The organism is Paenibacillus sp. PDC88, assembly GCF_900106725.1.
GTDB lineage: Bacteria > Bacillota > Bacilli > Paenibacillales > Paenibacillaceae > Paenibacillus > Paenibacillus shunpengii.
Genome location: NZ_FNNT01000008.1, coordinates 57,672 through 240,863, shown reverse-complemented (window position 1 = coordinate 240,863; position 183,192 = coordinate 57,672). Strand labels below are relative to the sequence as shown.

172 protein-coding genes, 2 tRNA genes, 1 rRNA gene, 1 riboswitch and 2 other annotated features (1 of these 178 cut by a window edge) are annotated in these 183,192 nt (G+C 47.0%); of the genes, 34 read left to right on the top strand and 141 right to left on the bottom strand.

All coding sequences use genetic code 11. The annotated features are described in order from the left end of the window. From BLW49_RS22395 to BLW49_RS22155, 49 genes are all read right to left on the bottom strand, one after another. Positions 1-193 (bottom strand): 16S ribosomal RNA (locus BLW49_RS22395); the annotation flags it as partial. Between the two features lie 397 nt (positions 194-590). Next, positions 591-2,201, bottom strand: a complete 1,611-nt coding sequence (locus tag BLW49_RS29410) for a LysM peptidoglycan-binding domain-containing protein (RefSeq protein WP_076315155.1) — start codon at positions 2,199-2,201, stop codon at positions 591-593. A 187-nt stretch (positions 2,202-2,388) separates the two neighbouring features. Continuing rightward, the gene (gene ilvE / locus BLW49_RS22385; RefSeq protein ID WP_090726943.1) at positions 2,389-3,276 is read right to left on the bottom strand and encodes a branched-chain-amino-acid transaminase; all 888 of its coding nucleotides are present in this window, start codon (positions 3,274-3,276) and stop codon (positions 2,389-2,391) included. 19 nt (positions 3,277-3,295) lie between these two features. Further along, a complete protein-coding gene (gene pheA, locus BLW49_RS22380; protein ID WP_076315153.1) occupies positions 3,296-4,168 on the bottom strand; it encodes a prephenate dehydratase in 873 nt (290 codons plus the stop codon). Next, a complete protein-coding gene (thrB, locus tag BLW49_RS22375) occupies positions 4,165-5,127 on the bottom strand; it encodes a homoserine kinase (protein WP_076315152.1) in 963 nt (320 codons plus the stop codon). Before thrB ends, pheA begins: the two co-directional genes overlap by 4 nt. A gap of 34 nt (positions 5,128-5,161) precedes the next feature. Further along, positions 5,162-6,448 (bottom strand): homoserine dehydrogenase, encoded by a 1,287-nt coding sequence (locus BLW49_RS22370; protein ID WP_076315151.1) that lies wholly within the window; start codon positions 6,446-6,448, stop codon positions 5,162-5,164. A 35-nt stretch (positions 6,449-6,483) separates the two neighbouring features. After that, on the bottom strand, positions 6,484-6,921 hold the full coding sequence (locus BLW49_RS22365; protein WP_076315150.1) for an ACT domain-containing protein: 438 nt from the start codon (positions 6,919-6,921) through the stop codon (positions 6,484-6,486). A gap of 157 nt (positions 6,922-7,078) precedes the next feature. Continuing rightward, positions 7,079-8,389: a GTPase ObgE gene (gene obgE, locus BLW49_RS22360; protein WP_076315149.1), complete on the bottom strand. Its 1,311-nt coding sequence runs from the start codon at positions 8,387-8,389 to the stop codon at positions 7,079-7,081. Positions 8,390-8,402: 13 nt separating this feature from the next. After that, on the bottom strand, positions 8,403-9,140 hold the full coding sequence (locus BLW49_RS22355) for a Spo0B domain-containing protein (RefSeq protein WP_076315148.1): 738 nt from the start codon (positions 9,138-9,140) through the stop codon (positions 8,403-8,405). A gap of 198 nt (positions 9,141-9,338) precedes the next feature. Beyond that, complete coding sequence (rpmA, locus tag BLW49_RS22350; RefSeq protein ID WP_047914282.1) at positions 9,339-9,650, bottom strand: 50S ribosomal protein L27; 312 nt, start codon at positions 9,648-9,650, stop codon at positions 9,339-9,341. Positions 9,651-9,668: 18 nt separating this feature from the next. Continuing rightward, complete coding sequence (locus tag BLW49_RS22345) at positions 9,669-10,007, bottom strand: ribosomal-processing cysteine protease Prp (RefSeq protein WP_076315147.1); 339 nt, start codon at positions 10,005-10,007, stop codon at positions 9,669-9,671. A 13-nt stretch (positions 10,008-10,020) separates the two neighbouring features. Next, the gene (gene rplU / locus BLW49_RS22340) at positions 10,021-10,332 is read right to left on the bottom strand and encodes a 50S ribosomal protein L21 (RefSeq protein WP_076315146.1); all 312 of its coding nucleotides are present in this window, start codon (positions 10,330-10,332) and stop codon (positions 10,021-10,023) included. Positions 10,333-10,345: 13 nt separating this feature from the next. After that, positions 10,346-10,433: a sequence feature (ribosomal protein L21 leader region), on the bottom strand. A 74-nt stretch (positions 10,434-10,507) separates the two neighbouring features. Next, on the bottom strand, positions 10,508-11,698 hold the full coding sequence (locus BLW49_RS22335; RefSeq protein WP_076315145.1) for an Rne/Rng family ribonuclease: 1,191 nt from the start codon (positions 11,696-11,698) through the stop codon (positions 10,508-10,510). Positions 11,699-11,768: 70 nt separating this feature from the next. Continuing rightward, a complete protein-coding gene (locus BLW49_RS22330; RefSeq protein ID WP_090726941.1) occupies positions 11,769-12,620 on the bottom strand; it encodes a M50 family metallopeptidase in 852 nt (283 codons plus the stop codon). Beyond that, positions 12,613-13,515, bottom strand: coding sequence for a M23 family metallopeptidase (locus BLW49_RS22325; RefSeq protein WP_076315143.1), 903 nt, complete (start codon positions 13,513-13,515; stop codon positions 12,613-12,615). Before BLW49_RS22325 ends, BLW49_RS22330 begins: the two co-directional genes overlap by 8 nt. Positions 13,516-13,625: 110 nt before the next feature. Further along, positions 13,626-14,807 carry an FtsW/RodA/SpoVE family cell cycle protein gene (locus tag BLW49_RS22320; RefSeq protein ID WP_076315142.1) on the bottom strand — a complete coding sequence of 394 codons (1,182 nt, stop codon included), beginning with the start codon at positions 14,805-14,807 and terminating at the stop codon, positions 13,626-13,628. A gap of 6 nt (positions 14,808-14,813) precedes the next feature. Beyond that, a complete protein-coding gene (gene minD / locus BLW49_RS22315) occupies positions 14,814-15,608 on the bottom strand; it encodes a septum site-determining protein MinD (protein WP_047914289.1) in 795 nt (264 codons plus the stop codon). A gap of 5 nt (positions 15,609-15,613) precedes the next feature. Continuing rightward, on the bottom strand, positions 15,614-16,276 hold the full coding sequence (minC, locus tag BLW49_RS22310) for a septum site-determining protein MinC (protein ID WP_076315141.1): 663 nt from the start codon (positions 16,274-16,276) through the stop codon (positions 15,614-15,616). Positions 16,277-16,355: 79 nt separating this feature from the next. Next, positions 16,356-16,889: a rod shape-determining protein MreD gene (mreD, locus tag BLW49_RS22305; RefSeq protein ID WP_047914291.1), complete on the bottom strand. Its 534-nt coding sequence runs from the start codon at positions 16,887-16,889 to the stop codon at positions 16,356-16,358. Continuing rightward, positions 16,889-17,728: a rod shape-determining protein MreC gene (mreC, locus tag BLW49_RS22300; RefSeq protein WP_083656174.1), complete on the bottom strand. Its 840-nt coding sequence runs from the start codon at positions 17,726-17,728 to the stop codon at positions 16,889-16,891. The genes mreD and mreC overlap by 1 nt, the downstream gene beginning before the upstream one ends. Before the next feature lie 282 nt (positions 17,729-18,010). Beyond that, a complete protein-coding gene (locus tag BLW49_RS22295; protein WP_047914293.1) occupies positions 18,011-19,045 on the bottom strand; it encodes a rod shape-determining protein in 1,035 nt (344 codons plus the stop codon). A 168-nt stretch (positions 19,046-19,213) separates the two neighbouring features. Next, on the bottom strand, positions 19,214-19,903 hold the full coding sequence (gene radC, locus BLW49_RS22290) for a RadC family protein (RefSeq protein ID WP_076315139.1): 690 nt from the start codon (positions 19,901-19,903) through the stop codon (positions 19,214-19,216). A 54-nt stretch (positions 19,904-19,957) separates the two neighbouring features. Next, positions 19,958-20,563, bottom strand: coding sequence for a Maf family protein (locus BLW49_RS22285; RefSeq protein ID WP_090726939.1), 606 nt, complete (start codon positions 20,561-20,563; stop codon positions 19,958-19,960). A gap of 118 nt (positions 20,564-20,681) precedes the next feature. Then, positions 20,682-20,924, bottom strand: a complete 243-nt coding sequence (locus tag BLW49_RS22280) for a DUF4321 domain-containing protein (RefSeq protein WP_047914296.1) — start codon at positions 20,922-20,924, stop codon at positions 20,682-20,684. Between the two features lie 120 nt (positions 20,925-21,044). After that, positions 21,045-22,322 carry an SPOR domain-containing protein gene (locus BLW49_RS22275; RefSeq protein ID WP_090726937.1) on the bottom strand — a complete coding sequence of 426 codons (1,278 nt, stop codon included), beginning with the start codon at positions 22,320-22,322 and terminating at the stop codon, positions 21,045-21,047. Between the two features lie 122 nt (positions 22,323-22,444). After that, positions 22,445-23,815, bottom strand: a complete 1,371-nt coding sequence (gene murC / locus BLW49_RS22270; RefSeq protein WP_090726935.1) for a UDP-N-acetylmuramate--L-alanine ligase — start codon at positions 23,813-23,815, stop codon at positions 22,445-22,447. 4 nt (positions 23,816-23,819) lie between these two features. Beyond that, positions 23,820-25,196, bottom strand: coding sequence for a bifunctional folylpolyglutamate synthase/dihydrofolate synthase (locus tag BLW49_RS22265; protein ID WP_090726933.1), 1,377 nt, complete (start codon positions 25,194-25,196; stop codon positions 23,820-23,822). A 77-nt stretch (positions 25,197-25,273) separates the two neighbouring features. Beyond that, entirely contained in the window at positions 25,274-27,943 is a 2,670-nt protein-coding gene (locus BLW49_RS22260) for a valine--tRNA ligase (protein WP_076315133.1), read from the bottom strand. Between the two features lie 64 nt (positions 27,944-28,007). Then, positions 28,008-28,292: a binding site (T-box leader), on the bottom strand. A 148-nt stretch (positions 28,293-28,440) separates the two neighbouring features. Continuing rightward, a complete protein-coding gene (locus BLW49_RS22255; protein WP_076315132.1) occupies positions 28,441-29,895 on the bottom strand; it encodes a LysM peptidoglycan-binding domain-containing protein in 1,455 nt (484 codons plus the stop codon). A gap of 150 nt (positions 29,896-30,045) precedes the next feature. Then, positions 30,046-30,945 (bottom strand): RluA family pseudouridine synthase, encoded by a 900-nt coding sequence (locus BLW49_RS22250; protein WP_371264609.1) that lies wholly within the window; start codon positions 30,943-30,945, stop codon positions 30,046-30,048. Continuing rightward, on the bottom strand, positions 30,942-32,246 hold the full coding sequence (gene hemL, locus BLW49_RS22245) for a glutamate-1-semialdehyde 2,1-aminomutase (RefSeq protein WP_076315130.1): 1,305 nt from the start codon (positions 32,244-32,246) through the stop codon (positions 30,942-30,944). Before hemL ends, BLW49_RS22250 begins: the two co-directional genes overlap by 4 nt. Before the next feature lie 59 nt (positions 32,247-32,305). Next, positions 32,306-33,307, bottom strand: a complete 1,002-nt coding sequence (hemB, locus tag BLW49_RS22240) for a porphobilinogen synthase (protein WP_076315129.1) — start codon at positions 33,305-33,307, stop codon at positions 32,306-32,308. Positions 33,308-33,352: 45 nt separating this feature from the next. Next, positions 33,353-34,900 carry a uroporphyrinogen-III C-methyltransferase gene (cobA, locus tag BLW49_RS22235; RefSeq protein WP_076315128.1) on the bottom strand — a complete coding sequence of 516 codons (1,548 nt, stop codon included), beginning with the start codon at positions 34,898-34,900 and terminating at the stop codon, positions 33,353-33,355. Between the two features lie 4 nt (positions 34,901-34,904). Next, the gene (gene hemC, locus BLW49_RS22230) at positions 34,905-35,855 is read right to left on the bottom strand and encodes a hydroxymethylbilane synthase (RefSeq protein WP_090726931.1); all 951 of its coding nucleotides are present in this window, start codon (positions 35,853-35,855) and stop codon (positions 34,905-34,907) included. A gap of 7 nt (positions 35,856-35,862) precedes the next feature. Further along, complete coding sequence (locus BLW49_RS22225; RefSeq protein WP_076315126.1) at positions 35,863-36,513, bottom strand: precorrin-2 dehydrogenase/sirohydrochlorin ferrochelatase family protein; 651 nt, start codon at positions 36,511-36,513, stop codon at positions 35,863-35,865. Positions 36,514-36,518: 5 nt separating this feature from the next. Further along, on the bottom strand, positions 36,519-37,346 hold the full coding sequence (ccsA, locus tag BLW49_RS22220) for a cytochrome c biogenesis protein CcsA (protein WP_076315125.1): 828 nt from the start codon (positions 37,344-37,346) through the stop codon (positions 36,519-36,521). 14 nt (positions 37,347-37,360) lie between these two features. Then, positions 37,361-38,746, bottom strand: coding sequence for a glutamyl-tRNA reductase (hemA, locus tag BLW49_RS22215; RefSeq protein ID WP_076315124.1), 1,386 nt, complete (start codon positions 38,744-38,746; stop codon positions 37,361-37,363). A 382-nt stretch (positions 38,747-39,128) separates the two neighbouring features. Next, positions 39,129-39,527 (bottom strand): adenosylmethionine decarboxylase, encoded by a 399-nt coding sequence (gene speD / locus BLW49_RS22210; RefSeq protein WP_076315123.1) that lies wholly within the window; start codon positions 39,525-39,527, stop codon positions 39,129-39,131. A gap of 317 nt (positions 39,528-39,844) precedes the next feature. Beyond that, on the bottom strand, positions 39,845-40,435 hold the full coding sequence (locus BLW49_RS22205) for a non-ribosomal peptide synthetase module (protein WP_076315122.1): 591 nt from the start codon (positions 40,433-40,435) through the stop codon (positions 39,845-39,847). Positions 40,436-40,706: 271 nt separating this feature from the next. Further along, positions 40,707-41,321, bottom strand: coding sequence for a ribosome biogenesis GTP-binding protein YihA/YsxC (gene yihA, locus BLW49_RS22200; protein ID WP_076315121.1), 615 nt, complete (start codon positions 41,319-41,321; stop codon positions 40,707-40,709). Positions 41,322-41,393: 72 nt separating this feature from the next. Then, a complete protein-coding gene (gene lon / locus BLW49_RS22195) occupies positions 41,394-43,733 on the bottom strand; it encodes an endopeptidase La (RefSeq protein ID WP_076315120.1) in 2,340 nt (779 codons plus the stop codon). A gap of 87 nt (positions 43,734-43,820) precedes the next feature. Then, positions 43,821-45,560 (bottom strand): ATP-dependent protease LonB, encoded by a 1,740-nt coding sequence (gene lonB / locus BLW49_RS22190; RefSeq protein ID WP_090726929.1) that lies wholly within the window; start codon positions 45,558-45,560, stop codon positions 43,821-43,823. 218 nt (positions 45,561-45,778) lie between these two features. Further along, positions 45,779-46,876 (bottom strand): flavodoxin-dependent (E)-4-hydroxy-3-methylbut-2-enyl-diphosphate synthase, encoded by a 1,098-nt coding sequence (gene ispG / locus BLW49_RS22185; RefSeq protein ID WP_076315118.1) that lies wholly within the window; start codon positions 46,874-46,876, stop codon positions 45,779-45,781. 101 nt (positions 46,877-46,977) lie between these two features. Further along, positions 46,978-48,231, bottom strand: a complete 1,254-nt coding sequence (clpX, locus tag BLW49_RS22180; protein ID WP_047914314.1) for an ATP-dependent protease ATP-binding subunit ClpX — start codon at positions 48,229-48,231, stop codon at positions 46,978-46,980. A gap of 12 nt (positions 48,232-48,243) precedes the next feature. Beyond that, positions 48,244-48,834 carry an ATP-dependent Clp endopeptidase proteolytic subunit ClpP gene (gene clpP / locus BLW49_RS22175; RefSeq protein ID WP_047914315.1) on the bottom strand — a complete coding sequence of 197 codons (591 nt, stop codon included), beginning with the start codon at positions 48,832-48,834 and terminating at the stop codon, positions 48,244-48,246. Positions 48,835-49,214: 380 nt separating this feature from the next. Beyond that, entirely contained in the window at positions 49,215-50,546 is a 1,332-nt protein-coding gene (gene tig, locus BLW49_RS22170) for a trigger factor (RefSeq protein ID WP_076315116.1), read from the bottom strand. Between the two features lie 129 nt (positions 50,547-50,675). Continuing rightward, complete coding sequence (locus tag BLW49_RS22165; protein WP_076315115.1) at positions 50,676-51,608, bottom strand: hypothetical protein; 933 nt, start codon at positions 51,606-51,608, stop codon at positions 50,676-50,678. A 427-nt stretch (positions 51,609-52,035) separates the two neighbouring features. Next, positions 52,036-52,109: transfer RNA gene (locus tag BLW49_RS22160), tRNA-Arg, on the bottom strand. Between the two features lie 317 nt (positions 52,110-52,426). Next, positions 52,427-52,500: transfer RNA gene (locus BLW49_RS22155), tRNA-Arg, on the bottom strand. A 141-nt stretch (positions 52,501-52,641) separates the two neighbouring features. Between BLW49_RS22155 and BLW49_RS22150 the strand changes: the two genes are divergently transcribed. After that, positions 52,642-52,935: a magnetosome magnetite crystal formation protein family gene (locus tag BLW49_RS22150; protein ID WP_090726927.1), complete on the top strand. Its 294-nt coding sequence runs from the start codon at positions 52,642-52,644 to the stop codon at positions 52,933-52,935. 101 nt (positions 52,936-53,036) lie between these two features. Here the strand turns inward: BLW49_RS22150 and mgtE are convergent, their stop codons facing one another. From mgtE to BLW49_RS22135, 4 genes are all read right to left on the bottom strand, one after another. After that, entirely contained in the window at positions 53,037-54,416 is a 1,380-nt protein-coding gene (mgtE, locus tag BLW49_RS22145; RefSeq protein ID WP_090726925.1) for a magnesium transporter, read from the bottom strand. Between the two features lie 214 nt (positions 54,417-54,630). Beyond that, complete coding sequence (locus tag BLW49_RS29305; protein WP_256209896.1) at positions 54,631-54,765, bottom strand: hypothetical protein; 135 nt, start codon at positions 54,763-54,765, stop codon at positions 54,631-54,633. Between the two features lie 121 nt (positions 54,766-54,886). Further along, positions 54,887-55,237, bottom strand: coding sequence for a hypothetical protein (locus BLW49_RS22140; protein WP_076315112.1), 351 nt, complete (start codon positions 55,235-55,237; stop codon positions 54,887-54,889). A gap of 42 nt (positions 55,238-55,279) precedes the next feature. After that, a complete protein-coding gene (locus BLW49_RS22135) occupies positions 55,280-55,609 on the bottom strand; it encodes a hypothetical protein (RefSeq protein ID WP_076315172.1) in 330 nt (109 codons plus the stop codon). 188 nt (positions 55,610-55,797) lie between these two features. On the opposite strand from BLW49_RS22135, the gene asnB reads away from it, so the two are divergent. Next, positions 55,798-57,642: an asparagine synthase (glutamine-hydrolyzing) gene (gene asnB, locus BLW49_RS22130; protein ID WP_076315111.1), complete on the top strand. Its 1,845-nt coding sequence runs from the start codon at positions 55,798-55,800 to the stop codon at positions 57,640-57,642. Between the two features lie 80 nt (positions 57,643-57,722). Here asnB and BLW49_RS22125 read toward each other — a convergent pair whose 3' ends face one another. The 3 genes from BLW49_RS22125 to BLW49_RS22115 all read right to left on the bottom strand — a co-directional run bounded on the left by BLW49_RS22125 (position 57,723) and on the right by BLW49_RS22115 (position 60,261). After that, positions 57,723-58,349 carry an XTP/dITP diphosphatase gene (locus BLW49_RS22125; RefSeq protein ID WP_076315110.1) on the bottom strand — a complete coding sequence of 209 codons (627 nt, stop codon included), beginning with the start codon at positions 58,347-58,349 and terminating at the stop codon, positions 57,723-57,725. Between the two features lie 8 nt (positions 58,350-58,357). After that, entirely contained in the window at positions 58,358-59,113 is a 756-nt protein-coding gene (gene rph / locus BLW49_RS22120) for a ribonuclease PH (protein ID WP_076315109.1), read from the bottom strand. A gap of 92 nt (positions 59,114-59,205) precedes the next feature. After that, positions 59,206-60,261 carry a GerMN domain-containing protein gene (locus tag BLW49_RS22115; protein ID WP_076315108.1) on the bottom strand — a complete coding sequence of 352 codons (1,056 nt, stop codon included), beginning with the start codon at positions 60,259-60,261 and terminating at the stop codon, positions 59,206-59,208. Between the two features lie 164 nt (positions 60,262-60,425). Here BLW49_RS22115 and BLW49_RS22110 point away from each other — a divergent pair, with 164 nt between their 5' ends. After that, on the top strand, positions 60,426-60,986 hold the full coding sequence (locus tag BLW49_RS22110) for a phosphatidylglycerophosphatase A family protein (RefSeq protein ID WP_076315107.1): 561 nt from the start codon (positions 60,426-60,428) through the stop codon (positions 60,984-60,986). A gap of 108 nt (positions 60,987-61,094) precedes the next feature. Here the strand turns inward: BLW49_RS22110 and BLW49_RS22105 are convergent, their stop codons facing one another. Then, on the bottom strand, positions 61,095-62,087 hold the full coding sequence (locus BLW49_RS22105; protein WP_076315106.1) for an MBL fold metallo-hydrolase: 993 nt from the start codon (positions 62,085-62,087) through the stop codon (positions 61,095-61,097). A gap of 138 nt (positions 62,088-62,225) precedes the next feature. Between BLW49_RS22105 and BLW49_RS22100 the strand changes: the two genes are divergently transcribed. Further along, positions 62,226-63,104: a DUF72 domain-containing protein gene (locus BLW49_RS22100; RefSeq protein WP_090726922.1), complete on the top strand. Its 879-nt coding sequence runs from the start codon at positions 62,226-62,228 to the stop codon at positions 63,102-63,104. Positions 63,105-63,202: 98 nt separating this feature from the next. Here BLW49_RS22100 and BLW49_RS22095 read toward each other — a convergent pair whose 3' ends face one another. The 7 genes from BLW49_RS22095 to BLW49_RS22065 form a co-directional block, all read right to left on the bottom strand. Further along, the gene (locus BLW49_RS22095; protein WP_090726920.1) at positions 63,203-65,425 is read right to left on the bottom strand and encodes a glycoside hydrolase family 88/105 protein; all 2,223 of its coding nucleotides are present in this window, start codon (positions 65,423-65,425) and stop codon (positions 63,203-63,205) included. A 54-nt stretch (positions 65,426-65,479) separates the two neighbouring features. After that, positions 65,480-66,772 (bottom strand): Gfo/Idh/MocA family protein, encoded by a 1,293-nt coding sequence (locus BLW49_RS22090; RefSeq protein ID WP_090726918.1) that lies wholly within the window; start codon positions 66,770-66,772, stop codon positions 65,480-65,482. 1 nt (position 66,773) lies between these two features. Then, positions 66,774-70,067, bottom strand: a complete 3,294-nt coding sequence (locus tag BLW49_RS22085) for a glycosyl hydrolase (RefSeq protein ID WP_090726916.1) — start codon at positions 70,065-70,067, stop codon at positions 66,774-66,776. Positions 70,068-70,181: 114 nt separating this feature from the next. After that, on the bottom strand, positions 70,182-71,720 hold the full coding sequence (locus tag BLW49_RS22080; protein WP_076315101.1) for an extracellular solute-binding protein: 1,539 nt from the start codon (positions 71,718-71,720) through the stop codon (positions 70,182-70,184). Positions 71,721-71,752: 32 nt separating this feature from the next. Next, positions 71,753-72,637: a carbohydrate ABC transporter permease gene (locus BLW49_RS22075; protein ID WP_090726914.1), complete on the bottom strand. Its 885-nt coding sequence runs from the start codon at positions 72,635-72,637 to the stop codon at positions 71,753-71,755. Positions 72,638-72,685: 48 nt separating this feature from the next. Further along, on the bottom strand, positions 72,686-73,672 hold the full coding sequence (locus BLW49_RS22070) for an ABC transporter permease (protein ID WP_090726912.1): 987 nt from the start codon (positions 73,670-73,672) through the stop codon (positions 72,686-72,688). A 340-nt stretch (positions 73,673-74,012) separates the two neighbouring features. Beyond that, positions 74,013-76,421, bottom strand: a complete 2,409-nt coding sequence (locus tag BLW49_RS22065) for a helix-turn-helix domain-containing protein (RefSeq protein ID WP_090726910.1) — start codon at positions 76,419-76,421, stop codon at positions 74,013-74,015. A gap of 329 nt (positions 76,422-76,750) precedes the next feature. On the opposite strand from BLW49_RS22065, the gene BLW49_RS22060 reads away from it, so the two are divergent. From BLW49_RS22060 to BLW49_RS28580, 3 genes are all read left to right on the top strand, one after another. Further along, positions 76,751-78,112, top strand: coding sequence for a dipeptidase (locus BLW49_RS22060; RefSeq protein WP_090726908.1), 1,362 nt, complete (start codon positions 76,751-76,753; stop codon positions 78,110-78,112). Position 78,113: 1 nt separating this feature from the next. Continuing rightward, a complete protein-coding gene (locus BLW49_RS22055; RefSeq protein ID WP_090726906.1) occupies positions 78,114-78,389 on the top strand; it encodes a hypothetical protein in 276 nt (91 codons plus the stop codon). Positions 78,390-78,486: 97 nt separating this feature from the next. Then, on the top strand, positions 78,487-78,675 hold the full coding sequence (locus tag BLW49_RS28580; RefSeq protein WP_143042147.1) for a hypothetical protein: 189 nt from the start codon (positions 78,487-78,489) through the stop codon (positions 78,673-78,675). Between the two features lie 112 nt (positions 78,676-78,787). On the opposite strand, the gene BLW49_RS22050 is transcribed toward BLW49_RS28580, so the two are convergent. From BLW49_RS22050 to BLW49_RS22035, 4 genes are all read right to left on the bottom strand, one after another. Then, positions 78,788-79,390 carry a hypothetical protein gene (locus BLW49_RS22050; protein WP_090726905.1) on the bottom strand — a complete coding sequence of 201 codons (603 nt, stop codon included), beginning with the start codon at positions 79,388-79,390 and terminating at the stop codon, positions 78,788-78,790. Positions 79,391-79,544: 154 nt separating this feature from the next. Beyond that, on the bottom strand, positions 79,545-80,510 hold the full coding sequence (locus tag BLW49_RS22045) for a phosphotransferase family protein (protein WP_090726903.1): 966 nt from the start codon (positions 80,508-80,510) through the stop codon (positions 79,545-79,547). Between the two features lie 81 nt (positions 80,511-80,591). After that, complete coding sequence (locus BLW49_RS28575; protein WP_143042146.1) at positions 80,592-80,858, bottom strand: hypothetical protein; 267 nt, start codon at positions 80,856-80,858, stop codon at positions 80,592-80,594. A 369-nt stretch (positions 80,859-81,227) separates the two neighbouring features. Continuing rightward, a complete protein-coding gene (locus BLW49_RS22035; protein WP_047913631.1) occupies positions 81,228-81,449 on the bottom strand; it encodes a helix-turn-helix domain-containing protein in 222 nt (73 codons plus the stop codon). Between the two features lie 270 nt (positions 81,450-81,719). Here BLW49_RS22035 and BLW49_RS22030 point away from each other — a divergent pair, with 270 nt between their 5' ends. From BLW49_RS22030 to nagA, 3 genes are read left to right on the top strand one after another with little or no spacing between them, the layout of a single operon-like run. Then, positions 81,720-82,577 (top strand): MurR/RpiR family transcriptional regulator, encoded by an 858-nt coding sequence (locus BLW49_RS22030; RefSeq protein WP_076315094.1) that lies wholly within the window; start codon positions 81,720-81,722, stop codon positions 82,575-82,577. Between the two features lie 6 nt (positions 82,578-82,583). After that, complete coding sequence (nagB, locus tag BLW49_RS22025) at positions 82,584-83,309, top strand: glucosamine-6-phosphate deaminase (RefSeq protein ID WP_076315093.1); 726 nt, start codon at positions 82,584-82,586, stop codon at positions 83,307-83,309. After that, complete coding sequence (gene nagA / locus BLW49_RS22020) at positions 83,310-84,488, top strand: N-acetylglucosamine-6-phosphate deacetylase (protein WP_090726899.1); 1,179 nt, start codon at positions 83,310-83,312, stop codon at positions 84,486-84,488. Between the two features lie 89 nt (positions 84,489-84,577). Here nagA and BLW49_RS22015 read toward each other — a convergent pair whose 3' ends face one another. The 5 genes from BLW49_RS22015 to BLW49_RS21995 form a co-directional block, all read right to left on the bottom strand. Further along, positions 84,578-85,393: a YhcN/YlaJ family sporulation lipoprotein gene (locus BLW49_RS22015; protein WP_076315091.1), complete on the bottom strand. Its 816-nt coding sequence runs from the start codon at positions 85,391-85,393 to the stop codon at positions 84,578-84,580. Positions 85,394-85,674: 281 nt separating this feature from the next. Further along, positions 85,675-86,619, bottom strand: a complete 945-nt coding sequence (locus BLW49_RS22010) for a DUF4340 domain-containing protein (protein WP_177178823.1) — start codon at positions 86,617-86,619, stop codon at positions 85,675-85,677. Next, positions 86,619-88,004 (bottom strand): GldG family protein, encoded by a 1,386-nt coding sequence (locus tag BLW49_RS22005; protein WP_076315089.1) that lies wholly within the window; start codon positions 88,002-88,004, stop codon positions 86,619-86,621. Before BLW49_RS22005 ends, BLW49_RS22010 begins: the two co-directional genes overlap by 1 nt. A 5-nt stretch (positions 88,005-88,009) precedes the next feature. Continuing rightward, positions 88,010-88,720, bottom strand: coding sequence for an ABC transporter permease subunit (locus tag BLW49_RS22000; RefSeq protein WP_076315088.1), 711 nt, complete (start codon positions 88,718-88,720; stop codon positions 88,010-88,012). After that, complete coding sequence (locus BLW49_RS21995; RefSeq protein WP_090726896.1) at positions 88,717-89,751, bottom strand: ATP-binding cassette domain-containing protein; 1,035 nt, start codon at positions 89,749-89,751, stop codon at positions 88,717-88,719. The genes BLW49_RS22000 and BLW49_RS21995 overlap by 4 nt, the downstream gene beginning before the upstream one ends. 279 nt (positions 89,752-90,030) lie before the next feature. On the opposite strand from BLW49_RS21995, the gene BLW49_RS21990 reads away from it, so the two are divergent. From BLW49_RS21990 to BLW49_RS21975, 4 genes are all read left to right on the top strand, one after another. Further along, positions 90,031-91,101 (top strand): glycosyltransferase family 4 protein, encoded by a 1,071-nt coding sequence (locus BLW49_RS21990; RefSeq protein WP_083656166.1) that lies wholly within the window; start codon positions 90,031-90,033, stop codon positions 91,099-91,101. A gap of 141 nt (positions 91,102-91,242) precedes the next feature. Further along, positions 91,243-91,941, top strand: a complete 699-nt coding sequence (gene vanR, locus BLW49_RS21985) for a VanR-ABDEGLN family response regulator transcription factor (protein ID WP_076315085.1) — start codon at positions 91,243-91,245, stop codon at positions 91,939-91,941. After that, entirely contained in the window at positions 91,931-93,058 is a 1,128-nt protein-coding gene (vanS, locus tag BLW49_RS21980; RefSeq protein ID WP_076315084.1) for a vancomycin resistance histidine kinase VanS, read from the top strand. The genes vanR and vanS overlap by 11 nt, the downstream gene beginning before the upstream one ends. 143 nt (positions 93,059-93,201) lie before the next feature. After that, the gene (locus BLW49_RS21975; RefSeq protein WP_090726893.1) at positions 93,202-94,179 is read left to right on the top strand and encodes a D-alanyl-D-alanine carboxypeptidase family protein; all 978 of its coding nucleotides are present in this window, start codon (positions 93,202-93,204) and stop codon (positions 94,177-94,179) included. A gap of 31 nt (positions 94,180-94,210) precedes the next feature. On the opposite strand, the gene BLW49_RS21970 is transcribed toward BLW49_RS21975, so the two are convergent. The 23 genes from BLW49_RS21970 to BLW49_RS21860 form a co-directional block, all read right to left on the bottom strand. Then, entirely contained in the window at positions 94,211-95,257 is a 1,047-nt protein-coding gene (locus BLW49_RS21970) for a glycosyltransferase family 4 protein (RefSeq protein WP_090726891.1), read from the bottom strand. Positions 95,258-95,276: 19 nt separating this feature from the next. Beyond that, positions 95,277-95,981 carry a glycosyltransferase family 2 protein gene (locus BLW49_RS21965; RefSeq protein WP_076315081.1) on the bottom strand — a complete coding sequence of 235 codons (705 nt, stop codon included), beginning with the start codon at positions 95,979-95,981 and terminating at the stop codon, positions 95,277-95,279. Positions 95,982-96,050: 69 nt separating this feature from the next. Further along, entirely contained in the window at positions 96,051-96,632 is a 582-nt protein-coding gene (locus tag BLW49_RS21960) for a class I SAM-dependent methyltransferase (RefSeq protein WP_076315080.1), read from the bottom strand. Positions 96,633-96,687: 55 nt separating this feature from the next. Continuing rightward, positions 96,688-97,395 (bottom strand): glycosyltransferase, encoded by a 708-nt coding sequence (locus tag BLW49_RS21955; RefSeq protein ID WP_090726889.1) that lies wholly within the window; start codon positions 97,393-97,395, stop codon positions 96,688-96,690. Further along, entirely contained in the window at positions 97,392-98,339 is a 948-nt protein-coding gene (locus BLW49_RS21950; protein ID WP_090726888.1) for an NAD-dependent epimerase/dehydratase family protein, read from the bottom strand. Before BLW49_RS21950 ends, BLW49_RS21955 begins: the two co-directional genes overlap by 4 nt. Continuing rightward, a complete protein-coding gene (locus BLW49_RS21945) occupies positions 98,321-99,151 on the bottom strand; it encodes an SDR family oxidoreductase (protein WP_090726886.1) in 831 nt (276 codons plus the stop codon). Before BLW49_RS21945 ends, BLW49_RS21950 begins: the two co-directional genes overlap by 19 nt. After that, positions 99,148-100,134 (bottom strand): polysaccharide biosynthesis protein, encoded by a 987-nt coding sequence (locus BLW49_RS21940; protein WP_090726885.1) that lies wholly within the window; start codon positions 100,132-100,134, stop codon positions 99,148-99,150. The genes BLW49_RS21945 and BLW49_RS21940 overlap by 4 nt, the downstream gene beginning before the upstream one ends. Further along, positions 100,127-101,218 carry a non-hydrolyzing UDP-N-acetylglucosamine 2-epimerase gene (wecB, locus tag BLW49_RS21935; RefSeq protein ID WP_090726883.1) on the bottom strand — a complete coding sequence of 364 codons (1,092 nt, stop codon included), beginning with the start codon at positions 101,216-101,218 and terminating at the stop codon, positions 100,127-100,129. Before wecB ends, BLW49_RS21940 begins: the two co-directional genes overlap by 8 nt. 13 nt (positions 101,219-101,231) lie before the next feature. Then, on the bottom strand, positions 101,232-102,662 hold the full coding sequence (locus BLW49_RS21930; protein ID WP_090726881.1) for a glycosyltransferase family 4 protein: 1,431 nt from the start codon (positions 102,660-102,662) through the stop codon (positions 101,232-101,234). Positions 102,663-102,825: 163 nt separating this feature from the next. Continuing rightward, positions 102,826-103,962 (bottom strand): CgeB family protein, encoded by a 1,137-nt coding sequence (locus tag BLW49_RS21925; protein WP_256209895.1) that lies wholly within the window; start codon positions 103,960-103,962, stop codon positions 102,826-102,828. A gap of 22 nt (positions 103,963-103,984) precedes the next feature. After that, entirely contained in the window at positions 103,985-105,055 is a 1,071-nt protein-coding gene (locus BLW49_RS21920) for a CgeB family protein (RefSeq protein WP_083656162.1), read from the bottom strand. A gap of 264 nt (positions 105,056-105,319) precedes the next feature. Next, complete coding sequence (locus tag BLW49_RS21915) at positions 105,320-105,631, bottom strand: hypothetical protein (RefSeq protein ID WP_090726877.1); 312 nt, start codon at positions 105,629-105,631, stop codon at positions 105,320-105,322. 68 nt (positions 105,632-105,699) lie between these two features. After that, the gene (locus tag BLW49_RS21910; RefSeq protein WP_143042145.1) at positions 105,700-105,990 is read right to left on the bottom strand and encodes a hypothetical protein; all 291 of its coding nucleotides are present in this window, start codon (positions 105,988-105,990) and stop codon (positions 105,700-105,702) included. Then, entirely contained in the window at positions 105,987-106,310 is a 324-nt protein-coding gene (locus BLW49_RS21905; protein WP_076315072.1) for an alpha-helical endospore appendage domain-containing protein, read from the bottom strand. Before BLW49_RS21905 ends, BLW49_RS21910 begins: the two co-directional genes overlap by 4 nt. Positions 106,311-106,333: 23 nt before the next feature. Then, positions 106,334-106,621 carry a nucleoside-diphosphate sugar epimerase gene (locus BLW49_RS21900; RefSeq protein ID WP_076315071.1) on the bottom strand — a complete coding sequence of 96 codons (288 nt, stop codon included), beginning with the start codon at positions 106,619-106,621 and terminating at the stop codon, positions 106,334-106,336. A gap of 234 nt (positions 106,622-106,855) precedes the next feature. After that, complete coding sequence (locus BLW49_RS21895; RefSeq protein WP_076315070.1) at positions 106,856-107,482, bottom strand: DedA family protein; 627 nt, start codon at positions 107,480-107,482, stop codon at positions 106,856-106,858. 220 nt (positions 107,483-107,702) lie between these two features. Continuing rightward, positions 107,703-109,079 carry a glycosyltransferase family 2 protein gene (locus tag BLW49_RS21890; RefSeq protein WP_090726875.1) on the bottom strand — a complete coding sequence of 459 codons (1,377 nt, stop codon included), beginning with the start codon at positions 109,077-109,079 and terminating at the stop codon, positions 107,703-107,705. Between the two features lie 31 nt (positions 109,080-109,110). Further along, positions 109,111-110,148, bottom strand: a complete 1,038-nt coding sequence (locus tag BLW49_RS21885; protein ID WP_090726873.1) for a GT-D fold domain-containing protein — start codon at positions 110,146-110,148, stop codon at positions 109,111-109,113. A gap of 13 nt (positions 110,149-110,161) precedes the next feature. Continuing rightward, complete coding sequence (locus BLW49_RS21880; RefSeq protein ID WP_076315068.1) at positions 110,162-110,893, bottom strand: sugar phosphate nucleotidyltransferase; 732 nt, start codon at positions 110,891-110,893, stop codon at positions 110,162-110,164. 14 nt (positions 110,894-110,907) lie between these two features. Beyond that, a complete protein-coding gene (locus tag BLW49_RS21875) occupies positions 110,908-111,654 on the bottom strand; it encodes a glycosyltransferase family 2 protein (protein ID WP_090726871.1) in 747 nt (248 codons plus the stop codon). Further along, positions 111,651-112,520, bottom strand: coding sequence for a glycosyltransferase family 2 protein (locus tag BLW49_RS21870; RefSeq protein ID WP_090726869.1), 870 nt, complete (start codon positions 112,518-112,520; stop codon positions 111,651-111,653). The genes BLW49_RS21875 and BLW49_RS21870 overlap by 4 nt, the downstream gene beginning before the upstream one ends. Before the next feature lie 9 nt (positions 112,521-112,529). Then, positions 112,530-113,525 carry a glycosyltransferase family 2 protein gene (locus BLW49_RS21865; protein WP_256209894.1) on the bottom strand — a complete coding sequence of 332 codons (996 nt, stop codon included), beginning with the start codon at positions 113,523-113,525 and terminating at the stop codon, positions 112,530-112,532. 200 nt (positions 113,526-113,725) lie between these two features. Then, positions 113,726-117,133, bottom strand: a complete 3,408-nt coding sequence (locus tag BLW49_RS21860; protein WP_076315066.1) for a WIAG-tail domain — start codon at positions 117,131-117,133, stop codon at positions 113,726-113,728. Between the two features lie 224 nt (positions 117,134-117,357). Between BLW49_RS21860 and BLW49_RS21855 the strand changes: the two genes are divergently transcribed. Then, positions 117,358-118,473 (top strand): YheC/YheD family endospore coat-associated protein, encoded by a 1,116-nt coding sequence (locus BLW49_RS21855; protein ID WP_090726867.1) that lies wholly within the window; start codon positions 117,358-117,360, stop codon positions 118,471-118,473. Positions 118,474-118,574: 101 nt separating this feature from the next. Then, positions 118,575-119,387, top strand: a complete 813-nt coding sequence (gene asd / locus BLW49_RS21850) for an archaetidylserine decarboxylase (protein ID WP_076315064.1) — start codon at positions 118,575-118,577, stop codon at positions 119,385-119,387. 408 nt (positions 119,388-119,795) lie between these two features. Here asd and BLW49_RS21845 read toward each other — a convergent pair whose 3' ends face one another. The 3 genes from BLW49_RS21845 to BLW49_RS21835 all read right to left on the bottom strand — a co-directional run bounded on the left by BLW49_RS21845 (position 119,796) and on the right by BLW49_RS21835 (position 123,054). Further along, positions 119,796-120,584: a helix-turn-helix domain-containing protein gene (locus tag BLW49_RS21845; RefSeq protein WP_047913601.1), complete on the bottom strand. Its 789-nt coding sequence runs from the start codon at positions 120,582-120,584 to the stop codon at positions 119,796-119,798. A 97-nt stretch (positions 120,585-120,681) separates the two neighbouring features. Then, a complete protein-coding gene (locus BLW49_RS21840) occupies positions 120,682-121,461 on the bottom strand; it encodes a TIGR00266 family protein (protein WP_090726865.1) in 780 nt (259 codons plus the stop codon). Between the two features lie 96 nt (positions 121,462-121,557). Next, positions 121,558-123,054, bottom strand: coding sequence for a MocR-like pyridoxine biosynthesis transcription factor PdxR (locus tag BLW49_RS21835; protein ID WP_090726863.1), 1,497 nt, complete (start codon positions 123,052-123,054; stop codon positions 121,558-121,560). Positions 123,055-123,217: 163 nt separating this feature from the next. On the opposite strand from BLW49_RS21835, the gene BLW49_RS21830 reads away from it, so the two are divergent. From BLW49_RS21830 to BLW49_RS29060, 3 genes are all read left to right on the top strand, one after another. Continuing rightward, positions 123,218-123,832 (top strand): pyridoxamine 5'-phosphate oxidase family protein, encoded by a 615-nt coding sequence (locus BLW49_RS21830; protein ID WP_076315062.1) that lies wholly within the window; start codon positions 123,218-123,220, stop codon positions 123,830-123,832. Positions 123,833-124,050: 218 nt separating this feature from the next. Then, positions 124,051-125,349 carry an aminotransferase class I/II-fold pyridoxal phosphate-dependent enzyme gene (locus BLW49_RS21825; protein WP_076315061.1) on the top strand — a complete coding sequence of 433 codons (1,299 nt, stop codon included), beginning with the start codon at positions 124,051-124,053 and terminating at the stop codon, positions 125,347-125,349. Between the two features lie 245 nt (positions 125,350-125,594). Beyond that, the gene (locus tag BLW49_RS29060; protein WP_218145903.1) at positions 125,595-125,726 is read left to right on the top strand and encodes a YjcZ family sporulation protein; all 132 of its coding nucleotides are present in this window, start codon (positions 125,595-125,597) and stop codon (positions 125,724-125,726) included. Between the two features lie 132 nt (positions 125,727-125,858). Here BLW49_RS29060 and BLW49_RS21820 read toward each other — a convergent pair whose 3' ends face one another. From BLW49_RS21820 to BLW49_RS21795, 6 genes are all read right to left on the bottom strand, one after another. Next, the gene (locus tag BLW49_RS21820) at positions 125,859-127,076 is read right to left on the bottom strand and encodes an ABC transporter permease (RefSeq protein ID WP_076315060.1); all 1,218 of its coding nucleotides are present in this window, start codon (positions 127,074-127,076) and stop codon (positions 125,859-125,861) included. Between the two features lie 3 nt (positions 127,077-127,079). Then, positions 127,080-127,826 carry an ABC transporter ATP-binding protein gene (locus BLW49_RS21815; RefSeq protein ID WP_090726862.1) on the bottom strand — a complete coding sequence of 249 codons (747 nt, stop codon included), beginning with the start codon at positions 127,824-127,826 and terminating at the stop codon, positions 127,080-127,082. Between the two features lie 17 nt (positions 127,827-127,843). Next, entirely contained in the window at positions 127,844-129,208 is a 1,365-nt protein-coding gene (locus BLW49_RS21810; RefSeq protein WP_076315058.1) for a DEAD/DEAH box helicase, read from the bottom strand. A gap of 195 nt (positions 129,209-129,403) precedes the next feature. After that, positions 129,404-130,180 (bottom strand): SDR family NAD(P)-dependent oxidoreductase, encoded by a 777-nt coding sequence (locus BLW49_RS21805; protein WP_090726860.1) that lies wholly within the window; start codon positions 130,178-130,180, stop codon positions 129,404-129,406. A 127-nt stretch (positions 130,181-130,307) separates the two neighbouring features. Further along, entirely contained in the window at positions 130,308-130,766 is a 459-nt protein-coding gene (locus tag BLW49_RS21800; RefSeq protein WP_076315056.1) for a chemotaxis protein CheX, read from the bottom strand. Between the two features lie 204 nt (positions 130,767-130,970). Then, complete coding sequence (locus BLW49_RS21795) at positions 130,971-132,296, bottom strand: MFS transporter (protein WP_076315055.1); 1,326 nt, start codon at positions 132,294-132,296, stop codon at positions 130,971-130,973. Between the two features lie 263 nt (positions 132,297-132,559). Between BLW49_RS21795 and BLW49_RS21790 the strand changes: the two genes are divergently transcribed. Both BLW49_RS21790 and BLW49_RS21785 read left to right on the top strand, forming a co-directional pair. After that, entirely contained in the window at positions 132,560-133,462 is a 903-nt protein-coding gene (locus BLW49_RS21790) for a LysR family transcriptional regulator (protein WP_076315054.1), read from the top strand. 19 nt (positions 133,463-133,481) lie between these two features. Beyond that, positions 133,482-134,291, top strand: coding sequence for a histidinol-phosphatase (locus tag BLW49_RS21785; protein ID WP_076315053.1), 810 nt, complete (start codon positions 133,482-133,484; stop codon positions 134,289-134,291). A gap of 210 nt (positions 134,292-134,501) precedes the next feature. Here BLW49_RS21785 and BLW49_RS21780 read toward each other — a convergent pair whose 3' ends face one another. The 8 genes from BLW49_RS21780 to BLW49_RS21745 all read right to left on the bottom strand — a co-directional run bounded on the left by BLW49_RS21780 (position 134,502) and on the right by BLW49_RS21745 (position 142,088). After that, the gene (locus BLW49_RS21780; RefSeq protein WP_090726858.1) at positions 134,502-135,473 is read right to left on the bottom strand and encodes a DMT family transporter; all 972 of its coding nucleotides are present in this window, start codon (positions 135,471-135,473) and stop codon (positions 134,502-134,504) included. Positions 135,474-135,489: 16 nt separating this feature from the next. Next, positions 135,490-136,047: a GNAT family N-acetyltransferase gene (locus tag BLW49_RS21775; RefSeq protein WP_076315051.1), complete on the bottom strand. Its 558-nt coding sequence runs from the start codon at positions 136,045-136,047 to the stop codon at positions 135,490-135,492. A gap of 28 nt (positions 136,048-136,075) precedes the next feature. Next, positions 136,076-136,843 carry a metallophosphoesterase family protein gene (locus BLW49_RS21770; RefSeq protein ID WP_076315050.1) on the bottom strand — a complete coding sequence of 256 codons (768 nt, stop codon included), beginning with the start codon at positions 136,841-136,843 and terminating at the stop codon, positions 136,076-136,078. Positions 136,844-136,897: 54 nt separating this feature from the next. Then, on the bottom strand, positions 136,898-137,845 hold the full coding sequence (locus BLW49_RS21765; protein WP_256209891.1) for a metallophosphoesterase: 948 nt from the start codon (positions 137,843-137,845) through the stop codon (positions 136,898-136,900). A gap of 27 nt (positions 137,846-137,872) precedes the next feature. Beyond that, positions 137,873-138,685: an AAC(3) family N-acetyltransferase gene (locus tag BLW49_RS21760; RefSeq protein WP_256209890.1), complete on the bottom strand. Its 813-nt coding sequence runs from the start codon at positions 138,683-138,685 to the stop codon at positions 137,873-137,875. Positions 138,686-138,838: 153 nt separating this feature from the next. Continuing rightward, entirely contained in the window at positions 138,839-139,612 is a 774-nt protein-coding gene (gene sdhB, locus BLW49_RS21755; protein ID WP_090726854.1) for a succinate dehydrogenase iron-sulfur subunit, read from the bottom strand. A 42-nt stretch (positions 139,613-139,654) separates the two neighbouring features. Then, a complete protein-coding gene (gene sdhA, locus BLW49_RS21750; RefSeq protein ID WP_090726853.1) occupies positions 139,655-141,400 on the bottom strand; it encodes a succinate dehydrogenase flavoprotein subunit in 1,746 nt (581 codons plus the stop codon). 25 nt (positions 141,401-141,425) lie between these two features. Then, on the bottom strand, positions 141,426-142,088 hold the full coding sequence (locus BLW49_RS21745; RefSeq protein WP_090726851.1) for a succinate dehydrogenase cytochrome b558 subunit: 663 nt from the start codon (positions 142,086-142,088) through the stop codon (positions 141,426-141,428). A gap of 348 nt (positions 142,089-142,436) precedes the next feature. On the opposite strand from BLW49_RS21745, the gene BLW49_RS21740 reads away from it, so the two are divergent. Further along, positions 142,437-143,333, top strand: coding sequence for a LysR family transcriptional regulator (locus BLW49_RS21740; protein WP_076315045.1), 897 nt, complete (start codon positions 142,437-142,439; stop codon positions 143,331-143,333). Positions 143,334-143,347: 14 nt separating this feature from the next. On the opposite strand, the gene BLW49_RS21735 is transcribed toward BLW49_RS21740, so the two are convergent. Both BLW49_RS21735 and BLW49_RS21730 read right to left on the bottom strand, forming a co-directional pair. Next, complete coding sequence (locus tag BLW49_RS21735; protein WP_076315044.1) at positions 143,348-144,013, bottom strand: potassium channel family protein; 666 nt, start codon at positions 144,011-144,013, stop codon at positions 143,348-143,350. Between the two features lie 23 nt (positions 144,014-144,036). Further along, positions 144,037-145,383 carry a TrkH family potassium uptake protein gene (locus tag BLW49_RS21730; protein WP_076315043.1) on the bottom strand — a complete coding sequence of 449 codons (1,347 nt, stop codon included), beginning with the start codon at positions 145,381-145,383 and terminating at the stop codon, positions 144,037-144,039. Between the two features lie 367 nt (positions 145,384-145,750). On the opposite strand from BLW49_RS21730, the gene BLW49_RS21725 reads away from it, so the two are divergent. Further along, on the top strand, positions 145,751-147,451 hold the full coding sequence (locus BLW49_RS21725) for a CPBP family intramembrane glutamic endopeptidase (protein WP_090726850.1): 1,701 nt from the start codon (positions 145,751-145,753) through the stop codon (positions 147,449-147,451). Here the strand turns inward: BLW49_RS21725 and uvrC are convergent. Further along, complete coding sequence (gene uvrC / locus BLW49_RS21720) at positions 147,420-149,405, bottom strand: excinuclease ABC subunit UvrC (protein WP_090726848.1); 1,986 nt, start codon at positions 149,403-149,405, stop codon at positions 147,420-147,422. The two genes, BLW49_RS21725 and uvrC, sit on opposite strands and share 32 nt — an antisense overlap. A 257-nt stretch (positions 149,406-149,662) precedes the next feature. Continuing rightward, a complete protein-coding gene (trxA, locus tag BLW49_RS21715; RefSeq protein ID WP_047913576.1) occupies positions 149,663-149,977 on the bottom strand; it encodes a thioredoxin in 315 nt (104 codons plus the stop codon). Between the two features lie 229 nt (positions 149,978-150,206). On the opposite strand from trxA, the gene BLW49_RS21710 reads away from it, so the two are divergent. After that, complete coding sequence (locus BLW49_RS21710) at positions 150,207-150,365, top strand: YqzM family protein (protein WP_090726846.1); 159 nt, start codon at positions 150,207-150,209, stop codon at positions 150,363-150,365. 115 nt (positions 150,366-150,480) lie between these two features. Here BLW49_RS21710 and dnaI read toward each other — a convergent pair whose 3' ends face one another. The 3 genes from dnaI to BLW49_RS21695 form a co-directional block, all read right to left on the bottom strand. Continuing rightward, positions 150,481-151,434: a primosomal protein DnaI gene (dnaI, locus tag BLW49_RS21705; protein WP_076315040.1), complete on the bottom strand. Its 954-nt coding sequence runs from the start codon at positions 151,432-151,434 to the stop codon at positions 150,481-150,483. 59 nt (positions 151,435-151,493) lie between these two features. Then, positions 151,494-153,023 carry a replication initiation and membrane attachment family protein gene (locus tag BLW49_RS21700; protein WP_076315039.1) on the bottom strand — a complete coding sequence of 510 codons (1,530 nt, stop codon included), beginning with the start codon at positions 153,021-153,023 and terminating at the stop codon, positions 151,494-151,496. A 266-nt stretch (positions 153,024-153,289) separates the two neighbouring features. After that, a complete protein-coding gene (locus BLW49_RS21695) occupies positions 153,290-153,619 on the bottom strand; it encodes a YuiB family protein (protein WP_371264608.1) in 330 nt (109 codons plus the stop codon). A 314-nt stretch (positions 153,620-153,933) separates the two neighbouring features. Here BLW49_RS21695 and hemQ point away from each other — a divergent pair, with 314 nt between their 5' ends. Next, entirely contained in the window at positions 153,934-154,677 is a 744-nt protein-coding gene (gene hemQ / locus BLW49_RS21690) for a hydrogen peroxide-dependent heme synthase (protein WP_076315038.1), read from the top strand. A 66-nt stretch (positions 154,678-154,743) separates the two neighbouring features. Here hemQ and BLW49_RS21685 read toward each other — a convergent pair whose 3' ends face one another. Then, positions 154,744-154,998, bottom strand: a complete 255-nt coding sequence (locus BLW49_RS21685) for a hypothetical protein (RefSeq protein ID WP_076315037.1) — start codon at positions 154,996-154,998, stop codon at positions 154,744-154,746. A 3-nt stretch (positions 154,999-155,001) separates the two neighbouring features. Beyond that, a complete protein-coding gene (locus BLW49_RS21680; RefSeq protein ID WP_076315036.1) occupies positions 155,002-156,192 on the bottom strand; it encodes an NAD(P)/FAD-dependent oxidoreductase in 1,191 nt (396 codons plus the stop codon). A gap of 582 nt (positions 156,193-156,774) precedes the next feature. Here BLW49_RS21680 and BLW49_RS21675 point away from each other — a divergent pair. Next, a complete protein-coding gene (locus BLW49_RS21675) occupies positions 156,775-157,776 on the top strand; it encodes an NAD(P)/FAD-dependent oxidoreductase (protein WP_076315035.1) in 1,002 nt (333 codons plus the stop codon). A gap of 348 nt (positions 157,777-158,124) precedes the next feature. Here BLW49_RS21675 and BLW49_RS21670 read toward each other — a convergent pair whose 3' ends face one another. Together BLW49_RS21670 and BLW49_RS21665 are read right to left on the bottom strand one after the other, a co-directional pair. Continuing rightward, positions 158,125-158,268, bottom strand: coding sequence for a sporulation histidine kinase inhibitor Sda (locus BLW49_RS21670; protein ID WP_090726845.1), 144 nt, complete (start codon positions 158,266-158,268; stop codon positions 158,125-158,127). A 271-nt stretch (positions 158,269-158,539) separates the two neighbouring features. Then, on the bottom strand, positions 158,540-159,199 hold the full coding sequence (locus BLW49_RS21665) for a YheC/YheD family protein (protein WP_090726844.1): 660 nt from the start codon (positions 159,197-159,199) through the stop codon (positions 158,540-158,542). Between the two features lie 179 nt (positions 159,200-159,378). Here BLW49_RS21665 and BLW49_RS21660 point away from each other — a divergent pair, with 179 nt between their 5' ends. Then, positions 159,379-159,582, top strand: coding sequence for a hypothetical protein (locus tag BLW49_RS21660; RefSeq protein WP_090726841.1), 204 nt, complete (start codon positions 159,379-159,381; stop codon positions 159,580-159,582). 240 nt (positions 159,583-159,822) lie between these two features. Beyond that, positions 159,823-161,346, top strand: a complete 1,524-nt coding sequence (locus tag BLW49_RS21655; RefSeq protein WP_090726840.1) for a Ppx/GppA phosphatase family protein — start codon at positions 159,823-159,825, stop codon at positions 161,344-161,346. On the opposite strand, the gene ppk1 is transcribed toward BLW49_RS21655, so the two are convergent. Then, entirely contained in the window at positions 161,306-163,402 is a 2,097-nt protein-coding gene (gene ppk1 / locus BLW49_RS21650) for a polyphosphate kinase 1 (protein WP_090726838.1), read from the bottom strand. The genes BLW49_RS21655 and ppk1 overlap by 41 nt on opposite strands. Before the next feature lie 288 nt (positions 163,403-163,690). On the opposite strand from ppk1, the gene BLW49_RS21645 reads away from it, so the two are divergent. Then, on the top strand, positions 163,691-163,918 hold the full coding sequence (locus tag BLW49_RS21645; RefSeq protein ID WP_076315029.1) for a hypothetical protein: 228 nt from the start codon (positions 163,691-163,693) through the stop codon (positions 163,916-163,918). A 117-nt stretch (positions 163,919-164,035) separates the two neighbouring features. On the opposite strand, the gene BLW49_RS21640 is transcribed toward BLW49_RS21645, so the two are convergent. Together BLW49_RS21640 and BLW49_RS21635 are read right to left on the bottom strand one after the other, a co-directional pair. Beyond that, positions 164,036-164,422, bottom strand: a complete 387-nt coding sequence (locus tag BLW49_RS21640) for a VOC family protein (RefSeq protein ID WP_047913564.1) — start codon at positions 164,420-164,422, stop codon at positions 164,036-164,038. A 156-nt stretch (positions 164,423-164,578) separates the two neighbouring features. Continuing rightward, on the bottom strand, positions 164,579-165,385 hold the full coding sequence (locus tag BLW49_RS21635) for a hypothetical protein (protein ID WP_090726835.1): 807 nt from the start codon (positions 165,383-165,385) through the stop codon (positions 164,579-164,581). 189 nt (positions 165,386-165,574) lie between these two features. Here BLW49_RS21635 and BLW49_RS21630 point away from each other — a divergent pair, with 189 nt between their 5' ends. After that, on the top strand, positions 165,575-166,129 hold the full coding sequence (locus tag BLW49_RS21630) for a class I SAM-dependent methyltransferase (protein WP_090726834.1): 555 nt from the start codon (positions 165,575-165,577) through the stop codon (positions 166,127-166,129). Positions 166,130-166,587: 458 nt separating this feature from the next. On the opposite strand, the gene BLW49_RS21625 is transcribed toward BLW49_RS21630, so the two are convergent. Further along, positions 166,588-166,947, bottom strand: coding sequence for a HesB/IscA family protein (locus tag BLW49_RS21625; protein WP_076315026.1), 360 nt, complete (start codon positions 166,945-166,947; stop codon positions 166,588-166,590). Between the two features lie 349 nt (positions 166,948-167,296). Here BLW49_RS21625 and mqnE point away from each other — a divergent pair, with 349 nt between their 5' ends. Together mqnE and BLW49_RS21615 are read left to right on the top strand one after the other, a co-directional pair. Next, the gene (gene mqnE, locus BLW49_RS21620) at positions 167,297-168,403 is read left to right on the top strand and encodes an aminofutalosine synthase MqnE (RefSeq protein ID WP_090726832.1); all 1,107 of its coding nucleotides are present in this window, start codon (positions 167,297-167,299) and stop codon (positions 168,401-168,403) included. A gap of 230 nt (positions 168,404-168,633) precedes the next feature. Further along, complete coding sequence (locus BLW49_RS21615; protein ID WP_076315024.1) at positions 168,634-169,695, top strand: NAD(P)/FAD-dependent oxidoreductase; 1,062 nt, start codon at positions 168,634-168,636, stop codon at positions 169,693-169,695. A 20-nt stretch (positions 169,696-169,715) separates the two neighbouring features. Here BLW49_RS21615 and BLW49_RS21610 read toward each other — a convergent pair whose 3' ends face one another. Then, positions 169,716-169,967 (bottom strand): YuzB family protein, encoded by a 252-nt coding sequence (locus BLW49_RS21610; protein ID WP_076315023.1) that lies wholly within the window; start codon positions 169,965-169,967, stop codon positions 169,716-169,718. A gap of 81 nt (positions 169,968-170,048) precedes the next feature. Here BLW49_RS21610 and BLW49_RS21605 point away from each other — a divergent pair, with 81 nt between their 5' ends. After that, positions 170,049-170,297: a NifU family protein gene (locus BLW49_RS21605; protein ID WP_047913558.1), complete on the top strand. Its 249-nt coding sequence runs from the start codon at positions 170,049-170,051 to the stop codon at positions 170,295-170,297. Positions 170,298-170,395: 98 nt separating this feature from the next. Here the strand turns inward: BLW49_RS21605 and BLW49_RS21600 are convergent, their stop codons facing one another. The 7 genes from BLW49_RS21600 to BLW49_RS21570 all read right to left on the bottom strand — a co-directional run bounded on the left by BLW49_RS21600 (position 170,396) and on the right by BLW49_RS21570 (position 176,959). Further along, positions 170,396-171,166 (bottom strand): SDR family oxidoreductase, encoded by a 771-nt coding sequence (locus BLW49_RS21600; RefSeq protein ID WP_090726831.1) that lies wholly within the window; start codon positions 171,164-171,166, stop codon positions 170,396-170,398. A gap of 148 nt (positions 171,167-171,314) precedes the next feature. Further along, positions 171,315-172,151, bottom strand: a complete 837-nt coding sequence (locus BLW49_RS21595) for a MetQ/NlpA family ABC transporter substrate-binding protein (protein ID WP_076315021.1) — start codon at positions 172,149-172,151, stop codon at positions 171,315-171,317. Between the two features lie 132 nt (positions 172,152-172,283). After that, positions 172,284-172,952, bottom strand: coding sequence for a methionine ABC transporter permease (locus BLW49_RS21590; RefSeq protein ID WP_090726829.1), 669 nt, complete (start codon positions 172,950-172,952; stop codon positions 172,284-172,286). Further along, entirely contained in the window at positions 172,949-173,965 is a 1,017-nt protein-coding gene (locus tag BLW49_RS21585; protein ID WP_076315019.1) for a methionine ABC transporter ATP-binding protein, read from the bottom strand. Before BLW49_RS21585 ends, BLW49_RS21590 begins: the two co-directional genes overlap by 4 nt. Before the next feature lie 182 nt (positions 173,966-174,147). After that, positions 174,148-174,295: riboswitch (SAM riboswitch) on the bottom strand. Positions 174,296-174,418: 123 nt separating this feature from the next. Further along, entirely contained in the window at positions 174,419-175,162 is a 744-nt protein-coding gene (locus BLW49_RS21580) for a Cthe_2314 family HEPN domain-containing protein (protein WP_076315018.1), read from the bottom strand. A gap of 262 nt (positions 175,163-175,424) precedes the next feature. Continuing rightward, positions 175,425-176,369 (bottom strand): COX15/CtaA family protein, encoded by a 945-nt coding sequence (locus tag BLW49_RS21575; protein WP_371264607.1) that lies wholly within the window; start codon positions 176,367-176,369, stop codon positions 175,425-175,427. 245 nt (positions 176,370-176,614) lie between these two features. Continuing rightward, positions 176,615-176,959, bottom strand: a complete 345-nt coding sequence (locus BLW49_RS21570; protein WP_090726826.1) for a thioredoxin family protein — start codon at positions 176,957-176,959, stop codon at positions 176,615-176,617. Positions 176,960-177,032: 73 nt separating this feature from the next. Between BLW49_RS21570 and BLW49_RS21565 the strand changes: the two genes are divergently transcribed. Continuing rightward, positions 177,033-178,382: a DUF2515 family protein gene (locus BLW49_RS21565; RefSeq protein WP_371264605.1), complete on the top strand. Its 1,350-nt coding sequence runs from the start codon at positions 177,033-177,035 to the stop codon at positions 178,380-178,382. Between the two features lie 79 nt (positions 178,383-178,461). Here BLW49_RS21565 and BLW49_RS21560 read toward each other — a convergent pair whose 3' ends face one another. The 5 genes from BLW49_RS21560 to BLW49_RS21540 all read right to left on the bottom strand — a co-directional run. Beyond that, positions 178,462-180,093, bottom strand: coding sequence for a putative polysaccharide biosynthesis protein (locus tag BLW49_RS21560; protein ID WP_090726823.1), 1,632 nt, complete (start codon positions 180,091-180,093; stop codon positions 178,462-178,464). 36 nt (positions 180,094-180,129) lie between these two features. Continuing rightward, positions 180,130-180,900: a Cof-type HAD-IIB family hydrolase gene (locus BLW49_RS21555; RefSeq protein WP_256209889.1), complete on the bottom strand. Its 771-nt coding sequence runs from the start codon at positions 180,898-180,900 to the stop codon at positions 180,130-180,132. Positions 180,901-181,143: 243 nt separating this feature from the next. Beyond that, positions 181,144-182,034 (bottom strand): metal ABC transporter permease, encoded by an 891-nt coding sequence (locus tag BLW49_RS21550; protein WP_090726822.1) that lies wholly within the window; start codon positions 182,032-182,034, stop codon positions 181,144-181,146. Between the two features lie 17 nt (positions 182,035-182,051). Further along, entirely contained in the window at positions 182,052-182,984 is a 933-nt protein-coding gene (locus BLW49_RS21545; RefSeq protein WP_090726820.1) for a metal ABC transporter permease, read from the bottom strand. A gap of 6 nt (positions 182,985-182,990) precedes the next feature. After that, positions 182,991-183,192, bottom strand: the 3' portion of a protein-coding gene (locus BLW49_RS21540; RefSeq protein ID WP_090726818.1) for a metal ABC transporter ATP-binding protein. The gene runs 605 nt beyond the window's last position; only the last 202 of its 807 coding nucleotides appear in the window; its start codon lies beyond the right edge, outside the window; the stop codon is at positions 182,991-182,993.

Below are 183,192 nucleotides of genomic sequence, written 5' to 3'. Positions count from 1 at the left end.
AGAGAAGAACCTATCCGGTATTAGCTACCGTTTCCGGTAGTTATCCCAGTCTTATGGGCAGGTTACCTACGTGTTACTCACCCGTCCGCCGCTAACCTTGAGCGATCCGAAGATCGCTCTTAGTCCGCTCGACTTGCATGTATTAGGCACGCCGCCAGCGTTCGTCCTGAGCCAGGATCAAACTCTCCAATAAAGTTATTGAAAGAGCGATTAAGCTCATTTTGAAAAACTGATGAGAACGTAATGTTCTCTTTATTTCGCTCGGTTATACCGTCTGACGACTTGTACCATAACCTCGCGTTTAGAATTTTGCAGTTGCAAAATTCTACTCACTCGTTGTTCAGTTTTCAAAGATCAACTTCGTCATCCACACTCAATTTCTCTCAGCGGCGACTTTTATAATATATCATAGATGATGTTGTTTCGTCAATAGTTTTTTTAAAAAGTTTTTCTATGAAACTATCAATTTCTCAACGCTCATCCCCGTCAACGCGACAGGAATTATAGAATACCACATATAAAAAACTAATGCAACACTTTTATATAAAAATTAAGCAGCTCATTATGAGCTGCTTAACCTAGACACTATGTTATCTCTTAAGCCATGGATTTCTACGTGCCTTTTTTAAACCAGATCCTTTGCTGCTTTGATTTCGATTGGACGAAGTACGCTTCCTGGCACTGGATGATACCATCACTTTCTTAGCCTTAGTCTTTCCGATTGTTGTTTTTGCTTTAGTAGAGGTCTTTGCATCCTCTATCTTTGGGAGATCGCTTAAGCTATCTAAGTTGATACCTGCTTGCTGCTCGATAGCATCATTCTCTCCACCCACAAAATTCTGTACAGCTGCTTGTGCTTCAACATTATTGTAGGGGTTATTGTAATAGTCTACATACGGAACTTGAGGTCCGTATTCATTAGGTCTGTAATAGTTCGTGTAGTGCGGCTGATGTCCGTACGCTTGCGGATGCATTGCGGGCTGCTGATTCTGCGCAGTTGCCGCCTTCCAATCCGACTCCGCTTGAGCATAGCTGTATGGCAAGGCTACAGGCTGACCACATCCGCAATCTCCATATTGGTCTCCATGTACAAGCATATAATCTACAATATATCCGCCATGCTCGTATGTGGTATAAGATCCGTCCGTCTGATCATATGCTCCTTGCACTATAGGTGATTGATCACCATAAGGAACTGCACCCTCATGAGGACCATGATGCCCCATTGGAGCAACTGGATGCTGACCATATGGCTGATGGAATCCCGGCCAGTGTCCAGCATGCCCTTTTCCATAATGCTTATCTTCATAAAATGGCATCATCATTCCGTGTGATGGGTAACAAGGATCGCAATAACCGTAGTCTGGTTTTTTAACGGGTGCGGGCAGCGGCATAGGTTTAACCATTTCAGGCTGTTTTACAGGCTTAGGCAAAGGTTTTGGCGGCGGGGCTACTGGCTTGAATTCTTTCTTAGGTGGCATAGGCTTTGTCATCTCAGGCTTTGGAGCGGGAGCAATCGGTTTTGTAATTTCGGCCTTGGGTGGCACGGGTTTCGGTTTAGTCTCTTCTGCCTTGGGAGGCGTTGGTGCAGGTTTAGTTACTTCTGCTTTTGGCTGCTCTGGCTTTGGTTTGGTTAACTCGGCTTTGGGTGCAGTTGACTTTGGCTTCGTTAATTCGGCCTTTGGGGCAACTGGCGCTTCTGGCATCGTTGGAAGTTCAGGAAGCTGAGGATAGTTAGGCAATGCATCGAGCGGAACGATCTCTTCTTTTACACCTGTATACTGCTCGCTTCCCACTGTCGTTTTTGGAGATGTACCCATGTGGGTGGGATTCGTTTGTGTACCCGTTCCCATATCCTTATTAGCGGATACGCCAGCAGGAATGTTCACCTTTTCCCCAACTAATAGCACGTTCGGATTTTTTAACTGCGGGTTGGCAGCAATTAAATCCTGCAGAGGAACCCCCCATGCTTTAGACAATTTCCACAGCGAGTCTCCTTGTACTACGGTATGGGAGTGTATAATCGTATTTCCTGGCGGTGTAGTTACCGGTGCAGATGGAATCTTGACTTTCATCCCGATCGTTAATTCATTGGGATTTGCAATTTGCGGATTTGCACTTATCATCGTTTCTAAAGATACATTATATTTTTGGGACAGCTTATATAAGGTATCTCCTTCTTTGACAATATGGATCTTCACAGGCCCAAAACCTCCTCACGTTTCTTCAGGCATGACATTCGCCCGTTCTTTCGTTACTCTCATCCTATGCAGCATCCGCCCAAATGACATCATTCTTATAAAAAAATCCTCTTCTAAGCAGCAATCCCTTTTAAAAAAAGAGATCACATGCTAAGAAGAGGATCTTATCTGCTCATTTAGAGCAGCACTACTCTGCAAATACTTTATACCCGTCTTTGTCTACAATTTGGCGGAACTCCTCAAGCAGCTTGAGTGTAATCGGACCCGCGACACCGTCTCCAATCGTTCTGCCATCTACCTCATAAGCAGCAATAACCTCAGCAGCTGTGCCCGTAAAGAACACCTCATCTGCTACATATACATCATGCAATGTGAAGGGTTGTTCCTTGAAGGGCAGACCTATTTTGTCTGCGAGTTCAATAATAGCATTACGAGTAATGCCTTCTAACGCGCCCAAATAGCATGGTGGAGTGATAAGAACCCCATTTTTGACGATAAAAATATTATCTGATGAACCTTCAGTAACGTAACCTTGCGAATTCAGCATAATTGCTTCTCCGGCACCCGCGTGATTCGACTGAATTTTGACAAGCACGTTGTTTAAGTAGTTTAATGACTTGATCTTTGGATTAAGTGCATCCGGAATATTGCGGCGCTGCGAAACCGAGATTGTTCTTAAGCCTTTTAGATACGCTTCCTCCGGGTAGATGGACAACTCTTCCACAATGATGACGACACTTGCCTTCTCACACCGGAGCGGGTCAATTCCAAGGTTACCGTAACCCCGTGATACAACAAGACGAATATATCCATTTCTCATTTCGTTACGACGAATGGTTTCAGCCATGGCCTCCCGCATCTCATCATAAGACAAAGGGATATCCAGCATAATGGATTTGGCGGAATCGTAGAGACGATCTAAATGCTCCTTGCATTTAAAAATATTCCCGTTATATATCCGAATCCCCTCAAAAATTCCGTCTCCGTATAGAAAACCATGATCAAAAACAGATACTTTTGCATTTTCCTTCGTAACATACTGACCATCTAAATAAATCCACTGTTCTGCTGTCATAACAAGTTACACCTCCGCATTATTGTCCTGTATATACATAGCAAGGATAAGAACCCAGTACACGAACCTGGCATCCCAGAGCTTCAATCTCTGAAATAGCTGCCGGCAGAAGTACCGAATTCATTGATTCCATGACATCAATATAAAAATAATAGTTACCGAGCTTCTTCTTCGTTGGTCTGGACTCGATTCGAGACAAGTTCAGTCTGCGCCAAGCAAAGGCGGATAATACTTGATGAAGCGCTCCAGGAAAATCTTCCGGAGGGGTGATAAGTATGCTTGTCTTCTGATGATCAGCCTCTCGCCGCAGATTAACTGCATCCGGACCAATTAACACAAACCGAGTGTAGTTGTTATCATGATCCGTGACCCGTTCCGCCATAATATCCAATCCATGCTTCGCCGCAGCCAGTCTCGTAGCAATGGCCGCCCAGCCTTGTCCCGGGTTCTTCTTCACAATCTCTACAGCCTCTGCTGTACTGCCTACACTTTCAAGCTCTGCTTGAGGAGCATACGTGCGGATAAACTGCTGACATTGAGGGATTGCCACGGGATGTGACATGATTTTGCGTATCTTGGTAAAGTCTAGATCTCCCGCTGTATTCAGAAATTCATCTCGATCACCAATTAAATTCTGAATAGAAGGATAAACCCATTCGCACTGCATAGGGATATCCACTTCATGCACAAGCCAATCCATATGTAGACTAACCGATCCATCTATCGTATTTTCCACGGGTATGACGCTATAATCACTTTCTCCACGTTCTGTAGACCGAAATACATCCGATATCAGCTTGAAGTGTTTGCCTTCATAAGGCTCGCCTGCGAGCAAAAAATCGAGCGCTTCATGTGACACTGTGCCCTCAGGTAATAATGCAACTCGTTTCATGCTTTTACTTCCCCTTTTATCATATCCATAAATGTGCCCTGATGCTCGTCAGATACAAGCTGTGCACCCGTCAGATCTGGCTTAATCCACATTGTATCTGCTTCAATGCCTTGGGCTCGCATGGTCTCAATCATATAAGCTTCAAGACCTTGCTTATCCGCCTCTTCTTGATGTACGAAAGCAAGTACCGTCGGACCCGCACCGCTAAGAGCTGCTCCGAGAGCGCCTTTGCTTGGGGCCTCCTCCAGTATTTTGGCCATTCCGGGAACAAGTGCAGCCCGGTAGGGCTGATGGAGCTTATCCTTCATCGCTGCACTTAACAGATCGTAACGACCACTCGCTAAGGCACCAACCAGCATTGAGGTCCGCCCAATATTGAAGACCGCATCCTGAAAAGAAAGCTCGCTCGGCAAAACTTCTCTTGCCTTGGTTGTCGACAGTTCAAACCGCGGTATAACGACAAGCACTTCCAGATGTTCAGGCGGATCAAAGGATAGATGATGTGCGGTACTACCATCCCATGCACAGACAGCAAATCCGCCAAAAAGCGATGCTCCCACATTATCCGGGTGCTTCTCCATTTGTGTAGCCATTGTGAACAGCTCTTCCCGCGTCAAAAGTGACCCGATAAGTTCATTAGCTGCAACCATAGCACCTATAATGGTTGTCGCGCTGCTTCCAAGTCCTCGTGTAAGAGGAATTTCGGAGTACATCGAAATCTCAAGCTCAGGAATATGGATTCCTGCTTGTTTAAATACAGCTTGTGCCACTTTATACACAAGGTTTGTCTTATCCGTAGGAATCCCCTTCAAATGCTCGCCATACAGAGAGATAGAGGTATCATCCGCCCTCTTCATCTCTATATAAGAATATAAGCTGAGCGCCATACCCAATGAATCAAAGCCTGGGCCTAAGTTCGCTGTGCTCGCCGGGATTCTTACTCTTACGCTGTTCTTCATTGTGTTCGGTCCTCCTCAAAAGTGCGGGGGAAGCTCATCCCTCTACCCGGTAAACACTCTTCACTTTACGAATAACACTAAGTGTTTCAAAGTGCTTGAGTACTTTATCCATACTTGCTTTGCTGGCATTATGGGTAACAATAATGATCTCGGCATCCGGATTCTGTTCATTCGGCTGCTGGACCACAGAAGCAAGGCTCACGTCGTACTCCGCAAATATTTGTGTAATTTGAGCAAGCACACCTGCTTTGTCATCGACATGCAGCAGGATGAAGTTTTTATATGAAATATGCTCATCTTGGATCAGATGTTTTTCTTTATAAGGGCTGATGGATTTCAGACCGCTTACTCCAAGCTTCAAATTACGGATCACCGATACCAAGTCAGCTACGACAGAGGTAGCCGTTGGCAGCTCACCTGCACCTGCTCCATAGAACATCGTCTCGCCAACCGCTTCACCGTGAACGAATACTGCATTAAATACGCCGTTAACAGAGGCCAGAGGATGCTGCTGTCTAACCATCGTTGGCTCTACACTGATTGAGATTTGGTCATCTTGTCTCTCTGCAATGCCTAACAGCTTCATTTCATATCCAAGTCTCTTGGCATAGGCAATATCCTCTTTGGTCACACTAGAAATCCCTCTGACAGACACATCTCGAAGTTCAACATTCGTATGGAAGCCAAGCGTACCGAGTATGGCCATCTTACGCGCGGCATCCAAACCTTCTACATCCGAGGTCGGATCGGATTCTGCGTAACCAAGTGCCTGAGCCTCTCTCAGAACTTCATCATACGAAGCTCCCTCCTGACTCATCTTGGTTAATATGAAGTTCGTGGTCCCGTTCACGATTCCCATAATTCGTGTGATTCGATCAGACGAGAAGCTCTCAATCAGCGTACGAATAATCGGAATTCCTCCGGCAACACTCGCTTCATAATAGACGTCACAGCGCTTCTCCTCCGCCTTTGCCAAAATCTCTGCACCATAGAGCGCCATTAAATCCTTGTTTGCCGTCACAATATGCTTGCCCCGCTCCAGCGCTTCTAGAATGTATTCTTTTGTTTTCTCCACTCCACCCATAACTTCAACAATCACGTCGATCTCCGGGTTAAGAATAACCTCCCATGGATCTTCTGTTAATTTATCCGCATCCACGGTAATGTTACGAGCCTTGACCAGATTTTTTACAGCTACTTTTTCAATAACGATAGGAGAGCCGACTTGACTGCTCAGATCCTCCTGGTTCCCCTCCACGATTCGTATTACACCTGTGCCTACAGTTCCTAATCCAAGCAAACCTACCTTAATCGGTTTCATCTTCTCATCCCCTTTATGTACCTAAAGTATCTCCTCTACCCCTGACCAATCAAGCGTGTGCGTTTGACTCCCGGAACCTGCGCGAATTGCTCCATCATCTCACCAAGATCTCCGCTGAGCCGAGAAGTCTCCACTGAAATTACAACATTCGCACGCCCTTGAAGCGGAATGCTCTGATGAATGGTAAGCACGTTGCCTCCATATGATGCCACATGCGATAGAACCTGGGACAGCATTCCTGACTCATGCTCCAGATCAATGGAGATGGTGACGATTCGCTCTCTCTCCAGCTGGTTGACCAGATGAATTCCATCCTTATATTTATAAAATGCACTTCGGCTTAGACCAACACGCTCAGCCGCTTCATGGACAGTCTTCACTTCACCGGAAGCAAGCAGCTGCTTCACCTGCATCGTCTTCACCACAGCTTCTGGCAATATATCTTCACGTACTAAATAGTAGCGTTCTTTCAAAAACGTCCTCTCCTCAAAGACTATTGTATTCATATAGTGGACATTATATCGAATCGTATCGAAAAGGGCAATAGACAAATGGAGTCTCTTGTTGTCCATATTCCAAAAAACCGTGGATATCTAAGGAAGATACCCACGGTAAATTTCGTTTTATTTATTAATAGTAGCTGCTGCTCTCTACAAATTCAAACTCAAAATCGGCAATACGAACGATCGTACCGTCCTTCGCACCACGTTTTCTAAGTTCATCATCAACACCCATATGGCGAAGGGTACGTGCAAGCTTCATAATTGCCTCATGCGAATTCAGCTGCATTCGTTTCATCATGCGCTCGATCTTCGGACTTTCCACAATGAACATCTCATTCTCGCGCACAATTTTGAAGCCTTCCTCTTCTTCTTTATCCAGCTTGTAAACTTTGCGTTCACTTACTTCTGCCACTTCTTCCACATGCAGCTCTTCCGGCATTTGATCCAGCATATCTGCTGCCTTGTAGAGAAGCTCCTTCACACCTTGACGTGTAAGGGAGGAGATTGGCATAATCTCTATTTCGGGATGAGAAGCAGCCAGCTGCTGCTTAAAATTCTCCAGGTTGTCTGCCGATTCCGGCATGTCCATTTTGTTCGCAGCCACAATCTGTGGACGTTCCATCAATTTAGCATTGTACTGACGAAGCTCGTCATTGATTTTGACGAAATCCTCATACGGATCTCTGCCCTCAGATCCAGCCATGTCGATGACATGAATGATAACGCGGGTACGCTCAACGTGTCTCAGGAACTCATGGCCCAGTCCAATACCTTCACTCGCCCCTTCAATCAGCCCAGGCAAATCCGCCATAACAAAGCTGCGGCCTTCCCCTACATCAACAACACCGAGATTCGGCGTAATCGTCGTAAAATGGTATGCCCCAATCTTCGGGTTAGCACCGGATACGACGGACAAAAGCGTAGATTTACCTACACTCGGAAATCCAACCAGCCCTACATCGGCCATGACCTTCATTTCCAGTACAATGTAGCGTTCTTCCCCTTCTTCACCATTCTCGGCAAGCTCAGGTGCTGGATTCTTCGGAGTAGCAAATCGAATATTCCCTCTTCCGCCTCGACCACCTCTTGCAACAACGACCTGTTGGCCATGGCGTGTCAAATCAGCTAGTACCTCGCCCGAATCCTCATCCGTTACTACCGTTCCCGGTGGAATACGAACGATCATATCCTCCGCATTCGCACCGTGCTGACTTTTGTTACGGCCTTTTTCACCGCGTTTTGCTTTGAAATGACGTTGGTAACGGAAATCCATCAGTGTTCTCAGACCTTCGTCTACACGAAAAATAACACTTCCGCCCTTGCCGCCGTCTCCACCAGCAGGACCGCCTTCAGGTACATATTTCTCACGACGAAACGATACGAGTCCATCTCCGCCGTCTCCACCTTTAACATAAATCTTCGCTTTATCTACAAACATGATTATCCCTTCCTTATATCCCACAAGTCACACGAAATTGAATGAGCGCATCCCCTGTCGCAGGCGGCTCTGCTATCACCTTGGTTCCTTGCTTCATCGTGTACAAATTACTCCATGCTTCTGATTCAGATGCTATTCTCTCTCCCTCGAAACGTACAATAACATCCCCTTGATCCTGACCAAACCGAATTAACAGGTGACGAATTTCTCCCCAAGACGATCGGTTGCTGAACTGATAAGCCCTGACTGTATCCGCAATCGTCCCTGTCAGCATCTCACCGTCCTCGGGAGAAATCAAGGTGTCCAGCCGCAATCCGTCCTCCACTTCAACACTTAGAACAACAGGACTGCCGCTTATTCGATACGACTGCAAATAAAAAATGAGAGACGGCACGCCCAGCTTGGAAATCTTACTCTCTTCCGTCATTCTCTCCTTTATTCTTTCCACCGTTTGTATTGATTTATCATTCTTTCCTAGACGAATATATCCATACAACACCTGGAGGTCATTCATCCAATCATGTCTGTGATGATTTAACACGGATATCGCTGTATCTTCCATTCTCTGCTGCGTTTGGTGCCGCTGCTCCTCAAGCTGCTTGTCCACAGTCTTAAAGAGATAAAAAAGAACAGCTCCTAACCAAAAGGCAAGCAAAATACAAGAGATCAGAGTCTTAGAGATGATCACCAAAACTAACGGAAATATGACCGAACAAGATACCGCTAAGGGCACTTTTTTCCAGTAATTCATGACTTCTCCCCGTTCATCAATGTTAACCCCATTATAATATAAAGGTCATAAAGGCAGTATATCACAGACGAAGTTACCAAACAGTACCAAAAAACAAAAACATCTTCACTCATTTGAAAACGAACCAGGGTAGAGCGATGGCCTGAATAAAAAAAGCCTCCGGCAAACATGCCGAAGGCTCCTTAGGCGAAATGCCTATTACGCTTCTACTGCAGCTGCTACAGGAGCAACTTCAATAGGGTAGACGCTCACTTTTTTACGATCGCGGCCCCAACGTTCAAATTTCACAACGCCGTCTACTTTCGCAAACAAAGTATCGTCTTTACCGATTCCTACGTTCGTTCCTGGGTGGATTTTAGTACCACGTTGACGAACGAGGATGCTTCCGCCAGAAACTGCCTGACCGTCTGCACGCTTAACGCCAAGACGTTTGGACTGGGAATCACGACCGTTCTTTGTGGAACCCACACCTTTTTTGGATGCGAACAACTGAAGATCCAATTTTAACATTGTAGTCTACCTCCTTCTTTAGTTATTATGCTGCTTTATCTGAATATACTTTCCGTACGAATCGACGATCGATTTCAGCATCACCACAAGTGATTCAAGCAGCAACTGAATCTGGGAACGAATATCGTCTGACAACTTAGCTCCTTCTGGAACATATGCGCTCAGAAAGCCATGCTCCATCTCGGCATCGAGCTCAACACCTGTAAGTGTCTCAATCGAATTGACCGTACCAACCGTCACTGCGGAAACTCCCGCACATACAATATCTTCACCAGCTTTAGCATAATTCGCATGACCTTTCACGGAAAAGCCGCGAATGCTGCCGTCACTCAAACGAAAGATGTGGACAGTTATCACTGTTTACACCTACTTACGCTTGGATTTTGCCGATAGTTACTTTAGTGTAAGGTTGACGATGACCTTGTTTCACATGGTAGTTCTTCTTAGGCTTGTATTTGTATACAACAACCTTTTGGCCTTTGCCATGCTTCTCAACAGTCGCTGTTACAGTTGCGCCGGAAACAACCGGTGTACCTGCAGTCAAACCGTTGTCGTTAGAAACAGCCAACACGCGGTCAAACGTTACTGTTTCACCGTCTGCAGCGTTCAATTTCTCGATGAAAAGAACATCGCCTTCTTGAACTTTGTACTGTTTACCACCAGTTTCAATAATTGCGTACATTTGCTTGCACCTCCTCATGTCTCAGACTCGCCTAATCCAGGTGATCCTGCCTCAAAAAAACAGAATGCTTCAGAACCCGATCGGAGCGGTTACAGCATGTGCAGCAACTTAATACTAGACACATACCTGAAGATTATATCATGAGTCTATTCTGAAATCAATCATTTTGCAATAATCACTCCAGCAACAGGCTGCTCTCTTCCCTTACCTTCTTGCGGGTAAGCTCCAGCAGACCAAGCCTTGTCCATCCTACCACGTGAGATTTGGTGCGATCCTTCTGCAGCTCTCGCTCCAGTGTCAGCATAACCTCATCCCGATGTCGATCAAACTCCATATCAATAAAATCAATAATGATAATTCCTCCGATATCTCGAAGTCTGATCAGTCTGGCGATTTCAATCGCTGCTTGAATATTCGTCTTCGTTACTGTTTCTTCCAGGTTTCGACCACCTATATACTTACCCGTGTTGACATCGATGACGGTCAGAGCTTCGGTATGATCAATGACGACATAACCGCCACCTTCAAGCCACACTTTTCTTTTGAAGTCTCTTACCAGCTGCTCCTGAACTCCATACGCTTCAAAAACAGGCTTATCCCCGCGATAAATATGAAAATGAGGCACTCCATTAAAAGCAACATCCTGATAGAACTGCTTGGCTTCTCTGGCCTGATGCTCGTTATCAATTACAAATTCATCACTATGAGCCGTATAACTGTCCCGAATGAATCTTTGCAGAATGCTGAGATCCTGATGCAGCAGCCGCGGAGCATTGTTCATGCTGGCTTTTTGTTCAATCCTCTGCCATACCTTGCGCAGCTGAATGACATCACCTTCAATGGCTTCCAAACTTTCATGCTCAGAAACCGTTCTTATTATCATCCCCTCTTCATCCCGTTTACAACGTTCAGCAATACTTTTGAGACGAGATCGCTCACCTTCTTTTGCAATTTTCTTGGATACCGCTATATATCCTGCCGTAGGCATATAAACGATCCAGCGCCCGGGCAATGCATAGTGTGTTGTTACTCTTGCCCCTTTTCCGCCCACAGGCTCCTTGAACACCTGAACGATAATATCCTGACCCACGTAAAGTAGCTCTGTAATGGCCGGCTTGATCTTAGGCTGCTTGTCCAGGTTGGGATGCAGTACATCATCGATATATAAAAAGGCATTTTTCTTTTGCCCGATATCAACAAACGCAGCCTGCATACCTGGAAGCACATTGACTACACGTCCCTTAAAAAAGGAACCGAGCAGTCCCCTTTCACCCGCCCGTTCCGCTGCATATTCAACTACTTTACCTTCCTCCAGAAGAGCCATTCGAATCAGATTTGGTTCACAGTTCACAATCGTTTGCTTCATGGCTTCACCTCTAGAGTACTCTTTTAGAGAGAAGATAGTGGCATTCGTTTGCGCTCTCCTATTTTGTAAATTACGTTCTTTTATCAAAATACGACTTGATTATGCGCTGCTCTGGCAGAACGCCAACAATATTCCCATGCTTGTCCATCACGTATATCATATGATATTTCTCTCTCTTAAATAAACGCAAGATATTGTCCAAAGGTTTCGCTGGCATCGAAATTATTGGCTGAGCCAAGCTCCCGGAAGAGGCATGGGCCGAAAAAAGAATATCCCTGTTCATCAAAAAGCGCACGAATCGATAAGGGATATTCCGAAAATCCACGATGTTGGAATATAGGAGAAAAGAGCCCATCATAGCTGCGTTGAGATCAACCATTTCCTGTCCCCGCATTAGCGGCAAACATGCATAGGTCAGCATCATTGCACTGAAAATGATACTTATTTTATAAGTAATGAGAAGTGTCCTGTGATAAGGAAGAAAGATACTCAGCAAGGCTTGTATGATCTTCCCGCCATCCAATGGCAGAATCGGCAGCAAGTTAAATAAAGCAATGATTACGTTAGAGGAGATAAAATAACGCAAAAACTGTCCATCCCACATACCTGTGGCGTTCATGGCATAAGCTGCCGCAATCATCATTACATTTTGGAGGGGGCCCGCAAGTGATATCAGGATTTCTTTTCTGGCCGTCAAATCTCCCCGATCCTCAATCGTTGCAACTCCCCCAAAAGGAAGCATTTGAATGGAGGTAACCCGAATCCCTAGTAACAAAGCGCAGCTTGCATGACCGAGCTCATGAATAAATACGATGGCGAATAACGTTAACAGCTCAATAAATCGACCTGTTACTACAGAGAGCATCATGACAAGAACAAATACCGGATGCAGGGATAGCCGGATCCCCATTACATTAATCAAAAGCAATCACTTCCGCTGGATCAATATAGGTGTCCCCATCCTTTACTGCAAAGTACAAAGTCTGATCATGCTCTAATGTGCCTGCTGGGATCTGACCGATCTTCCCGCCTTCTTCAACCCAGGAGCCTGTCTCCAGCTTGGTTTCTGCAAGACGTCCGTAGATGCCTGTAAGCCCGCCCGTATGCTGAACAACTACCGTCGTACCTGTCTCAGGGTTGTTAATGACCTGGATAACTCGTCCTGCATCAATACTGTCAACTTGAAAAACGCCTCCACCCTCAGAATTGGGTACAATCTCCACCCCTTCCATCGTTATAGCAAAGGGCTGAGCGATTGTACCTGCAATGGGAGGAGACAATTTGCGGGAAGCTGTCACTTTCAGTGGAGAAGCGCCATCATTTTGAAAGATCGGCAAAAAGGAAGGCGTGCTGCCAAAATGGTCTGTGTACCAGGCTGCCGCTGCTTGAAAATCCATTTCCTGATGCAGGCTGTCTGCCACAAAAAACTTGGCTCTTTCCAAAAAAGGAGCATCCCACTGAAACGCGCCCCAGATCGCACCAAATAATATGCCGCTGATTACAATCCGCTTAAGCAGTCCGTTTAGAAAACGCGGCTGAGGATCAGAGCCATCGAAATAAGTGTTGTCATCCTCTGCCCATCTTCTGCGATCCTTCTTCCACAACAGCTCAGGATCTCGCTCAGCTGTATTTATATCTGCTTCATCAACCGATTGAAAAAAGGGAGGATGCTGTTCTGCCTGCGGCACCCTTCTCCTGTCTATAGGCCGTACATGTTCTATGGTCTTTAAGCTCTGTTTCTCGTGGGTAGCTTCGACATCAAGAAGCTGTCTGATCCGTTCCTGTCTCCGCTGTTTAATATTGGCTTTAATGTTCATCCCTTTTGTCCTCCTTGTGAGGATTCACTCTAACTGTTACATCTTATGAATAGGGACGAGCAATTATGAACAAGCCTTCGAGCGTATATACAAAAAAAGCACCATGAGCTCTAAAGCCCAGGTGCTGTTGTCGTTGTGGTTTCGTTATTTTGCAGATCGTATTTATCCTGATGCAGCTTAATGCTCATGACAATTCCGATACTGAGCATATTGATGAGAAGGGATGTCCCGCCGTAGCTAATAAAGGGCAGTGTGATGCCTGTAATCGGCATTAGGCCTACCATCATACCTACATTTTCATATACCTGAAAAATAAACATCGTGGCAATCCCAATAATAATATAGGCTCCTCGTTTATCATAACAAGCTGCTGCGATGCGGACCAAACGATAGATCAGCGCAAAATACATGAGCAGAACAAACGCACTTCCCAAAAATCCAAACTCTTCACCAATGACCACAAATATGGAGTCCGAATAGGGATACGGGATAAAATGATTGTTCTTGAGTTCACCCTGTTTAAAGCCATCCCCCGCCAGTCCGCCGGTGCCAATCGCAATGATGGCATAGCTGGATTGATGTCTATCATCACTCGAAGCTTCTCCCGGATTGAGAAAGGTATTGATACGCTGATACCAGTGCAAGCGATTCTGTTCCTCAAGCGTTGCTCTGATCTGATCATTAAAGGTATTAAACAAGGTGACAAATAGGATCAGTGCGGCAAGCACTGTCGTAATGCCAATCAACACATGCTTATACCTCGTTCCCGCAATCCACAGCATCCCGACAAATACAACCAAATAAATGATGGCATTTCCCAAATCCGGCTGAATCAGCACGAGCACAAAAGGAACGAGGACAATGAGAGCGGCTGGAATAATATCCGTCCTGAATCTCAGCGGCTCTCCACCACGCTTGCCGAGCATGTATGCACAGACGAGAATAAGCACCAGCTTGACCAATTCGGCGGGCTGGAACAGTAATCCTCCCGGCAGCTTGAACCAGCTCTTCGCACCATTCACTTCGGCTCCAATAAAGAACAGGAGAATGATCATAATCAAGCCTATACCGTATATAACGAAGCTATACTTTAGCAGTGCCCGATAATCGACCAACGCGATACCCAGCACAATAATGAAGCCTAGGATGTAAAAGAGCGCTGTCCTAATATCATAACCCTCAAATTCGGGTGTTGGAATAATGGCACTATGTACAACCATCGTACTTACCAGCATAAATAAAACGAGAACTGCCATTAGCGGCCAGTCCAGCTCTTTCCATTTGCGAAGCAAATTGCATCAACCCATTCCGAAAAACTTCTTAAACCGTGTAAAGACACCTTTCTTTTGATCAAGCAGCATAAGCGGCACCGTATCGCCAAGAATACGTCTTGCGATATTACGATAGGCCATGGCAGCTTGCGAGTTCGGATTCATCACGGTAGGTTCACCAGAATTGGCTGCTTTGATAACAAGCTCATCATCGGGAACAATCCCAATAAGATCGATATTCAGCACTTGTAAAATACTATCGATATCCAGCATATCGCCGGTTTTGACCATATTATTCCGAATCCGGTTAACGACCAGCTTTGGAGATCCGACATGCGAGCTTTCGAGCAGCCCGATTACACGGTCCGCATCACGAACTGCAGCATTCTCTGGTGTAGTTACAACAATGGCCTGATCGGCACCAGCAATGGCGTTCTTAAACCCTTGCTCAATACCGGCAGGACAGTCGATAATAACATACTCAAAATCTTTTTTGAGCTCCAGCACAATATCCTTTACCTGATCAGGTGTAACCGAGTTTTTATCTTTTGTCTGCGCGGCTGGCAGCATATATAATTCATCAAAGCGCTTGTCTTTGACCAAAGCTTGGTTCAATCGGCATCTGCCTTCTGCTACATCCACCAGATCGTAGATGATTCGATTCTCGAGTCCCATAACGACATCCAGATTTCGAAGGCCAATGTCTGTATCAACCAGACATACTTTTTTACCAAGCAGCGCAAGTGCAGTGCCAATGTTGGCAGATGTGGTTGTTTTGCCGACACCGCCTTTTCCTGAAGTGACAACAATCGCCTCTCCCATGTATGCTACACCCCTTTAAACACGTTAAAATCACGGTGCAACCGAACGATATTGCTCGTTTTGTCGATCTGCATGTGTCCGTTCTGCAAGTAAGCAAACTCCATCCCTGCTTCTCTTTGCTCCCATTCATCCGGAGGACGGCTGATAACTTCCGCGATTCGAAGCTGCGTCGGCGCAAAATAAGATGCACATATAATAGCATCCTCATTGCCCTTGTTTCCCGCATGTGCCATTCCGCGAAGTGCACCCATAATATAAATATTACCCGTGCAGCTGACACTTCCACCAGGATTGACATCACCAAGCAGCAGCAGGTTTCCTTCATGTTGAAGCACTTGACCGGAACGCACAATACCGGTAATGGTGGTCAGAGCCGAAGCCTTGTTCTCATCGGTTTCAGCATCCGGGGATTCAATGGAACGTATGAGCAAATTGCCTTTTTGCTTCAAAATATGAAGAATTTCTTCTTTCTGCTCTTCGGTCACAATTCGAGATCCAAGCTTTACGTCGACATGAATAATGGGACCGGACAATATATTTTGATGGCTATGTTCAAGCTTAAAGCGAAGCTCGCTCAGCAGTTCCTCCAAATCACACTCGTCATCCATCAGGAATACCAGGCCATCTTTGATGCCTTTGATCGTCACATGATTCGATTTTACTGTCATAAGCCTGTCCCTCCCATCTCAAACATTCGTGCCGAAGCGCAGCAGTTCCTTCTTTTTGCCTGAAAAGCGTTAGATATTATTACACTTTATCCTTCTTCGTTACTCTACGCCGTGTTAGTCGATCAAGCTGTTTTCGTAGCGGAACATAAATAATTAATGCAAATATAAAATGAATAAACACGGTTGGAATCATATACTCCAGCAGTGCCCAATTGTAAGATTCCTGATTAAGCCGGAATAACTTATAGGTGAAAAAGAGAATAGAATCGAACAGCAAACTCCCCAGAATCACCATCATCATCATGACCGGCATCGTCGCTCTTGGGGATTTGAAGAACAAGCCGATCAGATAGGCTGTCAGCCCCATCGCAAAGGAATACGGACCAATCATATGGCCGTAGTAGACCACATCATGAAGCAGACCAAATATAATACCCAGTACGAGAGCCGAATGACGATGATAGTATACCGTAACAAACAGAATGGCGATAAACACGAAGTTGTGTCCAATTCGAGGAAGCCAGCTGTCCGGGATAATCCAAGGCACGACAGTCCCTTCAATAATAAAGAGCACAAACAACAGAATGATCAGCAACTGCTTCCGCCCGGCCACTATGGAGTTACCTCCGGTGGAATGACAACGAAGACTTCTTTCCAGTCCGTAAAGTTCGCTGCCGGCTCAATATAGGCGACTTGTGCAAGCCCGAATTCACTTTCCTTAATCTCTTTGACTGTCCCTATAATCATATATTTCGGAAATCCTTCGATAATTCCTGAGGACATGACGACATCATTTTTGGCAATCTTGGAATTTTCGCTGATTTTCGTCATTTCCAGATAACCTGTTTGCGGGTTATACTTCTCGATCATACCGAAAGTATCATTTTCTTTACCTACAACGGTAGCTGCAATAGCATTAGCGTCGCTTGAGCTTGGATCCAGCGCTGTTAGCAGTGTGACCGTAGAAGTAAAGTTGCTGACATGGCTGATGGTTCCTGCCAGCCCGTCCAGCGTCGTTACAGCCATCCCGACCTTCAGCCCCGCATTCTCTCCAATATCAATATTCAGAACTCTGTTGTTCGGATCCGAGTTCACACTGATGACTTGGGCTGTCCGCAGCTTGTAATTATGTCTGTTCTTTTGCTCCTCAGTGAAATCAAGATTCTCCTGCAGACGCTGATTCGTTTCTGCCAAATTACCGTATCTCACCGCTTCTTGCTTATACTGTGCAACTGAGGTTTTTAGAATCTCATTCTCTTCCTGCAGCGATTTAAGATTAGCTATATCCTCGAAGAACCCAGCAATATAGGAAGTCGGTTTGTAGAATACCTGCTGTACGAATCCGACCATATCTTTTGTAAACTTCTCGGGCAGTGATAAGCCTGCTCTCGACCCTACCGTAAAACCCATAAGTGCGATAAAAATGATAATACCAACGAGTAAAATAAACAATCGCTTGTTGCCTAACCATTTAAACAGTTACAACACCCTCTAACATCCTTATTTCGTTATGATGCTAAGCCACAATTATAAGCTTCACTTAAAAAGGGAAAGCAAGTGCGTAGTGGTCCTATAGCTGTGCGAACCTTAAACTACTGACTTACTATCCCATAGGTAGCAACATCATAAAAATCTGGGCATAACCGCATCTCCATATGCAGCTATGCCTTATCGCTTTGCGGCCAGCACGGGTGGATGCAGCCTGCTTAGCTGTGACTTTCAATGTTTCGTATTTTAGCGTTTAGATCTGATTGCAGCACTGCTTCTAGATTTGAACAAATGAATGTTGTCCAGCGCTTTGCCTGTACCAATGGCTACACAATCCAGCGGATTCTCAGCAACGATGACCGGCATTCCTGTTTCGCCTGCAAGCAGCTTGTCCAGGTTACGAAGAAGAGCTCCTCCTCCTGTCAGCACAATACCACGGTCCATAATATCCGCAGCCAGCTCAGGCGGGCATTTCTCAAGGGTTACTTTAACAGCTTCAACAATGGAGCCCACTGTATCGGCAAGTGCTTCACTAATTTCATCTGAAGTAATTGTGATGGTCTTCGGCAATCCAGTAACAAGGTCACGTCCACGAATTTCCATCGTTTCTACAGATTCCAGAGGAAGTGCAGATCCAATTTCCATTTTGAGCTGTTCCGCTGTTCTTTCACCGATCATCAGATTGTATTGACGTTTGATGTACTGGATGATGGACTCGTCCATCTCGTCACCGGCAACACGCACCGAACGGCTTGTCACGATGCCTCCAAGGGAGATCACTGCAACTTCTGTTGTACCGCCGCCGATATCAACGACCATACTGCCTGTCGGCTCCCATACAGGAAGATCTGCACCAATCGCAGCAGCAAACGGCTCCTCGATGGTGTATGCCTCTCTAGCTCCCGCCTGCTTCGTAGCATCCTCTACGGCACGCTGTTCTACCGCCGTAATGCCGGAAGGAACACATACCATCACGTTCGGATGACGCTGGAAGAAGGAACGCTGCTTCTGAGCTTGGCGAATAAAATATTTAATCATCGTTGCCGTAGTATCGAAATCCGCAATAACTCCATCCTTCATCGGTCTAATGGCACGGATGTTGCCAGGAGTACGTCCGATCATTTTTTTGGCTGACTCACCGACAGCTTCGATAACCTGTGTATCTGTACGTAATGCAACAACGGATGGTTCTCTGACCACAATGCCTTTTCCCCGTACGTAAACGAGCGTATTCGCCGTTCCCAAGTCAATCCCCAAATCTTTTGTAAAGCCACCTAACATGCTATTTTCTCCCTTTCTTTACTTGCATTATTTATGCTGCCGTCCCATACCTTGCTTAGCAGCTGCGTCATTATAATCCGATTCAAAATAAAGCGATCGAAGCGATGAAGGAAAAACGCTCCTTGTAATTTACGCTTAATAAAAAAACCGTTAACGTACCACATTATATTATATGAACCCTTGCTCCTTCAAACTTGCATATTTCCCGTCCCCGATCACGATGTGATCGAGCACGTCAATTCCTACAATTTCACCAGCTTTGACAAGACGACGTGTCAGCTGTATATCCTCCGGACTCGGGGCAGGATCACCGCTCGGATGATTGTGCGCACACACGATGGAGGCGCTGCTGCATTTCATGGCAGCCCGGAACACTTCCCTCGGATGAACGATGGAAGCGTTGAGGCTGCCCATAGATAACGTCTCTTGGGAAATCACGTGGTTCTTGGTATTCAGGAAAAGGCAGACAAAATGCTCCTTCTGCAGATACCTAAGCTGTTCCATAAGCAAATCAGCCGCATCTCTCGGACTGCGAATGACGGGTCTCTCCGCGAATCTGGTCTGCATAACCCGTTGTCCCAGCTCGATCCCTGCCTTCAGCTGAATGGCTTTGGCGGGTCCAATGCCTTTGAGCTGACACAGCTCATCAACACTCATATCCACCAGATTCCGAAGACTCCCTGCTTCGTTCAGAATACGCTGAGCGATATGAATGGCCGATTCCTGCTTCGTTCCTGTTCTAAGCAGAATCGCCAGAAGCTCCGTATGACTTAGTGCACCCGCCCCTACTTCTAGCATGCGTTCTCTCGGGCGCTGTTCTTGGGGGATGTCGCGCAGCATATACTGTGGCGAACTCATTTTCTCCCTCTTTTCACATAAAAAACGAACCCGTTCTCTTGTTACTATGACTTCCTATTCGTCAATGGACAGCACGTTCAAGCCCAGCTCTGACAGTTGTTCACTAAGCAAGGAAAGCGGCAAACCCACGACGTTAAAATAGCATCCTTCAATGGAATCAACAAATGTAGCGCCCAAACCCTGAATGGCGTATGCGCCTGCCTTGTCAGAAGGCTCGCCTGTCCGTATATAAGCATGAATGGCATCTGGACTAAGCTGCTTCATCTTGACCTTCGTACGGCGATGCTGCGTAATTACACGTCCATCCTCACCCGAAATACTAGTAACACCCGTATATACTTCATGAGTGCGACCTTGAAGGGAACTAAGCATCCGGTAAGCATCCTGCTCATCCTTTGGTTTGCCAAGCACTTCTCCGTCGAGTACGACAATTGTATCACTGCCTACTACGATGGTTCCTGCCAGTTCGGAATCATAAGAATCATAGACAGTTTTTGCTTTGCGGTAGGCAAGTTCTTCTACAATTTGCTGAGGTGTGTAGTCTTCTGGTGTATCTTCCGGGGTGTGGCTAGGGCGAACTTCAAACGGAAGGCCAAGCGTCGCTATGAGTTCCCTGCGTCTTGGAGACGTGGAGGCAAGTATAATCCGCTGCTTTTTCAAGAGATGAACTCCTTCGTGAGAATGATAATGCTATTCGCATGTGTTACATATCTTTTTTGGTCTGTTTTTTACTCCTGCTCAAGCTTCTGTTCTGCATCAGTTCTGTGATATTAAAAAGCTATAGTTTTCGGTAAAGCCAAATCGCAAATACAACCCCTAACAGACTGAGCAGGCTGATCTTTAATTGAATGTTAAGATGATAGCTAATGATGTCGAAATTTGCCTTTGGCGACCAGCTGATCGTCGTTGCATTCGTTAAAAAAGAAAGAGCCTCAAACTGCTCTAATCCTTTGGATATGGATGCTCCAATTAACCAACCGAGGAGCAGAAACAAGATGAATATTCCGAAGTTTTTTTTCATTCTACTCTTCCCTCGCCATATTTTGACACCTTCATTATTATACGGGAACCTAGACATAAGTACAAACAGAAATCCGGCATGGGGAACTATTTCCAGTCCCGTGCCGGATCAGCGCGCATACTATGCTTGTTTGATGATTTCAAGCAGTTGTTTTTCGAGCAGTATATAATTCATGACCTGTGATTGTACTTTCCAAATATGTTCTTTGGAGGGATTTTTATTATATTCTGCAACTGCAGTGACTGCCGTATTCATAGCGGCTTCCATTTGCAGCTCGACAGACTCACTCTCCGCCGGTAAACCGCTTCTGATCTTAGCTACCGTGCTTGTCCAGCGCTGATGCGCGTCCGTGACAGCGTTCATATCCGCTTCTGACAGTGCCTTCTGCTCCTGCTGACCCAGCTGCCTGATTGATACAGAGGTCAATATTTCTGTAATCGCCCGGCTGGAATTAAAAAAATCCGTCACCGTGCTCTGATCACCTGAAAACTGAAGGCCTGTTATCTCAGGAAGGTGAATCTCACGTACGTACAGCTCTACCCCTTCCGTTCTTAGCTGGTTACTGATCAGCTTGGCATTCTCACGATCAGCGGAAACTCCCGCATACACACGGAGCTCATCCAAAGGATCGCTCCCAGCAGCTATACCCGCTGATGTCAACTCAGCTTTGGCTTGCTCAGCACCTTCTGGACTGCTGAACACACCATATTGCAGCATATAATAGGTCACAGCTGGAATGGTTGCTGCAGATGATGCACCTGCAGGAACATTTGCCCCTCCCTCTGTAACTGTTTCTTGAGTGACACCTGATGATGCAGGCACCGTTACAGGCGAAACGGTATTTGAGGTGTTCTCTGAATTCACCATGGACATGGCAACAAACCCAAACATGACACCTGTAACGACTGCAGCGATAATGGATCCCGTCATTTTCCATACATTTCGAGGTCCCCGGTACATGGTGTAATTTTCACTTGCCTGACCCAAATAGAATGGATCCTGATCCTCAAGTTCCTCGTATGAACCTGGGTGCTGCTTGTCTTTCTCCTGGGGCTCTTTGTAGTGCTCATGACCTGCAACAATAGGCACAGAAGAATAAGATCCAAAAGGCTCTTCCCAATCTTCGTATATTCTCTGATCCGCGTAAACATTATTTCCACTGAAGCTGTCTCGATCAGAACGTCCTTCTTCCCGTTCGTCAAGAGGAAGGCTTGTCACGGTCTGCAGCGGGATGGTGGTTTGCGGCATTTCAGCAGGGACAGGGTCTGTTATATCATGCTTCGCAGTTGTTCTCTCCTTGCTGTGCTTCCATTCATCGCCAGGCATCACTATGTCTGATTCGAGCTTGGCAGCAGGCTTGTCCTCATTGAAACGAAATGTCATTCTAGCTTTGTTCACGGCTAACCACCCTCCTCTTGTCCTTTCTAACAGCTATATGTGCCTAATTGAGGAGTTATGCAAAAAAAAGCACCGTTTCTTTAATAAAGAAACGGTGCGGTATGACTCAAACGGTAAAGATCCTACTTGATTCCCTTCGCAAGCGCATAACCTGCTTTCCAAATATCGCCGGCTCCCATTGTTAGGACGAGATCCCCGGGCTGCAAACGATGCTCGAGCTGCTTCACAACATCCTCTTTGGAAGGAATATATATGGCATTTGGATTACTGTTGAGCTTGATCAGATCTACCAGCTTGGAGGAATGTACACCCTCAATCTGTTTCTCTCCTGCAGGTGAGAAGATATCAGTAATAATGACCTCATCTGCTTCTCCAAATGCACGGCTGAACGCATCCAGCAGGAAGAAGGTACGTGTGTAGCGCTGCGGCTGAAAGACCGCTATGATCCGCTTGCCTGTCGCTTTGGCAGCACTGATCGTCGCCTCAATCTCCGTTGGGTGATGCGCGTAATCATCAATAATGAGTATATCTCGAGCTTCTCCGAGCACTTGAAATCTCCGCTTCGCTCCGCTGAACTTCACAATTGCCTTCACAATTGACTCAAACGGAATGCCTGCCTCGAGACAAGAAATCACAGTCGCCATGGCATTGCTCACATTATGTCTGCCGGGTACGGACAACTCAACGGTTCCAAGAGGCGCACCTCGATGATTCATCGTAAATGAAATATGGCGATCTCCGAGCTCAATATCTGTTGCCGTATAATCAGCTTCTGCATCGATTGCATAAGTGATAATGTTGGATTTGAGCTGCGGCATGATGCTCTGAATGTTCTCATCATCCGCACAGACAATCGCACAGCCTTCCGGCTTAACCTGATTCAAGAATTTGATATAAGCATTCTTCAGCTCATTAAAATCATTGTTGTAGTTCTCCATATGATCGGCTTCAAGATTCGTTACAATACCTAGCCAAGGATGATACTGCAGGAAGGAGCCGTCGCTCTCATCCGCCTCTGCTACAACATGCTCACCCTTGCCCGCCTTGGCATTTGTACCCAGGTTCATAATTTCTCCGCCGATAATATAGGTGGGATCTACACCGCACTCCTCCATGACGAGTGCAATCATCGAAGAAGTGGTTGTCTTACCGTGCGCTCCGGCAACCGCTACTCCCTTACGTTCATTCAGCAGCCTTGCAAGCATTTGAGCACGATGAAGAATAGGGATGTTCAGCTGCTCGGCTTCAACGCGTTCCACATTGTCCTTGGAAGCCGCTGTTGAATAGACAACCAAGTCCGCACCATGGACTTGTTCCGGCGTATGCCCGATATATATTTTTGCTCCCTTAGCGGCAAGCTTCTCCGTGAGCTCCTGGGATACGACATCCGATCCCGTGACGGTATATCCCATTTCCAGCATAACTCTTGCAATGGCGCTCATCCCATAGCCGCCGATACCGATAAAATGTACATGTTCCGAAGTGTTTAACAAATTTTCACCAACCTTTTTCAGAATCGGTTTGATGCAGAAGGGCGGCCCTTACATCGGCAATCAAATATAATGTGCCGGACACAACCCCCAGATCTTCCGCTTCCGTCCGTAACTTAAGTAAGCTCAATGCTTGTTTCCATGAAGGTTCTACGATGATGTCAAGGTTTGGTTTGGCATAGGATGGACGAAGCTCTTCTACCATATTTTTTAACTGGGCCGCGTCCATTTTACGTCGGAAATCTGGCTCAGTCAGGATAAGCGTATCCACTAGTGGCAGTATATGCTCAAAATACAATTTGTGATGCTTATTCTCCAGCATGCCCATCATTAAAATTAGTTTCCGCTCTGGATACAGATCCTTGATGCTCTGTGCCAGCATCTCAGCCCCCTCAGGGTTATGCGCTCCGTCCAGAATGAGAAGCGGTTCGTCGGACACCTTCTCGAAACGGCCTGCCCAAGAGGCAAGTCGGAAACCTTTTTGCAAATCTTCCTCTTCCATATAGAACGCCATGTATTGGCGCAGCACTTCAAGTGTCATTAAAGCCCCAGCGGCATTGGCACATTGATGCTTGCCCTGCAATGTAAGCTCCACATCAAGTTCACGAAACGGTCCATTAAAATGCAATTTCTGTCCATCCTTATTAACCTGAACCTGTTCATAGGTAAACTGGTCACCAGCAAGATATAAGGTGGATTTCTGTTTCTCTGCGACCTCACGAATGACTTGAATCGCTTCCGGCTGCTCTACTAGACTGACGACAGGAACGCCGGGTTTAATAATTCCTGCCTTTTCAGTTGCGATTTGGCTGATCGTATCTCCAAGAATATCGGTATGGTCCATCCCAATATTGGTGATCACGGAAATAATGGGAGTTACGACATTTGTTACATCAAGCCTTCCCCCGAGTCCTGTCTCCCATACCACTACATCAGGATAGCACACCTCAGCATAATACAGAATTGCAAGCGCCGTCGCAACCTCAAACATGGTGGGAGACCCTAGCTCTGTCTCCGCGACTTCCTCTACTAACGGATGAAGGCGTCTTGCAAGCATCAGTAAAGTTTCTTCAGGGATGTCCTCCCCGTTGTACTGAAACCGATTCGTAAACTTGGTAATGTACGGTGAAGTGAATGTACCTACATCATAACCGGACTGTCTTAAGGCTGACGTCAAAAAGGCACAGGTAGAACCTTTTCCGTTCGTTCCTGCGACATGGATAAACTTCAGATGCTGATGCGGATTACCCAGCTTAGACAAGAGCAATTCAATACGGGAGAGTCCCGGTCTGATTCCAAACGGAATTAGATTGTTGATCCAAGCTACCGCGTCATGATACGTATTCAGCGGAGCAGCCGTGCTATTACCAGTGGTTCGATCCATATGCTTCACCTTCTAAGTATAAAGTAAGTAAGAGACAGGCATCCCTCACAGTAGTAAGGAACACCTGCCGTCTTATATTAATTTTGAAGTTCGTCAATTCGTGCAATGACTTTTGTCCGCTTATCAGAATAATCCGCAAGCTTCGCACGCTCTTCTTCGATTACCTTCTCAGGCGCTTTGGATACAAAGCCCTCGTTGCCCAGTTTCTTCTCAATCCGCAATACTTCCTTATCCAGTGTTTCCTTCTCTTTCGTGAGACGCGCGATCTCTTGATCAATGTCAATCAAACCTGCAAGAGGGAAATACAGCTCGGCACCGGAGATCACAGCAGTCATCGCCTTTTCTGGTGTAGAAAGTTCTGTTCCAGTAGATAGTTCTGAAGTATTACAGAAACGACGAACATAAATCAAGTTATTTTCAATAATATTCAGGCTGTCCTGACCACTTGCATTTATGTGCAGTTCAACTTTTTTGCTCATCGGTACATTCACTTCAGCACGGATATTACGTACTGCGCGAATCAGATCCATAAGCGTATTCATCTCAGCGACAGCCTTGTCATTAACAAAGGCCTCATTGAATTCTGGCCAAGCTGCCAAAGTAATGGTCTCACCCTCATGTGGAAGGTGCTGCCAGATCTCCTCGGAGATAAACGGCATAAACGGATGGATCAGGCGCATGGTTTGGTCAAGGACATAGGCAAGAACGGATTGTGTTTTGCGTTTTGCATCCGCATCCTCCCCGTATAATGAGAGCTTGGAGAACTCAATATACCAGTCACAGAGATCGTCCCATATGAAATTATACAATGTACGGCCCGTTTCTCCGAATTCGTAGGCATCCATCAGACGAGTTACGTCCTTCGCTGTTTCGTTCAGACGATGCAGAATCCAGCGGTCCGCTGTAGTCAGTTCACCTGAAATATCTATGTCTTCCGCCTTGAAGCCTTCCAGGTTCATCAGCGCAAAGCGGGAGGCATTCCAAATCTTGTTCGCAAAGTTGCGGGCCTGCTCAACACGTTCCCAACGGAAGCGCAGATCCTGACCCGGAGTAATCCCTGTGGAGAGCATGTAGCGCATCGCGTCTGTTCCGTATTTTTCAATAACCTCAAGCGGATCTACTCCGTTGCCCAGCGACTTGGACATCTTACGTCCTTCCGAATCACGCACGAGCCCATGCATCAGGACATCCTTGAACGGAATTTCATCCGTAAACTCAAGTGCCGTAAAGATCATACGTGCTACCCAGAAATAAATGATATCATATCCCGTTACAAGTACAGAGGTTGGATAGTAACGCTTCAGGTCCTCTGTCTCTTCCGGCCAGCCAAGTGTGGAGAACGGCCATAGTGCTGAACTGAACCAAGTATCCAAGACGTCTTCGTCCTGACGAAGCTCTTGCGATCCGCACTTCGGACAAGCCGTCATATCCTCACGGCTGACATGAATTTCACCACAAGCATCACAGTACCACGCAGGTATGCGGTGACCCCACCACAGCTGACGTGAAATACACCAATCGCGAACATTCTCAATCCATTGCAAATAGGTTCTTTCGAAGCGGTCAGGAACAAAATTAACTCCTTTACCGCTCTTCTGTGCTTCAATGGCACGTTCTGCGAGCGGCTGCATAGCTACAAACCACTGCGTGGACAAGTAAGGCTCTACAACCGCACCGGAACGTTCACTATGGCCCACTTGATGTGTGTGGTCTTCAATATTAATCAGGACACCGGATTCTTTGAGATCAAGAACGATCTGCTTGCGGCAGTCACTGCGGTCCAGTCCTTTATATTTGCCGGCTTCTTCATTCATTTTACCGGACTCATCCATAACCGTAATTTGCGGCAGATCATGACGCAGGCCCACCTCAAAATCGTTCGGATCATGGGCTGGAGTAATTTTCACAGCTCCACTGCCAAACGTTTTGTCCACGTACTCATCCGCGATCACCGGTATTTCACGACCAATAATCGGAAGCACGAGGGTCTTGCCAATCATGTCCTTATAACGCTCATCTTCAGGATGTACAGCAACAGCGGTATCTCCAAGCATCGTTTCCGGACGTGTTGTGGCCACCGTGATCGAGCCGCTTCCGTCTTTCAGCTCATATTTCAAATGGTACAAATGTCCCTGTATCTCTTTGTATTCAACCTCAATGTCTGACAAGGCCGTGCGTGCTGCAGGATCCCAGTTAATAATGCGTTTACCGCGGTAAATGAGCCCTTTCTCGTACAGCTTAACAAAGACTTCACGAACGGCCTTGGACAGACCTTCATCCAGCGTAAACCGCTCACGGGAGTAATCCAGCGAAAGCCCCATCTTCGCCCATTGGGAACGAATCGTGTTCGCATATTCTTCCTTCCAGTCCCATACCTTCTCAAGGAATTTCTCACGGCCCAGATCATAGCGGGATACACCGCCTTCTCTAAGCTTCTGTTCGACCTTTGTTTGTGTCGCAATTCCTGCATGGTCAGAGCCGGGAAGCCAGAGCGCATCGTAGCCCTGCATTCTTTTGGCCCGAATAATGATATCCTGCAGCGTAAAGTCCAGTGCATGCCCGATATGAAGAATACCCGTAACGTTAGGCGGAGGGATCACGATCGTAAAAGGCTTCGCATCCTTGCGCTGACCTGCCTTGAAAAATTCATTATTCATCCAATATGGATACCATTTCTGTTCCGCTGCCCGCGGATCGTAAGTTGTCGACATTTCCGTCTGGTTCGGATTTGCTGTCGGTTCTGACATCATACATTCCTCCAATTAATCTTCGTTTAACACATTCTTGAAAATACAAAAAGACCCTTCATCCTCAAAGGACGAAAGGCCATTCTTTCGCGGTACCACCTTTGTTTCATAACCGAGCAGGTCCGAATTCACTTGTAAAAAGCGAAATCATTAATCTCGATATGACACTTCATTAGGCAGATAACGGCTGCTACCGGCCGCATTCTAGCTTCCTCATCATACCAAGAAAGTTCAAAAGGGCAACTCACGGGCGACTTCGGTACAGCTCACGATCCTGCGGAATTTCACACCATATCAATTCCACTCTCTGAAGGGCTCACTGCCTACTATTCCCGATCCAAGTCGTTAGATTAATTACTGTTGTTATTCATTGTATTCCCAATCCTACAGTCATCATACATTTCTTTTGTGCCATTCGTCAACCGGGCTTTTGACCTTACATGACAAAAAAGAAGAGTCCCCGATTCAAACCGGGAACTCTCCTGTATGCAGCTCTACTACGGAATGTAGAGTACCTGACCTTCCTCTACCGATTGCTCGGACAGACGATTATATAGCTGCAGCTCACGCGTGCTGAGCTGATACCGATCAGCAATGGTTTCTAGCGTTTCTTCACGCTGCACGATACAGAGTCTAACCTTCTTGAATGGCGTCTGCTCTGCACCGCTTCCGAGAAACAGACTCTTCCATTGAATCTCCTCTGCCGGTTCTTCATCACGCTGTTCAATCGGAAGCTCCTCTTCCAGCTGCAGGACTTCTTCTGCCGTCCTGTTCTTTTGTAAGAGTGAAGTAATTCCATAGGAGCCTTGTGCCGAAGCTTCGACCGATTTTTTGGTTCCAAAGGCAACCTTCAGTTCAGGCTTCTCTTGGGAAGGATCCGGCTGCGGCACATCCGCTTCGAGCAAGACCTCCTGAGCTTCGGGCTCTCGCGGACTAGAGTCTGTCTCAAGTTCGACCTCCGAATCACCAAGGCTGGATGACTCTTCAATCACTGCGGAAGCTGAATCCGCATCTGCACTTGCAGCAGGAGCTCCCGAGTCACGCTCTGAGCCCGAAACTACAGCAGGCTCGAAGCTCCACACCTCTGGGGCTGAGTATGCTTCCGGCTCTTGATTAACGGACGTGAGCGCACCGAATTGATTCAATGGATCATCTTGTCCCCGATCCGCCTCTTCTGCATCCTGTTCGTAGTACTGTTCCTCTATGCTGTCGATTGTATTTGCGCTGTACGGAACCTGTGGCTGAGCTTCTTCCCGATTCACGGAATCACCGACCGACTCCGCTTCATACGGAAGAGACCATGCAGCACTGCTCTCTTCTGCCGGCTCGGATACTGACGCCTCATATGGCGTATGCAAAAAAGGCCTTGAAGGTGAATACGCCGGGGCTACCGAATCATAATGAAGCTCCTCTGGAGATTCCGATTCCGACAACAACGCTTCTTTTTGTTCTGCATCCGTTAGGAATGGATCACGGTTATACGGATTGTACCCCGAATATAGCGGGTTGGTCGTCGTCTCTTCTTCACCTGAATTAGAATGAACAACGGTAAACTCCTCCGGATTCCAGTCAGAGGTTTCTTCTGCCGGCCCAATTCCCTCAATACCGCGCAAAGAGAGCACGCCCGTAATGTTCAGACTGCGTGTCGACAGCAAATCCACGTCAAAATTCTCAATCTCCACTGCAATATCTTCAATGGATGCGACACGGCTGAGCGGAATCGTAATCTCAACAGGAATCTGATGCGACAGCTCCTCCTGCTGATTATTCTCTCCTTGATAAATACCGGACAACAGCAAGTGTCCACGTAGCGCAGCATGCTCCTGCTCCGAGATAACCTGTATGCGAGGATACAATTCGATCTCATCCAGCTCACTAATGGCAGGCACATCTTCAGGCAGATGAACACGCTCGTAAATATCAAACCGAAGTCCATACGGCGGGTTTAACATAGCGCTAGTCCTCCTTTCACAGCATATATTCACCATGAGATTTTCATAGCTTTACGTCATGTTACACAAGTAAACTCAAGATGCTTCTCGTGAACATGTATATGCACTGGTCAAAAGACTCATACCATTATCCGAGGATTCATATTATATTTACAATTTTAACGAGTCATATAAATCCATCATATCCTGAGGCCAAGGGGCTGTAACCGTAAGTAACTCTCCCGTAAAAGGATGCCTGAAGCTGAGCTCTTCTCCATGCAGTGCCTGTCTGCGAATTCCTTCTCTCATACCGCCATACAGTGTATCGCCAAACAAGGGGTGTTCCAAATGACTTAGGTGCACCCGAATTTGATGTGTTCTCCCTGTCTCCAGACGAAGCCGGATCACGGTTGCTTCTCTTAGTCTTTCGGATGTCTCCATATGTGTTACTGCATGCTGCCCCGTAGGGGAGACTCTTCTTCTCTGTTTATGATGTCTGTCCTTGCCAATCGGCAAGTCGATCTTCTCTTTATTCTGTGCTACGACCCCGTGAACGATTGCAACATATTTGCGCTCGATCTGCTTAAGCTGCATCATGGCATTCAGCTTCAGTTCTGCGTAGCGGTTCTTCGCATACAGCACTGGACCTGATGTGTCCACATCCAGTCGATGGATATGCTTCACTGCGACCTCGAGTCCACTTGCCTGGTAATATCCAGCCACTGCATGATCAAGCGTGACGATTCCGTCCTGACGCTCACTTCCGTCTGGATGAATAGGCATCCCTACCGGCTTGTTTACAACAAGGCAAAAATCATCCTCATAGAGTACATCAAGCTCTACATATCGTGGTACAATTCCATACGGTGCAGAAGGAAAAAGGGCCAGCCGAAGCCGGTCCCCTGCAAGTTGAATACCGTTATTAGCTTTCAGCTCGTTCAAGAGCTTCTCGGGCATACCCAGCTCATCAAGCAGCCATTTCTCAGCTGCCATACTCCGATCATCCTGGGAGAGCACCTTTTTGCCTGGCATCAGCTCAGCCCAATCTCCTCTTTTCTTATACTTCATCATAAAGCCTTCAGCGCATTATAGTTCGCTTCAATCGTATCATCGATATCCTGGATACTATGCACCCCGGAGATGAACATCCCCTCGAATTGAGAAGGGGCTACGCTGATTCCTTCCTGAAGCATATGGCCAAAGTAAGCACGGAAATGATCCAGATTGCTCGACTTGGCAACATCATAATTCGTCACTGCTTGATCGGTAAAGAATGGACATACCATCGATCCGACTCTGTTGATGGTTACAGGAACACCCAGCTCCTTCGCATTCTTCTCAAAGCCAGCGGCTAGCCTTGCACCCAGTTCTTCAAGACGAGTGTATACTTCTTCGTTAAGGAGCTTAAGTGTCGTATAGCCTGCTGCCATCGCCAGCGGATTACCGCTGAGTGTACCCGCTTGATAGATTGGACCGACCGGAGCCACCTGCTCCATCAGGTCTCTTCTTCCTCCATAGGCGCCAACAGGCAAGCCGCCGCCAATGACCTTGCCAAGGCAAGTCAAATCCGGGATGACACCGAACCGCCCTTGAGCGCTGTGAAGCCCTACACGGAAGCCGGTCATGACCTCGTCAAAAATAAGCAGGCTGCCGTATTCTACGGTAATCCGGCGCAGCCCTTCAAGGAATCCTGCCGCTGGCGGCACAACCCCCATGTTGCCTGCTACAGGCTCAACGATGATCGCAGCAATCTGTTCCCCGAATTTATCAAATGCCAATCGAACCGATTCCAGATCATTATAAGGAACGGTAATCGTATTGGCAGCTACTCCTTCTGGAACACCAGGGCTATCCGGAAGTCCAAGAGTTGCTACTCCGGAACCTGCCTTGATCAGCAGGCTGTCCGCGTGTCCATGATAGGAGCCTTCAAATTTCAAAATTTTGCTTCTGCCTGTTGCTCCTCGAGCAAGTCTGATCGCGCTCATCGTAGCTTCCGTGCCAGAGTTCACCATACGAACAACATCGATGGAAGGTACGCGCTCGCATACCAGCTTGGCCATTTCCGTTTCAATAAGAGTCGGCGCGCCGAAGCTTGTCCCTTTTACAGCTGTCTCTTGAATCGCGGATATCACTTCCGGATGGGCATGTCCCATAATAAGAGGACCCCAGGAAGCCACATAATCAATAAAAGAATTACCATCAATATCATAGATTCTAGAACCTGTGCCATGGTCTGCGTATACTGGAGTCAGCCCTACAGATTTAAATGCACGTACCGGACTATTCACACCGCCAGGCATGTATTGCTTCGCTTCTTCAAAAGCGTTTCGGGAACGTTCCTCCCTGCGCGGCTGTCGATTCTGTTCACTCATTCTCAAAACTCACTCCTCTGTTCATAAATTTTATATGCATAATGTATCTCTTCTAAGAATTAACGAGCTGACAGCCAGCGGGCTGCATCTTTGCCATAATACGTAATAATCATATCTGCTCCAGCACGCTTCATACTGAGCAGGATTTCCATGGCCACCTTCTCTTCATCAATCCAACCATTGATCGCTGCGGCTTTGACCATCGCATATTCACCGCTGACGTTATACGCAACCAGCGGCAGATCAAATTGATCCTTAATCGTGCGCATCACATCCAGGTAAGATAAAGAAGGCTTCACCATCAGCATATCTGCTCCCTCAAGAACATCCGTTTCGGCTTCACGCAGCGCTTCCCTTGCATTAGCCGGATCCATCTGGTAAGCTTTGCGATCACCGTACTGGGGTGCTGAATCTGCTGCCTCACGGAAAGGTCCGTAAAAGCCGGAGGCGTATTTCACCGAGTAAGACATAATTGGAATATGCGTGAATCCTGCTTCATCAAGCCCTGCACGAATCGCACCTACGAAACCGTCCATCATGTTGGATGGTGCAATGATATCAGCTCCAGCTTCTGCCTGGGACACAGCGGTCTTCACCAGCAGCTCAAGCGATTCGTCATTCAGGACATCAACACATACATGACCGTCACGTTCATGCGTATGAATCATTCCGCAATGACCGTGATCCGTAAACTCACACAGGCAGGTATCTGCAATGACGAGCAGATCGGGGTACCAGGATTTGATGAGTCTCGTTGCTTCCTGTACAATTCCATTCTCTGCATAGGCGGAAGAACCTACAGCGTCCTTCGTATCTGGAATACCAAATAGAAGCACAGCCGGAATGCCGAGCTCAGCAATCTCTTGTACTTCCTCTTTTAGCGTATCGAGTGAGAAACGGTACACTCCAGGCATGGACGAAATTTCTTGTTTAACCCCTGTACCGTATGTAACATAGATCGGCTGTATAAAATCACTGACATTCAAATGTGTTTCACGCACCATACTGCGAATACCGGCGGACTGCCGAAGTCTGCGATGTCTTACGATTGGAAATCCCATTCTGAATAACCCCTTTCTCTAGTTCGCCTATATCCTATCTTAAATTTAAATATCATGCACATAGTCGCTAATATGACACAGTGCATCCGCCAAGCTCTCTATTGTCGCCTCTTCTGAAACGATACTGACATGAAGCCCCGCGTTCGCGGCCGTTTCTGCAGTAACAGGTCCGATGCAGGCGACGTGAACATTTTTAAATAAAGAAGCAGGCTGTTCACATCCCATCCGTTCTAACAGTGTCAGAAGGTGCGTTACTGTTGAAGAGCTGGTGAATGTGACAGCATAGACTTTACCCTTCTGCAAGAGTCCTATCAGCTCATCGTCCTGCTCATCAGGTATAACCGTCTCATATACACTGACACTGTGGACTTCAAGTCCTTTCTCCTTCAGTTTGTCGGAGAGCCAAGGGCGAGCCAGATTACCTGTAGGCAGCAGCACCTTCTGCCCAGGAAGCAGATCGGCGTCAAAGGTATCCATCAGCCCTTCCTGTTGGTAAGATCCTTGAACCTGCTCTGCCAGAATTCCTCGGTCTCGAAGTGCCTTTTTCGTTGACGGGCCAATGGCCACAATTCTTGCGCGATAGAGTGAACGTATATCTCTCTCCTGTTCTTCCATTGCTCTAAAGAAATGCTCGACTCCATTCACACTCGTAAATATGACCCAGTCATACTGCTCTAACTGATCTAGTGCTTCTGCAATTTGCTCCCTCTGGTGATCTGCTTGGACAGGAACCGTTTCAATAACAGGCAGCTCGTAAGGCTCCCCACCTAATTCCTCAATCCGTGTGACGAGCTCACTTGCCTGACTTCTTGCTCTTGTCACCAGTATTCTTTTGCCAAAGAGAGGCATGAATTCTGCCCATTGCAGCCGTTCACGCTGCTTGACGACATCACCAACGACAATGACGCCGGGTGGACGAAATCCGTGCTCCTGCACCTTGTGCTCGATATCCTCAAGTGTACCTACAAGGGTGTCCTGCTCAGCCCAAGTCCCCCAGCGAATCAGTGCCACAGGCGTATCCTTCGGTCTGCCATGATCAATCAGCTGCTGACTGATATAGCCGATGTTAGCGACCCCCATCATAAACACCAGGGTTCCTGTGGCATTCGTTACCTTATCCCAATAGATCGCTCTATTCAGCTTATCCGGACTCTCATGTCCAGTAATAATTGAAATGGATGATGCATAATCCCGATGTGTGACAGGGATACCGGCATAGGCCGGCACACTGATTGCAGAGGTGACTCCCGGCACGATCTCATAAGGAATATTATACCTGCGAAGCAGCTCTGCCTCCTCACCGACTCTTCCAAAAATGGTCGGGTCCCCGCCCTTCAAACGAACGACGGTTTTACCTTCAAGAGCGAGATCTACAAGCAGCTGATTAATATCCTCCTGCTTCATTGTGTGACGGTTTGTTTTTTTGCCAACATAGATTTTGGAAGCTCCAGGCTTCATGATTCGAAGCAGTCTGGGACTGGCCAAACGATCATAGACGACCGCATCTGCCTTCTGAATACACTCCCAGCCCTTTACTGTAATAAGCTTCGCGTTCCCCGGTCCTGCACCCACGAGATAGACCTTACCTGCCATTTCCTCATCCCCTTACGTCTGCCAGTATCTTCTCTGCGCCTTTACGAATCAAGCGTTCAGCAACTTCCTCTCCAAGACGTTCAGGATCGCTCCCAATCACCGTCTCTTTAAGCACTGTCGATCCATCCGGTGTTCCAACCATACCCGTCAGCTCGATAAGCTGCTTATGTCCATCCTCTCCTTGATGAGTAACCCATGTTGCATACGCTCCGATAGGTACTTGGCAGCCTCCGTTCAGCACATTCAAAAATTTCCGTTCAGCTGCAACCGGCAGGGCCGTCTCCAAATCATTGTACAAACTGAGCAAATGAAGGAGCTCCTTGTCATCCTTCCTGCATTCAATACCGAGCGCACCCTGGCCTACCGCAGGCAGACAAGTGTCCGGAGACAAATAAGCTGTTATTCGATCTTCCCATCCCATACGAGAAAGTCCCGCCGCAGCGAGAATAATGGCATCAAAGCCTTCCGTCTCAAGCTTGCGGAGTCTGGAGTCAATATTGCCGCGAATCCATTCAATTTGAAAGTCAGGACGGTAAGCTTTGAGCTGAGACGCTCTGCGCAGACTGCTCGTCCCTACTTTTGCACCTTGAGGCAGCTCATCCAGGGAAGATCCGGTTCTGGATATCAGGGCATCCCTTGGATCCTTCCTGCGCGGCACGGCACCGGTAGTCAGTGGTTCGGGAAGTACAGAAGGCATATCCTTCATGCTATGTACAGCCATATCAATCTCGCCGTTCATCATGGCCTGCTCAATTTCTTTTACAAACAGCCCCTTGCCCCCGACTTTGGACAACGTAACATCCAGGATTTGATCGCCCTTCGTTACAATCTTCTTGATCTCAAAATCAAATGGAAGCCCATGCTGCTTACACAGGTTCTTCAAATCATCAATGACATGCCCTGTCTGTGTTAGAGCCAGTGCACTTTGTCTGCTTCCTACTACAATCGTTCGCATTTATTCATTACCCCTCCTGATTGTCTGCAATCCATTCATTCCGTTGTTCATCGGACCATAATTCAAAGCGTCCTTCTCTAATTTCATCTAATATATCTAACTCTAATACTTTCTTCAGCAGATGTCTTCTTTTGTTCGGATCTTCAATACGAGACAGAATGGTTTGACGAATTTGATGCAAAAAATCAAAGTACACACCATATTCATCACCATATTGTTGGTCTAGCTGCTTCGCAATGCGTGCGACCGCTCCCGGACTTGAACCCGAGGCTGACACGGCGATCGACATCCTGCCGCGCCGTACGACACTCGGTGTAATAAAATCACCGCTGCGAGGCTCATCTGCGCTGTTCACCAAAGCACCCGTCTCTTTCGCTTCTTTAACCACCTGTCGGTTGATATCCGTGTGATTTGTAGCTGTATATACAAGAAAAGCCCCTCTCAGGTCTCCCTGACGGTAGGGCCTTTGAATCCAGGAGACTTCACTATGCTGAGCCAGCTGAAGAAGTCTCTCGGTCATCGTGGGACTGATGATCGTAATGTTCGCTCCTGAATTAAGAAGTCCACTTACCTTGCGCTCAGCCACTGGACCACCGCCAATAACAATGACAGTGCGGTCTGAGCAATCCAGCCATATCGGAACATAAGCCTGCTCCATTTACTTCACTCTCCTGTCCAGCGGTGAAATACAGACCAAGCATTACTAATAAAACTAACAATGACAAAGACATAACCGATTAGCGTCCACCGTGCCATAACATGGGGAGCTTGACCATTGTATCGTTTTGAAATGAAGTATCCTAAATAGATGCATAATGCAATGAGTGTTGAGAGAACTTTGGCATCGAGTAATAATGGCCAGCGTTTCTCTGCCATGATCGATAATACAGCAAGCATGACTGAAACGCCGAGCATGGGCGTCCCAATAGAGCTTGCCTTGTTCATGTACAGATAGAGCATTTCAAGACTCGGCATACGCCGCATCGTATCGCCCCATTGCTTCGATTTGAGCCGGAAATGCAGGAAGAGATAGATCGCAGCAAATACGGCGGCGAGTGTCAGTGCAGCAAACCCCAGATTAGCAAGAGCGATATGCATGACAAGAAGTCCATGTACGGTCTGCCAATTAAGCATAGGATTAACGACCGGAGCAAGCCAAAAATCACTGAGCACCAAAGCACTGAATCCGACCACATTCAGCAGGAATACGATATATTCCGATTTCCTGAACGTTGTCATAATCAGAGAAGTAATGACGATGCTAAACGTAAATAAGAATACAAAATCATACATCGAATAGATCGGAATATGTCCCAAATCAACGGTTCGGAGAATCAAGTAAATCAGCTGCATCAGGGACACGACAGCAAGAAGCCCTGTGCCCATCCGCTTCGCACTCGTGTTGCGTCGAATGCAATCCGAGAAATAAAACAGAAGGCTCAGGGCATAAATATAAATCAGCAAAGTGTGAATCGTATCTACTGTAGACACTTATGACACCTGCCTTACAGGCTCACTGGAACATATGCAATCCGTGAAGGTGCTTGCTCCACCTCACGACTAGGCTCCGTGGCCGGCTTCATATTCACTCTTGGGGAAACAGAAGACTCTTCCTTGACTTCAGGCTCTTCCTCAAGACCGAACATGGTAGTGAACATCGATAATGCATCATCCGCATTCTTATCCACTGCCATTTCTTTTATACGGTTAATTGGCTCATGCGTCATCTGATTAAGCATACTCTTCGTCAGTCGGCGTATCACCTTACGTTGACGCTCATCCAGCTCAGGCAGCTTGTTAAACAAGCTCTCGAGCGTTTCTTCATGGACACTGTTGGCCTTCTCCTGCAAAGCTCGAATCACAGGACGAACTCCCAAAGTTTTGAGCCAGTGATTGAATTCTTCGATCTCTTCCTCGATAAAGGAATCGATCTTCGCCGCCTCGATCCGGCGCATCTCCAGATTCGTCTCAACCACACCTTCAAGATCATCGATATCATATAAGAAGACGTTAGCAATATCTGAAATTACAGGATCAATATCCCGAGGCACAGCAATATCGATCATGAACAAAGGACGTGACTTTCTTCGCTTCATGCTGTCTTTAACCATATCAGCCGAGATAACGAAATCCTTCGCTCCTGTTGAGCTGATCAAAATGTCCACTTCATGGAGACGCGTAAATGCCTGCTCCATGGTACATGCCGTTCCGTCAAATTTGGCTGCCAGCTCCTCTGCACGTGAGAAGGTCCGATTCGCCACAATTACCTCTTCCGCACCATTCGCATATAAATGCTGAACAGTGAGCTCACTCATCTTCCCTGCACCAAGAATCATTACTTTCTTGTGATTAAAGGAGCCAAAGATGCGCTTGCCTAGTTCAACCGCAGCATAACTGACAGAAACCGCCGCTTCACCAATCGAGGTCTCGCTATGCGCTCTCTTGCCTAAAGAGATGGCATGCTTGAACAGCGTATTAAACCATGTTCCGGTTGCCTTCTCAGCTTGAGCCGTTAAGAAGGCCTGCTTAACCTGGCCTAAAATTTGGGTCTCTCCGATCACCATGGAGTCCAGTCCACTGGTTACCCGAAATAAATGACGTATCGCCTGTTCATCTTCATATATATAGAGATGTTGAGTAAACTCCTCGCGGGAAATACCAAACCATTGCTCCATGAAGCTGCGTATGAAATACCCGCACATATGGAGACGATCAACCACCACATACATTTCCGTACGGTTGCATGTAGCAACGATGACGCCTTCCAATACACTGTTTGTCTTCTTGAGCTCTCGGAGCGCTGATGGCAGGTCTTTTTCGTCAAATGTAAACCGTTCCCTTACTTCTACAGGCGCTGTGCGATAGTTTAACCCAACTGCGACGATGTGCATTGCAAGTTCACCTGCCTCTACAAAATTCGGTAAATTATTGAATCAATTTCAAACGAAATGGATTTAGTCTATAAAAACATCAAATGTGTTATTAACAATTAGCCTCAAGCAGTATTTAGTATAACATATGTACAGTTTCGCCCTAATGCTTTTTATGACATGTTTATGAAATCCTCATCTTCTTAACTTATGGATTCCATTTTGCCTACTTAATTTTACCGCCACTTCATTAATTTATACGTTGCAAACCCATTTGAAACTTGTACTACTCGCAATCGGATATTACCGTTAGGAGAATTTCTAGTTAATTACATAAAATATATAAAAAACCATGGAAATTCCATGGTTCTTTATTAATTGTATCGTATTATAAATCTGTGTATTATACAAGCTCAATCTGTTGTTTTACAGGCTGTTCGACATCTAATTCGCCATTACCACGCACTAATGTCTTCGAAAAAATCTTCTCCGGGTTCAAAGCCGATACCAGGTACTCAACAGCAAGCTGCGGATCAACCAATTCTCCACAAGTGTAACAATCAATCGCGGCAAAGCCTCTTTCAGGGTGCGTATGAATCGAGAGATGACTCTCAGCCAACATGACTAGCACAGTAACCCCGTGTGGCTCAAACTGTCTGGATTGCACGGACAAGATGGTCGCATCACAAGCTTCTGCGGCTTCTACCATCTGTACTTGCAAGTAATCCTCATTGTTCAACAGATCAAAGTCTACTCCCCAAGTGTCAACAGCAACGTGTCTTCCGAAAGTTGTACTTCCCATCTTTCGGTTCCCCCTTCCTAGGAATAAAATGTTTGAAAAATTTCATCCGCTAGGACCTACGTCATTCACTTCCCGAGGGATAAATCTCTCGCAACATACACAATGTCCTGAGTGAATCCTGGTTCCTATATTCTTTTCAACGAGAATAAAAATAACACCTATTCGTTACAAATGCAACAGTTTTTTCAAGAACAATACAGTATATTTTTTATGATCTGAAGTGGAACAAACACCTTAAAAAAAATAATCCAGTTCAAGGCTTACGAGAACTAAAGAAAAGCCCGCTCAGTGAAGAGCAGGCTTTGGCTTGAATATGTTTAAGCTTCAAGAGTAAATAGTATAAATGCTTCTATCCGTAACTGCTCATCAATATGACGAATTTCCTCCTGGCAAGACACCTTGTTTCTTGCATCGAGCAGTTGGTTGATGCTGTTCTTCACACGTGAAATTTTCTGTTCAACATCACGTGATCGGTATTGCTGTTCAAGCTCCTGCAAGGAATTCTTATATTCGTATACGATTCGAGCTTGGTTTTGTTTGAATTCAATAATCTTGCGAACAGAGCCTTGGGAATAAAAATACATCATAGTAAAACCAGCATACACCCGGTTCTCCATTCCTTCACCCTTGAAAGTAAGAAACAACTTGCGTACGACACTCGTCAGCTGAGGATTCACTAGACGGCAAGACAACTCACAGACATATAATCCATCTTCTCGATCAAATGGGAAACAAACTTCCTCTCCAGCACCATCACGAAGTACAACATCCTGCCCGCCCTTGCCCAGCACTTTCACTCGTTGGTGCTGAAGCTGGCTGTCTTCGGCCATTTTTAAAAACTGCTGCATCTGAGGTTCTGTTAATTTCAAAGTGGCTTTAACATATTCTGTGGCTAACCGCTGAGCCATAAAAATCTCCTCAATTCTTTCCCGACCATTCTGTAGTCAGGCCGATTTAAAACCATAATGTTCATTACTTAGCTTCATTATACACTACCGCGGGCGGAACCCGCCCTTCTGCCATGCAATGAATTTCTGCTTTAAATCATTAAAAATCAGGAAGAAACTTGAAATTATACATCCCATAGGGAAAATGCTCATTATTCTGCAAGAAAGTTCGTGTTAGCTCGATTGTTCTGCAAGATCGTCTTGTCACTTGCTTTTGATGAGAGTTGTAAGACTACTCTTCTACAGACGGCTGTTCTTCTGTAAACCCTGCATAACGGGATATTACTGCCCACAGCTCATCCTTGCCTAAGCCTTCCTCTGACGAGAAAGAGACAAAGCTGTCTTCAGGATGAAGACCGATCGCATCTCTTATAACTTTTGCATGCTTGGCTCGGCGTGTCTTAGGAATCTTATCCATCTTCGTAGTCACGACGCATACGGGAAGCCCATGGTGCTTCAGCCATTCATACATCATTATGTCGTCTTTCGTAGGGGGATGACGCATATCAATCATCTGCATGACCAGCTTCAGTTCTTCTCGTTCAAGCAAATATTTCTCCATCATTTGACCGAAGAGCGCACGCTGCGTCTTCGACACTTTGGCATACCCATAGCCTGGAAAATCCACAAAATAAAGCGCATCATTAATCCGGTAATAATTAAGCTGCTGGGTCTTGCCTGGGGTTGAGCTCGTTCTTGCTAAGTTCTTACGATTAATCATTCGATTGATCAGCGAAGATTTCCCCACATTGGAACGCCCTGCCAGAGCAATCTCCGGCAAGGCGTCCTCAGGGTATTGGCTAGGGCTGACCGCACTAATGATAAATTCGGATTTGGTAACTTTCATAATCGATATTTATCCTCTCTTCATAACACACCAATGAAATAATGGAACTCTCGTTGATGCTCATTGGCTTATCTAGTGCACACCTGCCTGCTGTTCGACCAGTGCATGCTGAAGCACTTGATCCATGTGTGCAACAGGTACGAATTCAACATCTTCTCGCACACTGTCCGGTATATCTCTTAAATCCCGTTCATTATCCTTCGGGAGCAAAATTTTCTTATATCCTGCACGATGTGCCGCAAGCGATTTCTCCTTCAGTCCGCCAATCGGTAGAACCCGGCCGCGGAGTGTAATCTCACCTGTCATCGCTACATCCTTGGATACATGACGGTTAGTCAATGCAGATATCAGTGCAGTAGCCATTGTAATTCCGGCAGAAGGTCCGTCCTTCGGAATGGCACCTTCCGGGATGTGAATGTGAATATCATTCTTCTCGTGGAAGTCAGGCGCGATCCCGAGTTCCCCTGCTTTGGAACGTGTATAACTGAAGGCTGCTTGCGCAGATTCCTTCATAACATCCCCGAGTTTACCTGTCAAGGTAAGCTTACCGGTACCCGGTACAACCGTCACTTCGATGACGAGTGTCTCACCACCAACCTCTGTCCAAGCAAGTCCGGTAACTGTCCCGATCTGATCCTCAAGCTCAGCAACACCGTAACGGAATTTCTGCGGACCTAAGTAATCTTTCACATCATCCGGAGCGATAATGATCTTGCCTGTGTGGCCGGATACGATCTTCTTCGCAGCCTTGCGGCATAGGGAAGCCATCTGCTGCTCCAGATTTCTCACGCCGGACTCTCTCGTGTATTCACGAATGACTTTCAAGAGAGCATCCTGCTGTACTTCCACTTGTTCTTCTGTCAATCCATGCTCTGTGATCTGCTTCGGCAGCAAATAGCGGCTTGCAATCTGCAGCTTCTCCAGCTCCGTGTACCCTGGAATGTTAAGCACTTCCATCCGATCGAGGAGCGGACGCGGAATACTATGAATTGTGTTGGCTGTCGTAACAAACATGACGTTTGACAGGTCAAAGGGAAGCTCTACAAAATGGTCACTGAACGTATTGTTTTGTTCAGGATCAAGCACTTCAAGCAGAGCAGAGGATGGATCCCCGCGAAAATCAGAAGCCATCTTGTCGATCTCATCCAGCAAAAATACTGGATTCAGTGAACCTGCGGTCTTCATTCCTTGAATGATTCGGCCAGGCATGGCACCGACATACGTTCTTCGATGTCCGCGAATTTCCGCTTCGTCTCTTACACCGCCCAAGGAGATACGCACAAATTCACGGCCAAGTGATTTGGCAATGGAACGCGCAAGTGATGTCTTACCTACCCCAGGAGGACCTACAAGACAAAGAATCGGACCTTTCAGCTTCTTCACCAGCTTCTGGACAGCCAGATATTCAAGTACGCGCTCCTTCGGCTTCTCTAGACCGTAATGATCTGCATCCAGCACTTCTTCAGCGGCATGAATATCCAGATCATCCTCCGTCTTGCGGCTCCACGGGAGAGCTAACAGCCAATCCACATAATTGCGGATAACGCCGCCCTCTGCGGAGCTGGCGGGCATTTTCTCAAGCCGATCAATTTCCTTCTCGACCTTCTCGCGCACTTTGTCAGGGAGTGACAGCTCTGCTGCCCCGGCACGAAGCTCTTCAACCTCACCGGCACGCCCTTCCTTCTCGCCAAGCTCCTTCTGTATCGCCTTCATTTGCTCGCGAAGATAATACTCCTTCTGGGTCTTCTCCATCTGCTTCTTGACCCGCTGGTTAATCTTGCGCTCCAGCTCAAGGACCTCACGCTCGTTATTCAAAATGTCCAACAGCTTCTCAAGCCGCTGTTTCACATCTACGGTTTCCAGAATTTCTTGTTTGTCCTTAATCTTCAGCGACAAGTGACTTGTGATGACATCGGCAAGGCGCCCCGGCTCTTCAATATCGGATACAGCTGCAAGAGTCTCGGGTGTAACCTTCTTCGATAGATTTATATAATTTTCAAACTGGCTGAGAACGGTCCGCATTAATGCATCCGTCTCTGGATGGTCAGCCTCTTCCTCCAGCAGCTCCACCGCCAGCACTTCATAGAACTCGTCTTGATCTGTATACTCTGTTATCTCTGCTCGTTCAAGTCCTTCCACGAGGACACGAATGGTTCCATTCGGAAGCTTCAGCATTTGTCTGACCTTCGCTACTGTACCGATCCGATAAATATCCTCACGTGCAGGATCTTCTATATTTACGTCAGATTGAGAACACAGGAGAATCAGATGTTCTTCTACCATCGCTTTTTCCAAAGCCTTGACGGATTTCTCCCTGCCCACGTCGAGATGTAGCACCATACTCGGATAGACGAGAAGTCCTCTTAAAGGCAGTAAAGGAAAACGACGAACTTTGGCTTTGCTCGGCCCCATCGCTTTCACACCTCCAATGGCTCTCAGGTTGTTATCATTCATTATTCTATCAAATGTTCACATAAAAAACCAATGAAGGAGAAGTCTTTACATGCTTTCTGTACTATTCATCGTTCCGCCGCGATTTAAGTCTGCATGCAGTATTGAAGGCGAAGATTGTGGAAACAGCTCGGGAGCAGGTGCAGCCTTCTCTTCATTGTCTGTCATCAGCTCTTTGCCGAAGACATGCTCGAATACTTCATCCACGGACTCAACAGGAATAACCTTCAAGCCATCCAAACCTTCAAAAATGGTCTGCCAGTTGTCTGCGGGAATAATAACCGTCTTAGCTCCAGCCTGAAAAGCAGCCTCTACCTTAGCCAGCACACCGCCGATTGGCTTTACTTTTCCATGAATGCTGATCTCACCTGTCATTGCCAGCTCATGATCGACGGGAATCCCCTTAATTGCAGAAGCAATCGCCGTTGCCATGGCAATTCCCGCGGAAGGACCATCTATTGGTGTACCTCCTGGAAAATTGATATGAAGATCGTAGTTAGAAGGCTCCAGCCCCATTGATCTGAGTACGGTGATTACATTTTCTACAGACCCTTTGGCCATGCTCTTCCGACGGAGCGTTCTTGAACCGCCGCCAATCTCCTCCTCATCGACAACTCCCGTGATGTTATATGTTCCTTTCCCCTTCATTACAGGCACCGCTGATACTTCGATCTCAAGCAGCGCGCCCATGTTAGGTCCGTATACAGCAAGACCATTGACAAAGCCCACTTGCGGAACACTTGGCACCTTCCTGTCTGGTCTCGGCTGAATCTGACTGCTGCTTGCGACCCATTCGAGATCCGCAGCACGGAGTTCATCCCGATTCTCAGTCAGAGCAAGTCCTGCGGCGAGCTGTACGATATTCACCGCTTCACGACCATTGGTGGCATATCTTTTAACGACCTCCACCGCTTCAGGATTGGCTGCAAAGCCAATTTTACTGATCGCATCCTCTGCTATTTGTCCAATCTCTTCGGGCAGCAGTGCGCGGAAGAAGATCTCCATGCACCGGGAACGAAGAGCCGGAGGAATTTCGTGAGGTGAACGGGTCGTTGCCCCTACCAAACGAAAATCAGCCGGCAGACCGTTTTGGAAAATATCGTGGATATAAGCAGGAGTATGCGTATCTTCAGAGTTATAGTACGCACTTTCCAAAATAACTTTACGATCCTCTAACACTTTGAGCAGCTTGTTCATCTGAATCGTATGAAGCTCACCAATTTCATCGACAAATAAAATCCCGCCATGCGCCTTCGTAACAGCTCCTGGTTTAGGCTGAGGAATACCTGCAACGCCCATTGCACCTGCACCTTGGTATATCGGATCATGAACAGAGCCAATCAGTGGATCGGCAATGCCGCGCTCATCGAACCTGGCAGTTGTCGCATCAATCTCCGTAAATTTGGCATCTGCTTTGAAGGGAGAGGATGGATTTTTTTTGGCTTCCTCCAAAATGACCCTCGCTGCCGCTGTTTTACCTACCCCTGGAGGCCCATAAACGATAACATGCTGTGGATTTGCACTGCACAGTGCTGCCTTCATCGCACGGAGCCCATCCTTCTGACCGACAATATCCTCCATCTTGGCTGGACGGGTCTTCTCGGCAAGCGGTTTAGTCAGCGATATGGAGCGAAGCTTTCTCAGCTTGTCGAGTTCCTTCCGAGACTCACGTTCAACTGCACTTTTATTGTTTCTTTGTCCACGCAGCATATTCCAGAAATAGAGCCCGATCACGACTCCGAAAAACAAATTGATTAACATGACAATAATGGTTAACTCAGTACCCATATTAGGTGTCCCTCCTGTTCTTTACGTTCTTACCATAAAAAGTTCGATACATGGTAGTATAGCCTTTTCACTCCGGCATAAACGTAGAAAATAGAAGTTCTCTTATAGATTTGAACACCAAACATGAACAGAAGACATTTCTTCAAGTAGGCAAAAAGAAAACTGCTTCCTATACGAGGAAGCAGTGATGAGTAAATTCTTATTTTAGAAAAAAAAGATTAGTGCTTGCGTCCCGGAATAACGCCGGTTGCTTCATACACTTCTACAATCTTGTCGATTTCTTTCTTCAGCTCTTCAACCATTTCAGCCTCAGGCACTTTGCGGATCATCTCTCCATGACGGAACAGAAGACCTTCGCCTCGCGCCCCTGCGATCCCAATATCTGCTTCCCTAGCTTCACCAGGACCATTAACCGCACACCCCAGCACCGATACCTTGATCGGCACTTTGATTTGTGAAATATAATCCTCTACTTCATTAGCAATGGAGAACAAGTCGATATCCAGACGGCCGCAGGTCGGACAAGAAATCAGGGTTGCAGCATTTGTAATCAAACCAAAGGTTTTGAGCAGCTCACGGGCAACCTTAATCTCTTCAACCGGATCTGCACTGAGTGAAATCCGCATGGTAGAGCCGATTCCCATAGATAACAGAGCGCCCATGCCTGCCGAGCTCTTAATTGTACCTGAGAACAGCGTACCCGCTTCTGTAATTCCAAGGTGTAATGGATATGGAATGACCTGTGCGGCCTTAGTATAAGCCTCAATGGCCATTGGGACATCAGATGCCTTGAGCGATACGATAATATCATGGAAATCCAGCTCTTCCAGAATGCCAATATGGAACAAGGCACTTTCTACCATCGCGTCGGCTGTAGGATAACCGTATTTCTCAAGCAAATGATTCTCAAGCGAGCCAGCATTAACACCAATACGAATCGGGATTCCTTTTTCCTTACATGCTTTTACAACGGCTTCTACTTTTTCGCGTCTGCCGATGTTACCAGGATTAATCCGTACTTTATCAATACCATTCTCGATCGCTTTCAGTGCTAATTTATAATTAAAATGAATATCCGCAACGAGCGGAATATGAATTCTCTTCTTAATTTCCTTAATCGCTTCTGCTGCTTCATCATTATTGACCGTTACACGAACGATTTGGCATCCCGCTTCTTCAAGCCGCAAAATCTCAGCTACCGTTGCATCCACATCAGCCGTTTTCGTTGTACACATACTTTGAATAATGACTTCATTGCTTCCGCCAATGGTAATGTTGCCGACTTTTACGGGACGTGTATCTTGTCTTAAAAACATGATTCCTTTCTCTCCCCATAACGTCAAATCTCCACCCGCAAGAGGCCTGGAAAAATCCAGTATAAATAAACCTCATTACGAGTGGAGTAAGACTTGTTTATTTAGGCACTCTCTTCTTGCTTCTTATCTTTATCACCATGCAGTTCAGGTGCTGTCTTCTCTTCAACAACCTGCTTCGTAATTACACACTTTGTAACATCCTCACGAGAAGGAATTTCATACATCACATCAAGCAGCAGGCTCTCTATGATCGCACGAAGTCCACGGGCACCCGTATTACGCTTAATCGCTTCCCGAGCGATCGCTTCAAGTGCTTCCTTCTCAAATTCGAGAGTTACGTTATCGAGCTCCAGCATCTTCGTATATTGCTTAACCAGAGCATTCTTCGGCTCAGACAAAATACGAACAAGTGTCGCTTCATCAAGCGGCTCCAATGTAGAGATGACTGGAAGACGTCCAACAAACTCTGGGATGAGACCGAACTTGAGCAAGTCCTCTGGAAGAACCATTCCGAGGTACTCACCCGGCTTCAGATCCTTCTGCTCAGCAGAAGAGTTGAAACCAATCACTTTTTTGCCGATACGGCGTTTGATCATTTGCTCGAGTCCGTCAAAGGCCCCGCCGCAGATGAACAAAATATTTGTCGTATCGATTTGGATGAATTCCTGATGAGGATGCTTACGTCCGCCTTGTGGTGGAACGGAAGCAACCGTACCCTCTAGAATTTTGAGGAGGGCCTGCTGTACGCCTTCACCGGATACATCACGTGTAATCGAAGGGTTCTCCGACTTACGTGCTACTTTATCAATCTCATCGATATAAATAATGCCGCGCTCTGCCTTCTCTACATCATAATCGGCAGCTTGAATGAGCTTGAGCAGAATATTCTCAACGTCTTCACCTACGTACCCTGCTTCTGTGAGCGAGGTAGCGTCTGCAATCGCAAATGGAACGTTCAAAATCTTAGCCATAGTTTGAGCCAAGAGCGTTTTACCAGAGCCCGTTGGTCCCAATAGCAGAATGTTACTCTTCGACATTTCTACATCGTCAATCTTGCTCTGTGTATTAATGCGCTTGTAATGATTATAAACGGCAACAGACAGCGATTTCTTCGCTTGCTCCTGACCGATAACATACTGATCCAAAATATCACGAATCTGCATCGGTTTTGGAATATCCTTCAGATCAATCTCTTCGTCATGACCGAGTTCTTCCTCTACAATCTCTGCACACAGCTCGATGCATTCATCACAAATATATACCCCTGGTCCAGCGACAAGCTTACGAACCTGTTCCTGGGATTTACCACAGAAAGAACATTTAAGCTGCCCTTTCTCATCGTTAAATTTAAACATCTAACCACCCCTTTAAGAATTAATCGGTCTGGTGAGTACTTGGTCAATGATACGGTATTCTAAAGCTTCTTCCGCGCTCATAAAATAGTCGCGGTCCGTATCACGCTCGATTTTATCAAGGGGTTGACCCGTACGCTCCACATAGATCTGATTAAGCTTCTGACGCGTTTTAATAATCCAGTCGGCGTGAATTTGAATATCGGATGCCTGACCTTGGATCCCGCCAAGCGGCTGATGTATCATAACTTCACTGTTCTCCAGCGCAAAGCGCTTGCCAGGTGCACCCGCAGTGAGCAGTAGTGAGCCCATGCTGGCAGCCATCCCTACGCAGATGGTTGAAACGTCTGGCTTAATAAATTGCATTGTATCATATATACCCAACCCTGCAGTAACAGAACCACCTGGTGAATTGATATATAAGCTGATGTCCTTCTCCGGATCCTCTGCAGCCAAGAATAAGAGCTGAGCAATAACGCTGTTGGCCACATCATCATCTATTGCACCGCTGAGGAAGATAATACGATCCTTCAATAGTCTTGAATATATATCGTAAGAACGTTCACCGCGATTAGTTTGTTCAACAACCATAGGCACGAGATTCATGTTCCGACCTCTTCTCCATAATAGAATCTTACTGCCACATTAATCAGGGTTAAATAAATATCAGTCTTAATTTTATCATGTTCCCTGTTCAATGTCATTTATGACTACTTTCCTCAGCCAAGTAACTGCTAAAGAGAAAGCTTGATCATATTTAACCATTTTTTTTATGTATGTGCAAATCGGACTTCCATCCTATGGAGCTAAGACCTATAACTCAAGTATATGGAAGGTACAGTTAAAATATCACGACATCTCACTGATTACCATTTAATAATATATTTAACTATAAAATGGATATTCATGAGAAGAAATAAGGCACGTTTAGTAAAATACTTTACGTGCCTTATCTGTTATATTTCTAACGTGATGGATGTGTAATCTTATTCTTCAGTTGCTTCTACAGCAGCTTCCTCAGCTGGAGCGTCAACTTCTACGCTGTTTGCAAGAAGGAAGTCAATCGTTTTACGAAGCAGAACTTCTTCACGAAGGCTGTCGAAAGAACCGTTGCTTTCGAGAATTTGACGAATCTCTTCTGGAGTACGTCTGAAGGAAGTCGCCATATTATTCAGCTCTTCGTTAACATCCTCATCGGATACTTCAATGTTCTCTTGCTTACCAATTGCTTCAAGAACCAGGTTGTTGCGAACGCGCTTCTCAGCATCGCCTTTCATTTGGTTTTGAAGATCTGCTTCCGTTTGACCAGAGAAGCTCATAAACATTTCAAGGTTCATGCCTTGTTGACGAAGACGGTTGTCAAAGTCACGCATCATGTTGCGAACTTCGCTGTTAATCATTCCTTGTGGAATTTCAACTTCTGCGTTAGCAGCCGCTTTTTCAACAACAACATTCTCTTGGTTTGCTTTTGCTTCTTCTGCTTTGCGCTCAGACAGCTGCTTCGTAAGATCTTCTTTGTACTCAGCAAGAGTATCGAATTCACTTACGTCTTTAGCAAACTCATCGTCGATTGCTGGAAGCTCTTTGCGTTTGATTTCATGCACTTTCACTTTGAAGATGGCTTTCTTGCCAGCCAGTTCTGCTGCATGATATTCCTCAGGGAATGTCACTTCAACATCCTTGTTGTCGCCAGTAGCAAGACCGATCACTTGCTCTTCAAAGCCAGGGATGAATGTGTTAGAACCCAGTTCCAGGGAGTAACGCTCAGCTTGTCCACCGTCGAACAGCTCACCATCAACAGAACCTTCATAGTCGATTACTGCGATATCGCCGGACTCAGCTGTACCTTCTTCGATAACTACAAGCTCAGCATGACGTTGTTGCAAACGCTCAAGCTCAGCATTCAGTTCTTCTTCGGAAACTTCTGTGTTTGCCTTAGGAACTTCAAGTCCTTTGTACTCACCAAGTTTAGCTTCAGGTTTAACGACAACTTTCGCTTTAAATTTGAAAGCTTCACCTTTAGCGAATTGATCGATGTCCACTTCTGGTTGTTCAACAGGGAAGATTTCTGTTTGATCAACAGCTTCCGTGTAAACTTCAGGAAGAAGGATATCAATTGCGTCTTGATACAGGCTCTCTACGCCGAAACGAGCTTCAAAGATCGAGCGAGGCACTTTACCTTTACGGAATCCAGGTACATTTATCTTTTTAACGACTTTATTAAAAGCCTTGTCGAGAGCAGCAGCTACACGATCTGCTTCTACTTCAACTTCAAGAACCCCAAGGTTCTTCTCTATTTTTTCCCATGTTGCTTTCATTTATGCTTTCCCCTCCAAATTTCACATGTTAACCATGTCAAGCGCGTACAAAATAACCATTTTAGTATAAACAACATTAAATGCAATTTCAAGGGTAAACCCTTGCAGGCGTCAAAAGGAAGTTTTCGGCTATTTCACATCCAGTCCGCCGGATACAAATCGTTTAATAGATCGGTATGCCTGCTCGAATCTAAATCTCACTTCACTCGTGATTTCATAGACCCTTCTAATCTCTTCTTCGTCCAGTGATCCGCCCAGACTCTCAGCGACTGCCGCATGGAGCGCCGCAGCCCATATATCGAGTGTCGAATCATCGCCTTCAAGCATAGAGCGGTAGTCGCTTGTGCCATATACAGCCATCACATATTGAGACCACAATTCCTGAGCAAAATAAAATAAGGTCGGTTCATGTACTTCCGTCTGATCTGCCACCAGTTCCAGCACTCGAATAATTGGAAATGGAAATTCATCCGGCTTCAGTGGAATAGATTCCACCTCAACCTCCACTTTCTCCGATCCTCGTGTAAGAGATACGGTTGCCTGAGATCCTCTTTTTCGCAAGGTCTGCAGCACTCGAAACTGAAGCAACGGATGCAGCTTACGCTGCTGAAGCCACTCGCACAGCGAATGATCAATACCCGGGGTTTCGATATAGGCAAGCTGATCCAGTGCCAGCATCGTCTGCTCGCTCAGCGGCTCTTCCATGACCGTTCTTAGCAGCTTATCTGCATATGCTCCATCTTCCGCCATTTTATTTCGGGCATTTTGACGAGCAAAATCCTCTTCACTCTCTTCCAAATCCTCGTCATTTCGTCCGTCTTCTCTCTGATCACGATCTATATATTGAGGGAAAGCTGCACGCAGCCAGTCCAGCAAAGCTTCCCATTCTTCATAATTCCGTTTCTCCTGCCCTTCGCATTGAAGCAGGAACTCAAGCAAACGCATCGCTTCCGAATAGCGCTCATTCTCCAGCATTACAGTAAGCTGAATCTGATAGTAATCCAGCGTCTTCGGGAAGAGAACAATATTTTTCTCTTTGGTTTGGGAGTTCGTATCGCTCATTATGACTGCCTCCTCTCTATCCGGTTTAACGACAACCAATCGACTTGTTGAATTATATAGAAACTACATATCCGTGTATAGCTCTAATATATTAACATAACCGATTCCGGTCTAAAAAAAACATGTTCTAGCTTATTTCATTGAGACCAGGGATATGTTGCGTCAGATAAATAGCCTTACGGCTGACTGCGATGCGATTGCTATCGATGCCTATGCTTCGACGAACCCCATTTGGGCTTCTTATCCCCACGGACGCAAAAAAGAGACACCCTTTCGGTTGTCTCTCACCGTCCCACTCGGGGTACAGCCTTACGGCTGACTGCGATGCGATTGCTATCGATGCCTATGCTTCGACGAACCCCATTTGGGCTTCTTATCCCCACGGACGCAAAAAAGAGACACCCTTTCGGTTGTCTCTCTTTTTTTACGTCCCAGGAGGGATTCGAACCCCCGACCGACGGCTTAGAAGGCCGTTGCTCTATCCTGCTGAGCTACTGGGACAAATTCAAGCGCGAGATATATCGTATCATATATATGTGATGATAGCAAGCGTTAATTGTAAAGTTTTTTATTTAGTTAGGTTACGGACGCTATCGATGCCTATGCTCCGACGAACCCCCATTTTGGGTTCTCATCCCCGCGGACGCAAAAAAGAGACACCCTTTCGGTTGTCTCTCACCGTCCCAGTCGGGGTACAGCCTTACGGCTGACTGCGATGCGATTGCTATCGATGCCTATGCTCCGACGAACCCCCATTTGGGGTTCTCATCCCCGCAGACGCAAAAAAGAGACACCCTTTCGGTTGTCTCTCTTTTTTACGTCCCAGGAGGGATTCGAACCCCCGACCGACGGCTTAGAAGGCCGTTGCTCTATCCTGCTGAGCTACTGGGACAAGATATGTACTTATTTTCACAGTGCGATATTTATTATATCGTATAATCTGTATTTGTCAAAGTATTTTTTATGTATCATCACATGCGATGAAGGGTAATATGATTTAAATATTAGGAAAATTCAAAAGGAGCGTTATTTCATGCGACAGCTGTTATCTTCCCTTAGTTATTTCAGTATCTTTTTTGCCCCCTTCCTGTTCCCCTTAATCATATGGATTGTAGCCAAGGACGATTACATAACCAAACATGCGAAACGCGCATTATTCTCACATGTATTCCCTTTCGTTGCAGCGATTCCATTGCTTTATTTTCTGTTCACCGCAGACCATCCTGCCTCGATTATAGGATACATCATTGTGTTTTTTGTCATCTATTTCGGTTCATTTATTTATAACGTCTACCAAGGTATCAAATCATTAAGAGAAGCAGCGTAACAACAACTTAGCATAACAGTTCAAAAACCAGCCTCGAGCGGCTGGTTTTCATTTTATCTTCATATGAATCCATTTTATCTTACAGCCAAGTTACTTGAACTCTAAACCAGGTATGAAATAAATAACGTCGCCGTACCAAAGTACACCGTCAAAGAGAACAAATCATTCAGCGTCGTAATAAGAGGGCCGGAGGCTACTGCCGGATCGATCTTCAGCTTATGCAGCAGAATAGGAATAATCGTCCCGGCCATCGTACCAATCACAATGGTTAGGATCAGAGAGAAGCCGATAACGGCACCTAGAGCAAAGCTGCTCTGCCAAATTCCCGCAACAATCGCTACGCTTATTCCACAAACGGCTCCAATGGTAAATCCGACTCTAAGCTCTCTCCATAGTAGACGTAATATGGCTCCTCCGTTCATTTTGTTCTGTGGTGTCAGCCCTCGAATGACGACCGCAAGCGATTGTGTTCCCGTATTCCCGGTCATTCCTGCGATCATCGGCATGAAGAAAGTGAGAGCCACCACTTGACTGAGCGTCCCCTGAAATATACTTATAATGCTTCCAGATAGCAGCCCGAGGAATAACAGCATAATAAGCCAAGGAAGTCTTCTTTTGGCCGCGGTTAGGAAATGTGTGTTAAAATCAATCGTTTTGTCGGTACCCGCCAGCTTGTTGATATCCTCGTTCGCTTCTTCCCTCAAGACGTCCAGCACGTCGTCAAACGTGACAACTCCAATCAATTTGCCCGCTGTATTCTCAACTGGGATCGACACGAGATCATATTGTTCGAATAAGTGCGCAACCGCCTCCTGGTCCATATCCGCTGATACCTTGACCACATTTTCTCTCATTAAATGCTCGATAAGCTCTGTATCTGAAGCAAGCACGAGATCTCTATAGGTGGTAAGCCCTATGACTTCTTTGTTTTCATTTAATACATACAGATCCTGTACATCATTGGTCAGGTCTGCAAAATGCTTCACCTTTTCGACTGCCTCGCGAACCGTATATTTGGCATAGAACCACACATAACGGTTCGTCATGATACCGCCCGCTGTCTCCGGTCCATAATTCATTAGCTCCCTAACGGTCTCCCGCTCCGAAGCCTCCATGATCGAGAGCATGTACTCTCTAACTTCATCTGTCATTTCGCCCATCAAATCGGCCAAATCGTCGTTATCCATTCGATTCAGCACCTGAGCTGCGCGATCCTTGCTCAGAATATATAAGGCTTCAATTTCTACTACGGGCTCAAGCTCGCTCAGCATCTCAGCTAATAGCTCCGTATCGAGTGCATCCATAAATCGAGGCCGGTAAGCTTCATTTAGTGCTAAATAGATCGTGGCCAGGTCATATGCTTCCCACTCTTCAAATTCATCGTGCATCTCTTCTATGCTGCCGCGCCTGACAGCGTCCTCTATCGTGAGGGTTAGATCGTGCAAATCCTGTTCTCTGCTTCGAATATCGATGTCGTTCATATGGGGTTCACCTTCAATCTGTAATTAATCGTAAAATGCTGCTCTGTATCCTTCCTTAATGCGTTTACCCTGCTGTATAGGTATAAAATCATGTTCAAGCCTATTTCATGATATGTATTCCTCTGCAATATCCCGTATTGTTCCTCATATTTTTATAATAGACAGCCTCCATCCTTTCATCACTGAAAGAATGGAGGCCTGTGTGCAGCCCGGATTAGTTGCTGCTTCCTAAACGTGCTCTGTTCAGTTGCCGCTGGTGATTTTTATTCTTCGCAAGTACTTCACTAGCAAATTCATTTGCCAAACCGTGACGGTATTTCTTCGTTACCTTGTACTTTGAAGCCATCATATTCACCTCCCCGGGATACATCAGTATTATGTGTAATAAATGTGCTGAGTATTTTCTAATCACAAAAAAAGACTGCAAAGAAATTGGAGTTATCCATTCCATTTGCAGCCTCGTGTAAGTTTTATTTTTGCAATTTACTTAAAATATCTTGGTTCAATGTCCCGTAATTCAATAAGGACTGGAGAAACTGTCCCTTCTCCTGCTCGGCCGTTACAAGCTGACTGTTCTCAAACGCAACTGCTGTCGCATCCTCAAATGCTGCATTTTGATTATCATTGTACCAATCCAGAGCCAAATCATGATGATTACGCACGACTCTGTGCAGATCAAGTCCTGTTCCATACGCATTCTGCGCTACATATACAAGCAATGAAGGATCTCCCGCCTGAGCCGGCTCCACCGCTACTTCCACACAACGTACTCCATTTAATTCAGTGGTATTTGTAATTTTGGCATTTTGAATCACATACATGAGCCCATCTCCTGTTCTTATGTTAGGTTAATCGCCTTACGTTCATCCATTCCCGTTAACACTGTGACGGACAATCCCATATTGCGCTAAGTGACTGCGAGTTTCTCGCGTACCCAGCTGATAAATTTCGTTATACACGTTCTGAAGTGCTTGCTCATATAACGAGTTGACAGAGGCCTCTTCGGTGTCCGGCCAAGGGAAGATATAGCCCGGGAAGGCCTCTTCTTCTTTTTCCTGCATCAAGCTAAGGAGCCCTCTCAAATAATCTGCTTGCTCTGGCGTCGCCTCAATCACCCATTCGTAGGATGCTGCCTGCTGATCATTCAGAACAGAACGTCCGCCAACAGAAACAAAATACAGGCTTCTAGTCAAATTCATCGCTCCCAACACTAATATGCTCGCCTCTTATAGTTTCGGATGTGGACAGACATTTTATGCCTAATTTCGGCATATATTTGCTAGTACTGCTCGTGAAGAAAAAAGGGGATGAGGCATGACCGCTCTCCACACGCTGTTATATGAGCCTCTGAGAAGTTACGTAAAAGAAAGGATGAACAGTCATGTGCGGTATAACAGGATTTATACAATGGAATCGTGATCTTACCCAAGAATCAGAACTGCTTGTCCGCATGACGGAAAGCATGTCAAATCGCGGACCCGATGCCGGCGGAACCTGGATCTCGAATCCTTGTGCCTTCGGTCATCGCAGACTGAGCGTCATGGACCCGGAGAATGGGGCCCAGCCGATGATCATGAATCATGGAGATACGCAATATACCGTTGTTTATAATGGAGAGCTGTACAATGCACCTGAGCTCAAAAAAGAGCTGGAGAACCGTGGACATCATTTCAAAACCAATTGTGACACCGAGGTGCTGCTTGCCAGCTATGCAGAATGGGGGCCTGAATGTGTTGAACGATTTAATGGAATATTTGCCTTTGTCATATGGGATAGCGGACGCGAACATATATTCATGGCCAGAGACCGGCTTGGAGTAAAGCCTCTATTTTACAGCGATCAGGGAGATCTGCTCGTGTTCGGCTCTGAACCCAAGGCATTGCTGCTGCATCCAGCGGTCGAAGCGGTTGTCGGACCTGAAGGCTTGGCTGAAGTATTCATCATTGGACCAGCAAGAACACCAGGTCACGGTGTATATTCCTCAATGAAGGAACTTCGCGCCGGGCATGCAGCCACATTTAACAGAAACGGATTCCGTTCTTACGCCTACTGGAAGCTCGTCAGCCAGCCCCATGAAGACGATGTGGACGCTACGGCAGCACAAGTTAGAAGTCTGCTCATTGACACCTTAGAACGACAGCTTGCTTCAGATGTACCATTAGGCTCATTACTATCCGGGGGACTGGATTCCAGCGCCTTGTCTGCCTTGGCCGTAGCGTATTACAAAAGAAACGGGCAAGGAAATATTGACACGTTCTCTGTCGATTATGTAGATAACGACAAGCATTTTAAAGCCCACTCTTTCCAGCCCAATTCAGATGCTCCTTATATCCAGCGAATGGTCGATGAGCTGAAGACGAATCATCATTTTATGGAGTTTGATACGGCGGAGGTTGTGGAAGCCTTGAACGCGTCTACGCTCGCCCGAGATTTGCCGGGGATGACGGATGTCGATTCGTCGCTTTATTTATTTTGCCGGGAAATCAAAAAGAAGGCGACCGTTGCCATATCGGGAGAAGCCGCAGACGAAGTATTCGGCGGATATCCCTGGTTTCACCGTGATGAAATGCTGAATTCAGGTACATTTCCTTGGGCGGTCGCCCCGAAGATGAGAGCCAGTCTCTTGTCCTCGGATATTGCTGAATGGACGCGTCCGCTTGAATATTTGAATGACCGCTATTCGGATGCGGTGGCGGAGACTCCTCTTCTCGCTGGAGAGACCGGCAAAGCAGCGCAGATGCGTGTCATGTCTTATCTTAACATCACCCGGTTCATGCCCACACTGCTTGACCGCAAGGACCGGATGAGTATGGGGGTCGGACTTGAGGTCCGGGTTCCTTATTGCGATCACAGGCTAGTGGAATATGTATTTAACATCCCTTGGGAGATTAAGATTACAGGCAATCGGGAAAAAGGTATTCTGCGCAAGGCATTGGAAGGAATCCTGCCTGATGACGTGCTCTATCGCAAAAAAAGTCCTTATCCAAAGACGCATAATCCCGCTTATCTAGAGAGCGTTCGGCAGCAACTGCTGGATGTGCTGGATGATCCCTCATCCCCGGTGCTGCCTCTGCTGGATGTCAAGAAAATCAAAGAAATTGCAGCCTCTAAAGAGGCTTCTTCCAATAATCCTTGGTTTGGTCAGCTGATGTCCGGACCTCAGTTATTTGCTTACCTGACACAAGTAAACAACTGGTTAAAGACTTATAAAGTGTCTATTCGGTAATTGGGAGCACCAAGCAAGCACAAAGAGACCTGCTGTCAACAGCAGGTCTCTTTGAAGTATATGAAGATCTTAATCGGGTATTAACCGCCGAGCTTGGTCATTAAGTCCCGAAGTGCTGCACCGCGATGGCTGATGGCTTGCTTCTGGTCCATACTGAGCTCCGCCATGGTCTTCTCATAGCTTGGAAGATAGAAGAGCGGATCATAGCCGAAACCGCCGCATCCGGCGGTTTCGGAAGTGATGAAGCCTTCAACTGTACCATAGGATTCCAGCTTCTCTCCCGTTGCCGGATCATACAGCACGAGTGAACAGACAAACCGGGCAGGGCTAAGGAGCGGCTGCTCCGTATCCTCTCCCAGCTTGCGTGATTCGAGCTCGCTTAGCAGCTTCTCATTATTATCCGCGTCGGCAGCGCCTTCGCCGGCATACCGCGCCGAATACACACCTGGAGCGCCATCCAGAAGATCCACACATAATCCGGAATCATCGGCGAGAACAGGCAGGCCAAGAGCATCGCCTACAGTTTTCGCTTTTTTCCATGCATTCTCGGCAAAAGTCGTGCCATCCTCCACCACATCAGGTACATCCGGATAATCGTACATGCTCTTGACCTCTTTGCCAATCCGGGCAAAAGCGTGGGCAAACTCACGTACTTTTCCTTTGTTTTTGGTAGCGACGATAATGACTGGGCTGTCCAAATTGTTCATGCTGTCGATTAAGCCTCCCCAATCTTGCGGGAGCCGATCTTGAGTGCAATCGGTCCCAGTACTTCCTTCTGCTTCTCGATCATCTGAAGAATACCGTGCTCGCCAAGGCTGAGCAGTTCATCCAGCTCTTTGCGGCTAAAGGGTCTGTCTTCCCCGGTCCCTTGCAGCTCTACGAATTCTCCGCTTCCGGTCATCACGATATTCATATCCACTTTGGCTTTGGAATCTTCCTCATAGTTCAGGTCAAGCAGTGCCTTGTCCTGAACAACACCAACACTGACAGAAGCCAGAAAATCAGTGATCGGAAACACGGGCAGCCGGTGCTGCTGTGCAATTTTGTCCAACGCAATCGCCATTGCGACAAATGATCCGGTAATCGAGGTTGTACGGGTTCCTCCATCTGCCTGAATGACATCGCAGTCCAAAGTAATCGTACGCTCTCCAAGCGCATGCAGGTCAACGACGGATCTTAATGCGCGTCCAATGAGCCGCTGAATTTCCATCGTGCGTCCACTTAACTTACCGCGAGCTGCCTCGCGTTGATTCCGAGTCTGTGTTGCTCTAGGAAGCATGGAGTACTCGGCTGTTACCCAGCCCTTGCCTTGTCCTTTCATGAAATGGGGCACCTTCTCGTCTACTGTTGCTGTACATATGACTTTGGTATCTCCTACTTCTATGAATACGGAGCCTTCCGCAAATTTGTTGGTACCCACTGTCATTGTGATCGGTCGCAGCTGTTCGCTGGTACGTCCGTTAGATCTCATGATATTGCCTCCTACGTCTTAAGCGTCCTGTATTAGTCCTTATCATTCTACCAAAATGCTTTTGTAAAAGCACCCTTTACAGATGCGATTCCTTAGATACCAATCTCATTAATATATTCCGGTTTCGTCACAGGCTCGCCATAGTTCTGTTCATCGGTACCTATCACGGTTTGTTGATCATTAAACGTAATTTGCACCTTCGTATCAGCGTTGCCTGAATTATCCGCCACCGTTAAGACAACCGATTGAAGCAGCTCTGTCGGGATCGGGTCACCTTCTGCAAACATTTCATCTTTCAGCGCTACCGAGACTGTGCCATCCTCGCCAGTGACAACTGACTCCAGCAATGTTGCCGTGGTCAGCACCATCTCGAGTCCTTCACTGTCAGGACCTTTGATCAGCTCAGATAATGCGGACTCCACACGATTCGGACTCGGCTCAACCAGTCTTGTGACCGGAACATAATACTGTTCTCCTGCAGGGGATTCATCAGAGAAATACACAGTCACCGGACTGGAATTCGTGCTCAAGTGATTGCCCAGATCCAGATTGATACCGATTCCCCGGGTGAGCGATTGAGCCATCGGTGTTCCATTCACGGGCATCTCATTCAGTTTTTTGCCATCTACCCAGAGCTGTACGTTCTGAATATCCGGATTTCCGGTAAGGGTCCAGGTCACAGCCTCCATAATTTGACGCTCTTCCTCTGGCATGTATTCAGTGAACTTGGAATTAAATTCTACAACGGCCAGCTTCTCCTCCGGCGTAACCGTCACATCCATCACTTCGGTTCCCTGAGGCAGCACACCCGTAAAGCCATCAGGCATGTATCCCGAATAAGCACCGCCTGAGACAAGTGCTGCAAGTGAGGATTCCACAAAAGTAAGATCTGGGAGAGCCGGAAGTGACATTGAAACCGGAGCGAGCAGTCCATTCTGATCTTTCAGATATACCGTCATCTGCTCCGTCTGAACCATCTCTCCGTTGCCTTCTGCAGCCTGAATCATGGCAGATTCAAGGATCGGCGGGGGAGCATCAACACTGTCGGATGTTTGAGAAGAGAGGGCACTGCATCCGGCGAGCAGCACAGGAACGGTAAGCAGCCCTGCTGCAGATATCATTTTAACCTTGCGATGGAAACGGCTCATGTGAAAAGTCCTCCTAACAATTTTGTACAGTTTGTACTACTATGTATACGAGCTCTAATAGAAAAAATGCCTTAACATGATCTATTGAAATCAAAAAGTCCAAAATCGGTTATGTTAATTTAGAACTTACTCAAATTGACATGAAGAGGAGCGATTAGATACCAATGGAGAAAATCCCTTACAGTCTGAACAGCAGAAAGGTAGCGGAGGCCACCTGGGAGTGGCTCGAAAAAAGAGGCGTGAAAATTCCTGAGATCGCAGAGCTGGTCATGCTGCTGCAGAAGGACTATTACCCGGATCTAACGATGGAAGAATGCATACATAACGTGGAGCAGGTGCTGAGTAAACGCGAGGTACAAAATGCGGTCCTAACCGGCATTCAGCTGGACCTGCTCGCCGAAGAAGGCAAGCTGATTCAGCCTTTACAGGATATGATTCGATACGATGAAGGCCTGTACGGTGTCGATGAAATTCTGGCGTTCTCCATCGTGAACGTGTATGGAAGCATTGGATTTACGAACTATGGATATGTAGATAAATTGAAGCCTGGAGTGCTCGTGCGGCTGAATGATAAATCGGATCAGCATATCCACACTTTCCTGGATGACATTGTCGGTGCTGTTGCCGCATCCGCCAGCAGCCGGATTGCCCATCGTAAACAGGCTGAGCGGGAAGCTGAACTTGGAGATGAGCCTGTAAAGGATGATGCCGAAGAGGATTTGTAATAACACCAGAAGGGAAACTATGTGTAAACAAAAAGGGTACCGTTCATCCCGTGATCGGTACCCTTTGGTTAGCAAATTATCAACCGAATGATTCGGAGTATTACTCGCTTATGCTGGAGCAAATTTCACTATTTTTTCTCTCGAATCCGGCAGTTTCATGACAGCCCTGCCCAGCCGTACCAATTCATCCAAATGCGCCAATGTCTCTGCCATAGCAAACCGCATTTGATGAATACCAAACTTCGTCCCGAACAGCTTCACACAGACCTCAAAAGCCGTCTTCTCCCCCTCCTGCAGCATCCCTTCCATCTCATCCAGACGTTCCTCATGATGCTTCAGCAGTCCTTGAATACGACTCTCAAAGCCAGTGAAAGGATGGCGATGTCCCGCAAAGGCTCTGCTCACCTTCAGTCCCGACAACTGATGCAGTCCCTCAATAAAATGGCGCAAAGGCTGTTCATCACTTCCGGGCAGCAGGCTCACATTCGGTGAGATTTGGGGAAGGACGGCATCTCCACAGAGGATGATTCCCGTGCTCTCTTCATAAAAAGACAGATGACCCGGAGCATGTCCACCGGTTTCTATCACAGAAAAGTGCCTTCCAGCCATATCAAACCGTTCACCTTCTATATAACTAACCATTGGCGCAGGCAGCACCTCGCTGTCAAAGCTCTCTAAATGGGGTCTCAGCTGCTGTGCCCACTCCTCTGTCATGCCATGTGCTCTGAAAAAATCGGGCAGCTGATCGTTAATATCTGCAGCTTCTCCCCACATATACTGAGCTTCTGCGTGTGCCCTCTTCGACATCCATACGCTTGCTTCACTCTGCTCCTGCATCCAGCCTGAAAGGCCATAATGATCCGGATGATGATGTGTCAGCACAATTTGCTTAATATCGTGCTTCGGATGAATTGCAAGCTCAGACCAGACCTTGTCCCACTCCGCTTCTGTTACAGGGGAGCGCGGCCCGGGATCAATGATCGTAACTCCGTCATCTCCTCGAAGTATGTAGCTGTTCACCCATCTAAGCGGGAATGACATCGTGATCTTCACCTGGATAATTCCTTCTTGTTCGTGATGTGTCCATTCCGGCAGTTTCATGAATGGCCTCCTTCCTAATGAAGTCATTCTAAAGGATACTCCATAATTGACCGGTTTGAACATGGTTGAAATCATGATTTATAATGGCCCAATACAGCTTAATAATAAGTACGACCCTTAATGAAGGAGGGATATCCGATGATTAACATTGGTCTGACCGGCTGGGGAGACCATGACGACTTATATTTGCCCGGTACGAAGCCGAAGGACAAGCTGATCAAATACAGTGCCCATTTTTCCGTGGTAGAAGTCGACAGCTCTTTCTATGCAGTGCAGCCGGCAGAGAGAATGGCAAGATGGACGGAGGAAACGCCTGATCATTTCTCCTTCATTGTCAAGGCCTATCAAGGCATGACCGGTCACCTGCGAGGTAAACCCTATTTCCCCGATACAGACAGCATGTATGCCGCTTTTATGGAGTCGCTCGCACCCATGATCGAGAAAGGTAAAATGAAAGCCGTACTGTTCCAGTTCCCGCCTTGGTTTGATTGTAATCGAGAGAACGTAGGTACACTTCGCAGTATCAAGGAGCGAATGCAGCATATCCCCTGTGCACTTGAATTCAGACACCGCAGCTGGTTTGAAGGTGAGATGATGCATAGAACGCTTGCCTTTATGAAAAAAGAAGGCTGGATCCACAGCATCTGCGACGAGCCGAGTGCAGGGCAAGGTTCGATTCCGACCGTACTAAGTGCTACAGATGCAGATCTCAGCATCGTGCGATTCCATGGGCGAAACGCATCCGGCTGGCATCAGAGCGGAGCCCCGAATTGGCGGGAGGTAAGATATCTCTATCGATACAATGAGGAGGAGCTCTCTGAATGGAAGGAACGGCTGGATCAGCTTGAGAAGCAAAGCCAGGAGATCTGTGTCGTGTTCAATAATAACTCCGGCGGAGATGCCGCAGCAAACGCTAAGCAGCTGATGACGATGCTCGGTATGATACCACAGCCGCTGGCTTCTGAAGTGATCCGGAAGAAGCAGGATGAAGAACCCGAGCAGCTGGAATTATTTTGATCAGAGCGAAGCTCAAGTCATCAAAATCCATGCAAATAAAGCCTTTCTTCGGTTATGAAGAGAAGGCTTTATTGCATGTTCAATAGGTTGAGGTTCAATTAATGTTGTCCTGATACCGCAAAAGCATCTGAATCTGCACTCTCCCTAAGTGCAACCTGCATTCTTAAAGCTTCTACCCCTGCGAGCAGTACAATGCCGATTCCGTGGGTATCATTCAGGTTCCAACCGAGATCATCCTTGTAGTAGGAAGCCGTGAAGGAATATCCTGACCCTCTGCAGACTCCATATATATTCCCTTTGTAGTCGATAGCGATCCGGGTGAGTCCCTCCCAGCCCCTTAACACGGAATCCACATACTTGCCCGCATCCTTCAGCCAGCCAAAACGCACGCCTTTGGCATAAGCGTATATAAACATTGAGGTACAGGAGCTCTCTTCATAGCTGTCCGGACGATTCAGTACCTGATGCCATAGACCGTTTTCTCCTTGCAGGGCAAGATATCCTTCACATAAATCACGGTAGAACCCAAGCAGCTCGGACCGCTTCTCGTGTGTCTCTGGCAGCATTGTCAGCAGTTCTGTCAGTGAAAACAGCACCCAGCCATTGCCTCTTCCCCATGGGATGCCTGTTGCGCTTCCTCTGACAAAATCATAAACATGTGACATGATCTTCCGTTCTGGAATATAGAGATATTGCTTGAACAACAGAAACTGCTGGACGGCATCCTCAAGATAGGTGCTGTCGCCAGCCAGCTTGGCGTACCGCGTCAGAAACGGAGTGCTCATGTATAGATCATCACACCACATCGTCTCCTGTCTCATCTCTGCTGCTCCTCTTCTTCGGAAAAAAGCCCCGTCCGGCAGACGCTCTTGATCTTCCCTCATGTATTTGGCAATTCGATCCGCCGTGTCCCTGCCGCCTGGAATAGAAGCCTGCTCCATGGCAAACAGCATCGTTGCTCCAAAGGATCCGCAGTCATCGAGACTATCTATAGCGGACAGCTGATTGTTAATACCTGCTGCACCATAAGTCGCTCTGTCCCATAATCCATACTTATCAAATGACGTGCTGAGCGAAATATGCTCTACCGCATAGCGGACATACGCTTCCTCGCCCAGCTCAAGCCCGGTCTGCATCAATCCGAGCAGCGTCACACCGAGTGGATAATTCCATTTCCCGTAATGTGTGCTCTCCAGATAAGGCCGAATGACTGTATTCGGAAGATCAATACGGTAGTATACACCTCTAGTATCGTCACCATGGATTCGGTTCACTTCTTGAACGGTGCTCAGCTGCGGCTCGTTCGAAGGATCAAACGGCCCTAAATACAGCCATGAATCCTGACTGCCTGCCACCCGATAAGGCAAATTCCAGCTCACCCCGCTGTTACGTCCGAAGTCCTTGAGCTCAAATCCCCACCGTGCAGCCGCTGCCTCTGTATTGGTCCCTTTTGCGATGAGCTGATGGGCTCCGAATATCCGTGGAAGCTTCAGGTCGATCTCGCCGGAAGTACTTGAAGCATAGACTTCTTCACCATCGACATACAGCGATAGAGCCCCGTCATGACGCCCCTTAATCCGCACCGGCTTGCCCTCGGGCTGCTTGACGTGGAAGGTGCTCCATGCATAAGCCGTCTGCGCTGCCTCCAGCCCGTACATTCTGCCGAACACTCCTTGATCCAGCTCCTCCTTTGTCCAGCTTTGGCGAGGATACCAGATGAGATCCGTGTCCTTCTCCTTCATTCCAAGTCTAGGCAGCTCCTGCTCCGGATTGGTGAAGAACTCTGAGTACATCCATCCCTCCTGATCGTTACGATCAGCGCTAGGATTGATGAAGTGCAGCGGGAAATTTTTAAAGGATCCCGTACCAAACACACCGCCAAAGCCTACATCGGTCTTCACAAACTGAAGTACAATATCATTCCAGCCATACTGAACGGGAACAGCAAGCGGCCAGCGTCTGTCGGGAAACAGCTCCTGATGAAGATCTGATTTGAAGAACAGCTCCCCATTTACGTATATGGTTACCGGGCTATAGCAGCTCAGGCTCATATTGAGCTTGGTTTCATTCGGATTCTGACTCCACAGCTTCCCCCATATAAAGGCATAGCTTCCTGACGGTGCATCCGGCAGACGATCATTCAGATTCATTTCATATCTATAGTCAGGCAGACGGTTAAAGCCAGCTTCATTATACGCCCTGAACAAGAAGGACTGCTTCGGATTATCACCGATATAACGCTGCGCAATGGTGGACAACACATCCTCTATAGCATCGTGAGTGCGGCTTGCAATGGACTCATTTTCGTGAAAATAACGCATCTTATCCGCTCCTTTATTCTGATATAGATTAACTGCACGAGACGATCACAGGGATCAGTTATAAAACTTAACGAGATCATTGATCTGAACAGGCAGTCCTGTGCGTATGGCTCTATTCGCCGCAATACCTGTCAGAATGGACCTTGCACCGTCCACATGATTCGCTGCACGATGAAACGGATCCTCAACTGGCTCTCCGAACAGATCGTTAAGCAGCACCGGGTCACCACCGCCATGGCCTCCTTCGCCTTCCTCTACCTCGACACGATAAGGGGCATCAAACATAGGATACACGGTGATGTTATGTCCCTGAAGTGCGCCTTCAATGGCTCTGTCACCACCGGCATTCACATAGGACTGCTCGACGATATTCATCTCAATCCGGCCTTTGCTGCCATTAAAGGCAATTCGGTACCCTTCCCACGGCATATAGGCATTTAAGGAATATGTCAGCACAGCACGGTTCTTGTATTTAACGAGAACGCCCATCGTGTCTTCTATACTGATTCCGTCTCCGAACACATTCTGATCACGCTGGTAGCCGTCCTCGTGCTCAGCATCGAAATACATGGCCTTTAATCCCTCGCTTTGATCCAGGTGCAGCGCAAACGGGTCCTCCTTGGCATTCGCATGACCGGTTGCTCTCGGATAGTCATGACGCTCACCGCGTTTCTCGGCATTTTCCTTGCCATAGAAGAGCAGGTCCCCGAAGGCAAATACAGTCTCCGGCTGTGAGCCAATCCAGAAATTGACGAGGTCAAAGTGGTGTGTTGATTTATGTACCAGCAGACCTCCGCTGTTTCGCTTATCCCGGTGCCATCTGCGGAAATAGTCGGCCCCATGCTGAGTGTTCAGCAACCATTCAAAATGTACAGAATGCACGTCACCGATTGTACCGTTCATAATAAGCTCACGAGCTTTGGTATGATGAGGAGCATAGCGGTAGTTGAAGGTCACTCTCACGTTTCGTCCGGTCTTCTCCACCGCATCGAGTATCTCCTGGCACTTCTCTTCGTCAACAATCATCGGCTTCTCTGTAATGACGTCGCAGCCAAGCTCCATGGCTCGAATGATATAACGATGATGTGTCCGGTCAATACTCGTGACGATGACATAGTCCGGCTTGTGCGCCTCAATCATTTCGTCAAACTGATGATCCTTGTAGGTAGGAACCTCGTGATATCCGCACTGCTCTGTTAATATTTGATTCGCGTAATTCATCCGTGTCTGATTCGTATCGCAAAATGCCAGCAGCTCCGACTGCTCCCGAAAATCTTTGGCCAGTGCCGTATAGAAAAATCCAGCTCTTCCGCCCGTACCGACAAGTACATACGTTTTTTTGCTCATATCAAATTCTCTCCTTAGACAGCGATTTTGGCTTGCGATAACGTTCCTTCACATTTCTGAGCGCGTGCTCATCCTGATCAAAATACGCTCCTTCGAGCAGCCCGATCAGCGTTCCCGTCACACTCACTTCGATTTCATTCTCTCCATCCTTCAGGATAGAGGTGCTTCCGGTCCATTGGTACGGCGACCATGCTCTTACACCGAGTGAATGGCCATTTACACGGAGCTCGACCACATCTTGAATCCGGAAATCGTCGAAGGTAAGCTCGAATTTATCGGTATTTTGAATGGCTGGAGCTGAGTACATAAAGGTACGGCGATAACGCATAGTGCCCGCATAATACGGATACCCCTCCACAGGCTCCGGCTGGAGAATGGCAGTCTGGTCTGGTATATCCTGAAGTACAAGCTGTTCACCCACGTAATAAACACCAAAGCTGCCCGAGAGCATCAAAGGATCCAAAAGCCCGTCATCGTCATTCTCGATCCGAACCTCAACCACAATCTTATTGATGCCTTCATAGAGGTAAGCCCCGATGCTCGCAGCGATGTTATTGTGATCGGTAATGTTGACGGACTTAAATTCGTCCCCCGTAAGCCTTCTTCCATTCACATCAAGGGTATACTCACCATTAATGGCATACCGGTCAAAAAAGAGCAGCGCATGGCTCAGCTTCGTACGGCAATCGAATTCAGTGACATATCGAGCGTACAAAGGATAGGCCAGCTGAGCCTTTTTCGGCGTACCGAATACTTGATCGAACCTAATGGGCAGCCCTTCGCTGCCCCATTCAGCAACCTGGTCAATGAAGGGTTTGGCTGTAACTTGGGCGCCACGGAGATGTACCTTGCCATCCGCATCCATAACGGTCAAAGAGAACTCGCCGAGCCTTAATTTATTCTCCTCAGCGGCCTTCAGCTCCCAGGCTCCGGATAAAGGAATCAGCACTTCCTGACAGCATCGATTCGATTCCGTTACCGCCTTCACTGCCTGAATAGGAATATCCTCTGGCTTAGGACTCCTTTCGATCAGATAAGCTTGTGCTTCGTAAGGAGCCAGCTCGATAGATCGTTCATACCCGCTTACCATACCTGTTTCCGAATAGAGCGGTGTAATTGCAGCCGGTGCATCTTCACTTCCCGTCTCCAGCGATATTTGCTTCATCCTAATGTGGAGCTGATCTTGTGCGTCATCTGCGGCATCGCCTCTGTCCACTCTCGCCTTAAATTCCTCCGCATTTATCCGCAGGTTTGCGCTGATTAGCTCTCCTTCCTGATTCGTTACAAACAGAAGCGCCTGATCATCAGATATCCACCGAATCTGCTGAAGCACTGCTAACGGGTCCTCCTTCATTTCTAAAGTGACGAATTCAGGGGCCCACTCATCAAGCAAAGGCAGCACATCTCTGGTAAAAGCCTTCTCCAAGCCCTCATCGGTACGGATAAATCGGGCATTCTCCGCATCCAGAAGCACTTCGATCTGTTCCTTCCCAGGGCTGGCAGCCTGAATCATTTCATTCGGAAGTCTGCCGATGGAGATCACTTTGCCGCCAGCCTGTACGTAAGTGCATAGCTTCTGCCATGGTTCTGCCTCCAGATTGTTGAGCGGCGGTAATATCAACACATCGTAGCAGGCTTCACCAATCCGGATCTTACCATCGTCCACGGTGCTGCTTGCTAACAGCTCTGGGTCGAGATGATCATAATCCCGGCGATGCTTAAGCAGAAGCGTAGTCAAAGTAAGCCAGTCGTGCTTAAGCTGTTCGAGCTCCTCCTTCTCCTCCTCGTCGACACCTGCATAGCTGAATCCATGCAGCGGATTCCCCATTAAGGTCCAGAAGGAGGTTGTCGGATCCAGCACAGCGATTCGAATATCTGCATGTCCCTCAGACATCAGATAGCTGATTCGCCCCACATAATCGCCCAGCTCACGGAAATACGGCCAATAGGGGTTCTGTACGAACTGTGATGGGGGAGCATCATGCTTCGCAAGACCGCCAATCGTATAGAAAAAGGCATGAAAATTATAAAAGTTCGTACCCAGTGCCGCCATTCGGTCAATCATCCACTTGGCATCCTGCAATGTCATGGACCAGCCCACACTGTGGAAGCATTCAATCATATTCCGCTTTCTCCCCAGCTGTCTTGCGAGCGAGCTGACCATCTTCGGATTATCCCGCATCTTGAGTCCATATCGGTCAAGGATATAGGACAGCGATCTTCCGATCTTCTCGTGCGCCGAATCTCCACCGGGAAGATGACTGTACAGCTGTGTCGTCATTCGGACGGAGGGAACCTCTGCCGCATACTGTATTCCCGTCCGCTCACAGAAATCATGGGCCTGCTTGTGCACCGATTGTCTGAGCAGCAGATGAACCGATTGAAAGTAATCGTAGCGGATTCGAGCGGCATCTCTTGCATCTCTGCATATCAGTGCCGGCAAGTGCTCCAGCAGATCATACCCGTTCTGTGACTTGAAAAAAGCAGGCAGCTGCGATGACCACGGTATGCGGCCCAGCGGCGCAATTTCGTCCGTGAATATCCCTTGGATGACACCCCCAAACTCTTCACCCAATTCTGCCTCATACCGTTCATGTGTCAGCTCAATGAATCGTTTCATCGCCTTTTCATTCATGGGATCTACAAAATTACCATAATATTTAAAATCCGTCATTTCCTTCTCCATGAAGATGATCATTTCCCAATCTCCCGCCGGAGGAGCCCATTCAAGCTGAAATGCCGTTTCATAGGTAAAAAATCGCTTACGATTATAGGAGGTCAGACCCGTCTCCTGATAGACCTGCTCAAGCTGAACGTTCCCGATGAATTTGCGAAGATCAATCGTTTCTTCCCATACACGTCTGCCACTCTCATCCAGACGAATGGCCTTCGCATACAAAATTACAGCCCATGGCAGAGTCCAGGACACTTTTTCCCCACTGGAGATCTGTCTCGTGTAATGCTCCAGCGTACGCTGCTTCGCCTCCGGCATTTCGAGAGTGACCTCGCCTCCTGCCATCCCACTCGGGTAAGGATACTCATCGTATAGCCACACATGGAGTCCGTATTTCTTCGCCTCACTCACCGCAACCTTTACCTTGTCAAACCAAGCCTGTGACAGATAAGGAATGGTCAGCCCCTGTCTTGCGCAGATAAAAAAACCGCCAACACCTTGCTTTGCCATTTCGGCAATCTGGAATGCAATTTGCTCGTCATCCATCTCCCCATTCCAGAACCAAAAGGGCTGCACTCTGAATTCGTTACCCGGATTCTGGAACGTCTGTGACACCAACATAAAGCCACCTCCTCAGTAAGGTTTTAATTCCGTTCGAATTGTTCATGAGCGGAAAAGGAGAGGGGGACATCCCGCTCTCCTCATCTATGATTGCTGCTGGCTAATGAAGAGCTCTTACTGTTTAACCTCAGCGTACAGCTTGTTTACTTCCTCGATATATTCCGTACCTCCGTTTGCCTCCCATAGTTCGAAGGCTTCCTGCAGTCCTTGTTCATCAATCTGGCCGACAATAAACTTGGTACGGGCATCATTAATAATGTTGTCGAGCTGAGGTCCCTTTTGCGCATACACATCCGAGATTAGAGGCTCGCCCGGGTTAGGAATGACGATCTCTTCATTTGCCTTCTGAATTTCTGCAACCTTCTGACGGACTGGTGTCTGCTCTACGCTGAGACCCCGCGTTTCCGGAATGAACATCAGGATCTGATTCGTACCATTCAAATCGCGCAAAATCTGTTTATCCGTACTCGGTACGATATAGTCCTCTTTCTTCTCATAGTGCGTACCCTCGATGCCTGAACTCATCAGCATCTGCAGCTCTTCCTCGTTCAGCTTGTCTAGGAAGGTCAGCACTTCCTTCAATTCTTCTTCTGTCTTCACACCGCTCTTCGAAATAGCAATCATTCCGGAGTAGCCCGAGGTCGGCATATCTCGATGCCCTTCAGGTCCAACCATAGCAGGCAGCACGTCGATGGCTCCCGTCGCATTTGGATCCTTCTCCAGCACCTTCTGATCAATCCGCTGAGCGTTATCCGCTACGTCGACCATAACACCGCCTTTTCCATTGACCATCAGATCCGGCATCTTCGTTGCATCCATAACTGCAAAATCCTTGTTGACGAGTCCTTCCTCATACAGCTTACGGAAGAACTTGAGCGCTTCCAAATATTGTGGAGTCTTGTGAGCCGGAACAAGCTGGCCGTTCTCATCCTCACCCCAGCGGTTCGGTGCACCAAACCACACCGACATGATATCCCAAGGCCCATTGAATTTACTTGCAATCAGCCCGTACGTATCCTTCTTCCCATTGCCGTCCGGATCATTCTCCGTGAAGGCCTTCATTACGTTGTAAAATTCATCAATGGTCGTTGGTGCGCTGAGCCCCAGATTATCCAGCCAATCCTTCCGGATGGTAACACCGTTACGCCCCAATACCCGTGCACGATATATTCCATACGTCTTCCCATCAATCGAGGCATTGTTCAGAATAATCTCATTCGCTTGGGACAAGTTCGGATAATCCTTCAGATAAGGACCCAGCTCCCAGAAGGCACCGTTGCGTGCGGCATTGATGAAGCTTGGCGATTTACCGAGAACAACCATGACATCGGGCAGCTTTCCCGAGGCCAGCGTAATGTTGAACTTGTCTTCATATGAGCTGCTAGGCACCCACTGAAATTCCAGCTCTGTATTCGTCAGCTCCTCCAGCTTCTGAATGACGGGATTATCGGCAGCCGGCGTTTCCGCTTCAAAGTTCGGTACCATAATACCAAGCTCCAATTTGCCTGCGGCTTCTCCTCCGGATGAACCGGACTGCGCCTGCTCACCGTTGCCGTCCGGCGAGGATGAGCAAGCGGCAAGCATCGCCGCCACAAGGAACGAAGTGCTTAGAACTTTGATTGAATGCTTCACAGACTTCTTGGCTTGTTTCATAAACAGTACCCCCATTGAATAGTTTATTTGGATTAACCCTTAATCGAACCAAGCAGCATGCCTTTGGCAAAGTGCTTCTGAAGGAACGGGTAAACAAGCAGAATTGGAATCGTGCCAACCACGATGACCGCCATCTTAATGGATTGCTCCGGAGGCTGAACAAAGCTCGGGTCCATGTTGGCCATATCTCCGGCTGTGCCCTGCGAGAGCAGCACGATCTGTCTGAGCATGACCTGCAGCGGCCACATGGCACTGTCCGACAGGTACAAGAGCGCCGAGAAGAAGTTATTCCAATGCCCTACTGCATAAAACAACGCAAACGTAGCAATGACCGGCTTGGAGAGGGGAAGAACAATGCGCCAAAATACACCGAGATCTGTACAGCCGTCAATCCGTGCCGCTTCTTCCAGTCCGGCAGGCAGCTCTTGAAAAAAGTTTTTGACGACAATCAGGTTAAAGGCGCCGATGGCACCAGGTAAAATCAAGGACCAATACGTATCCAGGAGACCCAGCTCTCGAATGACCAGATAGGTCGGAATCATCCCTCCTCCGAACAGCATGGAGAAGATGACGAGATTCATAATGACATTCCGTCCCCAAAAATCCTTGCGGGAGAGCGGATACGCCATGGTTAGTGTGAACAGCAGATTAACGAGTGTTCCGACAACCGTAATATATACGGAGTTACCAATGCTCTTAAAAATCGTAGATGATGAAAAAATGTACTGATACGCACTAAAGGAAATATCATGTGGAATGAGAAAGAAGTTTCGTGCCGTGATTTCGGCTTCCGTGGCAAATGAGTTGCCGATGATATATAGAAACGGAAGCACCGTGACAATCCCGAAGATGCTGAGAATCAGGTAATTAAATACGTCAAAGACTCGTCCGCCCGGCGTATTAAACCTTTTGTCCATCTACTGTCCCTCCTTTGCAAGAGTCATGTTATTGGCAGATATTTTTGTCTAGTAGATGCCGGAGTGGCCGAACTTCTTGGCGAGCTTATTCGCTCCAAGAATGAGGATAATCCCTACGACCGACTTGAATAATCCGACCGCTGTACTGTAACTGAATGCCCCTTGAGTAATACCGACCTGGTATACGTAAGTATCGAACACATCAGCAACATCGCGGTTAAGGGAGTTGGTCATGAGGAAGATTTGCTCAAATCCAGTATCAAGGAAGTTCCCCAGACGAAGAATGAGCAGAATAATGATGACATTACGGATGGCCGGCAATGTAATATGCCACATCCGGCGAAAGCGTCCGGCGCCATCCACAATGGCAGCCTCGTACTGTTCGGTATCTACACCTGCCAGCGCGGCTAAGAAGATAATCGTGCCCCAGCCGACTTCCTTCCACAGCATCTGAATAATAATGAGCGGTCTGAAGGCATCCGGATCAGATAGAACATCGATAGGTGTGCCTGTGATCCAGGCGATCAGCTCATACAGAACTCCACCGTCCGGTGTAAGAAAAACATACGTAATACTTGCGATAATAACCATGGATACAAAATGCGGAACATAGACTAACGTTTGTACGGTTCGTTTAAACCAGGATTTTGAAATTTCATTGAGAAGTAAGGCCACAAGAATGGGAGCCGGGAAGAAAAATACGAGATCATACACGGCCAGAATCAGGGTGTTGCGCAGCAGCCTGTAGAAATCAGGATTTTGGAAAAAGGTCGTGAAATTTTCGAACCCAACCCATTCACTTTCCCGGATACCGAGAAAAGGCTGATAATCCTGAAAGGCAATGACGATTCCCCACATTGGCGCATATTTGAATACAAGGAAGTATAGAAGTCCAGGCGTGACCAGCAGGTATAACCATTTGTTGCGTTTCAGCTGGGACAGCCATCGTTTTCTTGCATTCCTTTTAATGTCCGCCTTCGTAGGAATTTGAGAGCCGTAACCGACGATTCCCGGGATCTGCGAATCATTTTTCATAGACGTCTCCTTTCCATTTTCTTTCGTTCATTTTGAAAGCGTTATCAAAATGTATGATCCTTACTTTATCCAACGTTTTGCGTTTCCGCCAACATTCATTTTTTGTTCCGCCCCTCCAAATCGGCAGAAATGAACGTCATAACAGCGTTTTGAGATGCTGATAAAATCGGGGGTTTTTATACGATTGAACTTTTTTGCCTGAATTACTTTTTTTGTAAATTGGATAAAACCTTGTGTAACCACACATTAAAAATGGATTCGCACTTATAAAAAAGCTCTACTTATCCACCGAATGAATCCAACGAGGACAAGTAGAGGCTTTCTATTCTTCAGCACACTGCTATTGATGCCATTGATCGCGATATTGACCCGGCGTCATTCCTTCCTGCTTCTTAAAAATCCGGTTAAAATAGCTGTGCTGATAACCAACTCGGTCCGCGATATCATTCATTTTCAAATCTGTTTCTCTCAGCAATTCCTTCGCTGCCTCAATCCGTTTGTAAGTCACATAATCAATAAAATTGATGCCTGCTACCTGTTTAAATGCTTTACTGAGCGCATAAGGGGTCATTCCCTCTTGGTCTGCACAGCTTTCCAGCGATATGTCTGTCATGTACTGCTCGTCGATACGCTGCATCGTTCGGTCAATAACAGGCTTAAGCCCAGCATGAGATCTCTCTTCCATGTAGCGGATATAAGGAAGAAATACTTCTTGTCTCATCCACTTCTCAATCGGAACCCGTTCCTTCAAGGATGCAATCTCCTCATACAGATTCCTCCCCTTGAACAGCTGATGAGAGGGAACTCCGGACTGAAGCATCATATGAAGCAGGCTCGCCAGCAGCTGAAGCATCGTTTGCTGTAATTGGTACTCGGTCGTATGCGGCTTAATGGCCTCCTCCATAAATTGTGACAAGATACGCTCCGCCTCTTCCATTTTGCCTGTACGCACCGCCTGGACGATATCACGCTCAAGGAGGAAAGGGTAGCTTGACTCTTCTATTTTTTGAAACTGCATCTCTTCATCCAGATCCAGAAGCTGATTCAGATCCTCAATGCTTCTAAATGCTTCTGCCTGCTCCAGCTCCAGGAATCGTGCCGGGAGCTCGGATACCAAGCCCGCTGGCCGGCTGATCAAGATCGTTACATTCATCTTCATGATCCGGTTGATCACCAGCATCAGCTCATCTCCCCACACAAGGGCAGCGGACTTCAGTGACTCCTCATTCGTGCCCGTAAGGAGCACAGCCGCGGACAGATCATGAAAATTCAGGACTGCAGCCTGCTCAAACCGCTGTGCGGCAAACTCTTCAATAATATTTACGGCTGCAAAAGTGACAAGTCCTGTGTCCTGCTCGTTGAACCGACCGTTTAGATTCGAATAGCCCGTCAGCCGCAGCTTCACCAGCAAAAATTGGCGATCCTCTACCTTGAACCCGAGATCCGACATCTGTTCAATGAGATATGCTTCTGAATGGGACGATAGATGCCCTTGAATCAACTGCATAACGAAGCTTCCACGCAGCATAGGCAGCTGATCATCCAGCTTGCGTCTTGCTCTGCTTCTTTCCGTAAGAAGATCGTTCCAATAAGTTTCAAGTAATTCAAACTCGTCATGATGCAGCAGTGTTCCTTGAAGTCGCTCCTTTTCATTCGTACCCAATACACCGAGCAGCCGCTCAATAGGTGAATACATGCGCCGCGAGGCCAGCCAGGATAATAATATGGCAATAAGCAGACCGGCCGCGCTGACCATTACAATGAATTTGGATACCGACAATAAGGGTGCTGTAATATCCGTTATCGGAGCGGCGGATACATAGACCCAATCAGAGTCAATGCGACTGAGCTTACCATAAGACACCGAATAGGTTGTATTTTCAAAGGTATACAAAAAAGAACCGTTATTACGCTCCAGGTCGACCTGCTGCCTAATCTGCTCGTTCAGCTCACCGGAGGAGGCCCCTTGATGATCACCACTGGACACCAGCACCTCTCCGCTCTTATCCAGCAAAAAGGTCGAGCCTTGATCATAAGGAGTAAGCGTTTTCAGAATGCTTCTGACTTTATCATTATCTAGCGTCACAATAAGGGCTCCGAACGGTGCCGTGCTCCCTCCAGGAATTTTGTGTACCAGTACCAGCGCTTCATTGGGGTCCGTATGCAACAGCTCTTCAGCCGTGTTCTCATCGCCTTCGGGCAGGAGCTGTCCTGGAAGCCTGTCTGTCCAGTACACCTGACCGCCGCCCATTAAATATTGGTGATAGGAATGGATCAGCTGTTCATCAGACAACTCTCCATAAGAGCGGTTAAACAAAATCGGCTTCGGCTCATTCAAATAGAGCTGTACCTTATCGATTAACGGATGTGAGCCCTGTAACACATACAAGGTTGTAACAATATCCTCCGTTTGATCAAAATGATAAATGTAATCCATATCCTTTAATTCTTCGCCGAATCGAGGCTCAAAGGCCCAATGGGATAATCCAAGCTCCATATATGAGAATTGATCAGCAATGTTCGCCGCCCGGTTACTGATCTGATTCTGATGCAGCCGGCTGAATTCCTCCTCCATCTGGGAGATGACCAGCCAGTAGATGACGATTCCTGTAATTAATCCTGGGATGCTCGCGATGAGCAGAATCGTAATAAGATTCTTCCGATAGTACCGGCCTTTGAAAGGCCGCTTCTTCTCACTAGGTAGTGGATCATATTCTTTCTCTCTCGAAAACACTTGCTGCGGATTCATGAATCACTCACCTGCCCGTTTCCTATGAAGTTTACTATACGATTTGAATCAATTTTATAGCTCATTATAAAGATGAATATTGGAACTATATAGACAAATTAATGTTATTATGAAATTTATTCTGTATTAATTTATTAATGATTTTGTAAATGTTTTAAATATTCTCTGTTTGCATTCGCTGTCCCCCGTTCATTTCCTGCTAGCTTAGCGGAATTCCGTATCTTATCCCGGAATAATTTCGTATTCTGCCAAAAAGAGTGTAAAATAATAGGGCAAAGCAATATATCATTGCTGCTGTTTATGATGAATGAAGGAGGATGAATTTAACAATGAGCGTTGATTATAAAGCATATTTTGCTGAACATCGCGAAGCACATATGAATGAATTAAAGGAATGGCTTGCAATTCCAAGTATTTCTGCTCTGTCCGAGCATAAAGGAGATGTCCTGAAGGCGGCAGAATGGCTGGCTGACAAGCTGAAGACAGCGGGGCTTGAGCATGTGGAGATTCACCCTACGCAAGGTCATCCTGTTGTTACGGCAGATTACCTTCATGCAGAAGGGAAGCCAACTCTTCTGATCTACGGTCATTACGATGTGCAGCCAGTCGATCCGCTCCATCTGTGGCAAACACCGCCTTTTGAACCGGATATTCGGGACGGTAAGCTGTACTCCCGCGGAGCTACAGACGACAAAGGTCAATTATTCCTGCATGTGAAGGCTGTAGAGGCGATCTTGAAGCAGGAAAAAGAACTGCCTGTAAACATTAAATTCTGTATTGAAGGGGAAGAAGAAATTTCAAGTCCAAATCTTCCGCTATACTTGGCAGACAACACGGACAAGCTTGCAGCTGATGCGATCCTGATCTCCGACACCTCGCTGCTGGCTCCAGGCAAGCCTGCGATCTCAACAGGACTGCGCGGACTGTGCTCTATGGAACTGTCACTAAATACGGCAAACACGGATTTGCATTCCGGATCATATGGCGGTGGCGTCCCGAACGCACTTCATGCCATGGTGTCACTGCTTGCTTCCCTGCATGATGCACAAGGACGTGTTTCTGTAGATGGTTTCTACGAGGGTGTGCAAGAGTTAAGCTCTGAGATGCGCGAAGAATTTGCAAAACAACATTTTGATGAGGATCAGCTGAAAAAGGATCTGGGGCTTGACGCTCTGTTTGGTGAAGAAGGCTTCTCCTTCGTAGAACGTGTAGGCGCACGTCCAACCCTGGAGCTGAACGGTGTATGGGGCGGCTTCCAAGGGGAAGGCAGCAAGACGGTCATTCCGAAGGAGGCCCATGCCAAGATCACGTGCAGGCTCGTCGCAGATCAGGACCCTCAGAAGGTGCTCGACGCGATCGAAGCCCATCTTAAGGCACATACGCCGGTGGGAGCACAGCTCTCCTTTACTCCCAAGGAAAAAGCATTTGCCTTTAACATTGATCCAAGCCATCCATTCCTGCAAAAAGCAGCGGATGCCTTCGAGAACGTCTATGGCACACGTGCTCTATTCACCAAAGACGGGGGATCAATTCCGATTGTTGAGAAGCTGTCCAGTACCCTGAACGCTCCTGCTGTCATGATGGGCTTTGGCCTGCCGGATGAGAATCTGCATGCACCGAATGAGCATTTTAATCTGGAGAACTTTGACAAAGGCTTGCTGACAATTGTTGATTATTTGAAGCAGATCTAAGGTGGATTACATAGGACCTGGGGATGAAGTGCGAATTGAGAGTGTTGCTGCAGAGGTGAAAAGGCGTGTTGGATGCGTTGCTTTGGAGGTGGAAGGCTCGCTTGGGGGCGCTCTGTGGACGGATTGGGTTCCGATCGTTGTTGCCGTCAGACTTCTTGATTCTACTGTGATTACAAGGTTGAAGTCTGACGGCAAAGACGAACGCTCCGCTTCTTCACTCCAATTCCGTCCTCTTCGCTCTTCGGCTCGCCTCAATGGGTTTAAGATAACACCTTAAATGGCTGGAGCCCCAATCCTCTGCGTGGGGGGCGGGGCTCTGTGAGCGGGCTGGCTGATTTACAGCCCGCTCTTTTTGTGTTGGCGGTGCTTCGGAGATGGAAGGGCTCAATTGGGGCGCTCCGTGGACGGATTGGGTTCCGATCGTTGTTGCCCTCAGACTTCTTGATTCTACTGTGATTACACGGTTGAAGTCTGACGGCAAAGACGAACGCTCCGCTTCTCCACTCCAATTCCGTCCCCTTCGCTCTTCGGCTCGCCTCAATGGGTTAAAGATAACACCTTAATTGGTTAGAGCCCCAATCCTCTTCATGGGGGATGGGGCTATGTGAGCGGGCTGGCTGATTTACAGCCCGCTCTTTTTTTGGTGGTGATGCCGCTGGGATTTCATGGCTGAATTCAGTTTTTACGCCGCTTATATAATACAACCAGTAGAGTTACAGCAAGCATGGCAGCAATAATCACCAATGTCACACTCCAAATCGAGCTTGTTCCTCTATCCTTATGCACGATGGGCGTTTCCGAAGTATTTTTTTCAGGGCTTGCATCTGCTACCGGCTTATACCCTGCTCCAAGTGCGACCAATTCTTCCTGTGCAGTGTCAAGCTGTTTTGTCCCTTCACACAGACCGGTCTTGAGCTGATCATAAGGTCCATAAGCAAAAACGATATATTCTTCATCAACTTCGAATCCTTCATAACCGCAGCTTTCTGAACTTGTTGCAGTGTATACGGTGGCTTCTGTACCTAGCTCTCCTTTCCACACATTCATAACTTCAAATTGTGCTGAGACCGGTTCTGCGGAAGACATAATCATTCCTTGGTTCGGTCGACTAAGACTGATCAGCTTTCCTGTAAAAATTGCCGTCTTCCGACTCAACTGTTCTTCCATGCTGACAGGGCCAGCACAAGAGCAGGCATGAGCTGTTGAGGGCATTACAGAATGAGCAAGACCAAGCAGGATTAAAAAACTCAGAAGGCATATTGTTAATTTGTTTCTCATTCAGATCACCCCGCGATCTAATCTTCATTTTGTTGGATTAGACGCTGTGATAAAATCAATAGTTCCATCAATCTTTTTCACGTAAAAAGCCTAAATCTAAAAGTTTCTCTTAATCGTTACTCTTCCGCCTTAAGATCATGTATCTGAAATATGATCATCCGTATTGCCGAATAAATTGTTCCCAGCTTTGAACAAGATTATCTGAGGCCCATTTTAAATAATTGGTGTCTGTGTAACCCCGGTAGGCACATTCCACACACAAAATTAAATCAAGGTACACATCATACAGCGCACGCCGCTTATGTTCCGCCTCAGTAACAACATCCCTGCCATACCCTACACGAAAATCTGTAACTTCATTTTTATGATTAAAATGGTACTCCATCAGCGGATCTCCCCAAAAAGCACGTTCAAAATCAATCAAGCCTGAAATTTTGTTACTTTCAATCATCACATTCCCGTCCCATAAATCCCAGATGATAAGCCGGGGCTCTGTCACTTCATCCAATGCGTCGGCAAGTCTGTACATCGCTGCACGCATTTCGTTGCCAGGAACAGGCAGTTTCACGCCACGCTCTTCCGCGTCGGCAAAATGATCATCCAGCATTAGAAAAAAAGCTTCACGCCAAGTTGATTTTCTTCTCTCCTCTTGTGCGTAATAGCCAAATCCATCTCCCTTGATTTCATTCATCTCACGATTGTATGCGCCCAGCTGCTGATAAATCTCCGTTAATGTGCTCTCCGAGAGTTCATTTTTGATCTTGTTCAAAGACTGCCCCGGAATATAGCTCATCAGAAAATACTCAGACTCGATTATGCTTTTTGTAGCATCATGATAAATGACCCGTGGCGCAATGGGGAATCCTGAAGATTCCAACAGCCGCAGCACCTCAACCTCCGCACGCATCAAGTTACGCTCGTAACGCATGAAGGAGTCCGTGCTTGCTGCGATCTTCGCTACGACCTTCGTATCATCCTCCAGGGTGATGAGATAAGCTGAATTTGCCCAGCCTTCAGTAAGCTCCTCTGCCAGCTTAAGCTTTCCGGTATTCGTAAAAGCAGCTGAACATATCCTTTCAATCTCCGTACGATTCAACTTCAGTTTAGTAGTGCTTTCCATAGTGACAGCCCATCTCCTTATTGTTATGTATAAGTATTGAGTGCGCTTTCTTTCTACCTATCTAATTATGTACTATAGCGATTACAGGACAGAGAATAAAGGATTTCTGACGCTGCCCTTCTCGGGAATAAGCTGTTTTTGAGATGAGAACGACTTTTGGCTTTTGCTTGGACCACTGCTTCTTCGACCTACCCGCGTCCAAGCAAAAACAACCGGAGTGAGCAGCACAAAAACAGCGTTCCCCCTCGCTCCAAAGCACCCTCCATGCGCAACATCTAACAGCGTTCCCCCTCGCTCCAAACTACCCACCACACGCAACAGCCCTTCACTCTCAGACTGGTTGCTCACCTAGGAGAGCAACCACGTCCCCCTCCTCCACACCCCAGAGGAGATGAGGATTTCTGACGCTGCCCTTCTCGGGAATAAGCTGTTTTTGAGATGAGAACGACTTTTGGCTTTTGCTTGGACCACTGCTTCTTCGACCTACCCGCGTCCAAGCAAAAACAACCGGAGTGAGCAGCACAAAAACAGCGTTTCCCCTTCCGCCAAAAGTACCCAACACTCGCAGCTTCTAACATCATTTCCCCTTCCACCTATGTATAACTCCAGTCAGCCCACGATCTCATCTCCTCTAACACAAACGGAAGCCCTCCTCTCTCATCCAATTCGGATGAGCGAAGAGGGCCATGACGAAAACGAAAGAACTCCGTGTCTTCGTCAGATTTTTAATTCTCCTAACTTGATCAATTCCACTACCGCTTGTGAACGACCCTTAACATTGAGTTTTTGCATGACATTAGAAATGTGGTTTCGGACTGTTTTCTCGCTGATAAAGAGAAGTCCTGCAATGTCGCGTGTCGTTTTGTCCTGCACCAGAAGCTCGAATACTTCGCGTTCACGGTGGGTCAACAAAAATTTGCTCTTGTGGTCACCCTTCAATGTTTACCCCTCCTTGCCCGGGTTTGTATGGTGTAACAAGGTTAAGGGATACAGTCAAATCATCTTATGTAAAATCACCTATATTGGTTCAATCTGCGGAAAAAAATGGGCTAAAGATCAAACTTCAAGTACATGCTAGTAAGGCTGAGGAAATGTGTGGCGAACGGTTGATTTTGCTCTGTATTTTGATTAAGATGAAGTTATACAAAAATAATTTTCATTAAAATTAATATATTTGTGAAATTAATTTTCTAACAAGGCGGATGAGTTATGACGACAATACTTAATGCTCTCTCCAGAGAGCTCGATCAGCTTCCTTCCCAGGAGCGCCGGATTGCAGAAGTTATTTTGGCATCTCCCGCTGAGGTGACCGGGTTATCGATTAAGGAACTAGCTGAGAACAGCGGTACGAGTCCTGCAACGGTAACCCGTTTTTGCAAATCTCGTCATTTCAGAGGTTTTCCCGACTTTAAAATGAAGCTGGCAGCGGAAATTTCCCAGCCTACAGGGGTTACGGCTTATCAGGATATTGTCGCGGGAAATTCACTTACTACAATTATAGAAGCAATTGAGGCGAACCATCTCGCTTCCATTACGGATACTACCCGATTACTTGATCATGAACGCCTGGAGGATGCGATTAAGCTCTTATGCGGCGCTAGACGCATTGATCTGTACGGTGTAGCAACCTCATCCATTGTAACGCAGGACTTTTATCAGAAGCTGATCCGTATTGGCGTTTCCTGTACTGCTTTTTCCGATGGACATATGCAGGTCACTTCGGCCTCTTCATTGGGTGAGCAGGATGTTGCATTTGCCGTGTCCTATTCGGGTGAAACACAGGATACGATTGATGCACTCCGCTGTGCCAAAGAGAACGGAGCCCGCACCATCTCTCTGACCTCTTACGGACACAGTACACTGGCCTCTATTGCAGATATTCCCTTGTTCACCTCTTCGCTGGAACAAGGTATGCGCAGAGGAGATATGGCCTCTCGGATCGCACTCCTTCATGTGATCGACATTATTTTTACCGGCATGGTTAGTCACGACTTTGATCGGTTTGTCCCTAGATTGAATGTGTCCTATGAGCAAGTGCAGCGAACCAAACTAAGAAATGAAGGGTGATCTCATATGAATATTTGGACTTTTGAACATGAACATGACTTGAATGCAACCGGTGCCGGCATTATTGCCGCTCTTCTGCAATCCAAGCGTAAGGCCGTATTGGGTCTGGCAACCGGCAGTTCCCCTGTCGGTATATATAAGGAGCTCATTCAAATGTACAGCAAAGGACTCGTCAGCTTTGCCCAAGCTTCCTCCTTCAATCTTGATGAGTATGTAGGGCTTCCTGAGGATCACCCACAGAGCTACCGCAGCTTTATGAATGAGCAGCTGTTTAACCACATTGATATGAATATGAATCTCACTCATGTACCCAATGGGAATGCAACTGACTTGACGGCGGAATGCGCTCATTACGAACAGCTGGTCAATGATCACGGCCCTGTCGACATTCAGCTGCTAGGCATAGGACATAACGGGCACATTGGATTTAATGAACCTGGAGCCAGCCTGACAAGCGGAACTCATGTCGTTGATCTCAAAGATGAAACCCGCAAGGCGAATGCCCGATTCTTTGATTCTCCGTCTGATGTACCTAAGCAGGCTATGACGATGGGCGTCGGTTCTATTCTCAAAGCGAAACAAATCCTTCTCGTTGCCCGCGGTGAAGACAAGGCAGAAATTATTCGTACAGCTCTGACCGGTCCTATCACAACAGAGTGCCCTGCATCCTTGCTTCAGTGCCATCCGAACGTTATTGTACTGTTAGACCGTGGTGCAGGGAGGCTGATGTAATTGCTTACTAAAATATACGGAAATGTTGTTACCAAGGACTGCATAATTGAGGATGGTGTCGTTGTCATTGAAAATGATACTATCGTGTACGCAGGAACCCATGCAGCTCTACCTCATCGCTGGAACGAAGGGGACATAGAAACGTTCACAAGCGAGAATGGATATATTGTTCCCGGCTTCATTGATATCCACGTTCATGGCGGCGGTGGTGAGGACTTTATGAACTCAGATGAGAACGTACTCAATACAATAACGTCTTACCACGCTTCTCAAGGAACCACGACGATGCTTGCTACAACCATGACTGCACCTAAAGATTGGATCGAGAAGGTGCTCAGCGAAGTGAACAAATACCGTGCCAAAGAGATGCCTTACGCACAGCTTGCAGGAGTTCATCTTGAAGGCCCTTTTATTAGTTCAAAATGGCCCGGAGCACAAAATCCGGAGCATATCTCGTTACCGAATGTAAATTGGCTGATCTCTTGGGAACAGCAATATCCCGAACTCGTTCGGCAAGTAACGCTTGCTCCTGAACAACAAGGTGCGCATGAGGTAATCGCATGGCTCAAAGAAAAAGGAATTATTGCGGCATTGGGTCATACCGATGCAACTTATGAAGAAGTCGAAGCCGCTGTTGAAGCGGGACTCCACCATGCTGTTCATACCTTCAACGCGATGACACCTCTTCATCACCGCAAACCAGGGGTAGCCGGTGCTGTGCTCAGTGATGAACGGATCAGCGCCGAAATCATTGCAGACGGAATTCATGTCCATCCTGCCGCAGTCTCTCTTCTTGCTCAGTTAAAAAGCAGACTGCAGAAGCTGGTACTCATTACGGATGCCATTTCGGCAACAGGTCTTGAGGATGGAAATTACACCCTCGGTGACCTGCCGGTCATCGTCAAGGATGGTGTGGCTCGTTTAGAGGATGGAGTTACCCTAGCAGGCAGTACACTTACAATGATTCGCGGGTTCCGCTTCCTCGTGCAGGAGGCCGGGCTCAGTATTGTAGAAGCTTCGCAGGCAGCTAGTCATAATCCAGCCGAGCTTCTGGGCATATTGGATGCTACAGGTACTATTGATCAAGGGAAGCAGGCGGATCTGCTGCTGCTCGATGCCTCACTTGAGCTTAAACAGGTATGGATCAAAGGACGTGCGTTAAGCACGGACAGTAGATAATGAAGCAAAGCAAGGCGTTGTCCCTTAGAGCATCTCTCTGGAACAACGCCTTTTTTATATTCATTCCCCATAAGCTCTTCTATTCTGGATTAACGATTATTGTTGTTGTCAATCATGGTTCCGTTCGTCGGGAACAAACGATCCATCATGGTTTGAAATTCATCAATAAATCCGCTGATCGGTCTTCCCTCGGCTACATCGTTAACATAACCTTGAGCACGACCTACAAAGTCTGCATTAGCTGAGATGTAGACATTTTTCACACCTGGAGACATTTTTTTGATCTTCGCTGTGATCTTTTTCTTCATTTGATCAGATACTTCTTCTTCGGCCTGGTCATGATCATTCATTTTAGTATACGTTGTCGGACCTTTGGTATCATTCATTCGTACATTGTTCGGATTAAACAATCCGCCTGCTCCTCGAGGACCGTTCGCAGAATCTCCAAGCATGTTGCTCTGGGAATAATCATTGGTGAGTCCTGGAGCGATACCGCTTGTTGTATAAGGAGCTCTTGTCCCGGTCTTCACTCCCATGCTGCCGAGGTCCTTGCTCTTCATATTACGGTGATTGTGGTGTCTTGTGCTTTGCGGCTGGACCCCGTCTTTGAGCGATACCGCAACATAAGCGTTACGATCAGTAAGGAGAACATAAGCATTTCCCACTCCATCCATATCAGATATAGCCTGTGATAACTCATCGCTGTTTCTGAGATTATCGGTACGATGAACACTGTTCGCATTAATTCCGTACCGATTGTTATAATCGGCGTTGTTGTTACGCACATTATTGGTATTCAAATCATGATTATCCGTGTTCGTGCCACAGCCTGTTAGTCCAGACATGACAAGTAAAGCGGTGGATAAAGATAACGTGATTGCTTTTGTTTTGTTCATTCCTGGCATTCGTTCATCCTCCATTTCAAGTGTAGGTTAAGGTACTCCATTAAGGTGTACAAACGAGCTAACCTATATGCTGAAAGGATTTGGAACCAACGATGCGAGGGATGAGGATGTGCGCTGCTGTATTCACCCTTAAATGAGAATCATACAATAGCAGCGCTTCAGGAAAAAAAGGAGAACTGCCATCAGCGATCAAAGGAACAACGAGATGAACTAAAGATCAGAGTTCATTTCTATTGTTCATTCGAAAGGGCAATTCTCCGTGTTATAGTATTTAATCTGCTTTACTCCGTATCCTCATCATTTACTTCTGCATCGCTGCTCAGCAGCTCTTCTGCTCTATCCTCGATTTCTTGAATCGCATCTGACGCAAGAACATAACTAAGCGAATCCTCTGCTGTCTTGACGAAAATGACACCTGGCTCTGATGAATCCGTCCAGCCTTGATACACTCTGTTCGTACCGTCCTTGAATACAGCTGTCAATGTAAAAGCAATCTGAGCCTGATTGGCATCAAGCCGTTTGAGCACTTGATCTGTCGCCGTATTTTTCGTTAGATTCATTAAGGAATCTGCTCCAGCCAGCTCAACACTCTTCCCGTTCATGGTCCAGCTGTTCTCTTCATCAGTAGTACGCTTCAGCACCCATGTGGAATTTTCGCCTTCCCACTCCAGCGATGCCAGCTGGTCATTGTCCCATTCAAAAGGTGTGGTATCCATAAATTGAAGCGGAGTGAGCATCAGGCTTGAAACCTCGGCCTCACTGACAGCTGCCACCAGGCTTCCATCGATCTGTACATAATTATCTTCTCCTGTAGGCAACATATGACCAACGGCCAAGGTGAATTCAGTGCCATCCTGGGCTGTCATGACGATCCCATCTCCTGCAAGGTCAAGGCCATATTTCTCGATATCCGTTGGTTGATCCTCGATTACCTTCGTCATTTCAGCTGCACGGAGTGCTTCCAGCCAGTTGTCTACCGCATAGCTGTTCACGGGGTATGCTTCCGGCTGTGTCATGACCCAGCCATCCTGCTCTTTGGTCAACTGGACTTCTTCCCCTCCAGTAATAACACTGAATTTCTCGATTGCACTAGGATCAAAGGTACTGGTATCTATCAGCTTGCGCGCCGTCTCCGGTTCTTCCTTGAAATAGTTCTGGGAATGAGCGAAGATCCAGCCGCCTGCCAGAATAACGAGCAGCAACAGAGTAGGAATGAATTTCTTCATTATCTTCTCCGCCTCCACCATAATAGAATACCTGCTATAACAAATAACAGCGGGAATAAAATGACCGCAATAACAAAGATTCCGGAGCCTTGAGAAGGTGTCAGATATGCCAATTCATAGCCCGCCTGCTCTTTGGGTCTGATTGTAACACCGTTCTCCTTCTCAGCCAGGTAATTTACCGTGTTCAGAATAAAATCACGATTCCCGCCCGTTGAGAATTCGGAATCCTGAATAAATGTGGTTGCACCCAGAATAACTGCCTTTGGCTTGCCATCCTTTGTACTTATGGCATATCCCACATCTACAGGTCCCTGCAGATCGGCCTCCGCATCATTATCCGTATCGTTAACAAGAAGTCCTTCTACATTCGTCTCCCCATAACTGCTCTCCGAAGACTGCACAATCGGAGCGACCGTCCATTTGTCCTGCTCGGTGGCGCTGAGTCCAAGAGTCAGTGAAAACACAGGGGTTAAGTTATTCTCAATCAGCTTATCCGTAATGGGATGAGACTGAAATACCGGCATCGACCACAGCGGTCCCATCGACATCGACTGTTCCGGGTCGACCATTACCGCATGTTCGTTATGGACTCCGTATTGCTCAGCGAGCGCATCAATATTAGGCCAAGCGGTATTCATATTTTCATGAAAAGCCATCGTAAGCAGCAATTTCCCGCCATTGTCCATATATGATTGTATCTGCTTCATCTCTGAATCCGTCAAATCGTTTTGCGGTCCCAGAATGGCCAGTACATCCGTCCCTTCCGGCACAGCCTCTCCATCGGCAAGAGATATTTTTTCTGTCTCAACATTGCCTTGATTCAGGGATGACTGAAAGCTTGTTGCGAGAGACAAATCCAGCTCACCATGCCCCGTAAGAAGGGCCACTCGGTGCACCTCGTCCGAAGAGAGCGAATTCAGTGCCTGCGTCAGCTTCTCTTCCCCAGAGAATAGATAAGAGCCTTCTGTCTCACCGGAAGTGAAGAGATCAATCATAGGAACAACCTGCTGCTTGTCTCCTTGAACAAGTACAATAGAGCTTGCCGTAAGACCGTACTGCTGGGCCAGGATGGGCTCGTTCTCCAGATTGTAATGCTCCACTTTCAATTTATTATTTCGTTTACTGTATTCATCAACAATATCCTGCACTTCCCTGTTCAGCAGCTCATCACTGGAGGAATTTACGGTGAAGACCAGCATTCTAACGTCTTCTTCTACACCCTCTATAGCCTCCAAAGTTTGCTCAGACAATGTATTCTGCTTGTTCGCAGTCAGATCAAGCTGGAAGCCGCCTAATGAATTCAGGAACAACGTGAGCAATATAAAAATGCCGGTCACGGCAATGGATATAACAGCACTGTTCGTATGATTCAACCATTTTTTCATCTCTCTTACCTCCACCTTTTCCGCTCGACGCCTTGAATGCTGAACGTGAGGAATAAGGCTGTCAAAGTAAGATAGAAGATAACATCCGCTCCGCTTATGACACCCTTTGTGAAATTCATGAACCGGCTCGATAAAGAGAAGGGTTCAAGCCACGCAGTAATTGCCGCATTTCCGCCGAAAGAATCCAGCATCCATAATACAAACAGAATAATAAAGCCGGCTACTGCCGAGACCATCTGATGCTGGGATAACGAGGAGGCAAACATTCCGATCGCCATCATCGCCGCACCGAGCAGGAAGAGCCCCAGCGCAGATACCCACACTGTCGTCTCATTGATATCTCCATAGAAGGACATCAGCAGCGGATAAGTAAGACTGCACAATATAAGAGCCAAGAGAATGACCAAGCTTGCCAAATACTTGCCGAACACAATCTCCATTACACTTGAAGGAGAAGTCATCAAGAGCTCATCTGTACCCTGCCGGAACTCCTCCGCGATCAGCCGCATGGTCAGGAGAGGGATAACATACAGCAGCAGTGACAGCGTATCCCCCAGAACAAGCCGATAATCGACGATGCTTGGCTGATAGTAGACAAAGCTCATAAAAAACAAAAAACTCGACAGCAAGACATACACTGCAAAGGCAAAATAGGTGGTTGGAGCGAGGAAATAGGACTGCAGCTCTTTGTAAAATATAGCGAGCATCCGTTTCATGAACCCTCACTTCCCTTCTGCGCTTCCAGCTCTTGTTCAGGTGCAGAGACAGGGAGTGAGCCATCCTCCCCGGAATTCACTTCTCCGGCTTCATCTGTCGTCAGCTTCTGGAATATCTCTTCAAGGGACTGATCCTGCTTCTTCAACTCGAGGATAGGAAGCTCCGATCTCGCCAATAAATAAAATAATTCTTCTCGATAATCATGATGAGCAGAGGCATTCAACTCTAATCGGACGAGGCCGTCCTCTTCCTGGTGTGAGCTAAGCTCTACCTTCTCCTCCAAACTTTCTCCCCAGGTTTGGATCAACGGGACGACCGTCTCCGATTCCCCCTTCACAGTGAGAGAAACGTGAAACGATTGATTCATTGTACTGCCGATCGATGCAGGAGACCCATCCATCACCAGCTGTCCTTGATTAATGATCAGCACTCTGCTGCAAAGGGTGCTCACCTCGGGCAATATATGGGTACTAAGCAGTACGGTATGATTATCGCCGAGCTCTCTGATGAGATTACGAATTTCCATAATTTGATTAGGGTCAAGTCCTGATGTCGGTTCGTCGAGCACAAGCAAGTCCGGCTTATGTATAATGGCACCAGCCAGTCCTACTCTCTGCTTGTATCCTTTGGACAAGGTCCTGATGATCTGACGTTCTCGCCCAGCGAGTCCTAGTCTTGATAACATTTCGTCGACTCTCCGCGTTTGTTCTCTCGCTGGCACATCTCTCAGTTTAGCTACAAATTTCAAGTATGAAAGAATCGACATATCTGGATACAAGGGAGGCGTCTCGGGTAAATATCCGATTCGGGACCGGACTATCTTACCTTGCTCATGCACGGATTTACCATCGAGAAGCACTTTCCCTGCTGTCGGCCGCAAATACCCGGTAATCATACGCATGGTTGTCGTTTTACCAGCACCGTTTGGACCTAGAAAACCGACGATCTCACCCCGTTCCATCGAAAAGTCCATATGATGTACTCCCCTGTGGCTGTCGAACGTCTTGCTTACCTGATCTAACCTCAGCACTTTGGATACTTCCTTTCTATATCAATTCAGACCTAAGCATGATCCATACTAAGCATAGCCATCCAACTATAAACATGGCTTAAATGAATTTAAAAGAATCCTTAAAAAAATATGTCCAAATTGTGAACGAGTAGTTCTCAGCCCACACTCTATACAGGTCTACCACGTACTTTAGATAGACGAACTAAATGGATACGGACAAATACGATAACCTACCACCGCCCATTTCTTCTTCGTTCTATCTACCTGGCGTATAAGAAAATGCAGGAGGGATCTGCCTTGAAAGTCCTCTTTACTTTCTTTATTCCAAGCGGAGGTGTGGAAACACTTAACCGTTTGCGATGCTCTGTGCTGAATCAGCACGGCATTGAAGCCCATACCCTGTACCTTAAGCCAGGGACAGGTATGCAGAATAATACCGGTACCGTATTCATTACCAATCTTGATGAAGAGATCAAATCTCTATTAAACCAGCAGCAGTATGATGCAATCATCGTCACATCCGACATCAACATGGTGGAACGGCTCCGGCTTGTACTGGATTACAGGGGGCGTATCATTTATGAAGCGCAGGGTCTCGGTACGAGAGAAGCTGCGATTGAGACGATATGTACAGCCATGCCTTATCTTCAAGCACATGCCAACGCTGTACTCATCCCCCCTACAGCCCATCTTCAGCAGTTATTTGCGGAGATTTGTCCATTTATGCATCGTTTTATCATTCCAAACATGCTGGATACAACCACATTCACACCGATGAATACCGATATACCGCCCTATCCAGCGATTATGTGGATTGGAAGACTTGAGCACAATAAGAACTGGCGGGAGTTCCTTCATATCAGTCACCGTATCATTCAGCACAAGCCAAATGCCAAGATATGGGTATTCCATGATCCCACACTCGCGGTGCCGACCGACGAGCAGCAATTTTACGATACACTAAAGGCACTAGATCTGGAGGATAAGATCGGCATCTTCAGCAACATTCCGAATAATATGATGCCGCAATATTATTCTATGGCCGCAAGATCGGGTGGTATTATGCTGTCTACTTCCATTATGGAAGGATTCGGTTATGCCGTTGCAGAAGCCATCAGCTGCGGTTTACCTGTACTTAGTTCCGATTCTGATGGCGTGAGGGCTTTCATCACCCACAATCAGACGGGTAAATTCTATTCACTCGGCAATATCGAGCAGGCTGCTGCCGAGGCGATCGAGCTTATGAATAACCAGGCTCTTCGAGAACATATTCAGCGTGCAGGCAGGGAGCATCTCGTTAACCATTTTTCAGGCAGCGCCTATGCGGTCTCCTTTAGACAAATGATGAATGCACTCTCTATTTTTTAATCACTGACGAACAGTGACGCCCTGTTCGTCATGACGACAGGGCATTGGTTCGTTCTAAAGGCAGGATTCGCTTTCTGATCAAGCTATGGTTAAAATAAGACAATGAATAAAGATAGCTGATATGAAGTAAAGGTGGTTCCCATGAGCACAAAGATTCTAGTTGTAGACGATGAAAAGGAAATCGCTGATTTGGTAGAGCTATACCTAAAAGCGGAGAACTACGAGGTTTATAAATTTTACAGCGGTAAGGAAGCTCTGGACTGTATCCAGCAAAACAAGCTGAATCTAGCCATCCTTGATGTTATGATTCCAGATATAAGCGGTTTTGATATTTGCCAGCAGATTCGAGAGAAGCACCACTTCCCGATCATTATGCTTACAGCGAAGGAAGAAGAAATCGATAAAATTACGGGACTGACACTAGGTGCTGATGATTATGTAACCAAGCCGTTTCGACCGCTGGAGCTCGTTGCCCGTGTCAAAGCTCAGCTCCGGCGGTTTACGAAGTACAATTTGGAGAATCCGCATACGGATGAAGATAAAATCATTGCCTTCTCCGGTCTGGTTCTCAATAAGAATACCCACGAATGCTATTTGAACGAGAAGCTGATCTCCTTAACACCGACGGAGTTCTCCATCCTCTGGATGTTATGCGCTAACCGAGGTCAGGTGCTGAGCTCCGAACAAATCTTCCAGGAAGTGTGGGGAGAGAAATATTACACAAACAACAATACCGTAATGGTTCACATCAGACATCTTCGTGAGAAAATGAATGATCATATGGACAAGCCCAAGTATATTAAAACGGTCTGGGGAGTAGGTTATAAGGTTGAAGGATGATTTTCGTAAGCTCAAAAACAAAATAATCACTCAAATTCTTCTTACCGCGGTTCTAACGGCTATTATCGGATTTGCAGCCAAAAACATTCTGATTGACGGTGTGCTTGAGGCTCCTTTTGCCGATGCATTCATCCGATTTGCAGAGGTTGTTCTAAATATTGAGTACAAAACGGCAGTCCAGCTGTACTACCTTATATTTCAGCAGAACAAGGATCTGATACTCGGGATCTTCTTTATACTGCTGCTGTTCTTGATCTTCTATTGGACACTGAGCAGAGCAACCCATTATTTTAACGAAATCAACCGGAGCATGGATAAGCTGGTCGAGGAATCGGACGAGCCTATCACCCTATCTCCAGAGCTTGAAGTGGTTGAGCGTAAGATGAATTTGGTGAAGGACACGCTCAAAAAAAGAATGAAGGATGCCCAGGAGGCGGAGCAGCGAAAAAATGACCTGGTTGTCTATCTCGCCCATGATATCAAAACACCGCTTACGTCCATTATCGGATATCTTAGTCTGCTGGATGAAGCTCAGGATATGCCGATGGAGCAGAAGGCCAAGTACGTGAACATTACTCTTGAGAAGGCATACCGTCTGGAACAGCTCATCAATGAATTCTTTGATATTACCCGCTTTAATCTGCAGAAGATTATACTTGAGCAGATGGATATCAGTCTCTCTATGATGCTAATGCAAATTGCCGATGAGTTCCATCCGATGCTGGCAGAGCATGAGCTTACCGTATCCGTACAGGTAGATGAGCAGCTGACACTGCATGGTGACCCGGACAAGCTTGCGCGAGTGTTCAACAACATCATGAAGAATGCCATCCATTACAGCTACTCAGGTACGAATGTCGCTGTAACCGCCGTGAAGCAGCAAGGTGCGGTGGTCATCACCTTCGCCAATGTGGGTGAGACGATTCCTCCCCATAAGCTGAACACGATATTTGAGAAATTCTACAGGCTGGATACCGCCAGATCCTCGGCTACCGGCGGAGCCGGACTTGGACTTGCCATCGCCAAGGAGATTGTGAATGCGCATGGCGGAACCATCACTGCGAGCAGTGAGAACTCACATACGATGTTTATTGTAAAGCTTCCGGGACGATCTTAAGAAATTCTTAAGAACTTGACCAGAAAAAATTAAAAAAACAACTCCCTCTTACATGATTAAATGTAAGTAGTGCTCCCGAGTCCACACTTGCGCGGCTCGCAACACCCTAGAAGCACTGCTATGTAAAGGAGTTGTTTTTTAGCATGTCGAACACGAAGAAAAAGAAAAAACGAAGCTCGATCAAAGGGCTGATCCTGCTTATCATCACCATCCTGCTTCTTGCGGATTGGGAAGGTGTGCTTCAACAGATGGATCTTGCCGCAAATCGCTGGTTCCAGAATACTAGAAATACTCCGGATGCGATCGTGCCTTATGAGCTGTACAGCTCGAACGCCAAACTGGTACGTCTTGCTGACAACGAAGCTTTGCTGAATGTTAATTCCGAAGAGAAAATATACCCCGCTTCCCTCACGAAGATCATGACAGCCATCCTGGCTATAGAAAGCCTGTCCAATCTAGAAGAGACCGTTCAGCTACGTGCTGAAATATTTCCTCCCCTGGTGTCTGAAGGTGCGGCGATGGCCGGATTTCTGCCGCATGAAGACGTAAAGGCCATTGATCTGCTCTATGGTATCTTGCTGCCATCGGGAGCGGAGGCTTCTGTAGCTCTTGCACAGTTTGTTTCCTCCTCGGAGGAAACTTCTGGAGCTCTCGAACAGTTTGTTTCCTCCTCGGAGGAACAATTCGTGGCCCAAATGAACAAAAAAGCAGCCGAGCTCGGAATGCGAAACACGCATTTTACTAATCCGACAGGGCTGCATGATGAGGAACACTATTCTACCATTGATGACCTGACCATTTTATTGAAATATGCTCTTCGCAATAAACAATTCAAGGAAATATTTACGACGACCCGATACAGCACGAGTGCCAGCTCCCTGCATCCTGATGGCATAACGATATACAGCACCCTTGCAGATCAGTCAGACCAAATGAAGCTGGCAAACGGAGAAATTAAGGGCGGTAAAACGGGTTATACCGAGCGGGCAGGCTTATGTCTGGCGACTTATGCTGTCATCAGCGGCGAGGAATATATTCTAATTACAGCAGGAGCGGACGGCAATGCCCATTCCGAGCCCCATCATCTGCAGGATGCCATTCAGATCTATAATCTAATCTAGTTTGGACTTCTGTCATTTGAATATAAAATGGTCATTTCAGCAGCGAACGGCTGACAATATCGTTCACAACACGTTCAAACTCGCTGTAGCTCCGTTCCCATGTGAACGCATAAGAATCCTGTTCGCCTCGCACCGCAAGTCTGTGGCGTAGTGCCGGGTCCTCAATAAGCCGAATGATATCCTGTGCAAGCCGGTTCTCGTAACGGTAGGACATTAGACAATTTCGTTCATGAACCGCATATTCAGTATTTCCTCCAGAATATGAGGTGACAAGTGCTGCACCGCACCGCATAGCTTCGAGTCCAGGCAGGGATCCGCTGTCATACGAGCCAGAGCTTACATAGATGTCCGTCTGGTTGTAATGGAATCGAAGCTCTTCGTCATTCACCGGGGTGTATAGCCGATATTTACCAGATGCCTGCAGCTGCTGTATATCCTTTGAATCTGCATACTCACCTGGCGGTGTAACAAGGTTAATGACCACTTCAGGATGAAGGGCCTTTACAATATCCAGCTGGCTGAGCAAATATTTCTGCTCCCGATGCCAGGAGAAATCCCCTTCTTCCTTCCGATAGATGGAAGTGATATTAAGCGGCATATTCAGATGCTCACGGATGTTCATGTTGTGAAAAAAACTGTTCACGCCTACAGGAATGATACGACCCTTGATCCCATGATTTAAGTAGATCACATCCTGCTGCCATCGGGACAAGACAAGCAGATTGGGTGTCAGATTGTAAGAAGGGAAAGAATACTGATTGTCTTGGAGAAAAGTCGGTTCGTAGCATAGTGATAAACGAATATGCAGTCCTTTTCCCTCTTCACTTGCTTGCTGAGCAGGATAGGCCGTTGTATAGAAATTGGACAGAATTACATCGCCAGCTGGAATATGATGTGCCAGCAGCGAATCATCTCCTGTTTGAATCAGATTGGCCTTCAGCTCATATTCAACAACACCGTACTTCGGCATTACCACTACGACCTCATGCCCGATGGTTACCAGCCGATTGGCCAGCTCCGTGAGCATACGCTGAGCTCCGCCTCGGCATAGTGTATATACAGGAAAAATAAAACGCACACCTTCACCTCCCTATAGATCATATTAAGGACAGTAATGACGTCCTGTGCAGAGCTTGGATCATTTGCTTCTCAATTTCTATAGCCTCATGGTGCTTGAAGGTTCCCATATCGTCGTGTACGCGGTAGCGGACTAGAGGCTTGTTAATGATGTCGAGGTCATAATGGGGAAGGACTCTAAGCCACATTTCATAGTCATTGGCATATCGGAACACAGGACTGAACAGGCCGACCTTCTCAAACACTTTCATATCCAGCATGACGGTGCATCCATTGATTGGGCAGCCAATCAGGAGCGTCTTCACCATTTCTGCTCGCGTGCCAAGCTCTGGATATACTTCACCAATCTCTTCACTGAGATGGTTAATATAGCTATAAGCAGAATGGCTGAAGGACAGGTTACGCCTCAGCATGAAATCGAGCTGCTGTTCGACCTTCTGAGGCACAAATTCATCATCACTGCTCAGCCAGGCAAAATAATCTCCTGTCGCATGCACGATCCCCGTGTTTAGAGCCGTTGCTGTACCTCCATTGATCTTGGGTATATATCGGATCTGATCCATATAGGGAGTAACAAGCTCCTTGTGCTCCGTCGACCCATCATCCACTACAATGACCTCTACATTAGGATAGGTCTGATTCAAGGCACTCTCAATCGCTTCATGTACATATCTGCAGTTATACACCGGAATAACAATAGATACTCTAGGAAGCTTCGCCCTCATAACGAATCACCTCGCTTTTTGTATCAATATAAACGAGTTACACGGAAGGACCCAATTCCATCCGAATCACTAGGTATCTAGTGTTTTCCAGGCAAGAATCGCATCCATTGCTTTATGCTCCGTATGGAAAGAAGTCTCGAAGGAAGGATTACCGAGATCATGAAATCCTTTAAGGACAATCACATGATATCCCAGCGCAAGCAGCTCTTGCTCATCCCAGCCGCTGTAATGCTTCTGATACATTTCACCATTCAATTTATAATGATCCACACCTGACTGTGGAAAATATCCTCTTGGTGTAAAGATGATAATGCGGTGCTTTGCAATCTGTTCCGCTTGCTGCAGCAATTTGATTCCGTCTTTTTTCGTAAAGTGTTCAAGAGAATCAATCATCGTAATTGTGGAGAACGATTTGTTGACAAACAATTGGCCTATTTTTCTTGCATCCCAGTTAATCGGGATAATATGTGGGGACAGATTCGCTCGATGCTCCAGATAAGGACGGTGAATTTCTAGTGCCACGATAATTCTGGATTCATAATATTCAAGTAAATAGCCCGGACCGCTTCCAATATCCAGCACACTATCTGAGAACCTCAGCAGTTCACATAATAGGGGGAGAAAATCAGCTTGCTCAAGCTCCTTATACATAATGTAGGGGATCACTCCTTTCCCGCAGGACCGAATGAGAGCCTTCTAGCATGGGCTAGCTCTGCGCTCTTATACGATCCTGGTACTTGGCTTTAATCATGCTAATCTCTTGAGATATCACATCGCCGTGACGCAGGGTGCCCATCCCCTGATGCCTACGATATCCAGTGAGCGGCTTAATCATATAAGGCATGGAGTATCCTGCAAGCAATACACGGTTCCACAAGTCATAATCGTGGGTATACCGTAACGATTCGTCGAACAAGCCGACGGTTTGAAAGATAGATTTGTGAAACATCACTGTACAACCATTCACCGGATTGCCCAAGAGAAACATACGAAGCATTTCCTCTCTCGTCATGGGTGAAGTACCGGCCCGATATTGGATGACGTTTCCATGCTCGTCGATAAAATTAAAATTGGTATGGGATATAGAAGCGCCAGTCTCCTGCATCATACGAACTTGCTCAGCAACCTTCTCTGGGTACATGATGTCATCAGAGCTCAGCCATACGACATATTCGCCTGAGGCATACCGAATTCCATGATTCAGCGCTGTCGCTGTTCCACCGTTTTGTTTACCAAGATAATAAATATAGGGCATATAAGGATGAATTAGATCGGTATGCACCGTTGAGCCGTCATCAACGACAATGACTTCCGTAGAAGAGTAGGTCTGTTCCAGCGCGCTCTGAATAGCATGGGGAATGTAAGGGCAGTTAAAAAAGGGGATCACGATGGTAACCAAAGGCTGATCCTTCATGCAGCTCCTCCTCTCTCCTTATGGCGGGCATCATTAAGGATATCCTGTATAGACTTCGCAAAAGGAATTTGAGGCGCCCATCCCAACTCGGATAGTGAAGCGTGATAGGGATGAGACTCGCTTGACGCTCCTCCAGGCCCGGAGGTTGGTGAGCCCCATACGACAGGCACCTCTCCGGCAGCTTGAGACAGCATGAGCTCAGCCACTTCACCGAGTGTTCGCTCTTTGCCGGAGACAACGGGATAAATGACGCCCGGCACTCCTTTTTGCAGCAATAAGACATACGCTGAAACCGCATCTCTGACATCGAGAAAATCGCGTCGATCTTCCGGCGAAGATAACCGGAATGGATCAGGATTGTTCCCTCCTTCCGCAGAGGCAACATGCCTGGCGAGTAATGCACAGATGCCTGTGGAAGGACCCGGGCCTATTAAATTTCCAGGCTCCGCATATATAATGTGCTGCCGATATAAATGAGTCCATGCCAATGTAACGATCTCTTCGACATATTTGCTGAGGCTGTAAGGATGCGGAGGTGCAGGTGGACTGCCGGCCTCCGGAGTATATTTCAGACGGGAACCGATAACAACGATCCGGCAGTGAGGTATTTCCCGCAGCGCATCAAGCAAATACAGCGGAGACATCACATTCGTCTGGATCGTTGTCAGCGGATCTGACCATGAGGATGGAACGGAATTCTGTCCTGCCAAGTGAAGCACATAGTCTGGTTTCGTGCTCTGTATCAGCTGATGAACGGAATGCCGATCTTCAAGATCACATCTGTAGATATGTGCCTGGTCAGGAAGGACGATGCCGGAAGCTGTACGAAGCACTGCAGTTACATTGGCACCCAGACGTATTAACAGGTCTACCGCGTGTCTGCCCGTAAATCCTGATGCACCAGTGACCAGCACAGCTTTATTCTTTAGTGTATTTTCGTCCATTCCGCCAGCTCCTTCAGCATGTCGGAATACGATGGCATAGACCACTTTGCATCTTGCCGTGTCACCGCCAAAGTCCGATCCTGAATCATTTTGCCGCTCGGTACAATGACTGTATCTGTTGCCTGCCATATTTCTTTGAACAGCAGAAGCAGCTCATACTTTGAAACTGGCTCTTCGTGCGCTAGATGGATCAGACCGGAAGTGTCAGATTGCATATAATGATCCACTGCCTTGGCCAGCTCGAGTGTCGTTACTCCGTTCCATCTCACATTCGTATAGCCTTGCACGACCCCCTTCTGATTCAAGAACCAATGCATAAGCCCAATACCGTGTTTTCGTATTTCAGGACCAATAATAGAGGTTCGGATGGTAAGATGACTCGGAGAACGAACTTCTCCGAGTGCTTTGGTAATCGCATAGACTGAATCGCCGTCAGTAACCGCATCCTCTGTATACTGGCCTGTGCCATCTCCTTTGAATACACAATCTGTACTGATATGGATCATCCGTGCATGGATCTGATCCGCAAGAGCGGCAAGCCGGTGCGGCAGAAATCCATTCACATGATAAGCCTCTATAATGTCCCTATCCGCATGATGATTCAGGATACCTACGGCATTAATGATCATATCCGGGCGCACTGCCTTAACCAGTACATCTACGCTGTGGATATCATTCACATCAAGGACCAGACTATGAGGATCCTTCTTATCACGTGACGTATAGAAGACAGCATGCCGGCCTTGCTTCTTGAAATATTGAACCAGCATATGGCCTGCCATTCCATGTCCGCCTACGATGAGTAATTTCATGCAAGAACCCCCCCGCGCTGCAGGATTTCACGGATTTCCTCTTTCGTCATCAGATTAAACTCGGAGCTGAAGCTGGAGAAGGTAACGGGCTCGGAGTCCTTGTATCTCTCCTTGAGAACCGGCAGATTTAGTGTCGGTAGAATAACGAGATATTGATCATCATAGACAACCGTAGTTCTGCTCTCGAACTCGCTCATCAGTATTTCATGAATCTTCTCCCCAGGACGAGTCCCACGTTCGACGATCTGGACACCAGGAACTCCTGCATCTTCAATGAGCACCTCGGCCAGATCTACAATTTTGCAGGTCGGCATGGTCATGACGAAGATTTCGCCGCCAACACTTTCGATAGAAGCCTTGAACAGGAGCGAAATGGCATCCCGCAGGGTGAGGAAGAAGCGCGTCATACGCATGTCCGTGATGGATACCATCCCTTTGTTGCGTATTTGATCCTTGAACAGATGCACCACACTTCCGTTCGTACCGAGCACATTGCCGCCCCGCACGGTAACAAACGCTGTGCTGCTATGAAGCAAGTTGGCATAAACGATTAATTTCTCACCGATTGCCTTCGTCATACCGTAGAAATTGGAAGGATTCGCCGCTTTATCTGTGGAGATGTAGATCACCTTTTTAACTTGATTCTCAACCGCTGCTTCAATAACATTTTGTGTACCTATAACATTTGTTTTTAATGCTTCATAAGGCTGATCCTCACACACAGGCACATGCTTCAGTGCTGCCAAATGGTATACATAGTCGATTCCGCGGCAAGCAGCAACCAGCGCATCCTTATCCCGAATATCGCCAATACAAAATTTGAGACGTTCATCTTCGAATTCACGGCTCATTGCCACCTGGCTTGATTCTCCCCGTGAGTACACAATGACCTCTCTCGGATTCATGGTTAATAGCTGGCGTATCAGTTCGTGTCCCCATGATCCTGTGCCGCCTGTCACAAGGATTCGTTGATTTTCAAACATGCAGTTTCCCTCCAAGTAGAAATTTGACGACTTTATCTGATACATCTTGAACCAGGTATCCCTTCGGGCATTCCCAATTGGACTTCAGCTCTACCATCAGTGTCACCGATTCTGAGATCCGATCCGCATCGATTCCTGATACAATATTGCTCCCACAGTCAACGGTTTCCGGTCTTTCCGTTGTCTTCCGCATTGTCACGGTCGGTATGCCCATAATGCAGCATTCCTCCTGCACTGTACCGCTGTCCGTCATGGCACATCTAGCGTTCATTTCAAGCATCAAAAAATCAAAGAAGCCGAAGGGCTCATAAAATTCTACTAATGGATGCATTTCCAGCTTAAGATGCTCTTTAATTCTGGCTCTCGTTCGGGGATGAATACTGCATATAATACGCTGGCCGTGCACTGCCGCTACCTTATTTAATCCTTCCATAATTTGTTCAAGATTGTGGGGTACATCTACGTTTTCCGCCCGATGAGCGGTGACAAGAAAGTATTGTCCTGACTTGAGTCCCAGCTTCGTCATAATATCACTGGCCATCGTTTGTGCTTCATAATGCTTCATCACTTCGTAAATGGGATTGCCTGTCAATACGATTCGCTGACTCGGAACACCTTCACGTATAAGATGATTCTTGCTCTGCTCGGTATACGGCATATTAATGGTTGATATGGCATCAATAACCCGCCGATTCTTCTCTTCAGGGACATCTAGATCGAAGCAGCGGTTTCCCGCTTCCATATGCACCACTGGAATTCCCATTCGCTCGGCAAGAATGGCCGATAATGCACTGTTCGTATCACCCAGAAGCAGAATTTTGTCCGGCTTCTCTTTGACGAGGATCGACTCCAGCTGCTCGAACATTGCTGAGAGCTGACGTCCTAGAGAGGCTGCCTTATCCTGCAATACATAATCAGGAGTTCGTAAGCCCAGTTCTTTGAAGAATTGACCGCTTAGACTTTCCGTGAAATTTTGTCCGGTGTGCACAAGGATATGTCGACTGGCATACTTATCCAGCTTGGGAATGATTAGACTTAGGCGAATAATCTCCGGTCTTGTTCCGAGCACTGTCAGTATCTTCATGTTGCTTCCCTCCTTATCGAGCCTTGCGAGCTCGCTTTCTCTGCTTTTGCACCCTGATCTTGGTCCGCGAGCGTTTTTTTCTAGTGATAGCTGTTATGCGTTTTTTGCCCTTCGCACGCGGTTTTGATTTCAAGAGGAGAGATGACGACCGCTTTGTTTTTTTTCTTCGTTTTCTTTTGGTTGGAGAAGGCTGATTTGCGGCTTGGTAAGCCTGCAGAGAGAGGATGTTCCTTTCTGAATGCAGGTCAGAAAACCAATCGGGGAACAAAGTAACCCACTGCTGCACCATGCTCGCAGTTCGCTTCTCATACGCTGCAGGTCCATACATCTGCACAGCCTTGGAATGATTATGCTGACCTGTCCGCGCAGACTCCTTCCGATTAGTGATGAATGGAATCATCTTGGCGGCAAGCTCTTCCGTATCGCCAGGGGCGACAAGGAAGTGTCCGTTGTCTACAGATTCCATCAATTCTGCAAGCCCACCCTGCTGAAAGGCAACAACAGGCTTGGCGAAGTACATGCTCTCAAGGGCCGTCATGCCAAACCCCTCTTTTACCAGGCTCGGAATGACTGCTAGATCCATCGCGCTGTATGCGCAGCTCACATCTTCAATGAAATCCGTGAATAAAAATTGATGAGCAAATCCTGACTGCTGAATTAGAGATATGCACTCCTCATAATAGGCCATATCCACTGCTGTACCGATCACCCAGAACCGGGTGTGGGGGAATCGTTCGCATAACAAGAGCGCGGATTGAATAAAAGGCTTAAGACCCTTTGCTTCATATATAAATGAGGAAATATATCCGATACATAAATGTCCGGGGGTCAGCCCCAGCGTCTTCCGCTGAGTCTGACGCAGACCTTCCCATTCATCTGGTGCGGCAAGAGCTTCATTCCAGGTAGGAGGCAATACAGTTAGTTTCGAAGGGATCGAGCTGTGCATAAGCGGCTCAGTAACGGCATGAGAGATGGCAATCACCCAATCACTATGCTCATCAATGAACTGTATAGCCTCAGCCGTGTAAGGATTGGTTTGAATGATTTCAGTGAGCTTCCAGATGGCAGGAATGCCAAGTATGCGGGCAGCCATTACCGGGATAACATTTACACAGGTATTGGAGACGATGAGGTGTGGATTTTCTTCATGAAGCAATTGCACAACTTCCTGGGAAGAAGGATGCAGCATTAACTCGGCAGCGTCCTCTCTCAGCTGCTCATAAGGAATATACATATAGTGGAGAAGCTCATAAGGCTGAATGATGACTCGGATCTCAGCCTCTCTTGCCATTCGGGCGATAATTCCTTCACAGGGTACAACCAGTACACAATCAAAATAGGATTCCATTTGCCTGCAGAAGCTGAGGAGCAGCTTCTCAGCCCCGGTGATACTCTGAGTACTGCTGATATGACTGAACAACATCAATTTAGGTTTAAGTGTCATAGAGTGTACAACCCTTTAGTTTCCACTGGATTACGGATATCAAAGGGTGCCTTCACCTCCTTTTTCCAGGTACACTATAACCACAATATATTCTGTCTTTAAATATGACCGGCACGACAAATGAACCATACCATTCGTACAATTTCCACATCACTGTGTAAGCTCATCCGAATATAATCTGCAGCAGACTGTTTAAGCGATGACTGTAGGTGTGTTCATTCCAGGTACGTTCGAATCCCCGAAGCGCAATCTCTCTTCTCTTGTCTTCATTTGCCAAATAAAATTCAATCTTCTCTATCATTTCGGTTGGAGATTCATACGTTTCGATCTCGACACCCGGGGTGTAGAACCGAATCAGGTCGGAGCGGGCATCTGTAAGCTGCAAGGTAGCACACGCGGATATTTCAAAGGTGCGGGGATTGGGGGATAGAGGAGGGATCTTAATGCTGTTGTTGTTCATCGAATCATCCTCATGTGAACGGTGCAGGTTCAGGACGATTTTCGTTCCATTGTACACGTCCCTTGTCTCTTCAGGACTCATCCAGCGATTGAGTTCAATTTGGCTGCGATACATTTCGTAATCGGGAAGTCGGTCCCACCATATCCCGTTAAACACCGTATTGTGAGACATGATCTGTGGAAGTACGGGATTAAAATACTGCACGCGGTTCCAATAGCCAGAGCCGATGAAGCTGACATCTCTGCGGACAGCAGTCGGCGTCATGTTAGGATAATAGTGATGAATAAAGGCGCCGAACGGCAGATAATGCACCTCAGCACACCCATGATTACGATACATTTCAACACAGTTGAGCTCAAGTGTAAAAATATAATCATAATGTGGAGCAATGTTTAGGGTCATATCGGTATAATAAGGGTCATCCGTCAACCATACGGCGGTTCGAACCCCTAAGCCTCGAATTTGATCTACCACTTCCACAGGCAGGAACATTCCATCCAGTGCAAGCACAAGATCCGGCATAAACATCCGTACCGTTTCAAGCGCAGATTCATCAGGATTCACAATGTGTACAGCGGAGCAGAGCGTCTGCAAGGTCTCAATAATCGCTTGATCAATCGGTGAGTAGGGAAAGCCCTTCCCTGAGGAGATATATACAACTTGAATGGGGCGAACCGGCAGAGGCTCCTGAGCCCGGCTCATCAAAAAATTGGCGCGCCCTCTCAAATAGCCGTCATCGAACCCTCTTTGAAATTGCTGTCTGTGCACAAGAGATTCGGAATTGTAGCCAAATCTTCTTGTTGAAGAAGCCTTTTTCTTTGGTTTCTGTCTCACAGCCACGCCTATCATCCTCCTTTTGTTTTTAAACATGATTTAGCAGCATCTCAAGCCGGTGCTTCATGGTATGGCGCAGATTCGTCGTCATGAGACCTCGCCAGGCAACAGACAGACGCTCTTGTTCGTGCGTAAGATAATATTCCATTTTCTCCTGGAGGTCTTGTGCTGTATGAAAGGTCTCAATGTCATATCCCGGTCGATAATACAGCGTCAGATCATCTCGTACATCCGTCAATTGGAGCGTGCCGCAGGCACTGATCTCATACGTGCGGGGATTGATAGAGCCGCCCTGAATTTGATGGGTATTTCGATTATCTAATCCCGCTTCGCAAGGTCTGTGCATATTAATAACGATTTTGGCTCCATTGTAATAATTCACAGATTCAGCAGGCGGAATCCAGCCTGAGTGAATAAATGGACGAAGCAGCTCCAAATTGCTTAGCCGATCCCATTCCCCTCCTGCAATCATCACACGTTTGTTCTTCAAGTAAGGAGCAAGCGCATCGAACAAAGCGATTCGGTTCCAGAATCCACTGCCAATAAATACGATATCGTATCGATATTCCGGTGCAATTTGCCGCGGTCTGAACAACGAGGTATTCACTCCGAGCGGAACATAATGCACGTGCTCAGCACCCAGATTGCTGTAGAACGGTACTGTATTCAGCTCATGTGTAAACACAAGATCATAATGCTGGGAGATCGATGCTGTTTCCTCTGTAAAATAGGGATCATCGACAAACCATATGGCCGTTCGGATTCCGTGTGATCGAATCTCTTGTATCTGTGCAAGATGATCTTCGGGGAAGATATGAAGTCCATTTAACACGAGCACCAGATCAGGGGTGTGCTCCATAGCGCTCCGGGCCATTGCAGAACGATCTGCCACCACGCATTCACGAACAGAAGAGTTCAGTGCATCGATGATCCCTTCATCAATCGCATCAAATCCCTGAGGTACATACATGACCTTCAGATCTCGAAGCACGGGAGTAAATGGCTGTGTTCTGCCAAGCACCGCTTCACATCCGCCATATCGTATCCCCTGCTCATATCCATCCTGATAACCCTGCAGCCTCCGCTTCGTCCTGTTCACCTCTCGTTCTCACCCTCGCCCAAGTGGTATAGTGTAATCACTTCTAACTATATGCCAGGGTGTCAAATGCATCATGGACCGTTGTCCTCACCCGCATAAATTTGGCCTTTGTCCCCAGTACATCTATCATGATTTCTTACCTTAAGCCCAATTTTGCAATCATAAAAGGGCTTGTACCCTGCGTAATAAAAGAAAAACTGTCTTACAAGTGACCGAATTAATGTCTGCTTGAAAACAGTTTATGCCATTCAAAAAATGAAGAAATTATTGGGCCTCATAAGCAAGCTTATGCCCATCTTCGAATCCTTGAGCGAACCCTGCGTTGAACCCTTCGCTGTAAGCGTCTTTGTACCCCGGTGCGGCGATGTTTTCTCGCGGAGACGGGACACGTTTTTTGCGGAGTTGACGCTTCTTGCCCGCTGGAAGTAACCGTTTCTTTGCTCTCTTCTTGCTTGAGGTCAACTTGGTTGACTTCTTCTTGGTCACCCCGGTGACCTTTTTCTTCTTTCTGACGGATGTAGCGCGGGCACCAGCCTTTGTACCGGAACCCGTTACCCTCTTTTTTTTTCTCTTCATATTTAATCCTCCTGTGGACTTAATCAACGATGAAACAGTTCACGGTATGACGAATTGAGCCGTACTGCTCACGTATTTCGGAGCAACACAAACGCTGTATCCTCATCAGGATACCAGGGGGGAGCAGGACTGCCTTTCTTGATCGGCTCAAGTGAGATCCCATGGATGCTCTCTGCCATCTCCTGCTGACATTTGGCGATGAGGTCAATATGCTTCATTAACTGTGCTGCAGGAATGGCTGCCAGCTCATAGCCATCTGCTATCGTCTCCAGCATGCGAGAAAGTGCAGTCTGGCTTCTCGCAATCGACTCCAGCAGGGCAAGCTTCGCCTCCCTCTCTCTCGCTAACAGGCTCATCACTTACCAACATCAAGATCCATCATAGAATCAAACGAACCGCCATCCTGCTCTCCTTGGCTTAACAAGGCCTTCAGATTGCTGTTCAGACCGGCTTCCATCCGATTAACTCCCTCAAGAAGCTCAATTAAATGCTCCTGCAGCTTAAGCGACATATTCAACTGATCCTCATGGCTCTCGAATACTGCCCCGCTTAAATGATTAACAGACCAATTTCTTATCTTCTCCGCTTCCAGCGCCTTAGCCTCCAGAATCAGAGATATATTATGCTGCAGCTTAACGGCAGCGTCCATAATTTGAAGCATAGATTCCTCTCTGCTCATCACTCTCACCCGCCTTGTTGCTTCTATTCTTCATCCGATGCAGCCATTTCCCTAACGATATGCGTAATGGAATCGGCAATCATCTCTTCGAGATCAGCCAAATTGCTCAAATAGGTTACAATTCCTGAATTTAATTGCCCGGCTCCATCGATTAGTCCCTGCATATCGGTGAAATGAGGCAACATGTCCGGCATTACACTGATCATCTCTGCCATACGCACATTCACATGCCGTTCTGCTTCAAGAACTCTTGCGACTTGTTGATGAGCATGCGCTAGATGAGCGAGCACTTCATCGAGTTTTTGCTGCACTGGATCCAACCTCCCTCTTAAAATACAACTCAAGATCAAATTCCGGCCTCATCAGCATTTGCCTTCCATAGCATATGCATGGCCCCGGAACTCAGTGCTTGTTAGAGATGCATGTGGCCGTGGATATTTTAATGAACAGGGGGGATCAGAAATGCGTTGAACTAAAAAAAGCATTGGATGCTCTCATCCAATGCTTGGCCGCGGTAATATTGTAATCATGGCAGATTCACCATCTTACTCTCGATTCTGCTGAGCTCTTCGGATTCTTCGAAGGATCCATCTTACCAGCTGGTACAAGACAAAGACAATTCCAATCAGAATAAGAGTGCGTGTCAGCGACTTCTCCACCATGTTGAATACCTGCTTCCACTGCTCACCGAAGAGATAGCCGATGAGGAAGAACACGGTCACCCACAGTGCCGTTCCACCATATGCATAGGTAGCTACGGTTCGATACGGAAGTCGAATAATACCTATAAAATAGCCGATAAATTGTCTGACCCCCGGAACAAAAAAAACAAAGAGCAAAAGCTTCTCCCCATATTTGTCGTACCGTTTTCTTGTTTTCTCAAGAAAATCCGGATGAATGGACAGCCACTTCCCAAACCGATGCACCAAGGGAGACCCAAATCTGTATCCGATCGCGTAGGTAATCGTCACTCCGAGACAGGCTCCTGTCAGTGCCAGCAGATAGGCCGGGAGCCACTCCAGCAGTCCCAAATAAACAAGATATCCCGTATATGTAAGCGTGCTGTTGCCAGGGGGAATCGGCAAAGCGATAAAGTCCAGAGGCAGGCCAATTAACAATACATAATAGCCATATTGATCAAATAATCGTTCAACGACGTCAATTAAATTCATGTAATCTCCTATTTTTCAGGCCCTAATGATATTTTGGATAGGCAGACAAGGGCAGCTGCACTTTCTCTACTGAAAATATTATTAAAATTGGAAACCATAATCAAGTTTTAACCTTTCAAGCACAACATCCGAACCCTTTGAGATCAACTCAAGGGGTCCGGTTTGATTATGAATTAACGAATATCACCCTGACACTGATCTCCTGCACCCGCGTTTCATCTTATAATAGGGGACTGAGCAGTATAGGCGGAGCAATAATTGGAAGACCTAGTGGAATGGATTGCAATTGTTCGGTCGTAAGCTCATAGATGTCTTTCCGGTCAATGCCCCAGCACTCAGCTGCATGCGGCGTAATGAATTGCCTTCGCTTACCATCCTTCAATTGAAATAGATGCTGTGCTGCCTCAGCACTGCTGACAGTCATGATGCTCCCATCAGGAATTCCAATCGTCATCTTCTCTGCTTGCTGCAGCTGTAATTCTTCGGTTAAACGGAGCTGAATGATATCCCCGGTTGGGATGGACTGAAGCTCATAACGAGACAGCCGAACCGCTTCATCAAAGACCGCCGTTTGATGCGAATCCTGCAGTTCTAGAGGATGCTTATGACCCTGGTTTAACCAGTACAGCTTGTTGCCGCTTGTTTTGATCAGTCTGCCATCAGGATAAAATTGATAGCTCGGAATACCTCGCACTCCAAACAGATCATATGCTGCACCATACGTATGCAGCGTTTCCTGAATCAGCTGATGCGGATTTCCCCATTTTGCCTCATAAAACTTCGCATTCCGATGATTGGTTTCTTCAAACTGTGAATTCCCTATACTCTTCATGCTTACACTGCCGAAATGGTGAATAAAGCTGTCTCCCGCGATGCATAGTTTCCTCCCCGACAGCCTGATTCGAATCATCCAGTCATCATCCTCATAATTGCCAATGCGATACCCTTCATCCAAATATCCAATGTCATACAGCAGCTCTCTTCGGAACAATAAACAGAAGCCGACAAGACGATCGGTATATTTCCATTTCCCGGGATCAGGCTTATTAAACCTCTCTGCAAAAGGAAGCATATCCCTCACTTCGGTGTAGGGAACCTCTATTTGCTGTTCTCCTCCAATATAATTGGTGACAGGTCCTACAGCGGCAATTCCAGCATCACTGTCCAAACAGCTCATCATATTGGTGAGCCATCCCGGTGTCACCACAACGTCGTTGTTTAACACGACAATATACTGCCCTCTGGCCATCATCAGACCATGATTAACACCGCCTGCAAATCCCAGATTGCTATCCAGCACCGTGTATCTGACATTCAAGTCTAAAGACCTGAGGTATTCTGCCGTACCATCCGTCGATGCGTTATCCACGACTACAATTTCATAAGGCTGAGAGGTGTACGCCTGAATACTGGCAATGCAGCCCTTCAACATATCTATTTGATTATAGGTTGGAATGACGATGCTTGGTCCTTCCATCCACTTACCGTATGAATTAAGGCCATGAGCCACACCTTGATCGTATCCTTGTTGAAATCCTTCCTGAAACGGAGTCACCCGCGGCGTCTTCCGCATCTGCTTCTTGGTCTTTCGAGCCATCTTTGTTTTACCTCCTTCAAGAACAGCTGCATCACTGCTGGATCTCCTGTATCATTTGATCCGCTAGATGACCGATATCAATGGCGACTTTATTAGCTCCACTCGCTATGCGCTGACAAAGAACGACCGCAGGAACTCCCGCAGCGATTAAACAAATATCAAATTCATACCTCCGGCACTGCTCTAATACCCGCTCGATATCTTCAAATCCACGCACCGGGCTAATACTCCCTACAACGTTTACCCCCTGCTCCATCATCCTATCCGCTGTTTCTGCGGCTTTGTTTCCGATAAGAAGAACACGCTGCTCAGCGAGAAGAGGCAGGAGCAGGCCATGATGATGGAGCTGATAATTAATGAGTGAGTTTGTCAGCCGGTTCTGCGTTAAGCTCCAGCCATAATGTTTGCTAATGGCAAACAGCAGCATCTGGAATTCGGGCCGCCTGGACATGGGAACACCTACATAATCCGCCTTCTGGATGGAGTCCAGCAGGAGACTCTGAACAGAAGCATCAGGTAAAGGCACCCCTGCATAAGGTAGAAATGCCCCTAACTCATGGGCTTCTGAGCTGGCAATGATCGTCCCATATGCAAGGGTCAGCAGTTCTCCGTCTCCCAGCCGCACAAGCGAAAAAGACCGGCGTTCATCCAGCGCCGACCGAATCTCATCCGCTACCTGCACACTGTCTGTAATCTCAAGCAGCTCGGCTTGATGCTGCATGAGACCTGACTGAATGAGAGCTTCGGCCGTAACTCCTGGCAGTATTCTTCCGCTTGGAATGAGCCGCTCTACTATTGCCTCCCCGCCGTGGTACACCCCCTCTTTATACCCTGCCGCATAAGCCTTCTGAAGCGGACCCTCATGATCAAGCGGGAGCGGAGCCTGCGGCTTACGATGACGCGGATGCTTGAGCTTCTTGGTATTTGCTTTTTTCCTCAGGGTCGGCTTTAATTTCGATTCCTTTTTTCTGACAGAAGCCTTCTTCTTGGCGGTATAACTCTGCCGTCTCTTCTTCGCGGCGTGAATGACTGCCAGCCCGTCATGATTCAGCTTCCTGCTTCGCTCCATCTTGTTTGCTCCCTTAAGGTAAGATCTTCTTCATCTGAATGGCTGCATCCTGGAGAGATTCGAATGTCCCTGCATCGCTCCAATAACCAGAGAGAATATCGTACTCCAAGCTCTTCGCTCTGGCATAAGCATTGTTTACATCCGTAATTTCAAGCTCTCCGCGGGCAGAGGGAGATATGCCTGAAATAATGTTGAATACATCCGCATCAAACAGATAAAACCCGGTAACGCTGTAATTTGTCTCTGGATGCTCAGGCTTTTCTTCAATATATGAAATGAGCCCTCTATGCTCGGCATCAAATGCAGGAACCCCATATCTTCTTGGATCATCGACTTCCTTCAGCAGCACTCTGGCTGTTCCCGGCTTCTGATGCTTAAATGCGGTGACAAAAGGAGCAAGATCATCTGCAAACAGATTATCTCCAAGCAGAACAGCAAACTTCTCCTGTGGCAAAATAAAACCCTTGGCTAAATCCAGTGCCTCTGCGATTCCACCCGCTTCTTCCTGAATCCGATAGGTCAGGTTTACCCCATACCCGGCTCCACTCCCGAGAAAATCGATATAGAGTCCAGCAGACTGTTTGCTAATAATCAGCATAATGTCTGTAATCCCTGCTTTGCGCAGTGTTTCGAGTCCATATACAATCATCGGGTATTTGCCCACAGGGAGCAGATGCTTGTTAAGCAGCTGGGTCAAAGGCCGAAGACGCGTTCCTGTGCCTCCTGCAAGAATTATCCCTTTCAATTTCATTCCCCCTTCTATATAAATTGAAGTGGATCCACTTGCCATTTATCCATAAACAGCTGATGATTCCGCTTCACTAGCTGACTCAGGCTGTCCTCACCTGATTTTCGAAAACTGGCACTGCCCTCATGATGTACAAGTGTATCTCCACAGACGAGCAGCCTGTATCCGGCAAGCCTTGCCCTATAGCAGTAATCATCGTCCTCATAATGACCTGGGCTGAACCGTTCATCCAAATAACCGATCTTCTCCAGCAATTCCCGCTTGAACAAGAAGCAGAGTCCGACAATTCGAGGGACCTCTATCCAGCGTGAAGGATCATGCTCATTATGTGTTGCTGCAATATCTAAGAACTGAGCTTTGGAGTCAAACGGGATCTCCACCTGCTGTATGCCGCTGGCATAGTTTGTGACAGGACCTGCAATACCGACCGCGGGGTCGCTGAACAGCCCCTGTTTCAGCTGAGCCAGCCAGTTTCGTGTCACGGTCACATCATTGTTGAGCAGCAGCAGGCTGCCTCCCCTGGCGATACGCAAGCCGCTGTTGCATGCCTTTGGAAATCCCCGATTCTCAGGCAGAGAGATCACTTTGATACGTTCAGATACGCAGTACTCGTAGGTCCCATCCGTAGAACGATTATCTACGACGATGATCTCGTAAGGGTCTTCTGTCCACTTCCGTATTGAATCAATGCAGCTTCGCAGCAATTCAAGACCATTGTATGAAGGTATAATAATGCTGGTCATCTCCTGAACATTCATGGCGCATTTCTCCAACTGGCGACGGCCGCTCTATATTGAGTAGAAGGCTCTCCCCGTTCTGTACGGGCTTCAAGATATTTCGATAATGCTTCAATATGGTCGCCAATAATCATGCGTTCCACATCGTTGCCCTTGCCTGTATTGTCTTTTCTAAGGCGATTGCCCGTTATCACGTTCACTTTGCTGACTGCCTCAACCTTCATCCCCTTTGTGCAAGCCAGCATCTGTGCCACAGGGGGAACCATCAGGCTCTGATACCCAACCTCTCTGATGCAGCGGCTGGATAAAGCATGAGGTATTGCGACAAGCGAATTAGCCGCAAGATCACTCCGATCGAGCACCGAATTTAGATAAGTCTTCATTCGGGTGACGTCATCCTGATCTGGAAATGCGGGAATATAGGAGGTTAAATTATTTAACGCCATATCCACGCCTCGATCGACGGCCGACAGAAATGGGACCAATCGCTCAGCCTTAATCACAATGTCCCCATCCGTGAACAGGACAATATCAGAAGTCGTAAGCTCTGCTCCGATGGCGCGGCCGACATCGTGTCCTACCCGGTCTGGTTCATGCACAATGGTGACAGCCGGAAACTTTCGTGCTATCTCATAACTGTTATCTCTGCATCCATTCAGCACAACCACGATTTCCTGCAGAGGCAGACGACTCAGCTCCTTTAGTACTCCTCCGAGAGTTCCGGCCTCATCCGATGCAGAAACGACGGCAGAAGCTGAATTCTGTAATGTTAAGCGTACTGGTGCTGAAGCAGACAGCTTCCCCTTTGTGCCCGGTAATTTCGTCCTCCTGCTGCCTGGCTTCTTCCTCCCACGCGAACTCTTCATTCGTACAGCCCGGTTCTTCAAATGATCTATTCACCTCGCTCTTACCAAGTGCCTTGCCCTATGGAGATCCGTAAATCCGCCGCGGCTCCCTTGATGCAGCGTTAACCAGCGTACAGCTTCTTCATGATCGCTCAGAACAACGCCGGTCAATAGGTCTTGGTTTCGCCGATCCTTTCTTCTTAGCGGATTTAATCTCCCAACGGGCACGCGATGTACTGCTTTGACAAGGAGCCCCTGCTTGATCGCCATGGCTTGAGCTAAAGGAGGTATCTGTAATCCCCCTTCTCGGAGCATTTCAAATGCAGCTCTGCTGATCGCATGCGGCACGGCCGTCATGGAGGCTCCCTTCAAATCCGATCGACCGAGCATCGTATTCAGTGCGTGCTTTGCTTCCACGACCGGATGAACCGGCACTTTACGAACGGGGCCATTATAATCGTTTAATGCAATATCAATACCGGACAATACTGCACTAACAAATGGCTTCAAGTCCTGAGCAGGGATCAGCATATCTCCATCAATGAAGAGCAGCACCTGTCCTCTAGCCGCTTCAGCACCGATTTGCCTTCCGACATCATGACCGAGAGCTTCTGAGTAACTAATAATACGAGCTCCTGCTGCTATGGCTCTCGCCTCTGTCTGATCCGTGGAACCATTGACAACAACGATCACTTCCGTGAATGGATGGATCCTCTCCGCTTCCCGAATGATGCGGGCAATCAAGGCTTCTTCATTCATTGCAGGAATAATGACAGAGACCAGTGGCTCATGAGTGACAGATTCCTGCATCTCGGGTTTCAAGTGATTGCGCATGAATTGCTCAGAGATCAACGGAGCTGATTTAACCGGATTTTGAGATGTTGTTCTGCGATTTTTAATCATTCGTCTGGTTGATCGACGCTTCTTCAGCGGTTTTATTTTTCCGGCTTGCTGTATATGGCCTCCCTTGTCAAGCACCCGTTTCTGGCTACCGGACCGGCTGGGAGCTGTTCTGCTTCGCTTCATTTTTTGATTGTTGTCTCCCACCGTATGTCCTCCTTCTACCTTCTTTTCAGGCATTGCTTCTATTAAGGAGTATTCACGTATAGCATATGCATTCAGAGAAGGAGAGCAACGGCATCTGTCCTTGCTATCTTCGCTTGAACCTCACGAGTATATAAAAATAAGCAGTGCTCTCCCGCTGCCGATCCTTCAGGGATTGCACTGCTTATTTACTGAAATGGGGATTATGGCTGTGTGCCCAGAGCGATCCACGATACGGTGCCGTAATCACTGCTGTCCCCGCTCAAACGTCTGATTTTGAGCAATACGGATTCTTTACGCTGCTCAATCACGCTGACTTGGAAGTCTGTCGTATTACACATGGCGACGAATACATAGCCTGCGGATTCAAACTCTTCCCCGAAGGAGATCACCACTTCTTGCTCAGCTGCTTCTTCCTCTTCAAAAGCAATAATATACTGCCCAAACTGCTGTGTAACCGGGTGCTTCAATGCCGAACGTACCGGAGTAAAGCTCAAGTGCTCCGGGCACAGTGCTCCTTCTGCAACATGCTGTCCTTCAATCACTCGTTCCGCCAGCTGCTCTCCTGTAATCGATCGTGATTTAAGAACTGTAGCCGGAAGGCTCTCATCTGCCAGCTTATCGCCTGTGATGCTCTTATCTTGAATCAGCTCGGCTCCAATTGTCCCTTCCTCGATATGAGCCCCATTGATGCTGCGAAGCCGAATATGGTAAGGGAGAATCGCGCCTTCAAATATGTGTTTGGATTGAATAGCCGACTGCTGCAAATGATTGGAGCTAATGATCTCCGCCTGCAGATGTGAACCATTAATGGATAACGGCATCAAATGCTCCCATGAGATGGAGGATATGCCGTAATGCTCATGCTGAATCAGACCCGGCATGAGATGCATGGACTGCACTGCTTCACTAGCAAGGTGAGAGCTGCCGATTGCACCTTCTTTAATAAGTCCAGACGTGATGGACAGCGCCTGAATATGTTCGCTTTCAATCGTTCCAGGCTGTATATGGTAAGAAGAAATTGAATCTGGAGCAATGTGATGCTCACGAATAGCACTGTCCTGTACATGCCCTGAACCGATCGCGGCTTCTACAATATGCAGACCTTGAACACTGCCATGCTCTAAATGTTCAGTGGATATGGCAGCTGCCTTTATATGATGACGGTCGATAATCTGATTCTGAAGTGCGTCTTCATTAATAGATGCGCTCATCAGATGAACCTCGCCTATGCTCGCACGGGCAAGCTTGCTTCCTGTGATCGTCTCATCAAGAATCCATTCTGCTTGGCGCAGATCACTGGCCAAATGCTCGGCCGTAATGGTGCTCTTCTTGAGATGATACCCTTGAATGCTCCGCTCTGCCACATGCTTGCCGAACACGGACTCATTTGCAAGATGCGTATCGAGAATGGATTGAGGAGCTATTTTGTCAGACGTAATCGCATTCGCCTGGATCGACTCATGAGTGATGGCCCCTGGATATAAATGGCCGCTCAGCACACTGTGTGCCGCAAGCTTCGTTGCGGTTACACTGCTGTCTGCGAGCTTCGCTCCGGTCACGGCCAGATTGGCCAGCTTATCGGTCGAGACACTTTCGGGCGACAGCTTAAGCGATGTAACCGCATAGTCTGACAAGTGCTGAGGAAGCACGGCCCCATTTTTAATCAGCTGATCGGTTATACTTGCCTGAGCAAGATGCCTGGTGTTAATGCTGTTGTCTGCAATTGCAGCGGAGAGGATCGAGCCTTTCTTCAGGTGAATGCTGTCGATGGAATTAGCAGCGATATGCTCAGTGTGAACGGCCTGCTCTTGAATGGCCTCCCTGCCGACACTGCCAGCCGTCAAATGAATATTCTGAATAGACTTCTCTGCCAGATGCTCACTGCGAACTGCATTATCTGCAATAATTCCACTGTCTACCGACCCTGATGCCAGCTTGGATTCAGTTACACTCTTGTCGGCAAGCTTATCTGTAGTAACCGATGAGATTTGCAGATTCTTCGTATTCACTGCGTTATCACTCAAGTGCAGGTGCTGAATGCTGCGAGGTGAGATCGCTGCGCTGATGACAGATTCAGGTCCCAAATGCTGGGCAAGGATCGTATTATTGCCGATATGATGAGACTCAATGGCCTCCTTGGTCAAATGCCACGCATATATAGAGCCTTGCGCCAAATGAGCAGAACCTACTGCACCGCCTGCAATATGTCTCGTATGCACCGCCTGGTCTGCAATTTTGGCTGCGAGAATGCTCTGATCCGCAATCTTGGAAGAAGTTACAGCCTGCTCTACTAATTGGGCGGTACCCACGGATTGATCACTTAGCTTCGTGGTGCCTATAACCCCATCCGCCAGGTGATGCCCCAAAATTTCAGACTGTCCGATCTGCTCTTTGCCGATGGCACCTTTCTGAATCTGCTTCGCGCCAATCGTCTCTTCCGCTATATGAATCCCGGTTACCGCTTGCTTCTTAATGTGCGCCTCTCCGACGGCCCCTTCAGCAAGCAGATCGGCATCAATAATCTTTGCAGACAAGTGCTGCTTGCCAACAGCTCCCTCCGCGAGATGCTCAGAGGTTATGCCTCCCTGCACCACGTGCTGTGCAAGAACGGCGCGATCCTCAATTTTTCCAGAGGTTACGGCTCCATCTCTTATCTTGCGTGAGGTTACCGCATCATCGGCCAGCTTGGAATTATGAACGGCTCCATTCCCCAGCTGTCTTGTTCCTACTGCACTTCCTGCAATCTTCTCCTGTGTAATAGATTCTTCTTGAAGCATTTCACTGGAAATGATCAGATTGGCGAGGTGCCGTGTACTGATGGATCCATCCGCGATCTTGTCTGCATCGATGCTCTGGTCGCTTAATTTCCTGGAAGTGATGCTTCCGTCCTTGATCTTGCCGCCTGTTATCGACGCGTCCTTAACCTTCTCTCCCGATATTGCTCCATTAACCAAGTGCTCATCAAGCACAGAAGCCTCGGCCAGCTTGGAGGACACAATAGCCCGGTCCGCAATATGAATGGCAGTAACCGCATACTCCTGAAGAGCCTCGCTGCCTATAGCCCCCCGTTTAATATGTCCGCTGTTGATGGCGTAAGGGGCCAGCTGTGTACCTGTTACAGCATGCTCGCTAATGTCCTCCGTGTAAATAAAAGCTTCTCCTCCCGGCATCTGTTTCTCTGCCAGCAGCTCTTTCTTTGCAGTGATCAGGCTGTGACTGGGTGGAGTGTCTTGTTTTATATTTGATGCCGGGCTAGTGACGGTCTCCTGCAGCAGCGTTTGATCCGATTTGGTAATGGGTGGCGCCTGTGCGATAGGGACTGCCTGGGCGATAGGGGCTGCCTGGGCGGTTTCCTCTTCCTGTACAGGTACAGGTACAGGTACAGGTACAATTACCGTACCCGCAATAGAAGCCTTCTCTTTGGAGGCAGGCTCTTCTAAGGCAGTGGATTCAGCCTTAGCATTCAATTTACTCTGCTGCCTCGCCTTAGCCCTCTCCCTCTCTGCATTTAACCGGTCCAGTAGTGCAAGCTCACTCGTATCGGGGTCTATCCCAAAACGATGTTTGGCTGCATTCTGGCTCGTTTTGATCTTCCCTCTTTTTTTCAAAACCGCTCGCTCCTTTATGACAAAACAGTTATTTTTCCTGCATCCTATGCACAGCTATGGGCATGTGACACTCTCCGTACTCACTTTCATACAGGTCCATGCCTTGATTTTGGGCTTGTATACAACGGCTGGACGCGGGCTGTTCTCCCTATCGGGACGATTCCTGCAATCATAGAATAGAATTGAACCTTTCCTTAACGTATCCGGAAGGAGGAATCAAGCTTATGGAATATGTCGGTATCCTCCTGGACTCTTCCGTCTATCGAGGAATTCCTCATGCCAGAACAGGGCAGGAATCACTTGTATTATATGAGCTGGCAGCAGCTGCCTACGACCTCATTCCCTGTTATATGAGGCTTGAAGATATTCATTTACCCTCAGGAACGTGCAGAGCCTATATCCACTCCGAGAACACATATAAACTCAACACTATCAAGCTTCCCTATACTATCCATAATCGGGCTATGTACTTTACCACAGCCAGTCACCACAAAATGGCCGGACTGATTCAGCAGGGAATTCTCATCTATAACCTTAGAAATCGATATAAAAAAGTTCAAATTCATAGACTGTTATCCCGAAATTCAGAGCTTGTGCCTCATTTACCCGAGACAGAGCCAGCAACAAAGCACTCCTTAGCAAGGATGATGGCTAAGTATTCCGATTTAATTATCAAGCCCAGCAATGGGAGTATTGGATCCGGAGTGATGCGGCTTACACAGCGAAGCGCCTTGTGGCAGCTGTCCTTCCATCCGAAACCAGGCAAATGGAGACAAATAAGATTCAAGCAAGGGAGACTGCCAGCCTTTTTGCCGGCACGCCTTACTCGCAAAGAGCACCTCATTCAGCAACGAATACCTTTGGCTACTTATGAAGACCGACCTTTTGATCTGCGTGTAACCGTGCAGCGGGGAATAACCGGGGAATGGGGAGTTACCGGGATGTTCGCCAAACTGGCTGCCTCTAAGGATGCCTTTATCACCAATGTGGCTCGCGGCGGATCTGCTATGGCGGTAGACCGCATATTTTCTAGCGCGTTCCCTCATGTTGCAGCCGATAAACTCCAGAGCCGCATTCATCATTTGGCGCTGACTGCAGCGCACCAGCTGTCTGTCGAGCTGCCCCATATTGCGGATCTTGGCATAGATCTGGGTATTACGGCCGCAGGTGAACTCTACTTGATCGAATGTAATGGAAGAGATCAGCGCTACGGCTTCCGCAAAGCTGGCATGCCGGAAGAATGGGCCCAGAGTTATCGTGAACCGATGGCGTACGCACGTTATTTACTTGATCAGAAACCGTTTGCTGCTTCTCTGAACAACCTCAAGCTTATTACATGAACGTCATATTGATTTCGATCCGGTTCTGTGTCAATATTATGCAGAGTGGCCGGACTTTACGATTGTCCGGTCTAGACGCTCGTTTCCTAAGGGGGATATACATGTCGAAACCGTTGCTGCGCCTCATGACAGAGCTTTCTTCACGCAAATGGATCTCCCGGCTTACCGGCACTTTTTCCAAGAGCAGTGCGAGTAGGCTGCTAATTCCGTGGTTTATCCGAACCTACGAAATAGATCCTAATGAGGCCGAACTAGAACCAGGCGAATACCCTTCCCTGAACGCTTTTTTTACGCGAAGGCTGAAGCCCCATGCGAGGCCTCTGCATGAACACCCAGATTCTCTGCTCAGTCCGGTGGACGGCAAAATTACAGCAATGAGCCCGATAACCAAAGGCACCATTCTTAATATTAAAGGTCACGATTATACCCTTGCTGATCTACTGAACCAATCTCCTCACATGGAGAAGTATAAAAATGGATGGGCCGTCATTCTGTATCTGAGTCCAAAAGATTATCATCGAATTCACGCTCCGGTTACGGGTAAACAGGTAGAGAGTGAGCATATCCGCGGTAAAGTGTATCCGGTGAATGATTTTGGTCTGCGTCACATGAGAACCGTATTAAGCCGGAATGAACGGCTTATTACATATATCAAGCATGAGCATGGCGAGATTGCGCTTGTGAAAGTCGGTGCTATGAATGTAAGCAGCATTCAATATGCGGATGACAAAGTGAAGGCTTGGCAGCGCGGGGATGAGCTCGCTTACTTCGAATTCGGCTCTACTGTCGTGTTGCTGTGCGAGAACGGCACCTTTGTACCAAGGGAAGACCTGGCGGAAGGGGACAATGTCCGGATGGGTGATTCGCTTGGAGTCATTGTTTCAAAGGCAGCAGAAATAAGAAGGCCTTCATAGATGGACACAGTGAGTGAATCGTGTGCGGATCTAGATAGTAAAAAGCAGCAGTCTCTCGGAGAACATTTTCCAGAGGGCTGCTGCTTTTATCTTTTCAGGCTTTTGCATCATTCGATATGATTGTTCATGGGATGTATACAAAAACCACTGTATATGATGAGTCAATATATGGATTCAGTCCAACTTCATTTCAACCCATTCTAGAACCAGACGTCTTCCACCGGTTTACGGCGCAAACGATTACGGAACAGAGAACAGCCTTTGCCAAAGCAGCCGCGATTACGAATTCTGCGAATTCCGTTCAAAGTAGACCCTCCTTACTCCTGCATGTTATACATTAATGCATATACCCCGCAGCATGAGGTTTGAAACTTTGATTATCGATTTGCACCATTTTACACTCTTGAATCAACGGATCTCCGATGGACTTCTCCCCGTGTATTGCTTGAACTGCCTGCTGAAAAAGAAGATATCGCGATACCCGAGGGCATCCGCCACCTCTGTTACATTCATTCCTGCATGCACCAGCAGGTGCTCTGCACGTTCAATGCGCATCTTGATAATATAAGACTGGACGGATGAACCGATCAGCTCTTTAAATTTAATGGAGAAATAACGGGGGGAAAGTCCTGCTCTCGCCGCAAGATCCTCTACCCGATGATTAATGCCGGGATGCTGACGCACGTAGTTAGCAATCTCCTGAATCGCTTCAGCAAGCTGGTTGCTAACCTTCTTCTCTGCAGGGTGCTCCTCATATTCCAGACGCAGCAAATGAATCATCATCTGCTTCAAAATAAGCTTATTCTCTTCTTCACGTCCATAGGCTTGGGATAAAAATAACCTCACATATCTCGCAAGCATATGCTCAAAGTCAATCGTCTCTCGAAGCCGGTTATACGTACCCGGTACTTCTGTAACCGGCTCCTTGACATCAAAATGTATATACGTTAGTACAAACGGCTTCTGCGGATTATGAGTTGCGCTTGTATGGTCACCAGGACGGAACAAGAAGCAGCTTCCCTTCTGGGCATGATAAGGCTCATCATTTACAATGACCGTACCTTCTCCGCTCCACACATAAAATAAATCGTAGTTTTGCATCGGTTTTTCGCGTTTCTGCCATTTCCAGCCTGGCTCACAGACAATCTTGGCGACGGCGGGCAAAATCACAAAAGACGACGGTGACGCATGTAACATGTCGTCCTTCCTCCTTATTAAGTGGATCATTATCCCTTATTATAGCGTGAAACGAGGCGGAAGAAAAACGCTTCATCATGTAGATATAATTAACTATTTAACGTCCATCCAGTAAATTGCCGAGTCCCCCAAGAACACTGCCTTCCTCTTTTTTTCCCATGCCTGCAGACAGCACTTTATCAGCCAATCTTGAGAATGGCAGAGACTGTACCCAGACTTTACCCGGCCCGCGCAAAGTGGCAAAGAAGAGACCTTCACCGCCGAATAATGCAGTCTTCACTCCCTTGACGAACTCAATATCATAATCAATAGTGGATGTCATCGCGACAAGGCAGCCTGTATCTAAACGGAGCGTTTCACCAGGCTGGAGCGTTCTTTCGATCACTAAACCGCCGGAATGAACGAAGGCCAGGCCATCCCCTTCAATTTTTTGCATAATGAAGCCTTCACCGCCAAAGAAACCTGCACCCAGCTTACGACGAAACTCAATGCCTACCGATACTCCCTTGGCTGCACACAGAAAGGCATCCTTCTGGCAGATCACTTTACCGCCAAGATTAACCAGGTCGAGAGGGATGATCTTGCCTGGATACGGTGAAGCAAAGGTTACACTTTGACGGTACCTGCCTTCATTCGTGAATACCGTCATGAATAAGCCCTCACCTGTGATGAGTCGTTTGCCTGCCCCCATCAGCTTACCCATCATGCCTCTTCCCGCTGAACTGCCGTCTCCAAAGATCGTTTCCATACGAATATCCTGATCCATCATCATGAAGCTGCCTGCTTCAGCAACTACACTTTCACCCGGATCGAGCTGAATTTCTACACACTGCATCTCTGAGCCGAGAATGGAATAATCAATTTCATGTGCTGGCATTTGAATTCCCCCGTAATTTTAATTTATTTTCAAATAAGTCCTTATTAATGACTATGATTACGAGATATTAGCTTTACTGGTTTCATTTCACTTACTTTATTTTCCTTTTTCTTGTCCATATTTGATATCTTCAAATGCCAATGTCATCCTTAGGATGCCTTCTTTTATTTGTTCCTCGGATAGATGCGCGTATTTAAAAAAGAGAGAGGGTCTGGACGGATTGAGCTGGAATCGGATTCCGTCAGTGAAGTATACTCCTCGGCGTATACAGGCCCTTTTAAATGCAGCATAATTCTCATCGTTCCCGTTCCATAGCGCGTAAAAACCCAGCCCCGCATCCCCTATAAACACGGTGAACATGTGGCCTGCATGCTGCTGGATCCAGTGGGCAAATTTCTGATGTTTGGCCCCATACCTGCGAGTCAGCTTTCGAATATGCTTCGCATAGCCGCCACGAGACATCCAGACAGCCAGCGCCCGCTGTTCATATAGACCCGCAGATATGGGATCATAGTAGGCCTTGGCAGCAACGACCGGTGCTACAAGTGCTGGAGGCAGAACAGCATAGCCCAGGCGAAATCCCTCTGGCATCGTTTTGGAGAAAGAGCCGATATGAACGACTCTTTGCTCCTGATCCAGTACTTTCAGCGGCTCAATCGGACGTCCTTGAAAGCGAAATTCGCTGTCATAGCTGTCTTCGATAATAATTGCCTGCCTGTTTCTTGCCCAAGCCAGTAGAGCCAGCCTCCGCTCCAGATTGAGCACAACGCCCGTTGGAAACTGCCGGCTGGGCGTAACAAACAGAAGACGTGCATCCCAATCCTCAGGAATAATTCCATGATGATCTACGGTAGAGGGAATCACTTCGCCTCCGCACACCTGAACAGCCTGGGCAAACCCCTTGAATCCCGGACTTTCGACTACTGCCTTCTCGCCCTCATCCAATATCACTTGGGTAAGAAGCGCTATAGCCTGCATCGAACCGCTGAACAAGACGATTTCCTTGCCGCTGACCATAATACCCCGAGTTGCTCCGAGATGCGCGGCTATGGCTTCTCTTAAACGTATATCCCCTGCCGGGTCATACAGACTTTCATATTTTCCCTGTTGATTGCTTCTCGATAGGAGGCTCTTCCATTCCGCATACGGAAAATCGGTATCAGGCTGATGTGATCTGTCAAAACGTATTTCCTCTGTCTGCTTATGCGGGGGCTGCTCATCCGGCAGGAGAAGATGCGAATTGATCGCTGTTAGTGATTGATACTGCTTAGCTGCGCGTTTCCCCCACGCAGATAATCGAATGTTTGTATTATGTAATGCCTCTGGCGGTTCGCCCGGTATGCCGGCAAAGGCTACATAAGTCCCTCGTCCGGTCTCCGTGTGAATATACCCATCAGCCTGCAGCATGTCATAAGCGGTTGCAACAGATCCGCGAGACAGCCCGTATTGAACAGCTAACAGCCGAGTTGCCGGCAGCTGAGTTCCACTCTGCAGCGTTCCTGACAGAATTGCATCCCGAATCGCATGGTACAGCGCATGGTATTTATAACGGTATTCCTTGATATATCGATCCCAAGAGACCATAAATTCCATGTTGTTCGTTCCTCCGTTCATCTGCTGCTTCTGGTTTGAGTTTACATGCATTTTATAGATTGGACTATAAAAAATCAATGGTATTGGATCTTTTTTCATGACAATAGACGGACTAATATGTAGAAAAACATCAATATAACCCGCTGCAAGGAGGCGCACGTTCATGAGAAGAAAAGAATTTACCATAGAACAGGAAGAGGAGATCACTGAATTTCTGTCAACACAAACCTTCGGATTTCTTGGTACCGTAAGTATGGACAACAAACCAAGGGTAACACCACTTAATTTCGTTTACGATGAGGGCTGTTTTTATTTTCACGGCAGTCTTGCCGGAGAGAAAATGAAGCATATTAAGGCAAACAGCACGGTCAGCTTTACCGTGGCAGAAGAGTATTCCTTGATCCCTTCCTACTTTCAGGATCCCTTGCTGGCCTGCCCCGCTACCGCCTTCTTCAAGAGTGTGTCCGCCAGTGGTCATGCAGAAAAAGTAACCGACTTGAAGGAAAAAGCCCGGGCTCTGAACCGATTTATGGAGAAGCTCCAGCCGGAGGGAGGCTATCTGACCATCGATGCCGACGATCCAAGATATACAGGTCAATTAAAGGCTGTAGCCGTCGTCCGGATCGTTCCCGAAACGCTGAGTGCGAAGTTCAAATTCGGGCAGAACCTGCAGCAGGACAAGCATGAGCAGCTTCAGGAGCAGCTCGAGCAGCGAGGTGAGGCTAAGGATGCGGCAACCGTAGAAATGATGCGAAAATATTGCCCTTTTCACTCCTGAATATTTCCATGTTTTCTCTTTCCAGGAGCCGTTCATACTACAGCTGCAGCTTGTGCATGCTTGCTGCACAACCATTATAGCTCAGCAATGTAACGCGGTAATGCATTGTAAAGGTCATTTGTATTGTTTTTCCGTGACGACGGCTGTGCTTGGTGCTATAATATGAGGCAGTGTAAATGGTCTCTAATTTATTCAACGACTTGGAAGGATGAAAATCGATGAACCCACTGGCTGTACAGCTGAACGAAAGTATTCAAGCGGGCAGCGATCATGTGTACGACATGCTCTCGAGGCTCGGCAAAGAGCTATATTATCCGAAGGAAGGTATTCTTAGTCAATCGGCTGAAGCTTCAAGCCGTGCAAAGAAATACAATGCAACGATCGGGATTGCTACCGAAGGCGGCAAACCGATGCATCTGCAAGTCATCCAGGAGAAACTATCTGCCTATAAGCCACAGGATTTGTATCCTTACGCACCCCCGGCTGGTAAACCGGATTTACGAGTAGCATGGCGGAACAAAATGATTGAAGAGACGCCATCCTTACAAGGTAAAATATTTGGCAATCCCATCGCAACGAACGCTCTGACCCATGGTCTCAGCATTGTGGCAGACCTGTTTGTCGACGACGGAGATGCTGTTATATATCCAGACAAAAACTGGGAGAACTATGAACTCACCTTTGGAGTTCGAAGACATGCCCGTCTGGTCAATTATCCATTGTTTAATGATCAGATGAAATTTAACAGCACCGGACTGAAGGAAGCCCTCCTTGCACAGAAGGATCAGGGCAAAGCTGTTGTAGTCTTGAATTTCCCGAACAATCCGACAGGCTACACACCGGGCATTGAAGAAAGCAAGGAGATTGTAGCAGCTGTCAAAGAAGCCGCAGAGGCAGGAATTAATGTCGTTGTAGTCACCGATGATGCCTATTTCGGTCTGTTCTTCGAGGATTCCATTCACGAATCTTTGTTTGGAAGCCTGACCGGCATACACCCACGAGTTCTACCGATCAAGATTGACGGCGCAACGAAGGAAGAGTTCGTATGGGGATTCCGTGTCGGATTTATAACGTATGCCCATGACAACCAGGACATCCTGTCTGCACTGGAACAGAAGACGCTGGGTATTATCCGTGCAACGATCTCCAGTGGTCCGCATCCTTCACAGACCTTTGTGCTGGATGCGCTGAAATCACCTGAATTTGCAGCACAAAAAGAAGAAAAGTTCCACATCATGAAAGCTCGTGCCAATACCGTAAAAGCACTGCTCGACAGTGGCAAATACGACGGAGCATGGGAATACTATCCTTTTAATTCAGGATACTTCATGTGTCTGAAGGTGACGAAGGTACAAGCTGAAGAGCTGCGAGTGCATCTTCTGGACCGATACGAGATTGGTACCATTGCGCTCGGCGAGCATGATTTACGTATTGCCTTCTCCTCGCTGGAGGAGAATCAGCTTGAAGAACTGTTCGACACCATTTATCAAGCTGTCCAGGATCTGACGCAAGGTTAGATTCAGATTCAAGTATCGAACCAAGTAAGTCCAAATCACGAGAAAAGTATGAGCCCCTCTGACTTCCCTTAGGCAGTCAGAGGGGCTTGTTTGTGTGTCAAAATAAACGGCTTTTATTTCTGGGTTCATTTTTTTATGCTTCAAAAGGCAACTGCCCAAACACGAGAGGGATTTGCATCATAGGATACGTTGTACGCTTCGTAAGAGAAGCTTACCATTAAATGACTCGAAAGGGGTATGGAAATATGTCTGGAAAAGATGAAAGAAGCTATGGAGATTATGGAACTTACGGTGACCATGGAAGCAATAAACTTGGTGCAATCCTGGTATTGTTTATCCTTCTCGTAATCATCGTTAAATCCTTCTCCTCCTACTAATTTCAGGTAAGCAGCAGCTCATTGGATGGACGGTAAATTTCATACCTGATCTTACCTCGCGAATAAGTCACCAGGCCATAAAGGAAAGGGGCCTATCCATTGATAGACCCCTTTCCGCTAATCACCTTACACTTATTCCAATTCCTCTTCCTTAGTCCATTTCTTCAGTTGTGAGCTTCGGAACATACGGGCGATGAGTAGGCCAAGAGCTAATGTAATTAGCAGCTCTACCCATCTGCCCCACCCTCCGACGAGCAGTGGAATCCATAACAAGATGGTTAACGCCCACTGCAAGGTATATACAAACTTCAGTACCTGTAGTCTACGGCTCACTGCTGTTACCGGATAGATGTAGATCCAGAAGGAATCACGGTGATATCGGAGTAGTCCGGACAGCTGAATTCCCAGTACGAACAAGAAGAATAAGTATACTCCGCTTCCCCACAGGCTGCTTCCCGTCCAATACACGAACAGACCGCCTACAATGGCAAGCCTGATACATATTCCCAGCAGATCACTGCGGATGAAGGTCTTTGCTATTAAGTATTGAAAAGCTGTGTCCTGCCCCCATGATATACGTTCAGCCAGTGGTGCAAGCAAACGGCGGGAATGGACACGCTGCTTGAGTGCAGGGACTTCGACGAAGAATCCTAATGTCTTGATCACTCTCGCTCCTCTGATCTGCTCGGTCTCGATCAGATGCTCCCAATGAACCGGCAATCGTACGGGCAGACGAAGAGAGACGACATACAGCACAGTCAGTACAGCGATAAAGATTAATCCAGGTATAACCTGATGCCATATCCATGCATACAATGACAAGGTGATCACGGCATAACGCAGAAGCCGGTATCCCATCCGTGACGACTTGGATAGCATTTGCTGCTCGCACCAGCCTCCGAAACTGGCAATACATTTTAAGATCACGAGCAGGATGAGAAACAGCAGGAAGGGCTTAGGTTCTCCTTCACTCCGAATATAAAGCGGCCACAAGAGGATGAATAACATGATGAGTCCAACCGTTTTGTAGACGATACCCCGAATAAAGCTGTTCTTCAAATATAGATGCATCCGATATTCCTGAGGTCTTAAGAAGACAATATCGGCTTGACGAAGATAGGTCCGATAGCTGCTGAAGATGACCGGAGCAACGAGCACAACAAGCATAACCCACCGAATCGGAAAACCATTCGGTACATCTTGTACAAGCGAAGTGTACCATGCGGAAAACGCGATCAGGGAAAAGCCAAGGACGACGGCTACTCCGCTCTGCAATACATAGCCTAAATAAGGAGTAATTTGGCTCCAGAATGCACCTCGTCTTGATTTCCATAGCTGCTGCAAATCCATCTTCTAATCCCCGCCTTGTACGAGCTTATAGAATATTTCCTCCAGCGGCGCCTGTCTCATTCCGGACCCAGCCCGAAGCTCTTCCAAGGTCCCTTGTGATATAATCTTTCCGCCATGAAGTATGACGAAACGATCGCAATAATTCTCTATCGTGGACAGGATATGTGAACTGAGCAGAATCGAAGAACCCGAGGCGCGAATTTGCATCATGAAATCCAGCAGTGATCTGATGCCCAGTGGATCTAGGCCCAGAAACGGTTCATCAATAATGTAAAGTGGTGGTCTGGCCACAAAAGCGCTCATGATCATGACCTTTTGACGCATCCCTTTGGATAAATGGGCAGACAGGCTGTCTTTTTTGTCCCGCATACGGAACATGTCCAGGAGATGATCGGCTCGCTCTTCGAACTCCGTCTTGGACACATTATAGGCCCTTGCGGTAAATTCCAAATGCTCCATAACGGTCATCTCCATGAACAGCTCTGGTGATTCCGGAACATACGCCATGCCGCTCTGGTAAGCTTCTGGATTCTCATCCCGGCGTTTGCCTCCAATGAGCACCTCTCCCTGATGAGGCACCATCAGACCTAAGATATGCTTCATTGTCGTACTCTTCCCGGCACCGTTCAGACCAATCAGACCAACCATTTCACCAGGAGCAACGCGTATATCAATATCATGCAGCACCGGCTTCCTTGCACTGTATCCACCGCTTAATCCGTTAATTTGCAGGATAGGTGTCTGTTCCATGTGATCCCCGCTTTCTTCTAGGACTCGCTGTTATCATTACGTTTATTCTTGAGCCATTTCGGAGCTCCTTTGTTCTTCTTGTCTTGCGCCTTCTCATTCTTGCGTCTTCCGGCTGGTGCCGGCTTGTCCTTCGGACGACTTGGCGTATGGCTGATGCCCGCTTTTGGAGAAGCCGTTCTTGGAGCAGCCTCTGTACTTGATCCGCTTGATCTTGTGCCTTGACGGAATGCACTGCGCTTCGCTTGATCGTCCCGTTCCTGTATTTCTCCTCCGTACAGCACCCGTTCGATCAGCTCTATTCCGAGCTCTCTTGCGAATTTACGCATAATGAATGTTTCCTTCTCGCCCACAATGGAAATCACCGTTCCCGTCTTGCCCATCCGTCCTGTTCTTCCTGCCCGGTGAACATAGTGGTCTGAATCAAAGGCCGGATCAAAGTTGATAACCAGCGGAAGATCCTGAATATCCAGTCCGCGCGCCGCAACGTCACTGGCTACCAGCAGCTTGATTTTGCCCTCTCTAAAATTCGCAAGAACTCTACTCCGAGTCATTTTATCGGCATCTCCATATAAGGCCGCTGCAGACAGACCCATAAAGTTCATCTTGCCTTCTACTTCAGCAATAGTTTCTGCCGTATTCGCGAACACGATAGCTCTGGTCGGGTCAAAATGGCGCACAATTCTTCGCAGCATGTCCACCTTTTCCCGTTCCTCAGCTACAAAGTAGAGATGCGTCAGACCACTCGCTGTCATCTGCTCAGGTTCAATGCCTATGGTGACCATATCCTTCATTTCGCGCTTGGCAAGCTGCTCGGTCTCCTTATCCACCGTTGCAGACAAGAATACAAGCTGACGATCCCTTAATGAACGATGCATGATCTGCTCTACATCTCCGGCTCCGCCAAGCTGGAACACTTGATCCACTTCATCAATGACAATCGTATTAATCTGATGCATCTTCAGCTTGCGAATTTCGATAAGTTCACGCACCCGTCCCGGTGTACCTACAACCAATTCCGGATGTTCCTTCAGCTTCTCAATTTGGCGCTTGATTGCAGCACCGCCGATAAGTCCCAGTGTCTTAATTCCGCGGTAGGCACCGTATGTTTCGGCTTCGCGAACGATCTGCATCGCCAGCTCCTGTGTTGGAGCGAGGATCAGCTTCTGCGTACCTTTGACATCCGTATTTACCGTCTCCAGCACCGGCAACAAATAAGCCAGCGTCTTTCCTGTTCCTGTCTGGGAACGTGCAAGCACATCCTTGCCTTCCTTAATGACAGGAATGGTCTGCTCCTGTACAGGAGAAGGTGTCTGTATGCCCCGTTCCTCAAGTCGTTCTATCAAACCCGGGCTCAGCCCGAGCGAATTAAAAGTTGTCGTCATTCAAGTCCATCCTTTGTTATAAGTTCATTACTGTTCATTATATGCGAAAAACGTTCACGTACCAAATTACGGCTGCCAAAAAAACAAAAGAACGCTGCAGCAGTATCCATCCAGCTCACCAAAATTAATTGAAAACGAATCAAAAACCACACAAAAAAGCTCTTGAGCACAATTCTGTTCAAGAGCTCTCTATTGCTATTTACGATTTAACAAGCCATACGTAAGCTTGTCCGCCAGCCTGGGAAACAACTGATATAGCTTTATTCCCGCCGCAGCGATATGCGGAAGATTAACCTCTTCCTTCTGTTTAATGATCGCCTGAACCATCTTATCCGCTACATATTCAGGCTGCATAATAAAGCCCTTCAGGTTGCTAATGTAACTACCGCCTGGATCTGCCGTCTCAAAGAAAGGCGTATCAATCGGCCCCGGATTAATCGTCGTTACCTTGATCCCTGTCTCTCTCAGCTCCTGACGCAGTGCATTGCTGAAGCCAAGCACGGCATGCTTCGTTGCCGTATAAGATGCAGACTTCGCTGTTCCAATCTTGCCTGCCATGGATGCGACATTAACGATATGCCCCTGTCCGGAAGCAAGCATATGGGGCAGTACAGCCTTCGTCATTCGTACGATACCCATATAATTTACGTCCATCATTTGTTCAAAGGCCGCTACAGTCATGTCCTTCGTCATCTCGAATTGACCGTACCCTGCATTGTTAAGCACAACATCGATCTGACCGTACCTGTCGATCATCGTCTTAATCAGTGCTTCCACCTGAACATTATCGGTTACGTCCAGCGGATACCAGTCCGGTGTACCGGTGATCGAGGCACTGATCTTCTGCAGCTTGTCCTCCGACCTCGCCAGCAGCACGGGCAGAGCGCCCTGCTCACTTAGCTTCTGAGCACAGATTGCGCCAATACCGCTGGAAGCTCCTGTAATGAGTATTACCTTATCCTTTAATTTCATCTTTCTTACCTCCCGAGTGCAGTCCACTTATGTATCTGATCATAGTGTACCTGCAAATGGGTTTCAAGATTACAGTTTCATCATAAGATATAAGCTGCTCAAAGCTGATTCTAAGCTATTTAGCTTCTTACGAAATCATCACCTGAATATCAAGCTCTCCGATACCGTCCATCACAAGCGGAATGCTTAGCGCCTGGGTTACCGCCTCCATCGCTGGATGAGAGGACTTCGTTACTTGCGGCGGCGTAATATCAACGGCAATGCCCTGATTGTATAGAATCGTGCTTGCGTTCCCGCTGATCATATTGCCAAGCTCTGAAATTGCGCTTTGTCCCATCTCATCCATCTCTGAGATAACAAATCCGCCCATCATCGCAGAGACGATCCGCAGTGCCACCTGCTCCTGTATTCCGAACACGACCTTCCCGTTCAATTGTCCCGTCATTCCGATTAGAATCCAGATGTGGTCCTCGAGAAATTCAACTTGCTTAATACCCAGCTTGCCTGCGGAAGGTGAAATCTGAATCAATTGCTCAAATACGAGCCGCGCGGACTCCAAGAATGGATTAATTACTTCGGCTTTCAACGATTGTGCCTCCTTACTAGGTTAATGGTCACGAATCAAAAGTCCCATTATTTTAACAATATTATACTTGAAGCCACACCAAAATTCATTACGAATTCAAGCCAAAGGCCCATAACTATTGTTATCGACAAGTAAGAAGTGAATATTTATACCAAATCGCATTTAATCCATGTTTGATCCGCACGCAAGATTAGTTCTATAGGACTATAATGTTGCCGCAGGTGGTTTCCCTGGGTTTCTCGTTATTGGCGGCTCGGAATCCTCTGAAGCTTCAGCTTCCCCTTTGGCCAAATTAACCCGAGTCAGCATCCATATACCCGCAACAAAAAAGATAAGCACCGATAGAATCGCCAGTCTGCTCGTTCCCGTAGCGGCTGCCGTAAAGCCAAATACAGCGGGTCCGAGTGCCGCAGATACTTTACCTGACAAACTCATGAACCCAAAGAATTCCGATGTCTTATGTGCAGGCACCAGGCGGCTGTAAATAGACCTTGCCAAAGACTGAGATCCCCCTTGAACCATTCCCACCATAAATGCCAAGATATAAAAATGGAGGGCCGATTCCATAAAGAATCCAAAAATAACAATGACCACGTAAAACCAGAGTGACAGATACAAAGAACGCTTGGCCCCAATCTTACCCGCCAGCTTACCGAATAAGAAGGTAAAGGGAACACCCACAAATTGAGTAATGAGAAGTGCTGTAATCAGGTGGGTTGTACCGATTCCGATCTCAGCACCATAAATAGCAGCCATGCTGATAATTGTGCTGATTCCATCATTAAAGAACCAAAATGCAATGAGATATTTGAACAATTCAGGATACTTCTTCACATGAAGAAGGGTGTTCGCCACACTTTTGACACTGTGGAGCGCCGTCTGTCCCACTGAACGGCTGGCCGATCGTGAAGCCCCCTTATCACGCAGTGGAAATCTCCGGAGAAGAGGAATAGCGAACAGCAGCCACCATAAGCCTGAGGTCAGAAACACGAGCTGCATCGCCTGAATTTGCGACGTAAAGCCAATGCTTTCCCAGCCTTGGATCATAATGACATGGACAAGCAGCAGCAGCCCTCCTCCAATGTAGCCAAACATGTAGCCCCGTGCGGAGAGCATATCCCGTTCTGGAGGCGGGGCAATATCTCTCAGCATGGAATCATAGAATGTATTTCCCCCGGAAAAGCCCAGCGTAGCAATAATAAAAAGGATGGATACAAATATATAGTCCCCTGTTCCGGTCAGTGCCATTGCCGAGCTTGCGGCAGCTCCCACTATGGCTGCAATCATTAGATAGGTTCCTTTGCGTCCCCCGACATCCGCCGCTGCTCCTAATATAGGGGAGAGAACGGCGACAAGAATCATGGCGATCGTTTGGGAGAAAGCCCAATAGCTGGTAGCTATTGCATCATCCAGACCCTCAGCCGCCACATTTTGATAAAAGATAGGAAGTACAGCCGCAATCATGGTTGTTGCAAAGGCTGAATTCGCCCAGTCGTACATGACCCATGCACGTGCTTGCTTTGGATCCATTCGTAAACCCCTCCATCATTTATCTCGTTTTTTTAATATTAGTTAGCATGACTTTTGCATAGTTTGAGATTTCATATGATAACTTTACATGAGATATGTTAATTAAATTTGCATTTTACATAAACTATTGGACAAGCCACAGACACGATCTGCATTGCTCTGCCGCTTTCAATCGCCTATAATTTAATAGTGTACTTTCCTTTCATTAGAAAACAACGCGATAAGCGAATTATTATGCAACCTATGAAGTCAGGAGGCTAGTCATGAACATCAGTCAATTGGAGACACTGATTACGATTTCCAAAACGATGAGCTTCCGTAAAGCCGGAGAACTTCTTAATTTGACACAACCTGCCGTCTCAGCTCAGATCAAAAGCCTTGAGGATGAGTTTCGGACGGTGCTTGTTGACAGATCCCAGCCGGTCGCCCTAACGGACCGAGGTAAGGTATTTCTGAGCCACGCTGAACGGATTCTTGAAATTGTGGATGAACTGAAGCTCAAGCTCCTGGATCTTGATCAGAACCCACAGGGACATATTTTACTGGGCACAACCACATCTATCGCCATTCAAATTCTGCCACGCATTCTGTCTTATTTTCAAGATCAGTTTCCACAGATTAAGACAAGCATTCAATCCATGCCATCCTCACAAATCTATGAGCAAGTAGAGAGCGGGATGATTGACGTCGGAATCGGTTATCTTATTGAACGGAACCCTAATTTAAGCACCTCTACCCTGTACTATGACACATTTGAATTGGTTGTGTCCCCCAAGCATCCGCTGGCAAAGAAGAAACATGCTACGATTGATGCACTGGGTACAACGCCGCTCATCATGCTGTCACCGGATACAGTCGGCCGCCGGTTTGTAGATAATATCATGGATAAACACGGGATTGAGCCCAATATCGTAATGGAATTGTCCAGCAGTGAAGAAGTCAAAAGAATGGTGGAGCTGGATCTCGGCGCAGCCGTCATCTCCAAGCAGGCCATTGCCGCAGAGCTTCGTCTCGGGACGCTGGTCATGATCCCGCTCAGCGAGCTCGAGGTCAGCCATCCTGTTGGAGTCATTTATAAATCCAGTCGGTATTTAAATTCCGCGATGCAGCAATTTTTGAGCGATCTCAAAGGAATGCCGGAAACTCAGTTTGTAAGCTCGGAATAATGAAGAAGGAGGAACAGGAATGAAATTTGACCTGCATACGCATCATTTCCGCTGTGGACACGCCGATGGGAACATACGCGATTACGTGGAAGCCGGTATTTCCGCTGGACTTGCCGCCATTGGCATATCTGACCACACTCCCTATTTCGGCAGCGAAGAAGAACAACCCTTCCCGAAGATCGCGATGCCCAAAGCAGAGCTTCGTCATTATGTACAGGAAGTTCTGGACATTAAGAAGGAATATGAAGGGAAAATTGATGTCCTGCTCGGCATTGAATCTGACTTCTTTCCCGAAGTTGCACATATTTATCATGAGACGCTCAGCAAATATCCCTTCGATTATATCATCGGTTCTGTACATAGCACCGGCGGTGTGAGTATTTTTAACAAAAACAGATGGAAGGGATTAGACGATCAGACAAGCCTACAGGTAAAAGAGGCATACTATGACCTGATTCGGCAATCCGCGAGAAGCGGCATGTTTCAAATACTTGGACATATCGATGCCATGAAGGGGAATTACCCTGCGTTTGCCGACATTCCTGCGAGTAAGGCTATAGATGAGACCCTAAAGGTCATTGCTGAGGAGAAGATCGCTATTGAGATCAATACTTCAGGAAAGACTAAACTATGCGGGGGCTGGTATCCTGCTGACGAAATTCTGGAGAGGGCCCTTCATTACGGTGTATATGTTACGTTCGGATCTGATGCGCATAAGCCGTCTCGTGTAGGAGATGAATGGGAGGAAGTCCGTACAAGGCTGATCGACATCGGGTTTAAGGAATGGGTGTATTACAAACAGAAGCAAATGCAGATTGTTCCTCTATAATAGCCACTATAATAGCTGTCAGGCCGCATACTGCGGTCTTTCTTTATGTAAAAAGGCAAAAAAAGTGGACCCGCTTCTAAAATAAACGGGTCCCAACAGCATTGAATTTATATTATCAAAAAGGGGGTCATGTCAATAAGTTTACCCGCTCACTGTTAGAGTAAAGTTTCAGTAATATTTCATTTGTGTAACAAAGTACATTATTTTACATTACGAATGTTGTGTATCCCCTTTGGCTCTTGAAACCATCGTTTTAACCGTGACCGACCTGTTTACAATCAAGATTCCGCTGACAACGAGCGACAGTGAAATACCGACCCAGCCTGACATCTGCTCTCCAAGCAGAATGGAAGATAATATGACGCCAAATACCGGGATCAGGAACAGATACATCGATACACGTCCGACATCATTATATTTCATAATGGTATTCCAGATTCCGAATCCTACAGCCGACAATACGGCTAGATACAATAAATACATGAATAGAGTGCCGTTAATCGCAAAAGGAGCCGCACCGACCATCGGTACAGACACCACTATGAGCAGGATTCCGCCAAGTGCCATCTGTCTTCCCGTTAAAGATAACACAGGCTCATGTCTGCTCTCCTGCTTCGCCAGTACATTACCTACACCACCAAAAAGGGCAGAGCCCAGCAGCAGCAATTCTCCCCAGCCAAAGGAGAGACTGAGATCCCCTTTTCCAATGCCCACAGCAGCAATACCTAAGAATCCCAGCAGCAATCCGGTAATCTTCATTACAGTCAGTCGCTCTGCCGAATTTACGAAACGTACGGAGAGCATCTGAAACAAGGAGGTCGATCCGACGATGATGGACCCTTGTATCCCCGTGCTGTAGCTGAGTCCTACGTACAGCAGTAAATATTGAAGAAAGGTTTGAATGAGGGCTAGACGAGACAATCTGGCTTTGCCAAGCTTTTTACGATGTTCTGTTGTTGCTGTTCTTCGGGTGACCAAATAATGAAATATGATAAGCAGCAGACCTGCCAGTGTAAACCGATAACCTGCAAACAGCCACTGCGCCCCGTAATCTGCTGCACCAATTCCCAAATCCTCATATCCGATCTTTATAATCGGCATCGCACTTCCCCACAGCATGGTAGCGACGACTGCACTAATGACGATCCCTGCGGGGTGTCTAAACCATTGTTCTATTTTCATAGTGTACCTACTTTGATTATAATGTCTGTTCCTTTACATAAACGAGTATATCCTGTCCATTTTTTGGAAGCAGAGAGAAATGCTTATGTGTCCGCATATACGTCATTCCGTTCTTAATGAGAACCTTCTGGGAACGCTGATTATGTTCATGGCATTTGCCTTCAATTCGCTGAAGCCCAAGCTCCTCAAAGCCGAAACGGATCATTCGTCCGACCGCCTCCGTTCCATAACCCTGACCCCAATACCTGCGGTCAAACAAATACCCGATCTGTGCCTCCTTCTTATCTTCCTTCCATTGCTGGAATGAGATAACCCCGATCAGCTCGTCCGTTTCAAGGAGACATATACCATAGTGAACCGATTCAAGTCTCGCTCCGGATATCCATATTTCCTTTAGCAAGCGCCTAGCCCGAAGCTTAGTCGGCAAGTGTACACGATTTAAATACTTTATGACCTCTACATCATTCAAAAAGCGAAATATCGTCTCATCATCGCTCGGCGTAAGGCCTCTGAAGAGCAAGCGCTCAGTCCTCAGCACCGGCAGTCCTCGTCCTAACGCTTGCTTCGTGAACATGGTCGTATGCTCCTATCGTCCATTATCTTTATTTTTGTATACCGCGATAAACACCTGTGCGAATTTCATTAATGTAGAGATCCATATCCGGGGCACCCGAATTCAGTGCAATTTGAACTTCTTCCTCAATGCGATAAGGTACACGAATAAATTGGATATTAAAAGCTGCATCAGACGAGGACGACTTCTCTCCGAATTGCCCCATCGTAAGGTTCGTTCCTTCAAGAATACAGTAGGAAGCTTCCGGAATGTCCAGCGGGTTGCCTACGCTGCCCGCATTAAATAATACTTTGCCGCTGATATGCTGAAGATAAGCGTTATGCACATCTCCATAACCGACCACATCCGGCACGTCCTGCTCCAGCTCTTCAATGGATGCAGCAATCGGCGCGAACATACCGAGTCTCTCCTCTATGCTGTCCCAAGGCTGGACACGATGATATACGCTTACGGCCGAAGCATGCACCAATCGAATGGAACGCCCGCTGAGTCTGAAATGACAGCTAAAGGGCAATGAGGATAAATAGGATAGGCGCTCCTGACCAAGCCGATCTGCATGCCACTCAAAATGAAGCCCCTCCTGCCTTTTAGCCACAAGCTCATCCCAGTTGCCCCGCACAACGACTTCACAGTGTGCTCGGACACTGTCTAAGCAGGCTTCCGGATTCGGTCCTTTGCCCACCACATCACCAAGACAGAAGATACGCGTAATCCCGCGGTGGCGCATATCCGCCAGTACGGCTGTCCATGCGGTCATATTCCCATGAATATCGGAAACTATAGCGATTCGTTCCATCTCATCATTTCCTTTCTGTTATTGTTCGTCCCTATGCACTGATTCATGTGCAGATTACAAATGGATCATCGTCAGCTCGGGCTTGCATAGGAAACGGATGGGCAGCTGGGTCATACCCACACCCCGATTTACATACACCGGCATGGATGCCCCCTCTTCTCCGGTGTAGTACAGTCCTTGAATATATTTATGCGAGCCTCGCGGTGTCGTCAGAGCGCCGATAAAAGGAGCTCTCACCTGTCCTCCGTGACTATGCCCGGACAATTGCAGATCATAGGCGTATCCAGACGAAATATCGGCGTAATCCGGTTCATGCATAAGAAGAAGCGTAAATATATCTGCCTCCAGACCATCAAGTGCAGCTGCCGGATCAGGTACACCGTTCAAGGCATCGTCCAGGCCCGCGATGGCAATGATGTCCCCATTTCTTTCGACTGTAACATGCTCATTAACTAGTAATGTAAAACCCGCATCATGATACAGCTTTGCCAGCTTCTTATACTCCCGTCCACGATAATCATGATTGCCGAGCACCGCATACTTGCCCAGTGGGGCCTGCATAGATCGGAGCATGGGAACACACTCTGCCATCGGTTCGGCCTTCGCTTCTACCATATCCCCAGTAAAACAAATGATATCCGGAGATTGTTCTCTGACCGCCTTAGCCAATCGCTCCATATCCGATTTATCCATATGAAACCCCAGATGCATATCACTAAAATGGGCAACTCTCATCCCTTGAAAGCTCTGAGGAAGTCGGGGGAGCGTAAGGTTCACATGCTCCACTTCGAGATTTCGCGGCTCCCACAGCCAAGCGTACCCTCCCGTAAACAAACCGGCACCCGCGGTAAGTCCCAGCTTCATCACCTTCTTCAAGAAGCTTCTGCGGGAATGATGCTGCTTTGGTTTGCCAGGGAAAATGGCCGGAACTGTCTCACTTCCATCCTTGGGACGTTCAGGTTTATTATCCAGTTCCCTATTCGGGCGTGGTGTAAATTCCAAGCGTAATTTCCCCCTTCTAATGAAATGCTATAACTGCCTCTTTGACCTGAGCCACTCCGCAGCATAATCAACGAGTGCACGCTGCGGTGCCAGGAAGCAGGAGGCCTGCCTGATGTGACTTCTCGCATATATAGAGCCATCCGTCTGCTCATAATCATGTCCCAGCTTATCAAAATCATCGGAGCTGATATTATAATCACGATAAGTAATCCACTGCTTGCTGCCCTGCACAAGGACTGGAGCCTGCTGCTGGATTTCCTTCCTGCCTTTATATTCCGTTCGGTACTCAGCCAAATGCAATGAGGTATTTCGATCATGTCCGCAGCCGATTAACAAGACATAAGCATCCGCATCGTACAGCCGGGCAAGCGGTGATGACTCGCCCAGCGGATAATCATAGGCATGGTTCTCTAAAATATAGGGTGCAAGCCGTCCATGCGCCGCAAAGGACACATTCGGATGCAGACTACGCAGTACAGCACCGCTCTGCCTGAATGCATCAACAATAGCACCCATTCCAGAAGTCTCTGTCATATCCGGATCATATGCCGGCATTTCAGCACGAATAAGCTCCCACCACTTCGGGTCTGCAGGAGGGTTCATCCAAGTGGAGGGGTCCGTTAAATCCATTGACTGCGTCGGCATGACAAGAGTACCTTCCGGGCCCAGCACATCCTGGAGCGCAAGGACAACAGAAGGAGCGCCCCCTAGAATCCATCCTCCAAAGCTCTTTAGCGAGGAATGCACAATCAGCGTCATCCCGGGTCTGAGCCCCAGCTGGTAGAGCCCTTCGCTAATTTCGGTCCGGGTCACGGGTCTGTCTATTATGGGTTCCGTCAAAAGTATTGCACTTCCCTTCTTCAGTTAGTTCCGATTATAACACACTCCGGGTATCTGTATGGAGCCAAGGCAGGCATGGCTCTGCCAATATAAAGAAACTCCGTCTTCAGCATCAAGACGGAGTTCTTGCAAATCATATTACGAGGCGGGACTTTATGCGCCCAGCCAGCGTTTAAACATATGCTTGGTCGTATCCTTGTTCATCTCTGCAATGGAAGTTGTAAGCGGAATGCCTTTTGGACAAACTCTTACACAGTTCTGCGAGTTACCGCAGCCTTCAATTCCTCCATCCTCCATGAGCGATTCGAGTCTCTCTTCCTTGTTCATCTCGCCTGTCGGATGAGCATTGAACAAACGGACTTGTGAGATCGCTGCTGGACCGATAAAGTCTGTCTTGTCATTCACGTTAGGACACGCTTCAAGACAAACACCACAGGTCATACACTTGGACAGCTCGTAAGCCCACTGGCGCTTCTTCTCCGCCATTCGCGGACCAGGCCCCAGGTCATAGGTTCCATCGATCGGAATCCATGCTTTGACCCGTTTAAGTGCCTTAAACATGCGATCGCGATCAATAACCAGATCCCGTACTACCGGGAAGGTCTTCATTGGCTCAAGCCGGATCGGCTGCTCCAGCTGGTCCACGAGTGCAGCACAAGCTTGACGCGGCTTCCCGTTAATAACCATCGAGCATGCTCCGCAGACTTCCTCAAGGCAATTGGATTCCCAGCATACCGGAGCAATCTGCTTGCCCGAAGTATTCACCGGGTTGCGCTGAATTTCCATGAGCGCACTGATAACATTCATTCCGGGACGGTACGGAAGCTCAAATTCCTCAATATAGGAAGGAGAGTCCGGTTTATCCTGGCGGGTAATGACAAACTTTACACTTTTCACGGTTTGTTTATTTACAGCGGTTTCTGCCATGATGGTTCCTCCTTACTGTTTATAATTCATTCCTTGCTGCTCTTATTTGTCCTTGGAATAGTCACGGATACGCGGCGGAATCAGAGATACGTCAACAGGCTCATACGAAATTTCCGGTCCATCCGGCGTCCATTTTGCAAGACTCGTCTTCAGGAAGTTCTCATCATCACGATCCGGGAACTCCGGCTTGTAGTGCGCCCCGCGGCTTTCATTACGAAGCAGTCCGCCCAGCGTCATCGCTTCAGCCAGCTCCAGCATGTTCCACAGCTGTCTTGTGAAGGATGCACTCGTATTGTTCCAGCTGGATGTATCATTCACGTTAATGTTCTTGTAACGCTCTTTTAATTCCTTAATTTTGCCGATGGTCGCTTCAAGACGATCATTGTAGCGGACAACCGTCATATTGTCCTTCATCCAGTCGCCGAGCTCTTTATGAATAACATAGGCATTCTCCGTGCCTTGCATTTTGGTGATGCGTTCGTACTTCTCGGTCTGCTGCTTCTGATATCTGTCGAACACAGAAGAGGATACATCCTGCGCAGATTTCTTAAGACCTTTGATATATTCAACCGCCTTAGGACCTGCAACCATCCCTCCGTAAATCGCCGATACGAGAGAATTAGCGCCAAGCCGATTGGCCCCGTGGTACTGGTATTCACACTCTCCCGCTGCAAACAATCCCGGAATGTTCGTCATCTGGTTATAGTCGACCCACATACCGCCCATAGAGTAGTGAACCGCAGGGAAGATCTTCATCGGAATCTTGCGCGGATCGTCGCCCATGAATTTCTCATAGATCTCGATAATACCGCCGAGCTTAACGTCGAGCTCCTTCGGATCTTTGTGAGACAAATCAAGATATACCATATTTTCGCCATTCACGCCGAGCTTCTGGTTAACACACACATCAAAAATTTCACGTGTGGCAATATCCCGGGGTACAAGGTTACCGTAAGCCGGGTATTTCTCTTCAAGGAAGTACCAAGGTTTACCGTCCTTGTAAGTCCAGATACGGCCACCCTCACCCCGTGCCGACTCTGACATCAGTCTCAGCTTATCATCACCCGGAATTGCTGTCGGGTGAATCTGGATGAATTCTCCGTTCGCATAAGTCACACCTTGCTGATACACCGCACTCGCCGCTGTACCTGTATTAATAACCGAGTTCGTCGTCTTACCGAAGATAATACCGGGACCGCCAGTTGCCAGAATCGTTGCATCCGCTGCGAATGTAGCGACCTCCATACTGCGCAGATCCTGAGCCACAATCCCGCGGCATACGCCTTCATCATCCACAACCGCCTGCAAAAACTCCCAGTGCTCATGCTTCGTAACAAGACCTGCTGTCTCCCAGCGGCGTACCTGCTCATCCAGAGCGTACAGAAGCTGCTGACCTGTTGTCGCACCTGCAAACGCGGTACGGTGATGCTTAGTGCCTCCGAAACGGCGGAAATCGAGCAGCCCTTCCGGTGTCCGGTTAAACATAACGCCCATCCGGTCCATCAGGTGAATGATGCCTGGTGCTGCTTCACACATCGCTTTAACTGGAGGCTGATTCGCCAAGAAATCACCGCCATAGACGGTATCATCGAAGTGAACCCATGGAGAATCGCCCTCCCCCTTGGTGTTAACTGCGCCGTTAATACCGCCTTGGGCACATACGGAGTGAGATCTTTTGACAGGTACAATAGAAAATAGATGAACGTGGACTCCTGCTTCTGCAGCCTTGGTTGTTGCCATAAGTCCTGCAAGACCGCCGCCCACGACAATAATGTTGGATGTAGCCATTTCTAGTTCACTCTCCTCTTACAGCTTAGACTGTTACTTTCAACATTTCGATTACAGCAGATGCATCAAATTCCACAGAGCGGAAGGCAAATAGCGATGCAACAAACATAATGGAGCAGACTGCGAACAAGCTCATGCATACGTACGACGATACGCGCTGTGCACGAGGTCCGCGCGTAATTCCCCAGCTAACAAGGAACGCCCACAGACCGTTAGCAAAGTGATACGAAGCTGCCACGACACTAATCAGATAAATAATGAAATAGACCGGATTCGTTACAATGCTGTGCATCAGCGCACCGAGCTCATCATGGCTCACCTCACCCAGGAATACCTGAACGCGTGTCTGATAAACGTGCCAGATCACGAATACGAAAGTAATGACGCCGGATATACGCTGAAGCATATATCTCCAGTTGCGCTCATTGTTGAACCTGCCTACGTTCGGCTGGGCCTGATACGCAATGTACAATCCGTATACACCGTGATACAGCATAGGGACATAAATCACGAAAATTTCCATCAAAAGCAGCAGCGGAAGGCTGTTGATCAAATTTACTGCAGACTGAAACCTCTCCGGCCCGCCTTCAACAGCTGCAAAGTTCGAGAACATGTGCATAAGAAAAAACACACTCAGAGGGATGAGGCCTAGAAGCGAGTGAATCTTTCGGGCATAGTAACCTTTCATAAACTGACTTTCCCCTTTCCATGTACAGCGTTTTCATATTTGAATTTGGAAGATAAAATGAACGAAAGATCATGCACCCCGTCAAACAAATAATATATCCTATAGGGGAATGGTTCATGAAAGCTCATGATGTCTCCGGTTCAAATTATCTGGATCACACAGTGACCTGCTAGTTCACTAAGGCTCGACAAATTTCTAGTTTTTGCTTAACTTGTGAACAACCTGTGTCGCTATAATGTTACTCTTTTTTTTCTTATAAGGGAATTGCAATATAATTATTAAATGTTATAACTATAGGGTATAAGTATATATATGTTTATAAACGGTGAATAGGAGGATGAAGCATCTATGTATGAAGAAATGCAGGCATTTGCCACTGTTGTTGAGCAATCCAGTCTTAACCAGGCCTCCAAGCTGTTAAACCTGTCACAGCCTGCTCTGTCCCGCAAGATCGCCAAACTGGAGGATGAACTTGGTGTTACCCTTTTTAATCGGGTCGGCAAGAGATTGGAGCTGACCTCCATCGGAAGGCTTGCTTATGATTTTGCGATTGAACAGCAGCAGCAGCAGCTGAAATTTCTGCAAACACTGGCCCAATTCAAGGACGATACGGACAGCGCTATCACACTGGGGGCCAGTTTAACGACACTGCAGACGACGCTGCCTCCGCTCATTACAGCATTTATGGACAACCATCCGCATGCGGAGATCAAGCTTGTTACAGGCAAGACCCATGAAATTGTATCCAGTGTGCGCGACAAGCAGGCTGACGTAGGCATCGTCGCTTCTTCCATTAACGAACCCGGACTAAACTGTCTTCCTCTCTTCGACGACCATTTGGAGCTCGTTGTCGCCAGCACACATCCTCTAAGTGGACAAGCATCCCAAATGGATGATCTTCAAAAAATGCCAATGATCACCTTCTCCAAAGGTACCTGGTATCGCAAATTAACGGATGATCTGTTCCACAGATCAGGAGTCATGCCGGATATCCGGATGGAAATCGATTCCTTTGAAGCCATTGTACGTCTGCTTCCAACCTGCAAGCTTGCCGCCCTGCTCCCCAAATCCTATTTGAGGCCGCAGCTGCTCGCAGACAATGACTTGGTCACGGTTCATATTCCTGAGCTTCGACAAACAAGACGGACGACCTGCATGATCTATGGACAAAAAGAAGAGCTAAGCGCGACAGCCAAGCAGTGGATTCACGAAATACGTGAATTTTTCGCTGCAAAGCGCGGTTAGCTCAGGGAATATTCTTATTGGCTGATGACTTCTTCGTCAAAACGCTCAATGTTGTCATTGGTCCCGATAATAATCATGATATCTCCAGTGTGCACATGATCGAGTGCAGTTGGTGCAATAATGATGCCCTCATTCTTCTGAAGAGCAACGATGCTGCAATTGTATCTGGCTCTCGAATTCAGCTCGGAGAGCGTCTTGCCATCCAGACATCTCGGAACTGTCATTTCGACAATGCTGTAATTGTCAGACAGGTCAATATAATCGAGCAGATTCGGCGTGACAAGCTGGTGTGCAACCCGTTTGCCCATATCTCTCTCCGGATAGACAATCCGGTCCACGCCCAGCTTCTCCAGCGCCCTGCCATGCAGCAGCGAGATGGCTTTGGCAATGACCTTTTTCACACCGAGCTCCTTCAGCAGGATGGCCGACAAAATACTCATCTGAATATCGTCGCCAATCGCCACGATGCCGCAGTCGAAATTGCGGATGCCCAGTGAACGAAGCGTATCCTCATCCGAAGCGTCCGCGACGACCGCATGAGTCAGGAACTCACTCATGTCATTAACGATCTCCTCATTGCGGTCTATACCCAGGACTTCATAACCATTCTCTACGAGTTCCATTGCCAGACTGGAACCGAAGCGGCCGAGCCCAACAACAACAAATTGCTGATTTTTCATAACGTTAGTCTCAAATCTCCTCTTTAGCCAATAATAATCTTGCCTTCTGGATGTCTATACAATTCCTTGCTCTTTCGATTGAGCGCATAAGCGAGCGTTATCGGCCCAAGACGACCTGCAAACATCGTCAGGCAGATCAGCAGCTTGCCAATGGTCGTCAGCTCAGGTGTAAGCCCCATGGACAGCCCTACCGTTGCAAATGCCGATGTTGTCTCAAACAAGATCATAAGAAAGCGTGCATCTTCCGTAGTCGATAAAATCATTGTTACACCCACCACCAGGAGCAGCGAAATCATTGTAATGGTCAGGGCCTTAATAATTCGTTCCTGAGCCAAACGGTAGCGGAATATGACGACATCATCCCGGCCTCGTACCATGGATAGCACGGCACCGACAAGAATGGCAAATGTCGTAGTCTTGATCCCGCCCCCAGTCGATCCCGGAGAAGCCCCGATAAACATCAGCAGAATGATAAAAAACTGGGTTGCCTGGCGTAAGCCCGCGATATCAAGCGAATTCGCGCCTGCCGTCCTCGATGTGACAGACTGAAAAAAGGAAGCTAGTACTTTTCCTCCGGCATCCAGTCCGACCAAAGTCTTCGCGTTGCTAAATTCCAAGATAAATATAACGATAGCACCGAAGACAATCAGAAAGCCTGTGATCGACAATACTACTTTGGAATGCAGTGACAGGATGCGTTTTTTTCTTTTTCGAAGCTCCAGTACATCGGAGAGAACGACGAAGCCAAGACCACCTGAAACAATCAATACCATCGCGATGATGTTGATGAACGGGTCATCCACATACAGCGTCAGACTCCGATACTCACCAAAGATATCAAAGCCTGCGTTGTTAAACAAGGATATTGCGTGGAATACGCCAAAATATACTGCCTTGCCGATACTCATATCAAAAGACCATCTAAGCGCAAACAAAACAGCCCCTACTGCTTCAATCGTCAATGAGTAGAACAATACTTTACGGACCAGCTTAACAATGCCTTCAATCGAACTCTGGTTGAACGCTTCCTGCAGGATCAGTCTTTCCCGCAGCGAAATCCGCCGCCTGAATACGATGGCAATCAAGGTGGCCATGGTCATAAATCCCAGACCGCCGATTTGGATCAAAAACATAATGACGACTTGGCCAAATACAGAAAAGTCATATCCGGTGTCCAGTATGACAAGTCCGGTCACACATGTAGCCGATGTCGCTGTAAACAGCGCATCAATGAACCCTACACTTACTCCGTTCACGCTCGATACAGGCAGCATTAAGAGAAGGGTGCCCATCAGGATAATGCCGGCAAAGCCAAGCACCAAAATCTGCGGTGGATTCAATTTAAAAAGACGGTGCTGCTCGTTAAGCACGGGTTCACCTCGTTTTATATTCCTATCATCAAAAAAGAACCAACCTGCCCTTAAAGTCCAGGCACTATTGTATTGGTTCCCCTGTTTTCACTTTAGGATTCGGTTAATTGCTTCTCATTTGAAGTTCAACCACGATTATAAGACTTTCAGGAAAGCGTGACAAAATCAAAAACATCTTAATTTCACTAAAAAAGTGCAAAAATGAATATACTTCTTTAAAGTCAACATATTATGAAACATTATTGGACATTTTCATGCTTGTAAACCGCTTTCTCAAGGATTTGCTCTATTCATTGGCTTTGAGACAGCGGCATATGCTATCTTTACTGTAAGCTGAACAATCTCAAGTAAGAATGGAGGAATGACATTGAATCGACCAGGGCAGCCTTTAGTGCTCAAACCGAACTACAGCTTGCTCGGGGTGCTCGCGGCCATCGGCCTGATCTTGTTTTTTATTTTCCAGATATTGCCGGGAACGTCAATGCAATCTACTGAACAGCAGACAGCAAAGGTAATCAGCAAAGAGGAAGCATACCAAGCTGCGGTTCAATATGCCGAGCGTGAACTCGGGCTAAACGATAAAATTATGTTTGAGGATGTATTAGTTACATACCAGTCACGTTCCGAATTATACGGCTATCTGGCTAATCAGAAGCTGCTTGAGCAGTACGACAAAGAATTTGAGCAACAATATCCGTATGATGTATATCGGGTAAGACTCCCCGATCAAGACTCAGGAGGCTATCTAAATGTAGATATTCACATGAATACCGCGAAGCCTGTATCCTATATCCGGGAATTGCCTGATTCCGATTATACGACGAATGAACTGGTGCCTGAATCGGAAGGAAGAGCCGCATTGCTTCGGTTATCCGAAGGCGGAATTTCACTGGAAGATAAAGTGAGTCTTGCTGTCCCTGTTCTATCCGAATTGGGCTATGACGTAAGCGCACTAGAGCTTGAAACGACCGAAGCAGATCCCGGTCTGGTCTATGCAGATCACAGTAAGGAGCTCGGAGAAAGTACGCTGAAGCTTCATTTCACTTTTGAAAATGACGATATTCGATCATTCGAACCCGAGTTCTCTGTACCTGCCGATCACACAGCATATGTAGAGAAGGAAACGTCCAGAGCCAACCTAATGACGCTTGCAGGCTATGGATTATTCACCTTGCTGCTTGGTGTACTCGCTATCGTGTACAGTGTACTGACAAGAGCCTATACCTCATTCAAAAGAGGAATCTGGTTATCCATTCTGTATTTCCTGTTCTCCATGATTGGTACGATCAACTTGCTGCCAACATTCCAGGCGGAAGGTTATTCTACCCTTATGCTTGTCATCTTGTTTGGAATCCAAACGTTATTTACACTGGCGATGACCGCTCTTGTATACTTCTCTCTGGTTGCTGGGAACGGGCTCTGGCGGAAAGACGGCTACAATCTATGGGGACGGGCCAAGGAGCCTGGATATGGCCGCTATGTGCTTCACAGCATGTATTCGGGTTACCTATGGGCATTTATACTACTTGGATTGCAGTCCGTCATCTTCTTCGTGCTTGAAAAAGGACTCGGCGTATGGTCTACAACAGATGCCAGCCAGTCCCCTTATAACATGGTCTATCCGTGGCTTATGCCTATTCTTGCCTGGATGGCCGGCATTGGGGAAGAAGCCGTTTACCGTTTGTTCGGTATCCGAATCTTCAAGAAGATGGTACGAAGCACGGTCTTGGCCGCAGTGATTACGTCTCTCATCTGGGCATTCGGTCATACGCTGTATCCGATCTATCCTGTCATCACAAGACCGATTGAACTCACGATTATCGGCCTTGTATTCAGCTTCATTATGATCAAATATGGCTTCGTCACTGCTGTATTCAGCCATGTCATCTTTAACAGCATTCTCATGGGTATCAGCTTGCTCGCCATGCAGGATGCCGTAAATGTAGCTGCCGGAGTATTCTGGATGGTGCTTCCTGCCATCGTGGGTTACGTCATCTACCGTTTTCATTTGGGAACAAAAAAAGAGAAGCCGATATTTACGGCTCCTCATCCTGAAGAGAGTCAATAATAGTTTGGGCGAGCTTATCGCCAATGGATAGAGGCCGGAAGTCTTCAATGCTGGCCTCTTTAATTTTGCGCAGAGATCCGAAATGCTTAAGCAGCATCTTGCGTCGTTTCTCGCCAATACCCGGTATGGCATCCAGACGGGATACAACCATCGATTTGCCGCGCTGCTCGCGGTGAAATGTGATGGCGAAGCGGTGAACCTCCTCCTGAATTCGCTGAAGCAGGTAGAACTCCTGACTGTCCCGAGGCAGCTGAATAACTTCGAACGTATCTCCAATCATAAGCTGCGACGTTTTATGCTTCGCATCCTTCACGAGCCCGCACACGGGAATATACAACCCCAGTTCATTGTGAAGAACATCCAGCGCTGAGGATATCTGACCACGCCCCCCATCGACGATGATCAGATCGGGCTGGGTCAAATTCTCTTTGAGCACACGCTCATACCTGCGGCGAATGACTTCACGCATCGTTTCATAATCATCCGGCCCTTTAACAGATCGAATCTTGTACTTGCGATACTCTTTTTTCTCTGCCTTACCGTCAATAAATACGACCATCGCAGATACTGGATTTGCTCCTTGAATATTGGAGTTATCGAAGGCTTCAATACGGCGAAGAGAGGATAGTCCAAGCGCTTCTCCCAAACGCTGCGCGGCCTTTGAAGTGCGCTCCTCTGTCCGCTCAATCAAACGGAATTTCTCATCGAGAGATACCTTCGCATTCTCCGTGGCCATGGAGACCATTTGACGCTTCAAGCCCCGCTTCGGAATGAGAACTTTGATATCCAGCCATTCTTGAAGCAGTCCTGCTGCACTGACGGGATCATCAATTCCGCTCGACTCATGATCACCTGATGCCGTCTCGTCAGGAATTGGAACGGTCTCCTCCTCCTGCTCATTCTCCTCTAAACTATAAGCTTGTGCCTGCTCATGCGCTTCGTCTGCTTCCTGAGTCTGCTGAAGCTGCATGTTCTCTTCCTCAGGCAGCATAGGGAGAAGTATTTCCTTCGGCAAGGCCGGATTATCGCTGTAATACTGGGTTACAAAAGATATAAAGTCCGCATACGCATCTCCGTAAAAAGGAAACGAGGTGGAATGACGCTCAATCATCTTGCCCTGGCGTATATAAAGAATCTGTACACTCATCCAGCCTTTATCTATCGCAAAGCCGAAGACATCCCGGTCCTTGGTATCGGCGGTCGTGATCTTCTGCTTCTCCATCAGGGCATCGATCGCAATGATCTGATCGCGCAGCTCCTTAGCCCGTTCAAAGTATAGATCCTCTGCCGCCTCCTCCATCTTCTTCTGGAGATCCTTCTTGATCTCCTCGTGACCTCCGCTTAGGAAGGAAGCAATCTCTGTGCTAATCCCTTCATAGGTCTCTTTGCCAATCTCTTTGACACAAGGTGCCAAGCATTGACCCATATGATAGTACAAGCATACTTCCTTCGGCATAACTCCGCATTTACGCAGCGGATACATTCGGTCAAGCAGCTTCTTCGTCTGATGGGCTGCATAGGAATTCGGATATGGACCGAAATACTTTGCCTTGTCCTTCAGCACCCGGCGAGTGACCTCCAGCTTCGGATGTCGCTCATTCGTTATTTTCAAATAGGGAAAGGTCTTGTCATCCTTAAGCAGTACATTGTAACGCGGCTGATGCTTCTTGATTAGATTCAGCTCCAGCAGAAGCGCCTCTTTGTTACTGCTCGTAACGATGTATTCAAAATCACGGATATCCGCAACAAGCCGCTGCGTCTTCCCGTTATGGCTTCCCGTAAAATAGGAGCGCACCCGATTCTTCAGCACCTTCGCTTTCCCGACGTAGATGATCTTCCCCTGATCATTCTTCATCAGATAACAGCCAGGCAGATCGGGCAGCAGCGCCAGCTTGTGTCTGATCTGCTCCAGCGCCTTCTCCTGTTCATGAATATGGCTCAGATGTGATTCCATCTTCCTTCGTTCCCCCTCCCTGACAAACTGTATTATTAGATCTATATATAAACGGTAAATGGAAGTCTTAAAAAGTAAAAAGGTCTGAAAAAGGGATCAAACAACGAATGCATGTTCCCTATGTTATAGTATAACTTCTTTCTTCGTACGATCAAGTGCTATCCTATCCTGTATTCTTCGTCCAAACCGCAAAAACCATGAAAAAACGCCCCAGGCTGCAATGCCGGAGGCGTTATCATCTTCATTTCTTAAGCCGATTAGTGCTTGGAAATCAGATTTTTCAGGTTTTCCTTAGAGTTCAAACCAACCACTTTATCAACAGGCTGACCGTCTTTGAACAGGATCAGTGTAGGAATGCTCATTACACCGAAACGGGAAGCCGATTCAGGGTTCTCATCCACATTTACTTTAGCGATCTTTACATCATCGCCTACTTCACCAGCAAGCTCTTCCAGAATAGGAGCAAGCATTTTACAAGGACCGCACCAAGGCGCCCAGAAATCTACAAGAACCGTACCTGTGCCTTCAACCTCAGTGTTAAAGGATTGATCGGATACATTAACAATAGCCATGAATTATGTCCTCCTTATATATACTGCGTAGTTATTATTAAACTTCATATCGTTCTGGTAAACGATTGAGTTCATTATAGCACAACGACTCCCGTAAGGAAATACATGCATATGCATATATTTTGCGAATTCTTTACAAATGTTTCCGTATTCACGAAATCTTTACAAGTACTTCCTATAGTGGGTATACTTATATTGTTTTAGTACGTAAACAGAGGAGGGCAGCATCATGGAACCAAACATTGTGAGACCGTACGATCCAAGGTCCCATGTGAACGAAGAACCGCGTAACGATCTCTTCGATCTCATTGGCGGATTCGTCGGCATGTTCGTGCTGATGACCGTTATCTTTTTTGGAATGGTGATCATTAAGTTCCTGATGGCGTAGGCTTTCAAGTAGAAAGCCGCATGACCCAAGCCAAAGTCTGATTCGCCCGCTGTGACGGGATGATCAGGCTTTGTTTATTGTGCCCGATATTTATGATTTCATCAGCTCCATAACGTTACCGTTGTTTTCCACGCTGATTGTCTCCACGTACAGGAACCACGTCTACAAAAGGACGAATTCGGTCCATTAAGCGTTGCCCCTTATGCCGTTCTTCCCCGTCCTTGCTCGTAAAGCTCAGATGCTGTTCCAGGCTGTCCAGATTATAATTTGAAGTATAGAACGTCGGCTTGCGGTTCATCCGATAGTTCAGAATTGAACCCAGTACATGATCTCGTACCCAAGGGCTTAAGTTCTCTGCACCGATGTCATCAAATATGAGCAGATCGCAGTTCTTAAGCATTTCTGTCGTTTCCTTCAGCTTCTGCCCATCTTGAAACATGGATTTCAGATCCTCTACAAAGTCAGGCATATACACAATGACGCCAGTGAACCCTTCAAGCGCCAGCTCATGCAGCAAATATCCCATAAGGAATGTCTTTCCTGTTCCAAAAGAGCCTTCGAGATACAATCCATGCGGTGAAAGCCCGTTCTGCTTCGCTTCATTGACGTAACGGAACACCTGGTTCACGGCAGGGGCCCGCTGCAGATCTTTTCTTAAAATTTCGGCAACATTATACCCCTCGCTCAGAGCACGTTCATCCACATAGAAGCTCTGAATCCGCTCCTTGACCTTTTTCTTGTGCATCGCTGCAAGCTGCAGGTTGCAGGGGGTTTTTTTATCTATAATTTCAGGCTCTCCGTTAAAATGCTCCACGGACAATTTCGAATAATGTCCTTCGAAGTCATTCGGACAATTCGCAAGACCTGGGCAGTTCGCACAATTACTGCTGTCTTTGGCATACTGAAAAAACTTGGATAATGAGAGCATAAACCGGGTGTCATCGACCTCAGGGTTCTCTTCCAAGAACCGGCGAACGGAAGGATCAGCCTTCAGCTTGTCCGCAATGGCATGAGACTGTTGACGAAACGACGGATTCATCTGCTGTAATATTTGTCCTAGCGGTCCCATCCTTGGTTAATGCCCTCCTTTCTTGATTTAGAATATATATGCTGAAATTCATTTCTTGGTTAACGGAGTGATTTCTTCGCCTGCATTTCCTCGGCAAAACGAATCATCTCTTCAAGCTCCTCTTCAGTAACCGAAGCCCCGTCTCCTGTATCTTGAACAATAGGAATGTCCGGCTTAAGTTTTGCCTGCTGTGATGCATAGCCTCTCGTGCGCCCAGGTCGTTGAGCCTTCTCGTTCGTTTTATCCTTGCTGCCTTTGACCTTCGACTGGTCACGAATATACTGTACTGCTTTTTCATAAGTATTGACCTGCTTAAGCAGCATATTGGAAGCAATGGCTTCCACAAAATTACGATTAATACGCTGTTCACTCCCGGACACCAGCAAGGTCATTAGATAATGAATCAATACATTAATGACTTCGCCCGGAAGCTTATAGCTGAGGTCTACCTTTTCGAATATGTCAATAAGATTGTCGGGAACCGAACCTGGGAAAAAGGTTTGCAGTAAACGCAAATAGGGTTCGTTACGCAGCATCATATTGTACTGATGTATATCACATTTAGAAGAGAATTGAGGAGGTACTTCCAAATAATATTCCATCTCTACCCCATGCTCGACTGGAGGCTCGTCTGGCTGCTTGCTCTCAAGTGCCTGGCGCATGCTAACCACCTTAGCCGCATGGATGGATCTCTCTTCTTTCCGCTTCTTCCCTTGCCTGAACATGCTGCTGGCCAGCTCCTGCAGACGATCCAGTATAATCTCCCCACGGGTGTTAAATACGTCGTCCTCATCTAGCAATCGGCACACATCCTGAATCCCCAGGTCATATTTGTGCACAACATAATTCACAAGGCCAAGCTGATCCGGTTCAAATCGGAGCTGCTCGACATAACGCCGATTGGCAGATTCACGCGGGAAGCGCAAAATAATATCCGCATAGTTCAGCTGGTCATTCTCAGGCACAGCCGGCATACTTGCTTCAGATCTAGCACTCGACATTTCGGATAATGCCTGCTCAAGCTCATAATCAATGACATGCGTATTCAGCTCAAATATATCGTAAAACGGGACAGAGATATTCTCCTTGTTCGCTGATGGTAATCCTGCTTCCTCAGCATCTTCAGTCCAAATCTGCGATCTCAGTGCAAGGACTGCGAACTTGCCAATCTTATCTCTCAGCAGCAGCGTCAGATGCTGGGTCCGGAAAAATTCACCGGGAGACAAGGGAGGATACAGCTCATACTCATAGGTATATTCATCTGTCTCAGGTATATAAACTCGGGAAGTCTGAAGCAGCCCTACGGCTTCAAGCTTGGAGGTTTGCTCCATCAAATACTTGCGTCCTTTATCACTGGGTTCAAGTCCCAGCGCCAGGAACAGCTTGCGCTGCTGCTCCATTGTGGAGTAGCCGATTTGATCTGCTCTGACATGCTGGAATAACAGCCTGTACAAGCTGATCGCAAAGGCCCCCGCCATGGGCTGATATGCGGAGCTGAGCATCCGTTCGTCCAGGCTGCTAAGTCCAAACTCGCGGAAAACGCAGTATCGATGATTCTCGGTAAAGTGCAGCATGTTCTTCATGCGCATCGCTCATTTCTCCTTCTTCCGAATAATAATGTTTCTCTATTCTATCATAAAAGGCGGCCGCTTAAATCTTCAAAAATAGCCAATTTCCCTGCTTAATCTTTCCGCTATTTCATCTTATACGACATTAATCGACCATTCTTCTATTTTGAAAGCCACGGTTTACTATTGTACTCTATCACTCTATGAAAAGTGAACCCCTGATATGACAAAAGAGCCCCTTTCTTCATCCAGAAAGAGGCGTCCTTCAATAAGTATCCAGTTAATTACTAAAACATTCGATATCCACCAAGTCTCAGCTTCTTAATGGTCCATCCGCTCATCACGGCACCTACAAGTCCAGCAATCCCTGTTAAATAATCCACTAGCCGATATGTACCGAGATGTGCCCCTAGGCTCATGCTTGCCTGATCCCACATACTGAAGATCACAACAGGAATCAGCACGATGACAAACAAATAAGAAGGAAACCACGTTGTCTTCATCAGCATATTTAAAATGAAACCGATCCCAAACATCATGACAAAAAATAAAACCATGAGAACAAGCACAGGTAAAATCTGCATCCGTTCACCTTCCCCCTCTTTCTGCCAGTTCATGTATGCAAACCCATAATAGATAATCATTAGTTTAACTCAAATGAGAGGTACAGGCAATGAGATCGCCTCCAAAAATACAGGTGTTACCGTTCTCAAAAAATGAAATGAACAGGCTTTCGCCCAATTGTTCAAATTATGAGCATTTTGTTAAAACGGTGCACTTAATGAGATCTTCATTTGCCCAGCCGCTTTACGCTTTGATACAATAAAGCTGTATGCACCAGAATCAATGTCATAAAAGGGATTATGACATTGATTCACAACAAATGAAAAATTCTTTTACAATAAATATTCCAATCAGGAGTGATAAACAGATGAGCGAAGCGGCTTTAACTCTCGAGGGCTGGTATGCCCTTCATGATTTCAGATCGATCAACTGGGCGGCATGGCGTGCTGCTGACGATGAGACCCGTGCGGTTGCCACAGATGAATTACAGGAATTTCTTAATGCCTGGGCAGCGGATGAGGAATCCGGCAAAGGAAGCTCTACCGTATATACTGTAGTAGGTCAAAAAGCGGACTTTGTCATGATGCATCTGCGTGAAACGCTGGAGGATCTGAATGCGATCGAGAATGCATTTAACAAAACAACGTTTGCCCAATTTACGACGAAATCCTATTCTTATGTCAGCGTAGTTGAGCTTAGCAACTATCTGGGCAAAGATGAAGATCCGATGCAGAATCCACAGATTGTTGCACGTCTGAAGCCGGTACTTCCGAAGAATCAATACATTTGCTTCTATCCAATGAACAAAAAACGCGATCTCAGTGACAACTGGTACATGCTGCCGATGGACGAGCGCAAATCCATGATGAGAAGTCACGGTATGATCGGCCGCAGCTATGCGGGCAAAGTAAAGCAAATCATTACGGGCTCTGTCGGCTTCGATGACTGGGAGTGGGGAGTAACGTTGTTCTCGGACGATGCTCTTCAATTCAAGAAGCTGGTCTATGAAATGCGTTTTGATGAAGTCAGCGCACGTTACGGGGAATTTGGTTCCTTCTATGTAGGAAGCCTTCTGACACAGGAGTCATTTGAAGCAATGCTGAAGCTGTAAGCTTACACAAAGAGGATGTACTGCGGATCAACCTGCAGCACATCCTCTTTTTTGGGTAACAATGCTTTAATCCTCATCTTCCTCTTCGAGCCTTTTCAGTGACTCCAGGAACTCTGCCGTTGCACGGTCCCGGTCCCTGCTCTTCTCCTTCAATCGCTCGATAGCCGGCAGAATAAGAATGTCAACTTCCTTCTGAACAATATAAGATAGATCATAGCGGTCTTGTTCTTCCAAATAGCTGCCTACTTCCATCAGTGCATTATACCGATTGAGTTCATCTCTAGTGAGCAGCCCGCGTACTTGAACACTGCAATGTCTCATAAGTTAAAAGAACCTTCCTTTTTGGATGACGAGCGGGATTCCGCCGATCTTATATAAGTATCTGATATCTACTGCTTTTTTGAGCTGAGCAGCCTTCCAGCCTTTCCATTTCTTCCCGTTCACAACAGCGATTGCTTCGCCCTTGCCAAGTGAAGCTACCGTTCCTTTATGATTAAATCTGAATTTTTCCAGCGATTTGCCACGGATCAGCAAAGAAATGTTCTTAGCACAATTGACCCCTTGCTGCATCGCCATCTGCGCTGTAGGCGGGTAAGGACGACCCTCTGCACTCATAATGAGAGAGCTGTCTCCAATGATGAATATGTTATCGAAGCCCGGCGCCCGCAAATATTCATCAACGGCTACACGTCCTCGTGTGACCTCAAAGCCAGCCTGCTCCACCAGCCTGTTGCCCCTGATGCCCCCGGTCCATACGACCGTGGAAGCTTCAATGTGTTCCCCGTCTCCGATAATAACACCCTCAGGCAGACATTCTTTAATAGGAACACCTATACGCAGCGATACTCCCTTGTTCTTCAGCACTTTCATCGCATATTCGACCAGCTCTTTATCAAAGCCTGGAAGGGCCGTTGGGGCTGCCTCAACATTATAGAGGTGTACAACCCCTGGATCGACATCAAACTCCTTACACAGGCGTGGAAGACGGTCAGCAAGCTCAGATACAAACTCTACCCCGCTAAAGCCCGCACCGCCCACTACAAAATTCATCCTGCTGGCCTTGCTGTCATTTTTATAGCATGCAAATTGATATTCAATATGCTCCCGAATCAGCCTTACTGAATTAATGCTGCGAATCGTCAAAGCGTGCTCTCTCATCCCGGGAATTCCGAATGTCTCCGGTTCACCTCCGAGACCAATAACTAAGACATCGTATGACAAGGTACCATCTTCCAATATTACTTTTTTCTCATGCGGCCTAATATCTTTGACAGCCGATTTCACAAGATCAATCTTGAATTCATCAATCAATTTGGAAATAGGCACTCTTGCATGCTCAATCGAGTCCGTCCCTGCGGCCGGCATATGAAGATGTGTCGTAATATAATGGTAGTCATGCCGATTTACGAGTGTAACGTCTGCTTCGTTATAATTCAGTTCCTTTTGAAGTCGCTGCGCGGTCAATATACCCCCGTAGCCTGCGCCAAGGATGACAATCTTAGGAATGCTGCTCATGCGCTTACCCCTCCGATATTGTTTCAACTTCTATAGAAGGAACCAAAGTCAATATTATCAGGTTATAATAAGTAAATCTTCATAACAACTGAATCGATTTCATCCTATTAGTCCGCTCTATATTTATGGCCCATTCTTCCCCTGAAACGTACAAGTTCGCTATGGGCTCCTTATCCATCCAGCTGTATACATCCACCTTCGCATAACGTGCTAAAAAGAGGGTGTAATTCAATTCCTATTCATTAAAACGACAGCTTATGTCATTCGGTTGCAAAACTATTTAAAATAAGCCTAAAACCTTTAAAAATCAAGTTATTTTTTCATGCAACAAAAATGATAGCGATACGTATCAAAAATAGCAAGTGAAAATATAATCGTTTTCTGGGTGAAAATTATAGGAAAAGTTGTATATTGTTCTTTGCAACGAGCAAGAGTAGTGTCTATAATTGATAATGACTATCAAATAGAAGGACTAATGGACATATTACTTCCATTTACCCATTGGTCTATGAATCGAAATTCGTGGGATTTGAATCCGTGACGATATTGATTCGAATAAAACATGAAAGGTGTGTTTTACAGGTGACGACCCCAGATTCCACACAAGATATAACTGATTTGCTCATCATCGGCGGCGGTCCCGCTGGGATGTTTGCTGCATTTTACGGAGGTATGCGCCAGGCTTCGGTCAAAATCGTCGAAAGCATGCCTCAGCTCGGCGGACAGCTTGCCGCCTTGTATCCGGAGAAATACATCTACGATGTTGCTGGATTTCCAAAGATTACGGCTGGCGATCTCGTTGGCAATCTGCTGGAGCAAATGAAACGCTTCGATACCGATATCCGTCTGGAGGAGAAGGTACTTTCTGTTGAAAAGAAAGAAGAGCGGCATTTTATCGTAACGACAGATAAAGACGTTCATCATGCCAAAGCCGTTATTATTACAGCAGGTGTGGGCGCATTCGAGCCTCGCAGACTGGATCTTGAAGGAGCGAGCAAATTCGAACAAACGAACCTGCACTATTTTGTAAGTGATCTGCAGCGCTTTGCCGGCAAGAAGGTGCTCATCAGCGGAGGCGGAGATTCTGCAGTAGATTGGGCGCTTATGCTAGAGCCAATTGCAGAGCAGGTCACCCTGATTCACCGCCGCGATAAATTCCGTGCGCATGAGCACAGTGTAGAGAACCTTATGGCTTCCAAAGTGAATGTAGTTACACCAGTAGAGATTACCGAGCTTCATGGTGAAGACCGTATCACGAAGGTAACGCTCTCTCATGTCAAAACAAAAGAAACACAAGAAATTGAAGTTGACGATGTCATTGTAAACTTTGGATTCATCTCCTCTTTAGGTCCGATTGCCGAGTGGGGCATCGAGATTAACAGCAACTCCATCGTAGTTGACACACGTATGGAGACAAGTATTCCGGGAATCTTTGCTGCCGGTGATATTACAACCTATGAAGGTAAGCTGAAGCTGATTGCTGTTGGATTCGGCGAAGCACCGACTGCAGTTAATAACGCCAAGGTCTATGTGGACCCAAGCGCGAAGCTGTCCCCTGGCCATAGCAGCAATATGAAGCTGTAAGCGATAAATGAATAATATTGCAACAAAAAAGGGTATCTTACTCCTGAAACTAATCTCAGGAGTGGATACCCTTTGTCATATGTATGCCCAATATGTAACGGTCTAGATTCCGCACCCGTTTTACTATGTCCCAACTGCCATCAAGAAACCGTAGATTGCGGACTGCAGGAAGATTACGCAGGACCTTACAGTCCCTATGTCGCATCTTCCCACGCTCAAACGATACCAGCAGCCGCCAATCAATGCTTACACTTGATGCATTGTCCTCATTGTCTGACGGAATTCTCATATGCAGCTGATACTTGGTACGTGCCTGGAAGGATCTGACCGTCCACAAATCGAGGATTTCTAGTGCAGAACGGCAGATACGTCGGTATGCAATCTACGTTTGTGGATTTCTTCTAACAATAATGCTATGAAATCGACATCAAGCTGAAGCTCGATTGCCATATGGTAAGAATCGAGCAGCGTCTCATCTGAGAGCATAGCCATGTGTCCGACACAACCTTTCCTATTTATTCCTCAAAGCTATCATATCAGAGAATAAAAAGTAGAACAAGCGTTCTTGATATCCACATCCACTTGTGGAAATCCTGTGTATAAATTGTTAATAATTATGATAAATCTATATTTTTGGCAAGTGGATTATGTGGATAATATTTATACACAGGTCATTTCTTCTGAAAACCTTATCAAAAATTTTTTTTCGAGAACTATTAAATTTTGATAGAATGAAGAGAAAGCAGCATTCCATAAAGAGCAATTATTGAGGTCTTGTATTGACTTCCAGAATCCAGATCTTACCTGAGTGGTCAAGTCCATAATCAAAGCCCAATTGTCCGATTCCCGGGAACCTTTCTTCTAAGATGGCTGTACAAACAAGTGTTAAATTCCGCATCTCCTGCTGCTTTGACCGAGCACTGATATGGGGAAGTGATTGCTGTAACGCCAGCCGTCCTTTAATCAGGGTTCCTCCCTTGCATACATTCGTTATCACAAGGCCGGGTCGTGCTAGTCTTCCAAGCATTGCCGTGATCTTCCAGCCCGCCTCTTTCTTGACGAATTTGACACGATAATCGATCGGTCTGCCTCCGATCTGAGCCAGCTCAATTCCACGTTGTATTAGATAGCTTCTTCTCTTCTTTGCTCTCAAAAGCGAGGCATACATAAGATCAAAATTCGAAAACGTCAGTCGGCGCGACAATTTGGTGTATGAATAACCTGTCTGCTCTTGCTTGACACGAATGACACCGGCTCCCCCGCCTCCATGGACGGGCTTAACAAATACCATTCCGTATTTTTGTAACATATTTTTCAGATGCTGCTTGGTAAACAAGCAGGTTTCTGGGATATGATTAGCAACAGAGGCATTGCTCAGGAGCACTTGTGTTTTTAACCACTTACTTCCGATCGTCAAGCTCATTTTCTTCCTTCTCCCCTCTATTAAGATTTCAGGATGAACTTAAGCGTGGTATATACTACATATATATTGGCGGAAGTCTTGCTTCTCTTGTATGTATGCCTTTGTAGAGAGCCTGTTTTGGTTAAACTTATAGAAACATTGCAAGCAGATTATAACCCTGGAAGGGAGCACTAACTAAAGTGGTACAATTAATTGAAAGTCTATACGGGGTCGCTTATTTTGCCATCGTTCTCGTACTTGTTGCTGTAACGATCCTTACTTTCGTGACAGGCATTAAATTTATTCGTGACAAGAAACACATCGGGTTTGGAATCGGCTGTATCGTATTCTCTCTCATCTTTACAGGGATTTTCATCAGTGTCATTGAGTTCATTACTTCGTAATGCAATCAACCAAGTTTTACAAAATATCCGCTTTCTCCTATCTGGAGAAGCGGTTTTTTTGTTTATGCTGTCTGTTTAAGCTGTTACAATATAGTACATATATTTAGACATAGGCTTTATACATAACCTGGCACTGATTCGTTCGAGTATATATGTATCTAATAAGCGATAGGATGGTATTAATCCAATATCCGAATAGGAATCACCTGGGAGTCTCACAAAAAGGAGTGGCTTGCTGACATGAATCATCGAATTGGCATCATTGATATTGGATCGAACTCGATTCGACTCGTTATATACGAAGTACTTCATTCGGGAGAGCATAGGGTTCTCCATGAGAAAAAATATGCAGCCAGACTCAGTCAAAGAGTGAGTCCTGACGGCACCATCACCAAAGAAAATATAGATACAATCATTCCCGTTCTGCTGAGCTATCAGGATATCTGTTCAGCATACGATGTCTTACATATTCGGGCAGCTGCGACTGCAGCCATTCGAAATGCTGCAAATAGTGAAGAAATTACAGCCTGGATTAGAGCGGCGACCGGACTTACCGTGGAGCTTATTTCCGGTGAGGACGAAGGACGGCTTGGATTTCTCGGTGTGCGAGAATCCATTCCTCTTCAGGACGGATATATCATTGATATCGGAGGAGGAAGCACAGAGATCACACTATTCCTTAACCGGGAGTATCGAGCAAGCCTATCGATCCCCTACGGTGCGGTAAATTCTCATGCACGTTATGGCACAGCCGATTACTGGCGTTCAGAAACCGTGCAAGGATTCAAACACTCCATTCTTACCGCCTTGAAAGATGAGGACTGGCTGCTCGCGCATCCAAATCTTCCGCTGGTCGGTCTAGGTGGGACCGTTCGTGCCTTGGCAAAAATGGTTCAGAAGAGACAAGCCTATTCCCTTCCGCTTATGCACGGCTACATGATAAGCAAGGAAGAAATTCAATCCTTCTATGACACACTTCCATATATTCCATATGATCAGCGTAAGAAGACCCCTGGCTTATCCAAGGATCGAACCGATCTGATCATTCCTGGTGTGATCCTGCTGCAGACGATCTACGAGCTATTAAGGTCTACCCATTATGTTGTGAGCGGAGCAGGACTTCGTGACGGGCTGTTCTATGAGCCGCTTCATCGGCAATTCCCTCAGTTTATGGATCAGGATGTCTTGTACAAGAGTGTCCACAATGCTCTTGCCTTTGATTCACTTGCACCGCAGGAGGAGCTTGATCAAGTCTACAGCCTAATGAAGCGGCTTCACACTACACTTATAGGCCAAGGACAGACACAGGATGAGCGCATCATTTATGCTGTGTCCATGCTTTACAGAATAGGAGAGCGGGTACATCATCACCGGGCAAGCTCCCATTCCATGTATTGGCTCATGAACAAAGGCATGTGGGGACTCAGTCATCGAGAAACGGTCATCTCTGCAATGATCTGTGATTACCATAAGAACCGTACGCCAAAGCAAATCCAAGATCATTTGGATATACTGACACCAGCTGATGTGGATAAAATACACCAAATCGGCTCCCTTCTTAAACTCGCCCGAGCTCTGTACAGTGGAGGAAAAGCGATCCACAGGGTAGATATGCAAAAAACAGACGACGCCCTGCACCTGCAGTTAAACTGCAGCAGGGAGCCGTCTGTGGAACGGGTGGAGCTAGCGGAGGTTAAGAAAGATATTGAGAAGGCTTGGAAGCTTAGCTTGAAATGGTCTCTTTCTCTTTCTTCCACGTGTTGATCTTAAGTGCTTCAAATTGACTTCTCAGGCTCGGCTCATCATTCGTAACAGGAACATAATTCCCGTTCGATAGAAGGAGCCGGGCCTTCACATTGTCTTGTAACGACAATTCTAGTATATTGACGATCGTTTGCTTAAGCTGTGGATCATGTACTGGACACATCAGCTCAATCCGGCGATTTAGATTTCGAGTCATCCAATCCGCACTGGATAAGTAGACCTCTGGGTCTTTATGGTTCTGAAAATAAAAAATACGTGAATGCTCAAGAAACCGGTCAACGATACTGATGACCTGAATATTCTCGCTGAGTCCTTCTATTCCGGGACGAAGACAGCATACACCTCTAACGATCAGCTGAATCTTGACTCCTGCCTGTGAAGCAGCGTAAAGCTCGTCAATCAGCTCCTGGTTGGACAGGGAATTGATCTTGGCGATAATTTGAGCTGGTTTACCCTGAGCTGCATTCTCTGCTTCTCTGCGTATCATCTCAAACAGCCTTGATTTCAGTCCAGCTGGTGCAATATGAAGCTGCTGCAAGCCCTGAGCTGCGGAATACCCCGTAATTTCGTTAAATACCTCAGAAGCATCCTCACCGATCTGCGGATCTGAAGTGAGGAGTCCGATATCTGTATACACCCGTGCTGTACTCGCATTATAGTTGCCCGTGCCTACATGGACGTATCTCTTGAGCATATTTTGCTCTTTTCGAACGACAAGGATGATCTTGGCATGTGTCTTCAGTCCGACAAGGCCGTATACAACATGACAGCCCGCCTTCTCCAGCTTCCTCGCCCAAGCGATGTTTCGCTCTTCATCAAATCTTGCCTTCAGCTCGACAACAACCGTCACCTGCTTGCCCATCTCAGCTGCATGAGCAAGTGCCGGAATCAGTCTGGAATCTCCATTTACCCGATATAAGGTCATCTTGATTGCCATGACCTGCGGGTCCTCTGATGCCTCTTCTACAAAATCCGTAACCGCATCAAAAGACTCATATGGATGGTACAGCAATACGTCCTGTCTTCGCAAAATGCGGAACAGGCTTTCCTCCGTATTGAAGATATCTGGATAAACAGGCTTGATGCCGGGATATTTCAAATGGGTATATCCTTCGAGCTGATCCACAAATCCGCTTAGAAATCCAAGATCCATCGGCCCTTGAATTTCGAAGATTTCATCGGAGCCTATCGAGAATTCTTCCTGTAAATATTCAAGTGCATACGGATGAATTCCCTGCTCCACCTCAAGACGTACAGGCGCACCTCTTCTGCGTCTTCTCAGCTCTTTTTCAATCTCTTCGAGCAGATCCTCTGCTTCTTCCTCATTGATGTACAAGTCTGAATTCCGTGTTAGTCTAAAGCCATGAACGGCTTCTGGGATGTACCCGCTGAACAAAGATTGAATATGATGTTTTATCAGTTCTTCAATTCGTATGAATGATTTCTTCTTGCTATTAGACCGCAGCGGAACTGAGATAACACGCGGAATATTGGAAGGAACCTGTACAATCGCAAAATAATGATCATTCGCTTCCTTGCTATCTTCCTTGCGCAAAACTACGGCCAAATACACATATTTATGGTGTACGAGTGGAAAAGGCCTGCTGGAGTCTACAGCCATCGGTGTCAGTACCGGAAATACAATATCGTGAAAATATTGCTCCATTGCTTTTTGCTGGGTTGCATTCAGGTCCGTATATTCCATAAATACGATCCCCTTTTTACTCAGTTGTCTCAGCAAATCGCGGTATGAACGATACTGCTCACTGACCATTTTCATCGTTCGTTTCATCAGTCGTCGATATAGACCTGTTGCCGTGTACCCGGTAAAGTCCTTTTTCGTCAAGCCAGCCTTAATCTTCTCTCTGGTCTCTGCAACACGCACGCTCATAAACTCATCCAGGTTGGTCGTTACAATGGATAGGAAGCGGACGCGTTCCAGCAGGGGTGTATCCGGGCTTTGTGCTTCTTCAAGTACTCTTCTGTTGAATTCCAGCCAGCTTAAATCCCGATTCAGATATGGGTTCATGTCGTGATTATAATTCTCCTTTTTCATACTTCCCTCACTCATGAAGTGTATTGTTCGAAGCCTGATTGAGCTTACTCACTTTTTCTAAAGAGTTATCCATTTTTATTGTAAACTCTTTGTGTAAACGCAATGTAAAATCACCGCAAGGTTGACCCATATTACGATTCCTGAATGTGTAGATACTAAATAATATGAGAATGTTTCTACCAAATTTGACGGGATGCTTTACAATAGAGAATAGAGTAGGGTAAAGTGTTTACGTCAGTGCTATTATACGTGAACGTAGTTGTCACCTTACGAAAGAAGGAGGATACGATGAATTCCAATAAATCCAGAACGCTGCAAAAAAACATCGAGTTTTTTACTGCGGCCTTATCTCAAACCGTCGTTTCCGTTTGGCAGGAGGATTCTGCTGGCGTCTATTGCGAAATTGCCCGTGGTCTTGTAGAAATGTTCTCCAATGATAAAGTCCGGTTAAGAAGTGAAGACGGAAGAGAGCATCATTATTCCCGTGACACGGTCATTTTCCAAACGGAAGTTTAATATACGAGGACGACTACGTATTCTTTAGAATTCAGTCCATTTTTAGATGGGCCGAATCCTAACGAATAAGCAGTAGTCGTTTTTTTATATCGCTCGAAGCAGGCTCAGTGCCGGCATTTACGACGAATACGGGGCTCCGAATTCAATAATATTGTGGTCAGGGTCCAGAATGAAAATTTGGGCAAATCCTGCAACACTGTCGGGTCTTGCTTCATACGGGATGTTCTGAGACTCCAGCCATTCAATTGTCGCCTTATGACTCTTCACCCATATTGCAAAATGTCCATCCGTCGTGTCAATTCCACGCTCTCTCAGCGTATCTCCTGCAGGATGCTCCAATAAATGCAGCTGCTGATGCTCCCCGATCGCATACCATACTCCCGTGGAGTTAAAAGGGGGACGCTCCAGCCGCTTAAACTTCAGCTTTTCCGAATAAAAAGCATGAGCGCGCTCGATATCCCGAACCGCAAGACTGACATGGTGAATCCGTTCCATTTCAAGCATATTGTATACCTCACTCTTCATGATCTGGCTAAATAATGTCACCTGAGAATTCCATGTCTCTATGCTAACATATGTGCAGGTGAATTGTCATAAATGCCATTGAATACATGCGCGATAAAGTGAGATTTGTATAGAGGTATAGCGTTATTGCACCGGCTAATCTGCGCTGTGCTTATAATTGTCCCAGACCACTTGATCTGTACGCAGATCAATCAGTGCTGCATTTTTAACCAATGACGCCAGCCGAACTGCCTCCTTAAGATTAGGATAACGGTCAAAATACACTTCATTTACATAAAGAGCGACTCCTTCATTGCCCGCAATCGAAACCTCGCTGTCAACTGTGACGTCAGTGGATTCGGAGCCCGTATTGGAGCTTCCTGAACTGGGACCTCCATCACTCTTCCGCACATCCCCTTCTTCAACAACAGGAACAGAAGCGTCCGTCGTTATAAGGTTATCTTGCTCTCTGTTCTCTTGCTGCTCCATACCCGGCTCAAGCTGCATGGCATCCATGCCAGCCTGCTGATCTTGATCTGCACGGGTCTGTGCATATTGCTCTCCCTCTATATCCGCAGCCAGTGAGCTCGAAATCATCACATTCTCTTCATAAATCGGACGATTTGAAATCTCGGCCAGTGATGAAGATTCCATATCAATAAAGCCAAGGAGCGTTTCCTTGTAAGCAGCCGTCATGATGCCCTTACTATCACCAGATGCCTGCTCGTACTGAAGGGTTAAATCTGTAGAATATTGCACTGTCCCCTCCTCGGCAAGCTGCTGAGCGTACGCGATCAGCTCCTCCTGCGATGGAGGAAGAGGCAGATCCTCCAGTGCACCTCGCGCTATTTTATCGGTAATCGGCAGTGTGATCAGGTCAGAGAAGACAGGCTCGGATACCTTCCTCACGACTATAACTAGAAGTGCAATCACGACAAGTAAAAATAACGTGTTCCTTATCATTTTATGTATCAGTATGATTTCCCCTTTATGTGGTTCAAAAGAACGAGTGATATAGAACTAGTATCGGAAATTCGCCTCGAAACATGAAGTCATCCTCAAAACTCCATATGGAGGTCACATCCTTCTATGTACGGCTTTCTATGGGTGCCGATATACTAACACTGGATAACCTGTGTGAGGGGGATTTCTATGGCAAACGTAGGTATAAGAGTAGTGATTGGTTCTGGTGCATACAGCAATAATCCCGGCTGGATGGAGACACAGGAGTCGGAGTTGAACCTGCTGAATAAGGAACATTGGCGGAGCCAATTTCGTCCAGACTCCATCAAAGTTATTCTAGCTGAGCATGTATGGGAGCATTTAAGCTACGAAGAGGGGGTCCAAGCTGCGAAGACTTGCTTCAAATATTTGAGGACCGGTGGTTATGTTCGCTGTGCGGTGCCGGATGGTTTTTTTCCTGATGCAGCTTATCAACAAGCCGTCCAAGTTGGTGGTCCCGGTCCTTGCGACCATCCAGCAGCCAGTCACAAAATAGTCCACAATTACAGAACGCTTTCGTCCATGTTTGAAGAGGCTGGCTTTATAGTTTCTTTACTGGAATATTGCGATGAGCAAGGCGAGTTTCATGAAAAGGAGTGGAATGCGCAGGACGGATTCATCTACCGCTCCAAACGATTTGACCATAGGAATACAGGAGACCAGCTCGGGTTCGTGTCTCTTATCGTGGATGCCAAGAAACTTTAGAATCTGATAAAAGTAGTTACAATATTTTCAATACGTTGATTCCTAATAGAAACATTATAATGCTAATTCCAAAAAGAACAGTCCTTGCAAGCCACCAAGGAAGGATGCTAAAGAAGCCTATAATTAGCCCTGGAATTGAGGAAAAGATCACACCAAGAAACCACCCTGCTGGGGATTCGTTTGAGAAATGGAATGAAACGGTGCTGACCGAATAGTCTGTGCTCTTATGTAATTCTCTTGTTAAATTTAACCCAAAAAGGAAGGCCGATAAAGAAACCAGCCAAAAAACACCTGCAAAGAACCAACTCACACTGCCAAGCTCCCCTCTATGCTGACTTATCTGATTTTATAATTCATAATAAACGAAAAACCTTCTGAACTAAATAAGCATACTGCTTACATAGCTCAGAAGGTCCGTTTCATGGTTAGACACTATAAAGACACTTTAAATTCCCGTCTTAGCAAGGCTCTTCGTTCGGTTTACCCGCGTCCGTAGCTGTACGGAAGGAAGAACCACACCCACAAGTCGCAATCGCGTTCGGATTATGAATGGTGAACCCGCCCGTCATACCGGATTCTTCAAAGTCGATTTCAAGTCCGTCGAGGAAGCGAAGGCTGTCCTTCTCCACGACTACTTTCATATCTTGAATTGTCATATATACATCATCGTCTGTTTCGTTATCATCAAAACCCATCGCATAGGAGAACCCTGTGCAGCCTCCCGGTGTCACACCAAGACGGAGGAACATGTTCGGTGTTTCCTGCTGTTCAAGCATATCTTTCAGATGCTCTGCCGCTGTCTCGCTAATTGTAATCATAAGTCTTACCTCCTTCTTTCCTGATAACTAAATTATACTCCAGTGACTTTCGTACCTCAAGAGTTACCTATCCGCATTTCGGTATGCTTTTTATTAAGAATGCATTCTTTTTATTTCCAGATATTGAACCTAAGAAATGTGAGGTTTATAATAGGTAGGGTATTTGAGGCCAAACTGTCGATATTTTGTCACAGTGTATCCAGTTGCTGTCATAAATGTAGTTGTAACTTTTTTCACAACCATTCATTATTGAAGATTGATCTTGGGACTCCTACGGGTAAACCTATGTGAGAGCATGAATTAATGGTCACAGCACAAACCAAAAAAGTACGGACTAGGAGGAATGCGCATGTCCACCCTTATTACACCACATACGGACTCGAAGATGGCTGCCATCATAAAGAAGGTTCAGAATGGTCAGCGTCTTACGCTTGAAGATGGTGTTTACTTGTATGAGAGCGACGATCTGCTAACGATCGGACAGCTTGCTAACGAAGTAAATCTTCGCAAGAACGGAAAGAAAGTTTATTTTATCGAAAATATGAGCCTTTATTTCACCAATGTGTGTGAGGCACGCTGTGCCTTCTGCAACTTCCGCAAAGATCAAGGCGAGGAAGGCTCTTACACGCTGTCCGGGCAAGAAATGATTGATTATGTGGAGCAGCACATTCATCCGGGAGTACGGGAATTCCATATCGTCGGCGGGCATAATCAGCATGTGCCTTTTCAATATTATGTCGATTCCCTTGCTGCTTTAAACGAGAAATATCCGAATGTAACACTGAAAGCCTATACTGCCGCTGAGATTGATTTCTTCACCCGCATCAGCGGTCTCAGTATCCAGGAAGTACTACAGGAGCTCATGAAGGCGGGACTCCAATCTCTTACCGGGGGCGGGGCAGAAATCCTCTCCGATGAATATCGTAGAAAAATGAAGGTGACCAAGGCAAATGTAGACCGTTATTTGGAGGTTCACCGCACAGCTCATCAACTCGGCATGAAGACACACACCACGATGCTGTATGGATCTGTGGAATCCTATGAAGACCGGATTAACCATATGCTCCAAATTCGCGAGCTGCAGGATGAGACGAAGGGGTTCCTCGTATTTATCCCGCTATCCATGCAGCCGAAGAGCAAGAACGCCGGCATCATGCGCCGTAATTCCGCTTATGAGGATCTGAAGACCATTGCGATCTCGAGACTCATGCTAGATAATTTTGACCACATCAAAGCCTACTTTATTAATATTGGTGCTCAGCTGACTCAGGTCTCCTTAAGCTTCGGGGCCTCTGACGTACATGGCACAATTGTCCGAGAACAGATCAGTCACGCAGCAGGTGCTCTGACTCCAGCGGGACTCACCCGCAAGGAGCTGATCTGGCTCGTTAAAGGAGCAGGACGTGTTCCTGTTGAACGGGATACGTTCTATAACGAGATTGAAGTATTTGAATAAGATCGAATATGATCAGTCGACTCTCCCATTTACGTACTTCTTAATTATTAACGGATCAGTTCCCGAGCAGGGACTGATCCTTACTTATGCACGAACCAGCCCAAGCAATAACAACAAAGACGACGTTACCCATAATATTGGACTGTCGATTTTATATTCTTTAGTAATAACCAGACAACTGACAGCTTCTTTTTATGTGGGTGCACATCAGGAAAGGGAGTTTTTTCGCTATGAAGAATATTGTTGTACTTGGAGGCGGCTACGGCGGCCTCACTATTGTTAAACACTTAATTGAAGGTCCATTGCCAAAGGATGTCCATATCACGCTGGTCGACCGCATGCCTTTTCAGGGTCTGAAGACAGAATACTATGCACTAGCAGCCGGAACCGTGTCTGATTATGATCTTCGGGTACAGTACCCGGTTCACCATCAATTGGAATATCGATATGGTGAAGTGACGAGCATTGATCTGGATGCAAAATCCATCTCCATTCAAAATGAAGAAATGATTGAATATGATCAGCTCGTCATCGGCCTTGGCTGTACCGATCGATTCCATGGCACTCCAGGTGCTGAAGAGTATAGCTGCACAATACAAAGCTTCAAGAGCACTCGTGAAACTTATATGCGTCTAAGTGAGCTCAAGCCTTACGCCAATGTGCATATTGTGGGCGGCGGCTTAAGCGGAGTTGAGATGGCAGCGGAAATAAGAGAAAGCCGCGCTGATCTAAACGTAACCATACTCGATCGCGGCGAACGTGTTCTCTCTGCATTTCCACAGCGTTTGTCTGCTTACGTGGGTGAGTGGTTCAGTGAGCATCAAGTGGAGATCAAGAATCATATTTCTGTATCCCGTGTTGAGCCTGGCTCGATCTATAACCGGGATGAGGAAATTATGACAGATGCCATTGTGTGGACGGCAGGAATCCAGCCTGTACAATTGGTGCAGGATCTACCTGTTGAGAAAGATCCAAGCGGTCGTGTGAAATTGAACGAGTACTACCAGATTCCAGAATACAAAGAAGTCTATGTTGTCGGAGACTGTGCGAGCCTGCCTTTTGCCCCAAGCGCCCAAGCAGCTGAAGTGCAAGGTGAGCAGATTGCGCATGTCATTTCTGCTCTTCTAAGAAACGAAGAGCCCAAAGTCGAGGCACTTCGCCTGAGAGGCACACTGGGTGCACTAGGCAAAAAAGCCGGATTTGGGCTCATGGGTAAGACCTCCATGATGGGGCGTGTTCCGCGTATTCTAAAGAGCGGTGTTCTCTGGATGTCGAAACGTCATCTTGGCTAGCTGAAACCAAGCGGGTTAACTCATATATCCAAGTCATCCCATGCGTCAGCTTCAGCGATTTTGGACAAAATGGCTTCATGCAGTTCTTTAGGGCTGGCTGCGGTGATAACTTCACCATTGACCAGTACAAAAGGGGTAATGCTGCATTGTCCGCAATTGCTGAGGCAGCCGTATTCGATGACATCATAGTCCATGTTCTCTTCAAGCTCTTCAAAGAGCTCATCCGTACCAAAATGCATATTGTTGGTACAAAATTCTATAATCGGTCTCATTTTATTCACCTGCTTTTGGTTTGACCATTTTATTTTGGCGTATTTTATACTATAATAAAGGGAAGGAAAGGAGTTGATAATATGAGCGAAAACGTACAAAGCAGCACCATGTATGATGAAGTCTCTGACGTGCTCGATAAACTTCGTCCGTTCCTGCAGCGCGATGGCGGTGACGTGGAATTGGTCGATGTCGAAGACGGTATTGTGAAACTGAAATTGATGGGTGCTTGCGGTAGTTGCCCAAGCTCCACCATCACACTAAAAGCAGGGATCGAACGCGCGCTAGTCGAAGAAGTCGAAGGCGTAGAAGAAGTTGTTCAAGTATTCTAGTATCCCATACCATCATATAAGAGAGTCCCGAAGCTTCTGTCATGTGCAGAAGCCGGGACTCTTTTTTTTGAGGCACTTCTGACTTCTCCCGCTCATTCTCATTCCTTAATGGTCGGTCTTATCGGATCGAGTCCACCGGAAATATCCATAATATTGCCGGTAATAAAGTCCGATTGCTCCAGACACAAGAAATGAATGACTCTTGCAACGTCTTCTCCGCTGCCAGGTCTGCCTCGAGGAGTCTCCTTATCAACGAGCCCGCTGACCGCTTCAATCGTCATTTCCTTATGATCTCCTCTAATATCCCCCGGACAGATCATATTCACTGTAATTCCATAGGGCGCTTCCTCGACGGCCAGTGTCTTCGTGAAGGAAACCAGTCCTACCTTGGCAGCCGCATACACCGCCCGCTGCGGCCAGGATCTTGCCTCTCCTGTGTGACTGAATCCAAAGTGAATGATACGTCCCCATTTCTTGCGCCGCATTGAAGGCAGCACCCGATGATCAAGGAGCATCGTACCGACCAAATTGCCCTGCATCAGCATCATGATCTCTTCTTGCTTATATTCAGCAAACAGCCTCCGCTCACGAATGAACGGTCCTGCATTGTTAATCAGTATGTCCACTTCTCCAAGTTCCTTTTCAACCGTGGTGACGAGTCGCTCTGTATCATCGGCTATACAGACATCCGCTTGTACCGCAATACAACGCACACCAAGCTCCATGATCTCTGCTTGAAGAGCTTCCGCTTCCTTCCTGCTATGCACATAATTTAATGCAATATCGAAGCCTTCCGCAGCCAGCCGAAGAGCTGTCATCTTGCCAAGGCCCTTCGCACTTCCCGTAATAAGGGCGACTTTATTGTCCAAATCCCTTCCTCCTTCTAACAAGAGCGGTTACCTATTTCAGTATAATATAGGGAAGGACAGAATGAAAGGAACGGCATACGAAACAGTCCCGTCCGGCACTTTTTTAACATCAAAGTACCGAACGGGACTGTTTATCATCTTACTTTAATTAAAATGCAGGTACGATAGATCCAGCATAATTATCTTCAATGAACTGTTTAATCTCATCGGATTGAAGAGCATCATTCAGCTTCTGAATTGCCTCATTATCTTTGTTATCCTCGCGGGATACGAGCAGATTCGCATATGGAGAATCTGCATCTTCAAGGAAGAGTGCGTCTTCCAGCGGGTTTAGATCTGCTTCAAGCGCATAGTTAACGTTGATGACAGCAAGCTCTACTTCACCCAGCTGACGAGGAAGCATCGCTGCATCCATCTCAATAATTTCCAAGTTTTTTGGATTCTCTGCAATATCGCTGATCTTGGATTCAATGTTAGTGTTGTCTTTCAATTTAATGATACCGTTCTTGTCCAGAAGGATAAGGGCACGGCCGCCGTTGGTTGCATCGTTCGGAATCGCAATCTTTGCACCGTCCTGCAGCTCATCTGCAGAGGTAATCGTATTCGAGTAAGCACCAAGCGGCTCCACATGTACCGGATTGAGAGCCGCCAGCTTAAGACCACGTGTCTCTATTTCGTTATCCAGGTAAGGCTTGTGCTGGAAGAAGTTCGCATCGAGCTGGCCTTCATCTAGCTGTACGTTCGGCTGTACATAATCGTTGAAAGTAACAATTTCCAAGTTAACGCCTTGCTCTTCAAGAATTGGCTTGACTTGCTCCAGAATTTCAGCTTGTGGAACTGGTGTTGCACCGACCTTCAAGGTTACTGTTTCTTCTGTGCCTCCCGTGCCTTCACTTCCTGTTGTATCGGGAGCGGAATCATTGCCGCAAGCTGCCAGTACCAGAACCAGAGTTAGAGTTAATGCAGATAAGAACCATTTTTTCATTACAGATGACCCTCCTATATAATCTCGATATATGTGATAAAGGATGAACCATACAACGTCCATGCCCTAAATCCAAAGTAAGCTTAAGATTTCTCATTAAATACGCCTAAATAGGAACTTGCGATGAGTCTATTATCTCCGAGTAAAATGCTTCACCAAGCGATCCCCAATCATCTGCAGTGCTTGTACGAGCACAATCATGATAATAACAGCTATAATCATCACTTCATTCTCATAGCGGAAATATCCATAGTTGACGGCAAGAGCTCCCAGCCCTCCACCACCGACCATCCCCGACATCGCTGTGTAGGATACGAGCGTAACAATGGTCATGGTCATCCCTGCAAGCAGACCCGGCAGAGATTCCGGCATCAGTACCTTCCAGATAATCTGCCCTGTCGATGCGCCCATCGCCTGTGAGGCTTCAATGACGCCGCGGTCGACTTCACGAAGCGCAGTCTCAACAAGTCTGGCAAAGAACGGCGCTGCCCCCACAACAAGCGGAGGAATCGTACCGAGAACACCGATCGCCGTCCCTACGATTTCTTTCGTAATCGGAATCATCGCCACAATCAGGATAATGAATGGAACGGATCGCAATATGTTGACAATTACAGACAGCACATTGTAAACAGCCCTGCTGATTCCGGATGTGGAACGGGAAGTCATGAACAAAATAATGCCCAGCGGAAGACCAATAAGAATGGAAAATAATCCGGATGCACCCAGCATCTTTAATGTATCTAAAGTGGCCTTCTGGAATTCATCCCAGTTGATGACGGAAAAATCAAGCCCCATCATACCACCACCTCCACTTCTAGCCCCTGGGATACTAGCTCATCTATCGTACTGCGAATCAGCTCAGGAGGACCTTCAAGTCTAACCGTAAGCTGTCCGTAAGGCACTTGCTTAATAGTTGAGATAGTTCCTTGCAGGATGGCAAAATCAATACCAAGCCTTCTAGCCGTCTGCGACAGAATCGAATCATACGTTTTGCTTCCGAGAAACGTAATTTTGACCGTTTGGGAATGTTCCAAATGCGTCGCCATAATGGCTTCACCGAGCAGGTCGCCCGAATCTGTTTCCCGTAGAATAAAGTCCTGGGTTACAGGATGCTGCGGCTTGAGGAACACTTCCGTCACCGGACCCTCTTCCACAATACCGCCCTGATGAATGACGGCGACACGATCACAGATCGACTGAATCACATGCATCTCATGTGTAATCAGTACAATGGTCAAATTAAAGCGTTTGTTGATATCCAGCAGCAGCTTAAGTATGGAATTCGTCGTCTGCGGGTCCAGTGCTGAGGTTGCCTCATCACATAGCAGCACTTCCGGGTCGCTTGCCAGCGCACGTGCGATGCCGACGCGCTGCTTCTGACCGCCTGAGAGCTGAGAAGGATACTTCTTACTATGCTCGGTCAGGCCAACCAGCTCTAGCAGCTCCTTCACTTTACGATCAACTTCCGCCTGATTGGTCTTCACGAGCCGTAGGGGAAACGCGATATTATCATATACAGTAGCTGAACTGAGCAGGTTGAAATGCTGAAAAATCATACCGATCTTGCGGCGCTTCGCCTGCAGCTGATGTTTACCAAGCCTGGTCATGTTTATACCGCCGACCCATACCTCACCGGCTGTCGGCCGCTCAAGCAAATTAATTAAACGAATCAGCGTGCTCTTCCCTGCGCCGGAATGACCGATGACGCCGAAGATTTCACCCTTTTGAATGGACAGATTAAGCCCGGATAAGGCCGTCGTGACCTGTTTCCCTTTGCCATAGTCCTTTTTAATATTTTTTAGTTCGATCAAATGAGGTACCTCCTTACTTACTGCAATCCGTTCTTCTCTATGTCAGAGCTTCTATTTCTTTACACTTGTTTTACCCGTATGCCTTGCTTTCTACCCGAATCCCTCGTGGAAGAATGTCCGATAAAAAGAAAAAGCCGCCTTTTTGCTAGACAAAAAGGGGCTTGTTATCATTAAGCGATTCCTTCTCATCTGCCAAGATCGTAAGAAGTAACCTCACGGTCTTGAAGGATTTAGCACCATGTCATTCGGGTACAGCAGTCTTACTGACTACAATACAGAATCGGTTGCCGGGCTTCATAGGGCCTGTCCCTCCGCCACTCTCGATAAGAACATATATGCGATTGTGTGTTTAATTCACTTATTTATTTCAGCAATTTCAGAAACTAAGTGAAAGTATAAAATACTTTACACTACTTGTCAAAGGAAAATATTACATTATTTTTATCGGATTTCTTATGATGAGGATTTGACAGAGCTTTTGGCCTTCGGTGTGCTCTTCTGCCAGTTGTTATTAATGTAATGAAATGCCGCCGTCACGCTCTTGGATACCAGCTCCAGTCCCAGCTCAAGATCCTGTGTAAAGGACCTCAGATCCTCCAGCTCAACCTTGCCATGAAGAGTCTGATGCTTCTGCCACAGATCATCCACCATCTCTACATTCATGTGATGGATTTCTGTATTTCTTCGTTTACGAAGCCGGTTCATCGAGTCCGAATATTGATCCTTGAGATCGTTCAGCTCCTGAACAAGCGGCATATGCTGCTTCGAATATTCAAATTGACGAAGAACCGTAAAGTACGAGAAATGCACCTTCACCTTGGAAGTATGAAGCTCATACCAGTCATCCAGCAGGTTACCAAGCTTATCGAGGATAGCAAACATGCGAATAAAGCCATCCTTGTAAAAATAAACATACCGTGCGTAATCCGCCTTCTCATCCGGTTCCATATCTTCTGTTGAGGAGGAGTGAACTTTAGCGGCAAAGAAAGAAGCGGCAAAAGTGCTCTGCTCCAGTTCATCAAGTGAGGTCATCAGGCCTCGGGTCCAAATATCGAGCTTGCGATAATCATGTGAAGGGTCGTTTCCTCGATCTATAGCCGCTCCAAGCAGCTGCAGTGTCTTCGCCATGGTATCCATGGCTTCTTTTAGTTCTCCGGTGTTAACCCGGGCGGGCTCTCCCAATAAAGTTCGAAGCATATGCGTGTCCTCCTGTGCATCTGTGCAGCTTATATTTCCCGAATTCTGCACCTCACAACCATAACTTGATCCTGAAGGATAAAATGATGGATTAGAGGTGAGTTCATGCAAGATATGTACCCCGTTATCAAGCATGTTGAAAACAAAAGCCTGCGGAGAACATCTCCGAAGGCTTAACAAGGGCGGGACATACGTCTAAGTTATGTATGCCGGGCAGCAGAACGCTGCCCGAAAAAAACGGTTAGATTCCCTCTGGCTTCTGTTACAGCTTGTTACTGCCCGCGGGCTTGGCAAGTCTCCACACGACATAGCTCATATAGCACAGCATACCGAACAAGACGGCAATGATCGTCATATGTGCCAGTACGACAAACATATAGACTTCAGGACGATTCATCGTCAGCATTAGTCCAACACCAGAGAGCACTTGAAGTATAATTAGAACGATCGCTGACAGCCCAAGCACCTGCATTTCCCGATTATTCTTGTGGTGCCGGTAAGCATAGTGACTGAGTACAGCAACGACAGCTACCAGCAGAAATGCAGCTGCCCGGTGCATAAAGGCTATGCCGACTCCGCCAGACAACTGAGGCACAACCTCTCCATTACATAGAGGGAAGCCGGAGCAGCCGCCTGCAGAGCTCGTATGACTTACAAAAGCACCCGTATAGACAACCACGTAGGAATAAATCGCGGTAATCCATACCAGATTACGGAAGCCCTTACTGACGCGCGGCAGTCTGTCAAACCGTTCAAGACCTCCAAACTTCTCTTCCTGTCTGGCCCCAAGCGTTGTCATCAGTGCACTCGCAAGCGAGATAAACGCAAACCCAAGGTGCAGTGCCATCACGGGTGGAGATTGGGAGAAGACAACAGCGAGTGCTCCCATTGCTCCTTGGATAATGACAAATATTAACGTCAATAACGCAAATATCTGTAAATCACGGCGTTTCTTGCTGTACATCCAGAATAGTACAAAGGTCGCAACCGCAAGCAGCCCGGCTGTGGAACTTACTATGCGATGGGAATACTCAATAAGTGAAGCAAGTGTATGCGCCGGTACAAATTTACCATGACACAGCGGCCACTCATTGCCGCAGCCGAGACCGGACTCGGTCCGGGTAACGACTCCGCCGCCAAAGGTGGCAAAAAACATGAATATGGTCGTCACGAAACTGACCCATTTTAACAATTTGATATGTTTCAACTTCATTCACCTGCTGTTATAAAATATGGTGAAGCTATCCATCAGCTCTTTTTCAATTATACCGGATAAAAGAATCCGCAGCATAAACCGATTGTGACAAAATGTTAACGCATAAAATCTATTTCATAACACGCTGAGCTGCCAAATCAATCACAAATCATTGCACTCATCTCAGTATATCCATCATTACACAGCAAAACACCGCTCCCTTCGGAAGAAGGAGAACGGTGTATTTTTTGAGTTTCTTATTTATGAATGGACTTGTACACTTCAACCGCACGATCCAGGAAGGCCTCAATCTCCTCGCGTGATTTGCGGTTTTTATTAACGAAACGAATCAATTCCCGGCCATCCGTGTAAGCAACAAAGCTCGGAATGCCCAGAATGTTCTGCTCCTGACTGACCTCCTCCACTTTATCCACATCCACCTGAATAAGCGATAAGGAATCGGCATATTTCTCCTCAACCTCTGGCATAAATGGATTGATATAGGTGCAGTCACCGCACCAATCCGCCTTAAATACAGCAACGACCAGGTTGGAGGATTGTATAGATACGTCAAATTCAGCCTTGGAATTCATTAATTTCATGTGTACCATCCTTTCTGCTATTTACCTTTATCTTACCTTAGTGAAGCAAAGAATAGAGTGGAAGTCAAATTTTGTGTGCATACTAGTAAACATCGTAAGTAAGCATCGTGAGACGATTCAACGAAAGGGAGATATGATGATGGACCATCCAGATTACCAAGCGCAGGCCAAGCCTTCTATTTGGCAGCTGATTACAACGATTCCGGTCACGATCAAGGAAATGATCACTGGGAAGAGATCAGCCTGGGAAGCCTCCAAAAAACTGCGTCATCCACTTCTCTCCCTGACGTGGCAGACGTCTTCTGCCGTACAGATACAGCAACAGCTTGAGCATATGATGGCAAGTGTGAGAACGTCTGGTGTTCAGACAGCCTCCCTTCGGAGCAGCCAGCTTGACCCTTACAGTGTAGAGGAGCTGGAGCTCGTTCAGGAGATCAAAGAGCTGACGAAATATCACAACCGGAGCAATGTCTCAAGAACAGCAGCTTACCTCGCCTGCTACAAGTCTTATCCGGAGCTGCACTGGGCACTTCTCGCTCACTTCGTATCCCGGAACGGTGGATACAATATGACAGATCTACACAGCGGATTGCTGAAGATCATCCTGAATGACCAAGAAAAAGAAAGGGTATACCTGCTGCTTGAACGGTGCAACGCACTTATTTTTCAAGACGCTTACCCACAGCTGCTGCTATATATGAAAAGTAAGGAAAAGGGCCGGAGCTACTTTCATTTGCTATCGGAGTTTCACATTTCCTCCTTCATGGTTCCCTTCTGGGAGCATTTCTGGCTGAATAGGGACAGTGCACTGCTGACGGTTGGACTCATCATTAATGAACAGAATTATATTGAGTATCGCGTCATACGCAATTCGTTCTACCAGCACCATGTGACTTCTACTCTGTCCTTTCGTTCACATGAAATTGCGGGGCTGAACCATATTGTCATCCCGCTCGGTATCAATGAGGAGCTCGTTGGCTTGACCTTGTCGAATTTCAGTAAGGTGCATGAGCGGATTGCTTTTGGCAAGAATCTGTATGCGCTGCTATTTGGACACGAGCAGGTGCTGGACCGGGCTGCTGCTTATGCATATGCCGTCCCTCATGAAGGCTCAAGAAGTGAATACTGGCCTAAGTTTTTCACAGATCAAAAAGAGCTCTCTACACACGAGGCTCTCGTATCTCCTATGCTGAGCCGTAATGAAGCGCTCCCGTCAGGGAACAAGCTGTACAGCCCAAAACTATTAAACGTTTGGCAGGACTTGCCGTATGAGAAAATATCACGGGAAGACTGGCTGACTCAAACCGATAGTCTTGGTCATCTGACCGTTCCAAGACGACCCAAGCTGTTCGAGATCAGCCATGAGCATAGGAACAGTCTATCCAAGCTGGCCATGATGCATGACCTGGATCGATTGATATAGATAGCAAAAGGCATCGCTTCATGTGGTAATGAAACGATGCCTTTTTTTCTATATACGTAGTATTCAAACCCTCACTATGTTATCCTCTTGCTCCCTGATTACCCGAACGCTTCAATCGCATCAGCGGGCGGAGCACCTTCTGAATGATACGCGGATAACTCTTCAGCTCGTCCTCTCGCAATACGCCGAGAAGGATAAGCAGAACAAAATAGCTGATAAGAACAGCCAGTCCAACGATTCCGCAGTTAATCAAGTAAGCAAGTCTAGACGGCATCAGATCAGCCATTCGCAGACCCAGCTGATGAAGCCCGTACCCTATCCCTGCCGAGAGCACGACGGTTGCAGCAAATCCTGCCCACCTTGAGCCAAGGATGGAGAAGCTGACCGTTTTCTTCAGAACACGCACATTTAATGCCGTAATAATGAGGAATGCGAGACCTGTTGAAGCGATGATGCCATAGATGCCGAAGAACGGTGCAAGCGCAAAGCTCGCGGCAAGCTTCACCACGATTCCTATAAAGACGGTAACCATGGTAATTTTGGGTTTGCCGATTCCAAGCAGGATGGAATTCGACGTCATCATTGTAATCTGGAAGATTGTTCCGAACGTCAGCATCGCCACCACGCCGGCACCTTCCAACGAACTGAACAAGAGTCCATTGATGGAATATGCAGCAACGGTAAGTGCAATGACCATTGGCATACCTGTCATAATGGCAATTCGCATCGCCAGGGTAACCTGTCCGCGCAGATGACTTTCATCTTTTCTGGCATAAGCTGCGGCGATAATAGGAATAAGCGACTGACTAAGCGCAATAGCGAGAATCGGTGGAATTCCCGCAACCGGCTGTGCACGATTCGTTAAGATCCCGAGCAGATTGGTCGCTGCATCTGATCCGACATCACCGCTGATAAGCGGCTTAATGATGGAGGAATCAATGAAATTCACTACAGGCACAGCAAGGGATGACAGAACGATAGGAATCGATAGCGTAAAGATATCACGATAGATACGTGATAATGGAACCTGCGTGTTTGCATGCAGTGCCAGCCCCATCGACTGGTCCTTGCGAGACTGCTTGAATGCAAAATACATCATAACAGCAAAAGCACCGACGCTGCCCAGCACTCCTCCGAAGGAAGCACCTGCTGCTACCTCTTCATCGGCATATCCGAGCCGCAAGAGAATGAACGCAAGCAGAATCGCCGTTCCCACTCGGGCGAATTGCTCCACGATTTGAGAGATACCTCCGGCCGTCATGTTATTACGGCCCTGGAAGTATCCTCGCATCATGGCAATGGTCGGAAACAGCAGCAGTGCAGGAGCAAGTGCCCGAATCGCTGTCGATGCCTCCGGGACCTGAGCAATATAGGTGGCGTAGAATGGAGCGAGCGACCATAAGAGAATGGTCATGACGATTCCGGCAAAACCAGCGAAGATAAGCGCAGCCTGATATACCCTCTTGGCATCCTGCGGTTTGTCGAGTGCATACCGTTCAGATACCATCTTACTGAGTGTGCTCGGAATTCCTGCTGTCGCTACTGTAAGAAGCATAAGATAGACGCTGTTTGCGACACCGAACGAAGCATCCCCGACGGGCCCGAGCAAATGCTCAAGCGGAACCCGCTGAACTAGGCCCAGCACGCGCGCAACTAATGCCGCTGCAGCCAGAATCAGCGTCCCCTTAATAAATGATTCTTTCTTAGACAAAACGTTCTTTCCCTTCTTCCTTCCCCGTGCGAAACGTTAAGGCTGTATTTTAGTCGTACCTACCTTCAACATATGGTCACGAATGACCTCCACAATACCATCTTCATTATTGGAAGCGACGATAAGATCCGCTGCTTCCTTCACCGTCTCCTGCGCATTCCCCATGGCCACACCAAGGCCAACAGCCTGAATGACCGCAAGATCGTTCAAGCTGTCGCCAACGGCAACAACCTCTTCCATTGTAATACCGAGCAGCTTGCACACTTCGGCAACACCACTTGCCTTCGATATGCCCGCAGGATTCACTTCCAGGTTGGTCGGTGAAGAATTGGTGATCTGCAGCCCGCCGAGATCCTGGAGCTCCATGAGAATCTCATGACGCACCTGATCATCCTCTGTGGTGTAGCCAAATTTCAGCCATTCATGATCCATAATGGCATCCACCCAGCGCTCACGATTAAACAGCTGATCTACAGAATAAGCCCAGAACCAGCAGTCATGCTTCACAGCAATTTCATGCATCTTCTTAATCAATTCGGGGTCAAGCAGTGTGCGGATATGCAGCTCATTCGGCGATTTCCACACTTCGCTTCCATTCACCGTAACCATTGGTGTCTCAAGGCCCAGCTCTTGACCGTAAGGCAGCGCATGATGCGCGGCACGTCCGGTGGACAGACAGACATGAATACCGGCCTCCATCGCTTTATGAATCCAGGTAGACGTCTCATGGGATATCTCATGATTATCCGTCAGCAGTGTACCGTCCATATCCAGCGCAAGCAATTTATACTGATAATGATTACTCAAGCAGGTTCGACCTCCTTTGTTTGTTGCAACTCTTATCCAATGTTCTTATATCTCTATGAGGCAGAATCAATTAGATTCAATTTCATCATACCTTTAGCCGCCCTATCAAGAGGCATAGCGACATTTTAACATAAAACAGGATTGTTCAACAAAAATTACAATGCAAAAAGGACAGGGCGAGATTCCATCTCAGCCTGTCACTTCATCATTTCATTATGTTACATTCTCGTACACCTAATTCAACTATACTTCCAGCGGATCTTCTGACATGTTGCCCCGCTTCTGTTTCCATTTCCGAACGACAACTCCATGAAGTGGAGAGAACAGGAAGGCCAGCACAAACAAAATACCTGCGGAAGCTACCATGCATCCGGCAATGGACGAGTCCATGATCAAAGCGGAATAATAGCCGGCAAATGAGCTGATTACACCGATAATAACACTGATCACCAGCATATGGGACAGCCGATCTGTGAGGAGATATGCCGTCGCCGCAGGTACAATCAGCATGCCGACAACGAGAATGGCGCCGACACTGTCAAATGAAGCGACAGAGGTCATAGACACCATGCCCATCAGCAGATAGTGAAACAGCATTACCGGAATGCCAGTAGCCGCCGCTAGTGCAGGGTCAAAGGATACCAGCTTAAACTGCTTGTAGAACAAAGTTAGCAGCGTTAGAATAATCGCCAGGGTAATTCCGAGCATCCATACCGCCCTTGGCCCGAGATCCATCTCTCCGATGATTAGCCGGTCCCATTGAACATACGTAATTTCACCATACAGTACGTGGTCCAGATCAAGGTCGACATTCTGTGCATTTAAACTAATCAGAATGACACCAAAGGCGAACAGAGCTGTAAAGACAATCCCGATGGAAGCATCAGACTGTAGCCCGCTGGACTCCAGATGCTGAATCAGAAAGACGGCAAGCAGTCCAACCGCGGTAGCGCCGACAAGGATCCACAGGGATTCGCGGCCACTGATTAAAAAGGCAATAGCGATACCAGGAAGAACCGCGTGGCTGATTGCATCCCCAACCATGGCCATCTTTCTAAGCACCAGAAACGTACCGAGCAGTGCACAGGCCGAGGAAACCAGTATGGCAGTTAGCAAAATCCAAAATGTTGACATGATTGATTCCCTCCTTCCTATTTACTGACCTCAGCACGATTTACTGATTCCTGCTGATTGTTGTATTCCGTTTTGGTTCTATACTTCCTAATTTCTTTGGCGAGCAGCCCCCGCCCCGGTGCGATCAGCACAGAAACACCGAAGATCAGTGTAATGACCAGCACGGTAACCGGTCCGGTAGGGAGATCCGGCGTTGTTGCACTGATCAGCGTGCCCAGCGCCCCGCTAACTGCACCAAACAGTCCTGCCAGACAAACCATCAGACCCAGTGCATTCGTCCAGTATCGTGCAGCGGCAGCAGGCGTAATCAGTAAGGCTGCGACCAGCACGACACCTACAACCTGCACGCCGGCAACAACGGCAATCACGGTTAGAAATAATAACAGCTGTTCAAGAAAGGCTGATGGATAACCCATTCCCCTTGCAAAGCCGGCGTCAAAGCTGATCAGCTTGAACTCCTTGAATAGCAGCCAGCACACGATGAGCAGAAGAACCGATACTCCCAGCATCATGTATACGTCGCTTCTAACCATGGAGGCTGCCTGGCCGAACATATACTTATCCAGCCCGCTCGCACTTCCGTAATCGCCATGCTGAATCTTTGTTAAGAGCACAATACCAATACCGAAAAACACGGACAATACGATACCCAGTGCAGTATCCTGCTTGATTCGGGAATAGCGGGTTATGAGCGAAATCCCAATGGTCGCCATCCAACCGGCAACAAGGGCTCCAATCATGAATAAAAAGGTGGATTTGACTCCACTCAGCATAAACGCGATGCATATGCCCGGGAGTGCTGCGTGAGCAAGGGTATCACCGATCAGACTTTGTTTGCGAAGATAGGTGAAGGAACCGATCAGTCCGCTGCTGAAGCCGAGCAGCATTGAACCAAACAGAATCCATCTGACATTAGGATCAGTCACTACAGAAGCTATCCATTCGAACATGCGGGCTCACCTTCCATCTTTCGGTGCGGATGGGGAGTGCCCGATCATGGCAATCCGGCCTCCATAAGTCTGTTGCAGCAGGTCAGGGGTGAAGGTTTCTGCTGTCGGTCCGGCAGCAACCAGTCTGCCGTTCAAGAGCAGTACATGATCAAAGTATTCTTCCACAGTAGCCAGATCGTGGTGTACAACAAGAACGGTCTTGCCCTGA

What these genes read in the sequence shown, in the direction of transcription:
- BLW49_RS22255 (WP_076315132.1), bottom strand. Translation starts at nt 29,895, where the DNA reads ATGTTAAACCCGCCGTATGGACTTCGGTTTGATATTTACGAGCGTGTT.
- BLW49_RS22355 (WP_076315148.1), bottom strand. Translation starts at nt 9,140, where the DNA reads ATGAATTACTGGAAAAAAGTGCCCTTAGCGGTATCTTGTTCGGTCATA.
- BLW49_RS22325 (WP_076315143.1), bottom strand. Translation starts at nt 13,515, where the DNA reads ATGAACATTAAAGCCAATATTAAACAGCGGAGACAGGAACGGATCAGA.
- mgtE (WP_090726925.1), bottom strand. Translation starts at nt 54,416, where the DNA reads ATGAACGACATCGATATTCGAAGCAGAGAACAGGATTTGCACGATCTA.
- clpX (WP_047914314.1), bottom strand. Translation starts at nt 48,231, where the DNA reads ATGTTTAAATTTAACGATGAGAAAGGGCAGCTTAAATGTTCTTTCTGT.
- BLW49_RS21735 (WP_076315044.1), bottom strand. Translation starts at nt 144,013, where the DNA reads ATGAAAAATCAGCAATTTGTTGTTGTTGGGCTCGGCCGCTTCGGTTCC.
- BLW49_RS22050 (WP_090726905.1), bottom strand. Translation starts at nt 79,390, where the DNA reads ATGAGAAACAAATTAACAATATGCCTTCTGAGTTTTTTAATCCTGCTT.
- pheA (WP_076315153.1), bottom strand. Translation starts at nt 4,168, where the DNA reads ATGAAACGAGTTGCATTATTACCTGAGGGCACAGTGTCACATGAAGCG.
- BLW49_RS21820 (WP_076315060.1), bottom strand. Translation starts at nt 127,076, where the DNA reads ATGGATTTGCAGCAGCTATGGAAATCAAGACGAGGTGCATTCTGGAGC.
- BLW49_RS29060 (WP_218145903.1), top strand. Translation starts at nt 125,595, where the DNA reads ATGTCTGGAAAAGATGAAAGAAGCTATGGAGATTATGGAACTTACGGT.
- BLW49_RS22295 (WP_047914293.1), bottom strand. Translation starts at nt 19,045, where the DNA reads ATGTTAGGTGGCTTTACAAAAGATTTGGGGATTGACTTGGGAACGGCG.
- mqnE (WP_090726832.1), top strand. Translation starts at nt 167,297, where the DNA reads ATGTCCACCCTTATTACACCACATACGGACTCGAAGATGGCTGCCATC.
- BLW49_RS22085 (WP_090726916.1), bottom strand. Translation starts at nt 70,067, where the DNA reads ATGTTGGTGTCACAGACGTTCCAGAATCCGGGTAACGAATTCAGAGTG.
- BLW49_RS21695 (WP_371264608.1), bottom strand. Translation starts at nt 153,619, where the DNA reads ATGAACTGGCAGAAAGAGGGGGAAGGTGAACGGATGCAGATTTTACCT.
- BLW49_RS22000 (WP_076315088.1), bottom strand. Translation starts at nt 88,720, where the DNA reads ATGAAACGGATGCTCGCTATATTTTACAAAGAGCTGCAGTCCTATTTC.
- cobA (WP_076315128.1), bottom strand. Translation starts at nt 34,900, where the DNA reads ATGGCAGGTAAGGTCTATCTCGTGGGTGCAGGACCGGGGAACGCGAAG.
- BLW49_RS21915 (WP_090726877.1), bottom strand. Translation starts at nt 105,631, where the DNA reads ATGAAGAGAAAAAAAAAGAGGGTAACGGGTTCCGGTACAAAGGCTGGT.
- BLW49_RS21845 (WP_047913601.1), bottom strand. Translation starts at nt 120,584, where the DNA reads ATGTTACATGCGTCACCGTCGTCTTTTGTGATTTTGCCCGCCGTCGCC.
- uvrC (WP_090726848.1), bottom strand. Translation starts at nt 149,405, where the DNA reads ATGGAATCACATCTGAGCCATATTCATGAACAGGAGAAGGCGCTGGAG.
- trxA (WP_047913576.1), bottom strand. Translation starts at nt 149,977, where the DNA reads ATGGCTATTGTTAATGTATCCGATCAATCCTTTAACACTGAGGTTGAA.
- BLW49_RS22110 (WP_076315107.1), top strand. Translation starts at nt 60,426, where the DNA reads ATGGAGAAAATCCCTTACAGTCTGAACAGCAGAAAGGTAGCGGAGGCC.
- hemA (WP_076315124.1), bottom strand. Translation starts at nt 38,746, where the DNA reads ATGCACATCGTCGCAGTTGGGTTAAACTATCGCACAGCGCCTGTAGAA.
- hemB (WP_076315129.1), bottom strand. Translation starts at nt 33,307, where the DNA reads ATGGGATTTCCAATCGTAAGACATCGCAGACTTCGGCAGTCCGCCGGT.
- BLW49_RS21805 (WP_090726860.1), bottom strand. Translation starts at nt 130,180, where the DNA reads ATGAAATTAAAGGATAAGGTAATACTCATTACAGGAGCTTCCAGCGGT.
- BLW49_RS21680 (WP_076315036.1), bottom strand. Translation starts at nt 156,192, where the DNA reads ATGAGCAGCATTCCTAAGATTGTCATCCTTGGCGCAGGCTACGGGGGT.
- BLW49_RS22030 (WP_076315094.1), top strand. Translation starts at nt 81,720, where the DNA reads ATGACGACAATACTTAATGCTCTCTCCAGAGAGCTCGATCAGCTTCCT.
- BLW49_RS22105 (WP_076315106.1), bottom strand. Translation starts at nt 62,087, where the DNA reads ATGAAACTGCCGGAATGGACACATCACGAACAAGAAGGAATTATCCAG.
- BLW49_RS21550 (WP_090726822.1), bottom strand. Translation starts at nt 182,034, where the DNA reads ATGTCAACATTTTGGATTTTGCTAACTGCCATACTGGTTTCCTCGGCC.
- BLW49_RS21830 (WP_076315062.1), top strand. Translation starts at nt 123,218, where the DNA reads ATGAGAAGAAAAGAATTTACCATAGAACAGGAAGAGGAGATCACTGAA.
- BLW49_RS22070 (WP_090726912.1), bottom strand. Translation starts at nt 73,672, where the DNA reads ATGAAAAATGATTCGCAGATCCCGGGAATCGTCGGTTACGGCTCTCAA.
- hemL (WP_076315130.1), bottom strand. Translation starts at nt 32,246, where the DNA reads ATGAGTGAACAGAATCGACAGCCGCGCAGGGAGGAACGTTCCCGAAAC.
- BLW49_RS21570 (WP_090726826.1), bottom strand. Translation starts at nt 176,959, where the DNA reads ATGAAATTAATGAATTCCAAGGCTGAATTTGACGTATCTATACAATCC.
- BLW49_RS22045 (WP_090726903.1), bottom strand. Translation starts at nt 80,510, where the DNA reads ATGGAAAGCACTACTAAACTGAAGTTGAATCGTACGGAGATTGAAAGG.
- asnB (WP_076315111.1), top strand. Translation starts at nt 55,798, where the DNA reads ATGTGCGGTATAACAGGATTTATACAATGGAATCGTGATCTTACCCAA.
- BLW49_RS22015 (WP_076315091.1), bottom strand. Translation starts at nt 85,393, where the DNA reads ATGCCAGGAATGAACAAAACAAAAGCAATCACGTTATCTTTATCCACC.
- BLW49_RS21545 (WP_090726820.1), bottom strand. Translation starts at nt 182,984, where the DNA reads ATGTTCGAATGGATAGCTTCTGTAGTGACTGATCCTAATGTCAGATGG.
- lon (WP_076315120.1), bottom strand. Translation starts at nt 43,733, where the DNA reads ATGGGGCCGAGCAAAGCCAAAGTTCGTCGTTTTCCTTTACTGCCTTTA.
- BLW49_RS21835 (WP_090726863.1), bottom strand. Translation starts at nt 123,054, where the DNA reads ATGGAATTTATGGTCTCTTGGGATCGATATATCAAGGAATACCGTTAT.
- BLW49_RS22250 (WP_371264609.1), bottom strand. Translation starts at nt 30,945, where the DNA reads ATGATGAAGTATAAGAAAAGAGGAGATTGGGCTGAGCTGATGCCAGGC.
- thrB (WP_076315152.1), bottom strand. Translation starts at nt 5,127, where the DNA reads ATGAAGAACAGCGTAAGAGTAAGAATCCCGGCGAGCACAGCGAACTTA.
- yihA (WP_076315121.1), bottom strand. Translation starts at nt 41,321, where the DNA reads ATGAAAGTTACCAAATCCGAATTTATCATTAGTGCGGTCAGCCCTAGC.
- BLW49_RS21780 (WP_090726858.1), bottom strand. Translation starts at nt 135,473, where the DNA reads ATGAAAATAGAACAATGGTTTAGACACCCCGCAGGGATCGTCATTAGT.
- hemQ (WP_076315038.1), top strand. Translation starts at nt 153,934, where the DNA reads ATGAGCGAAGCGGCTTTAACTCTCGAGGGCTGGTATGCCCTTCATGAT.
- lonB (WP_090726929.1), bottom strand. Translation starts at nt 45,560, where the DNA reads ATGGGTACTGAGTTAACCATTATTGTCATGTTAATCAATTTGTTTTTC.
- BLW49_RS21975 (WP_090726893.1), top strand. Translation starts at nt 93,202, where the DNA reads ATGTCGAACACGAAGAAAAAGAAAAAACGAAGCTCGATCAAAGGGCTG.
- BLW49_RS21940 (WP_090726885.1), bottom strand. Translation starts at nt 100,134, where the DNA reads ATGTTTGAAAATCAACGAATCCTTGTGACAGGCGGCACAGGATCATGG.
- radC (WP_076315139.1), bottom strand. Translation starts at nt 19,903, where the DNA reads ATGAGTTCGCCACAGTATATGCTGCGCGACATCCCCCAAGAACAGCGC.
- BLW49_RS21790 (WP_076315054.1), top strand. Translation starts at nt 132,560, where the DNA reads ATGAACATCAGTCAATTGGAGACACTGATTACGATTTCCAAAACGATG.
- BLW49_RS21965 (WP_076315081.1), bottom strand. Translation starts at nt 95,981, where the DNA reads ATGAGGGCGAAGCTTCCTAGAGTATCTATTGTTATTCCGGTGTATAAC.
- minD (WP_047914289.1), bottom strand. Translation starts at nt 15,608, where the DNA reads ATGGGAGAGGCGATTGTTGTCACTTCAGGAAAAGGCGGTGTCGGCAAA.
- speD (WP_076315123.1), bottom strand. Translation starts at nt 39,527, where the DNA reads ATGGGAAGTACAACTTTCGGAAGACACGTTGCTGTTGACACTTGGGGA.
- BLW49_RS21890 (WP_090726875.1), bottom strand. Translation starts at nt 109,079, where the DNA reads ATGGCTCGAAAGACCAAGAAGCAGATGCGGAAGACGCCGCGGGTGACT.
- BLW49_RS21785 (WP_076315053.1), top strand. Translation starts at nt 133,482, where the DNA reads ATGAAATTTGACCTGCATACGCATCATTTCCGCTGTGGACACGCCGAT.
- rph (WP_076315109.1), bottom strand. Translation starts at nt 59,113, where the DNA reads ATGAGATCTAACGGACGTACCAGCGAACAGCTGCGACCGATCACAATG.
- ispG (WP_076315118.1), bottom strand. Translation starts at nt 46,876, where the DNA reads ATGTTTTTAAGACAAGATACACGTCCCGTAAAAGTCGGCAACATTACC.
- BLW49_RS21710 (WP_090726846.1), top strand. Translation starts at nt 150,207, where the DNA reads ATGGAACCAAACATTGTGAGACCGTACGATCCAAGGTCCCATGTGAAC.
- asd (WP_076315064.1), top strand. Translation starts at nt 118,575, where the DNA reads ATGTCGAAACCGTTGCTGCGCCTCATGACAGAGCTTTCTTCACGCAAA.
- BLW49_RS21670 (WP_090726845.1), bottom strand. Translation starts at nt 158,268, where the DNA reads ATGGCTATGCTCTCAGATGAGACGCTGCTCGATTCTTACCATATGGCA.
- BLW49_RS21810 (WP_076315058.1), bottom strand. Translation starts at nt 129,208, where the DNA reads ATGACGACAACTTTTAATTCGCTCGGGCTGAGCCCGGGTTTGATAGAA.
- BLW49_RS21610 (WP_076315023.1), bottom strand. Translation starts at nt 169,967, where the DNA reads ATGAGACCGATTATAGAATTTTGTACCAACAATATGCATTTTGGTACG.
- wecB (WP_090726883.1), bottom strand. Translation starts at nt 101,218, where the DNA reads ATGAAGATACTGACAGTGCTCGGAACAAGACCGGAGATTATTCGCCTA.
- BLW49_RS21815 (WP_090726862.1), bottom strand. Translation starts at nt 127,826, where the DNA reads ATGGAACAGACACCTATCCTGCAAATTAACGGATTAAGCGGTGGATAC.
- BLW49_RS21635 (WP_090726835.1), bottom strand. Translation starts at nt 165,385, where the DNA reads ATGATAAGGAACACGTTATTTTTACTTGTCGTGATTGCACTTCTAGTT.
- clpP (WP_047914315.1), bottom strand. Translation starts at nt 48,834, where the DNA reads ATGAATCTCGTGCCTATGGTTGTTGAACAAACTAATCGCGGTGAACGT.
- ilvE (WP_090726943.1), bottom strand. Translation starts at nt 3,276, where the DNA reads ATGACAGCAGAACAGTGGATTTATTTAGATGGTCAGTATGTTACGAAG.
- BLW49_RS22140 (WP_076315112.1), bottom strand. Translation starts at nt 55,237, where the DNA reads ATGTATGTGATTCAAAATGCCAAAATTACAAATACCACTGAATTAAAT.
- BLW49_RS22260 (WP_076315133.1), bottom strand. Translation starts at nt 27,943, where the DNA reads ATGTCAGAACCGACAGCAAATCCGAACCAGACGGAAATGTCGACAACT.
- BLW49_RS21645 (WP_076315029.1), top strand. Translation starts at nt 163,691, where the DNA reads ATGAATTCCAATAAATCCAGAACGCTGCAAAAAAACATCGAGTTTTTT.
- BLW49_RS21960 (WP_076315080.1), bottom strand. Translation starts at nt 96,632, where the DNA reads ATGTATAAGGAGCTTGAGCAAGCTGATTTTCTCCCCCTATTATGTGAA.
- BLW49_RS21905 (WP_076315072.1), bottom strand. Translation starts at nt 106,310, where the DNA reads ATGAGCAGAGAGGAATCTATGCTTCAAATTATGGACGCTGCCGTTAAG.
- BLW49_RS22095 (WP_090726920.1), bottom strand. Translation starts at nt 65,425, where the DNA reads ATGCGTTATTTTCACGAAAATGAGTCCATTGCAAGCCGCACTCACGAT.
- vanR (WP_076315085.1), top strand. Translation starts at nt 91,243, where the DNA reads ATGAGCACAAAGATTCTAGTTGTAGACGATGAAAAGGAAATCGCTGAT.
- BLW49_RS22335 (WP_076315145.1), bottom strand. Translation starts at nt 11,698, where the DNA reads ATGAAGCAAACGATTGTGAACTGTGAACCAAATCTGATTCGAATGGCT.
- obgE (WP_076315149.1), bottom strand. Translation starts at nt 8,389, where the DNA reads ATGTTTGTAGATAAAGCGAAGATTTATGTTAAAGGTGGAGACGGCGGA.
- BLW49_RS21700 (WP_076315039.1), bottom strand. Translation starts at nt 153,023, where the DNA reads ATGCGCATGAAGAACATGCTGCACTTTACCGAGAATCATCGATACTGC.
- BLW49_RS21665 (WP_090726844.1), bottom strand. Translation starts at nt 159,199, where the DNA reads ATGAGCTTGACGATCGGAAGTAAGTGGTTAAAAACACAAGTGCTCCTG.
- hemC (WP_090726931.1), bottom strand. Translation starts at nt 35,855, where the DNA reads ATGCGAACGATTGTAGTAGGAAGCAGACAAAGTGCACTGGCTCTAACA.
- dnaI (WP_076315040.1), bottom strand. Translation starts at nt 151,434, where the DNA reads ATGGGACCGCTAGGACAAATATTACAGCAGATGAATCCGTCGTTTCGT.
- BLW49_RS21590 (WP_090726829.1), bottom strand. Translation starts at nt 172,952, where the DNA reads ATGATGGGGCTTGATTTTTCCGTCATCAACTGGGATGAATTCCAGAAG.
- rpmA (WP_047914282.1), bottom strand. Translation starts at nt 9,650, where the DNA reads ATGTTAAAATTGGATCTTCAGTTGTTCGCATCCAAAAAAGGTGTGGGT.
- BLW49_RS22225 (WP_076315126.1), bottom strand. Translation starts at nt 36,513, where the DNA reads ATGGAGCAGGCTTATGTTCCGATATGGCTGGATTGCTCAGACCGCACT.
- BLW49_RS21640 (WP_047913564.1), bottom strand. Translation starts at nt 164,422, where the DNA reads ATGCTTGAAATGGAACGGATTCACCATGTCAGTCTTGCGGTTCGGGAT.
- BLW49_RS22080 (WP_076315101.1), bottom strand. Translation starts at nt 71,720, where the DNA reads ATGAAACAAGCCAAGAAGTCTGTGAAGCATTCAATCAAAGTTCTAAGC.
- rplU (WP_076315146.1), bottom strand. Translation starts at nt 10,332, where the DNA reads ATGTACGCAATTATTGAAACTGGTGGTAAACAGTACAAAGTTCAAGAA.
- BLW49_RS28580 (WP_143042147.1), top strand. Translation starts at nt 78,487, where the DNA reads ATGGAAGGGCTCAATTGGGGCGCTCCGTGGACGGATTGGGTTCCGATC.
- BLW49_RS21775 (WP_076315051.1), bottom strand. Translation starts at nt 136,047, where the DNA reads ATGTTCACGAAGCAAGCGTTAGGACGAGGACTGCCGGTGCTGAGGACT.
- BLW49_RS21950 (WP_090726888.1), bottom strand. Translation starts at nt 98,339, where the DNA reads ATGGACGAAAATACACTAAAGAATAAAGCTGTGCTGGTCACTGGTGCA.
- BLW49_RS21895 (WP_076315070.1), bottom strand. Translation starts at nt 107,482, where the DNA reads ATGAATTTAATTGACGTCGTTGAACGATTATTTGATCAATATGGCTAT.
- BLW49_RS21595 (WP_076315021.1), bottom strand. Translation starts at nt 172,151, where the DNA reads ATGAAAAAATGGTTCTTATCTGCATTAACTCTAACTCTGGTTCTGGTA.
- BLW49_RS21875 (WP_090726871.1), bottom strand. Translation starts at nt 111,654, where the DNA reads ATGAATGTTCAGGAGATGACCAGCATTATTATACCTTCATACAATGGT.
- BLW49_RS22005 (WP_076315089.1), bottom strand. Translation starts at nt 88,004, where the DNA reads ATGAAAAAATGGTTGAATCATACGAACAGTGCTGTTATATCCATTGCC.
- BLW49_RS21625 (WP_076315026.1), bottom strand. Translation starts at nt 166,947, where the DNA reads ATGATTACAATTAGCGAGACAGCGGCAGAGCATCTGAAAGATATGCTT.
- BLW49_RS22280 (WP_047914296.1), bottom strand. Translation starts at nt 20,924, where the DNA reads ATGAAAAAAAACTTCGGAATATTCATCTTGTTTCTGCTCCTCGGTTGG.
- BLW49_RS22115 (WP_076315108.1), bottom strand. Translation starts at nt 60,261, where the DNA reads ATGAGCCGTTTCCATCGCAAGGTTAAAATGATATCTGCAGCAGGGCTG.
- BLW49_RS22075 (WP_090726914.1), bottom strand. Translation starts at nt 72,637, where the DNA reads ATGGACAAAAGGTTTAATACGCCGGGCGGACGAGTCTTTGACGTATTT.
- BLW49_RS21930 (WP_090726881.1), bottom strand. Translation starts at nt 102,662, where the DNA reads ATGACACTTAAACCTAAATTGATGTTGTTCAGTCATATCAGCAGTACT.
- BLW49_RS22165 (WP_076315115.1), bottom strand. Translation starts at nt 51,608, where the DNA reads ATGAGCGATACGAACTCCCAAACCAAAGAGAAAAATATTGTTCTCTTC.
- sdhA (WP_090726853.1), bottom strand. Translation starts at nt 141,400, where the DNA reads ATGGCTACATCCAACATTATTGTCGTGGGCGGCGGTCTTGCAGGACTT.
- BLW49_RS22125 (WP_076315110.1), bottom strand. Translation starts at nt 58,349, where the DNA reads ATGAACAATTTGGACAGCCCAGTCATTATCGTCGCTACCAAAAACAAA.
- BLW49_RS21955 (WP_090726889.1), bottom strand. Translation starts at nt 97,395, where the DNA reads ATGAAGGATCAGCCTTTGGTTACCATCGTGATCCCCTTTTTTAACTGC.
- BLW49_RS21630 (WP_090726834.1), top strand. Translation starts at nt 165,575, where the DNA reads ATGGCAAACGTAGGTATAAGAGTAGTGATTGGTTCTGGTGCATACAGC.
- BLW49_RS21795 (WP_076315055.1), bottom strand. Translation starts at nt 132,296, where the DNA reads ATGGATCCAAAGCAAGCACGTGCATGGGTCATGTACGACTGGGCGAAT.
- BLW49_RS21770 (WP_076315050.1), bottom strand. Translation starts at nt 136,843, where the DNA reads ATGGAACGAATCGCTATAGTTTCCGATATTCATGGGAATATGACCGCA.
- BLW49_RS22100 (WP_090726922.1), top strand. Translation starts at nt 62,226, where the DNA reads ATGATTAACATTGGTCTGACCGGCTGGGGAGACCATGACGACTTATAT.
- BLW49_RS21615 (WP_076315024.1), top strand. Translation starts at nt 168,634, where the DNA reads ATGAAGAATATTGTTGTACTTGGAGGCGGCTACGGCGGCCTCACTATT.
- BLW49_RS22265 (WP_090726933.1), bottom strand. Translation starts at nt 25,196, where the DNA reads ATGGATCGAACCACTGGTAATAGCACGGCTGCTCCGCTGAATACGTAT.
- BLW49_RS21885 (WP_090726873.1), bottom strand. Translation starts at nt 110,148, where the DNA reads ATGGAGCGAAGCAGGAAGCTGAATCATGACGGGCTGGCAGTCATTCAC.
- nagB (WP_076315093.1), top strand. Translation starts at nt 82,584, where the DNA reads ATGAATATTTGGACTTTTGAACATGAACATGACTTGAATGCAACCGGT.
- BLW49_RS29305 (WP_256209896.1), bottom strand. Translation starts at nt 54,765, where the DNA reads ATGATGGCTTCAAAGTACAAGGTAACGAAGAAATACCGTCACGGTTTG.
- ppk1 (WP_090726838.1), bottom strand. Translation starts at nt 163,402, where the DNA reads ATGAAAAAGGAGAATTATAATCACGACATGAACCCATATCTGAATCGG.
- BLW49_RS21745 (WP_090726851.1), bottom strand. Translation starts at nt 142,088, where the DNA reads ATGAAAGGTTACTATGCCCGAAAGATTCACTCGCTTCTAGGCCTCATC.
- BLW49_RS22370 (WP_076315151.1), bottom strand. Translation starts at nt 6,448, where the DNA reads ATGAAACCGATTAAGGTAGGTTTGCTTGGATTAGGAACTGTAGGCACA.
- BLW49_RS21945 (WP_090726886.1), bottom strand. Translation starts at nt 99,151, where the DNA reads ATGAAATTACTCATCGTAGGCGGACATGGAATGGCAGGCCATATGCTG.
- BLW49_RS21840 (WP_090726865.1), bottom strand. Translation starts at nt 121,461, where the DNA reads ATGCCAGCACATGAAATTGATTATTCCATTCTCGGCTCAGAGATGCAG.
- BLW49_RS21580 (WP_076315018.1), bottom strand. Translation starts at nt 175,162, where the DNA reads ATGCTTCGAACTTTATTGGGAGAGCCCGCCCGGGTTAACACCGGAGAA.
- BLW49_RS21855 (WP_090726867.1), top strand. Translation starts at nt 117,358, where the DNA reads ATGGAATATGTCGGTATCCTCCTGGACTCTTCCGTCTATCGAGGAATT.
- sdhB (WP_090726854.1), bottom strand. Translation starts at nt 139,612, where the DNA reads ATGGCAGAAACCGCTGTAAATAAACAAACCGTGAAAAGTGTAAAGTTT.
- BLW49_RS22205 (WP_076315122.1), bottom strand. Translation starts at nt 40,435, where the DNA reads ATGGCTCAGCGGTTAGCCACAGAATATGTTAAAGCCACTTTGAAATTA.
- BLW49_RS21605 (WP_047913558.1), top strand. Translation starts at nt 170,049, where the DNA reads ATGAGCGAAAACGTACAAAGCAGCACCATGTATGATGAAGTCTCTGAC.
- BLW49_RS22010 (WP_177178823.1), bottom strand. Translation starts at nt 86,619, where the DNA reads ATGAAGAAATTCATTCCTACTCTGTTGCTGCTCGTTATTCTGGCAGGC.
- BLW49_RS21655 (WP_090726840.1), top strand. Translation starts at nt 159,823, where the DNA reads ATGAATCATCGAATTGGCATCATTGATATTGGATCGAACTCGATTCGA.
- BLW49_RS22090 (WP_090726918.1), bottom strand. Translation starts at nt 66,772, where the DNA reads ATGAGCAAAAAAACGTATGTACTTGTCGGTACGGGCGGAAGAGCTGGA.
- tig (WP_076315116.1), bottom strand. Translation starts at nt 50,546, where the DNA reads ATGAAAGCAACATGGGAAAAAATAGAGAAGAACCTTGGGGTTCTTGAA.
- minC (WP_076315141.1), bottom strand. Translation starts at nt 16,276, where the DNA reads ATGACAGTAAAATCGAATCATGTGACGATCAAAGGCATCAAAGATGGC.
- BLW49_RS21685 (WP_076315037.1), bottom strand. Translation starts at nt 154,998, where the DNA reads ATGAGACATTGCAGTGTTCAAGTACGCGGGCTGCTCACTAGAGATGAA.
- BLW49_RS21825 (WP_076315061.1), top strand. Translation starts at nt 124,051, where the DNA reads ATGAACCCACTGGCTGTACAGCTGAACGAAAGTATTCAAGCGGGCAGC.
- BLW49_RS21740 (WP_076315045.1), top strand. Translation starts at nt 142,437, where the DNA reads ATGTATGAAGAAATGCAGGCATTTGCCACTGTTGTTGAGCAATCCAGT.
- BLW49_RS22065 (WP_090726910.1), bottom strand. Translation starts at nt 76,421, where the DNA reads ATGAATCCGCAGCAAGTGTTTTCGAGAGAGAAAGAATATGATCCACTA.
- BLW49_RS22150 (WP_090726927.1), top strand. Translation starts at nt 52,642, where the DNA reads ATGCGACAGCTGTTATCTTCCCTTAGTTATTTCAGTATCTTTTTTGCC.
- BLW49_RS22060 (WP_090726908.1), top strand. Translation starts at nt 76,751, where the DNA reads ATGAGCGTTGATTATAAAGCATATTTTGCTGAACATCGCGAAGCACAT.